At 61.9% G+C, this 230,686-nt stretch carries 204 protein-coding genes, 5 tRNA genes, 1 other RNA gene and 1 riboswitch (2 of these 211 cut by a window edge); of the genes, 125 read left to right on the forward strand and 85 right to left on the reverse strand.

What is annotated here, in order from left to right:
* From ESZ53_RS12010 to ESZ53_RS12020, 3 genes are all read right to left on the reverse strand, one after another.
* A protein-coding gene (locus ESZ53_RS12010; protein WP_129073043.1) for a sensor histidine kinase crosses the window boundary here: on the reverse strand, nucleotides 1–1,066 show its 5' portion. 89 nt of this gene lie to the left of the window's left edge; only the first 1,066 of its 1,155 coding nucleotides appear in the window; the start codon lies at nucleotides 1,064–1,066; its stop codon lies beyond the left edge, outside the window.
* Nucleotides 1,067–1,825: an ABC transporter permease gene (locus ESZ53_RS12015; protein ID WP_371683535.1), complete on the reverse strand. Its 759-nt coding sequence runs from the start codon at nucleotides 1,823–1,825 to the stop codon at nucleotides 1,067–1,069.
* A gap of 126 nt (nucleotides 1,826–1,951) precedes the next feature.
* Entirely contained in the window at nucleotides 1,952–2,827 is an 876-nt protein-coding gene (locus ESZ53_RS12020) for an ABC transporter ATP-binding protein (protein ID WP_129073045.1), read from the reverse strand.
* Nucleotides 2,828–2,999: 172 nt separating this feature from the next.
* Between ESZ53_RS12020 and ESZ53_RS12025 the strand changes: the two genes are divergently transcribed.
* Nucleotides 3,000–3,464: a hypothetical protein gene (locus ESZ53_RS12025; protein WP_129073046.1), complete on the forward strand. Its 465-nt coding sequence runs from the start codon at nucleotides 3,000–3,002 to the stop codon at nucleotides 3,462–3,464.
* A gap of 3 nt (nucleotides 3,465–3,467) precedes the next feature.
* On the opposite strand, the gene ESZ53_RS12030 is transcribed toward ESZ53_RS12025, so the two are convergent.
* From ESZ53_RS12030 to ESZ53_RS12040, 3 genes are all read right to left on the reverse strand, one after another.
* Complete coding sequence (locus tag ESZ53_RS12030) at nucleotides 3,468–4,214, reverse strand: HEAT repeat domain-containing protein (protein WP_210403796.1); 747 nt, start codon at nucleotides 4,212–4,214, stop codon at nucleotides 3,468–3,470.
* A gap of 35 nt (nucleotides 4,215–4,249) precedes the next feature.
* The gene (locus tag ESZ53_RS12035) at nucleotides 4,250–5,446 is read right to left on the reverse strand and encodes a pyridoxal phosphate-dependent aminotransferase (protein WP_129073047.1); all 1,197 of its coding nucleotides are present in this window, start codon (nucleotides 5,444–5,446) and stop codon (nucleotides 4,250–4,252) included.
* A 108-nt stretch (nucleotides 5,447–5,554) separates the two neighbouring features.
* Nucleotides 5,555–7,666, reverse strand: coding sequence for a choice-of-anchor G family protein (locus ESZ53_RS12040; protein WP_129073048.1), 2,112 nt, complete (start codon nucleotides 7,664–7,666; stop codon nucleotides 5,555–5,557).
* 493 nt (nucleotides 7,667–8,159) lie between these two features.
* Between ESZ53_RS12040 and ESZ53_RS12045 the strand changes: the two genes are divergently transcribed.
* The 7 genes from ESZ53_RS12045 to ESZ53_RS12075 all read left to right on the forward strand — a co-directional run bounded on the left by ESZ53_RS12045 (nucleotide 8,160) and on the right by ESZ53_RS12075 (nucleotide 12,110).
* Nucleotides 8,160–8,232: transfer RNA gene (locus ESZ53_RS12045), tRNA-Trp, on the forward strand.
* 64 nt (nucleotides 8,233–8,296) lie between these two features.
* Nucleotides 8,297–8,578, forward strand: coding sequence for a preprotein translocase subunit SecE (gene secE, locus ESZ53_RS12050; RefSeq protein ID WP_129073049.1), 282 nt, complete (start codon nucleotides 8,297–8,299; stop codon nucleotides 8,576–8,578).
* A gap of 57 nt (nucleotides 8,579–8,635) precedes the next feature.
* Entirely contained in the window at nucleotides 8,636–9,613 is a 978-nt protein-coding gene (gene nusG / locus ESZ53_RS12055; RefSeq protein WP_129073050.1) for a transcription termination/antitermination protein NusG, read from the forward strand.
* Between the two features lie 86 nt (nucleotides 9,614–9,699).
* Nucleotides 9,700–10,131: a 50S ribosomal protein L11 gene (gene rplK / locus ESZ53_RS12060; RefSeq protein ID WP_100389473.1), complete on the forward strand. Its 432-nt coding sequence runs from the start codon at nucleotides 9,700–9,702 to the stop codon at nucleotides 10,129–10,131.
* On the forward strand, nucleotides 10,131–10,820 hold the full coding sequence (gene rplA, locus ESZ53_RS12065; RefSeq protein ID WP_129073051.1) for a 50S ribosomal protein L1: 690 nt from the start codon (nucleotides 10,131–10,133) through the stop codon (nucleotides 10,818–10,820). The genes rplK and rplA overlap by 1 nt, the downstream gene beginning before the upstream one ends.
* Before the next feature lie 70 nt (nucleotides 10,821–10,890).
* Nucleotides 10,891–11,445, forward strand: a complete 555-nt coding sequence (locus ESZ53_RS12070) for a GNAT family N-acetyltransferase (protein ID WP_129073052.1) — start codon at nucleotides 10,891–10,893, stop codon at nucleotides 11,443–11,445.
* Nucleotides 11,442–12,110 carry a DUF998 domain-containing protein gene (locus ESZ53_RS12075; RefSeq protein ID WP_129073053.1) on the forward strand — a complete coding sequence of 223 codons (669 nt, stop codon included), beginning with the start codon at nucleotides 11,442–11,444 and terminating at the stop codon, nucleotides 12,108–12,110. Before ESZ53_RS12070 ends, ESZ53_RS12075 begins: the two co-directional genes overlap by 4 nt.
* 48 nt (nucleotides 12,111–12,158) lie before the next feature.
* Here ESZ53_RS12075 and ESZ53_RS12080 read toward each other — a convergent pair whose 3' ends face one another.
* The gene (locus ESZ53_RS12080) at nucleotides 12,159–12,761 is read right to left on the reverse strand and encodes a YqaJ viral recombinase family protein (protein ID WP_129073608.1); all 603 of its coding nucleotides are present in this window, start codon (nucleotides 12,759–12,761) and stop codon (nucleotides 12,159–12,161) included.
* 137 nt (nucleotides 12,762–12,898) lie between these two features.
* Between ESZ53_RS12080 and ESZ53_RS14570 the strand changes: the two genes are divergently transcribed.
* Nucleotides 12,899–14,152: a hypothetical protein gene (locus ESZ53_RS14570; protein WP_129073054.1), complete on the forward strand. Its 1,254-nt coding sequence runs from the start codon at nucleotides 12,899–12,901 to the stop codon at nucleotides 14,150–14,152.
* 3 nt (nucleotides 14,153–14,155) lie between these two features.
* Complete coding sequence (locus ESZ53_RS12090) at nucleotides 14,156–15,487, forward strand: MATE family efflux transporter (RefSeq protein WP_129073055.1); 1,332 nt, start codon at nucleotides 14,156–14,158, stop codon at nucleotides 15,485–15,487.
* 35 nt (nucleotides 15,488–15,522) lie between these two features.
* Here the strand turns inward: ESZ53_RS12090 and ESZ53_RS12095 are convergent, their stop codons facing one another.
* Both ESZ53_RS12095 and ESZ53_RS12100 read right to left on the reverse strand, forming a co-directional pair.
* Entirely contained in the window at nucleotides 15,523–16,194 is a 672-nt protein-coding gene (locus tag ESZ53_RS12095) for an ABC transporter ATP-binding protein (protein WP_129073056.1), read from the reverse strand.
* Between the two features lie 35 nt (nucleotides 16,195–16,229).
* Nucleotides 16,230–17,744, reverse strand: a complete 1,515-nt coding sequence (locus ESZ53_RS12100) for an ABC transporter permease (RefSeq protein ID WP_129073057.1) — start codon at nucleotides 17,742–17,744, stop codon at nucleotides 16,230–16,232.
* Nucleotides 17,745–17,921: 177 nt separating this feature from the next.
* On the opposite strand from ESZ53_RS12100, the gene ESZ53_RS12105 reads away from it, so the two are divergent.
* From ESZ53_RS12105 to rplL, 4 genes are all read left to right on the forward strand, one after another.
* Nucleotides 17,922–18,674, forward strand: coding sequence for a response regulator transcription factor (locus tag ESZ53_RS12105; RefSeq protein WP_129073058.1), 753 nt, complete (start codon nucleotides 17,922–17,924; stop codon nucleotides 18,672–18,674).
* Nucleotides 18,671–20,164: a cell wall metabolism sensor histidine kinase WalK gene (locus tag ESZ53_RS12110; protein WP_129073059.1), complete on the forward strand. Its 1,494-nt coding sequence runs from the start codon at nucleotides 18,671–18,673 to the stop codon at nucleotides 20,162–20,164. Before ESZ53_RS12105 ends, ESZ53_RS12110 begins: the two co-directional genes overlap by 4 nt.
* 313 nt (nucleotides 20,165–20,477) lie before the next feature.
* Complete coding sequence (gene rplJ / locus ESZ53_RS12115) at nucleotides 20,478–20,993, forward strand: 50S ribosomal protein L10 (protein WP_129073060.1); 516 nt, start codon at nucleotides 20,478–20,480, stop codon at nucleotides 20,991–20,993.
* A gap of 39 nt (nucleotides 20,994–21,032) precedes the next feature.
* Nucleotides 21,033–21,413, forward strand: coding sequence for a 50S ribosomal protein L7/L12 (rplL, locus tag ESZ53_RS12120; RefSeq protein WP_129073061.1), 381 nt, complete (start codon nucleotides 21,033–21,035; stop codon nucleotides 21,411–21,413).
* Between the two features lie 481 nt (nucleotides 21,414–21,894).
* Here the strand turns inward: rplL and ESZ53_RS12125 are convergent, their stop codons facing one another.
* Nucleotides 21,895–23,493: a LuxR C-terminal-related transcriptional regulator gene (locus ESZ53_RS12125; RefSeq protein ID WP_129073062.1), complete on the reverse strand. Its 1,599-nt coding sequence runs from the start codon at nucleotides 23,491–23,493 to the stop codon at nucleotides 21,895–21,897.
* 274 nt (nucleotides 23,494–23,767) lie between these two features.
* Here ESZ53_RS12125 and ESZ53_RS12130 point away from each other — a divergent pair, with 274 nt between their 5' ends.
* The 8 genes from ESZ53_RS12130 (at nucleotide 23,768) to ESZ53_RS12165 (ending at nucleotide 35,423) form a co-directional block, all read left to right on the forward strand.
* Nucleotides 23,768–25,885, forward strand: coding sequence for an RTX toxin (locus ESZ53_RS12130; RefSeq protein ID WP_246837313.1), 2,118 nt, complete (start codon nucleotides 23,768–23,770; stop codon nucleotides 25,883–25,885).
* 123 nt (nucleotides 25,886–26,008) lie between these two features.
* Nucleotides 26,009–27,865: an ABC transporter ATP-binding protein gene (locus ESZ53_RS12135; protein WP_129073064.1), complete on the forward strand. Its 1,857-nt coding sequence runs from the start codon at nucleotides 26,009–26,011 to the stop codon at nucleotides 27,863–27,865.
* A 182-nt stretch (nucleotides 27,866–28,047) separates the two neighbouring features.
* On the forward strand, nucleotides 28,048–29,277 hold the full coding sequence (locus tag ESZ53_RS12140) for a multidrug effflux MFS transporter (protein ID WP_129073065.1): 1,230 nt from the start codon (nucleotides 28,048–28,050) through the stop codon (nucleotides 29,275–29,277).
* A gap of 82 nt (nucleotides 29,278–29,359) precedes the next feature.
* The gene (locus tag ESZ53_RS12145) at nucleotides 29,360–30,004 is read left to right on the forward strand and encodes a phosphatase PAP2 family protein (protein WP_129073066.1); all 645 of its coding nucleotides are present in this window, start codon (nucleotides 29,360–29,362) and stop codon (nucleotides 30,002–30,004) included.
* A gap of 59 nt (nucleotides 30,005–30,063) precedes the next feature.
* Nucleotides 30,064–31,980: a helicase HerA-like domain-containing protein gene (locus ESZ53_RS12150; protein WP_129073067.1), complete on the forward strand. Its 1,917-nt coding sequence runs from the start codon at nucleotides 30,064–30,066 to the stop codon at nucleotides 31,978–31,980.
* 274 nt (nucleotides 31,981–32,254) lie between these two features.
* On the forward strand, nucleotides 32,255–33,526 hold the full coding sequence (locus ESZ53_RS12155) for an ABC transporter substrate-binding protein (protein WP_129073068.1): 1,272 nt from the start codon (nucleotides 32,255–32,257) through the stop codon (nucleotides 33,524–33,526).
* A gap of 74 nt (nucleotides 33,527–33,600) precedes the next feature.
* Complete coding sequence (locus ESZ53_RS12160) at nucleotides 33,601–34,491, forward strand: carbohydrate ABC transporter permease (RefSeq protein WP_129073069.1); 891 nt, start codon at nucleotides 33,601–33,603, stop codon at nucleotides 34,489–34,491.
* Nucleotides 34,488–35,423 (forward strand): carbohydrate ABC transporter permease, encoded by a 936-nt coding sequence (locus tag ESZ53_RS12165; protein ID WP_129073070.1) that lies wholly within the window; start codon nucleotides 34,488–34,490, stop codon nucleotides 35,421–35,423. The genes ESZ53_RS12160 and ESZ53_RS12165 overlap by 4 nt, the downstream gene beginning before the upstream one ends.
* Nucleotides 35,424–35,579: 156 nt before the next feature.
* Here the strand turns inward: ESZ53_RS12165 and ESZ53_RS12170 are convergent, their stop codons facing one another.
* Both ESZ53_RS12170 and ESZ53_RS12175 read right to left on the reverse strand, forming a co-directional pair.
* A complete protein-coding gene (locus ESZ53_RS12170; RefSeq protein ID WP_129073071.1) occupies nucleotides 35,580–36,233 on the reverse strand; it encodes a hypothetical protein in 654 nt (217 codons plus the stop codon).
* A gap of 49 nt (nucleotides 36,234–36,282) precedes the next feature.
* Nucleotides 36,283–36,367 (reverse strand) — tRNA-Ser (locus ESZ53_RS12175).
* Nucleotides 36,368–36,510: 143 nt separating this feature from the next.
* Between ESZ53_RS12175 and ffs the strand changes: the two genes are divergently transcribed.
* From ffs to ESZ53_RS12250, 15 genes are all read left to right on the forward strand, one after another.
* Nucleotides 36,511–36,607, forward strand: an RNA gene (gene ffs / locus ESZ53_RS12180) — signal recognition particle sRNA small type.
* A gap of 39 nt (nucleotides 36,608–36,646) precedes the next feature.
* Complete coding sequence (pta, locus tag ESZ53_RS12185; protein WP_129073072.1) at nucleotides 36,647–38,785, forward strand: phosphate acetyltransferase; 2,139 nt, start codon at nucleotides 36,647–36,649, stop codon at nucleotides 38,783–38,785.
* 2 nt (nucleotides 38,786–38,787) lie between these two features.
* Complete coding sequence (locus tag ESZ53_RS12190) at nucleotides 38,788–39,909, forward strand: acetate/propionate family kinase (RefSeq protein WP_129073073.1); 1,122 nt, start codon at nucleotides 38,788–38,790, stop codon at nucleotides 39,907–39,909.
* A 275-nt stretch (nucleotides 39,910–40,184) separates the two neighbouring features.
* Nucleotides 40,185–44,294 carry an IPT/TIG domain-containing protein gene (locus ESZ53_RS12195; protein ID WP_168187246.1) on the forward strand — a complete coding sequence of 1,370 codons (4,110 nt, stop codon included), beginning with the start codon at nucleotides 40,185–40,187 and terminating at the stop codon, nucleotides 44,292–44,294.
* 168 nt (nucleotides 44,295–44,462) lie between these two features.
* Nucleotides 44,463–46,673, forward strand: coding sequence for a DNA polymerase III subunit gamma and tau (locus ESZ53_RS12200; RefSeq protein ID WP_129073075.1), 2,211 nt, complete (start codon nucleotides 44,463–44,465; stop codon nucleotides 46,671–46,673).
* A gap of 3 nt (nucleotides 46,674–46,676) precedes the next feature.
* On the forward strand, nucleotides 46,677–47,276 hold the full coding sequence (gene recR, locus ESZ53_RS12205) for a recombination mediator RecR (RefSeq protein WP_129073076.1): 600 nt from the start codon (nucleotides 46,677–46,679) through the stop codon (nucleotides 47,274–47,276).
* A 92-nt stretch (nucleotides 47,277–47,368) separates the two neighbouring features.
* Nucleotides 47,369–48,634: an aspartate kinase gene (locus ESZ53_RS12210; protein ID WP_129073077.1), complete on the forward strand. Its 1,266-nt coding sequence runs from the start codon at nucleotides 47,369–47,371 to the stop codon at nucleotides 48,632–48,634.
* 89 nt (nucleotides 48,635–48,723) lie between these two features.
* A complete protein-coding gene (locus ESZ53_RS12215) occupies nucleotides 48,724–49,788 on the forward strand; it encodes an aspartate-semialdehyde dehydrogenase (protein ID WP_129073078.1) in 1,065 nt (354 codons plus the stop codon).
* 40 nt (nucleotides 49,789–49,828) lie between these two features.
* Nucleotides 49,829–50,518, forward strand: coding sequence for an SGNH/GDSL hydrolase family protein (locus tag ESZ53_RS12220; RefSeq protein WP_129073079.1), 690 nt, complete (start codon nucleotides 49,829–49,831; stop codon nucleotides 50,516–50,518).
* A gap of 66 nt (nucleotides 50,519–50,584) precedes the next feature.
* Nucleotides 50,585–51,256 carry an SGNH/GDSL hydrolase family protein gene (locus ESZ53_RS12225; protein ID WP_129073080.1) on the forward strand — a complete coding sequence of 224 codons (672 nt, stop codon included), beginning with the start codon at nucleotides 50,585–50,587 and terminating at the stop codon, nucleotides 51,254–51,256.
* Nucleotides 51,257–51,276: 20 nt separating this feature from the next.
* A complete protein-coding gene (locus tag ESZ53_RS12230) occupies nucleotides 51,277–52,752 on the forward strand; it encodes a malate:quinone oxidoreductase (protein WP_129073081.1) in 1,476 nt (491 codons plus the stop codon).
* A 144-nt stretch (nucleotides 52,753–52,896) separates the two neighbouring features.
* Entirely contained in the window at nucleotides 52,897–54,117 is a 1,221-nt protein-coding gene (locus ESZ53_RS12235) for a sensor histidine kinase (RefSeq protein ID WP_129073082.1), read from the forward strand.
* A complete protein-coding gene (locus tag ESZ53_RS12240) occupies nucleotides 54,114–55,268 on the forward strand; it encodes a hypothetical protein (protein ID WP_129073083.1) in 1,155 nt (384 codons plus the stop codon). Before ESZ53_RS12235 ends, ESZ53_RS12240 begins: the two co-directional genes overlap by 4 nt.
* Nucleotides 55,255–55,938 carry a response regulator gene (locus ESZ53_RS12245; protein ID WP_129073084.1) on the forward strand — a complete coding sequence of 228 codons (684 nt, stop codon included), beginning with the start codon at nucleotides 55,255–55,257 and terminating at the stop codon, nucleotides 55,936–55,938. The genes ESZ53_RS12240 and ESZ53_RS12245 overlap by 14 nt, the downstream gene beginning before the upstream one ends.
* Entirely contained in the window at nucleotides 55,938–56,603 is a 666-nt protein-coding gene (locus ESZ53_RS12250) for a thymidine kinase (protein WP_129073085.1), read from the forward strand. The genes ESZ53_RS12245 and ESZ53_RS12250 overlap by 1 nt, the downstream gene beginning before the upstream one ends.
* A 58-nt stretch (nucleotides 56,604–56,661) precedes the next feature.
* Here ESZ53_RS12250 and ESZ53_RS12255 read toward each other — a convergent pair whose 3' ends face one another.
* The 9 genes from ESZ53_RS12255 to ESZ53_RS12295 form a co-directional block, all read right to left on the reverse strand.
* Nucleotides 56,662–57,393: an amino acid ABC transporter ATP-binding protein gene (locus ESZ53_RS12255; RefSeq protein ID WP_129073086.1), complete on the reverse strand. Its 732-nt coding sequence runs from the start codon at nucleotides 57,391–57,393 to the stop codon at nucleotides 56,662–56,664.
* Nucleotides 57,390–58,256, reverse strand: coding sequence for an amino acid ABC transporter permease (locus tag ESZ53_RS12260; RefSeq protein WP_129073087.1), 867 nt, complete (start codon nucleotides 58,254–58,256; stop codon nucleotides 57,390–57,392). Before ESZ53_RS12260 ends, ESZ53_RS12255 begins: the two co-directional genes overlap by 4 nt.
* 10 nt (nucleotides 58,257–58,266) lie before the next feature.
* On the reverse strand, nucleotides 58,267–59,115 hold the full coding sequence (locus ESZ53_RS12265; protein ID WP_129073088.1) for an ABC transporter substrate-binding protein: 849 nt from the start codon (nucleotides 59,113–59,115) through the stop codon (nucleotides 58,267–58,269).
* Nucleotides 59,116–59,204: 89 nt separating this feature from the next.
* A complete protein-coding gene (locus ESZ53_RS12270; protein WP_129073089.1) occupies nucleotides 59,205–59,681 on the reverse strand; it encodes a cupin domain-containing protein in 477 nt (158 codons plus the stop codon).
* Entirely contained in the window at nucleotides 59,674–61,032 is a 1,359-nt protein-coding gene (locus tag ESZ53_RS12275) for an amidohydrolase family protein (RefSeq protein WP_246837314.1), read from the reverse strand. The genes ESZ53_RS12270 and ESZ53_RS12275 overlap by 8 nt, the downstream gene beginning before the upstream one ends.
* The gene (locus ESZ53_RS12280; RefSeq protein ID WP_129073090.1) at nucleotides 61,029–62,570 is read right to left on the reverse strand and encodes an adenosylhomocysteinase; all 1,542 of its coding nucleotides are present in this window, start codon (nucleotides 62,568–62,570) and stop codon (nucleotides 61,029–61,031) included. Before ESZ53_RS12280 ends, ESZ53_RS12275 begins: the two co-directional genes overlap by 4 nt.
* A gap of 223 nt (nucleotides 62,571–62,793) precedes the next feature.
* Nucleotides 62,794–62,867 (reverse strand) — tRNA-Pro (locus tag ESZ53_RS12285).
* Between the two features lie 28 nt (nucleotides 62,868–62,895).
* Nucleotides 62,896–63,864: a metallophosphoesterase gene (locus ESZ53_RS12290; RefSeq protein ID WP_129073091.1), complete on the reverse strand. Its 969-nt coding sequence runs from the start codon at nucleotides 63,862–63,864 to the stop codon at nucleotides 62,896–62,898.
* Nucleotides 63,861–66,413 carry a transglycosylase domain-containing protein gene (locus ESZ53_RS12295; protein WP_129073092.1) on the reverse strand — a complete coding sequence of 851 codons (2,553 nt, stop codon included), beginning with the start codon at nucleotides 66,411–66,413 and terminating at the stop codon, nucleotides 63,861–63,863. Before ESZ53_RS12295 ends, ESZ53_RS12290 begins: the two co-directional genes overlap by 4 nt.
* Before the next feature lie 216 nt (nucleotides 66,414–66,629).
* On the opposite strand from ESZ53_RS12295, the gene ESZ53_RS12300 reads away from it, so the two are divergent.
* Both ESZ53_RS12300 and ESZ53_RS12305 read left to right on the forward strand, forming a co-directional pair.
* Nucleotides 66,630–67,091, forward strand: a complete 462-nt coding sequence (locus ESZ53_RS12300) for a RidA family protein (RefSeq protein WP_129073093.1) — start codon at nucleotides 66,630–66,632, stop codon at nucleotides 67,089–67,091.
* Entirely contained in the window at nucleotides 67,088–68,605 is a 1,518-nt protein-coding gene (locus tag ESZ53_RS12305) for a UDP-N-acetylmuramoyl-L-alanyl-D-glutamate--2,6-diaminopimelate ligase (protein ID WP_129073094.1), read from the forward strand. The genes ESZ53_RS12300 and ESZ53_RS12305 overlap by 4 nt, the downstream gene beginning before the upstream one ends.
* 80 nt (nucleotides 68,606–68,685) lie before the next feature.
* Here ESZ53_RS12305 and acs read toward each other — a convergent pair whose 3' ends face one another.
* From acs to hxlB, 3 genes are all read right to left on the reverse strand, one after another.
* Nucleotides 68,686–70,650, reverse strand: a complete 1,965-nt coding sequence (acs, locus tag ESZ53_RS12310; RefSeq protein WP_129073095.1) for an acetate--CoA ligase — start codon at nucleotides 70,648–70,650, stop codon at nucleotides 68,686–68,688.
* 338 nt (nucleotides 70,651–70,988) lie between these two features.
* A complete protein-coding gene (hxlA, locus tag ESZ53_RS12315; RefSeq protein ID WP_129073096.1) occupies nucleotides 70,989–71,612 on the reverse strand; it encodes a 3-hexulose-6-phosphate synthase in 624 nt (207 codons plus the stop codon).
* A gap of 59 nt (nucleotides 71,613–71,671) precedes the next feature.
* Entirely contained in the window at nucleotides 71,672–72,256 is a 585-nt protein-coding gene (gene hxlB / locus ESZ53_RS12320; RefSeq protein ID WP_129073097.1) for a 6-phospho-3-hexuloisomerase, read from the reverse strand.
* Between the two features lie 92 nt (nucleotides 72,257–72,348).
* Here hxlB and ESZ53_RS12325 point away from each other — a divergent pair, with 92 nt between their 5' ends.
* The 5 genes from ESZ53_RS12325 to ESZ53_RS12345 all read left to right on the forward strand — a co-directional run bounded on the left by ESZ53_RS12325 (nucleotide 72,349) and on the right by ESZ53_RS12345 (nucleotide 76,791).
* Nucleotides 72,349–73,617, forward strand: coding sequence for a response regulator transcription factor family protein (locus tag ESZ53_RS12325; protein ID WP_129073098.1), 1,269 nt, complete (start codon nucleotides 72,349–72,351; stop codon nucleotides 73,615–73,617).
* A gap of 86 nt (nucleotides 73,618–73,703) precedes the next feature.
* On the forward strand, nucleotides 73,704–74,195 hold the full coding sequence (locus tag ESZ53_RS12330) for a MarR family winged helix-turn-helix transcriptional regulator (protein WP_129073099.1): 492 nt from the start codon (nucleotides 73,704–73,706) through the stop codon (nucleotides 74,193–74,195).
* Nucleotides 74,195–74,617 (forward strand): organic hydroperoxide resistance protein, encoded by a 423-nt coding sequence (locus tag ESZ53_RS12335; RefSeq protein ID WP_129073100.1) that lies wholly within the window; start codon nucleotides 74,195–74,197, stop codon nucleotides 74,615–74,617. Before ESZ53_RS12330 ends, ESZ53_RS12335 begins: the two co-directional genes overlap by 1 nt.
* 162 nt (nucleotides 74,618–74,779) lie before the next feature.
* Nucleotides 74,780–75,877, forward strand: a complete 1,098-nt coding sequence (locus ESZ53_RS12340) for a TadA family conjugal transfer-associated ATPase (protein WP_129073101.1) — start codon at nucleotides 74,780–74,782, stop codon at nucleotides 75,875–75,877.
* Nucleotides 75,874–76,791 (forward strand): type II secretion system F family protein, encoded by a 918-nt coding sequence (locus ESZ53_RS12345; protein ID WP_129073102.1) that lies wholly within the window; start codon nucleotides 75,874–75,876, stop codon nucleotides 76,789–76,791. The genes ESZ53_RS12340 and ESZ53_RS12345 overlap by 4 nt, the downstream gene beginning before the upstream one ends.
* Here the strand turns inward: ESZ53_RS12345 and ESZ53_RS12350 are convergent.
* Nucleotides 76,788–77,039 (reverse strand): hypothetical protein, encoded by a 252-nt coding sequence (locus tag ESZ53_RS12350; protein ID WP_129073103.1) that lies wholly within the window; start codon nucleotides 77,037–77,039, stop codon nucleotides 76,788–76,790. The two genes, ESZ53_RS12345 and ESZ53_RS12350, sit on opposite strands and share 4 nt — an antisense overlap.
* A 201-nt stretch (nucleotides 77,040–77,240) precedes the next feature.
* On the opposite strand from ESZ53_RS12350, the gene ESZ53_RS12355 reads away from it, so the two are divergent.
* The 9 genes from ESZ53_RS12355 (at nucleotide 77,241) to ESZ53_RS12395 (ending at nucleotide 86,418) form a co-directional block, all read left to right on the forward strand.
* A complete protein-coding gene (locus tag ESZ53_RS12355; RefSeq protein WP_129073104.1) occupies nucleotides 77,241–77,501 on the forward strand; it encodes a DUF4244 domain-containing protein in 261 nt (86 codons plus the stop codon).
* 82 nt (nucleotides 77,502–77,583) lie between these two features.
* The gene (locus ESZ53_RS12360) at nucleotides 77,584–77,901 is read left to right on the forward strand and encodes a TadE family type IV pilus minor pilin (RefSeq protein ID WP_246837315.1); all 318 of its coding nucleotides are present in this window, start codon (nucleotides 77,584–77,586) and stop codon (nucleotides 77,899–77,901) included.
* 26 nt (nucleotides 77,902–77,927) lie between these two features.
* Nucleotides 77,928–78,317, forward strand: a complete 390-nt coding sequence (locus ESZ53_RS12365; protein ID WP_129073105.1) for an Rv3654c family TadE-like protein — start codon at nucleotides 77,928–77,930, stop codon at nucleotides 78,315–78,317.
* A gap of 82 nt (nucleotides 78,318–78,399) precedes the next feature.
* A complete protein-coding gene (topA, locus tag ESZ53_RS12370; protein ID WP_129073106.1) occupies nucleotides 78,400–81,336 on the forward strand; it encodes a type I DNA topoisomerase in 2,937 nt (978 codons plus the stop codon).
* 1 nt (nucleotide 81,337) lies between these two features.
* Complete coding sequence (tmk, locus tag ESZ53_RS12375; protein ID WP_129073107.1) at nucleotides 81,338–81,967, forward strand: dTMP kinase; 630 nt, start codon at nucleotides 81,338–81,340, stop codon at nucleotides 81,965–81,967.
* A gap of 9 nt (nucleotides 81,968–81,976) precedes the next feature.
* Nucleotides 81,977–83,143 (forward strand): DNA polymerase III subunit delta', encoded by a 1,167-nt coding sequence (locus ESZ53_RS12380; protein ID WP_129073108.1) that lies wholly within the window; start codon nucleotides 81,977–81,979, stop codon nucleotides 83,141–83,143.
* Nucleotides 83,140–84,681 (forward strand): alpha/beta hydrolase, encoded by a 1,542-nt coding sequence (locus ESZ53_RS12385; protein WP_129073109.1) that lies wholly within the window; start codon nucleotides 83,140–83,142, stop codon nucleotides 84,679–84,681. The genes ESZ53_RS12380 and ESZ53_RS12385 overlap by 4 nt, the downstream gene beginning before the upstream one ends.
* Nucleotides 84,682–84,697: 16 nt before the next feature.
* Complete coding sequence (locus ESZ53_RS12390; RefSeq protein ID WP_129073110.1) at nucleotides 84,698–86,266, forward strand: alpha/beta hydrolase; 1,569 nt, start codon at nucleotides 84,698–84,700, stop codon at nucleotides 86,264–86,266.
* 79 nt (nucleotides 86,267–86,345) lie between these two features.
* Nucleotides 86,346–86,418: transfer RNA gene (locus ESZ53_RS12395), tRNA-Thr, on the forward strand.
* A 97-nt stretch (nucleotides 86,419–86,515) separates the two neighbouring features.
* Here ESZ53_RS12395 and ESZ53_RS14375 read toward each other — a convergent pair.
* The gene (locus tag ESZ53_RS14375) at nucleotides 86,516–86,698 is read right to left on the reverse strand and encodes a hypothetical protein (protein ID WP_129073111.1); all 183 of its coding nucleotides are present in this window, start codon (nucleotides 86,696–86,698) and stop codon (nucleotides 86,516–86,518) included.
* Between the two features lie 346 nt (nucleotides 86,699–87,044).
* On the opposite strand from ESZ53_RS14375, the gene ESZ53_RS12405 reads away from it, so the two are divergent.
* Genes ESZ53_RS12405 through ESZ53_RS12425 form a run of 5 tightly spaced genes read left to right on the forward strand, consistent with a single transcriptional unit; the run spans nucleotide 87,045 to nucleotide 91,356 of the window.
* The gene (locus ESZ53_RS12405; protein ID WP_246837316.1) at nucleotides 87,045–87,866 is read left to right on the forward strand and encodes a hypothetical protein; all 822 of its coding nucleotides are present in this window, start codon (nucleotides 87,045–87,047) and stop codon (nucleotides 87,864–87,866) included.
* 45 nt (nucleotides 87,867–87,911) lie between these two features.
* Entirely contained in the window at nucleotides 87,912–89,336 is a 1,425-nt protein-coding gene (locus tag ESZ53_RS12410) for a D-alanyl-D-alanine carboxypeptidase/D-alanyl-D-alanine-endopeptidase (RefSeq protein ID WP_210403797.1), read from the forward strand.
* A gap of 37 nt (nucleotides 89,337–89,373) precedes the next feature.
* Nucleotides 89,374–89,958 carry an isochorismatase family protein gene (locus tag ESZ53_RS12415; protein WP_129073113.1) on the forward strand — a complete coding sequence of 195 codons (585 nt, stop codon included), beginning with the start codon at nucleotides 89,374–89,376 and terminating at the stop codon, nucleotides 89,956–89,958.
* The gene (locus ESZ53_RS12420) at nucleotides 89,955–90,554 is read left to right on the forward strand and encodes a hypothetical protein (protein WP_246837317.1); all 600 of its coding nucleotides are present in this window, start codon (nucleotides 89,955–89,957) and stop codon (nucleotides 90,552–90,554) included. Before ESZ53_RS12415 ends, ESZ53_RS12420 begins: the two co-directional genes overlap by 4 nt.
* Before the next feature lies 1 nt (nucleotide 90,555).
* Nucleotides 90,556–91,356, forward strand: a complete 801-nt coding sequence (locus tag ESZ53_RS12425) for an RNA methyltransferase (protein WP_129073114.1) — start codon at nucleotides 90,556–90,558, stop codon at nucleotides 91,354–91,356.
* A gap of 18 nt (nucleotides 91,357–91,374) precedes the next feature.
* Here the strand turns inward: ESZ53_RS12425 and ESZ53_RS12430 are convergent, their stop codons facing one another.
* From ESZ53_RS12430 to ESZ53_RS12485, 12 genes are all read right to left on the reverse strand, one after another.
* Complete coding sequence (locus ESZ53_RS12430) at nucleotides 91,375–91,983, reverse strand: hypothetical protein (protein WP_129073115.1); 609 nt, start codon at nucleotides 91,981–91,983, stop codon at nucleotides 91,375–91,377.
* 93 nt (nucleotides 91,984–92,076) lie between these two features.
* Complete coding sequence (locus ESZ53_RS12435; protein WP_129073116.1) at nucleotides 92,077–93,948, reverse strand: ABC transporter ATP-binding protein; 1,872 nt, start codon at nucleotides 93,946–93,948, stop codon at nucleotides 92,077–92,079.
* A 210-nt stretch (nucleotides 93,949–94,158) separates the two neighbouring features.
* The gene (locus ESZ53_RS12440) at nucleotides 94,159–94,524 is read right to left on the reverse strand and encodes a DUF202 domain-containing protein (protein ID WP_129073117.1); all 366 of its coding nucleotides are present in this window, start codon (nucleotides 94,522–94,524) and stop codon (nucleotides 94,159–94,161) included.
* Complete coding sequence (locus tag ESZ53_RS12445; RefSeq protein WP_129073118.1) at nucleotides 94,521–94,901, reverse strand: YidH family protein; 381 nt, start codon at nucleotides 94,899–94,901, stop codon at nucleotides 94,521–94,523. The genes ESZ53_RS12440 and ESZ53_RS12445 overlap by 4 nt, the downstream gene beginning before the upstream one ends.
* A 10-nt stretch (nucleotides 94,902–94,911) precedes the next feature.
* Nucleotides 94,912–95,934, reverse strand: coding sequence for a hypothetical protein (locus ESZ53_RS12450; RefSeq protein WP_129073119.1), 1,023 nt, complete (start codon nucleotides 95,932–95,934; stop codon nucleotides 94,912–94,914).
* Nucleotides 95,935–96,129: 195 nt separating this feature from the next.
* Nucleotides 96,130–96,621: a hypothetical protein gene (locus ESZ53_RS12455; RefSeq protein ID WP_168187247.1), complete on the reverse strand. Its 492-nt coding sequence runs from the start codon at nucleotides 96,619–96,621 to the stop codon at nucleotides 96,130–96,132.
* A 77-nt stretch (nucleotides 96,622–96,698) separates the two neighbouring features.
* A complete protein-coding gene (gene ribH, locus ESZ53_RS12460) occupies nucleotides 96,699–97,172 on the reverse strand; it encodes a 6,7-dimethyl-8-ribityllumazine synthase (protein ID WP_100389547.1) in 474 nt (157 codons plus the stop codon).
* On the reverse strand, nucleotides 97,172–98,464 hold the full coding sequence (gene ribB, locus ESZ53_RS12465; RefSeq protein WP_129073121.1) for a 3,4-dihydroxy-2-butanone-4-phosphate synthase: 1,293 nt from the start codon (nucleotides 98,462–98,464) through the stop codon (nucleotides 97,172–97,174). The genes ribH and ribB overlap by 1 nt, the downstream gene beginning before the upstream one ends.
* Nucleotides 98,461–99,084, reverse strand: coding sequence for a riboflavin synthase (locus tag ESZ53_RS12470; RefSeq protein ID WP_129073122.1), 624 nt, complete (start codon nucleotides 99,082–99,084; stop codon nucleotides 98,461–98,463). Before ESZ53_RS12470 ends, ribB begins: the two co-directional genes overlap by 4 nt.
* Nucleotides 99,085–99,086: 2 nt before the next feature.
* Nucleotides 99,087–100,283: a bifunctional diaminohydroxyphosphoribosylaminopyrimidine deaminase/5-amino-6-(5-phosphoribosylamino)uracil reductase RibD gene (gene ribD, locus ESZ53_RS12475; protein WP_129073123.1), complete on the reverse strand. Its 1,197-nt coding sequence runs from the start codon at nucleotides 100,281–100,283 to the stop codon at nucleotides 99,087–99,089.
* A 101-nt stretch (nucleotides 100,284–100,384) separates the two neighbouring features.
* Nucleotides 100,385–100,539: riboswitch (FMN riboswitch) on the reverse strand.
* A 107-nt stretch (nucleotides 100,540–100,646) separates the two neighbouring features.
* Nucleotides 100,647–101,402: an HAD family hydrolase gene (locus ESZ53_RS12480; RefSeq protein WP_129073124.1), complete on the reverse strand. Its 756-nt coding sequence runs from the start codon at nucleotides 101,400–101,402 to the stop codon at nucleotides 100,647–100,649.
* Nucleotides 101,403–101,453: 51 nt separating this feature from the next.
* Nucleotides 101,454–101,927, reverse strand: coding sequence for a hypothetical protein (locus tag ESZ53_RS12485; RefSeq protein WP_129073125.1), 474 nt, complete (start codon nucleotides 101,925–101,927; stop codon nucleotides 101,454–101,456).
* A 511-nt stretch (nucleotides 101,928–102,438) separates the two neighbouring features.
* Between ESZ53_RS12485 and ESZ53_RS12490 the strand changes: the two genes are divergently transcribed.
* The 3 genes from ESZ53_RS12490 to ESZ53_RS12500 are packed head-to-tail and all read left to right on the forward strand — an operon-like array spanning nucleotide 102,439 to nucleotide 104,773.
* Complete coding sequence (locus ESZ53_RS12490) at nucleotides 102,439–103,086, forward strand: hypothetical protein (protein ID WP_129073126.1); 648 nt, start codon at nucleotides 102,439–102,441, stop codon at nucleotides 103,084–103,086.
* 32 nt (nucleotides 103,087–103,118) lie between these two features.
* The gene (locus ESZ53_RS12495; RefSeq protein WP_129073127.1) at nucleotides 103,119–104,177 is read left to right on the forward strand and encodes a hypothetical protein; all 1,059 of its coding nucleotides are present in this window, start codon (nucleotides 103,119–103,121) and stop codon (nucleotides 104,175–104,177) included.
* Nucleotides 104,168–104,773, forward strand: coding sequence for an ATP-binding cassette domain-containing protein (locus ESZ53_RS12500; RefSeq protein WP_129073128.1), 606 nt, complete (start codon nucleotides 104,168–104,170; stop codon nucleotides 104,771–104,773). The genes ESZ53_RS12495 and ESZ53_RS12500 overlap by 10 nt, the downstream gene beginning before the upstream one ends.
* Before the next feature lie 902 nt (nucleotides 104,774–105,675).
* Here the strand turns inward: ESZ53_RS12500 and ESZ53_RS12505 are convergent.
* The 5 genes from ESZ53_RS12505 to ESZ53_RS12525 all read right to left on the reverse strand — a co-directional run bounded on the left by ESZ53_RS12505 (nucleotide 105,676) and on the right by ESZ53_RS12525 (nucleotide 110,108).
* Entirely contained in the window at nucleotides 105,676–106,458 is a 783-nt protein-coding gene (locus ESZ53_RS12505; protein ID WP_168187248.1) for a GNAT family N-acetyltransferase, read from the reverse strand.
* A gap of 10 nt (nucleotides 106,459–106,468) precedes the next feature.
* Nucleotides 106,469–107,035, reverse strand: coding sequence for a GNAT family N-acetyltransferase (locus ESZ53_RS12510; RefSeq protein WP_129073130.1), 567 nt, complete (start codon nucleotides 107,033–107,035; stop codon nucleotides 106,469–106,471).
* On the reverse strand, nucleotides 107,035–108,045 hold the full coding sequence (gene trpS / locus ESZ53_RS12515; protein WP_129073131.1) for a tryptophan--tRNA ligase: 1,011 nt from the start codon (nucleotides 108,043–108,045) through the stop codon (nucleotides 107,035–107,037). The genes ESZ53_RS12510 and trpS overlap by 1 nt, the downstream gene beginning before the upstream one ends.
* A 12-nt stretch (nucleotides 108,046–108,057) precedes the next feature.
* Nucleotides 108,058–108,918, reverse strand: a complete 861-nt coding sequence (locus ESZ53_RS12520) for an exodeoxyribonuclease III (RefSeq protein ID WP_129073132.1) — start codon at nucleotides 108,916–108,918, stop codon at nucleotides 108,058–108,060.
* Nucleotides 108,919–108,995: 77 nt separating this feature from the next.
* Nucleotides 108,996–110,108, reverse strand: coding sequence for a YihY/virulence factor BrkB family protein (locus ESZ53_RS12525; protein ID WP_129073133.1), 1,113 nt, complete (start codon nucleotides 110,106–110,108; stop codon nucleotides 108,996–108,998).
* Between the two features lie 111 nt (nucleotides 110,109–110,219).
* Here ESZ53_RS12525 and ptsP point away from each other — a divergent pair, with 111 nt between their 5' ends.
* Both ptsP and ESZ53_RS12535 read left to right on the forward strand, forming a co-directional pair.
* A complete protein-coding gene (gene ptsP, locus ESZ53_RS12530) occupies nucleotides 110,220–111,809 on the forward strand; it encodes a phosphoenolpyruvate--protein phosphotransferase (RefSeq protein WP_246837318.1) in 1,590 nt (529 codons plus the stop codon).
* A 667-nt stretch (nucleotides 111,810–112,476) separates the two neighbouring features.
* Nucleotides 112,477–114,192 (forward strand): sigma-70 family RNA polymerase sigma factor, encoded by a 1,716-nt coding sequence (locus tag ESZ53_RS12535; RefSeq protein WP_129073135.1) that lies wholly within the window; start codon nucleotides 112,477–112,479, stop codon nucleotides 114,190–114,192.
* Nucleotides 114,193–114,377: 185 nt separating this feature from the next.
* Here the strand turns inward: ESZ53_RS12535 and ESZ53_RS12540 are convergent, their stop codons facing one another.
* The 6 genes from ESZ53_RS12540 to ESZ53_RS12565 all read right to left on the reverse strand — a co-directional run bounded on the left by ESZ53_RS12540 (nucleotide 114,378) and on the right by ESZ53_RS12565 (nucleotide 119,630).
* Nucleotides 114,378–115,136 carry a succinate dehydrogenase iron-sulfur subunit gene (locus tag ESZ53_RS12540; protein ID WP_129073136.1) on the reverse strand — a complete coding sequence of 253 codons (759 nt, stop codon included), beginning with the start codon at nucleotides 115,134–115,136 and terminating at the stop codon, nucleotides 114,378–114,380.
* Entirely contained in the window at nucleotides 115,136–116,950 is a 1,815-nt protein-coding gene (gene sdhA / locus ESZ53_RS12545) for a succinate dehydrogenase flavoprotein subunit (protein ID WP_197133558.1), read from the reverse strand. The genes ESZ53_RS12540 and sdhA overlap by 1 nt, the downstream gene beginning before the upstream one ends.
* Nucleotides 116,951–117,397, reverse strand: a complete 447-nt coding sequence (locus ESZ53_RS12550; protein ID WP_129073137.1) for a succinate dehydrogenase hydrophobic membrane anchor subunit — start codon at nucleotides 117,395–117,397, stop codon at nucleotides 116,951–116,953. It abuts the gene before it with no gap.
* A 2-nt stretch (nucleotides 117,398–117,399) separates the two neighbouring features.
* Nucleotides 117,400–117,783 carry a succinate dehydrogenase, cytochrome b556 subunit gene (sdhC, locus tag ESZ53_RS12555; protein ID WP_256386366.1) on the reverse strand — a complete coding sequence of 128 codons (384 nt, stop codon included), beginning with the start codon at nucleotides 117,781–117,783 and terminating at the stop codon, nucleotides 117,400–117,402.
* 241 nt (nucleotides 117,784–118,024) lie between these two features.
* Nucleotides 118,025–118,459, reverse strand: coding sequence for a MerR family transcriptional regulator (locus ESZ53_RS12560; RefSeq protein WP_129073139.1), 435 nt, complete (start codon nucleotides 118,457–118,459; stop codon nucleotides 118,025–118,027).
* Nucleotides 118,460–118,496: 37 nt separating this feature from the next.
* Entirely contained in the window at nucleotides 118,497–119,630 is a 1,134-nt protein-coding gene (locus ESZ53_RS12565) for a glycosyltransferase family 1 protein (protein WP_129073614.1), read from the reverse strand.
* An 89-nt stretch (nucleotides 119,631–119,719) separates the two neighbouring features.
* Here ESZ53_RS12565 and ESZ53_RS12570 point away from each other — a divergent pair, with 89 nt between their 5' ends.
* From ESZ53_RS12570 to ESZ53_RS12605, 8 genes are all read left to right on the forward strand, one after another.
* The gene (locus tag ESZ53_RS12570; RefSeq protein WP_129073140.1) at nucleotides 119,720–120,841 is read left to right on the forward strand and encodes a mannose-1-phosphate guanylyltransferase; all 1,122 of its coding nucleotides are present in this window, start codon (nucleotides 119,720–119,722) and stop codon (nucleotides 120,839–120,841) included.
* A 130-nt stretch (nucleotides 120,842–120,971) separates the two neighbouring features.
* Nucleotides 120,972–122,069: a BMP family protein gene (locus tag ESZ53_RS12575; RefSeq protein ID WP_246837319.1), complete on the forward strand. Its 1,098-nt coding sequence runs from the start codon at nucleotides 120,972–120,974 to the stop codon at nucleotides 122,067–122,069.
* A gap of 124 nt (nucleotides 122,070–122,193) precedes the next feature.
* Nucleotides 122,194–123,708 carry an ABC transporter ATP-binding protein gene (locus ESZ53_RS12580; protein ID WP_129073141.1) on the forward strand — a complete coding sequence of 505 codons (1,515 nt, stop codon included), beginning with the start codon at nucleotides 122,194–122,196 and terminating at the stop codon, nucleotides 123,706–123,708.
* Nucleotides 123,705–124,976: an ABC transporter permease gene (locus ESZ53_RS12585; protein WP_210403799.1), complete on the forward strand. Its 1,272-nt coding sequence runs from the start codon at nucleotides 123,705–123,707 to the stop codon at nucleotides 124,974–124,976. Before ESZ53_RS12580 ends, ESZ53_RS12585 begins: the two co-directional genes overlap by 4 nt.
* Nucleotides 124,976–126,256 carry an ABC transporter permease gene (locus tag ESZ53_RS12590; RefSeq protein WP_129073142.1) on the forward strand — a complete coding sequence of 427 codons (1,281 nt, stop codon included), beginning with the start codon at nucleotides 124,976–124,978 and terminating at the stop codon, nucleotides 126,254–126,256. The genes ESZ53_RS12585 and ESZ53_RS12590 overlap by 1 nt, the downstream gene beginning before the upstream one ends.
* A 4-nt stretch (nucleotides 126,257–126,260) precedes the next feature.
* Entirely contained in the window at nucleotides 126,261–126,677 is a 417-nt protein-coding gene (locus ESZ53_RS12595) for a cytidine deaminase (RefSeq protein ID WP_129073143.1), read from the forward strand.
* On the forward strand, nucleotides 126,670–127,986 hold the full coding sequence (locus ESZ53_RS12600; RefSeq protein ID WP_197133605.1) for a thymidine phosphorylase: 1,317 nt from the start codon (nucleotides 126,670–126,672) through the stop codon (nucleotides 127,984–127,986). Before ESZ53_RS12595 ends, ESZ53_RS12600 begins: the two co-directional genes overlap by 8 nt.
* Before the next feature lie 68 nt (nucleotides 127,987–128,054).
* Nucleotides 128,055–129,590: an MFS transporter gene (locus tag ESZ53_RS12605; protein WP_210403800.1), complete on the forward strand. Its 1,536-nt coding sequence runs from the start codon at nucleotides 128,055–128,057 to the stop codon at nucleotides 129,588–129,590.
* An 85-nt stretch (nucleotides 129,591–129,675) separates the two neighbouring features.
* On the opposite strand, the gene ESZ53_RS12610 is transcribed toward ESZ53_RS12605, so the two are convergent.
* A complete protein-coding gene (locus ESZ53_RS12610; RefSeq protein WP_129073144.1) occupies nucleotides 129,676–130,623 on the reverse strand; it encodes a nucleoside hydrolase in 948 nt (315 codons plus the stop codon).
* Between the two features lie 48 nt (nucleotides 130,624–130,671).
* Between ESZ53_RS12610 and ESZ53_RS12615 the strand changes: the two genes are divergently transcribed.
* From ESZ53_RS12615 to ESZ53_RS12635, 5 genes are read left to right on the forward strand one after another with little or no spacing between them, the layout of a single operon-like run.
* Nucleotides 130,672–131,850 carry an adenosylhomocysteinase gene (locus ESZ53_RS12615; RefSeq protein ID WP_129073145.1) on the forward strand — a complete coding sequence of 393 codons (1,179 nt, stop codon included), beginning with the start codon at nucleotides 130,672–130,674 and terminating at the stop codon, nucleotides 131,848–131,850.
* Nucleotides 131,850–132,533: an IclR family transcriptional regulator gene (locus ESZ53_RS12620; RefSeq protein ID WP_129073146.1), complete on the forward strand. Its 684-nt coding sequence runs from the start codon at nucleotides 131,850–131,852 to the stop codon at nucleotides 132,531–132,533. Before ESZ53_RS12615 ends, ESZ53_RS12620 begins: the two co-directional genes overlap by 1 nt.
* Nucleotides 132,534–132,590: 57 nt before the next feature.
* On the forward strand, nucleotides 132,591–133,712 hold the full coding sequence (locus ESZ53_RS12625) for an adenosine deaminase (RefSeq protein ID WP_129073147.1): 1,122 nt from the start codon (nucleotides 132,591–132,593) through the stop codon (nucleotides 133,710–133,712).
* 2 nt (nucleotides 133,713–133,714) lie between these two features.
* On the forward strand, nucleotides 133,715–134,164 hold the full coding sequence (locus ESZ53_RS12630; protein ID WP_129073148.1) for a PTS sugar transporter subunit IIA: 450 nt from the start codon (nucleotides 133,715–133,717) through the stop codon (nucleotides 134,162–134,164).
* Nucleotides 134,161–134,433 (forward strand): PTS sugar transporter subunit IIB, encoded by a 273-nt coding sequence (locus ESZ53_RS12635; RefSeq protein ID WP_129073149.1) that lies wholly within the window; start codon nucleotides 134,161–134,163, stop codon nucleotides 134,431–134,433. The genes ESZ53_RS12630 and ESZ53_RS12635 overlap by 4 nt, the downstream gene beginning before the upstream one ends.
* A 41-nt stretch (nucleotides 134,434–134,474) precedes the next feature.
* Here ESZ53_RS12635 and ESZ53_RS12640 read toward each other — a convergent pair whose 3' ends face one another.
* Nucleotides 134,475–136,142: a phospho-sugar mutase gene (locus ESZ53_RS12640; protein ID WP_129073150.1), complete on the reverse strand. Its 1,668-nt coding sequence runs from the start codon at nucleotides 136,140–136,142 to the stop codon at nucleotides 134,475–134,477.
* Nucleotides 136,139–136,975: a purine-nucleoside phosphorylase gene (locus tag ESZ53_RS12645; RefSeq protein ID WP_129073151.1), complete on the reverse strand. Its 837-nt coding sequence runs from the start codon at nucleotides 136,973–136,975 to the stop codon at nucleotides 136,139–136,141. The genes ESZ53_RS12640 and ESZ53_RS12645 overlap by 4 nt, the downstream gene beginning before the upstream one ends.
* Nucleotides 136,976–137,139: 164 nt before the next feature.
* Here ESZ53_RS12645 and ESZ53_RS12650 point away from each other — a divergent pair, with 164 nt between their 5' ends.
* Nucleotides 137,140–138,576: an NAD(P)H-quinone dehydrogenase gene (locus tag ESZ53_RS12650; RefSeq protein WP_129073152.1), complete on the forward strand. Its 1,437-nt coding sequence runs from the start codon at nucleotides 137,140–137,142 to the stop codon at nucleotides 138,574–138,576.
* 53 nt (nucleotides 138,577–138,629) lie between these two features.
* On the opposite strand, the gene ESZ53_RS12655 is transcribed toward ESZ53_RS12650, so the two are convergent.
* On the reverse strand, nucleotides 138,630–139,652 hold the full coding sequence (locus ESZ53_RS12655; protein WP_129073153.1) for a sugar-binding transcriptional regulator: 1,023 nt from the start codon (nucleotides 139,650–139,652) through the stop codon (nucleotides 138,630–138,632).
* 150 nt (nucleotides 139,653–139,802) lie between these two features.
* Between ESZ53_RS12655 and ESZ53_RS12660 the strand changes: the two genes are divergently transcribed.
* The 3 genes from ESZ53_RS12660 (at nucleotide 139,803) to ESZ53_RS12670 (ending at nucleotide 145,101) form a co-directional block, all read left to right on the forward strand.
* A complete protein-coding gene (locus ESZ53_RS12660; RefSeq protein WP_129073154.1) occupies nucleotides 139,803–141,575 on the forward strand; it encodes a glycerol-3-phosphate dehydrogenase/oxidase in 1,773 nt (590 codons plus the stop codon).
* Between the two features lie 68 nt (nucleotides 141,576–141,643).
* Nucleotides 141,644–143,161 (forward strand): glycerol kinase GlpK, encoded by a 1,518-nt coding sequence (glpK, locus tag ESZ53_RS12665; RefSeq protein ID WP_129073155.1) that lies wholly within the window; start codon nucleotides 141,644–141,646, stop codon nucleotides 143,159–143,161.
* A gap of 86 nt (nucleotides 143,162–143,247) precedes the next feature.
* Nucleotides 143,248–145,101, forward strand: a complete 1,854-nt coding sequence (locus tag ESZ53_RS12670) for a S9 family peptidase (protein WP_129073156.1) — start codon at nucleotides 143,248–143,250, stop codon at nucleotides 145,099–145,101.
* A gap of 166 nt (nucleotides 145,102–145,267) precedes the next feature.
* Here ESZ53_RS12670 and ESZ53_RS12675 read toward each other — a convergent pair whose 3' ends face one another.
* The 4 genes from ESZ53_RS12675 to ESZ53_RS12690 form a co-directional block, all read right to left on the reverse strand.
* Nucleotides 145,268–147,583, reverse strand: a complete 2,316-nt coding sequence (locus ESZ53_RS12675; RefSeq protein WP_129073157.1) for a glycoside hydrolase family 3 N-terminal domain-containing protein — start codon at nucleotides 147,581–147,583, stop codon at nucleotides 145,268–145,270.
* 50 nt (nucleotides 147,584–147,633) lie between these two features.
* The gene (locus tag ESZ53_RS12680; RefSeq protein ID WP_129073158.1) at nucleotides 147,634–148,515 is read right to left on the reverse strand and encodes a carbohydrate ABC transporter permease; all 882 of its coding nucleotides are present in this window, start codon (nucleotides 148,513–148,515) and stop codon (nucleotides 147,634–147,636) included.
* A gap of 10 nt (nucleotides 148,516–148,525) precedes the next feature.
* On the reverse strand, nucleotides 148,526–149,506 hold the full coding sequence (locus ESZ53_RS12685) for a carbohydrate ABC transporter permease (protein WP_129073159.1): 981 nt from the start codon (nucleotides 149,504–149,506) through the stop codon (nucleotides 148,526–148,528).
* A gap of 64 nt (nucleotides 149,507–149,570) precedes the next feature.
* On the reverse strand, nucleotides 149,571–150,842 hold the full coding sequence (locus ESZ53_RS12690) for an ABC transporter substrate-binding protein (RefSeq protein WP_168187249.1): 1,272 nt from the start codon (nucleotides 150,840–150,842) through the stop codon (nucleotides 149,571–149,573).
* Between the two features lie 217 nt (nucleotides 150,843–151,059).
* Between ESZ53_RS12690 and ESZ53_RS12695 the strand changes: the two genes are divergently transcribed.
* Both ESZ53_RS12695 and ESZ53_RS12700 read left to right on the forward strand, forming a co-directional pair.
* The gene (locus ESZ53_RS12695; RefSeq protein WP_168187250.1) at nucleotides 151,060–152,061 is read left to right on the forward strand and encodes a LacI family DNA-binding transcriptional regulator; all 1,002 of its coding nucleotides are present in this window, start codon (nucleotides 151,060–151,062) and stop codon (nucleotides 152,059–152,061) included.
* A 133-nt stretch (nucleotides 152,062–152,194) separates the two neighbouring features.
* On the forward strand, nucleotides 152,195–153,235 hold the full coding sequence (locus ESZ53_RS12700; RefSeq protein WP_129073162.1) for an LLM class flavin-dependent oxidoreductase: 1,041 nt from the start codon (nucleotides 152,195–152,197) through the stop codon (nucleotides 153,233–153,235).
* Here ESZ53_RS12700 and ESZ53_RS12705 read toward each other — a convergent pair.
* Nucleotides 153,232–154,206 carry a DUF4349 domain-containing protein gene (locus tag ESZ53_RS12705; protein WP_129073163.1) on the reverse strand — a complete coding sequence of 325 codons (975 nt, stop codon included), beginning with the start codon at nucleotides 154,204–154,206 and terminating at the stop codon, nucleotides 153,232–153,234. The genes ESZ53_RS12700 and ESZ53_RS12705 overlap by 4 nt on opposite strands.
* Nucleotides 154,207–154,447: 241 nt before the next feature.
* Here ESZ53_RS12705 and ESZ53_RS12710 point away from each other — a divergent pair, with 241 nt between their 5' ends.
* Both ESZ53_RS12710 and ESZ53_RS12715 read left to right on the forward strand, forming a co-directional pair.
* A complete protein-coding gene (locus tag ESZ53_RS12710) occupies nucleotides 154,448–154,660 on the forward strand; it encodes a hypothetical protein (RefSeq protein ID WP_129073164.1) in 213 nt (70 codons plus the stop codon).
* A gap of 51 nt (nucleotides 154,661–154,711) precedes the next feature.
* Nucleotides 154,712–155,539, forward strand: coding sequence for an alpha/beta fold hydrolase (locus ESZ53_RS12715; protein ID WP_129073165.1), 828 nt, complete (start codon nucleotides 154,712–154,714; stop codon nucleotides 155,537–155,539).
* A gap of 20 nt (nucleotides 155,540–155,559) precedes the next feature.
* Here ESZ53_RS12715 and ESZ53_RS12720 read toward each other — a convergent pair whose 3' ends face one another.
* Nucleotides 155,560–156,267, reverse strand: coding sequence for a M50 family metallopeptidase (locus ESZ53_RS12720; RefSeq protein ID WP_129073166.1), 708 nt, complete (start codon nucleotides 156,265–156,267; stop codon nucleotides 155,560–155,562).
* 153 nt (nucleotides 156,268–156,420) lie between these two features.
* Here ESZ53_RS12720 and ESZ53_RS12725 point away from each other — a divergent pair, with 153 nt between their 5' ends.
* The 3 genes from ESZ53_RS12725 (at nucleotide 156,421) to ESZ53_RS12735 (ending at nucleotide 158,938) form a co-directional block, all read left to right on the forward strand.
* Nucleotides 156,421–157,062 (forward strand): DUF4956 domain-containing protein, encoded by a 642-nt coding sequence (locus ESZ53_RS12725; RefSeq protein WP_129073167.1) that lies wholly within the window; start codon nucleotides 156,421–156,423, stop codon nucleotides 157,060–157,062.
* Entirely contained in the window at nucleotides 157,059–157,835 is a 777-nt protein-coding gene (locus ESZ53_RS12730; protein WP_129073168.1) for a polyphosphate polymerase domain-containing protein, read from the forward strand. Before ESZ53_RS12725 ends, ESZ53_RS12730 begins: the two co-directional genes overlap by 4 nt.
* Before the next feature lie 104 nt (nucleotides 157,836–157,939).
* On the forward strand, nucleotides 157,940–158,938 hold the full coding sequence (locus ESZ53_RS12735; protein WP_129073169.1) for an aldo/keto reductase: 999 nt from the start codon (nucleotides 157,940–157,942) through the stop codon (nucleotides 158,936–158,938).
* 73 nt (nucleotides 158,939–159,011) lie between these two features.
* Here the strand turns inward: ESZ53_RS12735 and ESZ53_RS12740 are convergent, their stop codons facing one another.
* The gene (locus ESZ53_RS12740; RefSeq protein WP_129073170.1) at nucleotides 159,012–160,220 is read right to left on the reverse strand and encodes an MFS transporter; all 1,209 of its coding nucleotides are present in this window, start codon (nucleotides 160,218–160,220) and stop codon (nucleotides 159,012–159,014) included.
* 247 nt (nucleotides 160,221–160,467) lie between these two features.
* On the opposite strand from ESZ53_RS12740, the gene ESZ53_RS12745 reads away from it, so the two are divergent.
* The 7 genes from ESZ53_RS12745 (at nucleotide 160,468) to ESZ53_RS12780 (ending at nucleotide 168,029) form a co-directional block, all read left to right on the forward strand.
* Nucleotides 160,468–162,906: a ribonucleoside-diphosphate reductase subunit alpha gene (locus ESZ53_RS12745; protein ID WP_129073171.1), complete on the forward strand. Its 2,439-nt coding sequence runs from the start codon at nucleotides 160,468–160,470 to the stop codon at nucleotides 162,904–162,906.
* Between the two features lie 82 nt (nucleotides 162,907–162,988).
* On the forward strand, nucleotides 162,989–163,987 hold the full coding sequence (locus ESZ53_RS12755) for a ribonucleotide-diphosphate reductase subunit beta (protein ID WP_129073172.1): 999 nt from the start codon (nucleotides 162,989–162,991) through the stop codon (nucleotides 163,985–163,987).
* Nucleotides 163,984–164,463: a GNAT family N-acetyltransferase gene (locus ESZ53_RS12760; protein ID WP_129073173.1), complete on the forward strand. Its 480-nt coding sequence runs from the start codon at nucleotides 163,984–163,986 to the stop codon at nucleotides 164,461–164,463. The genes ESZ53_RS12755 and ESZ53_RS12760 overlap by 4 nt, the downstream gene beginning before the upstream one ends.
* A gap of 75 nt (nucleotides 164,464–164,538) precedes the next feature.
* A complete protein-coding gene (locus ESZ53_RS12765) occupies nucleotides 164,539–165,066 on the forward strand; it encodes a hypothetical protein (RefSeq protein ID WP_246837320.1) in 528 nt (175 codons plus the stop codon).
* Nucleotides 165,067–165,308: 242 nt separating this feature from the next.
* Nucleotides 165,309–166,202, forward strand: coding sequence for an ABC transporter substrate-binding protein (locus ESZ53_RS12770; RefSeq protein WP_129073174.1), 894 nt, complete (start codon nucleotides 165,309–165,311; stop codon nucleotides 166,200–166,202).
* Between the two features lie 4 nt (nucleotides 166,203–166,206).
* The gene (locus ESZ53_RS12775) at nucleotides 166,207–167,250 is read left to right on the forward strand and encodes an amino acid ABC transporter permease (protein WP_246837321.1); all 1,044 of its coding nucleotides are present in this window, start codon (nucleotides 166,207–166,209) and stop codon (nucleotides 167,248–167,250) included.
* A 26-nt stretch (nucleotides 167,251–167,276) separates the two neighbouring features.
* Entirely contained in the window at nucleotides 167,277–168,029 is a 753-nt protein-coding gene (locus ESZ53_RS12780) for an amino acid ABC transporter ATP-binding protein (protein ID WP_168187275.1), read from the forward strand.
* 75 nt (nucleotides 168,030–168,104) lie between these two features.
* Here ESZ53_RS12780 and ESZ53_RS12785 read toward each other — a convergent pair whose 3' ends face one another.
* The 5 genes from ESZ53_RS12785 to ESZ53_RS12805 all read right to left on the reverse strand — a co-directional run bounded on the left by ESZ53_RS12785 (nucleotide 168,105) and on the right by ESZ53_RS12805 (nucleotide 175,674).
* Entirely contained in the window at nucleotides 168,105–168,860 is a 756-nt protein-coding gene (locus ESZ53_RS12785) for a 3-hydroxyacyl-CoA dehydrogenase (RefSeq protein WP_129073176.1), read from the reverse strand.
* Nucleotides 168,860–170,014, reverse strand: a complete 1,155-nt coding sequence (locus ESZ53_RS12790) for an acetyl-CoA C-acyltransferase (protein ID WP_129073177.1) — start codon at nucleotides 170,012–170,014, stop codon at nucleotides 168,860–168,862. Before ESZ53_RS12790 ends, ESZ53_RS12785 begins: the two co-directional genes overlap by 1 nt.
* Before the next feature lie 137 nt (nucleotides 170,015–170,151).
* Nucleotides 170,152–171,006 (reverse strand): CoA ester lyase, encoded by an 855-nt coding sequence (locus tag ESZ53_RS12795; RefSeq protein ID WP_129073178.1) that lies wholly within the window; start codon nucleotides 171,004–171,006, stop codon nucleotides 170,152–170,154.
* Nucleotides 171,007–171,104: 98 nt separating this feature from the next.
* On the reverse strand, nucleotides 171,105–175,055 hold the full coding sequence (hrpA, locus tag ESZ53_RS12800; protein WP_210403802.1) for an ATP-dependent RNA helicase HrpA: 3,951 nt from the start codon (nucleotides 175,053–175,055) through the stop codon (nucleotides 171,105–171,107).
* 31 nt (nucleotides 175,056–175,086) lie between these two features.
* Complete coding sequence (locus ESZ53_RS12805; protein ID WP_129073179.1) at nucleotides 175,087–175,674, reverse strand: antibiotic biosynthesis monooxygenase; 588 nt, start codon at nucleotides 175,672–175,674, stop codon at nucleotides 175,087–175,089.
* A gap of 320 nt (nucleotides 175,675–175,994) precedes the next feature.
* Between ESZ53_RS12805 and ESZ53_RS12810 the strand changes: the two genes are divergently transcribed.
* From ESZ53_RS12810 to ESZ53_RS12820, 3 genes are all read left to right on the forward strand, one after another.
* Nucleotides 175,995–177,764, forward strand: a complete 1,770-nt coding sequence (locus ESZ53_RS12810) for an ABC transporter family substrate-binding protein (RefSeq protein ID WP_129073180.1) — start codon at nucleotides 175,995–175,997, stop codon at nucleotides 177,762–177,764.
* 122 nt (nucleotides 177,765–177,886) lie between these two features.
* On the forward strand, nucleotides 177,887–179,431 hold the full coding sequence (locus ESZ53_RS12815; RefSeq protein ID WP_129073181.1) for an ABC transporter permease: 1,545 nt from the start codon (nucleotides 177,887–177,889) through the stop codon (nucleotides 179,429–179,431).
* Nucleotides 179,432–179,433: 2 nt separating this feature from the next.
* Complete coding sequence (locus tag ESZ53_RS12820) at nucleotides 179,434–180,564, forward strand: ABC transporter permease (RefSeq protein ID WP_129073182.1); 1,131 nt, start codon at nucleotides 179,434–179,436, stop codon at nucleotides 180,562–180,564.
* Between the two features lie 11 nt (nucleotides 180,565–180,575).
* Here ESZ53_RS12820 and ESZ53_RS12825 read toward each other — a convergent pair whose 3' ends face one another.
* On the reverse strand, nucleotides 180,576–181,184 hold the full coding sequence (locus ESZ53_RS12825) for a PH domain-containing protein (RefSeq protein ID WP_129073183.1): 609 nt from the start codon (nucleotides 181,182–181,184) through the stop codon (nucleotides 180,576–180,578).
* 53 nt (nucleotides 181,185–181,237) lie between these two features.
* Here ESZ53_RS12825 and ESZ53_RS12830 point away from each other — a divergent pair, with 53 nt between their 5' ends.
* On the forward strand, nucleotides 181,238–182,911 hold the full coding sequence (locus tag ESZ53_RS12830; RefSeq protein ID WP_129073184.1) for an ABC transporter ATP-binding protein: 1,674 nt from the start codon (nucleotides 181,238–181,240) through the stop codon (nucleotides 182,909–182,911).
* 84 nt (nucleotides 182,912–182,995) lie between these two features.
* Here the strand turns inward: ESZ53_RS12830 and ESZ53_RS12835 are convergent, their stop codons facing one another.
* On the reverse strand, nucleotides 182,996–184,591 hold the full coding sequence (locus tag ESZ53_RS12835; protein ID WP_129073185.1) for a chitinase: 1,596 nt from the start codon (nucleotides 184,589–184,591) through the stop codon (nucleotides 182,996–182,998).
* A complete protein-coding gene (locus ESZ53_RS12840; RefSeq protein ID WP_129073186.1) occupies nucleotides 184,588–186,900 on the reverse strand; it encodes a glycosyltransferase family 2 protein in 2,313 nt (770 codons plus the stop codon). The genes ESZ53_RS12835 and ESZ53_RS12840 overlap by 4 nt, the downstream gene beginning before the upstream one ends.
* Nucleotides 186,901–187,096: 196 nt before the next feature.
* Between ESZ53_RS12840 and ESZ53_RS12845 the strand changes: the two genes are divergently transcribed.
* The 9 genes from ESZ53_RS12845 (at nucleotide 187,097) to ESZ53_RS12885 (ending at nucleotide 196,295) form a co-directional block, all read left to right on the forward strand.
* Entirely contained in the window at nucleotides 187,097–188,461 is a 1,365-nt protein-coding gene (locus ESZ53_RS12845; protein WP_129073187.1) for an NAD(P)/FAD-dependent oxidoreductase, read from the forward strand.
* A complete protein-coding gene (locus ESZ53_RS12850) occupies nucleotides 188,458–189,417 on the forward strand; it encodes a bile acid:sodium symporter family protein (protein WP_129073188.1) in 960 nt (319 codons plus the stop codon). The genes ESZ53_RS12845 and ESZ53_RS12850 overlap by 4 nt, the downstream gene beginning before the upstream one ends.
* A complete protein-coding gene (locus ESZ53_RS12855; RefSeq protein ID WP_129073189.1) occupies nucleotides 189,414–190,376 on the forward strand; it encodes an NAD-dependent epimerase/dehydratase family protein in 963 nt (320 codons plus the stop codon). Before ESZ53_RS12850 ends, ESZ53_RS12855 begins: the two co-directional genes overlap by 4 nt.
* Nucleotides 190,377–190,522: 146 nt before the next feature.
* Nucleotides 190,523–191,194, forward strand: coding sequence for a GntR family transcriptional regulator (locus ESZ53_RS12860; RefSeq protein ID WP_129073190.1), 672 nt, complete (start codon nucleotides 190,523–190,525; stop codon nucleotides 191,192–191,194).
* 11 nt (nucleotides 191,195–191,205) lie between these two features.
* Nucleotides 191,206–192,699, forward strand: a complete 1,494-nt coding sequence (locus tag ESZ53_RS12865; protein WP_129073191.1) for an MmgE/PrpD family protein — start codon at nucleotides 191,206–191,208, stop codon at nucleotides 192,697–192,699.
* The gene (prpB, locus tag ESZ53_RS12870) at nucleotides 192,699–193,604 is read left to right on the forward strand and encodes a methylisocitrate lyase (protein ID WP_129073192.1); all 906 of its coding nucleotides are present in this window, start codon (nucleotides 192,699–192,701) and stop codon (nucleotides 193,602–193,604) included. Before ESZ53_RS12865 ends, prpB begins: the two co-directional genes overlap by 1 nt.
* Nucleotides 193,605–193,653: 49 nt before the next feature.
* The gene (locus ESZ53_RS12875) at nucleotides 193,654–194,796 is read left to right on the forward strand and encodes a bifunctional 2-methylcitrate synthase/citrate synthase (protein ID WP_129073193.1); all 1,143 of its coding nucleotides are present in this window, start codon (nucleotides 193,654–193,656) and stop codon (nucleotides 194,794–194,796) included.
* 71 nt (nucleotides 194,797–194,867) lie between these two features.
* Nucleotides 194,868–195,698: an aldo/keto reductase gene (locus ESZ53_RS12880; RefSeq protein WP_129073194.1), complete on the forward strand. Its 831-nt coding sequence runs from the start codon at nucleotides 194,868–194,870 to the stop codon at nucleotides 195,696–195,698.
* A 150-nt stretch (nucleotides 195,699–195,848) separates the two neighbouring features.
* Nucleotides 195,849–196,295, forward strand: a complete 447-nt coding sequence (locus ESZ53_RS12885) for a hypothetical protein (protein ID WP_129073195.1) — start codon at nucleotides 195,849–195,851, stop codon at nucleotides 196,293–196,295.
* A 31-nt stretch (nucleotides 196,296–196,326) separates the two neighbouring features.
* Here the strand turns inward: ESZ53_RS12885 and ESZ53_RS12890 are convergent, their stop codons facing one another.
* The gene (locus ESZ53_RS12890) at nucleotides 196,327–197,076 is read right to left on the reverse strand and encodes an MBL fold metallo-hydrolase (protein WP_129073196.1); all 750 of its coding nucleotides are present in this window, start codon (nucleotides 197,074–197,076) and stop codon (nucleotides 196,327–196,329) included.
* An 11-nt stretch (nucleotides 197,077–197,087) separates the two neighbouring features.
* Between ESZ53_RS12890 and ESZ53_RS12895 the strand changes: the two genes are divergently transcribed.
* On the forward strand, nucleotides 197,088–199,010 hold the full coding sequence (locus ESZ53_RS12895) for a thioredoxin domain-containing protein (protein WP_129073197.1): 1,923 nt from the start codon (nucleotides 197,088–197,090) through the stop codon (nucleotides 199,008–199,010).
* On the opposite strand, the gene ESZ53_RS12900 is transcribed toward ESZ53_RS12895, so the two are convergent.
* The 3 genes from ESZ53_RS12900 to ESZ53_RS12910 all read right to left on the reverse strand — a co-directional run bounded on the left by ESZ53_RS12900 (nucleotide 199,007) and on the right by ESZ53_RS12910 (nucleotide 199,932).
* A complete protein-coding gene (locus tag ESZ53_RS12900) occupies nucleotides 199,007–199,264 on the reverse strand; it encodes a type II toxin-antitoxin system RelE/ParE family toxin (RefSeq protein WP_129073198.1) in 258 nt (85 codons plus the stop codon). The genes ESZ53_RS12895 and ESZ53_RS12900 overlap by 4 nt on opposite strands.
* Nucleotides 199,264–199,509, reverse strand: a complete 246-nt coding sequence (locus tag ESZ53_RS12905) for a type II toxin-antitoxin system Phd/YefM family antitoxin (protein WP_129073199.1) — start codon at nucleotides 199,507–199,509, stop codon at nucleotides 199,264–199,266. Before ESZ53_RS12905 ends, ESZ53_RS12900 begins: the two co-directional genes overlap by 1 nt.
* Nucleotides 199,510–199,587: 78 nt before the next feature.
* Nucleotides 199,588–199,932, reverse strand: a complete 345-nt coding sequence (locus ESZ53_RS12910) for an HNH endonuclease (RefSeq protein ID WP_129073200.1) — start codon at nucleotides 199,930–199,932, stop codon at nucleotides 199,588–199,590.
* Between the two features lie 48 nt (nucleotides 199,933–199,980).
* Here ESZ53_RS12910 and ESZ53_RS12915 point away from each other — a divergent pair, with 48 nt between their 5' ends.
* Nucleotides 199,981–200,724 carry a phosphotransferase gene (locus ESZ53_RS12915; RefSeq protein ID WP_129073201.1) on the forward strand — a complete coding sequence of 248 codons (744 nt, stop codon included), beginning with the start codon at nucleotides 199,981–199,983 and terminating at the stop codon, nucleotides 200,722–200,724.
* A 91-nt stretch (nucleotides 200,725–200,815) separates the two neighbouring features.
* Entirely contained in the window at nucleotides 200,816–201,295 is a 480-nt protein-coding gene (locus tag ESZ53_RS12920; protein ID WP_129073202.1) for a DUF1003 domain-containing protein, read from the forward strand.
* 48 nt (nucleotides 201,296–201,343) lie between these two features.
* On the opposite strand, the gene ESZ53_RS12925 is transcribed toward ESZ53_RS12920, so the two are convergent.
* From ESZ53_RS12925 to ESZ53_RS12940, 4 genes are all read right to left on the reverse strand, one after another.
* The gene (locus ESZ53_RS12925) at nucleotides 201,344–201,916 is read right to left on the reverse strand and encodes a CoA-binding protein (RefSeq protein WP_129073203.1); all 573 of its coding nucleotides are present in this window, start codon (nucleotides 201,914–201,916) and stop codon (nucleotides 201,344–201,346) included.
* Nucleotides 201,917–201,918: 2 nt separating this feature from the next.
* Nucleotides 201,919–203,238 carry an O-acetylhomoserine aminocarboxypropyltransferase/cysteine synthase family protein gene (locus ESZ53_RS12930; RefSeq protein ID WP_129073204.1) on the reverse strand — a complete coding sequence of 440 codons (1,320 nt, stop codon included), beginning with the start codon at nucleotides 203,236–203,238 and terminating at the stop codon, nucleotides 201,919–201,921.
* 71 nt (nucleotides 203,239–203,309) lie between these two features.
* Complete coding sequence (locus ESZ53_RS12935) at nucleotides 203,310–205,046, reverse strand: dolichyl-phosphate-mannose--protein mannosyltransferase (protein WP_129073205.1); 1,737 nt, start codon at nucleotides 205,044–205,046, stop codon at nucleotides 203,310–203,312.
* The gene (locus ESZ53_RS12940) at nucleotides 205,043–205,618 is read right to left on the reverse strand and encodes a TetR/AcrR family transcriptional regulator (protein WP_129073206.1); all 576 of its coding nucleotides are present in this window, start codon (nucleotides 205,616–205,618) and stop codon (nucleotides 205,043–205,045) included. The genes ESZ53_RS12935 and ESZ53_RS12940 overlap by 4 nt, the downstream gene beginning before the upstream one ends.
* Before the next feature lie 139 nt (nucleotides 205,619–205,757).
* On the opposite strand from ESZ53_RS12940, the gene ESZ53_RS12945 reads away from it, so the two are divergent.
* Nucleotides 205,758–208,295, forward strand: coding sequence for an MMPL family transporter (locus tag ESZ53_RS12945; protein ID WP_129073207.1), 2,538 nt, complete (start codon nucleotides 205,758–205,760; stop codon nucleotides 208,293–208,295).
* A gap of 90 nt (nucleotides 208,296–208,385) precedes the next feature.
* Here ESZ53_RS12945 and ESZ53_RS12950 read toward each other — a convergent pair whose 3' ends face one another.
* Nucleotides 208,386–209,255, reverse strand: a complete 870-nt coding sequence (locus ESZ53_RS12950) for a DMT family transporter (protein WP_129073623.1) — start codon at nucleotides 209,253–209,255, stop codon at nucleotides 208,386–208,388.
* A gap of 146 nt (nucleotides 209,256–209,401) precedes the next feature.
* Here ESZ53_RS12950 and rsmI point away from each other — a divergent pair, with 146 nt between their 5' ends.
* Nucleotides 209,402–210,217, forward strand: a complete 816-nt coding sequence (gene rsmI, locus ESZ53_RS12955) for a 16S rRNA (cytidine(1402)-2'-O)-methyltransferase (RefSeq protein ID WP_129073208.1) — start codon at nucleotides 209,402–209,404, stop codon at nucleotides 210,215–210,217.
* An 18-nt stretch (nucleotides 210,218–210,235) separates the two neighbouring features.
* On the opposite strand, the gene ESZ53_RS12960 is transcribed toward rsmI, so the two are convergent.
* The 4 genes from ESZ53_RS12960 to ESZ53_RS12975 form a co-directional block, all read right to left on the reverse strand.
* Nucleotides 210,236–210,685 carry an SRPBCC family protein gene (locus ESZ53_RS12960; protein WP_129073209.1) on the reverse strand — a complete coding sequence of 150 codons (450 nt, stop codon included), beginning with the start codon at nucleotides 210,683–210,685 and terminating at the stop codon, nucleotides 210,236–210,238.
* A gap of 77 nt (nucleotides 210,686–210,762) precedes the next feature.
* Nucleotides 210,763–212,844: a fructose-specific PTS transporter subunit EIIC gene (locus ESZ53_RS12965; protein ID WP_129073210.1), complete on the reverse strand. Its 2,082-nt coding sequence runs from the start codon at nucleotides 212,842–212,844 to the stop codon at nucleotides 210,763–210,765.
* Between the two features lie 81 nt (nucleotides 212,845–212,925).
* Nucleotides 212,926–213,903 carry a 1-phosphofructokinase family hexose kinase gene (locus ESZ53_RS12970; protein WP_129073211.1) on the reverse strand — a complete coding sequence of 326 codons (978 nt, stop codon included), beginning with the start codon at nucleotides 213,901–213,903 and terminating at the stop codon, nucleotides 212,926–212,928.
* Nucleotides 213,900–214,688, reverse strand: coding sequence for a DeoR/GlpR family DNA-binding transcription regulator (locus tag ESZ53_RS12975; RefSeq protein WP_129073212.1), 789 nt, complete (start codon nucleotides 214,686–214,688; stop codon nucleotides 213,900–213,902). The genes ESZ53_RS12970 and ESZ53_RS12975 overlap by 4 nt, the downstream gene beginning before the upstream one ends.
* Nucleotides 214,689–214,878: 190 nt before the next feature.
* On the opposite strand from ESZ53_RS12975, the gene metG reads away from it, so the two are divergent.
* The 6 genes from metG to ESZ53_RS13005 all read left to right on the forward strand — a co-directional run bounded on the left by metG (nucleotide 214,879) and on the right by ESZ53_RS13005 (nucleotide 221,465).
* Nucleotides 214,879–216,459, forward strand: a complete 1,581-nt coding sequence (gene metG / locus ESZ53_RS12980) for a methionine--tRNA ligase (RefSeq protein ID WP_129073213.1) — start codon at nucleotides 214,879–214,881, stop codon at nucleotides 216,457–216,459.
* Entirely contained in the window at nucleotides 216,456–217,424 is a 969-nt protein-coding gene (locus ESZ53_RS12985; protein ID WP_246837322.1) for a TatD family hydrolase, read from the forward strand. Before metG ends, ESZ53_RS12985 begins: the two co-directional genes overlap by 4 nt.
* Nucleotides 217,421–218,251, forward strand: a complete 831-nt coding sequence (rsmA, locus tag ESZ53_RS12990; protein ID WP_129073214.1) for a 16S rRNA (adenine(1518)-N(6)/adenine(1519)-N(6))-dimethyltransferase RsmA — start codon at nucleotides 217,421–217,423, stop codon at nucleotides 218,249–218,251. The genes ESZ53_RS12985 and rsmA overlap by 4 nt, the downstream gene beginning before the upstream one ends.
* Nucleotides 218,252–218,349: 98 nt before the next feature.
* Nucleotides 218,350–218,577 (forward strand): 4-diphosphocytidyl-2C-methyl-D-erythritol kinase, encoded by a 228-nt coding sequence (locus ESZ53_RS12995; RefSeq protein WP_129073215.1) that lies wholly within the window; start codon nucleotides 218,350–218,352, stop codon nucleotides 218,575–218,577.
* A gap of 97 nt (nucleotides 218,578–218,674) precedes the next feature.
* Nucleotides 218,675–219,613: a 4-(cytidine 5'-diphospho)-2-C-methyl-D-erythritol kinase gene (locus tag ESZ53_RS13000; RefSeq protein ID WP_129073216.1), complete on the forward strand. Its 939-nt coding sequence runs from the start codon at nucleotides 218,675–218,677 to the stop codon at nucleotides 219,611–219,613.
* A gap of 19 nt (nucleotides 219,614–219,632) precedes the next feature.
* Complete coding sequence (locus ESZ53_RS13005; RefSeq protein WP_129073217.1) at nucleotides 219,633–221,465, forward strand: ABC-F family ATP-binding cassette domain-containing protein; 1,833 nt, start codon at nucleotides 219,633–219,635, stop codon at nucleotides 221,463–221,465.
* Here the strand turns inward: ESZ53_RS13005 and ESZ53_RS13010 are convergent.
* On the reverse strand, nucleotides 221,462–222,604 hold the full coding sequence (locus ESZ53_RS13010) for a cell wall metabolism sensor histidine kinase WalK (RefSeq protein WP_210403803.1): 1,143 nt from the start codon (nucleotides 222,602–222,604) through the stop codon (nucleotides 221,462–221,464). The genes ESZ53_RS13005 and ESZ53_RS13010 overlap by 4 nt on opposite strands.
* Entirely contained in the window at nucleotides 222,601–223,299 is a 699-nt protein-coding gene (locus ESZ53_RS13015) for a response regulator transcription factor (protein ID WP_129073218.1), read from the reverse strand. The genes ESZ53_RS13010 and ESZ53_RS13015 overlap by 4 nt, the downstream gene beginning before the upstream one ends.
* Nucleotides 223,300–223,461: 162 nt before the next feature.
* On the opposite strand from ESZ53_RS13015, the gene ESZ53_RS13020 reads away from it, so the two are divergent.
* Both ESZ53_RS13020 and ESZ53_RS13025 read left to right on the forward strand, forming a co-directional pair.
* Nucleotides 223,462–223,929, forward strand: a complete 468-nt coding sequence (locus ESZ53_RS13020) for a DM13 domain-containing protein (RefSeq protein WP_129073219.1) — start codon at nucleotides 223,462–223,464, stop codon at nucleotides 223,927–223,929.
* On the forward strand, nucleotides 223,926–224,429 hold the full coding sequence (locus ESZ53_RS13025) for a DoxX family protein (protein WP_129073220.1): 504 nt from the start codon (nucleotides 223,926–223,928) through the stop codon (nucleotides 224,427–224,429). The genes ESZ53_RS13020 and ESZ53_RS13025 overlap by 4 nt, the downstream gene beginning before the upstream one ends.
* A 50-nt stretch (nucleotides 224,430–224,479) precedes the next feature.
* On the opposite strand, the gene ESZ53_RS13030 is transcribed toward ESZ53_RS13025, so the two are convergent.
* Together ESZ53_RS13030 and ESZ53_RS13035 are read right to left on the reverse strand one after the other, a co-directional pair.
* Nucleotides 224,480–225,556, reverse strand: coding sequence for a YeiH family protein (locus tag ESZ53_RS13030; protein WP_129073221.1), 1,077 nt, complete (start codon nucleotides 225,554–225,556; stop codon nucleotides 224,480–224,482).
* Nucleotides 225,549–226,040 carry a MarR family winged helix-turn-helix transcriptional regulator gene (locus ESZ53_RS13035; RefSeq protein ID WP_129073222.1) on the reverse strand — a complete coding sequence of 164 codons (492 nt, stop codon included), beginning with the start codon at nucleotides 226,038–226,040 and terminating at the stop codon, nucleotides 225,549–225,551. The genes ESZ53_RS13030 and ESZ53_RS13035 overlap by 8 nt, the downstream gene beginning before the upstream one ends.
* Before the next feature lie 149 nt (nucleotides 226,041–226,189).
* Here ESZ53_RS13035 and ESZ53_RS13040 point away from each other — a divergent pair.
* The 5 genes from ESZ53_RS13040 to ESZ53_RS13060 form a co-directional block, all read left to right on the forward strand.
* Nucleotides 226,190–226,261, forward strand: a tRNA-Gln gene (locus ESZ53_RS13040).
* Nucleotides 226,262–226,574: 313 nt separating this feature from the next.
* Complete coding sequence (locus tag ESZ53_RS13045; RefSeq protein ID WP_129073223.1) at nucleotides 226,575–226,910, forward strand: hypothetical protein; 336 nt, start codon at nucleotides 226,575–226,577, stop codon at nucleotides 226,908–226,910.
* 92 nt (nucleotides 226,911–227,002) lie between these two features.
* A complete protein-coding gene (glmU, locus tag ESZ53_RS13050; RefSeq protein WP_129073224.1) occupies nucleotides 227,003–228,439 on the forward strand; it encodes a bifunctional UDP-N-acetylglucosamine diphosphorylase/glucosamine-1-phosphate N-acetyltransferase GlmU in 1,437 nt (478 codons plus the stop codon).
* A 41-nt stretch (nucleotides 228,440–228,480) separates the two neighbouring features.
* Complete coding sequence (locus ESZ53_RS13055) at nucleotides 228,481–229,458, forward strand: ribose-phosphate diphosphokinase (protein ID WP_129073225.1); 978 nt, start codon at nucleotides 228,481–228,483, stop codon at nucleotides 229,456–229,458.
* Nucleotides 229,459–229,523: 65 nt separating this feature from the next.
* Nucleotides 229,524–230,686, forward strand: the 5' portion of a protein-coding gene (locus ESZ53_RS13060) for a long-chain-fatty-acid--CoA ligase (protein ID WP_129073226.1). The gene runs 541 nt beyond the window's last position; the window shows 1,163 of its 1,704 coding nt (coding positions 1–1,163); it begins with the start codon at nucleotides 229,524–229,526; its stop codon lies off the right edge, out of view.

A 230,686-nucleotide genomic window follows, 5' to 3' on the forward strand; every position in this document is an offset into this window, starting at 1 on the left:
AGCGTTCGCTCATTCCTTCGAGCCCGAAGCCGGTGTGAGCGGTGGAGGGGTCGAAGCCAGTGCCATCGTCCGTCACGGTAACCGCGAGCCCAGCCTCGTCAGCAGTGACCAGAATCGTCGCGCGAGTGGCGTTCGCGTGCTTGCGCACATTGGCGAGGGCTTCTTGAGCGCACCGCAGCACGACTACTTCTGTTTCGCGGGCGATCGCGGGTAACCCCGCGGCTTCCACGGTCACGGTCAGGTGAGTTTCGCGGCTGTAGCGCGCAGCAAGCCGGGTCAACGCGCTCGTGATGCCGTCGCCCGTGAGCCCTACGGGAGCGGATGCCGTAACTAGTGCGCGCGCCTCCGCGAGTGCTGCGCGGGCGCTGTCTTCGATCAGCTCAAGCTGTTCGGCTGCGCCGGCAGCATTGTTGTTGTCCAGTTCGCGCTGAGCTCTTTGGGCTACGAGTACTAGTCCGGTGAGGTCTTGCGCGATGGTGTCGTGGATTTCGCGGGCAAGCCGCTCGCGTTCGCTGGAGACGCCGGCATCCCGACTGATGGCGGCGAGCTCATTGCGGGTGGACTGCAGCTCAAGTACAAGGTCGTGGCGTTGGTCGCTGAGTTTCGAGATTTGGGTGATCCAGAGGCCGAGCGCGAGGCTGAAGATGAGGGAGAGCGCGGTGACCGTGCCGCTGTAGAGGAGGGCTTCAACGCTGAGCCCCATGTTGATGACTGAGCCAACTCCCACAGAGAGAGCGAGCGCAACGTTGCTGATAATCGCGTTGCGGGTGCGTTCGGAGATCACCCACACCAGTGGGTAGGCGAGAGCTTGCAGCGTGGCCATCACGGGCATGAACGCTACGGCCACCCCTACCGTGATGACGAGCGCGGTCACGAAAGCGAAGGCGGCCAGTCGGCTAGTTTGCGAGCGAATGCCGAGCGTGAACCAGGCGAGTGCGAAAGCTGCCAACGCAATCCCGGCGCCCGTCTTGGTCCCCGAGCTATAGCCGCCGGAGCCGATGATGAGCACTGCCATGACCGCCGTAGTGACGGTCACCGCAATGCTCATCCAGCGAACGAAACCCATTTAGCTATCCTTGCGGATCCAGCGGAAGGTCAGGCGCGTCACGATCAGGCCGAACACGAGCCAGATTCCGGTTGCGATGGCGACGCCGGGCAGGTTCCAGCTCTCGGACTGCTCCATTACTTCGAAGCTCGCGGGGAGGAACACTTCGCGCATTCCCTGCGCCATCCACTTGAGCGGGAAGATGCTCGCGAAGTTCTGCAGCCAGGTGGGCAGCAGTGAGAACCCGAGGTAGACGCCCGAGATGAATTGCAGCACGAGAGCAATGGGGATCACGACGGCGGTGGCGCTCTTGCCCGAGCGGGGAAGCGCGCTCAGCGCGATTCCGAGCACGGCGGATGTCGTGACACCGAGCACAAAGACCCACGCGAAGGTCAGCCACTTGCTTGCTTCGCTCGGCAGTTCCACGCCGAACGCGACGCTCGCGACCACGATCACGAGGGTGGCTTGCAGCACGCCCGTTACGAAGACTTGGCCGATCTTGCCGATGAAGTAGCTCATGATCGGCAGCGGTGTTCCGGCGAATCGTTTGAGCGTTCCGTCACTGCGTTCCATTGCGATGTCGATGGCCATGTTCTGCAGGCCGCTCAGGAGCAGGCCGGCGGCGAGCATCCCGGGCAGGTAGAAAGCAGCGGCGGTGAGGGGCTCGTCTTCGGTGCCAAAGTTCTGCTCGCTGAAGGCGAGGGCGAAGATCGTGAGCATGACGACGGGAAAGAGGAAGGTGAAGAAGACCGAGTCACCCTGGCGGAAGTAGGCCCGCACTTCGTACTTGATGCGGCTGAAGCCGAGCGTCAGGTTGCGGCTGAGACTCGTAGCGAGGCTGCTCTTCTGAACGGCCCGCGGCGCGGGAGAGACAGTGTTGGGGGTGGGCGCGGGGGGGTGTAGTGCTCATCGTGCGTTCTCCTCTGCGCGAGTGTGCGCGTGGTCTGAGACCAACTGCAGATAAATGTCTTCGAGGCTCGGGCGGATGATCTCTAGCCCGGCCGGTTCGGAGCCGTCAGCGGTGAGGGCGGCCACCACCGCTCCGGGGGTGTGGGTGCGTTCTTCGCGACGCACTCCGTTCTCGCGCCACCGCACGATCGGCACCCGAGCTTCGGCCCCACCGAGCTCATCGATGGCACCGATGTCAATCATCTTTCCGCCCGCAATGACTCCGGCGCGGTCGCCCAACTGGGCAGCCTCGTCAAGGTAGTGGGTGGTGAGCAGGATGCTGGTTCCCTCCGCCTTGAGTGAGCGAATCAGTTGCCAGAACTGCTGCCGCGCCTCGGGGTCAAAGCCCGTGGTGGGTTCGTCGAGAAAGAGCAACTCGGGGTTGCCGATGATGCCGAGCGCGACATCCACTCGTCGTCGTTGCCCACCGGAGAGCTTGCGAATCAGGGTGCTGGCCTTGGCCTCGAGGCCCACCGCCGCGATCACGTCGTCGACCGTGCGGGGGTTCGGGTAGTAACCAGCAAAGTGGGTGAGTTGTTCGCGCACCGTCACGTTGCCGCTCTCGCCGGTGGACTGCAGCACAATGCCAAGGCGTGCTTTCCAGTCGAGACCGCCCTTGCCGGGGTCGACGCCGAGCACGCTCGCGCTGCCGCTGGTTCGATCCCGATACCCTTCCAAGATCTCGATCGTGGTCGACTTGCCTGCCCCATTCGGGCCGAGCAGGGCAAAGGTTTCGCCGCGTTGAATCTCAAAACTGACCGAGTCAACAGCGGCAAAAGAACCGTAGGTTTTGCGCAGATCCTCGACCTGCACGACGGGAGCGGTGGTGTTCATGCTTCTATCGTCGCCTGTCCGGGCCCTGGGCGACAGGTGCAGTCGGTTAGAGCGTGATCAACCGATCGGTTGATGCGCCACAACGGCGCAGTTTCGATTGCGGGGTTGTTGGGGGACTGCCGCGCCCTTCTCTATGCCGCGGGTACTCAGCCTTCGCCGCTACGGTCGAGTCATGATCTCGCCGGCCGGCACTCGAACCACTGCTCTTGCTGCGCTCGCACTCGCCGTCACCTTCGTGGTCACGGGATGCTCTTCGCCGAGCACCTCGAGTAACACGAGTGAACTCAGCACAACACCGCCGGCCAGCTCAAGCCCTGACGCGGCCACGTTCTTCCCTGATGTGGAGGAGGTAGCGGTCACCCCTGCGGGCACCAACCTCTTTGACTTCGCGGTCACCATCAGTTCGGCGTATGACACCCCGGAACAGTACGCCGACGGCTGGCACGTGCTTGCGCCCGACGGCACAGTGCTTGGCGAGCACACTCTCTCGCACGATCACGCGAGCGAGCAGCCGTTCACGCGCACGCAGGCGGGCGTTGAGATCTCTGAGGACATCACAGAAGTGACAATCGAGGGTCGCGATCAGGCCAACGGCTACGGCGGAACCACCATCACCGTCGAATTGCCGGGCCGCTAGCGGCTACTCGTCGTCTTCGCTGCTGTCGTCAGCGTTGTCGGTCGCATCAGCGTCCGCAGTCGCGTCCGCGCCGGCGCCGGCATCCAGGCCTTCGGGCGCCGCGGCATCCGCCAGCAGCAACCGAAGCTCCGCATCAAAGAGCGCAGCTTCGTAGCCGTCGTCGGGGGATTGCCGCAGCACTACGGTGGTCAGGGCGTGCAGTCGTGCATCCCCGGATCCATTGTCGGCGACCTCCTCGAGCAGCACAGCAGCATGATCACCGAGCGTCACCAGTGACCGACTGAGGCTCATCCTGGCGTCGTGCCCGCCGCTCCCAAGATGCGTCACGAGCAGCGCCGCCAACTCCGTTTCACTTCCCTCGGGAACGAGCACCGTTGCCACTCGCCAGGCGGTGCGCGCGACATTCTCGTCGGAGTCGTTCAGCACCTCGGGAGTGATCGCTTCCCAGCCGGCGGGGTCGCCGATTTTCGACAGCGTGTGGAGTGCTTGGCTGCGCGCCTGCGCGGTTCCCGATCGGGTCTCCAACACCAGTAGTGGCACAGTCACCGACGACGGATGCCGCATCAACGCCCACGTGAGCGTCTCCCGAACGTTGAGATCGGGTTCGATCGCGCACCGCTCGAGCAGCACGCGAACGAATTCGTCTCGCGGGTGGGTTCCGGCCGACATGGCAGCCTGAAGCCGCTGCGATGGCTGGGCGTCAGTCAACGCCGTGGTCAACCGGTCAGCAGCACTGGCAGCAGCATCCATAAATTCCTCCACCGCAACGGAGGCGGTATGTGGTTTTAGCTAAAGAGTTTCTGAAGGCGCTGAACGCCTTCGAGAAGTGCGTCGTCGCCGAGGGCGTACGAGAGGCGAAGGTAGCCGCTCGGGCCGAAGGCTTCTCCGGGGATGACCGCAACTTCAGCCTTCTCGAGGATGAGGTCGGCGAGTTCGAGGCTCGTGGTCGGGGTGACTCCAGCCCATTCGCGGTTCAGCAGGCCCGAGACCTCCGGGTAGACGTAGAACGCACCCTGCGGCGTCGGGCAATTGATGCCCTCGATCTTATTGAGCTCCGAGACCATGAGCTTGCGGCGACGGTCGAAGGCCAGGCGCATTTCTTCCACGGCATCTTGCGGGCCAGTCAATGCTTCGATTGCGGCGCGCTGCGAAATGTTGGAGACGTTGCTCGTGAGGTGCGACTGCAGGTTTGCAGCGCCCTTCATGGCGTCGACGGGGCCGACCATCCAGCCGAGGCGCCAGCCGGTCATCGAATAGCTCTTGGCGACACCGTTCACGAGGATGGTGGTGTCGGCGAGCGCCGGAACAACCTCCACGATCGAGACTGCGCGCACTCCGTCGTAGACCAAGTTTTGGTAGATGTCATCGCTGATCACCCAGATGCCGTGCTCGAGCGCCCATTCGCCGATGGCTTTGGTCTGCTCAGGGGTGTACACGGCACCGGTGGGGTTCGAGGGCGAAACGAAGAGCAGCACCTTGGTGTTCTCCGTGCGAGCTGCTTCGAGCTGTTCCACGGTGACGAGGTAGCCCTGGTCTGCGCCAGCAAAAACTTCGACCATGGTGCCACCGGCGAGCTTGATCGCTTCGGGGTAGGTGGTCCAGTACGGGGTAGGAACGATAACTTCATCGCCCTGGTCAACGAGAGTTGCAAAGGCTTGGTACACGGCCTGCTTGCCACCATTGGTGACAACAACCTGGTTGATCCCCACCTCGAGGCCGCTGTCACGCAGCGTCTTGGCGGCGATTGCCTCACGCAGTTCGGGCAGTCCGGCTGCGGGCGTGTAGCGGTGGTTCTTGGGGTCGAGCACCGCAGCGGATGCCGCCTCCACAATGTTCGCGGGGGTCGCGAAGTCGGGCTCGCCCGCCGCGTAGCTGATGATGGGCCGCCCGGCCGCAAGAAGCGACTTGGCCTTGGCATCCACCTTGAGGGTGGCTGACTCAGCGATGGCGGAAATTCTGGCAGAGAGGCGAGGTGAGGTCACCCCTCAAGTGTACGGCTTTGCCCGTGTGGATGGGCAGAGAGAAGCGGCCGGAGCAGTAATCCTGGGGGGACTGACCAGCTCCGGCCGCTGTAGGTTATCTACGCTGTCCTAGAGCTCGGACGTGGGGTGTGTACGTAGGTAACCTTGACGCGCGAAGTAGGCACCCGCTGCCAACAACGCGACGATGAGGGCGATGAGAGTCGCAACACCGGCTCCGGTATATGCGAGCTGCCCACCGAGGGCATAGGTCGGAAGATCGAGGAGATCCTCTGAGCCGCTGACGAGGCAGGAACCAACGCAGGCGGCGGTGGGTGAGCCACAGTTTTCGGTGCAGTCAGGATCTTCGGTCCCTCCGCCGGTTCCGGGGCCACAGTTCTGCGTGCATCCGGGGTCAACGACGGTCTGAACGTTCGGTCCGACCACGGCGCGAGCAACGTTCACGGTGGCAACGTTTCCGCTGCCGACTGCCACGCGCACGGCGGTCTCGCTAAACATCTCACCCTTGACGGTGCCGGTGGAGGTCAAGCGTTCTTGCACGTTGACCTTGATCGATACCAGGTTGCGAAGAACGGTCGCAACGCTCGAATCTCCGAGAAGACCGGTCACAGCCGGGTTCACGAGGCCCGTGTTGAGGCTGTTGACCAGCGACGTCACGACGCCACCGTTCGAGAAGAGCGAAGTGTTGAGGCTCTTGCCGAGGCTGCTGATCAGCGCGTCAACGGTGAGGTTGGTCTTGACCGTTCCGCCGAGAAGCGAAATGTTGGTTTTCGCCGTGGTTGCCGTGCCGTTGATAAGCCCGTCGACGGTTCCGACGATGCTGACGTCTACGGTGCTGCGCAGGTCGGGCAACGCAGACTTCACGATGCTGCACACCGTTTTGGTGGTGTGCCCGATGACGCCCTGGGTGACGACCTTTTGGAGTACTTGCTTTGTGCCGCCGGTAGCTCCACCGGTGACGCCGCCGACCACGCCGCCGAGTAAACCACCGAGCAAGCCCTCGTCGCCGACAACCTCATCGAGGATGTCTACCGTGACGAGCTTTTCGGTGATGATGTCGCCGATGATCGGGATCTCCGTGTCAACACATTCCTTCTTCTCTGCGGCTTTCTGAGCGGTGAGCAGATTGAGCTTTGCCGAGACGCTCACGCGAGAGTTGCGCAGGGCAACTTCTACCCGGTCGACGATGTCGTCAGCGAGATCGGCGACAGTTTCAGTGATGCCGTTGAGGATCTTGTTGATCACGGCATCCGTCAGTAGCTCGGTGTTGGGAGCCAGGTTGTTCAGTTCGCCGCCGAGAAGAGCCTCGAGATCGACGACGACCGAACCTGTCTCGAGATCGAAGCGCACCGCCCCGCTGCCGTACTTGCTGGTGAGAAGTGAGTCGACTGCACCCTGAAGATCGGCGTCAATCACTACCTTGACGTCGGCCGACGAGCCCACGACTCCGAGAACGGGGTCGAGTACGTCATCAATGGAATTGCCGAGCACGCCATTGTCGGTGCCTAAGTTCGCCAGCTTGCCGTCGACGCTACTGAGCGCGTTGTTGACCTTGCTGGTGAGCTTGCTGATCGCGGGGCTGGAGAAGCTCAGTGTCGCATCCGCGAGGGTGTAGTCGCCGGATGCCGACGTCATGTTTCCGTCAGCGCGAGCGGCAACAGCGCCGAGCTCGAGCGTGAGATCGGTAAGCACCGACGCGAACTCGTTGGTGAGCAGGCGATCGAGATCGAGCGTGAGATCGCCAGCGGGGCCAGAGCCGACGCTGCCGACACCGATACCGCCGTCATCCTGGATGGCGCCGGTAGCGGCGAATGATTCACCGTTCTTGTCTGCCTGAGCGTATTGATTGACGACCCCGGCATCCACAACATCGAGCAGGGGAAGCTGCAGACCGCCAGGCTGGTGGAGCACCGTAGCGCCGAGAACATCAACGGTCAGCGGATCGCGCTGAACCTGTCGCGGCTGGCTACCGTCGTTGCTGGCGACTACCTGGCCGAGGCCGGCGACGTCGCCAAGATTCGTTCCCAGCACGTTGCCGGAAAGGAATTCTGCGTAAGCGTACGAGGCTCCGTTGGACTCTTCTGCGCTGGCAGCAACGGGTGCAATGAATGTGATGCCCGAAATAAGGGCCATGGTTCCGAGAGCCGCTCCGAAACGGACTCCTGCGGTGTGGATGCTTTTCCCGACTGGCTTCCCAGTGCGCGGGATGTGTTGTGTAAACACGACTGGTACCTTCCTGATCCTGTGTGGATAAGGAAGCTGTCTCGACGGTGAGGCCAACTTGAGGGTTGTGCCACGAACTACTGCCTGATCTCAGCTTCGCTTGCCCATGTGGTGGTGCTGGTTTTTTAGTTGTGCGGCGAGATGGTTATGTCTCGCGTGGTGTTGCCCGAATGGTGTTGCTGGTTATGCCCGAATAAGAAGGGTTGGTTCGCCCCGCTTGTATAGAGAGACCGAGACCCCCCTCGGTTATGACGCGGGTTTATGAACTTTCTTGAAAACTTTTTCTGAGCCCGACCAGGAGCCGTTTTCTGGGGGTTTTCTGTATTGGACGCTCGCGCGGGGAGTGCGAACTGCGAGACGGCTCAGGATGACGTACACTTATTCAGGTAGTTGATAACTGCGATACTTTCGCGCGCCTGCTCCTCAATTCACAATGTGGATGTTGCGGTGTGTTTGTGCGAAAGTGTGGGTAAGAGATTTACGTCTCTTGCAAAGGGTGGTGGCTCAATTGGTAGAGCAGCGGTCTCCAAAACCGCAGGTTGCAGGTTCGAGTCCTGTCCGCCCTGCAAGTCCCGGTCCGTGTTTCGCGGAATGGGTCGAGCAAGCCGAAGTATCGGAAGGTATCTAAGAGTGGCCAAGAAAGACGTAGACGAGCCCAGCGAGGACGTCGTCGCCAAGGCGAAGAAGGAGAGCGCGCAACGTCGTGGACCCTTCGGCCGCATGGCACTCTTCATTCGCCAAGTAATCAACGAACTCAAGAAGGTTGTGACTCCGACCCGGCGCGAGCTGGTCAGCTTCACTCTCGTTGTTCTTATCTTCGTGATCATCATGATGGGCATCGTTTCCGGCCTCGACTTTGGGTTCAGCGCCTTGGTGAACTTCTTGTTCGGCGATCCCAACCTTGTGGTCTAGGCCCTTCACAAACCGCAGCGGCTACGGCCGCACTGCAGAGTAACGAAAAGAGATTTAGTGTCCGAGAACCACCACGAAGACTCCGAGCTTGCTACGGCAGCAGAGCAGTCCTCCGAGGAGGATGAGGCGCAGACGGGCAACACCCTGGCTGAGGCAGAGCGTTCAGAAGACTCCGCCGAGCACCAGGCAATGCACATCGAGAGCGACTCGGCTGATGTCGACGCCGACCTTGCTGGGCTTCTTGAGGCTCTGGATGCCGCAGTCGACCCTGAAGCTGACGCTGAAGTAGACGACGCGCTCGATATCGATAACGCTGCCGAGGCCGACGCTTCCGTTGCCGCGACTGATGACGAAGCAACCGACGACGCTGAAGCCCACGCCACTGAGGGTGCTGCTGCACCTGAGGACGAGGTAGAGGTTGATCCCTACGCCGAGTTCCGTATGGATCTACGCCTGCAGCCTGGCAAGTGGTACGTCATCCACTCCTACGCCGGCTTCGAAAAGCGCGTCAAGCACAACATCGAAAACCGCAAGGTTTCCATGGCCATGGAAGATTACGTCTTCCAGGTCGAGGTGCCGATGGAAGATGTCGTTGAGATCAAGAACGGCCAGCGCAAGCTCGTAAACCGCGTTCGCATCCCCGGTTATGTTCTGGTTCGCATGGACTTGAACGAAGACAGCTGGTCAGTTGTTCGTCACACCCCTGGTGTTACGGGCTTCGTGGGCAACGCTCACAACCCTGTTCCGCTTCGTTTTGAAGAGGCGTTCAACATGTTGAAGAGCCTCGTAGAGATCGTTGAAGCTCCGCTTCCTAAGGGTGCATCGCAGAAGAGCAAGACCGCTGCACGCTCCATTCCGGCAGAGATCGACTTCGAAATCGGCGAGACCATCACCATCAAGGAAGGTTCCTTCGCAGGCCTTCCCGGTTCGATCAGCGAGATCAAGGCGGAGAGCGGAAAGCTCATCGTTCTGGTTTCCCTCTTCGAGCGTGAGACTCCGGTCGAGCTCAGCTTCGACCAGGTCACCAAGCTTTAAGAGCTTCGGCTCCTAAAAAACCACCGCGCCCTCCGGGTGCGGGAGAGCTGGCCACACGGGTCAGTTCGTACTGAAAAGGAAACACAATGGCACCGAAAAAGAAGGTTACAGGTCTGATTAAGCTTCAGATCCAAGCCGGCGCCGCTAACCCCGCACCGCCCATCGGGCCTGCGCTGGGACAGCACGGCGTTAACATCATGGAGTTCTGCAAGGCGTACAACGCCGCAACCGAGGCACAGCGTGGAAACGTTATCCCGGTTGAGATCACCGTGTACGAGGACCGTTCATTCACGTTCATCCTCAAGACCCCGCCGGCAGCAGAGCTCATCAAGAAGGCTGCTGGAGTTGCAAAGGGTTCGGGCACGCCGCACACCGTCAAGGTTGCGCAGCTCACTAAAGACCAGGTTCGTACGATCGCCGAGCAGAAGATGGCTGACCTCAACGCCAACGACATCGACGGCGCAATGAAGATCATCGCGGGCACCGCTCGCTCGATGGGAATCACGGTGGAGGCATAATGTCCAAGAATTCCAAGGCATACAAGGCCGCCGCTGAAAAGATCGAAGAGGGCAAGTTCTACACGCCCACTGAGGCTGTATCAGTTGCTCGCGAGACGGCTTCGAAGAAGTTCGACTCCACCGTTGAGGTCGCTCTTCGCTTGGGTGTAGACCCTCGCAAGGCTGACCAGATGGTTCGTGGCACCGTTATCCTGCCTCACGGCACGGGTAAGACTGCTCGCGTTATTGTTTTCGCAACCGGTCCCGCAGCAGAGGCAGCTATCGCTGCTGGCGCTGACGAGGTCGGTGGCTCGGAGCTCATCGAGAAGGTAGCCGCTGGTTACACCAGCTTCGACGCTGCAGTTTCGACTCCTGAGCTCATGGGCCAGGTTGGTCGTTTGGGTAAGGTTCTTGGTCCCCGTGGCCTCATGCCTAACCCGAAGACCGGCACGGTTACTCCTGACACCGCAAAGGCTGTCTCGGAGATCAAGGGCGGAAAGATCGAATTCCGCGTTGACAAGCACTCCAACGTTCACTTCATCGTGGGCAAGGCTGCTTTCACCGCTGAGCAGCTTGACGAGAACATCAAGGCAGCGCTCGACGAGGTTCTTCGCGCTAAGCCCAGCTCCTCGAAGGGTCGCTACATCACGAAGGCTACGGTTTCGACCACCTTCGGTCCTGGCATTCCGGTCGACGTAAACTCGATCTAATACTGCTTATGAAAACGGGGGTCGGCTTCTGCCGATCCCCGTTTTTGCATTCCCCCGCAAGGAGAGCGCTGTGACCACTCTGATTCGACGCGCGTTTGAGTCGGATGCTGAGTTGCTGCATGAACTCGCGCGACAGACCTTTCCGCTGGCCTGCCCTCCGGGCACGACCGCCGAGGGCATCGCCGCGTTCATCTCTGAACACCTCTCGGCGAACTCCTTCACGCAGTATCTGAACGACTCTTCTCGCGAAATTCTGATCTCCGAGGTCGATGGCGAAGCATCGGGGTACGTGATGTTCTGCGTAGATGAACCCACAGATCCCGATGTCGCGGCTGCGCTCACCGTTCGGCCAACCGTCGAACTGAGCAAGTGCTACGTCCTGGGTCAATTTCACGGCTCGGGGTCAGCGGCTGCACTCGTCTCCGCGGGCATTGACTGGGCGCGTGACCGTGAATTTGCTGCGGTGTGGCTCGGGGTCAATCAAGAGAATGCGCGAGCCAACCGCTTTTACGAAAAGATGGGATTCGAGCTCGTCGGCACCAAGAAGTTTCTCGTTGGTGGGCGCTGGGAAGACGATTTTGTGCGCCAGCTCACTCTGTTAGCTGATTCCGGCATGACCTCATGACGACTCTCGCTTCGCCGCGCATCGCGCAGCAGACGCTGGAGGGCCTCACTGCGGTGGTGGGCAGCATCGCAGTGGGCGTTGCGTTGATTCTCATCTGGGCATCACGGCTCACGATTCCGCGTGAGCTTTATGTCAGTGAGTTGGGGGCAGAGGGCGAGCCCACGGCCGCCATCTTCGAGGTAGCGCTGTTGCTTATTGTGTTCGGCGGTTCCGCTGTGGCCTGGGCCGCGCGCCGTGTTCGATCCTGGCCGCCGGTGTTGTCCTTCGGCTCACCCGCGCTATCGCTCTGGGTGGGATGCGCCTTCTTCCTCGTGGCATCGCAAGTGACCTGCACGTCGGGCTGTCCGCTGCCGTATGGACCGAGCTTTACGTGGCAAGATTTCGGCCATACCCTCGCAGCGGTGCTCGCTTTCGCGGCGGCCTGCTGGGCCATGATCCAAACCTCCTTCGCTCGCGAACACAAGGTGCTCGCTCGGCTGTCGATTGGTACCGCGATCGCCGTCGCTGTGATTGCCGGAACGGGCGGGCTCTTCTCGCTCTTCCGCTTCCAAGTCGGGCTGGGCAGCAGGCTTGAGTTTGTCGCCACCACGATCGCCATCGCGTGGCTCATGATGCTCGGAACAGTGATAGCCGCACGGGCACTGAGGCGGCCTCCGCGGTCGTGAGAACGGGACCGTTCGCGATTGCGGTGCGTGAGGCTACGGTGCGTGAGACTACGGCGCGCGCATGAGGTCGAGCAGGCGATCGGCGAGCCCCACTAGTGTGTGAATCTGGTTCTCATCGCGATCTACCCACTGGCACTTTGGTGCGGCGTAGGTCGGCACAAAGTCAGTGTGCTGTTCCCACACCACGAGGGTGCGGTCCGCGCCGAGCACGTACTGCTGCCACCACACTTGCCGAAGATAAGAACGTGGAATGCTGCGCCAGGCTTTCGCCGTTGTCTTGATCTCAGACAGAATCAGCGAGCCATCGATCATCGAGACGCCATCCGGGGTCGCGAGATGGAGGGGCTCATCGTGCGCGTGGTACAGCGCGGAGCTTGACTGGATGCCGTGTTCGCCAAGAACCCAGCGCGCGATTTCTGGTTCCCGCGCGCGACCATGATCAGTGAACGCGTTTCCCGAGAAACCAGAGCCGAGCAACTTACTTTCTGCCACGGAGCGTAACGATTGCTCCGTGGCGAGGCGGGCGGCATCCGTGGCAGTCACACCGCGACTGCGGGCGCGGAGCCAAGCAACGCGATCTTCGGAGCGGGCGACGATGCGGTCACGATGATTGGGCGCTATCGGCTCCCAGAGATCGAGTTCGGGTTGCATGGTCACGGTTCTATTCTCCCTCTTTAGAGTGAAACTGTGGTGGCCCCGTGCGCAAGACGGGGGAACCGCCGTGACCAACCGGCGCGGGGCGGCCGGTTGGGGCAGGAATTGCCGGTGCGAACTGGCAGACTAGGCGAATGCGAGCCGCGCCCCTCCCTTCAGCATCGTCGCCCCGACTCCGTCGGTGGCTGACCGGTGCGGCTGCGCTGGCGATCGCACTGATGACCATCGTTCCCGCCGCAGAAACGTCGGCATCTACGGGCTCGCTTCCGCCCGATGTATCGGCGTTCGCCACGGATGACGATGGCTTGCTTCAGAGACTCGAGGAGTTTTTCGGAGTTGATCAGCGTGGCACGGGGCTCGACTTCTCCGAAGGAATTGAGCTGGGAGAAATAGACCGCGTCTTCTTGTGGTCACAAGATTTTCACTCCGGCATCACCACCGACACTCCTGTTCAGTACGTCAATCGGTGGAAAGTCCCCGTGATGATCGGCGACGAGCCTGTCGGGGTTGCTCTTATCGGATTCGACCCCGCAACGGTTGAGCCGGAGATGATCGACTTCATCCGCAGTCCCGGTACCGCGCTGGCGCTCGATGACGTTGACAGCGATGCCACTCTCATCCACGAGCCCGAAACGGGCGCCTGGTTCAGCCTCGTTGATGGAGTAATCACTCCTCTGGTGCGAGGGTCAAGCGAGGTCGCGGGGGAGACCAGCTTGACGGCGTATCAGCCCGTCGTGTCGTCGCGTGTCATCACTGTCGTGGACGAGACCCCGCAACCCAATCGGGGTGCAGTGCAATCGGTGGTGCTGATTGTGACGACCGTGATCGTCGTCTTGTTGGCGCTGCTCGTTCCGACCATTCTCGGTAAACGGAACGAACGTCGAGAGCGTCGCGCTGAAGCTGAAGCTGAAGCTGAGGCTGGAGGCGGTGACAGCCAGATCGCGTCGGCCGTCACGAATGCCGCTCCCGGCGCGGTCGATGCGGTTGCAGATGCGGCCGCGGATGCGGATGCGGACGCCGGGCCGGAGGCGGGCGAAGCGACTGTTGCCGTCGAGCAGGAGCGTCCAGCGACGACTCCAGCGTCGGCGAAGGCAACGGTGAAGAAGACTCCCACTCCGAAGACTCCGGCGGCGAAGAAGACTCCGGCGGCGAAGAAGCCGAGCGCTCAGAACTCGGCTCCAAAGAAGGCTCCGGCCGCGAAGAAACCAGTCGCCAAGAACCCGGCGGCGAAGAACCCGGCGGCGAAGAACACGGCAGTCAAGAAACCAGCCGCGAAGAAACCAGCCGCGAAGAGACCAACGGCGCTGAAGACGTCCCCGGCGGCCAAGAAAAAGTCGCCGGCCACTCCACCCTCGCCTGACGCGAGCGATAGTTCGGCAGCTCAGTAGGCCGTGTCGCTTCTCCGCTCTCCACTCGACCGAGACATCCGCCGTCTCGCCGTTCCTGCGCTCGGCGCTCTCGTTGCAGAGCCCATCTTTCTCCTCACTGACACTGCCCTCGTGGGGCATCTCGGTAGTGCACAACTCGGCGGGTTGAGCGTCGCAAGCGCGGTGCTGCAAACGGCGGTTGGTCTGCTCATTTTCTTGGCGTACTCCACCACGCCCGCCGTTGCCCGCTGGTTGGGGGTGGGCAATCGCGCGCGTGCTGTCGCTGCCGGGGTAGACGGAGTCTGGCTCGCGGTGGTGCTCGGCGTCATCCTGGTGGCAGTGGGAATCCCCGCCGCGCCATGGTTGATCAGTCTGTTCAACCCTGACCCCAGCATTGTCGGTTTCGCCACCGAGTACTTGACTATCTCGATTCTCGGCTTGCCGGCCATGCTCATCACCTTCGCTGCCTCGGGACTCCTTCGCGGACTGCAAGACACCCGCACTCCGCTGATCGTCGCGGTCGCGGGGTTCATCTCCAACGCCCTGCTCAATACCCTGTTCATCTACGGCTTCGGTTGGGGCGTCGCGGGTTCTGCCATCGGTACGGTCGTCGCGAGCTGGGGAATGGCCGCCGCCTACCTCGTGATGCTCGTCACGCTAGCGCGCCGTGAAGGTGCCCGTGTGCGGCCCCACGGTCGCGGGATGCTGCTGGCAGGGCACGCCGGAGCGTGGCTGCTGCTGCGCACTGCTTCGTTGCGCGCGGCGATGCTCGCGACGATCGCGGTTGCCACCAGCATCGGTGTTCCCGAACTTGCGACCGTGCAGATCACTCTGACAATCTTTGCGACCCTCGCCTTTGTGCTGGATGCGTTGGCGATCGCCGGTCAGGCCATGATCGGTAAAGAGCTGGGCGCGAGTGATCTCGTCAAGGCCCGTGCCATTACTCGCCGACTCGTCGAGCTCGGTATCGGCAGCGGAGTCGTGCTCGGGCTTGTCATGCTCGTGGTGTCGCCGTGGGCCGGTTTCGCCTTCAGTTCAGACCCTGTCGTGCGCAGCGGGCTGGCCGCACTCCTGCCGGTGCTGGCCCTCGGCATCCCGATCGCTGGCTTCGTGTTTGTTCTCGACGGTGTGTTGATCGGGGCGGGGGATGCCCGCTACCTCGCTCTCACTGGGCTTGTAAACCTTGCGGTGTACGTGCCGCTGTTGTGGTGGGTTTACTCCTCGAACCTCACCGGTACGGCCGCCGTCGTTGCCCTGTGGTTCGCTTTCGGCCTCGGCTACATCGGAGCCCGTGCCGTCACCCTCGGCATCCGTGCTCGTGGCGACCAGTGGCTCGTACCGGGGGCGACGCGCTAAACCTCACGCGCCGCCCGCAGCGGAATGCCGTTGCGCTACTTCTTCTCGGTGACGCCACCGTGCTTCAAGTGCAACCGTCGCTCGGCACGCTTCGCGACCGCCGAGTCGTGGGTCACGATAATCAGCGTCAGCCCGTCGTCGCGCCACAATCCCTCGAGCAGGTCCATAATCTCGTCGCGCGTTTGTTCGTCGAGGTTTCCGGTGGGCTCGTCTGCCAGAAGCACCTTGGGCTCTTTCACGAGCGCGCGAGCGATGGCTACGCGCTGCTGTTGACCGCCCGAGAGTTCGGAGGGGTGGTGCGTTAGTCGTTCGCCAAGCCCGACCTTTTCCAGCGCGGCGCGAGCACGGAGACGGCGGTCGAGGTTCGACAGCCCGAGCGGGGCCAGCGCTGTCTCCACATTCTCCTGCGCCGTGAGCGTCGGGATGAGGTTGAATCCTTGAAAGACGAAGCCAATGGTGCGCGCACGAATTTCTGCCAGTCGCGAGTCAGGCATCGCGGAGAGCTCATCTCCCCCGAGGGTGACGGTGCCGCTCGTCGGGCGCTCGAGAGCTCCGAGCATCTGCAGCAGGGTCGACTTGCCGCCTCCGGTTGGTCCCTGAATGGCGACCATTTGGCCGGTGGGGATGCTCAAGCTCACCTTGTTCAGGGCGCTAATCGGGCCGCGTTTCGTTTCGTACTTTTTGGTGAGTTCGCTGAGTTCGTACATAGAAAGTCTCCTTGAGATCTGCAGGGTTCGGGGGGTTAGGCGACGCTGCGGAGAGCTTCAGCGGGGCGGAGTCGTGCTGCTCGCCAGCCGCCGAACGCACCGGCAATGAGTCCGCCGAGAATGGCGAGAGCAACGGCGATGCCGATGATGCCGAAGGTCACGGGAATCTGCAGCGCGATGTCGGTCGTCGCCACGGCGGTGGTTGCAGCGTCGCCAAAGCGGCTGCCTCCGCCTCCGCCACCCGCGCCAGGACCTTGGCCCGTGGTCGCGGTCGCGGTAGCGCTCGCGCTGAGCACAGGAGCAGCGATATTAATGGCGAGGATGCCGAGAAGTCCGATCGCCACACCGATCACTCCACCGATGGCACCTTGCACAAGCGACTCGCCCGCGACCTGACGAACGACAGCGCCATTGCTCCAGCCGATGGCTTTCAGTGTTCCGAACTCACGGGTGCGGCGGGCTACGCCAGAGGTCGTGAGCAGTACCGAGATGAGGAACGCGGCGGCCAAGACGATGATCGAGAGCCAGGTTCCGAGCTTTCCGACGAGGTCAGAAGCGGTGGAAAGCGAGCCGGAAACGCTCGAGGCGAGATCTTCCTGAGTCTTCACCGAGGCATCCGGCAATTCCGTTTGCAATGCCGTTTGAACGGCGGCGATGTCAGTGGAGCTTGCCGCCTGAACGTACACGGTCGAAATCTGGTTTTCTAACTCGGCAACGCGCTGGGCGGTGTCGAGCGGAATGTAGGTATTGGATGCCGTAGTCGCGTCAGCGGAGGTTGAAGTGACGGTTCCGATTACTTCGAATTCTTCGCCACCAATCTCCAGACTGTCGCCGACGGCGAGTGAGCTCGTGGTGGCGTAGCTCGTGTCGAGGATCACGACGTTGGCGTCGCTGTCGCTCGATTCGAAGGCGCGGCCGTCTACTAGCTCGACGGAAGTGAGTGGGCCGACGCTTTCGCCCGCTACATCGATGCCGGTTACGGTGAAGGTGTCGACGTTGAAGGCGCTTCCGCCAGCTCCATCGGGACCGCCGCGGCCACCCTGTTGGGCTCCGCCGCCGGGTGCGGTTTCGCCGGTGTCAGTTGTGGTCGGCGTAGCAACTTCACCGCTGAAGCTCACGTTGGAGAGCGCGAGGGTGGCGGTGGCTGTGGCAACGGAGTCGAGGCTCAAAGCTGTGGTGAGAGCATCCGCGTCAAAGGTGATGCTGGCAATGCCGCTGGTGAGGCTGGACTGGCTGAGCGCCGTCGTGCCATCGGTGGTTTCGCCGTCCTCGGCGCCGAATTCGAATCGAGGTTGGGTGCGGGCTTGGTCGCCCTCTGCGCCCGGGGCTCCGTCGTTTCCTTCGACGCCTTGGGCAGGCTCTTGCGTAATCGTGATGTCGGTTCCGACCCCGTAGACCGAGGCCAACACGGTCGATTGCGCGTCGCGAACGCCTGCTGCGACGCCGTTGACAATCATGACGAGTGCGATAGCCAATGCCATACCGGCGGCGATAATTGCTGTTTGTTTGCGTCGATTGCTGAGCTCTCGATACAGATAGGTTCCGAACATGGGTCTCCTCGGGTGGTGCGCGGTGATGCAAGTGGTCGAGACAAAGCTAGGAACGGTCTCTATCAGCGGACTATGGCGATCCTGTGATTCCGCTGAGAAGGTCCAATAATCACAATGAACGTGGCCACGCGTACGCGCATTCAGAAATTTCATAGGAAACTCCGAATAACTAGACCCATGACCCAGTCACACCACCTCCCCGCGGTTCAGGCGCAACCGCGACTCAGCCGCGCCGACGGAACTGCCATCCGTGCGGTGGTAGTTGACGATGAAGATTCGCTTACCGACCTCCTCTCCATGGCACTGCGCTACGAGGGGTGGGATGTGCGACTCGCATCCGACGGACCGTCCGCTCTGTCGACCATCCGCGAGTTCAAACCCGACGTCGTAGTGCTCGACATCATGCTTCCTGGCCTTGACGGCCTCTCTGTCTTGTCTCGCCTGCGAGCGGATGGCATCCAGACTCCAATCCTTTTTCTCACGGCCAAAGACTCAGTCGACGATCGCATCGCCGGCCTCACGGTGGGCGGTGACGACTACGTGACGAAGCCCTTCAGTTTGGAAGAGCTGGTAGCTCGGCTGCGGGCGCTCTTGCGCCGCTCGACGCTGACGATCGCGGGGGAGTCGAACCCCATCATCGAGGTCGGCGACCTCACGCTCGACGAGAGCACCTACGAAGTTAGCCGCGCTGGCACTCCCGTAGAGCTCACCGCCACCGAGTTCGAGTTGTTGCGCTACCTCATGCGCAACCCACGCCGCGTGCTCAGCCGAGCCCAAATTCTTGACCGAGTGTGGAGCTACGACTTCGGGGGTAAAGCCAGCGTCGTCGAGATCTACATCTCCTACCTCCGTAAGAAAGTGGATGTACTCGGACCGCCCATGATCCAGACCGTGCGCGGTGTCGGTTACATGTTGCGGGCGCCCGAATGACTCGGCCGCGCGAGGTCAAGGCCCCCGGAATCGGGCGGCCACCCCTTAGCCTGCGCATACGACTTGTCTTAGGAAGTGCCGCGCTCATTGCACTTGCCGCCATTCTTATTGGTGTCGTGAGCGTCATTGCGTTGCAAGGTTTCCTCATTGACCGGCTCGACGCTCAGCTGCCGTCAGCCGCCAATCGTTCTCAGGGTGCGCTCGATAAGCGCGATGGCCAAGTCGGCCAGCAGCGCCCGCCCGCACGAGACTTTCTGGCGGTTCCTGGACAAAGCGCTGGCACCATCGCGGGGCTCATCAGCAGCTCGGGAGACGTGATCGCCGGAGTTCTCGGCGATAAAGGCGCGTCCGGCCCGCTGACCGAAGAACAGCGTGCAACGCTCGCTGCCCTTCCCATCACCGACGAGCCAGTGACGGTATCGCTGGGTGGTGACCTTGGCGACTACCGGATAATCGTGTCGAGTGACCCGACGACGGGCGACTCGCTCCTCGTCGGCCTTCCCCTCTCCGACGTGCGGGCTACTGTTTTTCAACTCACCATGCTCGTAGTGGGGATCGGTCTCCTCGCGATCGCCGTGGCCGCCGTGGCCGGTGCGATCGCCGTCCGGTTCGCTCTGCGTCCCCTCGAGCGCGTGGCAAACACCGCGACACGGGTATCCGAGCTCCAACTCGACCGCGGAGCAGTAGCGCTGGCTGAACGAGTTTCCCTCGACGACGCCGACCCGCGAACCGAAGTCGGGCAGATGGGCTCGGCCCTCAACCGCTTGCTCGAGCACGTGGCATCCGCGCTCACTGCTCGGCAAGCAAGCGAAGACAAGGTGCGGTCGTTCGTTGCGGATGCGAGCCACGAGCTGCGCACCCCTCTCGCCTCGATTCGTGGGTATGCCGAACTGACGCGACGTGGGGGCCATGAGATTCCGGATGATGTCGCTCACGCCATTGGGCGCATTGAATCCGAATCGGTGCGCATGACCGGGCTGGTAGAAAGTTTGCTGCTCTTGGCTCGCCTCGACGAGTCGGCTCCGGTTGAGCACCGCGCAGTTGACCTCTCACGGCTCCTGATCGAAGCCGTCGGGGATGCCCATGTTGCGGGGCCCGATCATGAGTGGGAGCTTGAGCTTCCGGATGACGCGGTCATCGTCAACGGCGATAGTGCTCGACTTCACCAGGTGGTCGCCAACCTTCTCGCGAATGCGCGCATCCACACTCCGGCGGGCACGAGCGTGACCGCGAGCCTCTCCACCACGGGGGATCGCGCCATCATCGAGGTGCGAGACACGGGCCCCGGAATTGCGGAGGAGTTGCAGGCGAAGGTGTTCGAACGTTTCGTGCGTGGTGATAGTTCCCGCTCGCGCGCCGCCGGCAGCACCGGGCTCGGTCTGGCCATCGTCTCGGCAGTTGTTGAGTCGTTGGGGGGAACGAGTTCAGTCTCGAGCGAACCCGGTAACACCGTGTTTCGCGTGGAACTGCCGACGGTCGCACGGCAGTAACGGGATGCGGCGGGGACGGTCGTCTGAGTGCTGCTCCTGCGAAGTTGCAGCCGAGCCCTCAATCACGTACTCTTACGGAAGCCAAAGACCGCAGGTCGTTCGCGTGCATGAAAATGCGTGTGATCGAAGTTCGTGAAAACGAAGGCCAGCGCAGGTGTATGAAGTAGTTTTCCGGTCAGCTCTGGCCGTAACTCAGCTCCGTGCCTCTGCGCTAGTGCAGAAGGGCCGGAGCTTTTTGTTTTAAAGCCCCGTGCTCCTGACGACATCTTTCTGCGGTTCTGAGGCAGACACACATCAATCATTAGGGAGCACCATGGCGAACAAGGAAGCATCGGTCGCCGAGCTTACGGATCTTTTCCGCAACTCGACCGCCGTCCTGCTAACCGAGTATCGCGGACTCACTGTTGCCCAGCTTAAGACGCTGCGCAAGTCAATCAGTGAGCACGCAACATACGCCGTGGTGAAGAACACGCTGACAAAGATCGCAGCGAACAACGCTGGCATTTCGTCGTTCGACGAAGAGCTCGTTGGTCCATCTGCAATCGCATTCGTACACGGAGACCCTGTCACCGTTGCGAAGGCTATGCGTGACTTTGCCAAGGCAAACCCTCTCCTCGTGGTGAAGGGCGGTTACTTTGACGGTAACGCGCTCACCGCAGCAGAGGTCACCAAGCTCGCCGATCTTGAAACCCGGGAGGTGCTCCTCGCGAAGTTTGCAGGAGCCGCCAAGGCTTCGCTGTTCGGCGCCGCTTATCTGTTCAACGCACCGCTCGCTCAGGCCGTTCGCACGGTCGACGCGCTGCGCGAGAAGCAGGATTCCGCGCAGTAACGCGCGGGTTAATTAGCTTAAGAAATATAGGAGAAAATCATGGCGAAAATGTCAAGCGACGACCTCATCGAGGCCTTCAAGGAACTGACCCTCATCGAGCTCAGCGACTTCGTTAAGAAGTTCGAAGAGGTCTTCGAAGTTACCGCTGCTGCTCCCGTTGCTGTTGCAGCTGCTGGCGCACCTGCTGTCGCTGAAGAAGTTGAAGAGAAGGACTCCTTCGACGTCGTTCTCGAGGCTGCTGGCGAGAAGAAGATCCAGGTTATCAAGGAGGTGCGCGCCCTCACGAGCCTCGGTCTCGGAGAGGCGAAGGCAGTCGTTGATGGCGCTCCCAGCGTTGTACTCGAGGGTGCAAACAAGGAAGCTGCTGAGAAGGCAAAGGCTTCGCTCGAAGAAGCTGGCGCAACCGTAACCCTTAAGTAGTCGATTCCTCTCACGAGGATCACGCCTCTCTAGAGGCATGCTTAGCCAGAAAGGCGTCACCCTTCGGGGTGGCGCCTTTCTGCGGTTAAAGGGCAAGCAGTTCAGGGCATCGCTCGATACGAGCGGCGCGGGTCGGCAACTGCTGCCGTGAGCGCTCACAGGGCGCCCAGAGGGCCGGCGGGGCGGAAGCAGGCGGCCAACCTTGCCCGGGGCAAAACCGACGGCGCTCGAGGGCCGCTGGCAACACCGACCGCAGACGTTCGCGTGGGCCGACGAGAGTGAGAGGGGGTGGGGCGCCTGGTAACCAGCCGAGCGCCCCACCAGCGTGCCGAATCCGTTGACACCAGGGATCAGGTTCCGGAGGCGGATATTTCGGCACGGAACCGCTAGGCGCGCAAAGAAAGCGGGGCTAGCGGAAGCAGTTCCACTAATGTACCGAGGCTGCACTGGCGTAGCAACACCCTCGAGGGTGAATGGAGGGTTAGTTGGGGGTGATATCCACTTGCAGCCCTAATTCACGGGACTTGTGAATTGCGTCGACTCGCGAGGTCACACCGAGCTTGCGATAAATGCTCTTGAGGTGAGACTTGACGGTGTTGACCGAGATGAACAGTGTCTCGGCAATTTCTGCGGAGTTGCTGCCGCGCACCAGCTCGCGAGCGATAGCGCGCTCGCGATCGCTCAGCGTCTGCGAGTCTCGCGTGGGCAACACAACGGTGAGTCCGTCGAGTCGCTTGATGAGCGCTTGCACTTCGAGTGGTTGGTTGCGAGAAGCCGCACGCGTGAGCATGTCTTGTACTGCTTCACTCGGAACAAGTCGAAATGGGCTATGCATCCGGTTGCGCGCGGCCAGACGAAGGGCTCGATCAAAAGCGATGTCGGATTGATCTTCGGTTCCGAGCGCGAGGTGCGCTGCACCCTTGAGTAAGAAAACATCGGCGAGATTCCGGCTGGAATGAGCGTCGCCAAGGATTTCGCACTCGCGGATGGCGTCGAGAGCTCCGCGTGCGTCGCCCGTGACGAAGCGCAAGTGAGCCACGAGCCGGCCCGGGCACACCGTGTGGTGCTGAGTCGGGCTGAAGTCAGCGAGAATGTCCCACGCTGCACCGCTGTCTCCCAGCTGCAGGAAGGCAGCAGCGCGAAGCCCGCGAATTTCGGAGTCGACAAAGCCCACCGGATCCCAGCCATCGAGGGCAAGCAAGGCGCGTCGCAGGTGTTCGAGGCCTTCATGGGCGTGCGCATCAAAGAGCTCGACAAACGCTTGGGCATACAAGCCCAGAGGCTGCCAATCGCTGTCGACCGTCGCCTCGCGAAGTGTGCTCACTAGCGGTGCGATGGTCTCGCCGCCGCGCTGCATGATTGTGACCAGAAGTTCGGTGATGAGGGTGGGGGCGTTGAAGCGGCTGTTGCGCAACATAGGGCTTGCGCCGGTTGATTTAGCCCGAGCCACGTAGCTCAGCGCATGCTCGAAGTCGCCCATGAATAACTGAATGAGTGCAAGGCAGCCAAAGACTTCAAGCTGGTTCGCAACGCTCAAGTTGGTCTCGGCTAAAGAGCCGGCAAGCCGAAAGTCGGCTTTCGCGCGATCGAAATCTCCGCCGTGGAGGGCAATCGCTCCGCGGTGCAACGCGATTTCAGCCGTCAGCGGGATGCGGCGAGCAAGCGGGATGACATCGTGACTGTCCGCGATAGAACTCGCTGTCGCGACGGCGGCGAGAGCGTCGTTCAGGCGACCTAGGGAGCGTAGCGCCGCCGCATAACGTACGTAGAGAGTAGCGCGAACGAATGCCGGGGTTTCGGGCTTCAGCAGCGCGAACGCTGCCTCGAAATAGGGCAGCGCGGATGTGCGGTCGGCGGTATCGGAAGCTCGAAAGCTGGCTGCATAGCAGGTGACGAGCCACGGCTCGCTATGCCAGAGGGCGGCGGGCGTGGAGTCGAGCATGCGGCGGACGGGGACGCCAGCTGTGCTGACGATCTGCGGCCACGTCTCGTGGAGCTCTTGGATGGCGAGGGTGAAATTTCCTGAAGCGCGAGCCGCGTCGAAGGCGCGTTCAAGCGCACTCACGTCAGCAATGGCCATTCTTTGCATTCCCCCCTTCGAGCCGATTGGCTCGATGAGTTCGTAGTTCTCGCCTAGTCGGGTGGGTGACGCGAGAGTATTACCATACTCTCTCTGCGTGTTGGGGTTGCGTTATCTCACAGGTGGCCCCCATAATAGGCACGTCGCATTATTGACCCCCGAACGTGTGACAATCCCGATAGAGCTACCCGGAATTCCCCGCCGGCCTAACGCGCCCCCAGCGTTTTAGTTCGAACTGTTCCAGGATGCTCGCTACCCGAGAGCGAAACCCGAAGTGAATAACTTTTTGGCGCGCCTGCGCGCCGCAAATCGAAGCCCCCGATTCGATCAGTCCACAGGCCAGAAGCGAAAGCGATTCTCGCTGCGCGACACCCGAGGCATTGCGGCGATTGTCGCCCTCGCCCTCGTTGTGGGTTCTGGACTAGCGGTTGTATCTGTTTCTTCCGCAGCTGAAGCGCACACGCCGAAGATCTCCGTTGACTGCGAGGGCGTTACTGTGTCGGCCGAGTACTACGGCACAGGCGGCGCGAACTTGGTCACCATCCAGATCGATGGCGGCGAGACTAAGACGTTCGAGTTCGGCAAGCGATTCGACTTCAGCGCTCACGCCGATAGCTTCAAGTTCGACGACTCGACAAAGAAGCACACCTACACCGCGACTATCACCGCGTACAACGCGACAACTGCGAGCCAGAAAGCCAGCTGGAACCTGACGAAGTCGGGCGAGTCTGTTCCCTGTACTTCGCAGAGCATCATCGACCTCTCCGCTTCGAGCTGCGACGTTGTTGGCGGCACCACTGACCTCTCCGCTAAGTTCGCGGACCTTGTTGCTGGTCGTTCATACGACGTAACGCTCAAGAGCAGCACCGGTGACTCGGTCACGAAGTCCTTCACCGCTAAGCAGACGGTTCAGAGCTACACCTGGCCGACCGCTGTAACCGCGGGTCTCACCTACACGATGACGATCGTTGACACGAAGAACCCCGGCCTCACGGCAAGCAAGATCGTTCACTCGGTCGCTTGCCCCGAGGTTGGTGGCATCGCGATCACGGCGAACGAGTGCACTGTTCCTGGTGAATTTGCCGGACTCAAGGTTGAACTCAGCGACTTGGTCATCGGTCGCGAATACAAGGTTGAGGTATTCAACGCAGCAGACAGCAGCACCAGCGTTGGCGGAACGACGTTCACCGCAAATGCCGTCATCGGAACCTACAACTACGCAGATGCGACCCCCTCAGGTAGCTACTTCGCAACCATCCTCGATGTGAAGAAGGGCGGAGAGCCGCTCACGAGCAGCACCCGCACGCTTCTTCCTTGCCCCGATGAGATCGCGCAGCCTGTATTGACAGCAACCCAGTGTGACGTTGTGTCTTCTGAGGCTGAAGGCGAGATGGCTGTAGCTATCGATGGCCTCGTTCCTGGCCGTGCGTACGACATCGTCGTTACGAACGCCTCGGGCGCTTCCGTTCTGACCAAGAGCGCGTTCGTCGCCACGGCGTCGAGTGTGAACGAAACTCTCACGGGTCTTGCTGACGGTGTCTACACCGCAACGGTGACCGACGTTCTCGTACCGAGCTTCACGAACACCGCATCGGTGACGCTGCTGCCCTGTGCAACGAATGAGACGACTGTTGTCCTGAGCGCTGAACAGTGCACCGTACCCGGGGGCGACGCATCGATCTCCGCCACGGTTGAGAACTACGCAGTGGGTCGCGACTACACGGTTGCACTCATGCTCAACAACGTAGTAGTTGGCGAGCCGCGTGCGCTCGACTCCAGCACGGGAGCCGCTCAAGAGTTCACGTTTGACGGTCTCGAAACTGAGAACGCTTACCGCGTCGTCGTAACGGACACAGCGTCTAACCCGACTGTGACCGCGGCAGCCGACATGTACTTGGACGCTTGTCCCGAGACCCCTGCGGTTCTCGGATCGCAGGTTGAGTGCAGTGTTGACGGCGAATCCACCCTTGAAATCTCCGCTGGAAATCTCTTCGCTGGCGAGACCTACACGGTCACCGTAGTCACCAAGTCGACCGGCGAGCCGGTTGACGGTGTGGAGCCTGTTGTCTTCGTCGCTGACATGCCGACCCGTACGGTCATGATCGAGAACGTACCCAACGGTGACACCTACACGGTTACCGTCGAGAGCATGAACATGGAACTGGTCAGCGTCAACGAGTTCACGCTCGAAGTGTGTGATCTTCCGACGCTCCCGCTTGCCCCCGAAGAGCCGGCAACAACGATTCCTTCAACCGTTGACCTGCCGACTCTGGCATACACAGGCTCGAGCACAATCGCTCCGACACTCGCTGGACTCGGGTTCCTGCAGCTCGGATTGGTGCTCGTAGGGTTCAGCGTTGCCCGACGACGTTCGGTAGTTCGCGGCAGCTGATCCTGACTGTTCGGTGGGTAACCCTAGTTACCCACCGAACTCCCTTCTAAGGTTTCTCGCACAGCGCACTCGGGCGCTGTGCGATTGGCCGTTAACAAGAGTTCAGCGAACTAGTCTCGAAGAATGAGTTCAGCAGCTGGCGGCCCCCGACGTGGAGGCCGAGTGAGCGGTGGCGATTACTCTGCCCAGAAAGCAGAAAACGCCGCAGCCCCTAAGATTCCCCATCTTCTCCGTCGCATTGCGACACTGTTTGAACCGCACCGCGCAACACTCATCCTCACCATAACTCTGGTGCTCATCGGTGCCGCGATCGGTGTGCTGCCGCCCCTGCTCACCAAACAGGCGTTCGATGAAGGACTTTTCCCGGCATCCGGAACTCCCAACATCCCGGTACTCACTCAGCTCGTGAGCTTAATGGTGGGGCTGTGGATCGCGTCTGCGGCCTTAGGTGTGTGGCAGACCTTCCTCACCGCGACCGTCGGCAACAAAGTGATGGGTGCGCTCCGCGTACGGCTTTTCGACCAATTGCAGCGCATGGAACTTGCCTTCTTCACTCGAACCAAAACGGGAGTGATTCAGTCTCGGCTGCAGAATGACGTCGGTGGGGTGGCAGGGGTCCTCAACAACACGGTGTCGAGCATTATTGGCAACACGGTCACCGTCATCGCTGCTTTCATCAGCATGCTCGTGTTGAGTTGGCAACTCACCATCGTGGCCATCATCGTGCTTCCGGGGATCGTGATTGCCCAGCGCCGAGTAGGCCAGGTTCGTGCACGCATTGCGACGAAGACCCAAGAGTCTCTGAGCAATATGACCGCCATTACTCAAGAATCCTTGAGCGTCTCGGGCATCTTGTTATCGAAGAGTTTCAATCAGCAGGAGGTTGAGACCCAGCGTTACTCTGACGAGAACGAGTTGCAGGTCGATCTGCAGGTTCGTCAGCAGATGAGCGGCCAGTGGTTCTTTGCGACGGTCAACATCTTCCTCTCGGTCATTCCGGCGATTGTCTACATGGTCGCTGCGTACCTTATTACTGGGGGCGTCGATGTGACCGCAGGAACGATCGTGGCATTCACCACTGTTCAGGCGCGACTCATGTTCCCGCTTCTCGGTCTGATGCGCGTAGCTCTCGACCTCCAAACCTCGTCCGCGCTCTTTGCGCGCATCTTCGAGTACCTCGACCTCACGCCCGCCATCACCGATAAACCGGATGCGCACGCAGTGCGGGACGAGGCACTGGGAGCAGTTGAGTTCGACAACGTGACGTTCCGGTATCCCGATGCCGACGCATCCACCAAGGCAACGCTAGACTCCGTGAGCTTCAGGATTGAGCCTGGCCAGTACGCTGCATTCGTGGGTCCCTCCGGTGCCGGAAAGACTACGGTCTCCTACCTGATCCCACGGCTGCACGAAGCGAGCGGCGGTCGAGTGTTGTTCGCCGGCGACGACGTTCGCGATCTCACGCAAGACTCGCTGATTCGCAATATCGGCATCGTGAGCCAAGAGACCTACCTCTTTCACGCCACCATCGCCGAGAACCTCTCTTATGCGCGCCCGGATGCCACGACCGAGCAAGTGGAGGCTGCGGCTCGAGCCGCGAACATCCACGACACCATCATGTCGTTCCCTGCGGGCTACGGCACCGTCGTGGGGGAGCGAGGCTACCGACTTTCCGGCGGCGAAAAGCAGCGAATCGCGATTGCTCGGGTGCTGCTCAAAGACCCGAGCGTGCTGATCCTCGACGAAGCGACGAGCGCGTTGGATTCCATCTCGGAACGCACGGTGCAGGGGGCGCTCGACACGGCATCGAGGGGGCGCACCACTATTGCAGTGGCGCACCGGCTCTCCACAGTGCGTTCGGCCGATGTCATCTTCGTAGTCGAGGGCGGCGCCATAGTCGAGCGGGGAACCCATAGTGAGCTCATCGCCAGCGGCGGAACGTACTCGCGCCTGTATGCGGAGCAAAACCGCACGGACTAAAAACAGCGGTAGCGGACGTTGGAATAGTCAACCGTCCGACCTGCCCGCCGAGGTGCCGAGACCAGTCGCGGCCGACGGGGCGGCGCAGGTCGCCCGGGGGCTTAGGCTGGGGGAGTCCTCGGCGCTGCGGGCACTTGACCTTTACCGTGGCCGCACTGGGCCTCTCTTCAGCTAGGAATCGCTTGACTACCGTTGTTCATCCGGGTGACTCTCTTTCTGCGCGCCAGCGTCTCGTCTACGTTCTCGTACTCGGAGCGCTGACCGCGCTCGGTCCTTTCACCGTTGATCTCTACCTGCCGGCGTTCCCGTTGATCGAAGCCGATCTCGATACGACGGCCGCCATTGTTCAACTCACCCTCACTGCCACAACGCTCGGTTTTGCTCTGGGGCAGCTCATCGTAGGGCCGCTCAGTGACCGCCTCGGCCGTCGCCTGCCGCTCATCGTCGCTACCTCGGTGCACCTCGTCGCAAGCCTCGGCGTCGCCCTCGCTGCCAATATTGAGCTACTTTTCGTCTTCCGTTTGATCCAGGGTATGGGGGCCGCCGCCGGTGCTGTTGTCGCGATGGCAGTTGTGCGAGACCTGTTCGGCGGGCTACCCCTCGTGCGGATGCTCTCTCGACTCGCCCTCGTGCAAGGTCTCGCGCCGATCCTCGCTCCCCTCATCGGCTCGCAACTGCTGCTCATCACTCCGTGGCGCGGAATGTTCGTGTTCCTTGCTATTTACGGCGCACTGGTTTTGCTTGCCGCGTGGTTCTTTATCGTTGAGACTTTGCCTCCCGCACGTCGCCGAGATCTTGGGCACGCGACCGCGCGCCAGCGGTACAAATCGCTCTTCACCGACCGAGTTTTCGTGGGCACCGCGGTGATAGCGGGCATGACCTTCTCGGGCCTCTTTGCCTACCTCGCGTCATCCCCGTTCCTCTTGCAGAACGTTTATGGGCTTGACCCGCAGGAGTTCGGGCTCGTCTTCGCGGTCAACTCAATCGGCGTTGTGATCGGCGTGCAAACAGCGGCGTTCCTCATGCGCTATATCGGGCCACAGTGGATCCTCGCGGGCTCGGGGGTCATGCTGCTGCTTTCGGCGTCCACGATCGTCTTCCTCGACATCGTTAATGGCGACCTCATCACCGTGCTCATACCGCTGTTCGTATTTGTCATGTCGTGTGGCTTCTCGTTCCCCTGTACTCAGGTGCTCGCGCTCGCCAACCACGGGGGAGAGGCCGCGACCGCGGCTTCGGTTCTCGGCGCCGTGAACTTCGGTCTCGCGGGCCTCACATCGCCGATTGTGGGTGCGTTCGGCATCACTAACGCCATTCCGATGGGCATCGTGATGGGGTGCACGGCGATCATTTCGATCATCGTCATGTGGACCGTGGTACGCCCGCGCACCGTGCCGGCGCTCTCGCGCTAGCGAAAGCACGGCGGCATCGAGAGGGCAGGAATGGGCAACACGCTCTCGGCAATCGCTGAGGTCGAACGACTACCGTAGGCGTGTGAAAACTGAGATCTCGCAGTCCGATGCGCGCCGCATCTCCCGTCGTTGGCCACTCATTAGCGGTCTGGGAGCTGTCGTCCTGGCCGTAAGCCTCGGGCTCCTTATCGGCATCCGGAGCGGCCCTTTTAGCGTCGACCAACTCCTGTTAGACGATTTTCTCAGCATCCGCGCTGACGTTTTCACGGTGCCAGCGCTTGCGATGAATTTCTTGGGTGGCGGCTGGTTTGGGGTTTTCCTCGTTCCGCTTGGTGGTGCACTCGCGTTCTTTTTGCTCAAGCGTCGCTGGGCCGCACTGTACTTCTTGATGGCTTCTGCGCTGAGCGCTGGCGTCGTTCAACTTCTCAAGACGCTGTTCAGTCGAGCGCGCCCCGAAGAGATCCTCGTCACGGCAGACTTTGGTTCATTCCCCTCGGGGCATGTAGCCAACGCTGCCACCCTCACTGTCGTGCTTATTCTGCTGCTGCAACGCCGGTGGATCATCGTTGTCGGGGTGATTTATACGATCCTTATGATCCTCAGCCGCACCTACTTGGGCGCACACTGGCTCAGCGACACCGTTGGTGGTGCCCTCGTGGGCATCGGCGTTGCGGTTATTCTTTGGGCTCCGCTCGCGCGCAAACTCTCGGCAGAGACAAGCCGCTAGTTCGCGCGCAGTTCAGCGAATCGATGGTCGTGACTGCCGCCACTCCGTAGGCTAGAACGATGACGGATGCCGCAGCCCAAGTAGAAGCAGCCAAGCAAGCCCTAGCCGAGGCTCAAGCCGCCCTCGCGGCGGCCGAACTCGCTTCTGCGGAGGCCGCGCTTGCCGCCGAGCAAGCCGCCGCTGCGACAGCGCCGGAGACACCCGCCCCAGAGCCTGAGCCGGAAGCGGAGCTCGAGGCAAGTGAGCCGCAGCGGAAAGCGGCAGCGGCAGCGGAATCCGTGCTGGCATCCGACTCCACCGATACCGACACCGATACCAACACTGGCGATGGCCCGCTGTCGCCCGAGGAAGTTGCCGCAATTCGCGATGGGTACGCTTTTGAGGGCGAGGTGCTCGAGATGGGCGCGCTCGTCAATGGCGATGCTCTCGCCGGCGTGCCCGTGCGTATCCCGGTAGCCATGCTCAACCGTCACGGCCTGGTGGCTGGGGCTACCGGTACCGGAAAAACGAAAACCTTGCAGGTGCTCGCCGAGCAGCTCTCCGCGGCCGGCGTTCCCGTCTTCGCCGCCGATATCAAGGGCGACCTTTCGGGCATCGCAACGGCAGGCACGTCGAGCGAAAAGCTGCTGGAACGCACCAACTCGATCGGTCAGGACTGGAAGCCCGCGGCGTCCCCGACCGAGTACTTCACGCTGGGCGGGATGGGCACGGGCGTACCTATTCGCGCTACCGTGTCGAGCTTCGGGCCGCTATTGCTGTCGAAGGTGTTGGGGCTGAACGATACGCAAGAATCAAGCCTCGGGCTGATCTTCCACTACGCCGATAAAGCTGGGCTGCCTCTCGTCGATTTGGGTGACCTCCGCGCTGTCGTGCAGTGGCTCTTGAGCGACGAGGGCAAGGTTGAACTGAAGACTCTGGGCGGGCTCTCGTCGGCGACCGCAGGCGTCATCCTGCGTGAGCTGGTGAGTTTTGCCAATGAGGGCGCTGAAGACTTCTTCGGGGAGCCCGAGATTGACACTTCGCTCTTCCTGCGCACCAACGCCGACGGTACGGGGATGGTTAGTCTGCTCGAGATCCCGGGTGTCAGCGACAAGCCCGCCTTGTTCTCGACCTTCCTTATGTGGCTTTTGGCCGACCTCTTCAACGATCTGCCCGAGGTGGGCGACATCGATAAGCCCAAGCTGGTGTTCTTCTTTGACGAAGCGCATTTGCTGTTCAAGGATGCCTCGAAAGACTTCATCGCCTCCATCACTCAGACGGTGCGCTTGATCCGGTCGAAGGGCGTCGGCGTGGTCTTTGTGACTCAGACCCCCAAGGATGTACCGAGCGACGTTCTGGCGCAGATCGGTTCACGATTCCAGCACCAGCTGCGGGCGCACACTCCCGATTCAGCAAAAGCGCTGAAGGCTACAGTCTCGACCTACCCCACGTCGGGATACGACCTGGGCGAAGTGCTCACGACGCTCGCGACCGGCGAAGCGATCATCACAGTGATGAACGAGAAGGGGGCGCCGACTCCGGTGGCCTGGACTCGACTTCGTGCGCCGCAAGGCTCGATGTCTCCCACGGATGCCGCAGTGATGGAGGCGGCTGTTGCAGCATCCCCACTCATGGCGACCTACGGTACCGCTGTCGATCGCGAATCGGCGAGAGAAATCCTCGCCGTGAAGATGAACGCGGCAGCAGAAGCGGATGCCGCTGCCGAGGCCGCGGAGGCGGCGGAAGACGCGGCGAAAGACGCTGAGAAGCTCGCGAAGGCGAAGGCAAAAGAGCAGGCGAAGGTGCAGGCTGAGTACGAGCGGGCGCTTAAAGATATGAACAAAAAGCCGACATCGTCGGGCTCGAGCCGCACTACTACGCGCACCTCAACGCGCAAGGATACAAACGTTCTGGGCGACGTCTTGGGTTCACGAACTGGACAAACCGTCGTTAGAGAAGTGTTGCGCGGCATTTTTTCGACACTCAAACGGCGCTAACCCAGCAACCCTTGTGCGCGCCGGAGGCAAGAGCTGAAGCCGGCATTCTTGGCCTCTACTTCCCCGTATCTATAGGGATTTGTGGCATTTCCCGGGGTGAGGAGTGGCCCAGGGCGCGACGTCAAGTCGAGGCTGTTGCCAAATTGTGACCAACAAATTCTGAAGAATTCTGCTGCGTTCACTTGTCAAACCCAACGGTGACGCGCTTTACTGTTGATCGTCCGATTCACTTCTTGAACGGAACAGCACTCACTTTCCAATGGAGGAACACAGAATGCGTAAGCCACTTTCCATTATTGCCGGGGCGGTGGCCTTAGGCCTCGTTCTGGCAGGCTGCTCGAGCACCCCTAGCTCAGACCCCGAGAACGCTGATCAGGTTGAGGTATTCACCTGGTGGGCATCCGGCTCCGAGAAGGTCGGCCTCGACGCTCTCGTCAAGGTATTCGAAGAGCAGAACCCTGACATTGAGTTCATCAACGCGTCAGTAGCTGGCGGCGCCGGCTCCAACGCCAAGGCAGCGCTCGCGTCTCGCCTTGAGTCCAATGACCCGCCGGACACGTTCCAGGCTCATGCCGGAGCAGAACTCACCGACTACATCAACGCTGGTCAGCTGCAGGACCTCAGCTCGTTCTACCAGGACAACGGCCTCACCGACGTCTTCCCCGAGAGCCTGATCGAGCGCATCACTGTTGATGGCGCCATCTACTCGGTACCCAGCAACATCCACCGTGCCAACGTCGTCTGGGCCAACACCCAGGTGCTCAAGGATGCCGGCATCGACCCGATGGCTGCTCCCGCCGACATCGACGCCTGGCTCGTCGACCTGAAGAAGCTCAAGGATGCTGGAGTCGAGACGCCTCTCGCACTCGGCACCGAGTGGACTCAGATGCAGCTCTTCGAAAACGTTCTCATCGCCGACCTCGGCGCGGAAGACTACTCGGGACTCTGGACGGGCGACACCGCGTGGGATGACTCGCGCGTTGAAACCGCGATCGGCCACTACGGTGAGCTCCTCGAATTCACCAACAGCGACTTCGCTGGCCTCGACTGGGATGCTGCAACGCAGATCGTTCTCGATGGCAACGCTGCGTACAACGTCATGGGTGACTGGGCTGAGTCTGCATTCCAGCAGGCCGGTTGGACCTACGACAACGAGTACACCACCTGGGCAACCCCCGGCACCGACGGAGTCTTCGACTTCCTCGCTGACTCGTTCACTCTCGCAGTAGGTGCGCCTCACGAGGCCGCAACGATCGACTGGTTGACCACCATTAGCTCGGCTGAAGGCCAGAAGGCATTCAACCTCGCCAAGGGTTCGATCCCGGCTCGAACTGACACGGTTGCCGCTGACTACCCCGCGTACCAGCAGACCGCCATCGCTTCCTTCGGCGAAGACACCGTAGTGAGCTCGCTCGCTCACGGTGCCGCAACCAGCATTGCCTGGTCGGGAGACATCTCCTCGGCTATCGGTAAGTTCGGCGCTGACCGCGATGCAGCCTCGCTGCTCTCCGGCCTAGTTGCCGCCGCTGACAAGGCTCAGGGCTAGCTAGCACTACGAGACACAGTGGGTGGGGGCGGAGACGTCTCCACCCGCTACCGTGCAAACCGAGGAGCTCGCGCGTGAAAAAAGGATACAAAAACTGGGGCCCACCGCTCCTCTTAATATCTCCGACGATTATCGTTCTCGGGATATTTGTTTATGGCTTGATCGGCGCCAACATCTCGGTGTCGCTCAGCAACCGGAACAGTCTTGTTCCCGCTACTGAGTTCGTTGGACTTGATAACTACATCGCTCTGTTTGGCGAAGAGCGCTTCATCCACTCGCTTCAGAACCTGGGTATCTTTACCCTCTTCTTTATCGGTGGCACCATGATCTTCGGATTCTTGTGGGCGTGGATGCTCGACAAGGGCGTCACCGCAGAGGGCGTTTTCCGCTCGGTGTTCCTCTTCCCCATGGCGATTTCGTTCGTGGCATCCGGTGTTGTCTGGCGCTGGTTGCTCAACAGCGCTGAGGGCGACCGTGCATCTGGACTCAACCGGGTCTTCGAGAACCTCGGGCTCGACTTTCTCCAGAACTCGTGGTGGAACGATCCGACCTGGGGCATGGCGGCGATTGCATTGCCCGCTATCTGGCAGCTCGCCGGCTACGTCATGGCGCTCTTCCTTTCGGGCTTCCGTGGCATTCCTGAAGAGCTGCGTGAAGCAGCCCGCATGGATGGCGCTACCGAGTGGAAGCTCTACCGCTACGTGATCTTCCCCCAGCTGAGCCCCGTAGCCCTCTCCGCCCTCATCATCGTGGGCCACATGTCGCTCAAGGTCTTCGACCTCATCATGGCGATCACGAAGTCGATCTACCAGACCGAGGTTCCCGCAACCTACCTCTGGGTCGCGTTGACCTCGAACGACTACGCCAAGTCGGCCACGATCGCGACAATTCTGTTGCTCTTCGTTGCCGTCGTGATCGTTCCCTACCTGATCTACACCGCTCGCGCAGAGAAGAGGCAAGGATGAGTGTCGCAACCGGACTCGACAAGAAGCCAAGCGAACCCACTACCGAGTCGCACATGCCGCAGAGTTCGGCGATCCGTGCGCGCGCTGGGTTGAGTCGCACCGCGAAGTACGTGCTGCTGGTGTTCTTCCTGGTCATTGTGTTGATGCCCGTGTACGTGCTTATCGTCACGAGCCTCAAGCCGCCGCAGGACGTCAACCCCGCCACCTCGTGGGGGCTGCCGGTTCGCTGGCCGTGGGAGCCCGCCTTTGAGGGTGGACCCACCGGCTTCGACAACTGGGCTCTCGCGTGGAACGCGCTGTCGGCATCCATCGGTCGCACGTTCTTGCTGGCGATTCCCGCCGCACTGATCGCGTCGTTCCTCGGAGCAATGAACGGTTTCGTTTTGGCCCGCTGGCGCTTCCCGTACGCCGATGTCGTCTTCACGTTCATCCTGTTCGGAATGTTCATTCCGTACCAGGCGATCATGACGCCGCTCGTGCAGATGAAGACAAGCCTCGGGTTGCCGAGCGATGTCTCCACGCTGTTGGTTGTGCACGTGATCTACGGTTTGCCGATCTGTACGTTGATCTTCCGCAACTACTACGCCGGCATCCCTCACGAGTTGATGGAAGCAGCCCGTATGGATGGTTCGGGGATGCTGCGCACCTTCCGCAGCATCGTCTTGCCGCTGTCGCTTCCCGGCTTTGTGGTCACGATCATCTGGCAGTTCACGTCGGCCTGGAACGACTTCCTGTTCGCGCTGTTCCTGTCGAACCAGAACGAGGGGCCGGTGTCGCTCGCGCTCAACAACCTGGCTCAGGGCGCGCAATTGGCCAACTACGGTGCTGCGATGGCGGGAGCGTTGCTTGCTTCGCTACCGACCCTCGTCGTGTACATCGTGCTCGGCAAGTACTTCATCGGTGGACTGATGAGCGGCTCGGTCAAGAGCTAAAGCACTCCGTGCGGCACTGAGCCGCGTCATCCTGTTCCGCTTCGGCGGGGCGGATGGCGCGGCTTTTGTCGTGCGGTCCGGCGCTGGCGGCGGACGCGAGCGGCACGCGCTGGGCGCTGGGCGGGACGCGCTGGGATCCGAGCTGGGAGCTGAAAGCTAGGAGCTGAGCGTGCGCAAGTACGCGAGCGCAGCCATGAGGATAGCGGCGGTAGCGGCGGTTGCGCCGATCGCGACAGCGATAAAGGCCGTCGGATGCCGTTCAAAGAAGTACAACGACTCCGGGTAATCTTCCCGAATTTCGCCTGTCGAGACGGTGCCGGCAATGCGCGTCGTGGGAACAGAGAACGCTGCCGCGACGAGATCGAAGTGTTCGGGAGCCCAGTACTGACCACGCATTCGCAGCAGGCGGCGCTTATTGGGCCCCATCACAGCGAGCGTCGGCCGCGACTCTAATCCGTCGCTCGTGTAGACCTCGGCGACAAGCATGTGTTCGGCATCCGCCTTGTTGAAATGTACGGTGCGGCCAAAGAAGCCGCGTTCGCTCACCACGGGGGCCTCGGCGGAGAACCAGATCCCGATCCGGAAGTAGGCGACGATGGCGCCGACAGCCACGAGGATCGCCACGATCTGAGTGATGACGACGGCAAGCCACGGGCCGTCGGGGAGCACGATGATATACAGCACGCCGAAGACCGGGCCCAAGAATGCCAGCCCAGCGATGAGCCCGCGGTGATAGAGGCTGCGCGGAGGAACGATTCGCTGGCGTGGATCGCGAGAAGATAAATCGTAAGGATTGCTGTTTCGTGACAACGGCAATCCCTTTCGTCAGTTCGCGCCGCGCGACTTCAGCCTTATAGAGCGGAGAATGGGGGATTCGAACCCCCGAGGGCTTGCACCCAACACGCTTTCCAAGCGTGCGCCATAGGCCACTAGGCGAATTCTCCTGGCAAGTTGAACACGCCTAAGCGAAAACAACCTCATGTGATCATAACGGGGTCGAGGGCCTAGCGGTAATCGACGCGGCAAACACGTCGAATGCGGCGGCGGCGGGCGCGCGCAACGGCGTCTCAAATTTGGGTAGACTGAGGGCGGCTCCTCGCGTGGCGCCATCCAGGCCAACTCCCCCAGGACGGAAACGTAGCAAGGGTAACCGGGCTCTGGCGGGTGCGCGAGGGGTCTTTTCTTTTGTGCTGATCAGCAGGTGCGGCGCGTAGGCTGAAGCCGTGACGCGAAACATTTACATCACTTCCATTGAGGGCCACGCCGGCAAGTCCACGATCGCCCTCGGTCTGCTTGACACGCTTAGTCGTGAAGCTAAACGGTTGGGGGTGTTTCGGCCAGTTGCTCGCACGAGTGACGAACGCGACTACGTCTTAGAGATGTTGCTCGGCCACGAGGCTGTGAACCTCAGCTATGACGATGCGGTTGGCGTGGGGTATGACGACGTCCACTCTGATCCCGAGCTCGCTCTCAGCCGTATTATCGAGCGCTTCAAAGCGGTTGAAGCCCAGTGCGATGTCGTTGTTATCGTCGGCTCGGACTATACGGATGTCGGCAGCCCCACCGAGCTGTCGTATAACGCTCGCGTCGCGGCAAACCTCGGTGCGCCGGTGCTTCTGGTGTTGGGCGGTCAGTCTGAGGATGGCGAGAGCCGCAGCCCCGCCGACATGGCTCAGGTCTATTCCATCGCTCATCAAGAGCTGGATGCCGCGCATGCGCAACTGGTCGGCGTTGTCGTCAATAGGTCTGACCCTGGTCACCTCGACAACATCATCGCCGGGGTGAGCGCCGCGGTCGGCGACGATACTCCCGTCTGGGCTATTCCCGAAGATCCCTTCCTTATTGCTCCCAGCCTTGGCTCCTTGCTCACCGCTGTTGACGGTGAGCTGTTGCGCGGTGACCCCGATCTGCTGCAGCGCGAAGCGCTCGGTGTAGTCGTTGCCGGCATGACGATGGAGAACGTGCTGCTGCGTCTCATCGAGGGTTCGGTTGTGGTGGTTGCCGGCGACCGGTCGGATGTGTTGCTGGCGACACTGATGGCGCACGCGTCAGAGACGTTCCCGTCGCTCGCGGGCATCATCCTGAACGGTGGCTTCGATCTTTCGCCGCAAATAGAGCGGCTGATCGAGGGCCTCGACGTTGCGTTGCCCGTGATCCGTACATCGTTTGGTACTTATGACACCGCGCGCACGATCACGAAGACTCGCGGTCGTTTGGCTGCGGAGTCTCCGCGTAAGTTCGACACTGCGCTCGCGCTGTTCGAACAGCATGTGGATGCCGCTGAGCTCATGCGCCGCCTTGACCTGCATCCGGCCACGGTCGTGACGCCGCTCATGTTCGAATACGGGCTTCTTGATCGCGCCCGCCAGCGCCCGCAGCACATCGTGCTGCCCGAGGGCAACGACGACCGCATTCTTCGCGCCTCCAGCACACTGCTACGCCGAGGCGTTGCCCAGCTCACGATTCTCGGCGACGAGGGCGAAGTGCGGGGACGTGCCGCTGAGCTCGGTCTCGATATCTCGGGCGCGAGCATCCTGAGTCCTTTCGATGAAGAGCTGCGCAATCGTTTCGCGACGGAGTACGTGAAGCTGCGCGCCCACAAGGGGATGACGATGGAGGTCGCCCGCGACACGGTGACCGACGTGTCGTACTTTGGCACGATGATGGTGCACTTGGGTCTTGCCGACGGCATGGTCTCGGGTGCGGCGCACACCACGGCGCACACGATCCGGCCCAGCTTTGAGATCATCAAGACAAAGCCCGATGTGTCGATCGTGTCGAGCGTGTTTTTGATGTGCCTCGAAGACCGCGTGCTGGTCTACGGCGACTGTGCCGTGAACCCTGATCCGGATGCTGCCCAGCTTGCTGACATCGCGATCTCGTCGGCCGCGACCGCAGCCCAGTTCGGAATCGACCAGCGCATTGCGATGCTCTCGTACTCCACCGGCACCTCGGGCAGCGGAGCGGATGTCGACAAGGTGCGCGCTGCAACCGCTCTCGTGAGTGAACGTCGCCCCGACCTCGCGGTCGACGGCCCCATCCAATACGACGCCGCAGTGGATGCCGCTGTCGGCAAGTCCAAAATGCCCGACTCCGAGGTGGCTGGCCGCGCCACAGTATTTGTGTTCCCTGACCTCAACACCGGAAACAACACGTACAAGGCCGTGCAGCGAAGTGCGGGCGCTGTGGCGATCGGGCCCGTGCTTCAGGGTCTTCGCAAACCGATCAATGATCTCTCGCGCGGTGCCCTCGTGCAAGACATTGTGAACACGGTCGCGATCACCGCGATTCAGGCTCAATCGGTGGCTGCAGAGGCCGCCGCTCTACGGGGCATCGCCGCCGATGCCTCCGCCAAGGAGTAAGAATGACAACTGTTTTCGTGGTGAACTCGGGTTCGTCGTCGATCAAATGGGAACTGCTCGATGCCGAGTCCGGTTCCGTCTTTAGTGGCGGCATCGTGGAACGCATCGGAGAACTCGGCGGAGGCGCCGCGGACCACGACGACGGCATGCGTCAGATTCTGGCGGAGCTGGGGGATGAGCATCCGGCCGTCGTCGGTCACCGCGTGGTTCATGGGGGAGCGGAGTTCACCGCTGCGACCGTGATCACCGATGAGGTCGAGGATCGTCTCGAAGAGATTTCAGTTCTGGCGCCGCTGCATAACCCGGCCAACCTCAAAGGCATTCGAGCGGCACGGGCCACCTTCGCTACGGTGCCTCACGTGGCGATCTTCGACACCGCCTTTCACGGAACGTTGCCGCCCGAGGCGTACACCTACGCGATCAACACTGAGTTGGCGCGAACGCACGGCATCCGTCGCTACGGCTTTCATGGCACCTCGTATCGCTACGTTGCGGAACGAACCGCGGCCGTGCTCGGCACAGAGCTCGCTGACCTCAAGTTGATCGTCTTCCACCTCGGCAATGGCGCCTCGGCCTGCGCCATCGATGGCGGTCGCAGCGTAGAAACGTCGATGGGGATGACGCCGCTGGAGGGCCTTGTCATGGGAACTCGTTCGGGCGATATCGATCCCGGAGCGCTATTTCACCTCGGTCGTTCTGGAATGGACCTTCCCGGGTTAGACCACTTGCTCAATCGTGAGAGTGGTCTGCTGGGCATGACGGGCACTGGCGACATGCGTGACGTTCAATCCAAGGCGGATGCGGGCGACGAGCGCGCCCAAGCGGCGCTCGCGGTTTACTACCATCGCCTTCGTCACTACCTGGGGGCTTACCTCGTGGCGTTGGGCGGAGCGGACGCGGTTGTCTTCACTGCCGGGGTGGGGGAAAACAATGCGAACACTCGCTTGGCCACCGTTCAGGGGCTCGAATCGTTCGGCATTGTGATGGATGTCGCAGCCAACTCCGAAGCGCGCCGAGACGAACGAATCGTGTCGGCATCCGATTCGACGGTGAAGGTTCTCGTGATTCCGACCAACGAGGAACTGCAGATAGCACGGGAGTCGGTCGAGGCTGTAACCCGGTAGACCACTCTTTGTCCCCCGTTCTGGTCTCTTGTAGTGGTCCACTCTGAGCTTTTATTGTTTACGTGAGGCCGAATTCGGGCGGACTCAGCGTGGGGCCAACCACCCCGCGAGTAGCTCACCACTACTCGAGCTGAGTGCGGGCGCAGAGTGCGCAGGCCTCGGATCAGGGGGCAGTTGTGGTTTTCAGGGAACCAATTTTCGGAACGCGCGGGCACACGAGGGGTCTATCGCGATCGCTTCGCGCGGGCGTCGCGACGTTCGCCGCAGCAGGGCTAGTGACGCTGTCGGTCTTTTCCGCCGGCGCTCCAGCGCAAGCCGCGGCCGGCGATGACTCGGTTGCCGAGTCTGCGTTTTTATCTGGTGACTTAGTCGCGAGTATTCTCGCCGCGGATCTGGGTCATGTAGCGGTGAGCAACGACGGTACGCTAACCACTCAGACGGCTAATTCGGGTATCGGTGCGAGCATCGATCTATCTGCCCTCAGCCTGCCGTTGACTCTCGACGCTGGCCTGCTCAGAACCTTTGCCGAGGCCGAAAATGAGGGCAGTTCGGTCGCAGCTGCTGGGCTGATCGATGTCAGCGGCGATTTCTCGAGTGCCAATCCGTCTTACACGCCGGGATCGTTCAGCCTCGACCTTACCGATGCTCTGTCCGGATCCGAAGCGCTGCTCACCGAGCTTGCTGAGCTGAAACTCGATCTTGGCGCGCTTAGTTCGCGAGCGTCAATCGATGCAGCCGGCGCGCCTGTCGGCGACTACCAAATCGTCGGCACCCAGCTTCTCTTGACGAGCAACACGCTCGCAGGGGTCGTAGGAACGGTCAATACCGCTGCGGGCCTCGTGGAAACTGAGGTGGACGCCCTCGTGGGGCCTGGCGGCGCGATCCTCGCTGAGGTGACCGACGTTGTAGACGATGCGCTCAGCACATTGAACCTCGGTTCGGTTTCCGCGAGCGTTTCGTTGGACTTGGTGGGCGCCGTTAGCACCGTGTTGACGGATCCGTTGACGAATCCGCTCGTCAACGGTGCTGTGACGCTCGACCTCTCAACGGGCATCGTCGCAATCGACCTGAACGAGCTCAACGCCGGTGGCTTATCGAATCAGCCAGCGAACACAAACATTCTTACCGCGGACCAGCTAGCAGCAGTCGCTGCATCGCTCGACACAATTTTGTTTGATCTCCAAACCAGGCTCAACAATGCGGTTTCGTCGACTCTCACGGCTGCGGTATTGGACGTCGCCGTCGTTTTGGAACTTGGGTCCCTTTCTGTCGCTACTTTGACGATCGCGGGGCCGCTGGGCGATTTCGCGTCTGGAGAAGCTGAAGCGAACATTCAGCTGCTCCCCGGTCTTGGCACCATCACAGCTGGTATCGTCTCGCCGCTCCTGAACGGGGTTCTTGCCGGGGTGCTTAGTGGCTTGGGCGGAGGGCTCACATCAGTATCCACACTTCTTGATCCCGCCGGGCCAGTTATGGGTGGCTTCGCTTCCACCCTCACAAGTCAGGTTGTCGCGCTGGTTAGTGGCGCGCTCGAACTGGTTCTCGATTCTCTTCCGGCCCTTATTAGTCTGACCGTGAACCATCAAGAGTTCACGGGCACTGCTCCAAACCAGAAGTTTGTCGAGACCGCGCTTCGTGTTGAGGTGTTGCAAGGTGTCCTAGCGACCCTGAACATTGCGCAGGCGGCTGTCGGCCCGAACTTCGCGGGTGTTCGCCCGGCCATCACTGATGTCGATCCCACCAGCGGACCGGTAACGGGTGGCACCTCTGTCACGCTGACGGGAACTGATTTCAACGGTTCTACCGGCGTTACGTTCGATGGCACGGCGGGCACCGACTTCACCGTTGTCAGCGATACGGAGATCACGGTCACGAGCCCGGCGCACGCTGCGGGCGGCGTTGAGGTCATCATTCAACATCCGGCTGGCGCTTCAGACGATGCTGAATTCACCTACACGCCGGTACCTGTCATCTCGTCGCTCGACCCGGACTTCGGCCCGATCGCAGGCGGCACCGCGGTGACGATCACCGGCTCCGACTTCACGGATGCCACGGCTGTCACGTTCGACGGAACTGAGGGCACAATCTTTACCGTCGTCAGCGACACTCAGATTACGGTGACAAGCCCGGCTCACGCTCTGGGCGCAGTTGACCTGATCATTGAGCGCGACTCTGGAGACTCAGCTCCCGAAACCTTTACGTATCGCGGAGCCCCGACGGTGTCGAACATGACTCCGGTCGAGGGGCCACTCGCGGGCGGCACTGCAGTGACGATCACGGGAACCGGCTTCACCGGCTCCACGGGAGTCACCTTCGACGGCGCTGACGGAACATCGTTCACGGTAGTGAGCGACACCGAGATCACCGTCTCGAGCCCCGCTCACGCTGCGGAAACGATTGACGTGATTGTGGTGCATCCGATTGGGAATGCAGACGCCGGTGAATTCACTTACACGGCTGCCCCCATCATCTCCTCGCTCTCGCCGAACATCGGCCCCATCGATGGCGGCACTGCTGTGACAATTACCGGCTCGGGTTTCACCGGGTCAACGGGCGTCACTTTTGATGGGGATGACGGAACGTTGTTCACGGTCGTGAGCGATACCGAGATCACCGTCACCACCCCGGCGCATGAAGTCGCCGTAGTCGACGTCGTTGTGCTCAACACTCCGGCCAATTCGACCCCTGGTGCATTCAGCTACCAAGAGGCTCCTACCGTGTCAGGGATCGCTCCTGACGAGGGACCGCTTGCTGGTGGCACCGAAGTGACGATCACAGGCACCGGCTTTACCGGCGCCACGGGCGTCACTTTCGATGGGGAGGACGGAACCTCGTTCACCGTCGTGAGCGACACTGAGATCACCGTTACCACTCCGGCGGGCGTCGAAGGCGCAGCCGCCGTGGTGGTCGAGCACCCCGCGGGCGACGCCAGCGCGGGTGACTTCACCTACGTAGCCGCACCGACCATCTCAGCGATGGACCCCGACCTGGGGCCGATTGCGGGTGGCACCGAGGTCACGATCACGGGAACCGGCTTTACCGACGCGACCGGTGTGACTTTCGACGGGGATGACGGAACGTCGTTCACTGTCGTCAGCGACACTGAGATTACTGTCTCCAGCCCGGCTCACGCCGCGGGCGCTGTGGCTGTTGTCGTGGAGCACGTGGGCGGAGACACCGCTGCCGGAGACTTCATTTACCTCGCCAACCCGAGCGTCACTGATCTGGCTCCCACCTCTGGCCCGCTGGCTGGTGGCACCGAAGTCACGATCACGGGCACCGGCTTTACCGGGGCAACGGGAGTCACGTTCGATGGAGACGCTGGAACGTCGTTCACCGTAGTGAGCGACACCGAGATCACGGTCACGAGCCCGGCGCACGGCGCCGGCGCTGCGGCAGTCATCGTCGAGCATCCGGTGGTCGACGCCGCTGCTGGCGACTTCACCTACACCGACGGACCGGCGATCGCTTCGCTCACTCCCGACGTTGGGCCGGTCGCGGGAGGAACAGTGGTGACGATTGCGGGCACCGGATTCACCGGAGCAACGGGAGTGACCTTCGATGGAGAGGACGGAACATCGTTCGATGTGGTGAGTGACACTGAAATTACGGTGAGCAGCCCGGAGCACGATGCCGGGGCAGTCAACGTGGTCGTCGCGCACCCCAGTGGGGACTCAGCGCCCGAGACGTTCACCTACCTCGCTACCCCCGCAGTGACCCTCGTGTCGCCCAACGCGGGACCGCTAGAAGGCGGCACCGAAGTCACGATCACGGGAACCGGTTTCACCGGGGCAACGGGAGTCACGTTCGATGGAGAGGACGGAACATCGTTCACTGTCGTCAGTGACACGGAGATCACGGTGACGAGCCCCGCGCACGATGCGGGCATCGCCGAGATCGTCATCCAGCATCCGATCGCCGACACTGTTGCGGGAGGCTTCACCTACGCCGCTTCAGGAATCCCGATCGTCAATTCCATGTCGCCGCTCCGAGGCCCGGACACGGGAGGCACGCTAGTGACTCTTCGCGGTAGTGGATTCCTGGGGGCCAACGGCGCTCGATTCGGTGCACTGTGGGGAACCAACTTCACCGTACTGAGCGACACCATGGCAACAGTGATGACGCCGGAGCACGAAGCAATGTGGGTACCCGCAGTGCTGTCCTCGGGCGCCGTAATGGCGGCCACGCCCGGCTTCACCTTCGAGCCAACCACCTTGGCACTAGCCGATACGGATACGGATACGGATACGGATACGGCTACGGGTGACGGCCTCGCCTACACCGGCTCATCTGGATTCCACGGAGCCTGGCTCGCACTGGCGCTCATCGCCGCTGGTGCGCTGCTCCTGATTTCTCGACGCCCCGCCGGTCGCCACCGCGCCTGACTAACGGTGGCGGCGCGTTGAACCGCTGCCACCGCGTCGCTCGCCTCGAGAACGAAGCGCGTGCAGGATTCTCCATCCCCCCAGGGGAATCCTGCACGTCTGTTCGAGCGATGCCTTGGTGATCCGAGCGCGTTGGGATCGTCAGCGGGCACGACTACGCTAGGGATCGTGGTTGCTGCCCTATATCGCCGATACCGGCCTGAGACTTTTGCTGAACTCATCGGCCAGTCTCAAGTGACCGATCCGCTGCGCACGGCGTTGCGCACCGATCGCGTCAATCACGCCTATCTCTTTAGCGGTCCGCGTGGGTGTGGCAAGACCACATCCGCTCGCATTCTTGCTCGCTGCCTTAACTGTGCCGAGGGCCCGACCGACACTCCTTGCGGCGTGTGCGCCTCGTGTGTCGAACTGTCGCGTGATGGTGGCGGTTCGCTCGACGTCGTCGAGATTGACGCGGCAAGCCACAACGGTGTTGAGGATGCCCGTGACCTGCGCGAGCGTGCTGTGTTTGCACCGGCCCGCGACCGTTTCAAGATCTTCATTCTCGACGAAGCGCACATGGTGACGCCCCAGGGCTTCAACGCGATGCTCAAGATCGTTGAAGAGCCGCCGGAGCACGTGAAGTTCATCTTCGCCACTACCGAGCCAGACAAGGTGATTGGCACGATTCGTTCGCGCACTCATCACTACCCCTTCCGCCTCGTGCCGCCTGCTCAGATGCTGGATTACGTTCAGCAGCTGTGTGAGAGCGAAAGCGTTACGGTCGAGCCCGGAGTGCTGCCGCTTGTCGTGCGCGCCGGTGGCGGATCAGTGCGTGACACCCTGTCGCTACTCGACCAGCTCATTGCCGGCTCCGAAACTCAGACCGTCATCTATGAGCGCGCCGTTGCCTTGCTCGGTTACACGCACGCAGAACTACTCGATGAAGTCATTGACGCTCTCGGCTCCGGTGACGCCGGTGCCGCATTCTCGTCGGTCGACCGGGTTGTGCAGACGGGTCAAGACCCTCGGCGCTTTGTCGAAGACTTGCTTGAGCGGATGCGCGACCTCATCGTTGTGGCCGCCACCGCCGGTAGCGCGGCAGAAGTGCTTCGCGGCATCCCGCAAGACCAGCTCGAACGTATGGGGCAGCAGGCGCACACTCTGGGCGCTGCGGAACTCTCACGGGCCGCCGACATCATCAACGCCGCTCTGTCTGAAATGACCGGCGCGACATCGCCGCGACTGCACCTTGAGTTGATGGTGGCTCGCATCATGGTTCCTGCCAGCGATGACACCCAGCGCGGTGCTCTCGCTCGCGTCGAGCGTTTGGAGCGGCGCATCGGTATCGACGGCGACGGATCAGTTGCCGCCGCCTCAACGACACCTCCCGCTCCCCGTGCTGCTGTCGCGCCCGCAGCGCGTGCGGCCGCTCCGGCTCCGGCAGCAGCGCCTTCTTCCGCCGCCGAGCCGGCTCCGGCCAGTGACCGCGACGCGGTTGCGGCGCCGGTCGCTGCGCCTACAACCGAACCTGCACCGGCTGCTACTGCCGCCGGCTCGGGCCTCCGGGCACCAGCCGCACCGCGCACGACCCCGATCTCGATCCAGCAGGTGAGAGACGCGTGGCCCGAGATCCTTGAAGTTGTTCAAGAACTCAAACGCACCGCGTGGATGGTCGTCTTCACGGCCAAGCCGCTCGAGCTGCGCGACGACAAGATTCTGGTGCTGTCGTTCCCGAGTGAGCGGGATGTCGAAGCCCTCAAGCAGCGCAGCGTGCCTGGCGAAGGTGTCGGCGACTACCTCAAAAAGGCATTTGTGCACGTGCTCGGATTCGAGCCGGCGTTCATTGCCAAGGTTGAGGGAGCACCATCCGCTCCTCCCGCCAGCCCGCCCGCGGCCACCGCTGCTGCTCCAGCAGCACCGAGCCAGGAATCGCGCTCGCAGGCAACGGCGCCTGCCCAGTCTTCGGCTCCGTCGCGCGCGCCCCAGCCGGAGGCTCCCGCTGTTGACGAGGGCCCCGAGCCCGAGGAGCCTGCACCGGCCGAAGATCGTGAGCCCGGGGGATGGGCTGTAGCCGCGATTCCGGAATCAGAGCCTGAACCCGAGACCGATCCTTCAGCGCCGCGTGGTGCCGCAGCAGCCCAAGAAACAGTCAGGCAACAGGCGCAGCGCGCTCAGCAGAAGGGCGACGGCCCCGCAGTCGATCGCCTCGCGGCGGCGGCAGCAGCAGCACCGCCAGCACCGCCCGAGTCGCAAGCACGGGTCGCGATGTCGGCGACTGCTGCCCGCATGGACCGCTCGCGCTATGGCGAGGCAGTGGTGCGCGAATTGCTCAACGCCACTTTTATTGAAGAACAACAAGTAGAGCCCCGAGTGGTTCCGCAGCCGAGAGACGAGTAACCCGTGTACGACGGAATTGTGCAAGAACTGATCGACGAACTCGGTCGGCTTCCCGGCATCGGGCCCAAATCGGCGCAGCGTATCGCCTTCCACATTCTGCAGACCGAGAGCTTTGACGTGCGCCGCCTTGCAGAGCTGCTCAACGACATCCGCGACAAGGTGCACTTCTGTGCCATCTGCGGCAACGTTGCCGAGCAAGAGACGTGCTCTATCTGTCGTGATCCTCGCCGATCGCCAGCGACAATTTGTGTCGTCGAGGAGGCTAAAGACGTCGTCGCGGTCGAGCGCACTCGTGAATTCCGTGGCCTGTATCATGTACTGGGTGGGGCCATCAGCCCTATCGACGGAATCGGTCCTGACCAGTTGCGCATCAAACAACTGCTGGGCCGGTTGGCTGACGGTGTCGTCACAGAAGTCATCATCGCGACCGACCCCAATCTCGAAGGTGAAGCAACCGCGACCTACCTCACGCGGCTTCTCGTTCAACCGAACCTTCGAATCTCGCGCCTCGCCTCCGGTCTCCCGGTTGGTGGAGATCTGGAATACGCCGATGAGGTAACTCTGGGTCGTGCATTTGAGGGTCGTCGAACGATCGACAACTAGCACTCCCGTAACGAAGTTCGCCGGGTGTGCGTGCACCGTTAGACTCGCACTTCGGGCAGCAATTGCCCGCAAACGCAAGCTTCAGGAGAACAATGAGCCTCATCGTTCAGAAGTTCGGTGGCTCGTCCGTTGCCGACGCTGAGAGTATCAAGCGCGTCGCCAAGCGAATCGTCGAGACCCGCAAAGCGGGAAACGACGTCGTAGTAGTGGTCTCTGCCATGGGCGACACCACCGACGAGCTCTTCGACCTCGCCGCGCAGGTTGTACCGGTGCCGAGCGGCCGCGAGCTCGACATGCTGCTCACCGCCGGTGAACGAATTTCGATGGCGCTTCTGGCGATGTCGATCAAAAGTTTGGGCGTCGATGCCCGCAGCTACACCGGCAGCCAGGCTGGAATGGTCACGGATGCCCAGCACGGCGCCGCTCGCATCGTGGAGGTTTCACCCCGCCGCGTTCGGGAGGCCCTCGATGATGGCGCTATCGCGATCGTCGCTGGCTTCCAAGGCTTCAACCGCGGCACCGGGGACATCACGACCCTCGGGCGCGGTGGTTCAGACACCACGGCCGTAGCGCTTGCCGCTGCCCTCGGCGCTGAAACCTGCGAGATCTACACCGACGTTGACGGAATCTTCACGGCGGATCCCCGCATCGTGAAGTCTGCCGGCAAAGTCGATGTCGTCACGAGCGAAGAGATGCTCGAGCTTGCTGCGGCGGGCGCCAAAGTTCTCGACGTGCGTGCTGTCGAATATGCGCGCCGTCACGGCGTCACAATTCATGTGCGGTCGTCGTTCAACAACAACACGGGCACGTTAGTGGTCAATCCGAAGGATGGAGAGAGCGTGGAAGAAGCAATCATCACAGGTGTTGCCTCCGATCTGAGCGAAGCGAAGATCACGGTGGTGGGAGTTCCTGACGTTCCCGGTAAGGCTGCGCAGATCTTCACGATCGTGGCGTCAGCCAATGCCAACATCGACATGATCGTTCAGAACGTTTCGCTGGCATCCACAGGTCGCACCGATATCTCCTTCACTCTGAAGAAGTCGGATGCCGAAGACGTGTTGCGTGCGCTGACCTTCCGTCAAGAAGAAGTTGGCTTTGAGTCGCTGCAGCACGACGACCAGATCGGCAAGCTGTCGGTTGTTGGTGGCGGTATGCGCACCAACGCGGGAGTTTCCGCTCGCCTCTTCACGGCGCTCTTCGAGGCCGGTATCAACATGGAAATGATCTCTACGAGTGAGATTCGTATCTCTGTGGTGACGCGCGCCGACACCGTTGCTGAGGCTGTTCGCGTGGTTCACACCGCGTTCGGGCTCGATGGCGACGAAGAAGCTGTAGTTCACGCGGGCACGGGGCGCTAATTCCCGGTCGGCCCTGAGGCCGTCGCTTGTCGTAGATTGGGTTGTTCGGCGTTAGTGTTGCCGAACACAGACTGTAAGTAGAGGTTTTCATGGGTAATGCAGGCATCCGTATTGGTGTTGTTGGTGCAACGGGTCAGGTCGGTGCTGTTGTGCGCCGTCTGCTCGAAGAGCGTGATTTTCCGGTAGCGGAGATTCGCTACTTCGCGTCATCGCGCAGCGCTGGAACTACTCTGCCGTTCAAGGGCGAGCAGATCACCGTTGAAGACGCCGCCATTGCAGACCCCACCGGGCTCGATGTGGCGATCTTCTCTGCCGGCGCAACAACGTCGCTCGCTCAGGCACCGCGCTTCGCTGCTGCCGGTGTCACGGTCATCGACAACTCCTCGGGCTGGCGCATGGACCCCGAGGTTCCCTTGGTGGTCAGCGAGGTCAATCCGCACGCGATTGACCAGGCCGTGAAGGGCATCATCGCGAACCCAAACTGCACCACGATGGCGGCCATGCCCGTGTTGAAGGTGTTGCATGCCGAAGCAGGCCTTGAGCGTCTGATCGTCAGCACCTACCAGGCGGTATCGGGCGCTGGCCTCGCCGGTGGCGAAGAGCTGCTCGAGCAGGCTGCGGCTGCTATTGCTCAAAACACGATGGGGCTCGTCGAAGACGGTGCTGCTGTCACGATGCCCGCGCCGAGCAAGTTTCCCAAGAACATCGCCTTCAACGTGGTTCCCCTTGCCGGCAGCATTGTCGACGACGGTCTCAACGAGACCGACGAAGAGAAGAAGCTGCGCAACGAAAGCCGCAAGATTCTCGAACTGCCGAACCTTCTGGTGAGCGGCACGTGCGTTCGCGTCCCGGTGTTCACCGGTCACTCGCTGTCGATCAACGCGGAATTCAGCAAGCCGTTGAACCCCGAGCGTGCGATGGAACTGCTGGCGGATGCTCCGGGCGTGAGCCTCAGCGACATCCCGACGCCTCTCGAAGCCGCCGGCGCCGATCCCAGCTTCGTCGGTCGCATCCGCACCGACGAAGGCGTGCCGAACGGTCGCGGCCTTGCTCTGTTCATCAGTAACGACAACCTGCGCAAGGGTGCCGCGCTCAACGCGGTGCAAATCGCGGAACTGGTCGCAGCGAACATCATCGCAAAGGTCTCGGTCTAGCGGGAGCAATCCCTCTCTTCGTTTGCCCCGAACAATCCTTATGAGATCCGGATTCGCACTTCGCGCTCTAGCGCTCGCTGTCACGGCAGCTGTCGCGTTAGGTCTGTCGTCGTGCGCTGCGGTGCCGGAGGAAACCACGGCGGTAACGGCGTTCGTAGCCGAACCAGAACCGTTGCGTGTGGCCTTCTACGGAGACTCGTACACCAAGGGCGTCGGAGCCTCAGAGGAGGGCCTGCGCTGGTCGACGCTCGTGAGCCAGAAGCTCGGGTGGGAAGAGGTCAACCCGAGCGTGAGTGGCTTGGGGTTCATGAGAAAACGCGAGCTCTTCAGCACCGGCGACGTGCCCAGCATCATTCTTGCGGCTGATCCCGACGTTGTGCTTGTCACTCTGGGGCTGAACGATAATTTCACCTACGACGAGTTTGCAGACGAACTGCCGGGGCAGATTCTGAGTGACTTTCAGCGGCTCTCGATCGGGCTACCCAACGCTCGATTGATCGTGGTCGAACCCTTTTGGTACAAGAGCGAACGGCCTGAATCGGTCGAGATCATCATTTCGTGGGTGCATGACGCCGCGGTTGCTGTTGACGCTGAATACATTGCGGGTGCTTCGCACTGGTTAGATTTGCATCCGGAGTGGATGGCGCTTGACGACCTGCACCCGAACGATGCCGGTCATGCGGCGATTGCGGCGCGGATGACGCGCGAGCTGCGAATTATCGGCTTCTAACGCCCGTCGCTGCTGCGAGTCGCTGGGCACGCCCATCGTTATCGTTGCCCGCGCCGAACCCTTGGTATGAAGTTCGATTCTGTAGCTCGTACCATCGCGGCCACCGTTGTCGTGGCCGCGTCCTTTGGCCTTGCCGCGTGCACCGCAACTGAGCCGGTGGAAGAGCGTGACCCGAGCGCCGTGCGTGTCGCTTTCTACGGCGACTCGTACACGCTCGGCACGGGAGCCTCGGCATCGGAGAATCGGTGGTCAACCGTGGTGAGTGAACAGCGCGACTGGAGTGAGTTCAACCCCAGCGTGAATGGTCTGGGTTTCGTGAACAACCGAAGCACTGTCGGCGATGGCGACCTGCCGAGCCTAATCATTGAGGATGACCCCGACATCGTCTTCGTGACTATGGGCCTCAACGACAACTTCAGTTTCGGCTCGCGAGCACGTGACATTCAGGCCCAAATCGCGGACGATCTCGACCGCCTGACCACGGAGTTACCGGAGGCGCGCTTCATCGTCGTCGAACCTTTTTGGTACACGGATGAACGCCCGGATTCGGTTGACACCATCATTTCGTGGGTCGAAGAAGCGGCCGCCGATCGCGGGGCTGACTATATCGCCGGCGCCTCGCGCTGGATCGAAGGGCATCCCGAGTGGATGGCGAGCGACGGGCTGCACCCCAATGATGATGGCTATGCCGCGATGGCGACCCAGATGGATCAGGCTCTTCGCACCTTGGGGCTCTAACAGAAGGCTAAAGTGGAGTTGTGAAAAAAACCGTCGACGTCGCGCTTATCGGCGGCGGAATCATGAGTGCCACCCTCGGAATGCTGTTGAAGCAGTTGCAGCCTGACTGGGAGATCCAGATTTTCGAGCGCTTGGGCGATCTGGCCCAAGAGAGCTCGAACCCGTGGAACAACGCTGGTACCGGACATTCCGCGCTGTGCGAGCTGAACTACACCCCGCAAAAGAGCGATGGCTCTATCGAGATTTCGAGCGCGGTGAAGGTCAACGAGCAGTTCCAGGTATCGCGCCAGTTCTGGTCATATCTGGTCGACGAGGGCGCCCTGCCCGAGCCAAGCTCGTTCATCAACGCCACACCACACATGAGCTTCGTGTGGGGCGAAACCAACGTCGAGTACTTGCGCAAGCGTTTCGATGCGCTCAAGGACCACCCGTTGTTCGCGGGTATGGAGTACAGCGAAGACCCCGCCGTCATTCACGGCTGGGCGCCGCTCATGATGCCGGGCCGCCGCAAGTCAGAGCCGGTCGCGGCCACCCACATTCCCTCCGGAACAGACGTTGATTTCGGCGCTCTCTCGAACTATCTCATCGACAACCTCGTGGAGTCCGGTACAGAGCTGAACACGGGCATCGTTGTCAAGAATCTCAAGCGCCAGCGTGATGGTTCGTGGGATCTCAAGCTTCGCCACGACATCGGCGGCACTCCGGTCGACACGATCAATGCACGCTTCGTCTTTGTGGGCGCTGGCGGCTACGCGCTCAACCTGCTGCAGAAGTCGGGAATCAAGGAGATTCGCGGCTTCGGCGGCTTCCCCGTTAGTGGCGAGTTCTTGCGCACCGACAATCCCGAGATCGTCGCGGCTCATAGCGCCAAGGTGTATGGCAAAGCAGCCGTTGGCTCTCCTCCCATGTCTGTTCCGCACCTTGACCTCCGCGTCGTTGACGGCACCGGCAGTCTTATGTTCGGGCCGTATGCGGGATTCAGCCCCAAGTTCTTGAAGACTGGTTCTGTTCTCGACCTGTTCGCTTCCATCCGCTGGCACAACTTGCTGCCGATGGTTGCCGCGGGCATCAGCAACCTTTCTCTCGTCAAGTATCTGGTGAGCCAGCTCATGGCGAGCCCCGAGACCAAGTTCGAAGAACTCAAGCAGTTCGTGCCAAATGCGATGCCAGAAGACTGGTACAGCATCACCGCTGGACAGCGCGTGCAGGTCATGAAGAAAGACCCGAAGAAGATCGGTGTCTTGCAGTTCGGTACCGAGGTAGTGTCGTCGGCTGACGGAACGATCGCGGGTCTTCTCGGGGCATCGCCCGGAGCGTCGACCGCTGTGCCGATCATGCTCGGTCTTGTCGAGAAGTGCTTCCCTGACCGCATGGATGACTGGCGTCCCAAGATCGCGAAGATGATTCCGACCTTCGGGCAGCAGCTTTCCGATTCGCCCGAGCTTGCTCAGGCAACGCTAGAGCGCACCGCGAAAACTCTGCACATCAACCCCTAATCTGGGCACACCGAGCTATTCGTACCCCGTTTAGCCCGATTTCGCGCAAGATGTACCCCAAGTGCGGGGTACACGATGTACCCCGCGCGGTGTCATACTGGAGCAGTTGCGACTGCAACGGCGACACGGCGAACGGGAGCATGCATGTCTATCGGCCTGCCTGCTCACCTGCGAAAAGAGAGTGTGAGTCGTGCGCTCGCGCGAACGATCAATACGATCGCCTTTGTGTGTTTCAGCATCGCACTGCTCGCGGTGCTGAGTCTGCAAGCCAGCGACATGAGCCTGAATATTTGGCCCGCAGCGCTCGCCCTTGTTCCCATGCTCGTGACGGTGAGCCTCGTTAACCGCTTTCGCACCCCCTACTTCACCGTCGCTCATCTGGTCATCGGTGCTCCGGCGATCTATTGGTTCACGCTGATCGTGGTCTCGGAGCTCAGCCCGCTGGGGCCCATTAGCGAGTACCTCCTCAACTTGCCGACCATCGGCCTGATGCTGGTGGGCGGAGCCGCCAGCACTGTGGCTTGGAGCTTGCTCTGGATCACGCTCGGGCTTATCGCGTCGCAGGGCGCTTTCGCGTTGGCGGCCTGGCAACTGACCGGCGACACCCCGTTGAGCCCTGCGGCCTACATCGTTTTTGTCGCCGTGCTTGCCGTTCTGTTCATTCTTCGCTCGAGCCAACGAGGCGTTCGGCGAGTGCAATCACATTTACATCGAGCGGCACGGGACGACGAATTCGCAAGCCTTCGCTACGGAATCGAAGCCACCTCCGCCGCGGTCATGCATGACACGGTGCTCAGCCACCTCGCCGCGATCGCCAACGCGCCTTATGGTGCGATGAACGAAAAACTGCAGCGAGAGATTAAAAGGGATCTTGAGGTACTGATCGGCGAAGAGTGGCTGTCGTCCGCGGCATCCGACGAGCCCGACGATGCTCGCTTCGATTGGCAGGGAAGCCCGCTTTACACCGCCATCAGCGAAGCTCGCGCTCTCGAACTCGCCGTCGAAGTGACAGGAGACCTCGCGGCCCTGTCGCGGTTGGACGCTCGCGGTTCGGCGGCGCTCGGCCCGGCAGTCAAGCAATGCCTCCTCAACGTGATCAAACACTCAGGCACGATGCAGGCAGAGGTCGCTGTCTTTGGATCTCCCGACGAGGTGAGCGTGCTCGTGGTCGACAGCGGTAAAGGCTTCCATGAGGCAGAGACCGGGGAGGACCGCCTGGGGCTCCGGCAGTCCGTTCGCCGTCGCATCGAGCTTGTCTCCGGCACGGTTCAAGTGTGGTCGACCCCGGGGTTCGGCACTTCCGTGATGATCAGAGTGCCCACGTCGGAAAGCCAACCGGCACTCGCGGGAGGGGGAGTCGAGTGAAGGCGATTGTCGATACCTCCACCGTTCAACAGCTGGACCCGCTGGGTACCCTCGATGGCCGCCCGGCCGGTATCGTCGCTGTCGTCGGCTCGCTCGCATTCGGCATCGCGATCACGTGGAGCCGCGCGGCAGAGATTGAGTACCCCTTTCTCGCCAACGCCGCCCTATTTTTCATCGCGATCTCTGCGGTGTTCTATATTGCGAGCACGAGTGCTATCCGGCCTCCACTCGGCGGCGGCATGCATGCCCTCATCATCGGCATGCTCATCGTGGCGTTCGCCCTCAGTTCTGCCTCCGTCGGCAGCGGCGGCGAATCGTTGTCCGACGTGTGGGGCCCGATAACCATCGGTGTCGCGTGTATGGCTCTCGCGCCGTATCGCCCCATCGCTGAGTTGGTGACACTCGGCATTGTCGCGTCGATTTTCACGGGCTTCATCGGCCTGGTGCAGTCGTCAGTGGCCGATTTCGCGGCGCCGCCGATGATCGTCGTGTTGTATACGATGACCCCGGTACTCACGATGTCGCTGGGCGGAGCTGCATTCGCGCGTTCTTTAGCGAGCACCCACAAGCGGTGGGAAGCTAGGGCGCGTCGTGCTGCCCGTCGGCAGCTAGACCGCGAGCACGACAGCGTTGCTCGGTCGGTGCAGCAGGACCGCGTGACAATCCTCAACCGCGACGTCGTTCCACTGTTTACAGAACTGGCGCAACGCAGAATTGTCACGCCCGAGGACCGCGCTCGCGCCGCTCAATACTCTGATTCCATTCGCGGTCTCATGGTGAGCGAAGTCAATCGCAGTTGGCTCGAATCCGTTGTGGCAATGTCGTTTGGCGCGCTTGATGATGGGCGCCGCGTGCAGGACCCACATCGCCTCGCGACCGCGATGACACCGCACCAACGCACCGCGCTCAGAGCAGCCGTGCTCGCTGTTGCCTCGGGCACCGACTTAGTCGCCGAGAGTGTGCGGCTGCGAATTGAAAAGACTCCCACAGGCGCTCTCATCACCGTTAGTGGCAGCGTCGGCTCCAACGAATTGTCATGGCGTTCGTCGCTGGCACCCTATCTCGCTGTTCTTCGCGTAGTTTTTACTGGACTGCGCATCTCCTATCGCTCACCCTCCCTCACTGTTAGGTTCACGTATGACACCCCCTGAGAATCAACTCAGCGCTCGTCTCGGAGATCGTCCGCCGATCCGACTAGCAATCTTGGATGACCACGAAGTGCTGCTCGACAGCCTCAATAGCTGGATCACCAATAACGCACCGGACTTCGATGTCGTGCTCACCGCCAGCACCTGGCTCGAGCTTGTGCACAGCGACAAGTTTCCGACCGAACTGGTGTTCCTCGATTTTCAGCTCAAAGAGCCGGTCTCGATCGAAGCGCGCGTGCGTACCTGCCGTGCAGCAGGAGCCAAAGTCATCGTGCTCTCTAGCCTCGACAGTCGCGAAGCGCGGGACCGGGCGCTCGCCGCGGGTGCTGCGACCTTCCTCTCGAAGTCACTTCCCATGCATGAGGTGATGGATTCCGCTCGTCAGATCATGGGCGTCGAAGCCGAGGGTGCACAGCAACACGACTGGCGCCCGCTGCCCTCGGGCTCGGCCGATCAGTCCAAACCCAAGCTGAGTGCCGGTGAGGCGGATGCTCTCACCCTGTACGCTTCTGGACTAAGCACCCCGCAGGTCGCCGAGCGCATGAACGTTCAGTACGAGACCGCGAAGACGTACTTGCGGCGCGTGCGGGAAAAGTACGCAAAGGCCAATCGGCCGGCTAGCAAAAAGGCTGACCTGATTCGTCGGGCCGCTGAGGATGGATTTCTACGCTGATGAGCAAACTGTATTTTCGCTACGGAGCAATGAACAGTGGCAAGAGCACCGCGTTGCTGCAGGCGGCCTACAACTATGAAGAGCGTGGCCAGCAGGTCTTGCTCGCCAAACCGCACATCGATACCAAGGGCGATAGCGCGATCGTCTCGCGTTTGGGCGTCACTCGCCAAGTAGATTTCACTATCTCGCCGACCGACGAGGTCTACGACGTCTTCGCGCGCGAGCGGGCGAAGGTCTTCGAGGCCACTGGCCTGCCGGTGAGCTGCTTGCTCGTGGATGAAGCGCAGTTCTTTACCGAGGCGCAGGTCGATGACTTACTGCGGATCGCTATCGTCGAGAAGGTTCCGGTGTTGGCCTACGGCATCCGTACCGATTTTCAGACGGTGGCATTCCCCGGCAGTCGTCGCTTGCTCGAAATCGCGCACTCGCTCGAAGAACTCAAGACCATCTGTCGGTGTGGCCGTAAAGCGGTATTCAACGCGCGCACCGTCGGCGACCAGTTCATCTTCGACGGCGACCAGGTCGCTATCGATGGTGTGGATGTCGGATACCAGTCACTGTGCGGAGCCTGCTACCTCGAAGAGAGCGGTGGCGTTCTCAACAGCGGCTGGCGACCCAAGATCGAGTTCAGCTACGGAAGCGCGCCCGACGCCGACTTCTCCTAGGCGGTGTTCGCCGACTCCCAGGCCTCTGGTCGTGCGGGAGTTGGGGCGATGCTCGCCCTTAGTGGCGAACGCGCGAGAGAAACTGCTGAGTCTCAGGCTCGTGAGGCGAGTCGAAGATCTGTGCCGGGGTTCCCTGCTCGACGATGCGGCCGCCCTGCATGAACACGATACGGTCGGCGACTTCGCGCGCGAATGACATCTCGTGGGTCGCCATGAGAATCGTCGAACCGTCGGTCTTCAGTCGCCGTACGAGGTCGAGAACCTCGCCGACGAGCTGAGGGTCCAAAGCGCTAGTGATCTCGTCGAGAAGCAGCAACTCAGGGTCAGTCAGCACCGCACGGATGATGGCCACACGCTGCTGTTGGCCGCCGGAAAGGCGATCGGGGTAATCCCGCGCTTTGTCGCCGAGGCCCAGAGAGACGAGCAGTGTCATCGCTCGCTCCGTGGCATCCGCCTTTGACATTCCGTGCACCTCGCGCGCGGCTAGCGTGATGTTGTCAATCACGCGCAAGTGCGGAAAGAGGTTGAAGTGTTGAAAGACCACACCGATGCGGCTGCGCGCTGAGTCGGCATTCATGCCCGGGTCGGTGATGTCATCATCGTTGAGCAGAATTTGGCCGTCATCCACACGTTCGATGAGGTTGATCGTTCGCAGCAGCGTCGATTTTCCCGAGCCCGAGGCGCCGATGAGAACGACGACCTCGTGCTTGTTGATCGAGAGATCGACCCCGCGCAAGACCTCCTGGTCACCAAACTGTTTGCGCACTCCGCGCACGTCGAGAACGGTCATACGACACCTCCGATCTGCTCGCGCTTGGCGAGTCGTGCGGTCAGCCAATCAGTGAGCCGAATCATGGGCCAGCTCATGGCAACAAAGAGCAGGGCCGCAATCACGTACGGGGTGAAGTTGTAGACCTGGGCGACCTGAATTTGGGCAGCTCGCACGGCATCCACTGCACCCAAAATCGAGATGAGACCCACATCTTTTTGCATGGAGACGAAGTCATTCATGAGGGCGGGAACGACCTTGCGAACGCCCTGCGGGATGACGACGATGCGCAGGGTCTTGGCGTGACTGAGACCCAGCGATCGGGCGGCCATGCGCTGCGAAGGATGCACCGCTTCCATACCCGCTCGCAGTACCTCTGCGACGTAGGCCGAGTAGGTGAGGATGAGGGCAATCGTGCCCCAGAACATGGCGGGCATGCGCGGGAAAATATCGAGGGCAGGTAACCCGAAACCGACCAGATAGAGAACGATCAGCAGCGGCATCCCGCGAAAGAGATCGGTGTAGATCGTTGCCGCTGCGCGAAGCGGAAAGAAGACCGCCCCGCGCAACGACCGCGTCACGGCAAGCAGGGTGCCGAAGAGGGCAACGCCGATCGCTGAGATGAAAAGTACCTGGATGTTGAGCCACAGCCCCACGAGGATTGACGGAATGCTGGCCGCGCCCACCTCGAGGTTGAAGAACGACGCTTTGACGCTCTCCCAGCCGGGCGTGTTCACGATGAGCGCTCCAACAATCACGGCAAACGCGACAGTGCTCACGATGCCGATGAGCACGGAACGGCCGGTGGCGCGCCGCCGCACGCTCTGGCGCGACAGCTCAAGTTCGCTTGGCTGCCACGATGGCGTTCTGGTGGAGGAACTCATCGACGTGTTCTTACTTCAAGACGGGAACGTCAACGGCAGCGCTGAGCCACTCGTCTTGAATGGACTGAAGGGTTCCGTCAGCGGCAAGCGCATCCAGCGCTTCACTCACCGGGGAGGTCAGCTCGGAATCCTTGGGGAGCACGAAGGCGAATTCGTCTCCTCCAGCGGAGGACTCGAACTGGCCAAGAATAACGCCGCCGTCGATTTCAACCGTGGCGAGGTAAAACGCGCTGGGCAGGTCGATGACGAAAGCATCGATCTGGCCGCTGGTCAATGCGAGAACGCCGTCTTCGTTGGAGTTGAAGACCGAGAGGTCGTCCCCCAGAGCTTCGGCGGCGATTGTGTAGCTGGTGCTGCCACTGGCTACGCCGACGACGACGTTCTTGAGGTCAGCGATCGAGGTGGCACCGGCTGCGGCCGAGCTCTCGGTGGCGATGACGGCCTGAGTGGTCGTGTAGTACGGGCTGGAGAAGTCGACGGCTTGCTTGCGGTCTTCGGTAATCGAGAATTGCTGCATGTTGAGGTCCCAGTCCTTGGGGCCCGGTGCGATCGCACTGTCGAAGCTCGAGCGAACCCAGACAACGTCATCCGCGGCGAAGCCGAGTTCGTCGGCCAAGGCGTAGGCCACGGCAGCTTCGAAGCCTTCGCCGTTCGAGGGCTCGTTGTCGACGACCCAGGGCGCGTAGGCGGGCTCGCCGGTGGCAATGGTGAGCTTGCCCGCCGTGAGGGTGGGCAGCGATCCGTCGTCGACGGTCGTGCTGCTGTCAGCGGTGGTGTCTGCGGTGCAGGCGGTTAAAGCCAGAACAGCTGCTGCTGCGGTGGCGACGAGGGCCCGACGAAAATGCCGTGATGAGGTCATGGAAGTCTCCTGTTGCTGTGCGTGAGGTGGTTGAACAAACGTCACCCGAGTGGTGCTGTGCTCGGGCGGAGAAACGGGGTGCAGACTTGCTAGTTTACAAGTCGCCAGTCTGCAAAGTCGAAACCGGGTGACACAAAGCAACTGACCAGCACTTCGGCGTCCGCGGTCAGGCGACCGGCCTGCCAGACGCCAGCCGGAACGATGACTTGAGCGACGTGCCCGTTGGCGAGATCCGGCCCGAGCACGAGACGCTCGGCGTGTGCTTCGTCGGGCAGATCACCGTTGCCACCGAGCGAAAGCTCCAGCGTTCCGGGGCCGTGCCACAGCCAGATTTCATCGTTGGCTACGACGTGCCAGTCACTGTGCTCGCCGGGAACCAGCAGGTAGTGGATGCAGGTGGCTGATGGGCGTGCACCATTCGGAGTCTCGACCGGGCTGGTACCCGCCCAGGTGCGGCGGAACCAACCGCCTTCGGGATGCGACTCGAGGTTGAGAAGCTGCGCGGTTACCGGGCGGGTATCGCCGGCAACGTTAGCGGCATCGGAAGAAACAGTGGGATCAGTCATGAGCGGTCACTCCGGTCTTGTTCGTGAAGTTGGTGCTGGCAAATCTGACGCGCCCGGAGACGAGCGTGGCGGCGGCGCGCCCAGCGCCTGATTCGACGAGCGTCGCGATCGTGTCGTCGATGGTGGTGACGGGGATGTCGAAGAAAGCGAGGTCAGCGAGCGCCCCAACGGCGAGGTGACCCGTGCGGTCGGGGCCGACGTCGATGCCCATCGCGTGAGCGCCGCCGAGAGTGGCCGCGCGCAGCAGTCGCTCTGGTAGATCACGCATGGTGTGGCCCTGAGAATGAGCGATGCGCGAAAGCTCAGCGACATCCGCCATGAGGTCGAGCGAGGGGCTCGATGACAGCGAGTCGGTACCGATGGCAAGCGCGTTGCCCTCGGCCAGATAGGCGGCCACGGGAGGCTCGTCAAGACCGATAACGGCGTTGGAGCGGGGGCAGAGGGCCACGCTCGTGCCGCGAGCCCGCAAAAGGGCACGATCACGCGCGGTCATATAGATTCCATGGGCGATATGGCAGTCGGGCCCGAGCACGCCAAGCTGGTCGACGAATTCGGTGGCACCAGTGCCGAAACCCGCGGCGCGCAGTTCACGAAAGCTGCCCAGTTCGCGGCCGTGCCACGGGTCGCCGTGCTCGTGGTGAAACTCGCGCTCGAACGCTGCTTCGCCCAGGTGCAGGTGAAGACGGCTTCCGCGCTCGCGAACGATGTCGGGGATTTCGAGCAGTGGCACGACCTCGAGCGAGTACGGTGCGTGCGGCGACAGCCCGGTTCCGGGAGGGGACGGCAGGGCATCCAGAGCAGCCTCAACCTGCTGGCGCCCGGTGCGGGCCCAGTCGTCATTGGTCCAGCTCATCACTTCCCAGTACGTGATGCCGTGTAATCCCGCATTGTGCAGCGCAGCGGATGCCTCACCATCGGTCACGATGTCGGCGACGGCGGTGGTGCCGGCTTCGATCATGAGCTGAGCGCCTGCCGCGGCATCCGCAGCCCAGTCGTGGGGTTGCTCGTATACGGGGTTGAACGCGGTGGACCAGTCGTCGAAGTCCTCGTACTGCCCGCGGCCGACCTCGGCCATGCCGGTGTATTGCAGGTGGGTGTGCGCGTTCACGAGGCCGGGCATGAGAACACCGGGCCAGTGGATTTCGCGCGCACCGATCCCGCGATCGGCGAGAGAGCGGCGAACCCAGTCGCGCTCGCCGACGTGCAGAATGCGGCCGTCGCGCACGGCGATGGCGCCGTTCAGTAGCGGGGGAGCGGTGATGGGAATAACGAGATTGGCGGTGTACAGCACCACCGGGTGGTCGGCATCGCTCGAGGTGAGCATGGATGCCGCGGGATGGAGGTTACTCATCGGGTTTCCTGATTCGGTGAAGAGCTGAGGTAGCGGCGGGAGCGCCAGTCATGGGCTGCCGCGACTTGCGCGTCGGCGGGAGTGTCGATGCGCTCACCGCGAGCAGCGAGGGCAGCGCGAGCGACGGTGTCGTCGATGCTCGGCGGAAGCGCATGAACCCCAACGGGTGGTCGTGTGACGACAATTTCTTCGACAGCGGCAAGCTGAACGGCGAACGAGAGATCCATGATCTCAATCGGGTTGCCTTCGGCCGCGGTGATATTGATGCAGCCGCCACGGTCGAGCACGAGAGTCCCCGCGGGCTCGGCGCGTTCAACGTGCGCGGCGAGAGAAGTCAGCTGTTCCACAGGGTTACCCGTGAGCAGTCCATCGAGATCGAGCTCTCCGGGCACGCCGCCCGCGACCGCCACCGCCCGTGCGGCGCGAGCCAGGTCGGCGCTGATCGTGTGGGCAACACCGGTGCTCGAGACGATGAGGGCGCCGGCGCCGAGCAGGGCAGCCTCGCCGATCTCGTAACCATCATGCGCGGCGCGAAGAGCGAGCACGGGGTCGACTTCGGCCACGCGCACCGTGGCTCCGAGTGCCGCCAAGTGAGCGGCGACACCCTCACCCACGGGGCCATAACCGATCACGAGAGCGGGCTGATCGCGCACCGTCACACCCACTCGGTCGAGAGCATCCGCGATCGCGAACACACACGACTGGCCCGTGCCGTAACGGTTATCGAAACGCGTTTTCATGTGAGCGTCATTGACCGCAAACACGGCGGTGCCGAGGATGCCCAGAGCACTCATCTGACGAAGTGGCGTCAAACCGCTCGTCGTCTCCTCATTGGTGCCGATCCAGTTCTTCACCAGGTGCGGAGCATCCTCGTGAGCGAGGCGGATGAGGTGCGAACCATCGTCGAGCAGGATGTCGAAGCCGCGTTCAAGGAACGCCAGCGCAGCAGCGCGCTCGGCCTGCCCGCTCAGTGTCTCGGAGCCATCGACCGCGACGCCCCGCGCCCGCAGCGCCTCGGCAACAGACGCGTCGATTTCATCCGGATGCGCATAGACCGCCACATCGGCACCCGCAGCAGCAAGCAAGAGCGCCAATTGGGCAGTCTTGGGCTCGAGCACCATCGCGATACCGATGCGGAGGCCCTGTACGGAGCTGCGCTCGCCGAGGCCGTCCGCCACGAGTCGCGAGACGGGCATGTGTTCCCCGGCAAAATCGATGCGGCCGTCGGCATCGCCGCGCGCTGGAAGGGGAGTGCCGCCCAGGCGGAATAGCGCGGTGATCTCCGAGTCGGGGCCAGCGGCATCCAACTGGATGTCGAGGAGCTGAGCGGAGGCAGCGGCGGCATTGTCGCGGCCAGCATCCACCACGTGGGCACCCAGCGCACTGAGCATTCGCGTTAGTGCACGAGAAGTGGCGATGAGCTGAGAATTCTCGGGACGAGACGCGCTGACGCGCACGCTACGGCCGGCGACCAAAAGGTTAGTGTCGCGGGCAAAACGGCGAATGATTCGCTCGGCTATTACTGTTACGTCGGCCACTTGTCAAGAGTAGGGCACCATTCGGGGGACCACTGAACGACGCTTCTTCGCCGGAACCAACATCGCACGGCGGATCCCGTACTGCGCCACGGAGTGCGCTGCACTATGGAGTGCGCTGCACCACGGAGTGCCCCGCTGAAAACACAAATCGCCCTCCCGAAGGAGAGCGATTAGTGGACCGTCTCTGAGAATCGCAGTTCTGCGGCTCAAAGCCAGTGGTTTGTCGGGGTAGCGGGATTTGAACCCACGACCTCTTCGTCCCGAACGAAGCGCGCTACCAAGCTGCGCCACACCCCGATCATCCGTCCCTTACGCGACGAACAAATCAAGAATAGCCGATATCTCCGGCAGTGAGCGTCACTACGACCGCTTCGGGCTTGCAGGCGAAGCGAACGGGCGCATAAATCGACGTTCCGAGGCCCGCGCTGACGTTCAGGAACGCCGCCCGACGCAGGTGATGCCAGATGCTGAGACCGCGTGCTTGCTCCCGCGGAATGTCACAATTCGCGACGAGCGCGGCCGCCATTCCGGGGATTCGAACTTGGCCACCGTGAGTGTGGCCCGCGAAAATTGCGTCGGCGCCATTGTTGACGAGGGCATCGAGCACGCGGCGGTAAGGGGCGTGTGTGACGCCGATCGCCACAGTTTCGGGGCCGTGCGGGTCATCCGCCCAGCCCACATTCTCACGCATCTCCTCGACGTTGGCGGGGAGGCGATCGAGTCGCTCCCAGCCGCGGTGCGCATCAGCCGTGCCGAAGAGCTCTAGTCGCGAACCACGTAATTCGATGGCACGCGCGTGGTTATTGAGCGACAGCCAGCCGAGTGTGTCTTCGAAGAACGCGTTGAGGGCGTCGGTGTCGAGGTGTTCAACCGGAGTGTGCCCCGATGACGGGCCCGTGAAATACGTGAAGGGATTCTTGAACTGGGGGCCGTAGTAGTCGTTCGATCCGTGTACGAAAACACCAGGAATGCCTTCGAAGGGCTCGAAGGCACGTTTGATGCCAAGCAGGCCATCGGTGTGCCCGAGGTTGTCACCCGTGTTGATTATGAGGTCAGGTTCGTACATCGCGAGCGATCGAACCCAGTCTTGTTTGCGTGTTTGCCACGGGGCCATGTGCAGATCGGAGAAATGCAACACGGTGATATCGCGTGCGCTGGGATCGAGAATCGGCAGAGTCTCGTGTCGCACTGTGAACGCATTGCGTTCCACAAGGGCGCCCCACGCGAACGCGGCGACCCCTGCCGCAGCTACCGCACCAAGTGCGGTAGCTGCGGGAGAGATTGCTTTACTCATGGGCACGGTGTGGACTGCGCGACCGTGACGGTCACTGTGGCGTCTGGCTTAGCGAATGAGCCGGCACCCGGATTCATCGCGGTGACAAAGCCGTCGCGGGGGTCACCCGGAGGAACCGCTTCACATGCCTGATTCAGATTATTGAAACCGGCGTTATTGAGGATGCTCTGGGCTGTCGCCACGTCAGTCGACTTGCCGTCTCCGACCACATCGGGAACCTCGACCTTGTTTCCCTTGCTGGTGTAGACCGTAACCGTGGCGCCAAATGCAGACTGCGTTCCGGCACTAGGGTTCGTGTTCACGACTTGACCCGCCGGCAATTCGGAGTCAACTTGGCCGCCGTCGGCGAAACTGAATCCCAGACTGGTCAGCACCGAACGTGCCTGCTCCAACGACTGCAGGCTCACATCGGGAACGTCAGTTCCAGAACCAGTGAGCAACTTCGAATCGGGCTCTGGCAGCGCCTTACCCGGGTACTTCTTGTTAAGCGCTGTATCGGTGGCGTTCGTGATGTAGTGACGCAGCTTATAACCGTCGACATCGGCGTAGTAGACATCGCTGATGTCCTGGTATCCCGAGATGTTACCTACCCAGGTTGCCGTGCCGTATCGAGTAGTACCACTGGCCATCCAGGTGTGCACAGCGCCGTCGGTGGTACCCGTCTTACCAAAGATCGGGATTCCGTCGTTGGGGTCGGAGTACGCAGCGTTTCCGCGCTTGAGTACCTCTGTGAGCACGAAGGCGGTGGTTGCTGCAACCTCGGGCGAAATGGCCTGACGGCAGTTCTTCTCTTGGCCGCCCAGATCGTTGTTCTTGGCGTCGATGGCCTTATCGATGATGATCGGCTCGCACCAGAGCCCGCCCGCACCGATCGCAGCGTAGGCAGAGGCCATGCTCAGCGGTGTGACGTCGTTAGTTCCGATGATTGATGACGGATAGCTCTGGAGCTCGTCACCGTCGGCGCGCTCGACGCCCATGCTGGCCGCAACGTTTCGAATGTTGCACTGATCGAGTTGGCTTGCCATCGAGAAGAACACACCGTTAACCGATTCGGCGGTACCTTCAGCGACTGTGTACGTTCCGGTTTCGTTAGCGTTGTTGCCGAATACGACAGGGCCGGAATAGGGTCCATTGCACGAGTCGACGAATTGAGAGCCGTCCATCGTGCGAGCAGTACCTTCGAGACGGTCGTAGATGCCCTTACCCTGGTTGAGCCACTCGATCAGAGTGAACACCTTGTATGTCGATCCGGGCTGGAAGCCGCTGGACCCGCCGTAGTCGTAGCTCGTGTTGTAGTTGACCGCGGTGCTGGTCTTGCCGCCGCCTTCTGCGGTGTCATTGAAGAGTTTGTTCTCCGCCATGACGAGCACTCGACCGGTCCCCGCTTCTACCGTGGATGTCGCGCTTCCGAGCTGGAACGAGGTGACGTCGTTTGGCGCGTACTTCCATGTCGCCTGCTGGGCGGCAATCTGCGCGTTGAGATCGAGCGTCGTGTAGAGCTTGTACCCGCCCTTTTCCCAGTTACTTTCGCGTTCCTCGACCGTGGCTCCTAAGAACTCAAAGTCGGGCACGCTCTTGACGACGTAATCACAGAACCATTTAGAGAACTGGTTTGCTGCGATGCAGCCGTTGTTCGGCGAGGAAGGAATGACGGTCTCTTCATCAACCGGGATCGCTACTGCCTCGTCGTACTCTGCACGATCGATGGACCCAACGTCGAGCATCGCCGAGAGAATCACGTCACGACGGTCTTGGTTGGCCGCGAAGTATTCGGGGTCTGACAGGTTGCGGATGCTCGGCTCCTGCACGATGGCAATGAGACTCGCGGACTGCTCAAGGTTCAGATCTTTCGCATCGACGCTGTAATAGCGCTGCGCAGCGGCCTGGATTCCGTAAGTAGCGTTACCGAAGTTCGCGATGTTCAAGTACGCGGTGAGGATTTCCTTCTTCGTGTATCGCTTCTCGAGACCGATCGCGAGCTTCATTTCTTTGAGCTTGCGGTCGAACGACGTACGAATCGCGTTCTCGTAGGCAGCGGCACGATCGTCTTCGTTGGGCAGAGATTCGGCCGCCGAGATGAACGTGTTCTTAACGAGCTGCATGGTGAGGGTGGATGCGCCACTCTCAATACCCGAAGACACGACGTTGCCGACTGCGGCACGAACCAGTGAGGTGAGGTCAACGCCGCCGTGTTCGAAGAAACGACGGTCTTCACCAGCAACTACCGCTTCGATGGCATAGGGCGAAATCTCGTCATAGCTGACTTCTTGACGGTTCTGATCGTAGATCGTGGCGATCTGGTAGTAACCATCGACACTGCCGCGACCGGTGTACTTCGCGTAGATCGCGTTGCGTTCAGGCTGCTGATCAATTTCGAGGTAATCGGGGAGTCCATCGAAGATGCCGATGGTGCTTGAAGCAGTGATGCCGGTCACGGCGAGCGCGGGCGCAACCATGGCGGTCACAAGCACACCAGAGAGGGCGCTGAAGCCGATCAGTCCGGCAATAGCCGAAAGGATGCCGCGACGCGGAGTTTTTAGGGCAGACATATGATCAACAGTAGGGGATTATTGATAACGCCATGCTGAACGGGAGCCGCAAATATGCCTAAATGGGAGTACCTCACGACACCACTGATGGTGCACAATTCCACCGCGATCCTCAACAATTGGGGTTCCGAGGGTTGGGAACTTGTGCAAGTCGGTACTGGCCCTGAAGGGGGCCCGGTCGCTTATTTCAAACGGATCAAGGAAGAGAGCAACTAGATGTCGCAGCTCGATGCACGGCTCGCAGAATTGGGTTTGAGCGTTCCAGAAACTTCCAAGCCTCTTGCTGCCTACTTGCCAGCAATGGTGTCAGGAAACCTCGTCTACACGGCGGGCCAGCTCCCGATGGTCGATGGCGCTCTGCCCGCCACCGGCAAGGTCGGTGCTGAAGTGGATGCTTCGGCAGCCCACGAATACGCCAAGACCTGCGTCTTGAACGGCCTCGCTGCCGCCAAGGGCGCTATCGGATCACTCGACCGCATCACGCGCGTCGTTAAAGTCGTCGGCTTTGTCGCCTCCGACCCCAGCTTCACGGGTCAGCCTGGCGTAATCAACGGAGCTTCTGAGCTTCTCGTCGAAATTTTCGGCGAGATCGGTAAGCACGCTCGAAGCGCTGTTGGTGTTGCTGTTTTGCCTCTCGACGCTCCGGTTGAAGTCGAGTTCGTTTTCGAGTTCGCGTGATCGAAGTGTGGTTCCCCGGCCAGGCCGGGGAGAATGCGCCGCTGCGATCACTAGACCTCGGTCTGTGGGACCCAGCGCACAGCGGAGTCGTTCTTGAGGCTCGACGGCTCGTGCAAGACAGCCGAGAGGCGGGCGCGGATGACGTGTTCGTTGCCATTGGCACGAGCGCATCATCGGCTCTGCCGTACATTGATGCCGCTCTAGCCCAGGGTGCTGTTGCAGTTCTCGTGGACGCGAAGGCGGCGGAGGGCGTTGCCCTCGATAAGCGTGTGTACGCAATCACGAACCTGCGCGACGTGGTCGGCGCTCAGGCGGATGCCTTTCTGGGGCATCCATCTACAGCCATGGTGATGGTGGGCATTACCGGCACCAACGGCAAGACTTCGACTGCGCACTTGTTGACGCAGGCGTGGGCCCAGCTCGGCACGCCGTCGGCCACGATCGGAACTCTCGGCGCTGGCATCACCGGTTCGCGTCGCATCAACATGGGCATGACGACTCCGCAGGTGACGGCTGTTCACCAGTTCTTGGATGACTTCAACCGAGCCGGCGTGCAGAACGTTGCCATGGAGGTCAGCTCTCATGCGCTCGAACAGCGCCGGGTTGATGGTGTGGCCTTTGACATCGTGGCGTTCACGAACTTCACGCGCGACCACCTCGACTACCACGGGTCGATGGAGGAGTACGCGGCTCAGAAGGCCAAGATTTTCACGTTGCCGGGCATCCAGACGGCGCTGTTGAACCTTGACGACGACGCTGCGCTCGACCACTTTCACCACACGGTTCCGGCCGGGGTGCGCGCGATCGGAATGACCTCGCGCGGCCACGCCGAAGCGAGTGTTCGTGCGGACAACGTGCAGCTTACGACCGAGGGACTCGAATTCGATCTCGTGATCGAGGGCGAAAGCCACCACGTCGCCAGCGGTCTCATCGGCCGCTTCAACGTAGACAACCTGCTCACGTGCGCGACGGTGCTGTGGGCCCAGGGCATCGCGCCGCAAGCGATCGCCGAGGCTTTGGCTCCGCTACAGCCGGTGCTGGGACGCATGACCCGTCTCCGCGAGAACGATCAACTTCCTTTGGTCGTCGTGGATGCTGGCCACACCCCCGACGCGGTGCAGCAAGCAGTGACGGCGCTACGCGAATCGGGTCACGCCCGCATCGTGACGGTCTTCGGCGCCACCGGCGACCGCGACCCGGGTAAGCGCCCGGTCATGGCGCGCATCGTTGAAGAGGCCTCCGACCTGATCGTGGTCACCGACGACGACGTGCATAACGAAGATGGCGACCAGATCGTGGCGCATATTCGGGCCGGGTTCGAGCATCCGGAACGTGTCGTAGAAATTCGCGACCGGGCGACTGCCATCGCCTACGCGATTGACGCCGCGAATCCGGATGACGTGGTGCTCTTGCAGGGCAAGGGTCACGAACCGTATCAAATCATCGGTGATGAGCGTGTGCCGTTCAGCGACATCGATACCGCCATTCACTTGCTCAAGGAGCGCGCGAAGTAGCGGAACGCAGAAGTGATGCGTACCAACGTCGAAGGCCGGGTCCCCGTGAGGGAGCCCGGCCTTCAGCGTTAGCGCGAGGGTTACTTGAGCTTGTCGGAGATGATCTGCATCACCGTGGTGTCAGCGAGCGTGGTGGTGTCACCGATTTCGCGACCCTCCGCGACATCCTGAAGCAGGCGGCGCATGATCTTGCCTGACCGCGTCTTGGGCAGCTCCGAGACGATGAAGATTTCGCGCGGGCGGGCAATCGCGCCGATCTCCTTCGCGACGTGCTGGCGCAGGAGCGAGCTTGCTTCGGCGGCGGTCTGAGCGTGCTCTTGGTTCGACTTGAGAATCACGAAGGCCACGACTGCCTGACCGGTGGCCTCATCCGCCGCTCCGACTACGGCGGCTTCGGCCACGATCGGGTTGGAGACGAGAGCGGACTCGATTTCAGTCGTCGAGAGGCGGTGACCGGAGACGTTCATGACGTCATCCACGCGGCCGAGCAGCCAGATGTCGCCGTCTTCATCAACGTGCGCGCCGTCGCCCGCGAAGTACCGATCGCCATCGAGCTGGGGGAACTTCGACCAGTACGTTTCCTTGAAGCGTTCAGGGTCACCCCAGATGCCGCGCAACATGGCGGGCCATGGCTCGGAAACGACGAGCAAGCCACCATTGGGTGGGTCAACGCGCGTGCCGTCTTCACCGAGGATGTCGATCTTGATTCCCGGGATCGGAACCTGCGCTGAACCCGGCTTGAGCGTCGTCAGCCCGGGCAGAGCGGAGACCATAATCGCGCCCGTTTCGGTCTGCCACCAGGTGTCGACGATCGGAGTCTTTCCGGCGCCGATCACGTCGCGATACCAAATCCACGCCTCGGGGTTGATGGGCTCGCCCACCGAACCCAGAACGCGAATCGAGGTGAGGTCGTACTTCTCGGGGATCTGGCGGCCTGCTTTCATGCAGGAACGGATGGCGGTGGGCGCCGTGTAGAAAATGCTTACGCGATACTTCTCGATGATCTCCCACCAGCGACCGGGGTTCGGGCTATCGGGCGTGCCCTCGTAGAGCACCTGTGTAGCACCGTTCGCGAGGGGGCCGTACGTGACGTAGGTGTGGCCGGTGATCCAGCCGACATCGGCCGTGCACCAGTACACGTCGGTTTCCGGCTTGAGGTCGAAGACGTTCTTGTGCGTGAATGCTGCCTGGGTGAGGTAACCGCCACTGGTGTGCAGGATGCCCTTCGGTTTGCCGGTGGTGCCCGAGGTGTAGAGCACGAAGAGAGGGTTCTCGGCGGGGAACCCCTGCGCCTCGTGCTCGGGCTCCGCTGCCTCAATCTGATCGTGCCACCACAGGTCGCGGCCCTCGGTCCACTCGACCTCGTTGTCGCCGCGCTTCACGACCAGCACATTCGAGACGCTGGATTCCCCGTTGGCGAGGGCGGCATCCACTGCCGCTTTGAGTGGGAAGACCTTGCCCTTGCGCCAGCCGCCATCGGCCGTGACAACAAGTTTGGCGCTCGCATCGTCGATGCGGCTGCGCAGGCTTTCGGCGCTGAAGCCGCCGAAGACAACAGAGTGGGCTGCGCCAAGGCGAACCGTGGCGAGCATCGCGATGACAGCCTCGGGAACGAGCGGCATATAGATGGCGACGACGTCACCCTGGCCAACGCCAAGAGCGGCCATGGCGTTGGCGGCACGTTTTACTTCTGCCGTCAGTTCGGCGTACGTAATGCTGCGGCTGTCGCCGGGCTCGCCCTCCCAATGGATGGCGACGCGGTCACCGTTGCCGGCGAGCACATGGCGGTCGAGGCAGTTGTAGGCGACGTTGAGTTCACCATCGGCGAACCACTTGGCGAAGGGAGGGGTAGACCAATCGAGTGTTTCTGTGAATGGCTTGTGCCAGTGCACATACTCCCGTGCCTGGTCGGCCCAAAACTCAACGCGGTCTGCCTTGGCCGAGGAGTAGAGATCAGCGCTCGCTTCGGAAGCAGCGGAAAAGGCCTCTGACGGGGCAAAACGTCGTGATTCGTGTAAGAGACTGTCAATAGAATTACTCGTCATGTGATCCTCTTCGATCGTGTGATTGCGGTTCTCGACCACGTTCTTTCTGAAAGTATTCCACCGATTCTAAATCCTCCGTTGCGGGCGCATACCGTTGCGTTACACTGAAAGTCGCTGGGCGCGAGTCCAGCGAAGCGGCCCATGCGATTCCCCCCAATCGTCGGCCGCTGTGGCGGCGCCCTTTCCCCCCACTGGGCGCCGCCCCTCTCTCTTTAAGCGATGGCTGTTGCTCTCTAAGCGATGCCTGTTGAGTGGTCGCTACTTCAGCCGATGCTGGTTCGCGCTTTAACGCAAAAAGGGGACGCCCGAAGGCGCCCCCTTGTAGTACGTTCTCGTGATTAGACGATGGCGGCTTTCAACTCTGCGGCTGCGGCTGCGGGGTCAGAAGCTCCGTAAATCGATCCGCCGGCCACCGCGACGGTCGCTCCTGCGCGCTGTACTGAGGCAATCGTGCTGGCGTTGATGCCGCCGGCAACCGAGAACGGCACCTTGGCGACTTCGCCGTCGTTGAGGAGGGTCTGGAAGGTGAATCCGGGTTCAGCCTGCTCGTCGAGACCGGCATGCATTTCGACGAATACGGCGCCGAGTGCTGTGACCTCTTGGGCGCGAGTCACCTTGTCGGCGACGCCGATCAGGTCGACGACGATGCCCTTGTTGTGAGCCTTCGCCGCTGTGACGGCACCGCTGATGGTGCTGTCTCCGGCCGCGCCAAGAACGGTGACGTAGTCGGCGCCGGCGGCAAATGCCATGTCCGCTTCGAGTTCACCAGCATCCATGGTCTTGAGGTCGGCGAAGACGAGCTTGTCGGGGTGAGCATCCTTGATGGCGCGAATCGCGCTCACACCTTCGTGCTTGATAAGCGGGGTACCCAGCTCGAGGATGTCGACGTGCGGGGCCACTTGGGCAGCCAGTGTGAGGGCAGCCTCGGTGGTGAGTACATCCATTGCAACTTGAAGCTTCATGTTTTTCTCTTTCTTGGGGGGAGGTTGATGAGAGGAAGTGGAGGTGGCGAGTCGAGCGATTACTCGAGGTTGGCGTGGCGGGGCCACAGCTCCTCGGCTGTGGCGCCGGAGTTCTTCCACATCACGTGGAACATCGAGTCGCCGAGCAGGAGCACGGCTTGCTCGAACAGGCCGCCGGAGTACTGAGCGGTCAGAGTGGCTGCATGATCTTGCTTCTGCGCGGCAGGAATCGTGATGCTGACAGTGGCGATGGTGGCCAGAGCGGATGTCGGGTCTGTAGTGACCGCGACGACCTGCGCTCCTTCGGTGACGGCAGTGGTTGCTGAACGGACGACGCCGGCGGTGGTGCCAGAGCCGCTCGCGGTGAACAATACGTCACCGGCGGCGATCGCGGGGGTCGTCACCTCGCCAACAACATGCACGGTAAGCCCGAGGTGCATGAGGCGCATCGCGAACATTCGAAGAGCAAGTCCGGAGCGGCCCGCGCCGAGCACGAACACACGATTGGCAGAGCTCATCAGCGCGATAGCAGAGTCGACCGCAGGCGCGCTGTCATCGACAATCGCCGTGCCCATTGCGGCATTTTCGGCAAGAACCAAGGGGAGGGCATCGGAGATGGTGGAGGGGGAACTGACGTTGGCCATTACTCCACCGTGCCACTCTTCGGGATGGTAACTAGCCCACCTTTTGGCCGGTTTATGCTACCCGAACGGGTAGGGCGTGCCTAGAATGAGGGATGACCTCCGCTGCCCCGGCGCACTCCGTTCCCCTTATTGACGCGGTTCATTCAGTGGTGTCGAGCCCGCTGCTGCAGATCGCCAGCAGCTTCTCGGTGGTACTAGCGCCGCTCGTGACTCACACCTCGCTCTTGATCTTCACGGAAGACTGCACGGGGCGCCCGCAAAAGAAAGCGGGAGACCCGACGATCACCGACCACGTGAGTATTGCGGAACTCGATAGCGTGCGAGCGGTGGTCGCCGAACTCGGGCATCCGGCGTGGGATCTCACTGTCACTGTGGCGCGTCAGGAGCGGCCAGCAGCGGTGTGGATTGCTCCCACCGGTGCCCTGCTCGTGCTGACGGACCCCGTTCTTGTCGACAGTTCGGTGGGGCGGGATGAAGCACTCGCTACGATCGGTTCGCTGTGGCGACTCGTTGCGGTGAGCATCCAGCAGCAGGTTGCGGTCGCAAGCCCCGACTATTTGCGGGACTCACGCATGGCGTCGCAGGACCGTGCTCAAGTGATTGCCGATCTCACCGATGCTCACTCCACGACGTTGGAGCAGCTGCTGACGACGTTGCGCTCGCGTGATGCCGCGGATGCCACTGCCCGCCAAGAAGCGACCGAACTTGCCGTCGGTGCATTGGTGCGTTTGCGTGCGGTGTCGGAGCGCGATCGACGGCTGGCTGAGGAGCCGGTGGCGAAAGCGTTCGAACGTCTGAAAGCCGATTTGCGCCCCCTCGTTCGCTTCGGAGAGTGTGACGTTCAGTTTGTTGATCCTCCCGAAAACGGGCGTGCCTTGCCCGGTGAGGTTGCCCATGCGGGCCGAGCGATCGTCCGCGGCGCCGTTCAGTCCTTGGTCAATCAACCGGGAGTCGCCCGACTGCGGGTTCAGTGGGATTGCGACGGCGAGAATTTGCTCATCGGAATTCGAGATGACGGGCCCGGCACGGTTTCTCTTGACGATCCGGCGGTGCGGCAGCTCAGTGAGCGCGCGATTGCCCTCAACGGGCGGCTCACTGTCAGCGGTACAGCCGGCTGGGGGTCGGAGCTGGCTGTCGTGCTCCCGCTCAGCGCGGAAGGGCTCGACCGTTCTCCCCAGGCGCAGTGGCAGGTGACGGAACGCGAGAATGACGTTCTTGAGTTGCTCGCATCCGGCGCTCGCAACAAAACGATCGCCCATTCGCTCTCGATCAGCGAAAACACGGTGAAGTTTCACGTGGCAAATCTGCTGCGCAAAGCCGGGGTCTCGAATCGAGCGGAGCTGGTTTCGGCCTATCGCTGAGGGGTGCGGGGGAGTCAGACTGGGAATGCGCTGCGCAGCACCGGGATTACTTTGTGCACAAATTAGTTGTGTGCAAGGCTTATGGAATGGATGACGAACAGAGCGGGAACGAGGCGGAGTCGTCTGCCCTCGACAGCATGCTCTGCTTCGGGCTCTACGCGGCCGCGCGGGCGATGAATCGTCGCTACACCGCGCTGCTCGCGCCCTGGGGGCTCACCTACCCCCAATACTTGGTGCTCATTGTGCTCTGGGAACAGCGGTCGGTCACCATCAGCGAACTTGCCGAAAAACTGATGCTCGATCTTGGGACAACCTCGCCGCTTGTTAAGCGACTCGAAGAACGCGGCTTTCTCTCGCGTGAGCGATCTGTGGCGGATGAGCGCCGCGTCGTCGTGACCGCTACGGCACAGGGCCTCGCCATGCGGGAGCAATTGGCGCACATCCCCGAATGCATTGCGGATGCCACGAACATCACCTTCCCCGAATTTACCGCCACCCTGTCGACGCTCCACGCCGTCACCTCCCACCTCTCCACCGCATCCGCTGGTGGAGTTCATGTCATCGAAAGGCAGAACTAATGGACGCTCTTTACACCGCAGAAGCACTCTCGACCGGCGCCGGCCGCAACGGTCACGTCAAGACAACATCCGGCAACGTCGACCTCGATCTCGCCATGCCCACGGCGATGGGCGGATCGGGCAACGGATCGAACCCCGAAGAACTCTTCGCCGCCGGTTATGCCGCGTGCTTCCACTCGGCACTGCAACTGGTCGCCCGCAACCAGAAGGTTGCCATCGAGCACTCTTCCGTCGGTAGCGCAGTTCACCTTCTTTCCACCGAAGACGGCGGCTTCAAGCTCGCGGTCGCCCTCGAAGTGATCATTCCGAACGTCGCAGCCGACCAGGCCCAGGCGCTCGCGGATGCCGCCCACCAGGTGTGCCCGTACTCCAACGCAACGCGCGGCAACATTGAGGTCACCATCACGGTCGCTCAGGACTAATCTGCGCTGATCTTGGCGTGACGTGCCCCTGCCCGCTGAGCGGTTACGGGGTCTCGAGTCTGACCTGAAGCACTCCTCCTCCCCAATGGCGAGGGGGAGTGTTTTGTTTCGGGCGAGCGGTGTTCACCGATTCTGGTCGCGTGAGATCTCTACCGTGGCGGAGTGACTGATTCTTCGCGCCTCTCTGACCCTGTTCCCTTCGTCGCCCGCCGGCGGCTCACCGCCGAACCTGATGCCCCTCAGGGGCTACGGCTGGGCAATCGCGGTGGCGTGGGTGTCGGGGCTGCGGCCGTGCGGTCGGCGATAGCCTCCGGATCAGTCTCTGCTTCGGCCGGCGCTCTGCACGATTTCGGCCCGCTTGCACCGTACGTGGGGCGCCCCAACACCACCGATGTGTTCGTCAATGGTGCCCAGAACGTGTGGATCGACCGCGGTGGTGGCCTCGAACCCATCGGCGATGTCGGCATGACTGAGGGTGACCTCCGGGCGCTTGCCGTGCGTCTCATCAGCCTCGGCGGCAGGCACATCGACGAAGCAACTCCGTGCGTGGATGTTCGGCTCACCGGCGGAGTGCGCGTCCATGCCGTCCTTCCGCCGATCTCTGCCAGTGGAACACTGCTCTCGATTCGAGTGCCCAGTCGAGAACCGTTGGGGCTCGCTGAGCTGGACTTCGCGGGATTCTTCAATGACGTGCCTCGCGAGCGCATCCAGGCGCTCATTGAGCAGCGTGAGAATGTCTTGATTTCCGGCGCTTCCGGTGCCGGAAAGACCACCTTTCTTGGCGCCTTTCTGGCAGCCGCGTCAGAAAGCGAACGGATCGTGGCCATCGAAGACGTTGCGGAGCTGCGGGTCGAACACCCCCACTTCGTCTCCCTCGAAGCCCGGCAAGCCAACCTCGAAGGTGCCGGGGGATACGGCCTCTCCGCGCTCGTACGCGAAGCCCTTCGGATGCGCCCCGACCGGCTCGTCGTCGGCGAATGTCGTGGCGCCGAAATTCGCGAACTCCTGAGCGCCCTCAACACCGGTCACGACGGTGGAGCCGGAACACTGCACGCCAATTCACTCCGCGACGTGCCCAGCCGCCTCGAAGCGCTCGGTGCCCTCGCCGGCCTCGACGCGACCGCTATCGCCCGTCAAGCCGTTAGCGCGATCGGAGCCGTGCTCCACATCGATCGCGTCGACGGGCGCCGCAGGCTTACCCGCCTCGGCCGCCTCGAACTCGACGCCAACGACCGGCTCACCGTCGCCGAAATCGAATGAAAGCCGTGCCGAGTCAACTGCCCGATGTTGCCAGCACAACCCAGCGACTGGCCGTACTGCTGCACGCAGGGTTGACTCCTACTTCGGCCTGGCAGCACGTTGCGCGCGGCCGCGCCGAGAGCACCGTTGCCGCGGCGGTAGCGGTGGAGAGCGGCGAACCGGGAGGGGCACCAGAACGTATCTTTCGGGCATCCGCGGGGTTGGCAGTATTGGATCGGCAAGCGTGGAACTCTCTCGCCGCAGCGTGGTTCGTGGCGGGCCAAGTGGGAGCGCCGCTGGCAGGAGCGCTGCGTACCCATGCGAGGGCGTTGCGGATGCTCGTGCACAGCCAGCGCGAAGTCGCCACCGCCTTAGCGGCTCCGGTGTCGACCGCGCGTATGGTTCTGGCGTTGCCCGCTGTGGGCCTCATCTTCGGGGCGCTGCTGGGGTTCGACACCCTCGGGGTGCTGTTCACGACGCCTATCGGGTGGGGCTGTCTCGTGATCGGTGGCGGGCTGATTCTGACCGCGGTGCGGTGGAACCGGCGGCTTGTGCGTTCCGCCACCCCGAAGCGGGCAGCGCCAGGGTTGGAGTGCGAGCTCATGGCTGTCGCGGTCTCGGGCGGGGGTTCGCTGGTTCCGGCACGCGCCATCGTGACGGAGGCGCTCGAGCGGTTCGCGTTGCCCGGTGATGGCGATCACCTCGACGAGGTGCTGCAGCTTTCCCACGAGGCAGGCGTGCCCGCGGCTGAACTGTTGCGGGCCGAAGCTGATGAGCTCAGGCTGACTGCCGATGCGGATGCTCGCACCGCCGCCGCCGCACTCTCGGTGCAACTCATGCTCCCGCTCGGGCTGTGCGTGCTGCCCGCGTTCATGGTGCTCGGAGTGTTGCCGCTCATGGTCGCGGTGATCTCCTCCACCGTGGACGGGTTCTAGCGTCGCTCCAACACCTCGGCTTCGACGGCGTCGAGCGCACTGCGTCGTTGGCGCTGCTGCAGCACTAAGCCGCGTATTCCGACGACGATCAAGCTGATGCTCAGCGCCGCTGAAACCGACATGGTGGCGAACTGCCACCATGTGGCGGCGTCGATGAGCAGAGAGACCGTTAGTCCGGCCGCCGCTAGACCGAACAACAAACTCGCCCATGCGATCGCTGGTGATTCTTTCTCAGTATTGGCCGACATGCCCACGAGTATACGTCGGCAAGAGCGTTCGGCAGCGAGTGCGTTGAGCTCCGGACTTCATGGCCGCCGTCATCTCATCCACTGTCCGTGAGTTCTCGCGAAGTTGCACACATCAGTCGCCGCTGCGCCAACCAGGTGCCGTTCTCGGCAGGCTTGAATCACTCGGCCGCAGACTGCGCACAGCGCATGAAGGAGTACCTCATGAACGACCCACACCTCATCAGCTTTCCCGCCCTCGAACCGGGGCGCGCACAGCGCTCCCGACTCAGCGGAGTAACCGCGCTCTCGCGGCGGCTGCAGGGTCGTCTCCGCTCTGAGCGCGGTGCCGCCACCGCCGAATATGCCATCACGACGCTTGCCGCGGTTGGCTTTGCTGGCTTGCTCGTGGTCGTATTGCGCTCGGGCGAAGTGCGCGGCATGCTCACCGACATTGTGCGCAGTGCTCTTTCTATCCCCGCTTAAGCGCAGGCGCCGCCGCACACGTCAGCGAGTGACGGAGCGCAGGCGGGCGTCGTCACTCGCGGTGAACAGGGAGCGGGGCAGCGTGACCGCGGAATTCGCGTTGGCAATGCCCGCCGTGGCTTTGGTGCTGGTCTGCTGTCTCAGCGGAGTGCAACTTGCCGGGCTGCAAGTGCGCCTGCAGGATGCGGCAGCCGCGTCGGCACGCAGCCTGGCCCGAGACGAAAGCCCCGGCACCGTCGCAGCCACCGCATCCGCTCTCGTCGCGTCAGCACGGCTCAGCTCTCACCAGCGCGACAACCTTGTGTGCGCCACCGTCACGTCCCCCGCGCGCAACGCACTGCTGGGGCTCTTGCCGATCACGTTGAGCGCCAGCAGCTGTGCGCTCGCGGGAGGTAAATAGTGTGCCCGGCCAGTGAGAGTGGAGGTATGGCCAAGGGGCAGCTGCGGTGGAGAAGTGGTCTAGCCGCGCGAACAGGCGGCGAACGCGGCGCAGGAACACTGCTCATGGTCGGCCTTGTCGCAACCGTGATTGTGATCACCGCACTCGTTGTTCCCCTCTATTGGGCGCTCAGTGTTCGACACGCGCTCGCCGCGGCAACGGATGCCGCGGCGCTCGCCGCGGCCGACACCGCGAGTGGACTTGTTGCGGGCTACCCCTGCGACAACGCAGAGCTACTCGCAGGCGTAAATGACGCCCATATAAAGGAGTGCGTCGTAGATGGGCGTATCGTGACAGTTACCGCAAGTCGCCGCATCCTCGGCATACTGGTCACAACGAGCGCCACAGCAGGCCCACCCCCAACCGGGGCGAATTAGGCAAGTGAGCGGTCGGTGTGTGTATTGTGTCGCTGACAGTGGCGCTGCCACCGGTCAAGTGCGTCATCATCCAAGGAGTCCCGTGTCTGGCACCAAAAAACTTGTCATTGTCGAGTCGCCCACCAAGGCCAAGACGATAGCCAAGTACCTCGGTGACGACTACGACGTGCTCTCCTCGGTCGGCCACATTCGCGACCTCGTCGAACCCCGAAACCTGCCGCCCGAGCTCAAGAAAGGCTCGCTCGGCAAGTTCTCGGTCGACGTCGACAACGGCTTCGAGCCGTACTACGTCGTCTCCGACGCTAAGAAGAAAACCGTCAGCGAACTGAAGAAAGCGCTCAGCGGAGCGAACGAACTCTTCCTCGCAACTGATGAGGACCGCGAGGGTGAAGCCATCGCGTGGCACCTCCTTCAAGTGCTGAAGCCCAAAGTTCCAGTGAAGCGCATGGTGTTCCACGAGATCACCGAGGACGCCATCGAAGCGGCCATCAACAACACCCGCGATGTCGACACCGCCCTCGTCGATGCTCAAGAAACCCGCCGCATCCTCGACCGTCTCTACGGTTACGAAATCTCTCCCGTGCTCTGGCGCAAGGTTGGCCCCGGGCTCTCCGCCGGCCGCGTGCAGTCCGCCGCTACTCGCCTTGTCGTTGAGCGCGAACGCGAACGACTCGCTTTCATCACCGCCAACTACTGGGACCTCATCGCCCAACTCTCGCCCGACAGCGAAACCAACGGCTTCGAATCCAAGCTCGTGCGCCTCGACGGCAAGCGCGTTGCCGCCGGCCGCGACTTCGATGACCGCGGAAACCTCAAGGGCGAAGCCGTAGCCCTCGACGAGAAGGCCGCTCAAACGCTCGCCGATGCCCTGCGGATGCCGAGCACCACCATTACCGTAAAAACGGTCGAGACCAAGCCCTACACGCGTCGCCCCGCAGCACCCTTCACCACTTCAACGCTGCAGCAGGAGGCCGGCCGCAAGCTGCGCTACTCCGCTCGCCAGACCATGAGCGTTGCCCAGTCGCTGTACGAAAACGGTTACATCACCTATATGCGAACCGACTCCTCGTCGCTTTCGCAGCAGGCCATCAGCGCCGCTCGCACCCAGGCTGTCGCCCTCTACGGTGCCGACGCTGTGCCCGACAAGCCCCGCGTCTACGCCAGCAAGAGCAAGAACGCTCAAGAGGCCCACGAAGCTATTCGACCCTCGGGAGACACCTTCCGCACGCCGAGCGAACTTCAATCGACACTGCGCGGAAACGACTTCAAGCTCTACGAACTGATCTGGAAGCGCACCGTCGCCTCGCAGATGGCCGACGCCAAGGGATCAACGGCATCCATCACGATCGCTGCCGGTGAAGCTCCCGTTGCCGAATTCTCGGCCAGCGGAACCATCATCACTTTCCGCGGCTTCATGCAGGCCTACGAAGAAGGCCAAGACGAAGAGCGCAACGCCAGCGCCGAGCCCAAAGAAGCGAAACTGCCTCCGCTCAAGGAAGGCCAAACGCTCACGCTTCTCGACGTCGAAGCCAAGGGTCACGAGACAAGCCCGCCCCCGCGTTACACCGAAGCCAGCCTCGTCAAGAAGCTTGAAGAGCTCGGTATTGGTCGCCCGTCGACCTACGCGTCGATCATCTCCACGATCATCGACCGCGGCTACATCACGCCGCGCGGCCAGGCACTCGTGCCTAACTGGATTGCGTTCTCCGTAATCCGTTTGCTCGAAGAGTACTTCGGCGACCTCGTGCAGTACGACTTCACCGCTGGCATGGAAGACGACCTCGACCGCATTGCGGGAGGAACCCAGAACCGCGTGGAGTGGCTGCAGTCGTTCTACTTCGGCGACGACAAGTACCGCGGCCTGCGCACCGTCATCGACAACCTCGGCGAGATCGATGCCAAGGAAATCAACTCGATGAAGTTGTCGGATGACGTAACCCTGCGCATCGGCAAGTACGGTCCGTACCTCGAGACCCCCAGTGACGACCCGGAGAAGCCGCGCCGCGTCAACATTCCCGAAGCTCTTGCGCCCGACGAGCTCACCCTCGCCAAGGCAATCGAACTCATCGAAGCACCCGTTATCGGCGACCGCGTCATCGGTGTCAACCCGGAAAACGGCAAAGAGATCGTTGCGAAGGACGGCCGCTTCGGCCCCTACGTGACTGAGCTTGAGCCAGAACCCGAGCCCGTTCCGGAGCCCGTCGAAGAGATCGACCCCAAGACCGGCGAAGTGAAGAAGGCTAAGAAGCCAAAGAAGGTCGCCGCGGTGAAGCCGCGTACGGCATCCATCTTCAAGACGATGGACCTCGACACCGTCGACCTCGACACCGCGCTCAAGCTGCTCAGCCTTCCGCGGGTGGTCGGCCTCGACCCCGAGTCGGGCGCCGAAATCACGGCTCAGAACGGCCGCTACGGCCCGTACCTCAAGAAGGGCGTCGAAACTCGATCCCTCACGAGTGAAGACCTCATCTTCGACATCGATGTAGCCGGAGCAGTCGAGCTCTACGCCCAGCCCAAGTACGGCAACCGCGCAGCATCCAGTGCTCTCAAAGAGTTCGACGCTGACCCGGTGAGCGAAAAGCCGATCAAGATCAAGGACGGCCGCTTCGGGGCTTACGTGACCGACGGCACTACTAACGCCACCATCCCGCGCGGCGAGACTGTGGAAGACGTGGACTTCGAGCGCGCCGTTCAACTGCTCGCCGACAAGCGTGCCAAGGGACCGGTCAAGCGCAAGACGGCAGCGAAGAAACCCGCCGCGAAGAAGCCAGCGGCCAAGAAGCCAGCCGCTAAGAAGCCGGCAGCCAAGAAACCTGCGGCAAAGAAGCCTGCTGCTAAGACCACGGCAACGAAGACCACGGCAGCGAAAACGACAGCGGCGAAGGCGACGGCTACCAAGGCCGCAGCGACAAAGACTGCCGCCACAAAGCCCGCAGCGAAAAAGCCTGCAGCGAAGAAGCCGGCCGCAGCAAAGCCAGCCGCAAAGCCTGCGGCGTCGGCTGCTCCCGAAACGGAGTAGCGTGCCCGGTCTTTTCATCACCCTCGAGGGCGGCGACGGCGTGGGTAAGACCACGCAAGCGCAGCTTCTCGTCGATTGGCTCACGCAGGCCGGTCACACCGTGGTTGTTACTCGCGAGCCCGGCGGCACCGACCTCGGCCTCGAACTTCGCGAGATTGTGCTCCACCGCCGTGGGGCAATGGACCCGCGCGCTGAGGCACTCATCTACGCCGCCGATCGCGCCCACCACATCGCTACCGTTGTGCGCCCCGCGCTCGAACGCGGCGAGATCGTCGTGCAGGATCGCTATATCGACTCCTCGGAGGCTTATCAGGGGGCGGGGCGAGTGCTCGGCTCCGACGAAGTACGGGAGCTCTCCCTGTGGGCCACCCAGGGGCTTCTGCCCGACGTCACGGTGTTGCTCGACCTCGACCCGGCCGACTCTCGAAAGCGCCTCGATAGCGCGCGCACTCGCTACGATCGCCTCGAAGCGGAGAAGCAAGAATTTCACACTCGAGTGCGCGACGCGTTCCTCGAACGAGCGGCGAAAGAACCCGAACGTATCCTGGTGATGGATGCCGCCCTCGAGATCTCTGAGATCGCGACGGCCATCCGGGAGCGCATCCAGAATCACCTCCCGCAACCCGCCTAGACTGAGCGCATGTCGTTGTGGGAAGGCCTGACGGGCCAAGCTGAAGCGATCGCCGTTCTTGAGGCTGCGGCCTCATCGTCGGCGTTGGGCAGTTCAGGTCAATCGTCTATGACGCACTCGTGGTTGATCACGGGGCCGCCCGGTTCGGGCCGCTCTAACATCGCCTACGCTTTCGCCGCTGCTCTGCTGGGCACGCGGGGCGATGAAACCGAAGAGTCGGTCTACAAGCAAGTTCTGGCCCGCACGCATCCCGACCTGGGGGTGCTCAGCACCGAACGCGTCATCATCTCGATCGATGAGGTGCGCAAGCTCGTTGCGTCATCGCAGTTTTCGCCGTCAGTCGGCCACTACCGCGTGATGATTATTGAGGATGCCGACCGCATGGTCGAGCGCACCTCGAACGTTCTCCTGAAGGCGCTCGAAGAACCGCCGCCGCGAACCGTCTGGATTCTGTGCGCGCCGAGCGAAGCAGACCTCATCCCCACGATCCGCTCGCGCGTACGCAGCGTTCGCCTGCGCACGCCCGCCATCGAAGATGTGGCCCAGCTGCTGCAGGATCGCGATGGCGTTGCACCCGACATTGCGTTGCGGGCCGCGCGAGAAGCACAAAGCCACATCGGCATGGCGCACCGTCTTGCCACCAATGCGGAGGCCCGCGAACGACGCGAACGGGCGCTCACGACCGTGCTCAACATCCGCACCGTTTCCGACGCCGTGATCGCGGCAACGTCGCTTCTCGATCTCGCGAAGGCGGATGCCGCCGCTATCACTGAAGAGAAAGATGCGAGCGAACGTGAAAGCGCTCTGCGCTCGCTCGGTGTCGCTCCCGGCGGAACAGTTCCTCCCGCTCTGCGCGTTCAGCTCAAGAACCTCGAAGAAGACCAGAAGCGGCGCGCAACACGAAGCTTGCGCGACGGCATCGACCGCATCATGGTCGACCTGTTGTCGCTGTATCGCGACATTCTTTTGACCCAGATCGGCGCCCCAGGAGAACTCATTAACCTCAGCATCGTCAACAACCTCACTGCGGTAGCGAACCGCACCACAGCTCCCGCGACGTTGGCCATCATGGACGGCATCGCTGAGGCTCGTCGCCGTATCGAGAGCAACGTCGCCCCGGCGCTCGCGCTCGAGGCGATGCTCGTGAAGGTGGCAGTGTCGGGGCGTGGAGCATGAGCCGTCGCCGCACTCGCGCTAGCGCCGTAACAGCCGTTGCGGTGGCAACCTCGTTGCTGCTGAGCGGCTGCGTGTCATGGTTTATGCCTCCGGAATCCTCGACGACGTCGACGCCCACCGAAGAGGGTGTGGGTTCGGGGCTCGAAAAGTTTTACGAACAGGTTCTTGAGTGGAACAGTTGTGGCGACGAGTTGCAGTGCGCGACCGCGATCGCTCCCGTCGACTGGGATGCGCCCGAGGGCGACACAATCGATTTGGCGCTCGTGCGTCAGACGGCGCGCGGCAACGACCGCATCGGTTCTTTGCTCGTGAACCCCGGCGGCCCCGGCGGTTCCGGTTTCGATTTCATCGCTGACAGTGTGGATTACGCGACGAGTGAGGCGCTGCAGTCGCGCTTCGATGTGGTCGGTTTCGATCCTCGCGGGGTTAACCGCTCGACGCCCGTGTCCTGTTACTCCGATCCGGCTGAGCTCGATGACTACATTTATGGAATCACGCCGGGGGAGAAGGGCAGCGACGAGTGGATTGCCGCCGCTACCGACGCTTCGGCTCAGTTCGCTCAGCGCTGCAGCGAAGAGACAGGCCCGCTTCTCGGTTTCGTCGATACTCTGAGCGCTGCCCGCGACCTCGACATGTTGCGCGCTGCGCTTGGCGACGACACGCTCAACTATTTGGGCTACTCGTACGGAACGCTTCTCGGTCAGGTCTATGCCGAGTTGTTCCCCGACAAGACCGGGCGACTCGTTCTCGACGGAGCGGTTGATCCCGCGGCATCCGAATTCGAGGCGACCAAGGCGCAAGCTCAAGGCTTCGAGGGGGCGTTGGATGCCTTTCTCGTCGATTGCGCTGGAGCCAGCGATTGCCCGTTCACGGGGTCTGTTGATCAGGCTCGCGCGACGGTCCGCACGCTGCTTGACCGGCTCGATCAGAGCCCGCTCTCGAATGCCGATGGCCGCAAGCTCGGCAGCAGCACGATGTTTACGGCGATCATCCTGCCGCTGTATAGCCCGGACAACTGGGCCTACCTGCGTCAGCTTTTCGCGACCGTCATGAAGGGTGATGCCTCGATCGCCTTCGATCTGGCAGACAACTACAACGGTCGCAGCGCGGATGGCACGTATGCCGAGAACCAGACGGAAGCGTTCATCGCCATCAATTGTCTGGATGCCCGCGAGCCCGCTGACAACGAACGCATGCGTGAGCAGGCTGCCGCTCTGGCAGCCGCGGCTCCCATTTTCGGGCCGCAGATGTCATACGGCGACCCCGGTTGTGCCAACTGGCCGGTCGAGGCCAAGCGGGACCGCGCTGCGATCACAGCGCCGGGTGCCGCCGACATGCTCGTGATTGGCACAACGAACGATCCAGCGACGCCATACTCCTGGGCGGTCACGGTCGCGGACAACCTCGAAACTGGGCACTTGATCACGTATAACGGCGAGGGTCACACGGCCTACAACAAGTCGAACGAGTGCGTGAATGGTGCCGTGGAAGACTTTCTCCTCAGGGGAGAGGTTCCGGCCACCGACCCGAACTGCTAGCGGCTAGGCTCGGGCAGTGAACTTCAACGCTGCTGCCCCCGCCTCCCGCGCTCGCAGGCTTGCCCTCGTGGTGCCGGCTCTCGCTCTCACTCTGCTGCTCAGCGGTTGCACCAACATTCTCGCCAACTTTCTTGGCGAGCAATCGGAGCCCACCGGCGAAACAGTGTCAGAGGAGCTCGCCCCCTACTACTCGCAAGTCCTCTCCTGGGTGGATTGCGACAACGGCGCTCAGTGCGCCACGGCGACGGCGCCGATGGATTGGGCCAACCCCTCTCCGGAGACCGACATCGAGATCGTCATGGCTCGTCACGAGGCGACCGGCGAGAGCATGGGCTCGCTTTTCGTCAATCCGGGTGGGCCAGGCGCATCGGGCTTCGACCTCATCCACGACGACGTTGACTTTGCCGTCAGCGCGAACCTGCGCGAGAACTATGACGTCATCGGTTGGGATCCCCGCGGCGTTGGTCGTTCGACGCCCGTGACCTGTCTTGACGATGAAGGCCTCGACGACTTCATCTTTGGCATCTCCGATTCCGCGATCGGCAGCGATGCTTGGCTTGCAGAGAGCGAACAGTCAGCTATCGACTTTGGCCAGGCGTGCCTCGACAACACCGGCCCGATCCTGCAGTTCATCGATACCCAGAGCACGGTGCGCGACCTCGACATGCTGCGCGCCATTGTGGGCGACGAGAAGCTGCAGTATCTCGGTTACTCCTACGGCAGCGATATCGGTTCGTACTACATCGAAAACTTTCCCCAGAACGTCGGCCGCATTGTGCTCGACGGCGCTACAGACTCCTCGATCTCAGTATTCGATGTTGGTCTTGTGCAGACAGCGGGGTTCCAGCGCGCTCTGGAGAACTACTTAGCGGCGTGCCCTGAGATGTTCGATGACTGCCCGTTCACTGGCGGTGTGGATGCAGCTCTCACGACCATCCGAAAACTTTATGATCGCTACGACGCGAACCCGGTGGCGGCCCCCGACGGACGAATGATGGATGCCGGTGTGCTCGATATTGCAATGAGCACCGCTCTTTACTCCCAAGATTCGTGGCAGTTCCTCAACGACCTGTACTCCGAGGCAGCGCGTGGGGAGACAGACACCGCATTCTTCCTCGCGGATTTCTACTACAGTCGCGATCTTGACGGCTCGTACACCGACAACTCGCTTGAGGCATTCATCGCGATTTACTGCGTCGATTATCCGGTAGAGACCGATCCTGCGGTGCTCGTGCAACAACAGGAGCTCATGCGTCAAGCCTCGCCTACGACGTACCGAGACTTTCCCCCGACCGGCGACCTCACCTGTCTCAACTGGCCGTACCAATACATTGGGCCGGAAATCACCGAGCTGACGGGGGAGGGCGCCCCGCCCGTGCTCATCATCTCCACCACCGGTGACCCTGCAACGCCCTACGAGTGGGGCGTAGCGCTCAGCGAGCAGCTGCAGAGCGCTCAGCTGATCACCTACAACGGTGAGGGGCACACTGCGTACAACGGCGGTGTGGGCTGTGTAGATGGGGCTGTTGACGCCTATTTCATCAACGGAGTAGTGCCGAAGGCCGACCCGAATTGTGGCGCGTAGGGTCAAGTTTGCTGGGTCGGTCATAGAAGCCTGAAACTTCGGCTAAGCTTTCTTGCTGTGCCTCATGAAAATGTGGCCGGCCGCCTTAGCTCAGTCGGTAGAGCATCTCACTCGTAATGAGAAGGTCATCAGTTCGATTCTGATAGGCGGCTCCGTTCTCCGCACGCGTTTCGCCAACGCATTCTTCCCAGCCTCGATTTAATCGCGGCGGGTTCGACGCCCCAGCTAGACAGGGTTCATCGCGCCTGCTTATTCTTCGGGTCCGAGGGGGCGCTTGTTCAGAAGAACTATCGTGAGAAAGCCCAGACCGAAGACGCCGAGTGCGATGCCGAAAACGAGCACTATGCCCGCGCCGATGACGTGAGCGACGGTCGCGGCGGTGACTGACAGCACGAAGAGGGTGCTGTACTGGTCGCTCGTCAATTGCGGCACCGCATCCCCCAAAGTTCTGGTATTTCCTCAAGTATCAAGGACATGAGGATGTATAGCAAACGTCAGTCGCGGCGGCTGCGATTGACGACGTGGCCGGCGTTTGAAGGCGCCCTTTCAATCGACATTTCGGGCCACGGCGGTGTCCCCTAAACAGAGGATAGACCCGTCACCCAGACCCCCCTTTAGCGGGTATTCCCGCACGTTCTGGGGGTTTTTCCCTTGTTTAACTGTGATTTCGCCCCTAGTTTTGGCAACAGGAAGCAGAGGGGTCTGCTTCCTGTTTATTCGTCTGGGGGGCGATTTTTTTATGGGGAGAGTTCCGTTCTTAACGGCGTTAGTCACTGTCGTGATTGTCGGAGTTGTACCGTTCGTCGGGGGAGGCGGACCGGGACTCACCGAAAGCGCGACCGCTAACGCGACCGCTCGTTCACCGTTGTTCGCATCGACGGCCACCGGCCCGATCGAAGAAGAGCCCCAAATCGTGGCCGTAGCCAGTGTCGAGCGCATCACCGAGGAATCCCTCGCTGCCGAACTGAAGGCCGAAGCAAAGTCGCTCACCTCTGACTCCGAGCACTTGGCTCAGAAGGCCGTGCCCAAGCCGAAGCCGATCGTTGTCGAATCGGTTACCGGCGGTTCAGCATCCGTCGCTCAAATCCGCACCGCGTATGCGGCTGCCGGGCAAGCGTGCCCGAGCAACGTCGGCGGTGGCGTATCCGGTGCGCCTAGCCGCAGTTCATCGCAGGGCGTTGCCGGAACTACCTCGGGTGACCTCTCATCGTTCGCCTACGCGTACAACTCAATTCGCGTCGCCAACTGCTTGCAGCCGATTCCGCTCTCAAACTTTCGCTACGACTCCTGCATGGAGGAGCGTTTGTTCTGGATGGCCGAATCACCCAGCTCGAACCCGCTCGACGGCTGGGGCCACAACGGCACCACTCGCTCTGACGGAGTCGCTGCTCGCGGTTGCGACGGAAACCTCGCCGGAGGTTCGGGAAATAGCGGAGCCACCGTCGCTTCCAAGTGGTGGGAATCCAGTGCACATCGTGCATCGCTCTACCAGCCCGGTTCCAGCACCGGCGGCGTATGCATCGCCTTTGCCATGACCCACGGCGGAATCGATGAGCCCTACAGTTTCACCCGCGCAGCAGCACGATGGACGTACTGCTAAGCCGCGCGCAGGCACCGAGTCCGTGCATCCGGGTACTATAACCGGGTGACTGATTCAGCCAGCAGCGAGCCGAAAGCGCCAGGAGGAATACGCGCGTTTATTGCCGAGCACCCCACCGCATCCACGGTGACGGTGGCCGCCGTACTATTCGCCCTACTCGCAGGAGTAGCAGTATTCGCCGGAATTTCGGTTGGCTCTGTTGACTCGGCAGTTGATGTCACCCCAGACGAAGTCACTGTCGAACAGCGGAGCCAACCGGATGTTACCCCCGACGCTGTCGGGATTCGCACCTGTTCGGTCGATGCTTTTGCCAGCGTCGACACCTTCCCTTCCTTGGTAGGAGTAGTGACGGATGCCGCCTCCGGTGAGGTGCTGTGGGATCGTTCGGCAGAAGAGGCTGCGAGCCCCGCTCACATCGTGACCGCGTTCACTGCTGCTGCCGCACTCCAGACTTTGGGTGCGGATTCTCGCATCAGCACCACGGTGATCGATGGCTCGCAACCAGGCGTGATCGTGTTGGTCGGCGGCGGAGATCCCACCCTCGCGACGACAAACGCTTCGTACTATCGTGATGCCCCGCAAATTTCTGATCTCGCCTCGCAGGCGATGACTCGTTACGAAGAACTGCACCCCGGCGTACCGATCACCGAGATCGTGCTCGATGCCTCTCTCTGGAACGTCTCCGATGCTTGGGACTCGAATTGGCCTGAGCGTGAGCGCACCGGCGGTTACCACTCGTCCGTGACGGCTTTGATGGTAGACGGCGATCGTGCCGACGCCACCGTTGCGGTCAGCCCGCGTGGCACCGATCCGGTGAAGACCGCCGGGGAAGCCTTCGCTCAAGCTGCCGGGCTTCCCGCTGTCACGTTCTCCACGGGAGCTGCCGTCGGTACCACTGTTCTTGCCGAAGTGAAATCTCAGCCAGTGGACGTGCTGGTGGAACAGATGCTGATTAGCGGCGACGATTCGCTTGCAGAGGCATTGGCTCGTCTTGTTTCTAAGAAACTGGGCTTGAGCGGTGCCGCAAGCACACTCGACCAGGCGATTCAAAGTTCGTTGACGGATGCCGGACTCGAGGATGCCGCCACGATCACGATTACTGATGGCTCAGGGCTCAGCCCGAAGAACCAGGTGCCGCCTCTGTTCGTCGCCCAGTTCATGGCTAAGGGTTCGGAAGATAGCGGAGCGCTCGGAGCTGCGTTTTCGATGCTCCCGATCGGCGGCAAGAGCGGGGACCTTTATAACCGCTTTGAAGGCGATGCTGCTGCGGTGGAGGGGCAGGTCGTCGCAAAGTCAGGCTGGACCAACCAAGAGCACTCTCTTGGCGGGGTGCTCACGGCCAAAGACGGCACGGAACTCGCCTTTGCGTTCTACGCCATCGGAGAGGGCATCTCCAACGATGCCCGCACAGCGATCGATAACCTTGTCGCTGGCGTCTACGCCTGCGGCAATGGTCTCTCTGACTACTAGCGCTGTTCTCTTGGCGCTCGCGACTTAGACTGGCAGCGTGGTTGCTGCGCTATTCGTTATTGACGTCCAGAATGATTTCACCGAAGGCGGCGCTTTAGGCGTCGACGGCGGTGCCGCTGTTGCGGCCGGAATCACCGATTATCTGCGGGCGAATCCTGACCGCTACGACGTAGTCATTGCCTCCCGCGACTGGCATGACGCCGACAACAGCAACGGTGGCCACTTTGCGACGGATGCCGAACCCAACTTCGTCGACACGTGGCCGGTCCACTGCGTAGCGGGCACGCCCGGCGCTGACTACCACGCTGCCCTCGATACCTCTTTAGTGAACGTGCACGTTCGCAAAGGGCAGGGCGTTCCGGCGTATTCGATCTTTGAGGGCACGACCGACGACGGCGAAACCGTCCCGGCGCTGCTGACCCGCCTTGGCATCGACACCGTCGATGTAGCCGGGATAGCCACCGATTACTGCGTTCTTGCCTCTGCTCTGGATGCGGCGGGCAGCGGCCGCGACGTGTCGGTGTTGACCGGCCTCGTCGCCGGCGTTGCCCCCGACTCGAGCGCAGCGGCTCTCGCGACGATGGCAGAGACGGGCATCGCACTGGTCTCGAGCGACGCGTGATCAGCTCGTCCGCGCCGGAGCCCAGCGCCGGTGTCGATGGCAGCGATGACAGCGCCGACGGCGACGAGCTTCACCTCCCCGGTTTTGTCGCCGAGTCTGATGTTCTTCCGCCCAGCAAGGGGCTGGGTTTGCGGCTTCTTGCCCTCCTCGTGGGTATTGGGCTAGTAATCGGGCTGGCGTTTGTGGGCGGTGCCGTGCTCTTCACATCGTTGTGGCCGACGAACGATCTGCTGTGCGACGCCTCGGAGGGTACCTGCAGTGATGTCTCCGCCGAGCAAATTGCAGAATTTTCCAGCATCGCTCTGCCCGAGGGCGTCGAGGTAGAGAGTGTTCAGTTCGCCACCGTAGAGGATGTCGCGGGTCTGTTGCACGCCACGGTGGTTTTGCCCGATGGCGCTGCTGATCCCTTGCGCTCCGGTGACTACCGGGTGGCTCCCACGCTGTCGTGGGCTGCGGAAGCCGATGCGCTGGGGCTCGACAACCTCCTGCTCTACGAGGGAATTGAATCGGTTACCGGCCCCGGTTTCGAGGCGGCAAGCGGGCAGCGTGCCGATGGCCGTACTGTGATTCTTATTCGCGTGAGTCGGGCCCTGTAGCGTGCCCGTCATCCCCGTCACCGAGCTCAGCGACCCGCGTCTGGCTGACTACTCCCATCAGACGGACGTCGCGCTGCGCAAAGCTCAAGGCACCGAGCACGGGCTCTACCTCGCCGAGTCGACACTCGTGCTGCAGCGCGCTCTGCGCTCCGGTCACCACGTGCGTTCGGTGCTCGCGCTCGGTACTTCGGTGGACGAGATCGTTGAGCTCGTGGGCGATGACGTTCCCATCTTCACTGGGGACGGGTCGCTGCTCGCCGAGCTGACCGGCTACGTGCTGCATCGTGGTGTTATCGCGTCGATGCACCGCCCGCCGCTTCCTGCTCCGAGCGAGTTGCTGGCGGATGCTCGCCGCATCGTCATTCTCGAAAACGTCGTTGATCCCACCAACGTCGGCGCGATCTTCCGTTCGGTCGCCGGGATCGGGGCGGATGCCGTACTCGTCACCGAGCAGTGCTCCGACCCGTTCTACCGCCGCGCGATCCGCGTCTCGATGGGAACCGTGCTGCAGGTGCCGTGGACACGCATCGGCAACTGGACAGACACTCGGGCGCTGCTCACGGCATCCGGCTTTCAGATTGCGGCGCTCGCCCTCGAGGACGGTGCGGTGTCGCTGCGCGATTATGCGGCGGATGCTCCCGAGAAGGTCGCGCTCGTGCTCGGCACCGAGGGCCACGGTCTTACCCGCGACGCGATCGATGCTGCCGACACGATCGTGCAGATCCCGATGCGGCACGGCATCGACTCGCTCAACGTTGCGGCGACCGCCGCGGTCGCGATGTTCGCGCTCGCGGTCGAGTAAAACTGTCAGCGGCGGCGATCAGTCGCCAAAGCTCGCTGGCAGACTGTCGCGTTCTGGTCGGACGGTGATGACGTCAAGTCGCGGATCGGCGTGGAATTGGGCGAAGCGATCCGGGTCGCAGGCGACTATCAACGAATCGGGATAGAGACGTGAGCCCCACGCGAAGGTGGCAGCGTCGTCCCACACGAACTCAGGAACTCGCATTCCGGGCGCCAGTTCCGAGCGACGAAGCGGAGCGAGCGAGTACTCGTGCTCGTGGACGTACACCGGCGAAGCCGAGGCCGGGTTCTCCCAGTAGCCGTCCCAGCGCAGCGAGTGTAGCTGGGTGTCGCCAATAGCGTCGCGGAGCGCATCAGCTGTCGCCTCATCTAGCTCGCCGCCGCACGATGCGAGGGTGTGGACTTCGGGAAACTCTTGGCCGGCTTGTTCCAGCAGTTCCCACCACGAAAGGGACGCAGGCGTGAGGTCGAAATCCACAAACTTCGACCACCGCACAGGCAGCAGTTCACGATCAAGGACAGGCAAGAAAACTCGAACAAGGCGAAGCCCATGGTGCGAAGGCGGGACAAAATCGAGCGCGAACAATCCATCTCCGCGTTCGGGGAGGGGTGCTGCTGCGATCGCCATGGAATCGAGCGTACTCACGAATGCGCCAGCGTCACAGCAGCGCCAGCGCTCTAGCGAGCGGGCGCACTGCCGAAGCAGCGCACCCGCGAGCCGCTAAACGAGCAGCTGGTGCTTGGCGAGGTCCTTGTAGAGCGGGGTCGACTTCACGAGCTCGGAGTGGGTTCCGACGCCCACAACCTTGCCCTTGTCGAGCACGACGATCTGGTCGGAGTCGACGACGGTGGAGAGACGGTGCGCGATCACGATGAGCGTGCGGTTCTCGGCGACAGCGTCGATGGCTTCGCGGAGCATTTGCTCGTTGAGGCCGTCCAAGCTGGAGGTCGATTCGTCGAGCAGCAGGATCGGGGGAGCCGCGAGCAGCGTGCGGGCGATAGCGAGACGCTGGCGCTCTCCACCGGAGAGCATCACGCCGTCTTCGCCGACCGCGGCATCCAAACCGGCAGGATTGCGTTCGAGTACGCCCGTGAGGTTCACGGCTGCGATGACCTCGGTGCATTCCTCGTCGGTGGCGTTGGGGGCCCCGATGAGAAGGTTCTGGCGGATGGTGCCGGCGAGTACGGGAGCGTCTTGTTCGACGTACCCGATTTGCGCGCGCAGCTCTTCACGATTGAGGGCACGGAGGTCGTCGCCGCCGAGGCGTACAACACCACCGGTCGGGTCGTAGAAGCGCTCGACGAGGGCCAGAATGGTGCTCTTGCCGGCGCCGGAGGGGCCAACAATGGCGGTACGTTCGCCGCGCTTCACGGTGAAGCTGACTCCGCGCAGAACGGTGAGGTCGATTTCTTTGGCATCGGATTCGGTGCCGGCGTGCTTGAGCGCGGCCAGTTCCGTTTCGGCTTTCACGAGCACCGAATCGCGGGGGTACGAGAACTCGACGTTCTCGAAAGTGATCGCGGCATCCGATTCGATGCTGGGAACGGCAACGACGTTGACGTCGGATTCGAGCTCGCTCGGCAACTTGATGATCTCTTGGATGCGGCCGAGCGCACCGAGCGCCTGGTTGACCGCGGTGACGGCGCCGAAGGCTTGGCCGAGCGGCATGATCATGAGGAACAGGAACAGGATGAACGCGACGAGGTCGGCGATCTCGATGGCGCCACTAGCGACGCGGTAGCCACCGACGCCGAGCACGACGAGGAACGATACCTGCAGGGCGATTCCGGCAATCGGAACAACGAGGGCCGAGATCTTGGCGACGCTGATGCCCATCTTCCAGGCGCCGAGCGCGTCTTCGTTCACGGCTTCGATTTCACGCTCGGTGGCGTTGGATGCTCGCAGCGTGCGCACGGCGGAGATCGCCCGTTCCACGGCAGCAGCGAGGTCACCAACCTTGCGCTGAGCGCGTTGGCTGGCGACGCGGATGCGCTTCGAGAGGGTCGTGACGGTGACAACCGCGATCGCGATCACGAGCACCGTGAGGCCGAGCAGCACGGGGTCGATGATGAGCATCGCGATGAGCGCACCGATGAAGGTGATGGAGCCACCGATTGCTTCAACGAGCCCCTGCGTCAGTACGGCGCGCAGCAGGGTCGTGTCACTGCCGACACGCGAGACGAGGTCACCGGTGCGGCGACGGTCGAATTCCGAGATAGGCAGGTTGAGCATCCGGCTCACTAGGCGACGGCGGCTCGAGAGCACGACACCTTCGCCGGTGCGCTGCAGAAGGTAGTGCTGGTAACCGCTGATGAGACCCGAGATGACGACGAGGCCGATGAGCAGCCACACGAGGGTGCCGAGCGATTCGCCGGCCTCAACGATCGTTATGACCTGGCTGACGAGCAGCGGCTGCGCGAGCGAAGCGCCCGCGCCAAGCACACTGAGGATGATTACGAAGATCATGACCTTGCGGTGCTCGAAGAGATAGGGGAGCAGCTCGCTGAACTTCGCGCGGGGGCCGTCGTCGGGGTTGTCGCGTGATCCAGAACGTCCGCGACGCGGTGCAGCGGTGTGTGAAGTCGAGCTCATGAAGTTTCTCGTTGTCCCAAAACTGGAGGGCGAAGGTGCCGCGAGTGTTCAGCGGCATCGGCATCAGCAATCAGCCTCTAAAACACTATGCCTTTCCGCTGGATGCTGCGTACAACATCCGGTGTATCTGTGTGCGGATGCCGCTACTCCGCTGGATGGTGCGGACGGGCGACGCCGGGGGCTCGCGATGCGCGGTGAGCGCCTAGCCGACTACGACCACAGGGTCGCGACGATGCCGAGCGCGGCGAAGACAGCGCCGACAACGGCGAGCACGAAGACGGCCAGCGCCCAGAGGAAGAGCGGCGCCGCACTCGTGAGGCGAATGCGGTCGGTGGATGCCTGGACGAGCTTCGTATGCACGGTGCGGTATCTACGATGCCCTACCCAAAACAGCACGGCGGTCATGATGAGTCCGAGCGCTGCCACGGCGTAGCTGCCGATGCTGACGGTGTTGAGCAGGAGGCGCGCGGAGACGAGGGCGGCGATGGCAAACGACAGCACGGTGCGTTGCCAGGCGAGGGCGGTGCGTTCCGCTTGCAGGCCGGCATCGAATGGACGGTCGAAGGCGCGCGTCACTGGAGGAGGATACCGATCGCGAGCAGCAGCCCGGCCACGACAACGCCGCCGCCAATGGGGCCTGCAAGGTTAGGGGAGGGCAACGGGCGCCCGAGCCGCAGCGACTGCTCGGCCTTCATCCAGCCGAACCAGGCCTGAATCGGCGCGAGAACGCCCAACAAAATCAGCAACACGGATGCCCCGATCCGGAATCCCGGAGCGATCGGCAACACGAATGCCTCGAGCGCCACACCCGCAGCGATCAGCGCGAGGGCGGTGCGGATCCACGCCAAAAACGTGCGCTCGTTGGCCAAGCTGAAACGGGCATCCGGCTCAGTGCCGACGCCGTAGACACGACGCGGAAAGCGGCGAGGAGGTGGCTGTACTGGTTCGGTCACGAGCGATCCTTCATGCCCCGATTCTAGCGTTGGCGGCCGACTCCGATTGTTTCGGCGTCGATCGTGCAGTTCTTAAAGATGCCAATAACGCTCCAACGGCGACAAGCACGACGATATGCACCGCCGGCGTGGAGCTGCCCTCCGCCAGCCAGCCAAGCCATCCCGGCTCGATTCCTATCGACAGACCGGCCTTCGGTCCTCTCAGCGGAGCGAGAATGAAGGAGACCGCCAGCAACACGATGGTCGCAGCACTGAACCCCACCACTAAGGCCACCCGAAATTTCCGGAGCCTGTTTCGCACTGCCACGGTCAGCGCGAACACCATGAGAGCGCTCAGTAGCGCTATCGCGATCATCGGCAGGTATCCCACAGTTGACGAGGCGATGGTTGTCACCATGTTGTTGAGATCGAGGACAACGCCCAATCGGCGTGCTGCGACTTGAGCGCTCAGCATGCCGATGACGGAGATGAACAGCACTCCCAGCAGCATCCCCAGCAGTCCCCACATTGCACTTCTCAGCAGAGTGTTCACACGTTGTGGTCGTGACGCTGTGGCGACGTCAGGTGCGCGTTGGGGGCTTCGTAACCGCATCCAGAGCAGCCCGACAGCGAGGAGCAATACCAGGTGAACAGCGGAGCTACTCCCGCCGCGATTGAGCCAGCCTTGCCATCCGGGTGCTACTCCAATCATTGGAGTCTCTGGTGTCATACCCGTGGCGCCCAGAGCGAAAGACGCAATGACGAGGAGCAGCGTCGCAGTGCTGAAACTGCCGATGAACGCCAACTGCGAAGCCCGCGAACGGTGGCGCATCGCGACGGTGAGGGCAAAGGTAGCGGCCAGACCCAGTAGCGCTAGGGCGCCCATCATCAGGTACGGCACGCGTGGGGTGATGATCGACTGCACGGAGTTATTGAGGGCATACTGCGCGCCAGCCGCCAGCCCCGACGCTTGGATCGTGAGGATGCCGGCGACGAATACGAACACCGCGCCGCTTGCCGCTCCGCAAATTGCCCACATCACGCTTTTGGTCAAGTGACCCCCTCAGATACACGCCCGCTTTGGCGCAGCAGCCCGCTGCGCCCACTTTGCCCAACCGACGAATACTAAAGCTTTCATCAATTTTGGGTGATCGCAAGTATGCAGGCCAGTTCTGAGGTTGCGTCCAATCGCGATAGCGAGAACGCGGGGTGCGCGTCGAAGCCACCGCTGAGGAAACTCGTCGTGTAACTACTCCGTCGGCCGCACAAACTTCTCGTCGAAGTCGTAATCGTCCCAGTTGCCGTTGACGAGGATGCTGCCGTATTCGCCAGCGGGCAACGAATCGACTGCGGCGAGCGGCACCCCCATCCGAATTTCAAGGATCACGATGCCGGTATCGGGGCCACCGCCGAGAACTTCAAGCCCATCACCCGCCCGAAAGACACCGGTGAGGGCTTTGCCCGTGAGCACTACGGTGCCTGGTCCGTCCTCATACAGTGTGAACTTGTCGACCATTTGGAACGCGACTTCGCTGCCGGGTGCCGTACTTTCGATCGGCTCGCTCGTGGGATCCGCCGAAGCTGACGCGCTCGCCTCATCCGGGATGAACGTCGGCGTCGGAGTGGAATCTGCGTCGGTGGGGCTTCCGGGCGTGCATCCGGAAACCGCGATCGCGAGGCTGAGAACCACCAGTGCGGCGAGGGATCGAGCAGACTGCGTCATTCGTGGTGAGTTTCGCATACCGCCAGCCTAGGCCGGGTTTTGAAGCAGCGGCTAGGGGTACTGAAAAACTTTCACGCTAGCCACCGCGTCACAAACTACTCCCCGCGAAGCTGCCGCAAGAGCACCGCGGTCGCGATGGCAGCGTTGGCGGCTTCTTCGCCCTTGTCCTCTTTCGAGCCTTCAAGCCCGGCGCGGTCGAGGCCCTGCTGTTCGTCGTCGAGGGTGAGCACGCCAAAGCCCACCGGTTTGCCGGTCAGGATCGAGACCTGCGTGAGGCCGCTGGTGGCGGCATCCGACACGTATTCAAAGTGGGGTGTGCCTCCTCGGATGATGACGCCGAGAGCTACAACGGCATCCGCCCCAGCATCGAGGGCTGCCTTGCTCGCGACGGGCAACTCGAAGCTGCCGGGAACGCGCACCTCGGTCACCTCAGCGTTGGCTGCCTTGAGGGCGCGGTGGGCACCGGCGAGCAGCCCGTTGGTGATGACTTCATGCCATTGGCCAGCGATGATCGTGACCTTGAGGCCGGTTGCGTCGGTAACAATTTCGGGGGATCCTGCGCCACTCATCAGAGGCCTTTCGCGGTAAGTCGTGCTTCAGCGAGCACGGCGGTGGTGGGAAGTTGGTGACCCATGCGGACACGCTTGGTTTCGAGGTAACCCTCATTACCGGCGCCGACGCCAACGACGAGGGGCACGAGTTCGCCGACAATCACGCCGCGCTCTTCGAGCTGACGTTTCTTCTCGGGGTTGTTGCTCAGCAGGCTTACCGACGAGATTCCGAGATCCTTGAGGATGCCAACAGCAGCCCCATAATCGCGGGAATCAGCGGGCAGGCCGAGGGCTAGGTTCGCATCCAGAGTGTCGAGCCCATCTTCTTGCAGACGGTAAGCGCGCAGCTTGTTGATGAGCCCGATGCCACGACCTTCGTGGCCGCGCAGGTAAATCACGGCGCCGCCATCGCGGTGCACGGTCTCGAGGGCAGCATCGAGCTGGGGGCCGCACTCGCACTTGAGAGAACCAAATGCTTCGCCGGTGAGGCACTCCGAATGTACGCGCACCAGGGTGGGGCCGTCGCCGATGCGCTCGAGGGTTCCGGGCGCGATGAACGCAACGTGATCGGCACCCGTCGAGTTGTCGCGGTAGGCCCGCACGGTGAAGGACCCGTGCACAGTCGGGATGGTGGTTTCGACTTCGAACTGCACGCGACTCATCTCCGGGATGGGTTCGATCGGTGCCGGGATGGTGTCGCAGCGGTTCTCTTCGAGCCAGTGCATGAGGTCCAGAATCGTGATGACGAGCACGTCTTCGCGCGCACCAAACTCAATGAGTTCGGGCAGGCGCATCATCTCGCCCGAGTCGAGCACGATCTCCGAAATCGCGGCGACGGGGCGCAACCCGGCGAGCTTCATGAGATCGACGGATGCTTCGGTGTGACCGTCGCGCTCGCGCACACCACCATCGACCGCGCGCAGCGGCATGATGTGCCCGGGGCGGTGCAGACTCGACGGCATCGAGAGCGGATCAGCGAGCACCCTCAGAGTGTGGGCCCGATCGGAGGCGCTGATGCCGGTGCTGAGACGGTTCGCGGCATCCACGGAGACGGTGTACGCCGTGCCGCGGGGGTCTTCGTTGTGAGCAACCATCGGCGGAAGCGCGAGGGCATCGGCGATTTCGTTGGTCATCGGGGCGCAGATGAAGCCGGACGAGTGGCGCACCATCCACGCGATCCACTCTTGGCTGGCGAGCTCGGCCGAGATGATGACATCGCCCTCATTCTCGCGACCCTCATCGTCGGCAACGATGACGGGGCGACCCGCGCGGATCGCCTCAATGGCATCGGGGATGGTGGCGAGACTCATGACTCGGTCCTTTCGTGGCGCTGATCAGCGTCGGTGAACTCGGCCATCCGGGCCACATGGCGGGCGAGGATGTCGGTTTCGATGTTGACGGAGTCGCCCACAGCGAGCGCTCCCAACGTTGTAGCGGTGAGGGTTTCGGGAATCAGCGAGACCTCAAACCAGTCGCGGCCCACAGCACTCACCGTGAGCGAGACGCCGTGCACCGCGATGGAACCCTTGCGGGCGACGAGCGGTGCGAGTTCTTCGGTGAGGCTGAAACGCAGGATGCTCCAGCTGCCCTCATCGGTGACGCTCAGAACTGTGCTCGTGCCGTCGATGTGACCCTGCACGATGTGACCGCCGAGACGATCGCCAACCTGCATAGCGCGCTCGATGTTCACCCGGGCGCCCGCAGCGAGCGAGCCGAGCGTGCTCATGTCGAGAGTGACGCCCATGACGTCGGCCGTGAACCAGTCGGCGCCCTGATCGACAACGGTGAGGCATACGCCGCTGACGCTGATCGAGTCACCGTGGCCGGCATCCGATACGGCCTGCGGAGCGCGCACCGTGAGGCGGGCGCCATCATCGGTCGCGGCCAGCTCGACGACATCGCCGAGCTCTTCAATGATTCCGGTAAACATGGTTACGCTTCCGTCTCTGTCGCCGGGGCGACCGTTGGCTCTGGTGCCGTGTGCTGTGCTGCCGGTTGGGCGGCTGCTGTCATGCTGGCCGCCGGGCGGGCGACAATCAGTACGTCGTTGCCCAGTGGGCGAAGTTCAGTGATGCTGAGGTCTTTCGCCTCAGCCATGGTCGATACCCCGAGATCGCCGAGCGCGACCTTGGGCCCGCCCAACAGTTTCGGGGCCAGGTAGATGAGCAGTTCATCCGCGAGCCCAGCAGCGATGAAGGCGCTCGCGATAGTCGGGCCGCCTTCAACGAAGACGCGACGGATGCCCGCCTCAAACAGTTCGCTCAGTGCGGCGTTAAGGTCCCGGCCGTCAAACTGACGCAGTTGCTCGGGGTGCTGGCGCAGCTTCGCCGCCGCCGGAATCTCGCGCCGACCAAGCACCACCGGCTGCGGTTGCGACTCGAGCAGTTCACCGGCGTCGCCCCGCGCGGTCAAGCTCGGGTCATCGGCGAGCACCGTGCCTGTGCCCACGACGATCGCATCGGCGCGCGCTCGTTGCTCGTGCACGTGCTGGCGGGCGGCGGTGCCGGTGATCCACTGGCTCGTGCCATCGGAGGCCGCAGCGCGACCGTCGAGGGTGGATGCCCACTTCACGGTCACGTGCGGACGCTGCAGTCGCGCAGCGGTCAGCCACGAGTGCAAAAACTCTTCAGCCTCGGCCTGAGCGATACCGGCCATGACTTCGACGCCGCCATCACGGAGCCGTTCGGCGCCACCGGCAGAATGCGGTCCGGGGTCAGACACCGCGTAGACGACGCGGCTCACGCCAGCATCGAGCAGGGCTTGAGCGCAGGGGCCGGTACGGCCGTGGTGGTTGCAGGGCTCGAGGGTGACGATGGCGGTGAGGCCTGCGGCGATGCCGTCGAGACTGATGCTCGCAGCAGTACCTTCGAGTCCCGAACTGGCAGCGTTGCCGCCGCGCGCGGTCGAACTTAGCATGGCGAGGGCATCCACCTCAGCGTGCGGAGTGCCAGCACCGTGGTGCCAGCCTTCGGCCACAATCTCGCCCGTGGCATCCACGAGTACGCAACCGACTTGCGGGTTACCGCCAGTGATCGGCCCGTGGCTCGCCAATGACAGCGCATGGTGCATCAGCGTTTCCAGCTGCTGCTGCGCCTGCCCCTGTTGTGTGGGCTGCTCTGGGGTGGTCATCCGGGCTCTCGTCTCGTGGGACGCGCTCCGGGAAAGTGGGTTCGAAAAACCACACTGCACCACTAATCGCGCCCAGAATGCGGGCACGTTCGTTGGTTCAGCTCGTGCTTCCTCTTATCCGGACTGAGAAGTCTTGCGACTTCATTACCGTCGGTCCCGGAGTTTCACCAGGTCAACCGTGTCGAAGTTGTCACTTCGGCGCGGGTCGCGGACTATAACCGCCGGTTCGGATTCTCACCGAGCCCCGGAGCACGTTTTGCTTTGCTTAGTCTACTCAACGCGTTTCGCCGCAAACTATTCCCGCCCCAACCTCTCAGTTTGTTACGCAGGGCGGGAGGGCGTGACGGAGTAGGCAATATTGGCTCAGTCGAGCAGCCCCACCAATTCATCAAGCGAGTGGATGACACTGACGCCACCCCCGCGAGCTTCGTCGAGCTGGTCGGTGGTCGCGCTGCGCTCGCGGTCGAGCCACACTCCGGTGAGCCCGGCGTTCGCGGCTCCCAGCGCATCCGTCGCTAGTCGGTCGCCGATGTAGACCGCGTTGGCGGGCTCGACGTCGAAGAGTTCGCAGGTGTGGTGAAAGATGCGTGGGTCAGGTTTGGTGTGCCCGAATTCGCCGCTGGCAACGAGGTGTTCGATGCGGTGGGTGAGACCGACAGTCTCGACTTTGCGGGTTTGAAAGTCGAGTTCGCCGTTGGTGATGATGCCGACGCGCATGGCGGGGGAGACGGCATCCAACGCATCGAGACAGGCTAAGGTGTCGTCGTGTAGGTGCCATGCGTCGCGGTAGGCCTCGAAGTAGGTATCGAACCACACGCTCGATTCGGCGTCGCTGAGCATCACGCCATAGGGCTCGACGAAACCGCGGGCGCGGGCTTGGCGTTGGCCCTCGAAGGTCAGTTCGCCACTGAGGTAGCGGTGATAGTGGTGCTCTTCGAGCTCCGTCCAGCGCAGGCTTTCACTGGCGTCGTCGGGCCATACCGCACTGCCGTCGGCACTGGGGCCCGCAGCAAATCCGGCCCCCAACGAGCGTCGGTGGTTACGAATACCGAGATCCACGGATGCCCGGTGGGCAAACAGGGTGTCGTCAAGGTCAAAGAGGGCGACGGTGATGGTCAATGCACGTCCGTTTCGGCGTTGGTGGGGTGGGATCCAGACGGGGGGACGCGTCTAAAAGAGTGTGTCAAAAATCATAACGATGCATCCGATTGCGATCAGCGTCGCAAACAGGGCCGAATGCACCCATGTGGGCCGATGGGCTGTCCAATCGTTCTTCTCAGCGGCAAACCCACGAAGCGCGAGATAGATAATCGGCAAGGGGAGGGCCCAGAGTGGCGACGGTATTCGCGAAAACCCACGATGTTCGAGTTCGCTACGATCTGCCCACGCCAACACACAAGACAGCGCTGCCCCGACTCCCATGGTGAAGCCCAAGAACAGCCAGGTTGTCGTTCCGCGCATTCCGATCACGTGCGCTGTCACGATCAGAGCCTGCGCAATCGGCATGAAGACGATGAGTCGCACCGCGGATGTGTGGGCGCTCAGAGGTACAGCCACGCTCGTAGCGAGTGGCTCTGATTGGTAGAAGCCGGCCATCGGGAAGTGCCCCTGTGGTTCAGCATGCCCGTCCCCGAAGTGAGTCACTCGATCACGATATCGGAATGCTGTTGCGTTGCGCGGAGTCGATGGAGCCTCTGCGCGAAACAAGCCTGCTCTGAGCACGAAACCAGTCAAGTAAGCGATTGCTTCGGAACAGTGGACGGGGGGTAGACAAGGCGCCTTATGCGGTGGAATACTCAACTTTAACAATATCGGCAGAGAAGTCATCTCAATACGTGGAAGCAAGGGAGCCAACCCATCATGAACATAATCAGCAGAGTGACGACCGCCATTTCAGTCTCGGCTGCGTTAGGTGTCGCGGCCCTCCTAGGGGCTCCCGCAGCCCTTGCGGACACGGGTTACTGCGGCTACTACTCGGAATCACGGGCAGTTAACTCCGCAAGCAAGTGCACAAACAAGATGGTTCGTAGCGTGATCAAAGAGCGTGGCACTATCCACTGGGCGCCCTACGTGAGCCATGGGCGAACGTCCTGGCAGAATGCGAACTATCCCTCTAACGAGTGGTACACCTACAACTTCTACACGCTATAGCTGCATGAGCCACAACCGATCCGCGTTCATCCTTTTGTTGGCGGCGTGCGCTGCTGCCTCCCTCATTTCGGGATGTTCAACGGAGGGGGACCCTGCGGGTAGCAACACGAATTCGACGAGCGCTGGAACATTCACGGGAGCGGTGCCCGACTTTCAGGGCCCGTGGGCCGATCTCTTTGGTCGAGTTTACTTGTCGGAGAACACGAACGATCACCAACGTGAGGTTATTGCAGACGGTGTGATTCAGGAAGCTGAATACGTCGAGCTACGCAACGACTTCAAGCAGTGCCTGGAAGATCTCGGAATCACAGTCACATTGAGCGCCGATGGAGGCTTTTCCACAACTGATCTCGGAAAGCTTGACGAAGCTCAAGTCACCAATGACGCTGTCCCATCCTGCGAGAAGCAAACAGTCGGCGCGGTTGCTTTTCTCTATGAGAGCATCCGTCGCAATCCAGACAATAAAGACGAATACACGATTGTCGTGAGCTGTTTGCAATCGCGATCAATCGTTGGCTCGACGTACACCGTCGCGCAATACGCAAACGATCTGCAAGAACAAACGGGGCTTCAATGGAATTCACAAGAAGTGCGCGACTGCGTCCACGACCCGCTCGGCATTCTTGACGATTCTCTGGCTCCCGGGCAGTGATAATCCGCCGCGCTCCCGAGCGTTCTGACCGCGTGGCGACCTTGGATACGGTGCAACGTTCGCCCGAACGTTCCGGCAGGCGCGGGTTGTTCGTCGCGACTTTGGCGATCATTGTCGCAACGGTAGGAGGTCTCGGGTGGGCACTGGGGAGAATTTCGCTCCCTGATGAACTCGCAGTGCCACATCCTGTCGAGCAGTTCGAGCTCAGCTATCAAGACTTCGACGATGCGCGAACAGTCGATCTCACGCTGACGGTTCAACCCTCCGTGGGGTTAGTCTCCCAAGCGGAGGGCTTGTTAACTGCGAGCAGTTGCAGCCCCGGTGTAGTTGCGGTGTCGGGGGCATCGACGTTTAGTGTTGACGGGGAACCACTCATTAATCTTCACACCACTCAGCCGCTCTGGCGTCCGCTTTCCGAAGGGATGCGTGGGCCGGATGTGAAGAGCTTTCAAGATGCGCTGTCGGCCCTCGGGTCCAATGGTGATGTAGACGGCATTTTGGATGGGCGCACGATTCAGTTTTTCAACGCACTGAGACGTAATCACGTGGAAAACGCTGACTACCTGTGGGAAGTGCCACCGTCGTCTGTCGTGTGGCTATCCAGCGGCTCGAACGAAATCACAGGATGTAATTCTGGGGTCGGGGCTTCCGTGAGCTCAGGGACCGTACTCGCAGACCTGCCACATCTCATCTCGTCGCTTCGGCTCAGCAGGCTGCCGAGCGCGCTGCCGGCCAATCCCCGCGTGCTCGTCATCAACGATGTCACTGCGTCAGTGAATGATGATGGGACTGTCGATCCTGAGTCGTGGTCAGCGATCGCAGCGACCGCAGACTTCAGGGCGTTCGCGGCCGATCCGGCTAACTCTGTCTTCAAAGGCACGGTTCGGCTCGTGGAACCCATTCAGGTGGCATCGGTGCCGCCCTCGGCGCTCTTCGGTATCGCACGGGAGACAGCGTGCGTTCGAGAAGGGAACGTTACCGTTCACGGCACCATCATTAGCGCCGACCTTGGTTTCACTCTCGTGAGGTTCGACGGTGCGCCGCCGGAAGAGGTGGAATTGTCACCGCCGCCCAGAACGCGATGTCCCTGATCCTTGAAGGAGTGGGGCACCAGTACGACGAGGGTCGCACACTCTTTACCGGTATCGATGTCACCTTGGATGTTGGCCGCAGCTACGCCGTTGTTGGGCCCTCGGGGTCAGGCAAGAGCACTCTTCTGGCAATCATGTCCGGGGACATCACGCCCACGCAGGGGCGCGTCATCCGAACTCCACCTTCGAAAGTTAGCTGGGTGTTTCAAAATCCCCATGGTGTTGCCGGAAGGACCGCGTTAGATCATGTGTCTTTGCCGTTCATGGTGCGAGGGTGGGAACGTGCCGATGCCCAGGTACACGCGTCGCGCTTGCTCGAGGAGTTCGGCCTGGCGTCTGTCCAGTCAACGAAGTTCCGATATCTTTCCGGAGGTGAAGCTCAGCGGCTCATGCTAGTCCGAGCCATTGCCTCGTCGCCTGATCTTCTCCTTGTTGATGAACCTACGGCTCAGCTCGACAGGTCCACGGCGGAGACTGTGAATCAGTCCCTCCAACGCTTGCGCGGTCATGGCTGCATTGTGGTGATCGCAACCCACGATGAAGGTACCCGGGCCTCCTGTTCAGATTTGCTTGACCTAGCAAGAGCTCAAGCATGAGCGAGCACACCGGAATCAGTTTTCGATCGCTTCGTTCGGAGGCGTGGAGAAACCTTGCGTCCCGAACCACACGCGCCGTACTTTTCGGTAGCATCTGGTTTGCTGTAGTGGGCGGGAGCTTCCTGTGGGACAGCGCGATCACTGCGGATCTCGCGCGTGCCGCGGACACCTATCAACGGTCAGGCTCGTCGACGCTCATAGTCGAAGCGGAAGGTAGGATCGACGGCTCCCAGTGTGAGTCCATGGCGGAGCTTCCGAACGTTCGTGCAGCAGGGGCAATACGAACCGCACGATTGCCCTTGACGCCAGCGGCAACTCCGGGGGTGGAACTCCCCACGTTCGATGCGACACCACGGCTCACCCGGGTTCTGATGGGTCAAGATTCGCACTCGAACGGAGTGTTCCTCTCTGCTCAAGTTGCTGACGCCTTCGGGCTAACGGTGCTCGAGCCACTAGTGCTGCAGGATCGGGCCGTTACGGTCGCGGGCATTTTCAATTTTCCGGACGACGGACGACGAGGAGAGTTGGGCTATTCCGCGCTCCAAACGGTTCCTGCGGCAGGATCATTCGATCAATGCTGGGTCGTGGTGTGGCCAGAGTCTGATCGAGTCCGATCGCTACTGTCGTCATCAGTAATGGTCGGGGAAGATCTCCGACAGAACCCTTCCGTCGTGAGCCAACTCAACTCCTCGCTCGGCGCAACCTTTGATGGTGAATCGCTGTACCGGAGTAGGCCAACAGCCTTTCTGGGATACGCGGTGGGTGCAACAGCTTTCGGGCTAGGACTCGTGGCAGTTCGCTTGCGAAAACTGGAACTAGCGGCCGCTCGTTCGATCGGAATGCGTCCTGCGGCTCAAGCGTGTCAACTCCTGCTGGAGTCGGGGGCGTGGCTAGGGTGCGCCTCAATTCTGACTCTTGCGACATCCGTCGTCGTCGCCGGATGGCTCGGCGTTGGCGTTGGGGCATCTGTGGTTCAGTACGCGGTATTGACGATTGGCGCAGGAGTGTTGGGCAGCCTTGCGGGTGTTCTTCTCGGAGTCGCGACTATCAATTCCGCACGAGCGCTCGCATACTTCCGCGATCGCTGAGCGGCCCAGAATTGCTCGCACACGTTTATTCCGACGGCCGCGGCAGAGCCGCGGATGCTGTTTCAGCAGACCTTGCACCGCTGCCGTCACCCCTGCGAGCGTGCCAGCACAGGGGCGAGTGTCGTCGCGGAATCGCCCCAGGGCGGGCGCCGTGCCGGTGTATTCGAACCCGACTTTCTGGGCAACGCGAGCCGACGCGACGTTTCCCACGACCGCCTCCCAGTGCAGCTCAGAGTGACCTGCCGAATGAAGCCAGCTCACGGCCGCAGCGACAGCCTCGGGCATGACGCCATTGCCGCGGTGGGGAGCGCCCAACCAATACCCGATCGCGGCGCTCTTCACGTTAAATCCAACAACGCCGAGCAGCAGCGGGTCGCCCATGCGGCGAATCGCCCACGTGAATTCTGAGCCCTCTGCCCACCACCGGGGTGCGAGTTCATTGATGAACCCATCCGCATGCTCCCGCTCGTAGGGCCACGGGATAGGAACCGCGTCTTTGAGCACCGTGTCCTGACAGTAGGAGGTCATCACGTCGACATCGGCGTCTGCGAGCGCGTCGAGGGTGAGGCGTTCGGTCGTCAGGTCGACGGGCTGCATGTGGTGCTCGCTAGACCGGCCACGGCTGGCCGGATTCGACCTCATAGGTGGGGTTCTCATCCGGAGCAGTGAGCGTTGCCCACCACGATGGCGGATGCGTGCCGCCGCGGTATTCGCTCGAGGCGGGCTCGATGCCGGTGTAGACAAAGCCGAGGCTTTTCGCGATGGCAGCCGAGGCCTTGTTGCCCACGAGGGCTTCCCAGCGCACTTCGGGGCGACCGGTGGAGAATACCCAGCGGCAGACCTCAGCGACAGCTTCCTTCATGAAGCCTCGGCCGCGGTGGGGTTCGCCCATCCAATAGCCGATGGTGTCGTTGTAGAGGCGAAAGCTGATGACGCCGAGCAGTTCAGGTTTGCCGGTTTCGCGGATCGCCCAGGTGTACTCATCGTCGTCTTCCCACCACTGCGCCACCAAATTGTTGATGAAGAATTCGGCATCCGACTTTGCGTACGGCCACGGGATCGTGAGCGTGTGCTCAAAGATCGGGTCTTGGCAGTGGGCGGTCATGAGCTCGACATCGTCGCCGGTGAGGGCATCCAACGTCAGGCGTTCGCTTGTGAGATTAAAGACCTGCATTAGCGCACCCGCGGCAAGAAGCCGATGCGGTCATAGACGCGATCAAGCGTCTTCTGGGCCATCTCATTGGCGCGCTCGGCGTTCTTGCTGAGCATGCGGTCGAGCTCGGCGGGGTCAGCGAGCAGTTCGAGGGTGCGCTCGCGCACCGGCGCGAACTCGGCCACCACAACCTCGGCAACTTCCTTCTTGAGATCGCCGTAACCCTTGCCCGCGAAGTGCTCTTCGAGGTCGGCGACGGATGTTCCACTAAAAGTGGAGTGCAGTGTGAGCAGGTTCGAGACGCCCGGCTTTGCTTCGCGGTCGAAACGAATCTCGCGCTCGTCATCGGTGACGGCCGACTTGATCTTCTTGGCCGTCTTGTTCGGCTCATCGAGCAACCAGAGCACGCCGGCATCCGTCGTCGCTGACTTGCTCATCTTCGACTCGGGGTTCTGCAGGTCGTAAATCTTGGCGGTGGCCTTCTGGATCTGCGGCTCCGGCATCACGAAGGTGTCGCCGAAGCGAGAGTTGAAGCGTGCTGCGAGGTCGCGCGTGAGCTCAATGTGCTGACGCTGATCTTCGCCCACCGGCACAATGGCGGTGTCGTAGAGCAGGATGTCGGCGGCCATCAGCACAGGGTAGGTGAAGAGGCCGACCGAAGCGGCATCCGATCCCTGCTTGGCGGACTTGTCTTTGTACTGCGTCATGCGCGAAGCCTCACCGAAGCCGGTGATGGTGTTCAGCACCCACGCGAGCTCAGCGTGCGCCGGAACCTGCGACTGTACGAACAGCACAGAGTTTTCGGGGTCGATGCCGCCAGCGATGTACTGCGCGGCGGTGCGACGAGTTTGAGCGCGCAGCAGCGCGGGATCTTGCGGAACCGTGATGGCGTGCATGTCGACAACGCAGAAGACAGCGTCGTAGTTCTGCTGCATTTCGCGCCACTGCATGAGCGCGCCAATGTAGTTGCCCACGTGGAGCGAATCGGCAGACGGCTGCATGCCTGAAAACAGGCGAGGTGTGGTGCTCATGGGCTAAGTCTTTCAGATCGAATAGTCAACAACGACGGGAGCGTGATCGCTCCAGCGCTCATCCCAGGCGCCGGCCTTGTCGATGCGGTAATCCGCAACGGTGGCCGCAAGCGCGGGGGTGGCGACGTGGTAGTCGATGCGCCAACCGGTGTCGGTGTCGAAAGCTTGGCCGCGCTGCGACCACCAGGAGTACGGGCCTTCGACTTCGCCGGCGAACTGGCGGCCGACATCCACCCAGCCGAGGCCGGGGCCGGCGGTGCCGTCGACGCATTCGATGGTCTCGCCAGCAGCGCCGAAGAAGCGGTCGAAGTAGGCGCGCTCCTCTAGGAGGAAGCCCGCCTTTTTGCGGTTGCCGCGCCAGTTCTTGATGTCGAGTTCGCGGTGACCGACGTTGAGGTCGCCGACGATCAGGGCGTGGTCGCTGTGGGCGGCAAGCTCGGGCAGGCGCACGAGCATGGCCTCTAAGAACTTGTACTTCTCGACTTGCTTGGGGGTATCAACGACGCCCGAGTGAACGTAAGTGCTGACGACAGTGACGGTCGTGCCGTTGACATCGAAGTCGGCTTCGAGCCAACGACCGGCACTATCGAAATCGTCGGCGCCGAGCGCAACGCGGTGAGCAAGAGGGGCGGATGCCGCCGATCCCTTGCGTGAGGCCACAGCGACGCCCGCGCGACCCTTCGCGGTCGCGGCATCGTGCAGGATGTTCCAGCCATCGCCGAGCAACCCTTCGATGTCAGCGTCAGCGGCCCGAACCTCTTGCAGCGCCAGAATGTCGATGTCCCGGGCATCCAGCCAGTCGCCCATGCCCTTGCGGTAGGCGGCGCGAACACCATTGACGTTGACGGATGCGATGCGAAGACGTGTTGCCATGCCACAAGACTACCGAGGCCCACCGACCGTGTCGTCACTGAGTAGCGACTCTGGCGCACGCCTGTGCTCGCCGATGCCTAGCGCTTGTTGTTGCGTTTCATCATCCGCTTGAAAGTGCGCTTGAACTTCACTTCGTTGGCCTTGTCGAGTTCGCCCTGTTCCTCGGGCGTCGCCTCGGGCGATCGGCTCGATTTCTTGCTGGCCTTCTGCCCACTCTTCGCGGCCTTGTTGGCCTTAGCGTCATCCGCAGCCTTTGTCGCGGTGACGGCACGCGGCGCATCATCTGCACGCTTCTCACCGCTGATGTCGAGGTCGGCGTCGTCGGCGGCAACGGCAATCCAGCCTGCGCCAATCAGGATGATCTGGCAGATGAAGTTGAACCAGATCAGCAAACCGATGATGACGGCAAAGGAGGCGAGAAGCGGGTTGCGGGTGGCGCCTTCGAGAAGGAAGCCACCACCGAATTTGAGGGCGCCGAGCGCAACAGCGGCGATGATCGTGCCCTGAGCGAGTATCCGGAACGGAATCTTGATGCCGGAGATGACGCGATAGAAGATGCCGAGTGTCGCCGTATCCAAAATGAGTACGATCACGAGGGCGACACCACGGGTGGCGATGAGGCCGGCCGTCGAATCCTCGCCGATCGACACGAGACCGAGAATCCAATTCAACGCGGCAGAGCTGAGCACCGAGACGCCCGCCGATACAAGCACGGCGAGACCAAAACCGATCGCGAGCCCGGCATCCTTGAGTTTCAAGATGAGAAAGTTCGTCTCCGAGCTCTCGAGGCCGAACATCGACCGAACCGCGCTTCGTCCAGAGGCGATCCACCCCAAGGCCGTAAATGCCAAACCAAATGCCGCTATGACACCTGTGATGCCCAGAATGTTGGTGTCAGCAAGCGTCTCACGGGTGATTGCGCCATTACCGCTGCCATCACCGATGAGCCCCGGGATGTTGGTCGAGATGAAGTTGTAGACGGCTTCCAGTAGTACCGGGTCGCCCTGCACGATGAATCCGGCGACCGCGAAACCGACCCAGATCGCGGCAAACACGGCGAAGATCGCCTGATACGAAAGCCCTGACGAGAGAAGCGGCCCGAGCTTCTCGGCATAGTGCATAAATACCCGTACCGGGCGGAGCTGGAGTACCCACTCAATGGCTGGTTTGAGTCGTTGCGCAAGCTGCATTCATCAAGAATAGCTAGGCTGACAGTGCGTTCTGCAGAGGAGAGGTCACATCACATGGAACTTCAAGGTGTCGGAGTTGGACGATCGGTAGCCATCGGGAAGGTCGTGCGCATGCCTGACCCTCTTCCGGAACCGAAAGATGCTCGCCATTCCGGCGATGCTGCCGCTGAGAAAGAGGCCGCAGCATCAGCGCTTACTTTTGTCGCTGCTGACCTGCGCGCTCGCGCAGAGAAAGCGGATGCCGAAGCCAACGAGGTTCTCACCGCCACAGCTCTGATGGCTGAAGACCCCTCCATTCTCGACAGCGTGAACGAGTTGATTGACGGCGGCAAAGCTGCCGAGCGCGCTGTGTTCGAAGCGTTCGCTTCGTTCCGCGACATGCTGATCTCCTTGGGAGGCATGATGGCCGAACGTGCCACTGACCTCAGCGACGTCAGCCAGCGCGTCGTGGCTCGCCTCCGTGGCGTAGAAGCTCCGGGCGTTCCGCAGCGCGACGAGCCTTTCGTGCTCGTTGCCGACGACCTCGCTCCGGCCGACACTGCGCTGCTCGAGCTTGACAAGGTACTTGCGCTCGTCACCCGCCAGGGCGGCCCGACGAGCCACACCGCGATCCTCGCACGTTCGAAGGCAATTCCCGCGATCATGGGTGTTGCCGAAGCCCTTGATCTCGCTGATGACACCGAGGTAATTGTGGATGCCGGTGCCGGCACCATCACGACCGAACCCACCGCCGAGCAGGTTGCCGCCGCTGAGGCTCGCATCGCGGAGCTCGCCGCCGCAGCAAACGCTCCCATCACTGATGGTGCGCTCGCGGACGGAACTCTCGTTCCTCTGCTCGCGAACTTGGGCACCCCGTCGGAAGCGGCTCAGGCTGTTGAGCTTGGCGCAGAAGGTGTCGGCCTGTTCCGCACCGAGCTCATGTTCCTCGATGCCAAGACCGCGCCGACGGTCGACGAGCAGACCAAGGAATACACCGAGATGTTGCAGCACTTCCCGGGTAAGAAGGTTGTCGTTCGCGCCCTCGATGCCGGTGCCGACAAGCCGCTGAGCTTCATGGACATGGGCGAAGAAGTGAACCCCGCCCTCGGCCAGCGCGGCCTCCGCTCGCTCCGCGTCAACGAGAACATCTTGCGCGATCAGCTCACCGCTCTCGTCAACGCGCAGAATGCCACGGATGCTGACCTCTGGGTCATGGCCCCGATGGTGTCGGATGCCGAAGAGACCGAATACTTCGTCGCCCTGGGCCGCGAACTCGGCCTCAACACCGTGGGCGTCATGGCCGAGGTCCCTTCGCTCGCCGTGCTCGCCGACCAGGTCGCCGAGCGCAGTGACTTCGTGTCGATCGGGTCCAACGACCTCACCCAGTACACGCTGGCTGCCGACCGGCTGCTCGGCACCCTCGCCAAGTTCCAAGACCCGTGGCACCCTGCCGTGCTCCGCATGGTGAAGATGCTCGGAGATGCCGGCGCTGCAGCGGGAAAGCCCGTCGGAGTTTGTGGCGAAGCTGCTGCTGATCCTCAGCTCGCTATCGTGCTTGTCGGTCTGGGAGTAACAAGTCTTTCGATGACGCCCGCTGCGCTCGCCGACGTACGTGCTGAGCTGTTGACAGTCACGCTCGAGCAGGCCAAGGCCCGCGCGGCTGCCGCCATCAACGCGACGACCGGGCCGACCGCTCGTGAGGCTGCGGCCAACGCTGCCTAACTCGTTCGTACCGCTTTGCCGTACTGCCACGATCCCCTCGGGAATCGTGGCAGTACGTCCTTAACGTGGGAAAGCACAGCGAAGTTCTCGCAGCAACGAAATTTTTTTTATTCATTGGCGGCTGGATTGCCACCGGGTGGCCGGAGGTCTCCGTCGAACGCCTACGCGTGATGGCGGTGTAAGTGGTCCAGTTTCCGGCCGACGGGTCAGAGTTTCTGGGAGCGTGCACGCTTTTTGCTGGATTTGGGCGCGACCCACTCGTCGCCCTGACCGGGGTACACGAACTTCGCACTGCTGGTATCGCTAGAGCGTGTGATTTGTTGGGCGCACGACAGAAACTGGTTCGCGGGTGCACCCCTCACTGCGTCAACGTCGGAATCGTTTTACCGAGACCGCTGGGCTGAAAGCGGGTACCAGAGGGGGCGCAGGTGGTCTACAGCGCGCGCCGCGGCGACAACGGTCGACGCCGCCCGATAACGCGCTAGAACCCGGCGTTGTTAGGGCAAGAACGACCTGTTCCCCCCTAGTGGGGGCACAGTTTTCTGAGAAAATTCGATAGTCTGCGTCATAGAGAACGGGTAACTCGGTCTCTTTGGGTAAGAGGGTTGTTTGTCTACGACCTTCACTCCAAAGGGACAAAGAGAGGCCCGGGAAATGGATCAGGGGGATGAGCGGAATCGTGGCTTCGAAGCTAACCACTTCGGACGAGCAGCTGCTGGCACAGGCGCGTACGGGGGTACAAAACGCCTTTGCCGAGCTCTGGAGTCGCCACTACCGCTCGGGAATATGTGTTGCCCGTCAGTACACGTCGATAGACGCGGACGATCTCGTGTCTGAGTCGTTCGCGCGTATTTACCAGCGTGTGCTGGCGGGTGGCGGCCCGCAGGGAGCTTTTCGCCCCTACCTCTATACGACCATCCGCAACCTCGCGTCGACGTGGGGCGCTGCCTCCCGTGAAGTTCAAGTGGATGAGATCGCCGACTTCGAAGATCCGAGCACTCTCGACGATCCCATTGCGATCGCCCTCGATCACAGCCTTACCGCGAAAGCCTTCCGTGAACTCCCGGAGCGCTGGCAGTCGGTGCTCTGGTACACCGAAGTGGAGGGCATGGACCCTCACGAAGTAGCTCCGCTACTCGGAATGAGCGCTAACAGCGTCGCTGCGCTGTCGTACCGCGCGCGAGAAGGCCTGCGCAAAGCATGGTTGCAGGCTCACATCAACGACGCGACAGCATCCGGCGACTGCCGTTGGGCGATGTCTAAGTTTGGCGAACACGCTCGCAAAAGCCTCAATGCCCGCGATGCCAAGAAGATTGATAGTCATCTCGCGTCGTGCACCCGCTGCGCGATTGTGTGTGAAGAAGTTGACGAAGTTGGTTCACGCCTAGCACTCGTGATGATCCCGATGCTGCTGGGCGGCGTTGCTGGTGGCGGTTTCCTGAGTGCCTTCGGGCACGGCGGCGCAGCGTCGCTCACCGCAGCAGCAGCGCCGGCCATGCCAGTAACCGTCGTTGCCGGTGCCGGAACGGCCGTCGTGGCCGGTAGTGCCGGCGTGAGCGCTGTTCCTGTGGCCATCGCAGGCTCACTCGCGGCAGTAATCGCGCTCACCGGCTCGTTTGTGGCGCTGGCCCCGATTTCGCCGGAGTCCGCGAGCACCGACACCACGTCAACAAGCCAACTCGCCGATGACTCTCGAGCTGATGCTTCTGTCTCTACCGGGGTCGCGGATAACCTTGGCGGCGACCGCGACGACCCCAGCAATCTGGTTATTCCTACCGTGCCGGCCGTCGGAATCGGCGAAGCTGCTGAGAGCGGCGCGGGCGGAACTCAAGGCACGGGCGGCACCGCGGTAGCGGATGGCAGCGACGGGGTCGCGCCGGGCATTGGCGGCTCTCAGGGCGGCGGCCTCGTGGGTGGAGTCGTCGACGGCGTGGGTGGCGTGGTCGGCGGTGTGGTTGACGGGGTCGGCGGCGCTGTCGGTGGGCTCGTGGACTCGGTCGTCGGAACTGTCACCGGCGGAACACCTCCAGCGGGCCACACTGCTCCCGGCGGAGTTGTAGCGGCTGACATCGACCTGAACCTTACCGGGACCGCGACGCCGGGCGCCCATCTCTCACTCCAAGCGGGCGGACTTGTTTACGCGACCACCACGGTGTCAAGCAACGGAAAGTTCACTCTGAACGTCACCGGCATTCCCGGCGGGCTTTCCTCGCTCGATCTGGTGCAAACAGTGGACCGCGACTATCTTGGCGGCCTTGTCGGCACCGGCGGACTGTTGGGCGGCCTTCTCGGTTCGATCGATGGGCTCATCAACGACCTCATCAAACCACTCAACCTGTCGTCGGGTAATAACCAGGGCGTGAACATCCGTCTGCTGAGTTAAACCCCATTTCGGGGGTGATCTGAGTTCTTCCGCGTCATAATTCGCGAGTAGACCAGTCTCTTTGAGTGAGTAACCCGAATACTCACCGTGGACGGTCGCCGTGGGTGACGGCCGCCCACAAACAAATCGCCCCTGGTGCTACCGCGGTAGCAACAGGGGCGATCTTGTCTAAGACGAGTCGGTGCTTAGACCTTGCCTCTAATGATGGCCTGCTTCACTTCAGCAATCGCCTGCGTAACTTGGATGCCGCGAGGGCAAGCGTCGGTGCAGTTGAAGGTGGTGCGGCAACGCCACACACCCTCTTTGTCGTTGAGGATATCGAGGCGAACCTGCGAGCCCTCATCGCGCGAGTCGAAGATGAAGCGGTGAGCGTTCACGATGGCTGCCGGGCCGAAGTACTGGCCGTCAGTCCAGAACACGGGGCAGCTCGACGTGCACGCGGCGCACAGGATGCACTTCGTGGTGTCGTCGAAGCGAGCGCGTTCTACGGGGCTCTGCTTGCGTTCCTTGCCACTCTTGGTGGCGCCCGCCATTAAGAACGGGTTGATCTCCTTGTAAGAGTCGAAGAACGGCTCCATGTCAACGATCAAGTCCTTCTCTAGCGGCAGACCCTTGATAGCTTCCACGTAGATCGGCTTGGTGATGTCGAGGTCCTTGACCAAGGTCTTGCAGGCCAGGCGGTTGCGGCCGTTGATGCGCATGGCATCCGAACCACAAATACCGTGCGCGCACGAGCGACGGAAGGTCAGCGACCCATCCTGTTCCCACTTGATCTTGTGCAGAGCATCGAGAACGCGGTCGGTCGCGAATAGCTCGACGTCAAAGTCTTCCCAACGCGGCTCTTCGTCAACATCCGGGTCGAAACGACGGATGATGAGGGTCGCAGTGAAGGTAGGAATCTCTTCGGCTGCGGCAGGCTTCTTGTCAGCGACGGCAGTGCTCATTAGTACTTTCTCTCCATCGGCGGGTAGTTAGTGATCACTACCGGCTTCCAGTCGAGGCGGATGTGGTCACCCGCCTCCTCTGATTCTGGGTCGCCCGTGAGGTACGCCATCGTGTGCACGAGGAAGTTCTCGTCGTCACGATTGGGGTAGTCCTCACGCATGTGACCGCCGCGGCTTTCCTTGCGCGAACGCGCCGAGTACACGAGTACTTCGGCGAGGTCGAGCAGGAAGCCAAGCTCCACGGCTTCGAGCAGGTCGGTGTTGAACCGCTTGCCCTTGTCGTGCAGTTGAATGTTCTTGTAACGAGCGCGCAGCTTCTGGATGAGGTTGGTGACCTCTTCGAGGCTCTCATCCGTACGGAAGATCTGCGCGTTGCGGTCCATCGAGTCTTGCAACTCTTTACGGATTACAGCAATGCGCTCGGTGCCATCACCGGCGCGAACCATGTCGAGGATGCGCTTGACGCCCCCGGCAGGGTCCTTCGGCAGCGGTACGAACTCAGCGGTCTTGGCGTAGGCGACGGCTGACTTGCCGGCACGCTTTCCGAAGACGTTGATGTCGAGCAGCGAGTTGGTGCCCAGACGGTTGGAACCGTGAACCGAAACACACGCACACTCGCCAGCGGCGTAGAGACCCTTGACGACATCCGTGTTGTTGCGCAGAACTTCTGCTTGAACGTTGGTCGGGATGCCACCCATGGCGTAATGCGCGGTCGGCAGTACGGGTACGGGTTCGGTGTATGGCTCAACACCCAGGTAGGTACGAGCGAACTCCGTGATGTCCGGCAGTTTTTCGTCGATGACGGCAGGCTCGAGGTGGGTGATGTCAAGGAACAGGTAGTCCTTGTCAGGGCCAGCTCCGCGGCCTTCACGAATCTCGGTGGCCATCGAACGCGCCACGATGTCTCGCGGCGCGAGGTCCTTGAGCGTCGGCGTGTAGCGCTCCATGAAACGCTCGCCCTCGGCGTTACGCAAGATAGCGCCTTCGCCTCGAGCAGCTTCAGAGAGCAGGATGCCGAGCCCGGCCAACCCGGTGGGGTGGAACTGGAAGAACTCCATGTCTTCAAGGGGGAGACCCTTGCGCCAGATGATTCCGACGCCGTCACCGGTGAGGGTGTGGGCGTTGGATGTCGTCTTGAAGATCTTGCCGAATCCACCGGTAGCGAAGATGATCGCCTTGGACTGGAACACGTGCAGCTCGCCGGTGGCGAGTTCATACGCCACAACGCCAGAGGGCTGTTCGATGCCGTCGACCTCGGTCATGACCAGGTCAAGAACATAGAACTCGTTGAAGAAGTTGATGCCGAGCTTGACGCAGTTTTGGTACAGCGTCTGAAGGATCATGTGACCGGTGCGGTCGGCCGCGTAGCAGGCACGACGAACAGGAGCCTTGCCGTGCTCGCGGGTGTGACCACCAAAACGACGCTGGTCGATCTTTCCGTCTTCGGTGCGGTTGAACGGGAGCCCCATGTTCTCAAGGTCGATTACCGCGTCAATGGCCTCTTTAGCGAGGATCTCAGCAGCATCTTGATCGACGAGGTAGTCGCCACCCTTGACGGTGTCGTAGGTGTGCCATTCCCAGTTGTCGTCCTCAACGTTCGCGAGGGCAGCAGCCATACCGCCCTGCGCCGCACCAGTGTGCGAGCGAGTGGGGTAGAGCTTCGAAATCACTGCGGTCTTAGCGTGCGGGCCGGCTTCAATAGCGGCACGCATACCGGCGCCACCGGCGCCCACAATGACGATGTCGAACTGGTGGTAATGGACTCCGTCAATGACGGTTCCGTCGGCAATATCGCCGGTGTTGATCGTAGACAATTAGCGTCCCTCACAGATGCTGGCAAGCAGGGCTGGGTCAGCACCGGCTGGGCAGGGGTCGAAGGTGGTGATCACGAGGGTTCCCAGCGTGATCAGGATGATGGTGGATGCGGCGATTCCAATGAGCAGAATCTTGCGAACCTTGGGGTTGCTTGCATAATCGTTGACCAGCGTGCGCATTCCGTTGCCGCCGTGAATGAGAGCAAGCCACAACATGAGGCCGTCCCAGACTCGCCAGAACGGGTCAGAGAGCTTGCCGCCGACAAATGCGAAGTCGATGGCCTTGACTCCTTCGCCCAAGAACATGTTGACAAGAAGGTGGCCGAAGATGAGGACTACGAGAACGACGCCAGAAGCGCGCATGTAGATCCATCCCCATTTTTCCCAGTTGATTCCGCCGGTACGACGGCCACGGGTTGGAGTGCGGGGGGCTTCGATGAGACTCATGCTCAACCTCCGAAGACGTGCATTAGCTGGCGGGGAATGAATCCGGCGAGCAGCACAAGCCAGATTCCAACTACAACCCAGAACAGGGTGCGCTGATGCTTGGCGCCGAAAGCCCAGAAGTCAATCAGGATGATGCGCAGGCCGTTGACCGCGTGGAAGCCGATCGCTGCCACAAGGCCGATCTCTGCAAGACCCATGAGCGGCGTCTTGTAGGACTCGATGACGATGTTGTAAGCCTCAGGGCTCACGCGGATGAGTGCAGTATCCAAGATGTGCACGAGGAGGAAGAAGTAAATGCCCACACCCGTAATACGGTGCAGCACCCACGACCACATGCCCTCTTTACCCCGGTACAGGGTGCCAGCAGGTCTCTTGGGTGAGCGAATCTTGGGCGGCGTCTGCGGCTCCGCCACTAGGTTGCTCGCCGACTTCTCTGGCACGAGGACCCTCCTTGCGGTCTTGGGTCGCGTCCACCGCGACCGATGAGTGTCCGCGAAGCGGACCTTCCCATTCTATTCCCGCTCACTGACGCTCGCTTCCCAGTCGACCCTAAATAGCAAGAAATCACGAAGGTTTTCGTGAATATTGCGGAACTTAAGAAGCACCGATGAGCGCGAACCACGCAATTTACAAAGAGGCCCCCGCGGTCAGGAGAGCTACATCGTGTCGCTCGTCGCTAGTGTCGTGCTCATTGAGAGCCGCACGGTACCAGCCAATTTTCGCGGTGATGCCAGCAAGGTGTCGTTCCTGCTCGGCCAATTCGCGGGCAACGTTGTCGCGATGCTGCTCGAGCAAGCGCATTCGTTCGGCAGCGGTGTCGTGATCGCTGCGCACGAGATCTGCGTATTCGAGGATCGAGCGGATGGGCATGCCGGTGCGGCGAAGGTGGCCGATGAACTCGACAGCTTTGATATCAATCTCGCGGTAGCGCCGCTGGCCATTAGAGAGGCGGGGTACTACTAGCAGTCCAGCCTTCTCGTAATAACGCAGCGTGTGCACCGTTACGCCGGTGTGCTCCGCGACTTCGCCGATGCTGAGGACTTGCTCCGTGTGGTGTGTCATTGCAGTGTTCATTGTTCTCCCTAGAGTGCACTCTAGGTCAAGATTTTGGCGCAAACACAGGCAGCGCAGCGATCGCAGACTCGTAGTGCCCCATCAACTCAGCGCAGATGCCGCTCCACGATTTGTTGAGCACAGTCCGTCGCCCGGCTTCGCCCATGCGTGCCCGAAGTCCTGAATCGACGGCGAGCGCCTCCACATAGGCGCGCAGCTCGCCATCGTTGTCGGCCTCGAACAGAAAGCCGTTGTTTCCGTGGTCGATCAAGTCGATCGGCCCGCCGGCGCGAGGGGCAACCACGGGCAATCCCGCAGCGTGAGCTTCCTGCAAAGTTTGGCCAAAGGTCTCCTCCGTGCCCGTGTGAGCGAAGATATCGAAGGCGGCGTAAGCCGTCGCCAGTTCCTCGCCGCCGAGCTTGCCGAGCCAAGTAACGGGGATGCCAGCAAGTTCCTTTTTCACGAGCGCAGTCGAAGATCCGTCGCCTACAATCGCCACGCGCACTCCGGTCAGTCCCCGAAGAGTGCGAAGTCGCTCGACCTGCTTTTCCGGAGCGATGCGCCCGACGTAACCGATGACGACTTCGCCGCGAGGCGCGAGCCGCGTGCGCAATCGGGCGGTGGCGGGGGAGAGCTTTTTCGCGGGGTGGTACATCGCCAGGTCGACCCCGCGGCCCCACCGCTCGAGCTTCGTTAGGCCGATTGCTTTCAGATCGGCCATGGCAGTGCTGGAGGGAGCGAGCGTCAGTTGGGCTCCATCGTGGATCCAGCGCACAATGCGCCATGCCAATTTCGTCGCTTGCCCGAGACGGTGGCGGCGGGCGTACCCCGCCACATCCGTCTGAAAAATAGCCACGGTCGGAATGCCGAGGCGGTTAGCGGAGGAGATGGCCTGCGCGCCAAGCAGGAATGGCGCTGCCGCGTGAACGACGTCAGGCCGAAAGTCGGCAATGAGCTTGTGCACTTGCGGGTTCGGAAGTCCCACCGGGAACTGGCGGTACGCCAGTGCGGGAACAGCGTGAACAACGAAGCCCGCGTACGATCGTGGCGCTCCGGCCGAGGGGCAAATGACGATTGCGTCGTGGCCCTCCGCGCTCAGGTAATCGAGCACTTTGAGCACGCTATTCGTGACTCCGTTGACGGTGGGGAGAAAGCTCTCACTCACAATGACGATTCGCACAATCAGCACCTCAGTTCGTCTCGTGATGCTCACGGTACGAGGCGCGGATATCCGGCGAGTTAACGGGCGCTGAAGTCTATGGTTGATACATGAACCAACATGAGGGATCGTTCGACAACTTCTACAGCGTGATCCCGGCCGGCGGCATTGGATCGCGTCTCTGGCCGCTGTCCCGCGCGGATGCCCCCAAGTTTCTGCACGACCTCACCGGGTCAGGCCAGACCCTGCTGCGTGACACATGGGATCGACTAGCTCCGCTTTCCGGTTCGGATCGCATCATGGTTGTCACGGGGCGAGCGCATCGCGCCGCCGTTGAGAAGCAGTTGCCAGAACTCAGCGACCCCAACGTTGTGCTCGAAAGTGAACCGAAAGACTCGTCCGCAGCCATCGGGCTCGCGGCCGCGATTCTGCTCAAACGCGAACCTAACGTGATTATCGGATCGTTTGCGGCCGATCATGTGATTCGCGACATCCGTGGGTTCAAGCGCAGCGTGCGCGAATCGATTGCAGTCGCGAACGCCGGGTTCATTGCGGCGATCGGCATCACCCCAACCGAGCCCGCCATCGGATTTGGCTACATCCACTGCGGAGACGCTCTGGAGATTGAGGGTGCGCCGAGCGCGATCAAGGCCAAGTCGTTTGTCGAAAAGCCCGACTTCGCTACGGCCCAGTCGTATGTCGCCAGCGGCGACTTTTTGTGGAACGGTGGCATGTTCATCTCGCGCGCCGACGTTCTGCTCGAACAACTCGGTAAAGCGCAGCCGGAGTTGCTCGAGGGCCTCACTGCGCTTGCCGAGGTGTGGGACACCCCGGAGCGGGGTGCTGTCGTCGATGCCGTTTGGCCACATCTCGCCAAGATTGCGATCGACTACACGGTGGCCGAGCCGGCAGCAGCAGAAGGCAAGCTCGTGGTGGTTCCCGGCGACTTCGATTGGGACGACGTGGGGGATTTCGCCTCGATCGCTAAATTGCACTCGGGGGGCCGCAAATCTGACTTGGCCATTCTTGGGGAGAACGCACGAGTTTTGGCTGATAAGTCGACCGGAGTTGTGATTAGCCAGACTGACCGGCTTATTTCCCTCATTGGGGTAAACAACATCGTCGTGGTCGATACGCCGGACGCTTTGCTGGTTACTACAACCGCGAACGCTCAGAGAGTGAAATCTGTAGTGGATGCTCTAAAAATCTCCGGACGCAACGACGTCTTGTGACGTGGGGATTTCGCGTTTGTAACCATTCGGCTTCGGCGCTCATATTCGCACAATGGAACTGTTGATTCTTCGGTAGCGTAGGTTCACTATGTTTCGACAATTTCTGTCGGACAGCATTTTGGAGGACACCTTGAGAATCAGCACTCACGGCCGCGCACTCAGCGGCATGGCGCTCGTTGCGACCAGCGCACTCGTACTCGCCGGTTGCGCATCCGCGCCGGAAGAGACCGAAGCAGGATCGGGCGAAATGCTTGACTTCCTTCCCTGCATGGTTTCCGACTCGGGCGGATTCGACGACAAGTCGTTCAACCAGCTCGGCTACGAAGGCATCGAAGCCGCAGCCGACGCCCTCGGTGTTGAGTTCAACGCAGTCGAGTCGACCAGCGATGCAGACTACGCGCCCAACATCGAGAGCCTCATCGCCGAGGGTTGCGACCTGATCGTCACTGTTGGCTTCAACCTCTCCGCAGCGACCGTTGAATTTGCTCAGGCAAACCCCGACGTCAACTTCGCCATCGTCGATGATGCAGCAGACAACGACTTCGACGGAACGACTGACGCCGAGAACATCAAGCCCATCCTCTTCGACACCGCTGGCGCAGCATTCCTCGCTGGCTACGCGTCGGCAAGCTACTCGAAGTCAGGCGTCGTAGGTACCTACGGCGGAATGAACTTCCCCACCGTCTCCATCTTCATGGATGGTGCAGCTCAGGGCGTCGAGTACTACAACGCTGAAAAGGGAACCGATATTAAGGTTCGCGGTTGGGACACTGCAGCTCAGGACGGAACGTTCATCGGTAGCTTCGCTCCCGGAACCGACTCGCGCGCCGCAGCTCAGAACCTGATCGACCAGGGTGCAGACGTTCTGCTTCCCGTCGGTGGACCCATCTTCCAGAGCGCGGTTGAGGCAATTCGCGACTCCGGCAAGGACGTTGCCATGATCGGCGTCGACGCTGACCTCACCGAGACCGAGACCGAGGCAGCAGACCTGTTCCTCACCTCGATCCTCAAGCAGATCAAGGTTGCTGTTGAAGAAGTAGTCACCGAGGCTTCGAGCGGATCGCTCGACACCACGCCGTACATCGGAACCCTCGAAAACGGTGGAGTTGGCATCGCGCCGTTCCACGACTTCGAGTCGATGGTTGACGGAGGCCTCGAGGCTGAACTCGTTACGGTCAAGGACGGCATCATCTCCGGCGACATCGTCGTCAAGTCGTACCTCAACTAGTTAGATAGCACTACAGGGGGCTGGCTCGAGAGGGTCAGCCCCCTTCGTTTTCGATTAGCCTTCTGAGGCTAATTGTGTGAATCCCACGATGGCGAGGACGCCATCACAGCATTGAGGAGAGATTGTGAAGCTTGAGCTGCGAGGTATTACCAAGCGCTTCGGTGACCTAATCGCGAATGATCATATTGATCTCACTGTCGAAGAGGGCGAGATTCATTGTCTCCTCGGCGAGAATGGCGCGGGCAAGTCAACGTTGATGAATGTGCTTTACGGCCTGTATCAGGCTGAAGAGGGCGAGATTCTCATCGATGATGAGGTGCGCCACTTCGCTGGCCCCGGAGACGCGATGCGCTCTGGAATCGGTATGGTCCACCAGCACTTCATGCTGATCCCCGTCTTCACCGTGGCTGAAAACGTCGCTCTCGGGCACGAGCAGGTCTATGGCCCCGGCCTCCTGAACTTAGAAGCTGCTCGCACCCTCGTGCGTGAAATTTCCGCACGATTCGGCTTCGACATCGATCCCGATGCTCTCGTGGAAGACCTTCCCGTGGGCGTTCAGCAGCGAGTTGAGATCGTCAAGGCGCTCTCCCGCGAAGCCAAGGTTCTCGTTTTTGATGAGCCGACCGCTGTGCTTACCCCGCAAGAAACTGACGAGTTCATGGCGATCATGCGTCAGCTCAAGAGCGAGGGAACCTCTATCGTCTTCATCACGCACAAGCTGCGTGAGGTCCGCGAAGTAGCGGATCGGATCACCGTAATTCGCCTCGGAAAGGTCGTCGCCGAAGCCGACCCCAACGCGGGCAAGGAAGAACTCGCTTCGCTCATGGTTGGTCGTGCGGTTGACCTCACGATCGACAAGGCGCCGGCGCAACTCACCGACAACGCGTTGGTCATTGACAGCCTCACGATCGCTGACGAGCATGGTCATCGCGCGGTGAAAGATCTCACCGTCACGATCCGTGGCGGCGAAATTCTGGCAATCGCTGGAGTGCAAGGCAACGGTCAAACTGAGCTCGCCGAGGCGCTGCTCGGAATGCAATCGCGCGCCTCCGGATCCATCACGCTCAACGGACAAGAGCTTCTCGGGCTCAACCCGCGTCAGATTCTCGACTCTGGTGTCGGTTATGTACCCGAAGACCGCACCGTCGACGGTCTCGTTGGAGAATTTAGTGTTGCCGAAAACTTGATGCTCGACCGTAGCGACGGCGAGCCGTTCGTGAAGCTCGGAACGCTGCAAACTGACGTTCTGAACGAGTTTGCGACTGAAAAGCTCGAGTCGTACGACATCCGTGCGCAGAGCATCCACGAACACGTCTCAAAGCTTTCGGGCGGCAACCAGCAGAAGGTCGTTCTGGCGCGCGAAATGAGCCGCGAACTCTCGCTGCTCGTCGTCTCGCAGCCGACTCGTGGACTCGACGTCGGATCGATCGAGTTCGTGCACGAGCAGATCGTTGGAGTGCGTGATCGCGGTGTCCCCGTGATCGTCGTCTCTACCGAACTCGACGAAGTTGTGTCTTTGGCAGACCGAATCGCGGTCATGTACAAGGGGCAAATTGTAGGAATTGTGCCTGCGGATACCCCCCGCGAAAAACTCGGCCTCATGATGGCTGGCGAACGTATTACGGAGGAGGCAGCATGAGCGAGCCAACACCCCAGAAACCCGAAGAGCAGAAGCCGGAGGATGTCGTCTCGCTGAACAAAGCCGAGGGTTCGCAGATCAACCCTGACGGTGCGCGCTGGACTAACGCATTCCGTGAGATTGCATCCGGGAGCGCCCTGCTGTCCGTGCTTGCTGTCGTGCTTGCCATCCTGATCGGTGGCGTACTCATCGCGTTTACCGATCCCGGCGTTCAAGAGGCGGCCGGTTACTTCTTCGCTCGCCCTGGAGACCTGTTCGCGGCAATCGGCAGCGCTGTCGGCGGCGCGTACCTCGCGCTCTTTCAAGGATCGGTCTACGACTTCCGTCGCGATGATTTCCTGTCTGGCATCAAGCCGCTGACGCAGACTCTCGTGTTTGCGACGCCGCTGATCGCAGCGGGCCTCGGAGTTGCCATCGCGTTCCGCGTCGGACTCTTCAACATCGGTGGCCGCGGCCAGATCATCGTCGGTGCAGCTTTCGCCGGGTACGCCAGCTTTGCTTGGGACCTGCCGATCGTTATCCACGTCACCGTTGCGGTGATCATGGGAATCATCGGTGGTGCTCTCTGGGGTGCCATCGCAGGGCTTTTGAAGGCTCGTACCGGTGCCCACGAGGTAATCGTGACGATCATGCTCAACTACGTGGCGTATTACTTGATCAGCTTCTTGCTTCGTACTGATCTGCTCAAGAACCCCGGTTCGAATAACCCGAAGACTCCGCCGGCAGCAGAGAACGCCATCCTGCAACCGATTTTCGGTGATGGATTCAAGCTGCACTGGGGATTCATTCTCGTTGTCGCTGGGACCGTCCTGGCCTGGTGGCTTATTGATCGATCGAGCCTGGGCTTCAAGTTCCGCGCCGTCGGTCTTAACCCGCACGCGGCTCGTGTCGCTGGCGTCAAGGTTGAGCGCATCTACGTCTACGTCATGCTGATCGCGGGTGGCTATGCCGGTCTCGCGGCGAGCACCGAGGTGCTCGGAACGACTACCAGCGGATTCACGTCTGGGGTGGATGCCGGCATCGGCTTCGATGCCATCACTGTGGCGCTCTTGGGTCGCTCGACTCCGTGGGGTACGTTCGCCGCCGGAATCCTGTTTGGTGCGTTCAAGGCCGGTGGCTTCACCATGCAGGCCTCGCAGAGCATCCCGATTGACATCGTTCTCGTTGTGCAATCGCTCATCGTTCTGTTTATCGCAGCACCGCCGCTCGTGCGTGCTGTGTTCCGATTGCCGCAGCCCGGCGCTCGCGCAAAGAAGGTGCTGAGCTAATGACTTTCACGAAAAACACTGAAAGCAAGACCACGGCCGCATCGAAGATCGATCGCCGTAGCTGGAAGATGCCGATCGCTTTTGCGATCGTCTCGCTGATCTCTGGCGTTCTCTTCATCGGTTTCGCCGAGGATGCTGCCACCGGCTTCAACCTCTCGACCGGTACCGACCTCATCCAGTTGCCGGTAATTCACCTGCCAGCCTTGGCGACAGGTGTCGTCGTGACGATTCTGACCGCGCTCATTGCGGTCGGCTCAGCGTTCATGATTTCTCAGGATCGCCGCGTTCCCACGTGGATTCCCGCCGCGGGTGCCGTCTTCGCCCTCACGGGGTTCCTCACCTGGGCCGCGGCGGATGAAACTCTGCGCGTTCCTGAGTTGTTCGCAGGCTCGCTCGTGCTCGCAGTGCCTCTCGTATTCGGTGCTCTCGGCGGCGTTATCTCCGAGCGTGTCGGTGTGGTCAACATCGCGATCGAAGCTCAGCTGCTGGCTGGTGCTTTCGTTTCCGCGGTTGTTGGCACCATCACGGGATCGCCGTTTGCTGGTCTCTTCGCCGCTGCCGTGGCGGGAATGCTCGTCTCGTTCTTGCTCTCGGTATTCGCGATCAAGTACCTCGTCAATCAGATCATCGTGGGTGTTGTCATCAACGTTCTGGTCTCGGGACTGACTGGCTTCCTGTACTCGCAGTGGCTCACGGAGAGCCCCGGGCAGCTGAACAATCCTGAAGGCTTCTCCACGCTACCGATCCCGATTCTCAGCGGCATCCCGATCATTGGGCCGGTGCTCTTCAAGCAGACGATCATCGTGTACATGCTCTATGTGATCGTTGCTGCGGTTGCCTTCGCGATGTATCGCACGCGCTGGGGCCTGCGTCTGCGCGCTGTGGGAGAACACCCCAAGGCTGCAGACACCGTCGGTATCAACGTGACGCTAACGCGCTTCTGGAACGTTGCCCTCGCGGGCGCGATCGCCGGTATGGGTGGAGCGTTCATCACGCTGAGCCAAACAGGCCAGTTCGGTAAAGACGTCACGGCGGGCGCCGGCTTCATCGCCCTCGCCGCAGTGATCTTCGGTCGCTGGGACCCGATCAAGGCAACGCTCGCTGCATTGCTGTTCGGTTTCGCCAGCAACTTGCAGAACGCGCTGAGCGTTGTTGGTTCGCCGGTGCCGAGTGAGTTCATGCTCATGCTGCCCTACGTCGTGACGATCATCGCCGTGGCCGGTCTGGTCGGTAAGTCTCGACCGCCAGCAGCATCCGGAACACCATACATAAAGGGGTAACGCTATGACGATCGAGCCGCAATCAATCGACTGGGATGCGCTGAGGCTCGTCGCCAAAGATGCCCTCACCCACGCCTACGTTCCCTATTCGAAGTTCCCGGTCGGCGTCGCCGCAATTGTCGACGACGGCCGGGTAATTTCGGGCGCGAACGTAGAGAACGCCTCGTATGGTCTCACCCTGTGCGCCGAATGCTCCATGGTGTCGGCGCTACACATGTCTGGCGGTGGAAAGCTCGTCGCGTTCACGTGTGTCGACGGCAAGGGCAATGCCCTCATGCCGTGTGGCCGCTGCCGCCAGCTGCTCTTCGAGCACTCTGCCGAAGGCATGCTGCTCGAGACAGTGTCGGGCATCAAAACGATTGACGAAGTAATTCCCGACGCGTTCGGGCCACGAACCTTAGAGGAGTACCGCGGTGAATAACAGCGCAGCAGAATCCGGTATCGAACGTTTCGATGCCGTAGACCTTATCCACACCAAGCGTGACAAGGGTGTGCTGAGCACCGACCAGATCAACTGGCTTGTGGATGCGTACACTCGCGGTTACGTCGGTGACGAGCAGATGGCTGCCATGACGATGGCCATCTTCATCAACGGCATGGAGCGCGAAGAGATTCGCGACCTCACGCTGGCGATGATCGCCAGCGGCGAGACCCTGAGCTTTGAGGGACTGGGCAAGCCCACAACCGACAAGCATTCCACGGGTGGCGTCGGTGACAAGATCACCCTGCCGCTGGCCCCTCTGGTCGCGTCCTTCGGCGTTGCCGTTCCGCAGCTTTCGGGCCGCGGGCTCGGTCACACCGGCGGCACGCTCGACAAGCTGGAGAGCATTCCCGGGTGGCGCGCCGACCTCACCAACGAAGAGTTCTACGCGCAGTTGCGTGGCGTTGGTGGAGTTATCTGTGCCGCTGGTTCGGGCCTCGCTCCGGCCGACAAGAAGTTGTATGCCCTTCGCGACATCACCGGAACCGTCGAGGCGATCCCGCTGATCGCATCCTCGATCATGAGTAAGAAGATCGCAGAGGGCACCTCGGCGCTCGTGCTCGACGTGAAGTTCGGTTCGGGTGCCTTCATGAAGGATGCCGCTCGCAGCCGCGAGCTCGCGGAAACCATGGTTCGCTTGGGTAAGGATGCCGGCGTCAAGACGGTTGCTCTGCTCACGAACATGAACGTTCCCCTCGGCCTCGCTATCGGTAACGCGAACGAAGTACGTGAATCCGTGGAGGTACTCGCCGGTGGTGGCCCCGCTGATGTTCGTGAACTCACGATCGCTCTCGCTCGCGAGATGCTCGCCCAGGTCGGGCACGAAGACGCCGATGTTGAGGCTGCTCTCGACAACGGTCAAGCGATGGATGCCTGGCGCGGCATGATCAGCGCGCAAGGTGGCGACCCGGATGCTGCTCTACCGCAGCCGAAGGAAAGCCAGGTCGTTCTGGCTGACCGTGACGGTGTTCTCGTCGAACAAGAAGCGCTGCCGTTCGGTATTGCCGCCTGGCGCTTGGGTGCCGGTCGTGCCCGCAAGCAGGATCCCGTGCAGCACGCTGCCGGCATCGACCTGCACGCAAAGCCCGGAGATACCGTGCGCAAGGGCGAGCCGCTCTTTACGATGCACGCAGACGAACCGGCTCGCTTTGAACGCGCACTTGAGTCTCTCGAAGGCGCCTACCGCATCGGCGACGCCGGCGACACGGTGCACGATGGTGGTCCGCTGATCGCCGGACGCATCGACTAGCACGTCGGCTAACGACGCAACTCTGAGTCTGAACGAGGGGTCTCATCCGCTGACGTACAGTTGTTGAAATGACGACAGCGGATGAGACCGTTCCCAGCGCTGAACCAGCGCAGAACGCTTCCGGGCGCACCACCGGATCGCCCAGTGAGACCGATAGCGACCACGCCACCAAGTGGCGAGCGTTCTGGGTCTGTGTGGTCGTTGCGGCAATCACGATTCTCGACCTGTCCAAGGTCAACGTGGCGCTGCCCTCGATCGAAGACGCGCTCGGTGCGACTTCAACTCAGCTGCAACTGATTGTCTCTGGCTACGTTCTGACGTTCGGTCTCGTGCTGGTGCCCGCAGGGCGTTTCGGCGACCAACGATCGCGCAAGACGCTGTTCCTTATCGGGCTCTCGGTGTTCACGCTGGCCAGCATCGCCTGTGCTCTCGCGCCGAATGCGGCCATGTTGCTCGTATTCCGACTGCTTCAGGGCGTCGCGGCTGGCATCCAAATGCCTCAAGTGATCGGGCTAATTCAGCAGCTGTTCCAGGGCCCAGAACGCGGGCGAGCGTTCGGCCTGTTCGGCGCCATGATCGGCATCTCGACCGCATTTGGCCCCACGCTGGGCGGTCTCATGATCGCCATCGGCGGCGCGCAGGATGGCTGGCGCTACATCTTCTGGATGAATGTTCCGCTCGGTATCATTGCGCTCATTCTTGCCTGGCGTATCCTGCCTTCGACGGCCAAGACCACCTACGCTCGCCTCGACCTTGACCCCGTCGGCATCGCGATCTTTGGCGTCACTGTGCTCGCCCTCATGTGGCCGTTTCTATTTACGACAGGTGCGCCGACGGATGATCCGAATCGATGGTGGCTTCTCGCGCTATTCGTCGTGGCTGCCGCGGCCTTCATCTGGTGGGAGCGCCGCTACGCCGAGAGCGGTCGTGCCCCACTTGTTCCTCTCGGGCTGTTTCGCATCAGCTCTTTTCGCAACGGCACTCTGCTCGCGACCGTCTACTTCGCCGCTATGCCCGCGATGTTCCTCCTTACGACGCTATACCTGCAATTGGGGCTGGGACTCGAACCGGTATTCGCCGGCATGGTGACGATCGGATTCGCTCTCACGAGTGCGTTCTCCTCGTGGCGCGGCGGCATTCTTGTTGAACGTTACGGACGCTCGCTCGTAGTGGTTGGGCTCGCGATTCTGATGGTCGGCATCGGTGTACTCATGGCCGCAGCGATACTCACACCGCCGGCGATGACGCCGTTCGTGATGGCCGCGGCGATGTTTATCGGGGGTGCAGGTGGTGGGCTCGTCATCTCGCCCAACCAGACGCTCACTCTCCACGACATCCCACCGCTCGAGGGTGGCCTCGCAGGCTCGGTGGGGCAGCTAGGGCAACGAATCGGCACAGCAATTGGAACCGCCGTCGCACTCTCGTTGTTCTACTCAACGCTCTACAACGAGCGCAACAGCGGTGAGAGCACGGTCGAGCTCTACCACCACGCCTATGGCATGGGAATGATCGCGACCACGGTGTTCTTCTCGATCGCCATTCTCATCGGAGTCGTCGATTTAGGGGCGCGCAAGCGGCGCGCCCGCGTTCCGGCGGCGGGCTAGCGGTCGCCTAGCGGTCGGCCAACGACCCAACGACCCAACGACCCAACGACCCAGCGCCGCAGCCGCAGCCGCGCCGCTAATCCGGCTAGAGCTGCGGGTCGCCGATGCGCTCGAGAGCGTCGACAACCATTCCCCAGAACTTGCCATGGTCGAGCTTGCGGGCGACCTGAGTGGTGCAGTCGGCGGGGGCCGGAGCGCGAAAATCGGCCACGGTCATACCGAGTGTGAGTGTGCCAGCGAGTTCGACATCCAGTGGCACCTTGACGACCTCCATGACACTGGGGTCGATGACGAAGGCGACGGCGCAGGGATCGTGCACCGGTGGGTGGTCGAAACCTTGCGCATCACGGTAGGTCTCGCCAAAGAACTCGAGTAGTTCGCCGACGAAGCGAGCGGGGCCGGTGCCGACGGCTGCGATGGAAGCCGCGACCTCGTCGGTCGCGAGAGCTTCGTGGGTGAGGTCGAGGCCAACCATAGTGAGTGGCCAGCACTCGTTGAACACGATGTGAGCGGCCTCGGGGTCGATGACGATGTTGAATTCGCTTGTCGCGCTCCAGTTGCCGACGTTGACGCCGCCGCCCATGAGAACGACCTGCTTGACGCGCTCGGCGATGCGCGGCTCCTTGCGAACAGCGAGGGCAATGTTGGTGAGGGCTCCGGTGGGCACGAGCGTTACGGTGCCAGGTTCGTGGCTCATGACGGTGTCAATGATGAAGTCGACGGCGTGCCGAGCATCCAACTCAATGGTGGGATCGGGCAGCACTGGCCCGTCGAGACCTGACTCGCCGTGAATCGACTCGGCGACCTCAATCTGACGCACCAGCGGGCGGTGTGCTCCCCGAGCGAAGGGAACATCGGTGATGCCGGCGACTCGAGCGATGGCCAGAGCGTTGCGGGTGACTTTCTCGATGGTTTGGTTGCCCATGACGGTAGTGACGCCGAGCAGCTCGATCTCTGGATTGCCGTGCGCGAGCAGCAATGCAATCGCGTCGTCGTGTCCAGGGTCGCAGTCGAGAATAATTTTTTCGGTCATAACGAAAAGCATATATGAAAGCCATCTTCATATATGTAAGATCATGACATGACGAATAATCTTGTCGAGGCTGCCGCGGCGCGGTTGCTCTGGGTTAGATCACGGATGCCGCTGCTGGCTGAAGTGCGCGAACGGTTCGAGCAGACGCAACCGTTCGCGGGGCACCGCATTGGAATGGCGATGCACCTCGAGCCGAAGACCGCAGTGTTGCTCGAAACTTTGCGTGCCGGGGGAGCCGAAATCGTGGCGACCGGCAACCATGGGTCGACGCAAGACGATGTCGCGGCCTACTTGCGTGCGCAAGGAATGACGATTTTCGGTGCCCGTAGCGATTCGGAGCACGAATACGATGCTCATGTCTGGAGCGTGGTGGAATCGAAGCCAGATATCCTCCTCGACAACGGAGCCGGCCTCGTCGCCCGTCTCGTAGAGCTCGGTCAGACCGACCATGTTGTCGGCGGCACCGAAGAAACCACCTCAGGGCGTTACCGGCTGCGAGACGAACTCGCCGCGCATATTCGCTTTCCCATCATCGTCATCGACGAAAACCCGCTGACGGTGATTAACGAGAACAAGCACGCGGCAGGCCAGTCGGTGGTGGAGAGCTTCATGCGCGTCACGAACGTGATGGTCTCTGGGCGGCGCTTTGTGGTGGCGGGCTACGGCTGGTGCGGTCGCGGAGTCGCACAGTATCTCCGCGCGCTGGGCGGCAAGGTCGCCATCGTAGAAGTGGACGAGATTAAGGCGCTCGAGGCTGCACTCGACGGCTATCGAGTGGCGACGATGTTCGACCTTGCGGGATGGGGCGAGGTCTTCATTACCGCTACTGGGCATCCGCAAGTGCTCGCTACCGACTTCTTCGAGATCGTCGCCGACGGGGCGATGCTCGTCAACTGTGGCCACTTCGATTGGGAGATTGACGTCATGGCGCTTCGCGACTTGGCGATTAGTAGCACCATCATCGACGGAGCCATCGAGCGAATCGACCTTCCGGGAAATCGGCACGTGACGTTGCTCGCAGACGGCCGCATGATCAATCTTGCCGGGCGCGAGCCGCGCGGTAACTCCATCGACTCGATGGATCTTGGTTTCATGCTTCAGGCACTCTCGCTTGAACGCATCGCCACGGCGGCCAGGACGCTCGAGACCGGCGCGCAGCCTGTGCCGGACTCGATCAACCGCGAAGCGGCACGGCGGATGCTCGCCGCGATGAAAGCGGACCGCTGATGACGGGCGGCCCCGAGTACACTGCTCCCGCCCTCGATAAAGGGCTCGACATTCTCGAACTTCTGGCCGAGACTGCAGGCTCGCTCAGCCAATCGCAGATCGCAGAAGCCACCGGCCGCAGTACTGGTCAGATCTTTCGGGTCTTATCAACGCTGGAACGACGCGGCTACATTTTTCGAAACAAACAGTCGGGGCTGTACGAGCTTGCGATGAAACTGTTCGATCTCGCCCACCGTCATCCGCCTCTTCGCAGCTTGGTGAGTGTGGCGCTTCCCGTCATGCAGCAGCTCGCCGAGCGCGCCAGACAATCGTGCAACCTCGCCGTGCTCGATGGGGCCCTTGTGCGGGTGCTCGCGCAGGTCGAATCTCCCGCCGACTTTGGGTTCCGGGTGCGGGTCGGTGCAACATTCGACGTGCACACGACGGCGACCGGTGCCGTGCTGGCCGAGCGCGCCCCCACGGTCGATACTCCCGTCGGGGGCGTCGATACTCTCCACCCGGGAATTACCGACATCGTGGCTGCGATCCGCAGCGCGGATGGCGCGGTTCTCGCCGCAATCACAGTTCCCTATGTCGCTAGTGCGTTCAGCGATGTTCCCCCGGAGGCTGTGCGTGAACTTGTGGCTGACGCCGTGAAGCAAATCTCAAATCTTCTCAGCGAGGAAGCTTTCACGAGATCGTAACGTCATCCAGCGAAGCCACAGGGCGCTTTCAGCGATCGGCACGGTAGATTTGTAGGTATGAACGCCGCTGTTGAGAATTTTGTAATGCCCGGAAGTGGCGCCAGCATTACGGCGCTTCCCAAAATCTCCTTGCATGACCACCTTGACGGCGGGCTTCGACCCCAAACGATCGTGGAGCTGGCCGACGAAATCGGCTACGAGCTTCCCGAGACCGATGCGGGCAAACTCACCGAGTGGTTCTCGAGCCAGGCCGACTCTGGCTCTCTCGTTGACTACCTCAAGACGTTCGACGCGACGATCGCCGTGATGCAAACGACCGCCGGTCTCTCGCGGGTCGCGAGCGAATTTGTTCACGACCTCGCCGCCGATGGCGTCATCTACGGAGAAATCCGTTGGGCGCCCGAGCAGCACCTGCAGAAGGGCCTCGATCTGGATCAAGTTGTCGCCGCTGTGCAACAGGGACTCGAAGAAGGTGTGGATGCGGTGCGCTCGAGCGGCCGCAGCATCCGCGTTGGTCAGCTCTTGAGCTCCATGCGCCAGACCGACCGCGGCACCGACATCGCTGAGCTCGCCATCCGTCACCGCGACCGAGGCGTCATCGGCTTTGACATCGCCGGCCCCGAAGCAGGATTCCCGCCGAGCCGCATGCGCGGAGCGTTTGATCTGCTCGCGCACAGCTACATGCCCACCACCATCCACGCGGGAGAAGCGGCTGGCCTCGACAGCATCCGTAGTGCTCTCTTTGACGGTCGCGCGCTTCGTCTCGGTCATGGTGTGCGCTTGGCCGAAGACATTACGATCGCCAACGAAGACGATGAGAACACGTACGTCACGCTGGGGGATGTGGCGCAGTGGGTGAAGGATCGCGAGATCGCGCTCGAACTGAGCCCCTCGTCGAACCTCCAGACCGGTGCCATCGAGCAGTGGGGTGACGAGATGGTCGACCACCCCTTCGACCTGCTGTACCAGCTCGGCTTCCGCGTGACGGTGAACACCGACAACCGTCTTATGAGTGCCACTACCCTCAGCCGCGAACTCGCGTTGCTTACGGAAGCGTTCGGGTACGACCTCACCGACCTCGAAGTATTCCAAATCAACGCCGCCGCGGCAGCGTTCTTGCCGATCGAAGACCGCGAAGAGCTTTCCGAAGCAATCAGCGTCGGTTTCGAGAGAGCGTAGCTATGTCGCTTCCTCCGCTGCCCGAATCAGCGATTGAAATTGGTGCAATCGCCAAGGACTGGCGCACTGCTGTTGCGCTGTCTGGCGAAGCTCTGGCACGTTCCGGCGCGGCTCATCCGGGCTACGCCCTCGAGATGATCCGCATGATCGAGGATCACGGCCCGTATGTAGTGATCGCACCGGGCTTGGCCCTGGCTCATGCTCGCCCCGGCCCGCAAGTCATTTCCAACGGACTGTCGATCGTCACGCTCAAGGAGCCCGTTCGCTTCGGGCACGCGCACAACGATCCCGTTCGAGTCGTGCTGGGCCTCGCCATCACGGAGGCGGGCGCTCACTTGGCCGCCGTTGCTGCGGTGGCCAATATCTTCAACGACTCCTCCGCCATCGACCAACTCGCTGCCGCCACGACCCCCGCCGAGGTGCAACGCATCATGGGAGTGACCCCCGCATGAAGATCGTGACCATCTGTGGTGCTGGTATCGGCAGTTCCGGTGTTCTCAAAGTCAACGCCGAGCGGGCGCTGAAGGCTCTCGATCTCGAAGCCACTGTGGTGGCCGCCGATGTCAGCACCGTGCGCACCGTTGCCGCTGATGCCCAGATCATTCTCACGAGCCAAGAATTCGTCGAAGCGATCGGCAAGACGAACGCCGACGTCATCGTGATCGTCAATCTCTTCGATACGTCAGAGCTCGCCCAAAAACTCGAGGACGCCCTCGGTTAGACCAAGGACGCCCTCTGAGAGTGTCTGTATGCGCGTGAGCGCTAGCTGAGAAGCTCGCGCATTCCTGTCTCGAGCTGACTCGCGACGGCCTCGGCGGCAGCCTGCCGTTCGGCTCCGTCACCGGCCGTGCTCGAGGCATCCACATAAAACTTCAGCTTGGGCTCAGTGCCGCTGGGGCGCACGATGACCCGAGCGCCGCCCGCAATCTGCAAGCGGATGATGTTGCTGGGCGCGAACCCATCAACACCGTTCTCGAAGTCATCGAACGACTCGATCGCGAGGCCGCCCACGCTGCTGGGTGCCGCAGCACGCAAGCGCGTCATCGTCTCGCCGATCTCGGAGATCTGCGCGAAGCGCAGCGAGACCTGGCGCGAGGCGAAGGCGCCGAAGCGTGCGGTGAAAGCGTCGAGACGATCGAGGATCGTTGAGCCTTCGGCCTTGAGCTCGGCGGCCATCGACAGAAAGTCGACCGAGGCTGAGATGCCATCCTTGTCGCGAACCTTATCGGGGTCGACGAGGTACCCAAGGGCCTCTTCGTAGCCGAACACGAGTCCGTCGATGCGGGAGATCCACTTGAATCCGGTGAGGGTGTCGGTGTATTCCATGCCGTAGTCGGCGGCAATCGTGCGCAGAGCCGGAGATGAGACGATGGATGCCGCGAGCACTCCCACGCCCTGGGCGCGTTCCGCTGCACGCCAGCCGAGCAGCATGCCCACTTCGTTTCCGCTCAAGCGACGCCATTCGCCGTCGCGGCCCGGAACGGCAACCGCAAGGCGGTCGGCATCAGGGTCGTGCGCGATAGCGAGGTCGGCGCCGACCTCGCGAGCTTTCGCGAAGCTGAGATCCATGGCGCCAGGCTCTTCCGGGTTAGGGAAGGCGACGGTCGGAAATGCAGCGTCGGGGTGAGCTTGCTCTTCGACCAGAGCGGGAGCCGGGAATCCGGCTTTCTCATAGACCGCTTGGCTGGTCTCCCAGCCGACACCGTGCATGGCGGTGTACGTGTACACAACATCCTTGACCGGTCCGGCCAGAGCAGCCGTGCGTGCGATGTATTCGTCAACGACGCCGTCATCGGTCGTCACGAAGTCCGTCGATCGAGGCAGATCGGCAATCGACCCCTTGGCAACGATGTCGATCGCGTGGGCGATGTCGGCATCGGCGGGGGTCACGATCTGCGATCCGTGGTTGTCGCCGCCCAGATAAACCTTGTAACCGTTATCGATAGCCGGATTGTGGCTTGCCGTGACCATCACGCCAGCACTGACGTTGAGATGGCGAACAGCGAAGGCGAGCACGGGAGTCGGCAGCAGGCGCGGCAACAGAATGGCGCGCACTCCGGCACCGGCCATGATCGTGGCGGTATCGCGGGCAAAGACCTCGGAGTTCACGCGACCGTCGTAGCCGATCACAATGCTGGGGCTCAGCTCGTGAGTGAGCAGGTAGGCGGCAAGTCCCGCAGCCGCCTGAGTGACCAGCACCCGGTTCATGCGGTTAGGGCCGGCACCCAGTTCGCCGCGCAACCCGGCAGTACCGAACGCGAGCCGCGTATCGAAGCGGTGATGAAGGCCAGCGATAGCGGCCTCGTCGCCTTTGGCGGCATCCGCAATCAACGCTTCGAGCTCGGTATGGGTAACGGCGTCGGGGTCTTGCTCGAGCCACGTTTGGGCGGCGGCGATCAATTCGTCGGTGCTGAGGGGTGCTGCACTCATAGTGCGCTCACAATCTGGGCGAGAAGGCCGCTGATCTGTACTTCAGCGTCTTTGCCGGCCTGAATCACTTCTTCGTGGCTGAGGGGAGTGGACTGGATGCCGGCCGCCAAGTTCGTGATGAGCGACATTCCCAAGATTTCCATGCCTGCCTCACGCGCAGCGATCGCTTCGAGAGCCGTGGACATTCCCACAATGTGACCGCCCATCGTCTTGGCCATCTGGACTTCGGCTGGCGTCTCGTAGTGCGGGCCGCGGAACTGCGTGTACACGCCCTCGTCGAGGCTCGAGTCTATTGACTTCGCGATCTCGCGCAGGCGCTTGCTGTAGAGGTCGGTGAGGTCGATGAACGTCGCGCCTTCAAGGGGCGAGTCTGCCGTGAGGTTGAGGTGGTCGCTGATGAGCACGGGGGTTCCCGGCGTCCAGGTTTCCTTGATGCCGCCGGCGCCGTTGGTGAGAATCATGGTCGTGGCGCCGGTAGCGGCAGCAGTGCGTACCGAGTGAACAACGCGACGAACGCCGTGGTTCTCGTAGTAGTGGGTACGAGCTCCGATTACCAGGGCGCGCTTGCCGCTCGGTAACAGGATCGAGCGCAGGGTGCCGACGTGGCCTTCGAGGGCGGGCTTAGAGAAACCGGGGATGTCGGAAGCGGGAATCGTTGCGGTGGTTTCACCGATCAGATCGGCGGCCTTACTCCAGCCGCTACCGAGCGTGAGGGCAATGTCGTGCTTCTCGACTCCGGTCGCGGCTGCGATTGCGGCAGCGGCTTCCTTGGCGACCTCAAACGGGTCTGCAGTGGGGTCGTCGAGGGGGTTTGTGGTGGGCGACTGTGACATGGCATCCACTCTAAACGCTGGGGCAGTGAACTGACCGAGCAGTGCGGCGCGAATGTGAGCAGTTGCGTGCGCGTGTCGCTGGCGTTCGAGCATCCAAGCGAAGCGGGACCGCGGCTATATACGGGCGGTTTGTTGCTGGGCGAGAACCGCGCGAGAATAAGGGCATGGCCTATGAGTTTGAGCGCACCCAACGAATCGCAGTACTCGGTGGTGGCCCCGGTGGCTACGAAGCAGCCCTCGCGGGCGCGCAACTGGGGGCCGAAGTGACCCTCGTTGAACGTGCCGGCGTCGGTGGCTCGGCAGTGCTCACCGACGTGGTGCCCTCGAAGACTCTGATCGCGACCGCCGAAGCCACAAACGCGATTCGGGATGCGGCCGATCTGGGCGTGCAGTTCTACTCCCGTTCCGACTCGGGCCGTGCCGTTCGCCCCGACATCACCGTCAATCTCGCCGCGGTCAACGCCCGCCTCATGCGGCTCGCTCAGCAGCAGTCAGACGACATGAAGTCGCAACTCATCAAGGCTGGGGTGCGCATCATCCATGGCGAGGGTCGCCTCGATGGTCCTCAGCGCCTGGTCGTGTCGACCGGTAAGGGCAAAGCGGCAACCGACTTTGATGAAGTGGATGCCGACACCATTATCGTCTCCGTCGGCGCCCGCCCGCGCGTGCTCGATTCCGCCATGCCTGATGGCAAGCGCATCCTCACCTGGACGCAGCTCTACACGCTGAAAGAAACCCCAGAACACCTCATCGTCGTCGGTTCCGGTGTTACCGGTGCCGAGTTCGCTTCGGCCTACACTGCGCTCGGCGCCAAAGTCACTCTGATCTCGTCGCGTGACCGCGTGCTGCCGGGTGAAGACGAAGACGCTGCCCGCGTGATTGAAGATGTCTTCAAGCGCAACGGTATGACCGTGCTCTCCAAGTCCCGCGCCGAATCCGTCAAGACCACCGCAGATGGCGTGATCGCTACGCTCAGCGACGGCCGCACGGTCGAAGGCAGTCACTGCCTCATGGCCGTTGGCTCACTGCCGAACACGGAAGACCTTGGACTCGAAGAGGCTGGCGTGCAGCTGACCGAATCTGGCCACATCCGCGTCAACCGCGTGGCACGCACGTCAATGCCGTCGATCTACGCGGCCGGAGACTGCTCCGACTTCTTCCCACTAGCCTCCGTCGCGTCGATGCAGGGTCGCACCGCGGTGTTCCATGCCATGGGTGATGGCGTGACGCCGATCGAACTGCGCAACGTGGCATCGAATATCTTCACTCAGCCTGAGATCGCTACGGTTGGCTGGTCGCAGAAGCAGATCGAAGAGGGGCTCGTTCAGGGCACCATCTACAAGCTGCCTCTCGCTTCGAACCCGCGTGCCAAGATGATGGGCATCAAGGATGGCTTCGTGAAGCTCTTCGCCCGCACCGGCTCCGGCACCGTGATCGGTGGAGTCATCGTTGCCCCCAACGCCTCCGAGCTCATCATCTCGATCGCGCTCGCGGTAGAGCACCGCCTTACGGTTGACCAGATGGCTCGCGCTTTCTCCGTGTACCCGTCACTGACGGGCAGCATTACGGATGCCGCCCGCGCCATGCACGTCTCTCACTAGCGTTGCCAGCCCAACAGGGCTCAGCTGCGACGCAGCCTCCGCGCTAGCGATTCCTAGGCCTGCCCTGCGTCGTTCTGGCCTTCGTGGAAGGCGAGTTCGCCCGCGGATGCTGAGCCTTCTTTGAGATCCATGACGTGTTCGACGAGCGTGGTGGCGGTTTGTTCATCGATCACGAGGTCGGTGATGACGCCGGCGCGCAGAGCTGCCAGCAGTGGAACGACCTTGTTGTCGCCGGCCACACTGCAGATGCGGCGGGGGATTGCACGCAATTCTGCGGGGGTCGGCCCGGTTGCACGTGCGTTCAGAGAGAGGTCTTCGTAGCTGCCATCGGCGCGAAGAAATATGGTGCAGACGTCGCCCACAATGCCTTCGCTGTCGAGGGTTTCAATGTCGCTCGCTTCGAGGTAGCCGGCGGAGTAAACGTGGCTGGGCACTTCACCCGCGATGGCGCCGATGGAGAAGAGCGCGATGTCGGCCCGACGTTGATACTCGAGCACCCGCACGATTGACCGTTCGGACCACATGGCATTACGCGTTTCTGCGTAATCGAAGAAGGCGGGCACCGGAAATAGGTGCACTTGAGCATCGAAAGCGTCGCCGAAGTTGGCGATGAGATTGCCGGCGTACTCCACACCGGAGGTGCGCACGTTTGCGGCTCCGTTGAGTTGTACAACGGCGCTTCCACGGGTGGGTTTCTTGCCCAAATGGCGCGAAATTGCAGCCAAAGTGGTACCCCAGGCGACACCCATGATCATGTCGGAATCGAACCAGCCAGTGACCATGCGGGCGGTTGCTTTGGCTACCTGTTCGAGCTTCTCGGCTTCATCGGCGAGGTCTGCGACTGGCACCACGTGAGTGACGATACCGAAGCACGCTTCGATCTTCTTGCCCAGGCCCGGACCTCGGGTGGGTGTGGGGCGCAGCGTGATTTCGACGAGACCGCTCTCGCGGGCATCCCGCAGCAATCGAGACACGCTCGAGCGGGACATGTGCAGATGGTTGGCAATGGTGTCCATCTTGATGTCTTGCAGGTAATACATCGATGATGCGGCGAGCATCGCCTCTTCGCGTTCCATAACGTCCATCCTTGCACGTTCGTGCAGATGTGCTGCTCAGTTTGTCAGTAGACAGGTTCAGCGTAATACGCTGCTGAGCAGTGGATCATCCCAGAAGATTCACAGCCGCCTCGGCGGTAACCACCACCACACGATAGAAGAGCAGTGTTCATGGCTGATCAATCCCTCACCCGCGAAACCCGCGACAGCGCCATCCAGCGATTGATGGAGAGCGTGCAACCAGGTCGTGAACTCGACGTTCTCGTCATTGGTGGTGGAATCACCGGCGCCGGAATTGCTCTGGATGCTGCCACGCGTGGTCTCGACACTGTCGTTGTCGAATCCCAAGACTGGGCTGCCGGTTCCTCCAGCCGCGCCAGCAAGCTCATCCACGGCGGACTCCGCTACTTGCAGATGCTCGACTTCAAGCTCGTGCACGAGGCACTCACCGAGCGCGACTTGCTGCTCAACAACGTGGCACCGCACCTCGTGCGCCCGCTGCCGTTCCTGTACCCCCTGCGTCACCACGTCTGGGAGCGCGCCTTCGTCGGCGCCGGCATTGCCCTCTACGACTTCCTCGCCTCCGTCACAGTCAAGAGCACATCGGGCAAGCGCAGCGTGCCGTGGCACCGCCACTTGTCGCGCAAGCAGCTCGCTGTTCGCTTCCCCGGTCTTGCTCACGACGCCGCGGTCGGCGCGATCGAATACTGGGATGCCAACGTCGATGATGCTCGGTACGTCGTCAGCGTCATCCGCACCGCTTCGGCTCACGGAGCCGGCGCCGCTACGCGCATGCAGGTTGTGGAGATCACCAAAAACGAGAAGGGCGTCGTCAACGGCGCCGTCATGGTCGACCTCGAAACGGGAAAGAGCTTCCCGGTTCGCGCCAAGGCCGTCATCAACTCCACCGGCGTCTGGACTGGTGAGACTCAAGCTCTCGCCCACGAAAGCGGCGGGCTCAAGGTTCTGGCCTCGAAGGGCATCCACATTGTTGTTCCTCGCGAACGCATCAAGGGTGAAGCCGGCCTAATTCTACAAACTTCCAAGAGCGTGCTCTTCGTGATTCCCTGGTCACGCTATTGGGTCATCGGCACTACTGACACCCCGTGGAAAGAGAACCTTCTCAACCCTGCGGCCACCGCCGATGACATTGACTACGTCATTGCTGAAGCTAACGCAGTGCTCGCGAACCCCATCGATCGCACCGACGTGATCGGCACGTGGGCGGGCCTTCGCCCCCTGCTGCAGCCGGGCACGATAGAGGGCACGAACTCTGCGAAGGTCTCGCGGGAGCACACTGTGGCATCCCCGATTCCCGGGCTCACCGTCATCGCCGGTGGAAAGTTCACCACTTACCGCGTGATGGCGAAGGATGCTGTTGACTTTGCGATCGGCAAGGAAGCGGCCAAGGCCAACCCCTCTACGACCGCCACCGTCGCGCTTCTCGGAGCTGACGGCCTCGAGCAAGCAACCGCCAGCGCCGCTGCGCTCGGCGCAAAGTACGGCTGGAGCGACCAGATGGTCGACCACCTGCTGCACCGTTACGGCGCGAAAATCTCCGAGATCGCCGCCATCGCGGAGGCGGAGCCCGCCATGGGCAAGCCCCTCGCGCAGGCTTCCGCTTATCTCCGGGCCGAAATCGCGTACGCGATCACTCATGAAGGCGCCCTTCACCTCGAAGACCTCATGGTTCGCCGCACGCGCATGAACTACGAGTACCTCAACGAGGCCATGGCTGCCGTTCCCGAGGTAGCAGAAATTGCCGCAACGCTTCTCGGTTGGGATGAGCAGACCACCGCTCATGAAGTTGCGACCTATAGCCAGATGGCAGAGGCCGTCGCTGCTGCGGCGCTCACCCGCGACGACGAGAGCGCGTCCGACGTGCGCGAAGCAGCACCGCAAATCGTGCCGCTCGTCACTCCGCCAGCACCCGAAGCAAAATAACCGAACTACTGGAATGGGGTGCGCAAGCACCCTGCGAAGTACAGACGATCAATGGAGATACGCCGACGATGACACAGTACATACTGTCGATTGACCAAGGAACGACGAGCTCGCGCTCGATCATCTTTGATCACGACGCGCGTATCGTTTCGAGCGGTCAGCTTGAGCACGAACAGATTTTTCCTCGAGCCGGCTGGGTCGAACACGACCCGATGGAGATCTGGGACAACGTTCGGGAGACCGTGGGTCTCTCGCTCTCGCGGGCCAACCTGACTTATCAGGACATTGCCGCGGTTGGCATCACTAACCAGCGCGAAACCACGGTGGTGTGGAACAAGATCACCGGCGTCCCGGTCACGAATGCCATCGTCTGGCAAGACACTCGCACCCAGCACATCATCACGGAGCTTGCAGGCAACGACGGCCTTGAGAAGTACAAGGCCATTACGGGCTTGCCACTCGCGCCGTACTTTGCGGGCCCGAAGGTCACGTGGATTCTGCGCTACATCGATGGCGCCCAAGAGGCAGCGGACCGCGGCGAGCTACTGTTTGGAACGATCGACACCTGGTTGCTCTGGAACCTCACCGGTGGCATCGACGGGGGAGTGCACGCGACCGACGTGACCAACGCCTCCCGCACCATGCTCATGGATCTCGACACTCTCCAGTGGCGCGAAGATATCGCCGCAGACATGGGCATCCCGCTGTCGATGCTGCCCGAAATTCGCTCTTCCAGCGAGGTCTTTGGCCACTGTCGCGACCACGGCTCGCTCCCCGGAGTGCCCATCGCGGGCATCCTCGGCGACCAGCAAGCCGCGACGTTCGGCCAGGCCTGCTTCAGCGAAGGCATGGCGAAGAACACGTACGGCACCGGCAACTTCTTGCTGCTGAACACCGGTACGAAGCGTGTTCACAGCAACAACGGCCTGCTCACCACCGTCTGCTACAAGCTCGGTGACGCCGCTCCCGTGTACGCCCTCGAGGGATCGATCGCTGTCACTGGCTCGCTTATCCAGTGGCTGCGGGACAACCTCGGCATGTTCTCTGACGCTCCCGACGTTGAGCGCCTCGCTCTCGAAGTCGAAGACAACGGTGGTGCCTACTTTGTGCCGGCTTTCTCCGGACTTTTCGCCCCCTACTGGCGACCGGATGCTCGCGGAGCGCTGCTCGGCCTCACCCGTTACGTCACTAAGAACCACATCGCTCGTGCCGCCCTCGAAGCCACCGCGTACCAAACGCGCGAGGTTATGGACGCCATGAACGCGGATGCCGGAGTCGACCTTGCGGAACTCCGCGTCGATGGCGGCATGGTGGTCAACGAACTTCTCATGCAGTTTCAGGCAGACCAGCTGGGCGTGGATGTCATCCGCCCCCGCATCACCGAAACGACTGCTCTCGGAGCCGCCTTTGCGGCCGGGATCGCGATCGGTTTCTGGGAGAGCGAGCACGACGTGCTGTCGACCTGGAATGAAGACAAGAGGTGGAAGCCGCAGATGGCTCGCCTCGAGAGAGATCAGCTTTACCGCAACTGGAAAAAGGCGGTAACCAAGACCATGGGCTGGGTTGATGAGGACGTGGAGACCTAATCTGCCTGTTTTACCCATGACGAACGTGCTGTCAGTCACGTTCATAACCACACAGCAATCGATACCCACGAAGGGGTAGGGAATCAATGAAAACCTCGTTAGTAAAGAGGAACAGCTTCTGGCTCGTTCTCTCGCTAGTCATGATGTTGGTCACATCCATCGGTGCGTCCATCGTTCAAACCGGTGCAGGCTCAATCAGCGTGAAGGACATGCGCTGGGAGACCTCATCGGGTCAGATGATGAGCGCGCTGCTCTTCAAGCCTGACACCGCAACCGTCGACAACAAGGCTCCGGTCATCGTGGTGAGCCACGGTTGGTGGAACAACCGCGAAATGCAAGACGCCAACTACGTTGAGCTTGCACGTCGCGGCTACGTTGTTGTGTCGATCGACATGTACGGTCACGGCAACTCCTCGCCGCTGCTGACGGACAACTTGACGCTCGGTGGAACCGGTATGTACGACGCTGTCAAGCTCGTCGCCGACTTCCCCTACGTCGACACCGACAAGATTGGTGTGAGCGGTCACTCGAACGGTGCGCGCGCCGCAAACTTCTCGACCGTGCTCGACAACGCCGCTGATGAACAGCTCATCTCGGCAATCTTGCTCGTCGACAACGACGCTGTCTACACGGATGCCGAAGCTGAGAACGCGTACTTCAACCTCTACGGTGCCCGCGATGTCGGAATCGTTGCTGACCAGTACGACGAGTTCTTCTTCCGTAGCTACAGCGCCGAGGGCGAAGTTCTCACCCCGCCGCGTGACTACATCGGAACCCCGAACGCCCAGTCGTTCCTCCACTTCGGTGCAAACCCTGAAGACGTGTCGTCTGATGTTCGCGGCGCGAGTGAGTTCTTCACCGACTCGGTCGATGGCCAGGACGCCCTGCGCGTTGTGTACACGCCGGCAGAGAACCACCCGTGGGGAACCATCTCCAAGACGACCGTTGCTAGCCAGATCGAGTTCTTCCAAGAAGCGTTTGGTGCTCCCAACGAGATCGCAGCAGGCTCGCAGGTGTGGCAGGTCAAGGAGACCTTCACGCTCTTCGGTCTGATCGGCTTTGGAATCTTCCTGCTCGCCTTCACGCGCGCCATGTTGTCGACCCGTGCTTTCGCTGGTCTGCGCGCTCCGGCTGCTGCCGTTGTTCCGGCTACCCGCAAGGGACTCGCCTGGTTCTGGGGCGGACTGGTTGTTTCGGCAATCATCTCCGGTTGGAGCTGGTTGATCCTTGCTAACACCCCGTGGGTGGGAGCGATCGCGTTCAACGCTGTTCCGTTCTTCATGCCTCAGGGCGCCGTGTTCTTCGTAGCCTTCTGGGCCGCGGTCAACGCGATCGCTGCGATCATCATCATGACGATCTCCTACCTCGTCTTCGGACGCAAGAACGGTCTCGACCTTCGCGCATCCGGAGTTCTGCCGGGCTGGAAGAAGTTCTTCCACGGAATCGGTCTGGCCTTGGTCGTTGTTGTATCGGCCTACGCGATCGTCTTCGTGCTCGACTACTTCTTCAAGACGGACTTCCGCTGGTGGGTCATCGCTGTCAAGGCGTTCACGCCGGACAAGGTCGGCATTGCGCTCATGTACCTGCCGCTCTTCGCGATCTACTTCGTGGCGAACTCGGTTGCGGTCAACGCCTTCAACCGCTTCTCCATCCGCGGTAAGGAATGGATCAACACGGCACTGCTCGCGTTCTTCAACGCTCTGGCGCCCATCGTTCTCGTCATCGCTCAGTACACCAACTTCTTCACCACGGGGTACACGATCGACGGCTTCGGCGGAATCTTCAGCATCTGGCTGTACCCGGTCATCGTCATCTTGGCCGTCACCGCAGTTATCTCGCGCAAGATCTACCGTGAGACGAACAACCCGTACATCGCCGGCTTCATCAACGCGGCAATCGTTACCCTCATCTCGGTAACGAACACGCTCACCGCAGCGTAAGTACACCCTCTCCGATCAGCTGATCGGCTCCAGCAGCGCCCCGGTCACCATCTTGACCGGGGCGCTGTTGTGTGCGGAGCCCGCATGCGCGTGGGACAAATACGGGCGGTGCGGCATCCGCTATTTCGGCGGGCGATGCTCGGTCGCCCGTCGAAAGCCAGGGGGCTTAGGTGACGACGGTGATATCGACGTTTCGGCTGTCGTCCGTCGTTACGGTATGAACCGGCCCCGTGATGGTGACCGTTCCGAGCGGCTCCGCTTCGGTCTCGCAATCGCTGCCGAGCCACAGCCGCACGTCGCCAGGTTCGACGATGCGCGTCAGGCTGCGGTCGCTGAACGCGATACGCGTGGTCGGGATGCTCATCGCGAGAGTGCGCGATTCTCCCGGCTGCAGCGTCACTCGCGTGAACGCCACCAACTGACGCGTGGGCCGGGTAACAGAGCTCACGACATCATTGGCGTACACCTGAACGACCTCGTCACCTTCGAGCGTGCCCGTGTTGGTTACGGTGAGGTGGATGTCGAACCTACCGTCGGCAGCAATCGTCTCCGAGGCGATGCCCGCATCCGAATAGCGGAAGCTCGTGTAGCTGAGCCCGAAGCCGAAGGGGAAGGCGGGAGCCGTCGTGAGGTTGGATACTTCGCTCGGTTCGCCGAGGCGCGGGTGAAGGTACGAGTACGGTTGCGACCCTGCTGAGCGGGGCACCGAAACGGCGAGTCGGCCTGAGGGATTGATGCGACCGGCGATCGCACCGCTCATTGCCGCGGCCCCCTCTTCGCCGGGGAAGAACGCTTGAACGATGGCGGCGCCGCGAGCAGCAGCCCAGTCGATGGCATAGGGGCGTCCGGAAATGACTACGAGTACGACCGGGGTTCCGGTGTCGAGCACTGCTTCGACGAGCTGGCGTTGAACGCCGGGAAGCTCGAGCGAGTCGCGGTCGCAGCCTTCACCTGAAGTGCCGCGGCCAAAGAGACCGGCGTGGTCGCCGACGGCAATGACGGCAACCTCTGCAGTGGTGGCCAGCTTTACCGCCTCCGCAATTTTCGAGGTGTCGTCGTCGTCCACAGCGCAGCCCTGCGCGTAGCCAAGCACCCCGCTGAAATCGTGGCTGAGGCTCTCGAACAGAGTCTCGACTTCAATGCCCATGGCGACATCCGGATGTTGCCCGAGCACGTGATTGGTGAAGGAGTAGCAGCCGAAGAGGGCAGCGGTGCGGTGCGCGTTGGGGCCCACAACAGCAATCCGAGCGTCCGGAGCCAACGGCAGAATGCCCCCGTTGCTCAACAGCGTGATTGACTTTTCGGCGATGGCCGCGGCGATCGCGCGGTGCTGCGGGGGATCGAGATCGATCTCGTCGTCAGTGGCATCTACCGAGAAAGCAGCCGATTCGGGGTCAAGCAAGCCGAGCTGTTGCTTCTGTGTGAGCACCCGGCGCAGAGCCCGATCGACGAGCGCAATGTCGACCTCTCCGTTGTGGACCTTCGCAGCGAGCGGTGCCAAGTAGGCCTTACCCGTGGGTAACTCGACATCGACGCCCGCGGTCAAGGCTTGAGCGGCCGCATCACCCAGATCGCTGGCAACCTGATGCAGCGATTCAAGAAAAGCGACGCCGAAGTAATCGGCGACGACGGTTCCTTCGAAGCCCCAGCGATCGCGCAAAAGGTCAGTCAACAGGGTGGGGTCGGATGCAACGGGAACGCCGTCAATTTCGGCGTACGAGTGCATGACCGAGCCCACGCCCGCATCCAGCACCGCCATCTCAAAGGGAACAAGCAGCACGTCGGCCACTTCGCGCGGGCCGGCATGCACGGGAGCCAGGTTGCGCCCCGCTCGCGAGTTCGAGTACCCGACGAAGTGCTTGAGGGTGGCGATGACGCCCGTGGATTGCAGTCCACGGACGTAGGCAGAACCGAGTTCCCCAACGACGAAAGGGTCTTCGGCAATGCACTCTTCGACCCGGCCCCAGCGCACGTCGCGGATAACATCGAGCACGGGAGCGAGGCCCTGGTGAACCCCGAGCTTGGCCATACTCTCGCCGATCGCGTGCCCCATCTCTTCGATGAGGGCCGGATCAAACGTTGCGCCCCACGCCAAGGGAGTGGGGAACGTGGTCGCTTGCCACGCCGCCAAACCGGTGAGGCACTCTTCGTGGGCAATCGCTGGGATTCCCAGCCGAGTGTTGTCACGCAACCACCGTTGGGTGCGGCCCAACGCGGAGCGACCGGCGGCAGGGCTGACCGGAACCGTACCGAACACCCGAGTGAGGTGACCGAGTCCGTTCTTCGAGAATTCGTTGAAGTCGTCGACGCCGTCTTCCTGTGCACTCTGCATCGGAGCGACACTCTCGCCGTCGACGCCCGCGCCCACCCAAATGCCGACGAGCTGGGCGAGCTTTTCTTCGAGGGTCATCTGCGCGATGAGATTCTCGACCTGATCGTTGGTTTCGCTGGCGTCAGCGGGCGTGGTGATAGAGAGAGTCATGGTTTCTTTCTGGGGTGGAAGCGTGGGGGTGGCGTCGACAGGGAGGGTGATTACCCCTTGAAGGCGCCATCCATGACGCCGGCAACCATCTTGCGGCCGACGAAGATGAAGAGGATTAGCAGCGGAATCGTTGCGAGGAACGATCCCGACATCGCGAGACCGTAGTCAACGAAGTACTGCCGCTGCAGAGCCTTGATGGCCAATTGCACCGTGTAGTTTTCGGGCGACTGAATCACAATGAGCGGCCAAAGGAAGTCATTCCAGGCGGTGACGAACGCGAGGAGTCCGAGCACGAATCCAGCGGAGCGCACGAGGGGGAAGGCGATGCGCCAATAGATCTGCCAGGTGCTGCAACCGTCGATTCTCGCCGCCTGCATGAGTTCGTTGTTGAGAACGGTCGAGAGGTGCTGGCGCATCCAGAAGATACCGAAGGCGCTGGCCATTCCCGGCACGATGAGCGCCTGCAGAGTATCGATCCACTCAAGGTTCGACATGATCATGTAGAGCGGGATTACGGCGAGCTGGGTGGGAACCATCATGGTGATGAGAACGACGATGAAGAGTGGGTCGCGCCCGCGAAACTCCAACTTTGCGAAAGCGAATCCGGCCAGAGTGCACAAGATCATTTGAGAAATTGCGATGCTGCCGGCAACGATGAACGAGTTCAGCAGGCTCTGCACGAACGGCACGGTGGTGAAGACCTGCTCCGCTAGAACGAAAAAGTTGCCGCCGGGCACGATAGTCGGAGGCGTTTGGGATACCGCAGCGGAATCGTTCGTCGAGACGACGAACATCCAATAGAGCGGAAATGCGCTCAAGAGTACCGAGCCAAAGAGGAACGCATAGGTCCACCAGCGCACGCGACCGGCGAAAGCACGTTTGAGGGGGCGATGTGGAGTGGTGGCGACAGAGTCGGGGGTGGAAGTAGTCATGATGGCGTCCTTATTCGTCTGAGGTGATGCGACGAGAGAGCAGATAGTTGATGACAGAGAACACGACGATCAGGGCGAACAATGTCACACCGATTGCGGAGCCATAGCCGAACTGGAAGTTGCCGAACCCTTGCTCGTACATGAACAGGCTGAGGGTCTGGAACTGGCGACCGGCACCGCCCGTGAGGCCGGGAGCGGAGAGCAGCAGAGGCTCAGTGAAGACCTGAAGTCCACCAATCGTTGAGACGATGATGGTGAAGATGATGACCGGACGAAGCGACGGAATCGTCACATAGAAGAACTGCTTGAACCCTCCAGCACCATCGATGGCGGCAGCCTCATAGATGTCCTTCGGGATCGCTTGGAGCGCCGCCAAGTAGATCAGAGTGTTGTACCCGAACCAACGCCAGAGCACCATGGTCGAGACCATGATGTGGCTCGCAAAGGTATTCGCGGCGAAGTCAATGGATTGAACGCCGAAGAGGTTGAGGAAGCTGTTGATGAGGCCGTAGTCGCGACCAAAGAGCGACGCGAAAACGATCGTTGTCGCCACAACCGAGGTGATGTACGGAACGAGCATCGTCATCCGGAACAGGTTGGCGAACTTCAATCGAACGTTGTTGAGTAGCTGAGCAAGGAAGAGGGCGAGCAGCAGCTGCGGAACAGTCGAGAGAATCCAGATGCTGAAGGTGTTGCGCATCGCGTTCCAGAAACGCTCGTCGCCGTAGAGGGTGACGAAGTTATCCAGGCCGATGAACGTCTGGCCGCCGATCGGGTTCCAGTCGAAGAGAGCGACATAGAACGTGAAGACGGTGGGGAATAGGCCGAACACTGCGAAGAGCGCGAAGAATGGCGCAATGTACATGTACGGGGCAAAAGCATCCATGCGCGTCGCCGACTTGATGCGACGGCGAGGCTTGAGACCGGTGCTCTTGGTGCTCTTGGGGCGCTGAGGCGCGGGGGCAGAACGGGGAGGGGCAGACAGAACCATGGCGAACTCCTTGACAGGGGATGGGAAGGGGCGGGCCCACGAGAGTGAGCCCGCCCCGGGAGCACTAGCCGCCTAGGGCAGTCTTAACATTCTTGAGTGCGTTGGACCAGGCATCGGCCGCAGGTTCTTCACCGTTCTCGACCTGCGAGAGCGAGTTCAAGATCGCGGTGTCGATGATGCGCTGCTGCGGACCTTCGAAGATCGGCTCGATGGATTCCACGCTGTTGGCGTAGATCGGTCCGACGGGGGCATCGTTGAAGAACTCACTGGTGAAGTTCTGGATGTCAGGGGTGTCGTAAAGTTCCGGGGTCGACGGGAAATTGCCGTGGGCCTGGAAGATCTCGAGCTGACGCTCCGGCGACATGAGCCACTCGATGAAGGCGAATGCCTCTTCGGGGTGGTCCGACTTAGCGGGGATAGCGAGCTGACTACCGCCCCAGTTGCCGGCGTTCTCGGGAACCGCTGCGATATCCCACTTTCCTGAGGTGTCTGGCGCCTGCTGAGAAATGTAGGTCATCATCCACGCTGGAGCGGCGAGCACGGCGAAGTCACCGTTGTTCATGCCAGCGTTCCACGCTTCACTCCATGATGGGGTGCGCGAGCTGATGTCCGAATCGATAGCCTCGAGCGCATAGCCAAACGCCTCTTGCACGTCAGGGTTGCTGTCGTAGATGAGGTCGTCGTCGCCACCGGCGCCGTAGTACATTTCGCTGCCCTGGCGCACCGCGGGGTTGAAGATCGCGCTGTTAACGTTGTCGATCATGCCCTTGCCGGTGGCTGCGCGGTACTCTGCGCCGACCTCGATGAAGTCGTCCCACGTGGGCCAGAGTGCACTGACTTCGTCACGGTCGCTGGGGAGCCCGGCAGCTTCGAAGAGGTCGGTGCGGTAGGCCATTGCGAGCCCGCCCACGTCGGTCGGGATGCCGACTACCGATCCGTCAGCGGCAACGCCCTGAGACCAGCGCCAGTCGAGAAAGCTGCTTTCGATGTCGTCTGAGCCGAGAGTACGCAGATCGACGAAGTTTTGCGGCTGAGCCTTGAACTGAGACATATAGCCGACTTCGATCGCCGCTACGTCTGGTCCCTTGCCGCCGGCGAGGGCGGTGGTCAGTGCCTGAGCTTGCTCGTCAGATCCTCCGGCATTGGTGACCTTGAGGATGATGTTGGGGTTTTCTTCTTGGTACGTTGCGAATGCTTCGTCGAGGCCCATGCCACCGAAGGTCCAGACGTCGAGTGTGATCTTTCCGTCGGTGTCACCTCCGCCCGAGCATCCGGCGAGAAGCGCGAGAGCTGCGGCTCCGGCGATCACTGATTTGGCAAATTTTTTCGCTGTCATTGCGTCCTCCACATTGAGGTGTGATTGGGAATTACGGGGGCATTCGTCTCGGAGGCGATCGTCGAGGTTGGGTCGAGGAAGCGCTTCCTTGATGAAGTAGTGCAACCGTATAGGCTTATGTCGGGAATCACAACAAAAAGATTGCGCTTCCCTAAAACTCATACTTTTACGCGTTGCGGATTCCTCGAACTACGACCACGCAGGGGATGATATGCACATGGTTACCCTCGACGACGTCGCGCGTGAAGCCGGTGTATCGCGCACTACGGCCTCTCGAGCGATCAACGGCAAGCTCACGGTTCACCCCGAACGCAGTGCTGCAGTGCAGCGCGCGGCCGAAAAGTTGGGCTTTCGGCCCAATCCGGCGGCCCGCTCGTTAGCTCGCGGTCGCCACGACTCTGTGGCTCTCATCGTCTCCGAGACAAACATCGAGCAAATGACAAACTCGTTCTTCGCCATGGCGCTGCACGGCGCTATCCGCGAAATCGCCAAGACAGAGCAGCAACTCGTGATGCTGCTCCGCGCCAACGATGAGAGCGACGAGAAGTTCCTCCGCTTTCTCGAAGCTAGCCATGTTGACGGAGCTATGGTGATTCTCGAATCTCACAACACCGAGCTCCCACGCTTGCTCGCGCAATCTGCTCTCCCCGTTGTCTTCCTGGGTCGCCCCGTTGAGTCGGTGGACTCCGAGTTGTCGTACATCGACTCTGACAATGCCGGCGGCAGCACGCTCGCCGCCGAAGCCCTGATCGCTGCGGGCAGGCGTCGCATCGGGGTCATTGCTGGTCCGAGCGGAATGGGAGTCTCTCAAGACCGGCTTCGAGGATTTCAGCAGACGCTCGAGGCTCACGGCCTCGATAGTTCCCTCGTCGCCGAAGCGGACTTTCAGACATCCGGGGGCGCGCAAGCGATGGAGACGCTGCTCGACCAGCATCCTGATCTTGATGGAGTGTTCGTGATGTCCGACCTTATGGCGGCGGGCGCAGTGGGGACGCTTAAAGCACGGGGACGTCGAGTGCCCGAAGACATTTCGCTTGTTTCGTTCGACGACACCGTGATCGCGACCACTCTTGAACCTCGGCTGACGACGGTGAGACAGCCGCTGAGTGAGCTCGGTGCGCGCATGGTCACGGCGCTCGCCGAACGGATCGCTGCTCCGACGGCGGCTCCGATCAGGGACACCTTGCCCACTACTCTCGTGCGGCGCGACTCGGTCTAGCTCACCGCGGCCGCGAGCCCCGCATCCACCCAACCGCCATCTGGCGGGTGCCTGCTCCACAATCGTGGAATAGTGGATGCCCAGCTACGGTTTTGCCTACAGACGTGATCGGCGTCTCAGCGAAAGGGAGCTCGTGAATCAGCAGGTTCAGTTTGGACTCGGCACATTTGGCGACGTCACGGTAGACGAAAATGGTGCGCCGCTCAGTCAGGCGCAGGTCATCCGCAATGTCGTAGCTGAGGGAGTGCTGGCCGACAAGCTCGGCGTTGACTACTTCGGTGTGGGTGAGCATCACCGCGATGATTTCGCGATTACCGCTCCCGAAACCGTGCTCGGCGCACTCGCCGCTGCGACCACGAATATCCAACTGGGCTCGGCCGTCACGGTCTTGAGCTCGGATGATCCCGTGCGCGTCTATGAACGCTTTGCCACGGTGGATGCCCTGTCGAACGGCCGCGCGGAGATCATCCTCGGTCGCGGCTCTTTCACCGAGTCGTTCCCGCTCTTCGGCTACAACCTTGCTGACTACGAAACGCTCTTCTCCGAGAAGCTCGACCTCTTCTCCGAGCTCATCAAGGAAGAGCCGGTGACGTGGTCGGGCACTTTGCGCGCCGGCCTGAATAACCAAGAAGTCTTTCCGCGCACCGAATCCGGTTCGCTCAAGACTTGGATCGGTGTCGGCGGAAGCCCCGAATCTGTCGTTCGAGCCGCCCGCTACGGGATGCCACTCGTGCTGGCCATCATCGGCGGCCAGCCCGAACGGTTCGCGCCCTACGCGCAGCTCTTCCACAACGCGCTCGCCGAGTTGGGGCAACCCGACCTGCCGATCGCCGTTCACTCGCCGGGCTACATCACCGACTCCGATGACAGGGTCGTCGAGGAGCTGTGGCCGCACTACAAGACGATGCGTGACCGCATCGGTCGCGACCGCGGCTGGCCCGAGTCGAGCGTTGATGAATTTATTGGCGAGGTGAAGCACGGCTCCATGTACGCCGGATCGCCGGAGACCGTGGCACAGAAGATCGCGAACACGATCTCTGCCCTCGGCATCCAGCGATTCGACATGAAGTACAGCGCAGGAACCCTGCCTCACGAACGCATGATGCGCAGTATTGAGTTGTACGCCACCGAGGTCATTCCTCGGGTGCGGGAACTGCTCGCCGAGAAGGCCTAGTCGGCCTTCGGCTCCTCGGGGGTGGCAGCCGGGGCGTCAGCGTTGACCGTTTCGGTGGCTGCTGGCGCGGCTGCGGGGGCCGTCGCGGTTGTAGAGCGTCGGTGGGAGCGAATAGATGCTCGCACGATCACCACAATGATGCCTGCGATGATCGCGAGGAAGACGATCCAGGGCAGCAGCACTCCAAGCAGCACGAGCAGTCCTGAGAAGAAGGCGACGAGCGCGGCCCAGCCAGCGTCGAGGCCGTCCAAGAACGTGTTCGGCTCGGTGCTGGGGGCATCCGCTTCGGAGACAAGGCTCAGCGTGAGCGTTGACATGGCGACTTGGTCGTCGAAGTATCGTTTTTGCGACTTCAAGCTCTCGAGCTCACCTTGGCGATCGGAGATTGCGGTCTCCAGCTTGATGAGGGTGTCGGTGTCTTCGGCCTTCGTAAGCAAAGCGAGCAAGCGGTCAACGGAAGCGTCGAGAGCAGTAATGCGTGCCTCAAGATCGCGCGACTGCATCGTGACGTCTTGCGCATTGATCGACACCTCTTGCAGCTCGCCCAACTCCTTGAACTTGTCGAGAGTAGCGGTGAGGTCGGATGCCGGAATGCGCAGCGTAAGCATCGAACTGCCACGGTTGCCCTCCGAAGGCGCGTATTCGTTGCGGCCGTCGACGCGGCCGCCCACCGACTCCGTGATGCGGATTGCTTCAGCGCTTGCTTCGTCGGGGCTCGTTACTGTCACGGCCATGTAGCCGGTCGTGATGACTTCGCGGCTGATATCAGCTTCGGGGGCGAGAGCACCGTCTGCGGCGGGGGCATCGATTCCCTGGTCGTTGCCGGTGGTGCCGGAAAGTCCTTCACCCGTCTCTTCCACGAGATAGTCGCCTGACTCGCTCGACGACATGTCGCTCATGCCCGCCGAGCAACCGGAGAGAACAAGGAGGGAAAGTGCCAGTGCTGTAGTGATCTTTAGTGTGCGCCTCATGCTGTCAATCGTGGGCTGTGTGGTTCAGAAAAACTACCCAACGTTTGTCACGATTCGGTCGTCACCACCCGATCGTTATTGTTCGCAATATCTCTGCGCGGTGGACGCGAGCTTCACGTTGCCTGAAAGCACTCTCGGTATTTCTTGAAAAATTGGATGCCGCTCGTGTCCGGCGGATATCGTGAAATAGTGCCTCAACGAGAGGCGCTGAACGACACGGATTACTTACATCGGAGGAATCATGGGTCTCATTGATAACGCGAAGGATGCCAGCGAGGCGACTGCAAAGAAGGTCGGAGAATTCGTCGACGACACCAAGGAACGCGTCAGCGACGCGGCCGATCAGGCAGGAGCAGATGCCGAGGTGAAGAAGGCGGAAGCCGACCTCGAGCGAGCGAAAGCCGAGAGCGAAGCGACGGAAGCGAAGAACGAGTACAAAGAGAACCTTCGCTAAAGTGGTTCGCTAACTCAGCATCCACCCGCCTAGGACTGGGATACTGAGCACATGGGTTTATGGACGGCGTTTCGACGGTGGGTTACCCCGTCGAAAGCGCCGCTGCTGAATATCGCTGCAGATGAGGGCGAAGGCCCCGTGATTATCTTTCTTCACGGGATCGCCTCATCTGCGGCGACGTTCGCCCACGTCATCCCGCAACTCTCCGACCGCTACCGCTGCATTTCGTTCGATCTGCTTGGCTTTGGTGAATCGCCAAGTCCGGCGGATGCCACCTTCACGATCGAAGAGCACGTTGATTCCATCCGTGCCACGATCAATTCGCTGAAGCTCGACGCCCCCTTCATTCTGGTGGGGCACTCCCTCGGCAGCTTGCTTTCTGCTCGCTACACAGCGATGCATCCCAGCAAGGTCAGTCGACTCGTGCTGGTGAGCCCGCCCATTTATGTGCCGCCGAACCAGATCGGGGATCCGCTTGTGCGCGCGCGGGTCGGTGCGTACATGCGCGCCTACGAGTTCTTGCGAGACAACAAAGACTTCACGATGGCCACCGTCGACACCCTGCGGCGCCTGTTTCAGTTGGAGGACATTCTCGATGTCTCAGAACGCAACTGGCAGGCGTTTGTGATGAGCCTCAAAAACTGCATCGAAACCCAAACAACCGTGAGCGATATCGCTTCGGTGCGGGTGCCGATCGACGTGGTCTATGGGTCGCTCGATCAGTTCATTGCGCCGGGAACGATGCGCATCGTCGAGCAAATGCGGCAGGTGACGATGCATCGCGTCGAAGCGAACGATCACCTTGTGCGCAAACGCTTGGCTAAGCGCCTTGTCTCCGTGATAGACAGCGGTCACGAACTGGCGGCGAAGCACGATTAGGTGTGGCTGGTCCCGCGCGGTCAGTACGTTTCGAGCACCATGGTGACGGCCCAGACGACGCTCGCACCGATGAGGGCTGCAAAGACGAGGAGCCAGAACACCGAAGGAACACCGGTGCGCTTGAACAGCAGGTAGGCGTCGGAGGTGCTCAGCTGGTTGCGGCGGCGGGTGTGCACGCCGATCACGGTGGCGAGGCCGCGCACGCTACCGACGAGCAGAGCGATCGCAATCACGAGCAGCACGTAGCTCTGCTGTTCGGGCGTTGCCCAGAGCCAAACGGCGGCGCTCGCGGCGGCGGAGACGGCGACGACGAGAAAGCCGAAGAGGTTGCGAATCACGAGCAGCGTGAGCAGGAGGATGATGCCGCCGATGAACAGGGCCATAGCGGTGTAGCCCTGGGTGACGCACCAGAGTTGCACGGCGCCGACGATGGCGGGGGCGGGATAGCCAAGGGATCCACTGATGACGGAGCCGAGTTTGCCGCGACCGCTACTGACGGCCTCGCCGGAGTGGTTCATCCGAATTTTCATACCGTGCACGAAACGACCGGTAAGAATCGCGCCGACGGCATGGCCGAGTTCGTGCACGAGAGTGGTGAAGAGTCCGAACCATTTCCAGATGGGGTTCGGGATGCTCAGAACGGCCGCTGCCGCCACGATCACGATCAGCAGGGTCGGCGAAATGTCGACCGGGGTCGTGCGGGCGAGGGAGTCGAGAAGGGCATCCATTCGGGAATTGTCTCACCTCGAACCCACGAGTGAGGTCTTTTTGGGACTCCCACGCCGCGTCGAGATCGTTCATAGAAAGTCCATAGAGTTCTCCGGCTCAATGGGGACCAGCGTGAAGAACACCACGCTTCGCAACAATTCAGGAGCCCCGCCATGAGCCAACTCACCATGATCGCCCTCGACCTCGTCGCCGTCGGTCTCCTCACTTTCGCTCTGTACTTTGCGCGCCACCGCCGCCGCGACTTGGTCGTCGCCTATCTCATCGTCAACGTCGGGGTGATGGCAGTCACGGTCATGTTGGCCGATAGCGCCGTCGGTGTCGGCCTTGGTCTCGGCCTGTTCGGAGTTCTCTCGATCATCCGTCTCCGTTCGTCGGAGATCGCGCAGCACGAAGTCGCGTACTACTTCGCTTCCCTCGCTCTCGGCCTCATCGCCGGACTCGGTGCCGCCGGGTTCGCGAGCGACACGACGTCGCTCGTCTCGGTCTACGTCGCACCAGCGTTGATGGCGATGATCCTGCTCGTGATCGCTTTTGGCGATAGCCCGCACCTGTTCCGGGCATACCGTCAACAGACGGTGACTCTGGATGCCGCCATTGCCGACGAGCCCGCCCTCCGGCTGCGTCTCGAGAACCTGTTGGGTGCCCGCGTGCACTCGCTCACCATCAACAAGCTTGACCTTGTCAACGACACCACGGTGGTGGATGTTCGCTACCGCCTTACCGCGCCAACCCGCGGTGTCGCGACGGCGATGCCGCGGACTCTCGATGACGCTCTGGAAGGATCACGTCGATGAGCACGCCATCCACGACACAGTTCGCGACGATCTCTTTAGAGGAACTGGCCGAACGTGCATCTCTGCTGACGCGTGTTGACCGCAAATATGTGGTGCCTGCCTCTGACCTCGCAGTGCTGCTGGCGGAACTCGAGTCTCAAGCGCGGGTGCTCGAGATCGACGGGCGACAGCACTTCGACTACGAGTCGGTGTACTTCGATACTCCGGAGGCAGCGAGTTACCTGTTGGCCGCGCATCCGCGACGTCGTCGTTTTAAGGCTCGCACTCGCAGCTACCTCGATACCGGTGATTGCTACCTCGAGGTGAAAACGAAGGGCTCGCGCGGAACGACCGCGAAGCAGCGCCTTCCGTATAGCTTCGATGAGCGTAATAGCCTCACTGCCGAAGGCCGCGAGTACATCGACGAGCTGCTGCAGGACGCCTCCGTCGACGGGATCGACACGGGCAGCATGGAGCCCGTTCTGACCACCCGCTACACCCGCACGACCCTCTTCTTACCGGGAAGTGGCAGCCGGTGCACGATCGATAGCGAACTCGCGTGGGAGTGCGACGCAGACATGGTCCAGCTCGATGACACGGTGATCGTAGAAACGAAGTCGTCCGGCCAAGCCAGCGAAGTAGACCGACTGCTCTGGAGGATGGGCCACCGCCCCGATCGCATCTCCAAGTTCGCAACGGGCCTCGCCGCTCTTCGCCCGGAGCTGCCGCGCAACCGGTGGTCGCGCGTGTTGCGCCGCCACTTCATGCCTGCACTCGACAGCGTCGCAGCCTAAAAGTTGCTCCCTAAACTCGTCGCCAGTCCGTGACCGCCCCTTGCGGACTGGCGACGTTTATTGCGTGGTCGCTCTGTGTCGCCAGGGAGGCGTAGCGTTGAGGCATGGACATTCGCACTTTGGGCCGCACCGGCCGTTCTGTATCCGCTATCGGTTTGGGCACGTGGCAGCTGGGGGCCGACTGGGGTGACGTGAGCGAGGCGGATGCCCGCAGCGTGCTCGATACCGCGGCGGATGGTGGGGTCACCTTCTTCGACACTGCCGACGTCTACGGCGACGGTCGCAGCGAAAAGTTCATCGGCAGTTATCTTGCCGATCGCCCCGAGCTCGACATCACTGTCGCGACCAAGATGGGGCGCCGCGAAGCGCAAGACCCCAGCAACTTCACCCTCGCGAAGTTCCGCGAATGGACGGATCGTTCACGCCAGAATCTCGGCGTAGACACTCTCGACCTCGTGCAATTGCACTGCCCGCCCACCGCCGTTTTCGGCATGGATAGCGTCTTCGATGACCTCGACGTGCTCGTCGCTGACGGCGCCATCGCCGCCTACGGCGTGAGCGTCGAGACCGCGGATGAGGCGCTCGCCGCCATCGCGCGACCGAACGTTGCGAGCGTGCAGCTCATCCTCAACGCCTTCCGCCTCAAGCCCTTGGATGTTGTTCTTCCGGCCGCCGTGGACGCCGGTGTAGGAATCATCGCCCGGGTTCCGCTGGCCTCCGGTTTGCTCAGTGGCAAGTATCGCGTCGACACGACGTTCGCTGAGAATGACCACCGCACCTACAACCGCAACGGCGAAGCGTTCGACGTGGGGGAGACGTTCTCGGGCGTCGACTTCGAGACGGGCGTTGCTGCGGCCCAGGAGTTTGCCGCGCTGCTCGCTGGCGAACCGGCCGTCGCCGATTTCTCGACGCCGCAGGTGGCGTTGGCATGGGTTGCTCAGCAGCCAGGCGTGAGTTCGGTGATTCCGGGGGCGCGCAATGTCGCACAGGCGCAGTCCAACGCGGGCGCCGGTCAAGTGCCTGCTCTGAGCGACGGTTTCATGTCCGGGGTGCGCGACATTTACGACCGCCACTTCCGTGCTGCGGTGCATCCGCGCTGGTAGTCGCACCCGGTGAGAGTGACCGCGTCACGCCCTAAATTATGTGGCGCGGTCGCGGTCGTAGCCGTTCTGGCTGCTACTGGCGCAGCGTGCTGATCGGCTCCGTGTCAGGGATGGGGCTCGCGTCTTTGCCGCGCAGGTCGGGGTGCCAGCCGCGCAGCAGCGTTGGTACGAGAACTCCGAGGGCTGCAATCACGGTCGCGGCCCAGAAGCCACCGATGGGTCCATTGGCGTCGATGAGGAATCCAGCGATAGCCGAGCCGAGCGCTGCACCAATGAGTTGACCGGTGCCGACCCATCCATACGCCTCAGCGGTGTCGCTGAACTTCACACTCGCCGACACGATCGCGAAAATGACGGCGAACGCGGGAGCGATACCGATACCCGCGATGAGCAGCATGATGGCGAGCCACCAGAAGTCGAGATAGATCATCGCCAACGCCATGCCCACGAAGACGATGAGCATGCGGCGCGCGAGCGCCCACGGTCCGATGGGGAGGTGGCCGAGGAAGAGCCCGCCGAAGAGCGAGCCGATTGCCCAGATGCCGAGCACGATTCCGGCTTGCGGGCCACCGTGGCCGAAGACAGCGACGACGGATGCTTCAACGGCGGATGCTGCGCCGACGAGGAGGAAGCCGGTGATCGTTGCGAGCATGACGGGTGGTTTGCGCAGCACGGTGCCGAACGAGCGCTTGCTGCGGGGGATGCGCACTTGGCCGACTTCGGGGCTCGCGATGAACCAGATTCCGCCCAAGATGAGGAAGGCGCCCGCGACGAGGATCGCGAGCGTTGTGGAAATCTGCACGGCAATGAACGTGGCAACGACCGGGCCGGCAACCCAGATGATTTCTTGAGCCGAGGCATCCAGCGAGAACAGCGGGGTCAGCTGCTTGGAGTTGACCATCTTGGGGTAGATCGTGCGCACCGCTGGTTGCACGGGTGGGTTGCTGAGCCCGCCGATGAGCCCGACCACCATGAACATGCCTACGCTCAGCGGCGCGAGCGCAATCGTGAAGATGGCCGTAGCCGAAATGACAAGGGTGAGGATGAGAACTTTGCGCATTCCCCAAATGCCCATCCAGCGGCTGGTGAGAGGGCCCGCCACAGCTTGCCCCACACTCGTGGCGGCGAGCACGAGGCCGGCAGCACCGTAAGAATCGTGAATCTGTTCGACGTGAAGAAGGATCGCCAACGAGAGCATTCCGCTCGGAAGTCGGGCAGTCAGCTGCGCGGCAATAATCCTGGCGATGCCCGGAGTTTTCAACAGGTCGATGTATGCGTTCACAAGGGTTCCAGCTTAGCCGTCGCAGTGGGCCGATTTTAGGCCGCTCATTGCCCGTTTTTCGGGGGTGTTCGCGGTGTCAGTGGTTATCCATAGGCTGTGGACAACTCCGCGAAGTTATCCACACCTGTGGAGGACACGCCCACTACATCTAGGGTTGGCGACCGGTGGCACCCACGATATATAGTGGTGGAACCGCTTGATCGGGGATCGCGGTTTTCAAGGTTTTACGGGGATTTAGGGAGTATTCGTGGCAATCACAGTCGTCAAGCGCAACGGACAGCGAGAGCCGTACGACGCGAACAAGATCAACATCGCGATCGAAGAGGCCGCAGAGGGGCTCGACGAGAACATCACGTGGGTTACTCAGATCGCTTCTGAGCTCGAATTGACGCTGTTCGACGGCATCACCACGCAGCAGCTCGATGAAGCTGTTATTCAGGTTGCACTCCAGAACGTTAAAGATGACCCGGCCTTCGACACTGTTGCCGCCCGTCTTCTCCTTAAGACCATTTACAAGCGCGTTCTCGGTGACTACACCGACGCTGCTGACCTCAAGCGCCTGCACAAAGAGCACTTCGGCCCCAACGTCATCCGTGGCGTAGAAGAAGGTCTCCTCGACCCCCGCCTTACGAGCATGTTCGACTTGGATGCTCTCTCCGAGCACCTCGAGCCCGCTCACGACGAGCTGCTCAAGTACATCGGCGTTGTCACGCTCAACAACCGCTACGGCATCAAGGGCCGCAACGGCGACGCTCTTGAAGTACCGCAGTACTTCTGGATGCGCATCGCCATGGGCCTCTCGCTCAACGAGGCCAACCCCAACGAGGCAGCGCTCAAGTTCTACGAGAAGATGTCCAGCCTCGAATACTTGGCTGCCGGCTCCACTCTCGTGAACGCGGGAACGATCTACCCGCAGCTCGCCAACTGTTTCGTCATGGAAATGCAAGACGACATGGAGCACATCGCGAAGACGACGCGCGATGTCATGTGGCTCACCAAAGGCACCGGCGGAATCGGCCTTTCGGTCACCAAGCTGCGCGCGCAGGGTTCGCCCATCCGCTCCAACAACACCACCTCCACCGGCCCCATCCCCTTCATGCACACGATCGACTCGATCCTTCGTGCCGTGAGCCGCGGTGGCAAGAAGTTCGGCGCGCTCTGCTTCTACATGGAGAACTGGCACATGGACTTCCCGGAGTTCCTCGAACTCCGCAGCAACTCTGGTGACCCCTACCGCCGCACCCGCACCGCCAACACGGCCGTATGGATCAGCGATGAGTTCATGAAGCGCGTTCAGAATGATGACTCGTGGTACCTTTTCGATCCGCTCGAAGTGACCGACCTCAACGAGCTCTACGGCCAGGCATTCTCCACGCGTTACAACGAATATGTAGCCATGGCCGAAGCTGGCGAAATGCACATGTTCAAGAAGATCGGTGCTCGCGAGCAGTTCAAGTCGATCCTGATCTCGCTGCAGACCACCAGCCACCCGTGGCTGACCTTCAAAGACACGATCAACAACCGTGCGCTCAACAACAACACGGGCACGATCCACCTTTCCAACCTCTGCACCGAAATCACGCTGCCGCAGGATGAAGACAATGTCTCCGTTTGTAACCTTGCGTCGATCAACCTTTCGCGTCACCTTCTGCCCGAAGGCGGAGTTGACTTCGTGAAGATCGCGGAGAGCGCCCGTCTGGCTGTTCGTCAGCTCGACAACCTCATCGACATCACGCGCTCCAGCGTGAAAGAGGCCGACTTCTCTAACGAGCAGAACCGCGCCGTCGGTCTGGGCGTTATGGGATTCACCGACATCATCGAGAAGCTCGGCTACAGCTACGAGAGCGAAGAGGCCTACGACCTCATCGACGAAATCATGGAGCACGTCTCGTACGCCGCGATCGACGCCAGCACCGAGCTGGCCAAAGAGCGCGGTTCGTACACGAACTTCGAAGGCAGCCGTTGGTCAGAGGGCCTCGTGCCGCTCGACTCCATCGCGCTCACCGAAGCCGACCGTGGCATGGAGATCAAGGTCAACCGCAAGACGCGTCTCGACTGGGATGCCATGCGCGAGAAGGTCAAGGGCGGAATGCGTAACGCGACGCTGATGGCAATCGCTCCCACCGCATCCATTGGTCTCGTTGCCGGCACCACACCCGGTCTCGACCCGCAGTTCTCGCAGATCTTCAGCCGCTCGACTTCGAACGGTAAGTTCCTTGAAGTGAACCGCAACCTCGTTGCGACCCTTCAGGAGCACGGCCTGTGGGAGCAGAACCGCGAAGCTATCTTGCGCAGCCAGGGTGACGTGCAGAACGTTGCCGGTATCCCCGATGACATCAAGGCCGTGTTCAAGACGAGCTTCCAGCTCTCGCCCTACTCGTTCCTCGAAGTTGCCGCTCGTGCCCAGAAGTGGATCGACCAGGCCATCAGCCGCAACATGTACCTCGAGACGCGTGACCTCGGCGACATGATGGACATCTACTCCGACGCGTGGTCGCGCGGCGTCAAGACCACTTACTACCTGCACATGAAGCCTCGCCACCAGGCGGAGCAGTCCACTGTGAAGGTCAACAAGGCAGAAGAAATTTCGTCGGGCAAGGCTGCAACAGCCTCCGCATCGACATCAACCGCGGGCTCAGCTCCCGCCCGCCGAGGCTTCGGCGGATTCGCAAAGAAGGCAGAATAATTATGAATCGCGAAAACACGACAGACGACTACTTCGTACCGGTCGATCCCATGGACGACCTCCAGTGCGATAGCTGCCAGTAATGGGAATCTTAGGAACCGGCCTGCAAGACGGCCTGCTGCTGAAGCCCATCAAGTACCAATGGGCCATGGACCTGTATGACCAGGCCGTTGCTAACACCTGGTTCCCTAACGAGATCCAGCTGGGCGAAGACATCGCCGACTTCAAGAAGATGACCGATGAAGAGCGTCACGCAGTGACCTTCCTCATGAGCTACTTCAACCCGAACGAGTTGCTCGTCAACAAGGCCTTGGCCTTTGGCGTGTACCCCTACGTTTCGGCCGCAGAATGCTCGCTGTACCTCGCGAAGCAGATGTGGGAAGAAGCGAACCACTGCATGAGCTTCGAGTACGTTCTCGAAACCTTCCCCATCGACCGCGAAGCTGCGTACAACTCTCACGTTGACGTCCCATCGATGGCTCGCAAGGAAGAGTTCGAGATGAAGTACATCCGTCGTATGACGGAGCAAACTCTCGACATCGACACCATCGCAGGCAAGCAGGACTTCATCCGCAACCTCGTTGCCTACAACGTGGTGCTCGAAGGCATCTGGTTCTACTCGGGCTTCATGGTTGCCCTGTCGTTCCGTCAGCGCAACCTGCTGCGTAACTTCGGTTCGCTCATGGACTGGGTTGTTCGCGACGAAAGCCTGCACCTCAAGTTCGGAATCAACCTGATCCTCACAGTGATGGAAGAGAATCCCGAGATTTTGACGGAAGAGTTTGCTGACGAAATTCGCCAGATGATTCTGGATGCTGTGGAAATGGAAGAGGCCTACAACCACGACCTGCTCCCCGGCGGCATCCTTGGTCTCAACGCCAACTACATCAACCAGTACGTCAAGTACCTGGCTGACCGTCGGTTGGAGGAGCTCGGCTTCGATGCGCACTACAAGGTGTCGAACCCGGCCAAGTGGATGGCGACAGCCAACGACACTCTCGAGCTCGTGAACTTCTTCGAGTCGACCAACACCTCGTATGAGGCCAACGCCTCGGCAACCACCAAGGTAAAAACGGAGTGAGCCTGACCGTTGAGTGGGTCGACTGGCTCGACCCACGCGCGGTTACCCAGCGTGAACTGATGGAGGTCGAGACGACGGCGATGTACGCCGATCGTCAGGCCGCCCTCGATGAGATGGGCCGCAGCGCAGTAAATGCTGCGTTGACGGTCTCGCCCGGCGACGTCAGTCATACGCTTCTCGCGCTCGATGGCGATACCGTCATCGGTCACGCCGCGCTGCGCCGGTTCGGAAAGTCCTTTGAAGTTAAGAAGGTCTTCGTTGGCTCGAACCATCGGGGCAAGGGCGCTGCCCGCCGCCTCATGAATGAGCTGGAAGGTGTAGCTCGCGCAGCTTCGGCTCGCTCGCTCGTACTGCAAACCGGTCACGCTCAGTTGCCCGCTATGGCGCTCTACGAAAGCCTGGGCTACGTACACATCGAGCCTTTTGGCGACTACGCCAACATCCCATTTGGTATCTGCTACGAAAAGACTTTGTAGTCCGTTCAGCTTCGCCACCTAAGCTGCACCGGATGGGGGATACCCCTTATCCAACTAACCCGGAACAATTGCACTGTGAGACTCTTTCGGCGGCGCCCGCGCCTCAACTTGGGCAAATTTAGGGCGCCCGAGCCCGTAGAAGAAGCGCCCATCGAACGTGTTGTCGAAGAGGGCGTTCTCATCGCGCGCAACGCGGTGCGAATGGCGGTCAAGAATCGAATCATCGTCGACGCCGCTCGCGATCACCTCGACTACGACGACGGTGCGCTGGCTGGCCTCGTTCACGTCGAATTCGACCACTTGGCTGACCAAGCGGAACGGCTGCTCAAGGTCACGCGTACGGAACGCAACCGTGCAGTCCAGGAGGGGCTCACCGAGGGGCTTCGCCAAGCATCCATGGACGGCGAACTGATCTCGAACATCATCGACGAAGCGCGCGAACTGGCGTGGAGCGAGATCGGGACCGCGATCATCGGCAAATTGCGCGACGCGTACATGCCGGCTGCCGATCCGCAATATCAGAAGGACCGCGAAACTCGACTGCGTGAGCTACGCACGATCAACTTCGCAGAGCTGCAAGCAGCGAACGAAGGTGAGTACTAGCTCCGCTGGCGCGTCGCGCCCACTAATGACGCGGCCGTGCCTCTGCCGCATAATTTCTGCACGTCATGCAGGATTTCGACGGCCACCCCCTAATGGATACCGGATCGTTTCTCACCAAACGATGATCTGAGCGCAGCCGGCGGTAGGCTTCCTTGGTCGGCGTTGAGGCGAGGCGCGTCCGTTCCGGATTCGATCTTCGTAACCGACGCCGCTATTCATCGGGAAATAGAGAAGGTTGAATCATGAGAATCAAGTACGTGACTCCGGCACTGGTTGTCGCCGCAGCGCTCATGCTGTCGGGTTGTGTCGACAACAGCACCACCACCGAAACCACCACCGGAGGCAACACTCCCGACGTCGGAGTGAACGAAGCTGCAGCCGCTCTGTTGCCTGACGACATCAAGGACGCCGGCGTGCTCGTGATCGGTATTGACCCGACCTACGCGCCCAATGAATACAAGGACGATGCTGGAAACCCCATCGGGTGGGAAGTTGACCTCGCCAACGCGATGGCCGCGACCCTTGGTCTCGAGACTCAGTACGAGCCCTCCAGTTTCGACAAGATCATCCCGAGCGTCACCGGCGGTAGCTACGACATCGGCTTCTCGTCGTTCACTGATAACGCAGAGCGCGAGAAGGTCGTCGACTTCGTGAACTACTACGAAGCGGGCATCCAGTGGGCGCAGGCAGTTGGCGGCGACGTTGACCCCGCTAATGCGTGTGGCTTGACCGTTACTGTTCAGACCGGAACCTACGAAGAGACCGACGAGCTTCCGGCGAAGTCGCAAGAGTGTGTGGATGCGGGCAACGAGCCCATCGACATCCTCAAGTTCGACACGCAAGACGAAGCCACGAACGCGCTTGCTCTGGGCCGGGCCGACGCCATGAGCGCTGACTCACCCATCACGCAGTACGCCGTGAGCCAGGTTGAAGACAAGATTGAGCTCGCAGGCGACTCCTTCGACACCGCGCCCTACGGAATCGCCGTCGCTAAGGACTCGGAGCTTCCGGCCGCTCTCCAGGCTGCTCTGCAGTCGATGATCGACGACGGAACCTACAAGTCGATCCTCGACGACTGGGGAGTCTTCAGCGGTGCTGTCGACAGCATCACCATCAACGCGGCAACCGCTAGCTAAGTAGATGGCTGCATCAGGCTCTAACCGTTCGGCGACACCTGACATGGTGTCGCCGAACGGCGCCGATCAAGCGGAAGCTATTCAGGCGATTCGTCTTCGTCACCCTTGGCGCAACGTTGTCGCCGTGATTCTGGTGGCGATGCTCGCGCTCTTCGTGCTGGACGCTGCCCAGCGCGACGCGTATGGCTGGGACAACTTCGCCAAATACATCTTTGATCAGCGCATCTCGCAAGCAGCGGGCTACACGCTGTTGCTCACGGTGTACTCGATGATCATCGCGATCATCTTGGGCGTCACTCTTGCCGTCATGCGTCTCTCGGACAACCCGGTGGTTAAGGGTATTGCCTGGCTCTACCTCTGGGTCTTCCGCGGCACTCCTGTCTACGTGCAGCTCGTATTCTGGGGTCTCTTCGCGACGATCTACTCCACGATCGATATCGGCATCCCCTTCACGGAGCCGTGGCTTTCACTCGAAACGAACGACCTCATCAGCGTGTTCTGGCTCGCTGTGATCGGTCTGGCGCTCAACGAATCTGCCTACATGGCAGAGATCGTGCGCGCCGGCATCCTCTCGGTCGACAAGGGCCAAGATGAAGCTGCTACCGCGCTGGGTATGTCGTGGATTCAAACCATGACTCGCGTTGTCATTCCCCAGGCCATGCGCATCATCATTCCGCCCACGGGCAATGAAGTTATTTCGATGCTCAAGACCACCTCGCTGGTCACGGCCATCCCGTTCAGCCTGGAGCTCTACGGTCGTTCGCGCGACATCTCCGTTGTGATCTTCGACCCGATTCCGCTGTTGCTCGTCGCCTCTGCCTGGTACCTGCTGTTCACCTCGATTCTCATGGTGGGCCAGTACTTCTTGGAGAAGCGCTTCTCTCGCGGAGTTGGCCAGGCTCGCCCCGAAAAGACGGGGACCGAGACGGGGGCAATCACGCTGAAGACCGGTGTCATTACGACTCCGGGAGCGGCAGCCGCTGGCGAGGCTGGTTCTGATGCCAGTGCCGACCTGAGTACCGATCCTGAAGGAAAGGAGCACCAATGATGAACGCAGCTACAAGTAGCGTGCCCATGGTGCATGCCGATCGTGTCTCGAAGAGCTTCGGTTCTAACGAAGTCCTCAAGAGCATTTCGCTGTCGGTACCGCAGGGCGAGGTGATGTGTTTGGTCGGGCCAAGTGGTTCGGGCAAGTCAACCTTCTTGCGCTGCATCAACCATCTTGAACGAGTGGATGCCGGTCGACTCAGTGTCGAAGGCGTTCTGGTCGGGTACGAAGAGCGTGGCGACAAGCTCTATGAGCTCAAGCCGCGCGAAGCTGCTCGCCAGCGTCGGGATATCGGCATGGTGTTTCAGCGCTTCAATCTGTTCCCGCACATGACGGCCCTCGAAAACATCATTGAGGCGCCCATCCGGGTGAACAAGGTCAAGAAAGAGGCCGCGGTCGCGCACGCTCAAGAGCTGCTCGCTCGCGTCGGCCTCGCTGATAAGGCGGATGCCTACCCGGCTCACTTGTCGGGTGGCCAGCAGCAGCGTGTGGCTATCGCGCGCGCTCTCGCCATGGAGCCCAAGCTCATGCTGTTCGATGAGCCGACCTCGGCGCTCGACCCGGAGCTCGTGGGCGAAGTGCTCGACGTCATGAAGGGTCTCGCCGAATCCGGCATGACCATGATCGTCGTCACGCACGAGATGGGGTTCGCGCGTGAAGTCGCCGACCAGCTCGTGTTTATGGATGGTGGCGTTGTCGTGGAGTCGGGCGATCCCGACGAGGTTCTCGGTAACCCACAGCACGAACGTACGAAAGCGTTTCTCTCCAAGGTTCTCTAACCTCAGACGAGGCTCGCGACGTGTCGAGGATGCTGGCTGTGACCAGTGTCCTCGACGCCGCGCAATTGGTGGCTGCTAGCGCGGCTGCATCCGGATCGCACCGTCGAGCCTAATCACTTCACCGTTGAGCATCGGGTTCTCGACGATGTGCTGCACGAGCGCAGCGTATTCGGCCGGTCGTCCCAGGCGAGACGGATGCGGCACTTGCGCGCCGAGCGAATCTTGCGCCTCCTGCGGCAGGCCTGCCATCATCGGCGTCTCAAAGATGCCCGGAGCGATTGTCATGACGCGCACCAAGCTCGCCGCGAATTCGCGGGCGAGCGGCAGAGTCATCCCGGCGACACCCGCTTTAGACGCGGCATACGCGGGCTGGCCAATCTGGCCATCGAAGGCAGCGACGGATGCCGTGTTCACGATCACGCCCCGTTCCCCGTCGATCGGCTCGGTCTCGACCATCGCTGCCGCAGCCAGCCGGATGACGTTGAACGTGCCCACAAGGTTGATGCCGATCACGGTCTCGAAGGTCTCTAACGGCAGCACACCCTTGCGCCCGAGCGTCTTGCCGGGAGTTGCAACTCCGGCGCAGTTCACGACAATACGCAGCGGAGCCACCGAGCGCGCTAGGTCGACGGCAGCCTGAACGTCAACCTCGGAGCGCACGTCGGTGGGGGAGAACCGGAAGCCATGTTCGGCGGCGATTTCGAGTCCACGCGAGCTGGGCAGATCGGCGATGGTGACCTGCGCGCCCTGCGCGGCGAGAGCGTGAGCGGTGGACAGTCCGAGTCCACTGGCGCCGCCGGTGATGAGCGCTGCGGCATCCTGAATGTGCATTAAAGCCTTTCGATGAGGGTTGCGTTGGCCATGCCGCCGCCTTCGCACATCACTTGGAGTCCGAAGCGACCGCCGCTGGCGTCGAGGTGATTGACAAGAGTCGTGAGCAGGCGCGTGCCCGAGGAGCCGAGGGCGTGGCCGAGCGCGATGGCACCGCCGCGGGGGTTCACGATCGTGGGATCGACGGGGAATTCTTTGAGCCAGGCGAGGGCCACCGAGGCGAAGGCTTCGTTGACCTCGATGCTGTCGATCTGGTCGAGCCGGATGCCGCTGCGCTCGAGTACGCGATGCGTAGCGGGAATGATGCCGGTGAGCATCTCGATGGGGTCGGAACCGACGACTGCAAAGGAATGGAAGCGCGCGCGAGGCGTCAACCCCAGAGCCGCGGCCCGCTCTTCGCTCATGATCAGCGCAGCGGAGGCGCCGTCGGTAAGCGGCGATGAGTTGCCGGCGGTCACGCGCCATTGAATCTCGGGAAAACGCCCGGCGGTAGCGGCATCGTAGAAGACGGGCGCGAGCGCAGAGAGCTTCTCGGCGGTGGTGCCGGGGCGCACGGTTTCGTCGCGATCGAGGCCAGCGAGCGGCAGAATCTCCGAGCTGAAATCGGAGGCCGCGGCACGAGCGTGGGAGAGGGCCGCATAGACGTCGAGGTCGTCGCGTTCCAGGCCCCAGCGCGCGGCAATGAGCTCTGCCGAGATGCCCTGCGTGACGAATCCTTCGGGGTAGCGGTTACGGGTAAGGCGGCTCATTCCACCTTGACCGAGCGTCGCTTGCCCAATCGGGTGGGTGCTCATGAGCTCGACACCGCACGCGATGACGATGTCATTGACCCCGGCCATGATCGATTGAGCGGCGAAGTGCGCGGCCTGCTGACTGGAGCCGCACTGGCGGTCGATCGTGGTGGCCGGCACCGACTCGGGGAACCCCGCAGCCAGCACCGCAGTGCGGGTCACATTGGCTGCCTGGCGGCCAGATTGTGTGACGCAGCCGCCCATCACATCGTCGATGGTGGCGGGGTCGAGATCGTGACGATCAACCAGACTGCGCAAGACGACGGCCAGAAGATCGACCGGATGCTCGCTGGAGAGCGCCCCGCCGGGTTTGCCCCGGCCCGAAGGCGTTCGAATCGCGTCAACAATGACTGCCGTTGTCATGGCTCAACCCTAACCGCGAGGGCGGATGCGGGGAAGAGCGGGGTGCTGCTCGTAGAGCAAAGATATTCGGACTGTACGCCCGAAAAGCAGGCACGAAAAAGCGGGCCCGCACTCGCGAGCCCGCTGATTCACTACGGTTAGGCCGGTTCGACGCCAAACGCGCGGGCCAGCTTGTCGATCTTTTGGGCACGACCAAGGCGGGGCAGGTCGCTGCCGTCGCGGATGACGCGGCCGCGAGCCTCGAAGTCGTCCAAGAAATCGCGCGCCCACGCCACATCAGAGCGTGTGGGGCTGATGACCTCATTGATGATCGGCAGTTGCTCGATGTCGAGGCAGAGCTTGCCGGTCATGCCGAGAGAAACGGCCATGTCACCTTGTTCGCGCAGAACCGGGTGGCTCGTGCCGACGGTCGGCCCGTCGATCGGGCCGGGAAGGTTGCCGACCCGGCTGGCAATGACCAAGCGCGAGCGGGGGTAGGCCATGGCGAGGTCATCGGCGCTGGCGCCGGTGTCGCGACGGTAGTCGCCGCTACCGAAGGCAAGACGGTACGCACCGCGGGCGCGGGCGATCGAGACAACTTCTTCGATTCCGAGAGCCGACTCCACGAGGGCGATCACGGGAGTGGCGCCCTTGAGACGGTCAAAAGTTTCAGAAACGTGAGCGGCCGCTTCTGCCTTGGCGAGCATGACGCCGCGCAGGCCAGGAAGGCCGGCGAGGGCATCCACATCGTCTGACCAGAAGTCAGAAGCACGGTCATTGATGCGCACCCAGCCGCTGCCGCCATTGCTCAACCACTGCACGACAGCGTCGCGGGCACTCGGCTTCAAGCGCGGATCAACAGCGTCTTCAACATCGAGAATGATCTGGTCGGCGCGCGAACGCTCGGCAGCGTCAAAGTCTTCGGGGCGGGTAGCCGCAACCAGGAGCCACGAACGCGCAATCTCAGCGGAAATCTCGGGGCTAGCGGGGGTGGTGGTAGTGCTTTCGGACACGCGTGAGCTGCTTTCTTTCAGAAGAGAGGCTACGATTTCGCGCCACTCGCAGCCTCAAGAGTAGCCGGTGGGAGCCTCCTGAGGCTGAAAATACGGCTTCAGGAAGCGAGCACCTTCGCGATGCGCTGAAGGCTCACCGATTCGGCCGTTCCGAGGTGCTGAGCGAAGAGACTCAAGCGCAGTTCTTCGAGCATCCACCGGGCGCGGGCAATCTGCGGTTCGGGATGCTGCTCCAGCGGCAGCGTGCCGCCCGCGTCCTTGTAGCGGCGGGTCGCCAACTCGACTTCGGACATCCACCCGCGGTCGCGGCCAGGGTTCTCGGTGAGCTTCGTGACGCGGTGCTCGATGCCCTTGAGGTAGACGGGGAGGCGGCGCAGTTGGGTGAGTCCTGTCGCCGAAACGAAGCCGGGGAACACGAGTGCATCAAGCTGTTCGCGCGCATCGCCGAGGGGTGCAATCAGATGCATGCTGGTCGCGGCACGAATGGCTTTATCGGCCAGTCGAACTCCCGACACTATGGATGCCACGAGGGAGACCGTTGCAAAGAGCGAGTCCACCAGCCCTGCCGAAATTTCGTTACGCAGCGCCTCGAACTCGGCCTGTTCGAACACCTCGCGATCGCCGATTACGGAGTCGACACAGGCGCGCAAGCAGTCGTCGAAGAGGGCGTTCGTCGAGCGGTACGGGCTCTGCGCTAGCACGAGCTTTTCGTTGCCCGTGAGATGTTCGTTGATGTACCCGAGCGGCGAGGGGATCGCTAGCAACAACAAACGACGAACCCCGCCCTGATGGGCAATGCCCTGGTCATAGGGAGTGGACATGAGGCGAATCGAAACCGAGTCGCCGACATCCACGAGCGCGGGGTAGGCCCGAATCGTGTTGCCACCGTGCTTGGTGTCGCGAGAGCGATCGAGCGTGCCGAAATCCCACGCGGTGATGCCGGAGCGTTCGAGCGTCTCCGCCGGGCGGCCGCCTGCAGGCGGTGCGGCGCCTTCAACGGCCCGCGCGACGCTCTCGCGGGCGACCGGCTTGAGGCTGGCCTGCAGGCTGCGCAGTGACTTGTTGGCGCCGACCTTCTTGCCACGCTCGTTGATCACGGCGAAGGTGACCTTGAGATGCGGGGGCACGCGATCGAGATCGAAGTCGGATGCCGCAACCTTCACATAGGTCAGGCGAGCGATTTCTTTGGCGAGATAATCAGTCAGGCCGGGGCCGTCGTCGAGGGCGGCAGTCGCCGGATCGTCCGGCACGCTCTCGAGCAGACGCCGGGCCCAGTCGGCGGCGGGCACGACGTTGCGACGGATCGGCTTCGGCAGCGACTTGATCAGCGCAGTCACGAGTTCTTCACGCAGGCCGGGAACCTGCCAGTCGAAGCCTTCGGGGCGCAGCCCGGCGAGCAGCGGGAGCGGCACCGCGATGGTGACGCCGTCATCGTCGGTTCCGGGTTCAAAGCGATACGTGAGGCTCAGCGTTTGATCGCCGCGCACCCACGTGGTCGGGAAGGCGGTGTCGTCGACTTCAGCGTCATCCGCGTTCTCGAGCAGGTCATTCGTGGTGAGCGTGAGCAGGTCGGGGGAATCGTGGCGCGCTTTCTTCCACCAGCCCTCGAAATCACGAACGGAGGCGACGGTGGCGGGAATGCGCTTGTCGTAGAACTCGAAGATGGTTTCGTCGTCGTGCAGAATGTCGCGACGGCGGCTGCGTTCTTCGAGCTGTTCGAGGTCTCGACGCAGCGCGCGGTTGGAGGCGTCGAAGCCCCACACCCGCTTGTCGCGCTTGGTGAGGTCATCTTCGCCCTCCACGAGAGCGTGGCGAATGAACAATTCGCGGGCTGCAGGCAGATCGACGCGGGAGAACTGGATGCGCCGGCGGGCGGCAAGCGTTACGCCATAGAGAGTGACGCGTTCGAACGCTACGGCAGCACCTTGCTTCTTCTCCCAGTGCGGTTCGGAATAGCTGCGCTTCACGAGATCGCCAGCAAGCTTTTCGGCCCAGACAGGATCGATGGCAGCATTCGTGCGAGCGAAGAGCCTGCTCGTTTCCACGAGCTCGGCGCTCATGATCGCGTTGGGTTGTTTCTTCGCGAGGGCCGAGCCGGGGAAGATGACAAAGCGGGTTTGACGCGCGCCAATGTAGTCGCGCTTCGCGACGTCCTTGAGGCCAATGTGGCTGAGAAGACCCGCCAACAGCGAGCGATGGATGCCGTCGGGGTTCGAGTGCGCGTCGCCAATAACCAGCCCAAGCGGCTTGGCCATCCGGCTCAACTGGCGGTACACGTCGTGCCATTCGCGCACCCGCAAATAGTTGAGGTATTCGTTCTTGCACATTCGTCGGAACTGGTTGCCCGAGAGCTCTTTCTGCTTCTCTTCGAGATAGTTCCAGAGGTTGAGCAGGGTGAGAAAGTCGCTCGTGGGGTCGATGAAGCGCGCGTGCTGCTGGTCGGCTTGCGGGCGTTTATCGAGGGGGCGCTCGCGGGGGTCTTGAATGCTGAGCGCGGCGACGATCGCCATGACTTCGCGCGTCGTGCTGTGCTGCTTCGATTCGATCACCATGCGCGCGAGGCGAGGGTCGATGGGAAGCTGCGTGAGTTGCTTGCCGATGCGGGTGATGCGCGGGGCAGCATCTTTCGCGTCCTTGCTGCTTGCGCCCGTGCGCGGGCCGTTAGCGCTCGACGACGTTTTCGTGCTGCGGATGCCCGCAGTGTTTTCCACGGCACCCAACTCGGTCAGCAGGTCGAGACCGTCTTTGATGCCGCGCGAGTCTGGCGGCTGCAAGAAGGGGAACTCGGCAATGTTGCCGAGGCCGAGCGACACCATCTGCAGGATGACCGCGGCGAGGTTGGTGCGCAGAATCTCGGGTTCCATGAACTCGGGCCGCGCGTTGAAATCCTCTTCGGAGTAGAGGCGGATCGCAATACCGTCACTCGTTCGTCCGGAACGCCCCGAACGTTGGTTGGCGCTGGCCTGGCTGATCGCTTCGATCGGCAGGCGCTGAATTTTGGCGCGCGTGCTGTACCGGCTGATGCGCGCGGTTCCGGCGTCAATGACGTAGCGGATGCCGGGAACGGTCAGGCTGGTTTCGGCCACGTTGGTGGCCAGCACGATACGGCGCCGCGTGCCGGGAGTGCGCCGTGACTCGAAGACCCGGTGTTGCTCGGCGGCGCTCAGGCGACCGTAAAGGGGGAGCACCTCGGTGCCTTCGGAGAGCTTGCCCGCGTTGATACGGCCGCGGATCGCCTCTTCGGCATCCCGAATCTCGGTTTCACCCGAGAGGAACACAAGCACGTCGCCGTCGCTCTCGCGGGAGAGCTCGTCGAGCGCGTCGTTGATGCCCTCCAAGTAGTCGCGATCGGCGCGGTTGGCGGCAGCTTCTTCGGCGTCCTCGGATTCGAGATCGTCGCCAACGTTTTCTTCGGCGACGAGCGGGCGATACCGAATCTCCACCGGGAAGGTGCGGCCAGAAACCTCAATAATCGGCGCGCCATCGAAGTGCTTCGAGAAGCTCTCGGGGTCGATCGTGGCACTCGTAATGATGATGCTGAGATCCGGGCGCCGGGCGCGCAGCTGCTTGAGGTAGCCGAGCAAGAAGTCCACGGTGAGGCTGCGTTCGTGGGCCTCGTCGATGATGATCGCGTCGTACTTTTTGAGGTCGCGGTCGCGGTGAATCTCATTCAGCAGGATGCCGTCGGTCATCAGCTTCACACGCGTGTTTTTGCCCACACGGTCGGTGAAACGCACTTGGTAACCGACGAGGTCACCCATTTCGGTGCCGAGCTCTTCGGCGATGCGCTCGGCCACCGTGCGCGCGGCGATCCTTCGCGGCTGCGTGTGCCCGATGGATGTCTTACCCAGTTCCAACAAAATCTTGGGTAGCTGGGTGGTTTTTCCGCTACCGGTCGCTCCCGCGATGATCACGACTTGGTTGTCGCGGATGGCCGCCAAAATGTCATCTTTGCGCTGGCTGACGGGCAGCTCGGGCGGGTACGTCACAACAACGTCAGCGGGCGCGGAGGATGCAGTGCTGGCGGAGTGAACGTCGGAGGCAGACATAGCCCTTCAGCTTACGCGGTGTGGGCGTCGACTAGGGCCTCGGTGACAGCCAGCGTCGCAGCATCCGCGTGACCCCGGGCAGCAAGACGTACGTCATGATCGGCGTCAGGCAGAGCGTCGTGAGGAGCACTCGCACGACGATCGGCAGCGCATCCCAGCCGGGAACCAGCATCGTCACGAGCAGAGTGAAGAGAAGGTTGAGCGGGAAGAAACCCAGCCAGATGGTCACGGCTTGCTTCCAGCGCGGGGGAGCGGCGGGCACGGGCGAAACGAGGCCCGCCTGTTCAACGGTGACCTCGGTTGGCTCATCGAACCAGCCTTCGATTCCGGTGCGGCGTTCGGTGCGCTGATCGTGCACGAACCCGCTGCCGCTCTGCAGCCACCACGCGCGTTCGGGCGATTGCTCCCAGTGCAAGAGCGCTGCGTCATCCGCGAATCGGTACAGCATGTGCCACGTGGTGCTGTTGGTGCCAGCGCGCACCCAACCCGAGCCGAGAAAGCCGGGATAGCTGGTGGCAAGGTTAATGCCGGTTTGCATCCAGGCGGTGGCTTCCGCAATGCGGGCCGGGTCGACGGTGCGTTCGATCGAGATCGTGATCGGGGCATTTTCGGGCGACATGAGCGCCCTCCTTCTCTGTTGTCCAGCGGCAACAGTGACGTCCGGTGTGGGCTTCGCGGGTTTCAATTCTAAGTCGGATGCGCGGCTTCGAGCCTGTGCATATGTTAAGTTCTCGCAACGCGAAAACTGCTAATCTCCGTCACCCGATCGTTACCCCCACTGTGGGGTAGACACAGTAATCCACGCAGGAATCCGTCGTTCTTGTTGCGAATTGTGCTAATCGTCAGTTTCTATTGCTCTCACGTTCAGGAATACGGTGTAATGGCGGCCATGGGATTGGTCTACGCCGTCCCTTCGACCACCTTTCTACTGGAGGAAAGATGAAGAAGAAGCGCGTCTCAGCTGCTATAGCTGTACTCGCGGCTGGAGCCCTCGCCCTAACAGGGTGTACTCCGCCGTATGAATCAGAAGTTATCGCCGATACCGAAATCACGGTGGCGTGGAATGACCTGATCGACAACTTCAACGGAAGCAGTGCAGCAGGTAACAACACGGCGAACAATGTTGTGCTGTACATGATGAACTCGACATTCCTGTACTACAACAGCGAACCTGCTCTCGTTCGTAACACCGACTTCGGTTCCTTCGAGAAGACCAGCGATGACCCACTGACGGTCAAGTACACCCTCAACGACAACGTCACCTGGTCTGATGGAACGCCCATCGACTCCGCTGACTTGCTGCTCGCTTGGACTACCATTTTCGCCGGCGTTGAGGATGCTGAGGGTGCTCCGCTGTTCACCCACGCCAACCCGCGTGGTGACCTCGCTTCGGCTCTGCCGGAGATCGACGACAAGAGCATCACGATCGTGTACGACAAGGCCTACGTTGACTGGGAGCTCCAGTTCGACATGGGTGTTGCCGCTCACGGTGTCGTAGAGCTGGCTTACCCCGAGATCACTGATCCTGAGGAAGCCAAGAAGATGTTCGTCGAGGCAGTTCAGAACGACGACGTCGAGTGGCTGACTCCGGTCGCCAAGGCGTGGAACGACGCTTACCAAGCGCCGAGCACTCCCGACAACGAACTCGTCGCTCTCTCGAGCGGTGCCTACGTTCTCGACGAACTCGTAGAGAACGAGTACGTTGCGCTCAAGGCCAACCCGCTCTACACGTGGGGTCCGTCGCCCAAGTACGAACGCATCATCGTCCGTCAGATCGAAGACTCGACCGCTCAGGTGCAGGCCATCGAGAATGGTGACGTTCAGATCGCCGCCGGCCAGCCGACTCCCGACGTGCTTGAGCTCGTCAAGGGCTTGGGTAACGCTGAGTACGTCACTGGTGATGAGGCCACGTATGAGCACATCGACCTCACGTTCAACAACGGTGGTCCTTTCGACCCCGCCACCTATGGCGGAGACGAAGCGACGGCAAAGGCAGTTCGTCAGGCCTTCCTGAAGATCATTCCCCGTCAAGAAATCCTCGACAAGCTGATCGCCCCGCTCAATGAAAATGCCACTCTGCGTGACTCGGTACTCCAAATTCCTGGTGCTCCCGGCTATGACAAGATCGCATCCTCGAACGGTTCGGACGGCTACGCCGAGGTCGACATCGATGGCGCCAAGAAGCTCCTTGCTGACGCTGGGGTGACCACTCCGGTTGAGGTCAAGTTCTGGTACCCCGAGGGCAACGTTCGTCGTGCATCGGAGTTCGAATTCATCCAGCAGTCGGCTGCTCTTGCCGGCTTCACGGTTGTTGACGACTCGGAGCCCACGTGGGCATTCACCGACAAGGAAGCACTGCCGATCAACCCCCACGACGCGGTTATCTTCGGGTGGCAGTCGACGAGCCTCGCGCTCACCGGTTCTGACCAGTACCTCGGTAGCGGCCAGCCCAGCAACTTCGGTGGATACTCCAACACCGAGGTAGACGGACTCCTCAAGGACCTTGAGACCGAGCTGGACCCCGAGGTTCAGACCGAGATCCAGGTTGAGGTCGAGAAGCTGGTCTGGGAAGACGCGTACGGCGTCACCCTCTTCCAGTTCCCCGGAATCACCGTCTGGAACAACTCAGTGACGAACGTGGACCCGAGTCCGCTGTCGCCGACCTACTTCTGGAACTTCTGGGAGTGGGCACCGGCCGACTCCGAGTAATTCCTCGGTAGCGCTCACGAGTGGGTCGGGCTTCACGCCCGGCCCACTTGTGAGTCCGTCGTCATGCCGCTCGTCGGCACTGTTTTGTTCTGTTGTGCACGCCCCCGAAATGAGGATCTCCGGTGCTGACCTTTGTCGCCAGACGCCTTGTAGCCACTCTTCTTGTTCTCCTCGTGGCTTCATTCATCGTCTATGTACTAACCGCCAATTCCGGTGATCCGCTTCGAGATCTTCGAGGCAGTCGAGATCCCAGCGCTCAAGATCAAATTGCGTACTTGAGTGGCCTGCTTAACCTCGATCAGCCTCCCGTGCTGCGCTACTTCTCCTGGCTCGGAGGAGTAGGGGCGTGCTTCATCGGCCAGTGCGACCTCGGCATCTCTGTCGCCCGCGGCCAGCAGCCCGTGATCGAAGCCATTGGTGGAGCGCTCGGCTCCACGCTTCAACTCGTGCTCGCCGCCACGATTCTCGCGATCGTGATCGGTGTCGCCATCGGAATGACCACCGCGCTTCGCCAGTACAGCGGTTACGACTACGTCGTCACGTTCCTCACCTTTGTCTTCTACTCGCTGCCCATCTTCTGGGTCGCGGTGCTCCTCAAAGAGTTCGGCGCTATTCAGTTCAACTCGTTCCTCGGCGACCCCGTCATACCGTGGTGGTCGATACTCATCATCGGGCTCGTGATGGGCTTCATCGCCTCCTCCGTCGTCGGCGGCGAGCTGCGAACGCGCGTCATCTCCTTCGTCAGCGTCGGCGGCGGTATTGCTGCGTTGCTCATCCTTCTCGATGTCACGCGCTGGTTTGAAAGCCCCTCGATCGGCTTCGTCGGAATCGCGCTGATGTCCGTGGCTACGGGCGCGGTCGTGCTCTTCGCCTCCACTGGCTTCCACAACCGGCGGGCCCTGCTCGCGGTCGGAATCATCGTGGTGCTGACCGTCATCCTGAGCTGGCCGTTCCAGTTCCTCTTCTACTACGTCAACAGCCCGTGGACTGTGCTGCTCGTCCTCGCCATCATGGTGGGGCTCGGCCTCCTCGTCGGCTTCTTCGTCGGTGGTGATGGCAAGGCCGTCGTAGCTCGCACCACGGCCATCGTCGGTGGCTTGGGAATCATCCCGCTCGTGCTCGACCAGATGTTCATCCGCTGGGATGAGTACGTGGCGCGCATCCCGCTCAGCAACGGTGTGATCGCCACGATCGGTGCCTCGACTCCCGCCATCCGCCGCGTGGATGACACCTGGCTCAACATGCTCGACTCGCTGACCCACATGCTGCTGCCCACCATCGCGCTCATGATCATCTCGCTGGCGGCTTACACGCGCTACGCTCGCGCCAGTCTGCTCGACGTCATGAACCAGGACTACGTGCGCACGGCGCGTGCCAAGGGCCTCGGCGAACGCACCGTGGTGATGCGTCACGCCTTCCGCAACGCCATGATCCCGATCGCGACCATCATCGCGCTCGACTTCGGGGCGGTGATCGGTGGAGCCGTAATCACAGAAAGAGTCTTCGCCTGGCAGGCGATGGGTTCGCTCTTCAGCGAGGGGCTCAACCGCATCGACGTGAACCTCGTGATGGGATTCTTTCTCGTCACGGGCATCCTCGCCGTTATCTTCAACGTTATTGCCGACCTCTTATATTCGGCCCTTGACCCCAGAATTCGGGTGAGCTGATCATGACCGATAAGAACCCCATCGCCGACGAACAATCGGTGGGCCAAGAGCTCAGCATTGAACAGCGAGCCACGGTCGGTCTGAGCCAGGGCGCGATTGTGCGCCGCCGCTTCCTGCAGCACCGCGGTGCCGTTGTCTCGGTCTTCGTGCTGCTCTTTCTTGTGCTGCTCGCGTTCACCTCGGTGGGCACCGTGATTGGTGGCACCGGAAAGCTCACACCAGACCTCACCGGTACACGTCTTATCGTCGATGGTTTCCGCATCCCCGGTTGGTGGGGATCCACGTGGTGGGAGCGCTACGACATCATGCTCCCCGGCGGCGCTCCGACCTTCACGTGGTGGCCATTCACCTTTGGCGAGCATCCCTTTGGCCAGGACAACACGGGTAAGGATGTCTTTGCCCGTGTGATGCGCGGCATGCAGCAGTCGCTCAACGTTGTCTTCATCGTCGGAATCATCTCGACTGTCATCGGCGTCGTTCTCGGAGCCCTCGCGGGGTACTACCGCGGCTGGGTTGACCAGGTCATCATGCGCATCACCGACGTGATCATCATCGTGCCGCTACTTATCCTGGGTGCCGTTCTCGGCCAGACGATCGGTGGCGATGCGTTCTTGCTCGCCGTCATGATTGGGCTGATTGCGTGGACCGGCATGGCACGACTCGTGCGCGCCGAATTCCTGAGCCTGCGCGAGCGTGAGTTCGTGGACGCAGCACGGGTGGCGGGTGCCAGCGACTTCCGCATCATCTTCCGCCACATCCTGCCCAACACGGTCGGTGTCATCGTGGTCAGCGCGACGCTGTTGATGAGCGCCGTGATCTTGCTTGAGACGTCTTTGAGCTTCCTCGGCTTCGGCATCACCGATCCTGATATTTCCCTCGGCCAGATCATTAGCCAATACAACGAAGCGTTCAAGACGCGCCCGTGGCTGTTCTGGTGGCCAGGTCTGTTCATCGTGATTATTGCGCTGTGCATCAACTTCATTGGTGATGGTTTGCGCGATGCGTTCGACCCCCGCCAGAAGCGTGTGCCGCGTCAGCGCAGCCTGGGTTCCGAGATCGGCAACTTCTTCAAGGCCTACGTTCCCGGATCACGCCCCGGAGCGCGTCCCGGTGACGGAACGTCAAACAAGTGACCGCGGTGCAGCTAGTTGAACGTTGTGAGCACGCTGAGCAGAGTCAGCGCCACGAGAGCCGCGATAGTGCGCCAGTGCCACGAGACTCGCAACTTCGTGAACTCGCTGGTGGCGGCATCCAGATGACCGGCATCCCGCAATTGCTCCCAGTGGGAGCGGATGACGAATGCGGCCTGACCGGAATCCGACGTCACGAGATCGCCGGGTCTCACCGTGCCCGCGAGGTAGCTCGATTCGGGCAGGTTCTTACCGTCTTGGCGCACAGCGCTGAACACGGCATGACGGCCCGGAGCGGGCGCGGCCCACGCTGTGACAGTGCCGTGCGGGGTCTCCAGAGTGAGCGCGTACTTGGTGTCGATACGGCGAATCTCGGGCCACGCGACCTCGATGGTGCGCAGCACGTTGCGCAGGGTGACGCCCGACTCTGTGACGCGAACGTTTGGGCACCAGAACATGGCCCACGTGAGCAGGCCGAGCAGTCCGAAGACGGGCGCGACCTGCAGAGCATCCAGCCACCGGCCTTGACCGGCCGTGACCAGAAGTCCCGCTGCGAACGCAGCAATGACAACAATCGAAAGTACGCGCCCGAATCGCGAGTGCAGGGTGAAGTTTGGCGACACGGAACCATGTTCCCACGACAGCCACGCATCCAGGGTGAAAGGCGAGACTCCTGATGACTAAAGCAGCAACTACTGGGGCTACCACTAAGGTTCCCGCAATCGAGGTCACCGACCTGGGCGTCGACTTCTGGGTCGAGGGCGAGTGGGTGACTGCCGCCAAGAACGTGAGCTACACGCTCCAGGGCGGCGAAGTTCTCGCCATCGTGGGCGAATCGGGGTCGGGCAAGAGCACGAGCGCCATGGGGCTACTCGGACTCCTGCCCGAGAATGGACGCATCTCGGGCAGTGTGAAGCTCGCCGGTGAAGAGCTCGTCGGAGCATCCCTGCACCGCCTGCGCCAATTGCGCGGTGCCGGTATTGCCGTGATTTTCCAAGAGCCCATGACAGCGCTCAACCCCGTGTACACGATCGGTTTTCAGATCGTTGAGGCGCTTCAAGTGCACAACGCCGGCATGCTGCGGGTGGATGCCAAGAAACGTGCCCTTGAACTGCTCACGATGGTGGAACTGCCCGACCCGCAGAAGGCATTCGACTCCTACCCGCACCAGTTGTCGGGAGGGCAGCGTCAACGCGCCATGATCGCTCAGTCGATCTCGTGCGACCCCCGCGTGCTCATCGCCGACGAGCCAACGACGGCTCTCGACGTGACGGTGCAAGCTGAGATTCTGGAGCTGCTGCACCACTTGCGCTCGAAGCTCGACAGCGCAATTATCCTCATCACTCACGACATGGGCGTGGTTGCTGACCTCGCGGACCGCGTGATGGTTATGAAGGATGGCGAAGTTGTGGAGACGGGAACAGCAGATTCGCTGTTCGCCGGCGCCACGCATCCGTACACTCAGGCCCTGCTCGCCGCCGTGCCTCACCTCGGTGAAGCCGGCGAAGCATCCGCCTCGAAGGATGACCGCGAAGTTGTTCTGACCATGTCTAACGTTGCCGTGGAATACCCCAAGCGCGGCCGGGTACCCGCGTTTCGTGCCGCCGAAGGCATCAACCTCACTATTCGGCAGGGCGAAGTGCTCGGTCTTGTGGGGGAGTCGGGTTCGGGTAAAACCACCATCGGTCGTGCCGTCGTCGGGCTGCTGCCCGCGGTGGAGGGCACGCTCGACATCGTGGGCACCAACATGGTGGGCATCAATAAGAGCAATCTGCGCGCCGTTCGACGAGACATAGGCATCGTCTTTCAAGACCCGGGTTCATCCTTGAACCCACGGATGCCGATAGGCGAGAGCATCGGAGAACCGCTGCGCCTCGGTGGCGGCTTCAGTCGCAAAGATGAGGAAGCCCGCGTGAGCCTGCTTCTTGACAGAGTGCAGCTTTCCTCGCACATGCGTAACCGCTACCCGCACGAACTCTCGGGTGGTCAGCGCCAGCGCGTCGGAATTGCTCGCGCGCTCGCGCTCAGCCCCAAGCTGCTCGTCGCCGACGAGCCAACGTCTGCGCTCGACGTTTCGGTGCAGGCCAAGGTGCTTGAGCTCTTTCAGGAGCTGCAAAAAGAGCTGGGTTTTGCGTGCCTATTCGTGACCCACGACCTCGCGGTGATCGATATTCTGGCCGACCGCATCGCCGTGATGCACCGCGGCAAGATTGTCGAACAGGGAACGCGCGATCAAGTGCTGCGCAATCCCCAAGAGGCGTATACGCAGCGCCTCATCGCTGCCGTGCCGCTGCCCGATCCCGAAGAGCAGCGTCGCCGCCGAGCGGAACGGGAAGCCTCTCGCGCCTAACGGCTAGTGGAGGCAGCAGGGCGGCGTCGAACCCGAGTCCCGCCGCCCTGCCTCCCGTAACCAACCAAGCCCTGAACGAGACATCTATCGTTCGGTGCTGGCCGGAGCTAAAGCGGACGCCGGTTCTGCGGCATCCGGGTCGGTGATCGCTCGAATCTCTTCCGTGGTGAGTGGGATCCACGGCGTACCGTCGGGGTCCGATGAGAATGCGGCCGGACTGTCGCCCTGATTCCACCACTTCGACTCGTACGGAACTCCGTCGAACAGAATGCGGTCACCCTCTTCGTAGACGGAAGTTCCATCCCAGGCAGGGTAGGTGCCCGCGGGTACGGTGGGAACCTCTACGGGGGTTTCGCCTTCCAAAACGGGGCCGACAAGAGTCCACGGGGTTTCCCACGAATTCAGTACGGGGTTGTCGGGAAGGTCGCCTCGGGTCCACCATTTCGCTTGGTAGACGTTGTGGTGCCAGACGATCTTGGTGCCCTCAAGGTAGGTGGCGTCTTCAGTCCAGATGGCATACGGGCTCGTTGCCGGGTCATCCACGAGGTCCGAAGGATCGGTAGGTTCCTCGGTGGTGATGGTCTTGGCCGAGGTTGCGACGTGGCCGTCGAAGCCATCGGCGAGAACGTCAGCGAAGAAGAGATCACCCTGCGCAACACCACTGCACGAGTCAGAGACTCGGGTGACGTCGGCATAGTTGGGGCCGCAGGTCGTATCGCGGTTGAGGGACCACATGGACATCCGGCCGAGGCCCTGTTCGAGCGCAAACTCGTTGAGAGTGGTTGCATCGTCCATCGTGAAGACTTCGGCTTCGTTGTCGTTCTGGCCGATCATCGGGGTCGCGCCGAGCTTCGTCCACAGGGTGGCATCTGTCAGTTCGATGCCGGCCTGGTCATAGAGCACACCGAGCTGGCGGTGCGTTTCTTGAAGCGCCCGAATGGATGCGTCGCCGCTCGTTTCTCCAGCGTCCATGCTCTCACCGAAGTTCATCGTCATGATGTTGACGCCCGAGATATCGACACCGGCATCGAGCATCTGGGCTACAGCGGTTGTGCCGTCTTCGGTGAGACCGAAGGTGGCGGCGGGGAGGGTGAGCCAGACAGCGAGGTCATCGCCGGCGGCACGGCGCGATTCTTGCAGGCTCGCGATAGCCGCCGCGCGACGTTCACCGGCAGCGGTGTCGCTGAGGTTTTCGCCCTCAATGTCGAGATCAATGGTGGTGGAGGCGTAACGGTCGAGCACGGAACTGTACGCCGCGACGAGAGCGTCGTGATCGGTGCATCCGGTCGCAAGTTCATCGTTAAGGAGCCCACCGAACGAGACACCGACGTCGCCGCCTTGCTGCTGCAGTCGGGCGATGCGCCGGTCGAGGTCGAGCGAGACCGCCGCTTCATCCATTGTGTAGGCGGTGCCCCACGTGGGAGTGCAGGCGTCGTCGGTCGCCGCGACAATGAACGAGAGCATAACCTCTTGGCCGCTCTCCTTGGTGGCAGATTCGAACTCGTAGCTGGGAGTGGCCGTGACGTCGACGTACGCCGCGAACCACGGGTCGGGCGCCGGTGCGGCCTGGGTTGATGCCCATGCTTGGTAGCCGAATAGACCCCCGGCGGCAACACCGACGGCAAGAATCAGCGCGATAATAAGGCGCCAGAAGGACAGGCGATGCGTAGCAGAACTCATGAGCGAACCTCTCTGGTTTCGTCAATGGGCGGGAGCATTTCGGCGAAAACGATCGAGTCCCGCACCTTGCGATGCGATCCGCTGTCGTCTCCGTAGTAAAGGATGGAGCGCCAATCGAGTGTGGTCGATTCGGGCGCAGGCGCTACCTTTTGTGTCTTGGCTTTGCGCTCAACAAAGAGTGGACGAGTGATGCCCAACCAGATGTCAACAACGGCGTTCCAGAGTCCGATATAGGAGATCACGGCCAGAAGTGCGAGCACCGTGTTGAAAGCCGCGAAGGCAGCGTTTCCCCAGTTGCCGGCGTTGAAGTCGCGCCAGAACGTAAAGGCAGAGAAACCGATGATCACAAACGGCGCGATCACATAGAGCAGCGGCGTTGCGGTGCGATTGCGAACTTTGGGGGTGCGGGCGAACGGAATCTTCTTACTCGTGATGGCCTGCTCAATTGACTTGAGTACGCCAGCGAGATTCACCGGGAGCAGGATGAGGTTGAAGCCGTAGATGCGGAAGATATCGGTGAACTTGTAGCCGCTATAGCGAAGGTCACTTCCCATCGCTAAGAAGTACGGCACCGCGGCGAGTAGCACGACCGGGCTCAGGAGGCGGCTGTCGTACGGGTAGGCGAGCAGGAACACGAGGCCGAAGCTGGCCCAGGTGATCGACGTCATGTAGTTCACGCGCAGGAAGAACTCGGTCCACGGTACAGTCTCGCCACGGGCACGACGCTCGCGCAGCTGACGCATGAGTTTCGGCATGATCAGCAGGCCACCGTTGGCCCAGCGGCGACGCTGAACCACCAGAGAACCGAAGTCGGGCGGGGTCGCGCTGTAGCTGAGGCGCTCGGGGTAGTTCACGAGCGTCCAGCCGTGGGTGCCCAGGTCGATGCTCGATTCGGTGTCTTCGATAACCGTGCGATCTTGAACGTACCGTTTGACGGTGAAGCCGCCCTCGGTCTCGGTCTCGACAATGTCATCCAAAGCAGCCTTGCGGATGACGGCGTTAGCTCCCACCCAGAAGGTGGCGCCGTAATACGACTTGCCCTGATGAAGGATGTGCTGCAGGTCGGTTGTTGCCCCCGCGAGCCGCTCGATCCGTGTGCTCGCGCCGCGGAATGAGGAGTACGGCGTCTGAGTGACAGCAACGCGAGCGTTGTCTTTTTGCTCGAGGAGGTACACCAGACGCAGGCAGTAGTCACGCAAAAGGAGAGAGTCGGCGTCAAGGGTGAGAAGGTATTCCGAATCGGGAATGGACAGGTCGCCAGCGTCGGCGAGGGCGACGGGCCGAAGCACAGTGCCGTCCGGAGTTTCTTCGGGGTGGTAGTTGCCACCCATGAGACCGATGTAGGCGTTGAGGTTCATCGCCTTGTTGGCCTCGTGCGAGACCGACGCGTAGAGCTTGCGCTCAAAGGTGGAGAGCTCGGCATCGAAGGTGCGCGCGAGGCGACGGTAGAGCTCGTGCAGCCGAGTAGCGGGCGGCACCATGCGCTCGGCGAGAGCCGCCGACAATGCATCGGCGGTCAAGTTCAGTTCGCCCGCGAGACCCTGAAGAACTTGGGTGACAAAGAACTCGTCGACGTGGTCGATGCGCTGCTCGTTGTCCGCTTTATTCTCAAGCCAGGCAGCGGCCCACTGGTATTGGCCGGCAAGATCTTCGAGCTCGGCGATGCCTAACGGGCGTTGCTGACGCAGCCGAGATTCGAACGTCGCGAGTGCGTCAGCGAAGCGCGCACGCGGCGCGGCGAGCTCGCGCTGAATTTCGTCAGTGATCTGGCGCGACTTCGACAACTGAGCCGCGGCATCCGGGTCGTCGGGAAAGGGAGGATCGTCGAGCAGGAGCACAACGCGCAAGCTGGGGTATTCCTGCAGGCAGGCGGACCAGAGAGTGGCACGAACGACATCCGGCTCTTCGCTGTAGCTGGGAACCAGCACGGTAATAGAGCCATCGTTGTCGGCGAAGTGCCGATCGAGTTCGGCGCGCGGCACGCGAGCGTGCGCTCGGAAGCGTTGGTAAGCGCCGTGTCGAGCGATCAGGTACATGAGCGCGGAGAACGTCAAGAACGTCACCACGATCAAGTACGAAATCGCTTCAGCAGTAAAGCGAAAGCTTTCGGTGCCGTTGTTGATGAACTGACGCAGGATCGTATAGATCACGTAGGTCAGCCAGAACACCACGGTGGCGACAATGGCAAGGCGAGCGAGCGCGATGGTGCGATCGCTCGGCGCGGGATGAACGGTGGGTAGCGGTGCGAGGCGCGATTCAGCACCCCACTGGCGACGCCGGGCAGGCGCAACCATAGGATTTTTGGGCATGGTGGTTAGGTCCCTTTGTGCAAGATCGGCGAGTTTCGGGTATTCACCGTCGGGTATCTTGCACGCCCAGTATTAGCACTGGGTTCGGTTCGTGCAAAAAAAAGACTACGCCTCGACTAATTGGTCTACTCGCCAAAAGCCGTCTAGTAAGCTGCGGAAACGCTTTGAATAACGTTGTTCACCCGGGGAGGAACGTATGCCTCGCACCATCGCCATCATCGGCGCTGGTCCTTCGGGACTTGCTGCTGCCCGCGCACTCGATAAGGCGGGTATCGACTACGTCGGTTTTGAGTCTGCTGCCGACGTCGGAGGGCTGTGGAACATCGACAACCCTCGCAGCACGATGTACGAATCTGCGCACCTCATTTCGTCGCGCACCACGACTGAGTTTCGCGAGTGGCCGATGCAGTCGACCGCTGATTATCCGAGCCATCGCGAGCTGCGCACGTACTTTCGGTCCTACAGCGATCGCTTCGATCTCGGCCAGAAATACCTGTTCAACACGACGGTAGAACGGCTCGAGCCCACCGACGACGACGGGTGGAATGTCACGAGCGTCACGCGAGGCTACGTGCCGCGCACGAAACGCTTTGACGGCGTGATCTTGGCGAATGGCACGCTGGCGAACCCCAGCATCCCGAAGTTTGATGGCGAATTTGCTGGCCAGATCATTCATTCGAGCGAGTACAAGAAGGCACGTATTTTTGAGGGCAAACGGGTGCTGATCGTCGGCGCCGGCAACAGCGGCTGCGACATAGCGGTGGATGCCGTGCACCGTGCCGACAGCATCGATCTGAGCGTGCGACGCGGGTACTACTTCGTGCCACGCTACCTGTTTGGAAAACCGGCGGACACGCTCAATCAGGGGCGTCCGCTGCCGGCACGAATCAAGCAGTTCGTCGATACTCGGGTGCTGAAGGCGTTCACCGGGGATCCGGTGCACTTCGGGTTCCCGCGCGCAAACTACAAGATCTACGAATCGCATCCGATTGTGAATACTCTCGTGTTGGGCCATCTTGGCCAGGGCGACCTTCGAATTGTGCCCGCACCGGAACGTTTCGACGGCAACACCGTGCACTTCACTGATGGCAGCAAGGCTGACTACGACCTCATCGTGTTGGCAACCGGTTACAGCCTCGCGTACCCCTTTGTGGGGCGGGAGTACCTCAATTGGTCTTCCCTCGCCCCGGAGTTGTATCTCAACATTTTTCCGCCGAGCTTTAACGGTCTCTATGTCTTGGGAATGATTGAGGCGAGTGGCATCGGTTGGCAGGGGCGTTACGAACAGGCTGAGCTGCTGGCGGCCTATCTCGCGGCTCAAGACGAATCTCCCCGCGCCGCGGCTCACTTTCGTGAGCAGGCCGAGCAGCCGTGGCCAGACCTTACCGGCGGCTACAAGTATTTGGCGCTGGAACGCATGTCGTATTACGTCAACAAAGATGCCTACCGGCGCGCAGTGAAGCACGCTCGCGAGGCCCTCACGCGCAAAGCCCGTGAGATTAAGGCCCATGAGGCTCAGGCCCGCCAGGCTCGGACCCGCGAGATTAAGGAACAGGCATGACCATCGATGATGCGATTCTGAATTTCAGCCCGGGCTCGCTCATCGCGCTGAGCATTGTGCTCGGCCTCATCATGTTCGGCATCGCCCTCGACACGAGCATCGAAGATTTTCGCGCTGTGCTGAAGGCCCCACGCGCCTTCGCAATCTCACTCGTCGCTCAGCTCGTACTCTTGCCCGCCGTCACGTTCGGGCTCACCCTCTTGCTGCAGGTTGGGCCGTCAATCGCCCTCGGGATGATTCTCGTCGCGTGCTGTCCGCCCGGAAACATTTCGCAAGTGCTCACCTATCGAGCGCGGGGCAACGTCGCTCTCTCGGTGTCTATGACGGCGGTCACCAACGTGATTTACATTGTCATGCTGCCGGTGAACCTGTCGCTGTGGGGAGGATGGCATCCCACCGCATCCGCGATTCTTGAAAACGTCAGCCTCAACGGCTGGCAAATGTTGCTCGAGATCGTGCTGATTATTGGCCTGCCCTTCGTGCTCGGTTTCGCAATCAAAAACCGCTGGCCTGCCTTCGCTAAGAAGGTTCAACCCACAGTGAAGTGGATCAGTTTGCTCGCGCTGCTCGGGTTCATCATCGCGGCTCTCGCGGGCAACTTTGCATTCTTTATTGCCTACGTCGGCGTCGTTCTGCTCGCCGTGTTCCTGCACGATGCCGTTGCGCTCGGTCTCGGTTACGCCAGTGCGCGACTGGGTGGCCTCGCTCTCTACGAAGCCAAAGCGGTCACTTTTGAAGTCGGGATTCGCAATGCCGGCCTCGGCCTTGGTCTCGTCTTCACCTTCTTTGGGGGACTAGGCGGAATGGCCGTTGTGGCGGGATGGTGGGGTATCTGGGACATCATCGCCGGGCTCGCGCTCGCCACATGGTGGGGGCGTCGGAAGGCTCGGGGCCGCTCAGACACTGCGGGGCCGAATTCCGGTGAGCCCGCGAGCGAAGCGGAGGCACACGCATGAGTCGAGTTCTTGTGACGGGTGGCACCGGGTTCTTGGGCACCTCGGTAGTAGCCGGGTTGGCTGCATCCGATGCCATTGATTGTGTCGTGAGCGCTGATATTCGTGCCCCCAACCCTGGCGTACGGCTGCCGGGGGTGCTGTACGAACGCGTTGACGTGACGGATGCTCCTGACCTGCCCGAGCTGCTGCGTCGCCACGAGATCGACACGGTCGTTCACCTCGCCTCCATCGTGAACCCGGGCAAGAGCACCACGGTGACTCAAGAATTCGCGGTTGACGTTGAGGGGTCACGGGCGGTCTTTGCCGCGTGTATCGAGGCCGGAGTTTCACGAGTGGTGGTGTCATCGAGCGGAGCTACGTACGGCTATCACGCCGATAATCCGGCGTGGATCACCGAGAGCGACCCCCTGCGGGGAAATGACGACTTTCCTTACAGTCGCCACAAGCGAATGGTCGAAGAAGCGCTCGCTGAACTGCGAGTCACGGCTCCCCAGCTCACGCAGACCATTTTTAGGATCGGAACCATTCTCGGGCCGGGCTTGGAGAATCAAATTACGGCGCTGTGGGATTCTCGACGTCTGCTTTCCGTCGCCGGTTCGGATAGCCCCTTCGTCTTCATCTGGGTGGATGACGTCGTCGCCGTGATGGTGAAAGCGGCAACGGGAGGACCAGCAGGAATCTTCAACGTGGCGGGCGACGGCAAGGTGACGGCACAAGAAATCGCTCAGACACTCGGAAAGAAGCAGCTCGTCGTGCCAGCGTGGGCGCTCGCGGCTGCGCTCTGGGTGGGGCACGCTGTGCGCTTGACGCCGCACGGCCCCGCTCAAGTGAAGTTTTTGCGCTACCGCCCGGTGCTCGCCAATCAAGCTCTCACGCGCGAATTCGGCTATCGACCGAGCAAGACCAGCCGGGAGGCGTTCGCTGCGTATCTCGAGGCTCGCGCTGCTCACGAGAGATGAACCCGCACCCCGGCGAATCTGTATACAATTCATCCAAAATTAGGCTTGATTTCTCCTTGTTCAGGCCTAGACTGAGAGTCTTGTATACAAACCTGCGCTGGGGTTAGACCGTCTCGGCGCTGGGCTCGCGGTTTCGGGAGGTGCGCATGGCAACACCAGTACGAGCCAGTGACCGCGCCTACCAAGCCTTGCGCGACGACATCGTCGAATGGCGACTCGCGCCCGGCACCATTCTGGGTGAGGTTGAGCAGGCTGCTCGGCTGGGTGTCTCCCGCACTCCGCTACGCGAAGCCCTTTCGCGGCTCATGACGGACGGGCTCGTGGCAAGCCAGAGTGGCCGCGGACTCGTGGTGACGGATGTGTCGGTGAAGAACATCCGCGAACTCTTCGATGTGCGCAAAGCGCTCGAAGTGAAGGCCGTACGTTTGGCTGCTGAGCATCACAGCGGTACGACGTTCGCTGATCTTGAACGTGAGTTCGACGCTGTGCCCGCCCTGCTGGCCGGCGATGACAGCGACCGCAGCGCGTACTTCGATCTCGTGCGTCGTTTCGATGCCGCCGTCGATGACGCTGTCGAAAACGACTACCTCACCGGCGCGCTCAACTCGCTGCGCACCCATCTGGTGCGCGTGCGTCGTCTCGCCAAAGACAATCCCGAGCGACTGGCTGCTGCCGCTCGCGAACACCTTCTTATCGTGCACGCCATCGTCGCTCGCGACGCTGAGCTTGCCGCGCACGCCACTCATGTTCACCTCCATCACGCGCTCACGAGCGCTCTAGCCATGGCCGCAGAATCTCCGCTGCGTGCCTCCAACTGAAAGGCTCCACTGTGAAAGACCACGCCCTCCGCGTTTACCGCAGCGACGAAAATCTTGCTCGCGAAGATCAGCTCGCGCACAAGATTGCTGAAATCGCCGCCGAACAGCTTGAACCCACGGATGCCGTGACCGATATGGTCATCAACCGCGTGATCGACAACGCTGCTGTTGCCACCGCCTCCCTCACCCGCGCGCCGGTCGTGTCTGCTCGCGCGCAAGCCGAACGCCACCCGTTTACGCCCGGAGCCACCGTGTTCGGTTCCGACGAGCGCGTGAGCCCCGAGTGGGCCGCGTGGGCCAACGGCGTTGCCGTGCGAGAGCTCGACTACCACGACACCTTCTTGGCGGCCGACTATTCGCACCCCGGCGACAACATCCCGCCGATCTTGGCGGTTGCTCAGCACACGGGCCGCACCGGCGCTGACCTGCTTCGCGGCATCGTCACCGGTTACGAAATTCAGATCGACCTCGTGAAGGCGATCTGCCTGCATAAGCACAAGATTGACCACGTTGCCCACCTCGGCCCGAGCGCCGCCGCCGGCATCGGAACCCTTCTCGGCCTCGACACCGAAACCATCTTCCAGGCCGTGGGCCAAGCGCTGCACACGACGACCGCCACGCGCCAGTCGCGCAAGGGTGAGATTTCTACTTGGAAGGCACACGCTCCCGCTTTCGCCGGCAAAATGGCCGTCGAAGCAGTCGACCGTGCCATGCGCGGCCAGACCAGCCCCACCCCGATCTACGAAGGTGAAGACGGCGTTATTGCGTGGATGCTCGACGGTCCCGACGCGCACTACGAAGTTCCGTTGCCCGAGCTGGGGGAGCCGCGCACCGCGATCCTCGACTCGTACACGAAGGAGCACTCAGCTGAGTATCAAGCGCAGGCGTGGATCGACCTCGCCCGCAAGCTCGGGCGCGAGCATCCTGAACTGGTTGAAGCCAACATCAACCGCATCGTGCTGCACACGAGCCACCACACGCACTATGTGATCGGCTCGGGTGCGAACGACCCGCAGAAGTACGACCCCAACGCGAGCCGCGAGACGCTCGACCACTCCATCCCGTATATCTTCACGGTTGCCCTGCAGGATCAGGCGTGGCACCACGTCAAGAGTTACGCTCCGGAGCGCGCGAACCGCCCGGACACGATCGCTCTGTGGAAGCGGGTCACCACGGCGGAAGACGCCGAGTGGACGCGTCGCTACCACTCGATCGATCCCGCGGAGAAGGCGTTCGGTGGTCGTGTCGAAATTGAGCTGACCGACGGTAGTCGCATCGCCGAAGAGATCGCTGTCGCCGATGCGCATCCGCTCGGTGCTCGTCCGTTCGCGCGCGATCAGTACATCAACAAGTTCCGCATGCTCGCGGATGGCGTGCTCGCGAACGACGAAATCGAGCGCTTCTTGGACGTCGCTCAGCGCCTGCCCGAGCTCTCGCCAGCTGAACTCGGCGGGCTGACCGTGCGCGGCAACTTCCCCGCCATCACTGCCAAAGGAATCTTCTAATGCTGTATGCCCAGACCGACCCCGCCACCAAGCGCGCCCAGTTTCGCGAGCGCCTCGCCAGCGGCGAACTGCTACGCGTGCCCGGTGCGTTCAACCCGCTGAGTGCTCGCCTTATCCAAGACAAGGGCTTCGACGGCGTCTACATTTCGGGTGCCGTCATCAGCGCCGACCTGGGGTTGCCCGACATCGGCCTGACGACTCTCACCGAGGTGGCCGGCCGTTCGCAGCAGATTTCGCGGATGACCGACCTGCCGTCGCTCGTTGACGCCGACACCGGCTTCGGCGAGCCCATGAACGTCGCGCGCACCGTGCAGACCCTCGAAGATGCGGGGGTCTCCGGGCTCCACATCGAAGACCAGGTCAACCCGAAGCGCTGTGGCCACCTCGATGGCAAAGCGGTTGTCGACACGGACACTGCTCTCAAGCGCATCCGTGCGGCCGCCGACGCGCGCCGCGACCCGAACCTGCTGATCATGGCTCGCACCGACATCCGCGCCGTTGATGGTTTGGATGCGGCGATGGACCGCGCCAAGCAGCTCGTTGATGCGGGCGCCGACGCGATCTTCCCCGAGGCGATGAAAGACCTCGGCGAGTTTGAAGCGATGCGCAATGCCGTGGATGTTCCGATCCTCGCGAACATGACAGAGTTTGGTAAGAGCGAACTTTTCACGACAACACAATTGAGCAATATCGGCGTAAACATTGTTATTTATCCCGTAACCCTGTTGCGTAGTGCCATGGGTGCTGCAGAGCGCACTCTCGATGCAATCAACGCCGACGGCACTCAGCAGTCTGCTGTCGGTGAGATGCAGACGAGGGCTCGCCTGTATGAACTGCTCGATTACGAAAGCTACAACTCTTTCGATTCATCAGTGTTCAACTTCACTCTCGATAACCACTTTTAGATCACAGTTTCCACCACTCTTGACTCGACAGACACCACCGAGGAGCACCATGACTGACTCAAACGGAACCCCCGAAAACGAGATCCGCAAGGGCCTAGCCGGCGTCATCGCTGACACCACAGCGATTTCCAAGGTCAACCCCGAAACGAATTCGCTGCTCTACCGCGGCTACCCCGTGCAAGAACTAGCCGAGAAGTGCACGTTCGAAGAAGTTGCCTACCTGCTGTGGCACGGCGAACTGCCGAACGGCGAGCAGCTCGAGGCATTCCAAGCCTCCGAGCGGGCGCAGCGTCACCTCGACGCGCACACCAAGCGCGTGATTGATGAGTTGCCGCTCACCGCGCATCCGATGGATGTCGTGCGCAGCGCCGTCAGCGTGATCGGTGCCATGGATGACACCCTCACCGACCCCGCGAGCATGGTCGACGAAGAACTCAACCAGCAGCGTTCGCTCACGCTTCTGGCGAAGCTGCCGGCGATCATCGCGTACGACCAGCGTCGCCGTCGTGACCAGGAACTCGTGGAGCCGCGCGATGACCTCAGCTATTCGGCCAACTTCTTGCACATGACCTTCGGTGAGGTTCCTGACCTCGTCGTCGTGAACGCGTTTGATGTGTCGATGATTCTGTACGCCGAGCACTCCTTCAACGCGTCGACCTTCACCGCTCGCGTTGTCACCAGCACGATGAGCGATCTCTACAGCGCGGTCACGGCAGCAATTGGTGCACTCAAGGGCCAGTTGCACGGCGGAGCGAACGAGGCGGTCATGCACGTCTTCGACGAGATCGGCACCGCCGCTAATGCCGAGCAGTGGCTCGAGACGGCGCTCGCCGAGAAGCGCAAGATCATGGGCTTCGGTCACCGCGTGTACAAGAACGGTGACTCGCGAGTGCCCACCATGAAGGCAGCGCTGGAAACTCTCATCGCTGAGTACGATCGCCCCGACATGATGGAGCTCTACGAAACTCTTGAAGAGGCCATGACGAGTCGCAAGAACATCAAGCCGAACCTCGACTACCCGAGTGGCCCCGCCTATAACCTCATGGGCTTCGACACCGACATGTTCACGCCGCTGTTCGTCGCCGCGCGAATCACCGGCTGGACCGCTCACATCATGGAGCAGGCGGCTTCGAACGCGCTCATTCGCCCCCTCGCTGCGTACTCGGGAGTGGACGAGCGCCACATCGGTTAGAAATTAGCTCGTTCGCTAGGAGCTTTATCTGCGCGGATGGAATCGTCAGTCGTGAGTGGCAAGATGGGGAAATGACTGTTCCCCAGATTGAACTCAACGACGGCAATTCCATCCCGCAGCTCGGGTTTGGTGTCTTCAAGGTTGACCCCGCAGAAACCGAGCGCATCGTCACTGACGCGCTCGAGGTTGGCTACCGCCACCTCGACACCGCCATGATTTACGGCAACGAGCAGGGCGTTGGCAACGCCATCAAGGCCTCGGGCATCCCGCGTGAAGAACTCTTCATCACGACGAAGCTGTGGAACAGCGACCAGGGCACAGACTCTGCTCGCGACGCCATGGATCTCAGTCTCGAGAAGCTGGGCCTTGACTATGTGGACCTGTACCTCATCCACTGGCCTCGCCCCGATCTCGACCGTTACCTCGAGACTTGGCTCACGCTCGAAGAGTTGAAGGCAGCAGGCAAGACGCGTTCGATCGGTGTCAGCAACTTTCACCGTGCCCACCTCGACAAGATCATCGCGGGCAGTAACACGGTGCCTGCGGTTGACCAGCTTGAGTTGCACCCGGCATTCGCGCAGCGTGATCTGCGCGCCTACGGTGCTGAGCTTGGCATGCACATCGAGGCGTGGGGTCCACTCGGCCAGGGCAAGTACGACCTGTTCAGCGAGCCTGCTCTGCAGACCGCGGCGGCTGCCCACGAGGTTTCGCCTGCTCAAGTCGCGATCCGTTGGCACCTGCAGAGCGGCATCATCGTGTTCCCCAAGTCGAACTCGCGTGAGCGTATGGCTGAGAATTTCGATGTCTTTGGCTTTGAACTGGATGCGGAACAGATGGCAGCTATCGACGCTATCGACCGCGACCAGCGTGTGGGAACAAACCCCGACGAAGCGACCTTCTAAGGCGCCTTTTCTGCTGTGAGCAAAGGCCGGCATCCGCGTCCCTCCGGGCGTTGGAGGTCGGCCTTTGTCGTGCGGCGCGGGTGACGGGCGCTGTTAGAATTTCTACTCAGCTTAAAAGTGGCCAGTGCCGCGTGACGAAAGCGAGCGACTGTGGACAATCCCGGCGTCTTCCACAGCCCGACAGAGGGCTGGGCATTCATCCCTTTCATTGGCGTGCTCGCTGCGCTGGGGTTTGCCGTAATTGCCGTGCTGATCTGGTTTGCCGGATCGGGTTACCGTCTGCGCGCCTTCGTGGTGACCGCACTTGCGATCGGCATCGGATTTGCTAGCGTCACGGGTCTCGTCGGGGCAGCAGACTCATTCGACGAGCGATATGCGCTGTCGTTCGCGAAGCACAGCGTCGCCGTGAAGACGTGGGCGCTTGAGGAATACGGGCTCACGCTGAGCTCGGATGACGTCGCTGACTTGGTGGCGGGGCGCCCCATTGCCATCGACGAACGCGGCAGCGATCGCAACGTGGTCTTGCAGCCCGTTCCGGGGAGCTCGAGCGTTCGACTCGTGGGCCCAGCCGGTATCCCACTCAACTTCGCGCGCTAGGCGTTGAGGGCTCAGCGGGTAGCGTCGAGCGCTACACGCTGACAGCAACCCCGGGCGGCGTCTCCACGAGCAACCCCGTCCCCGCGAACGCAGCCTCGAGGTCGGCACGGGTTTCGGTGAAGTGTTCCCACCCCTCGGTGTGGAGGCCAACCACATGGTCGACGCCCAAGATTCTGGCGGCTTCTGCGGCATCCGCTGAGGTCAAAGTGAGAGGGCCAGTGACGGCGGAGATACGGGCAGCACCCGCGAAGAGCACCGCGATGCTGATGTCGGGGAAGCGGTCGGCGATTTGCTGCACGAGCGGCAGGGAGGCGTTGTCGCCGCTGACGTAGATGGTGGGTTCGCCCTCGGCCTGCAGCACGAAACCGGTGACCGGGCCGACGCGCGCTTCCGCACCGGGAGGGCCATGCAGGGCCGGCACTGCGGTGACGGTCACTGCGCCGACTTCGCGGGATTCCCACGAGTCGAGACCGACAACACCGCCGCCGAAGAGGTCAGAGCCCGCCTTCATGGTGCTGATCGTCAGCACGCCCGTGGCGAGAAGTTCGAGTCCCTCGTAGTCGAGGTTGTCCTGGTGTTCGTGATGCGACAGCAACACCAGGTCGACAGCGCCAACATCCGCTCGGCTCAGTGCCGGACCCGCCGTCTTGGTGAGCGGCACACCGCCCTCGTCGGGGTAAAGCTGCGGGGCATCAAAGGTGGGATCAGTCACGATGCGCAATCCCGCATATTCGAGCAACGCGGTGGGGCCACCAATGTAGGTCACGGTCAACTTCGACATACTCTGAGACTATGCCCAATCGTCTGGAATCTGCTGCGAGTCCGTACCTGAGATCACACGCCACCAATCCGGTTCACTGGTGGGAGTGGTCTGCCGAAGCTTTTGCTGAAGCGCAACGCCGCGATGTGCCCGTGCTGGTCTCCATCGGCTACTCCACCTGTCACTGGTGTCACGTGATGGCGCGCGAATCGTTCAGCGACCCCGTGCTGGCCGCCTACCTCAACGACAACTTTGTGGCGATCAAGGTCGACCGCGAAGAGCACGCCGAAGTGGACTCCACCTATCTGGCGGCGGCATCCGCCTTCACGCCCAACCTGGGCTGGCCCCTCAACGTCTTCGTCACCCCCGCGGGGCGAGCCTTCTTTGCCGGCACCTACTGGCCGCCGACCGCGGTGGGGCAGCATCCGGCATTTCGGCAAGTGCTCGAATCGGTGACGGAGGCGTGGACCGCGCGGCGTGAGCAAGTGGAGACGAGTGGGGCCGCGATTGCTCAGGCGCTCGCCCAGAGCCGCGGTGTGGAGAGCGAACTCGTCACCGACTTTGCTGACGTGATCGATGCGCTTGCTGCCGCCGAAGATCTCGAGCATGGCGGATTCGGGGACGCCCCCAAATTTCCGGTCACGCCGGTGCTGCGATTCCTTCTCGATCGCGGGGCCCGCTCCGCCGAACACTCGCCCGAGGCAGCCGGCCTTGCCGACCGCACGCTGACGGCGATGGCGGCATCCGCCCTGCGCGACCCGGTCGATGGCGGCTTCTTCCGCTACTCCACCCAGGCCGACTGGACCGACCCGCACTACGAACGCATGCTCTACGACAACGCCCAACTGCTCGCCGCCTACGCGCTCGCCGACTCGGCCGAGGTTGCCACGGGCGTCGCCGAGTTCTTGCGCGACCGGTTGCTGCTGCCCTCAGGAGCCTTCGCGTCGGGCCTCGACTCCGAAAGCACCGTCGACGGCAAACGCGTCGAAGGCTTCTACTATTCGCTGGACGCCGCCAGCCGCGCTCGCGTCGAAGCCCCGCCCCGCGACGACAAGATTCTCACCGGCTGGAACGGTCTCGCCATCGAAGCTCTTGCCTTGGCCGGCGCCCGTCACGGCGAGGCCGAGTGGATCGCGCTGGCTCGCGGTGCCGCTGACTTTCTGCTCGCTGAGCATGTGCGTGGGTCAGGGGCGGGTGCTCTTGCTGGTGCAGGAGCCGGCGCGGCTGCGGCTGCCGGCGTCGCTGGGGGGCGACTCGTTCGCACCTCGATCGACGGCATCCTCTCCGACGCGGCCGCAACCCTCGAAGACAGTGGAATGCTCGCGCAAGGCCTGCTCGAACTCTCGATCGCGACCGGCGAGGTTCGCTACGCAATCGCCGCCCGCGACCTCATCGACGGCGCGCTCGCTGCCGGAGCTGCAGGCTCGGGAAGCTCACCATTCGGCCTCCCCGGTGGCAGCGACTCGGTGCTCGCTGCGCAAGGTCTCTCGACCGAAGCCGACATCAGCGACGGAGCCCACCCCAGCGGTCTCAGCGCCATGGCCGCCGCCGCGCACACCCTCTTCGCTCTCACCGGCGACGCCCAATACCGGGATGCCGCCGAGGCATCCATGAAGCTGGTCGGCCAACTCGCAGCCCAGCAACCCATCTCGTTCGGAACCGCCCTCACCCTCATGTCGGAGCTCGGTGCACCGCTGCGCCAACTCGTCGTCGTGACGGAGGATGAGGCTAGCGGCGAGCTCACTCGTCTCGCCCGCACGCTGCACCGCGCTGGGGGCATTGGTGTTGCGGTCTCGCAGGCTCAGGCCGACGCTTTTGCGGCATCCGGTTTCGAGTTGTTTGCCGCGCGCACCGCTATAGGCGGCGCACCGACGGCCTACCTCTGCGAAGAGTTTGTGTGCCGCCTACCGCTCACTGATGCGGCTGCGTTGGAGGCGCTGCTGAGTGCGAACTAGCGGTTGTAGACGTCGCGTCGATGCCCGAGGGTGACGACAACGACGAGCAGCACCTCATCCTGAATTGTGTAGACGATTCGGTAGTCGCCGATGCGCACGTGAAATCCGGGGCGCCCCTGAAGTGCCTTGGCGCCGGGAGGTCGCGGGTCGTGGCTGAGCAGCGCGATCGCGCCACGAATTCTGTCGCGATGCTGATGGTCAACTCGTGTGAGGGCACGCGCCGCGGCGGGCGTGACCTCAATGCGGTAGGCCACTACCAGCCCAGATCTGTCTTGACCTGATCCCAGGGAACGTTCGGGCCCTCGTCGGCCATCGCTTCGTCGAACGCGGCAACGTCTTCAGTATCCTCTAGCGCATCCATCATGCGCTCATACTGCTCTGGGCTTACGACTACGGCCGCGCGCTGTCCACGGCGCTCGATGAAAACTGCTTCGCGCTCTGAGGTGGCGATGACCTCGGAGAAGTTCTTGCGGGCATCCGCGATGCTGGTGGTCGACATGAGTCAATTGTACGTTTAGGGCCTTGAAATGTACATAAGGGTGTTCTGCGCAACCGCGAGGGCAATCGCGCTGGCGAGCTACAGAATCCCGAGCGCCTGCCGCACGTGTACATACTGCGTGAGGAATGCGCGTTCGTCGAGGCGCTTGCGGCGCATCCAGGACGTCACTTCGCTGTTGCTTTTGCTGGCGTTGCACGAGCCGCAGGCGGGCACGACATTGCCGACGGTGTAACTGCCGCCGCGGGAGATCGGCTGAACGCAGTCTTTCTGCAACGGGCAGTCGGTCGCGGCACAGTAGGCGCAGCCGCCCCACTCACGAGTGATCTCGTTCCACTGTTCAGCGGTGAGGTCGTTGTCGGCGGCATCCACTCGACGTTTGCGGCGTCGGGCGGCGCGAGCGCGTCGAGTCTGAGCCACAGCCATACCGCTAAGTTACTGCACCAACCCCGAACAGCGGCCTAGGCTGAAACGATGGATGGTCTTCTTCCCGGCGGAAACATGAACGCGGTCGAACGCAGCGGCGACACCGTGCTGCGCAACGCTGGGCCGTGGACGCCGACGGTGCACCGCTATCTCGACTATCTTGCTGTCGCCGGGGTCGATTGGGCACCGCGACCGATCGGTATCGAGGGCGCTCGGGAGCGTCTGTCGTTCATCGAGGGCGACGTGCCGCTGTACCCGTTACCCGATTTTGTGTGGACGGATGCCGTGCTTCGGGAGGGCGCCCGTCGCCTTCGCCAGTTGCATGACGCCAGCATCGGTTTCGGGCTAGACGGCGCCGTGTGGCAATCGCCTGCGAAAGTGCCCGCCGAAGTGATCTGCCACAACGACTTTTCGCCGCACAATCTTGCCTTCGTTGACGGAAGGCTTGTGGGAGCAATCGACTTCGATATGTGCTCGCCGGGACCACGACTGTGGGATCTCGCGTACTTCGCCACGCGGGCAGTCCCGTTGACGTCGGTGACTCCCCACAACGCACCGGGCATCGAAGACGCTCGCCGCCGAGTCGAAGTTCTCTTAACAGCTTATGGATCGGATGCGACGTGGAGCGACGTTCTGCGGGTGGCGATCATTCGCCTTCACGACCTTGCCCAGATGTCCCGCGACAAGGCCGTTGGGCTCTCGAAGCCGCAACTGAAAGACGATGCCGCGGAGTACGAGCGCGACGCGCGCTTTCTGCGCGGGCTGATGGATGACGAGCGTCAGGTTCGTTGAGGTTGTAGCTGTCCCTCGCCTAGCGCTCCTCACGACGCCGGAACCGTCGCGGCGAGTGACCTCAGGACACTAGCGATCTAGGCTGTGCTGCATGAAGATCATGAGCGCGCGTAAACCCCGCAACTGGCACCGAGCCCACGACGACTCTCTCACGACCGGTCAGCGAGCGGCTGACACGCTGCGCAATTCGATGGGCAGCTGGGTCTTCGTAATCAGCTTTATGGCGTTCATGCTGATCTGGGCCGGGGTGAATTCGCTGACGGCGGCGACGTGGGATCCGTATCCGTACATTCTGCTCAACCTGTTTCTCAGCATGTTGGCCGGTCTCCAAGGCGCGATTCTGCTGATCTCCGCCAAGCGCCAAGACAGCATTTCTGCGGCGCTGGCCCAACACGATTACGACGTGGATGCCGCGGCGAAGGCTGACATCGAAGAGGTGTTTGCCCTCAACCAGCAGCAATCAATCGTGATCGCTGAACTGCATGAAATTCTGAAGCGGCTCGACGAGGACCGCGCGGCGTGGATCAGCGTGCGCGAGAAGCTCGGCGGAGATTCGGCGCCGTCGGCCTAGACCCGCAGGCAGCGCGAGCTGTTGCCCGCAGGGGTGCTGGCGCTCGGCCTAGCGCCCCGCGCGACGCGAGGAGATAACTCCGGTATCGAAGCCCATGAGGTTGAGCCCGCCGTTGAAGCGGGCGTGCTCGACCTTGAGGCAGCGGTCCATCACGACAGTGAGGCCCTGCGATTCGCCGTAGACGGCGGCTTCTTCGTTCCAGATGCCGAGCTGCACCCAGACCGCCTTCGCGCCGATCGCGAGCACGTCGTCGATCACGGCGGGGATGTCGCTGGCTTTGCGAAAGACGTCCACGATGTCGGGCACTTCGGGTAGCGACGCCAGGTCGGGGTAAGCCTTCTGGCCCAGAATCGTGTCGGCATTCGGGTTCACGAAATACACCGTGTAGTCGGTCGACTGCAGCAGGTAGGTGCCCACGAAATAGCTCGACCGCGAGGGGTTGGGGGAGGCCCCGACGATCGCAATGGACCTGGCGCCGCGCAGGATGGCGGCACGTTTTTTGGCATCCGGCCCCACCCAGGTGCGCTGCGACTTGAGCAACTTCGCGAGCGGTGAGCTCGCGGGGAGGTCGCACGTGAGCCCATTGCTGAGTTGGGTGGTTTGTACTTCTTCGGTCGACATCGTTAGCCCTTCGTCGCAGCGGTCAACGCCTGGTCGAGGTCGGCGATGATGTCTTCGGGGTCTTCGATACCCACACTGATGCGCACGACACCCGGCAGCACGCCGCCGTCGATGAGCTGCTGCTCGGTGAGCTGCGCGTGCGTCGTCGATGCCGGATGAATCACTAACGTTTTCGCGTCGCCAATGTTGGCGAGATGGCTGGCCAGCTCCACGCTCTCGATGAACTTTTGGCCCACCTCCCGGCTACCCTGAGTGCCCGTCGCGCGCACTTCGAAGGAGAACACCGAACCGGCGCCCTTCGGTAAATACTTCTGAGCACGCTCGAAGTGCGGATGCCCTGGCAGTCCTGCCCAGTACACGGTTTCGATGCGCGAATCGGCCTCGAGCCACTCGGCGACGATGCGGGCGTTGTCGACGTGAGCTTGCATCCGGAAGGGAAGAGTTTCAACGCCGGTCGCGAGCAACCAGGCCGAGTGCGGGGCGAGGGCGGGCCCGATGTCACGCAGCTGTTCCGCGCGCAGGCGAGTGAGGAAGGCGTATTCGCCAAAGTTGCCGCTCCAGTTGAGACCCCCATAGCTCGGCACCGGCTCGTCGAAGAGGGGGAAGCGGTCGGTGGCCCAGTCGAAGCGGCCGCTCTCCACGACCACACCGCCCAGAGTCGTGCCCGCGCCACCTAAAAACTTCGTCGCCGAATGCGTGATCACGTCGGCACCCCACTCGATCGGGCGGCTTAGGTAGGGAGTCGCGACTGTCGAGTCGATGACGAGTGGCAGATTGTGCGCGTGCGCGACCTCGGCCAACCCCTCAATGTCGGCAATCTCGCCGGACGGGTTCGCGATGGTCTCCGCGAAAATCAGCTTGGTCTTGTCGGTTATGGCCGCCGCATAGTCTGCGGGGTCGGCGGAGCGCACAAACGTGGTTTCGACCCCAAAACGACGCAGCGTGACATCCAACTGCGTGATGGAACCGCCATAGAGGTTGGCGCTCGAGACGATGTGATCTCCCGCACCCGCCAGCGCCGCAAAGGTGATGAACTGCGCGCTCAGTCCACTGCCGGTGGCGACGGCACCGAGTCCGCCCTCGAGAGAGGCGACCCGTTCCTCGAAACTGGCCACCGTCGGGTTAGCAAGCCGGGAATAGATGTTGCCGTACTTCTGCAGCGCAAAGCGAGCGGCGGCATCCGCGGTGTCATCAAAGACGTACGCGCTCGTCTGGTAAATCGGCAGGGCGCGAGCTCCCGTCGCCGCATCAGGAATGTTGCCCGCATGAATTGCGCGCGTGCGAAAACCATAGTTGCGGTCGGAACCGCTCTGCTCAGCCATAGCCACAGGCTACCCAACCGGATGCCGTCGCCGCGTCCGCGACGTAACAGAACGCCACGAAGGTGGCTGGCCTAGACCCAGGTCGGCAACCACCAGCGCAGGCGCAGCAGGTCGTAGTCGATGACCTGACCGGTCCAGAGCGGCCAGAAGAAGACGCTGACAGCGATCGCGACGACCACAAACACGGCGACGACGCCGAGGCCGCTCGTGCGCCGATACCGATCGTCGTCGCGGCTGCCGAGGATCACCCCGAGCGCGGCGACCAAGGCCAGAATCAGGTACGGCTCGAACACGATGGTGTAGAACTGAAAAACGGTGCGGTTCAGATAGAGCAACCAGGGCAGGTAACCGGCGGCGACGCCCATCAGAATGAACCCGGTCTGCCACTGGCGGTAGCGAACCAAGCGGTATACGAGGTACAGCATGGCGGCGGTCGCAGCCCACCAGATGATGGGGTTGGCGATTCCCGAGATGGAGGCGCCGCAGGCATCCGCGAGACAACCGTCGTCGCCGCGCGCAACGTTTTCGTAGAACATGCTCGTCGGGCGGATCAGCAGTAACCAGGTCAGCGGGTTCGCTTGGTAGGGGTGGGGTCGATTTTCGCCCACGTGATAGCTGTAGACGCTCGACTGAAAATGCCACAGGCTCTGGATGTCGAGGGGCACCCAACTGAGAACGCCTGTCCACGCATTGCCGTCGGATTCGGCCCAGTCGCGGTCGTAGCCATTGTCGCTGAGAAACCAGCCCGCCCACGTGCTGAGGTACACGAGCAGCGCGACCGGAACGGTGAGCAGAAAGCTCACGGGTGCTTGCTTGAAGAGCGTGCCGGAACCCCAGAAGCCGATGCCAGCCTGACGGCGAGCGAGAGCATCCACCACCAGGCTGTAGACGGCGAAAGCGGCCAAGAAGTAGAGGCCATTCCATTTGACGGCGGCGGCAAGGCCGAAGGCAACGGCCGCGAGCATGAGCCACGGTCGCCACCACAGAGCCGGGCCCCATTCGGTGCTCGCGCCGCGGAGCCCGCGGCGACTGATCCACAACGCCAATCGTGTGGCTGAGTGCTCCCGATCGAGCAGCATGGCGCCGACGCCGAGCAGGGCAAAGATCATCACGAAATTGTCGAGCAGCGCGACGCGGCTCATGACAATCGCATTGCCATCGATGGCCATCAGCAGCCCGGCGAGCGTCGCGAGCAGCGTGGAACCGAACAACTTCTTGGCGATCAGCATGAGCACCACGATGGCGAGGATGCCGACGATGGCCGTCGCAATGCGCCACCCGAAGGGGTCTTCGCCGCCGCCCGGCAGCATGCCCAAGCCGATCAACCACTTGCCGAGAGGCGGATGCACGACGAACGACGGATCGTTCAGAAAGATGTTGGCCTTGCCGCTGTTGAAGAGCGCATCCGCTTCGGCCGGCCACTGCGCCTCGTAGCCGAGGTTCACGAGCGTCCACGAATCCTTCACATAGAAGGTCTCATCGAAAACCAGCGACGACGGATGCCCGAGACCGACCAGTCGCGTGAACGCCGCGATCAGCACCACAATCGCCGGCCCCGCCCACCCGAGCCAGCGGCGGGTCAGCGGATTTCTCGCCGCCCACCAGTCGTCAAGGCGCGAGCCCGCGGCGGCGTAGCGGCGACCGACGGAATCGGGGTGCGCGGCATCAGCGCCGTCCGCCGGCGCAGGCGTATCTGCACCATGACCTGCACCTGCACCTGCACCTGCATCCGCGTCAGGCGTAGTCGAAAGCCACGGCGAATCATTCGCCAGAATGGCGTCGAAGTCGCGCGGTTTGCTCTGGTTCACTCCGCAATCGTACTCAGCGTCGCGCGTTCGTGGGGCGCGGTAAAGGTCTGCCAGATCCAGTCGGCGGCGGTGCGCGCCGGCGGTCGGGGTGTCATAGCGAGCCAGGCGTCGATGATTCCGAAGGTTGCGCCGGTAATGCTGGCACTCGCGATGTCGAGGCGCACGCCGTCGGGGGCGGTGGGATCGTGATCGAGGATTCCTTGGCGCACGATGAGATTAAGGCGTGTTCGCAGTCGCGACGCCACAAACGCTGAGCCGCGGGGGCCGAGCGCACTGGCGTACACGGCGGCGTTGCCGTCAAGGTGAGAAAGGTAGTTGAGAAGGGCTGGCGGTGGGGCGGTGCTGAGCGGGTCAAGATCGACCAGTTGCACTCCCGCTTCGTCGGCGGCGGCTTCGATGGCGAAGGCCAGCAGGGTCTCTTTGTCGGGGTAGTGCTGGTAGAAGCTGCTGCGATTGACGCCGGCCCGTTCGACGATTTCGCCGACAGTCACTTCGTCGAAGGGGCGCTCCTGAGTGAGGGCGAAGAGCGCCTGTTGCAGGCTTCGACGGGTTCGTTCGACTCGGGCATCCATTGGTCGATTGTCGCAGAGGTACCCCACAAAGGGTGAGTTTTCCGACAATTGTTGGAAAACTCAGGGTAGGTCAAATATCATGGATCGCAGCCCGAAGACGTGCTCGTTTTTGTGTCCCTAACGAGAGGTCTCTTTCAGCATGGCTGAACTTCTGTACCGCCTTGGCCGGCTTTCGGCCCGCCGCGCTTGGCTCTTCATCATCAGCTGGCTCGCCGTTCTCGGCCTAGCAGTCGGCGGCTTCGCCCTCTTCGGCGGCACACTCTCCTCCACCATGACGATTCCCGGCACCGAAACCGAACGCGTCGCCTCTGAACTGACCGACCAGCTGGGCGACGTCGGCGGCATCTCTGCCACCGTTGTCTTCGGATCCGAAGATGGCAGTGCCTTCTCCGAGACTCAGCGAAGTGAGATCACGGATGCTCTCGCCGGCCTCACGTCTAAACGCGATGTCACCGACGTCATTGACCCCTTCGAAACCGACGCTCAGCGCGATGACCAAGCGCAACAGATTGTGGACGGCCGCGAGCAGATCGAAGCCGGAAAGCAAGAATTGGCTACTGGTCAAACTCAGCTAGACGCGGGTGCTCAAGAACTCGAAGCCGGCCAGGCTCAACTGGATGCTGCGATCGAGCAGGCCAAAGCCGCCGGCTTCTATGACGCCTCGATCGCGCAGTTCGATGCGCAGCAGGCCCAGCTCGACGCCGGCAAGGCCGAGCTCGACGCGCAGCAGGCAACGATTGACGAAAATATCGCCCTGATCGATGAGCAAGAGCGCGAGCTCGGCTTTGGCGAACGCCTTCTGGATGCCGCCTCAGCGATCAGCTTCGTCTCCGACGACGGGGCCACAGCGCTCGGCCTCATCACCTTCGACAGCGAACTGCTCGACCTCTCGGGAGAGACGAAGAGCGCGATTGCGGCCGCACTGGATGCCATTGATATTGACGGCGTGACTGTCGACTACTCGTCATCCATCACCACGTCGACCGATGGCCTTTTGGGCATCGGCGAGATCATCGGTGTGCTGTTGGCCGGGCTGGTTCTGCTCGTACTGTTCCGTTCGTTCTTGCCCGCAACGTTGCCGATCGTCTCGTCGATCATTGGCGTTGGGGTGGGCGTCGCAGGCTCGCTCGCCTTCTCCGGCGTTGTCGATATGACCTCCGTCACCCCGATTCTGGGCGTGATGCTCGGCCTCGCGGTCGGTATCGACTACACGCTCTTCATCGTGCAGCGCCACCGTCGCCAACTAGCGGCGGGCATGGATCTGCACGAGTCGATCGGGCTCGCTAACGGCACCTCGGGCAACGCAGTACTGTTCGCTGGGTCGACGGTTCTCGTCGCCCTGCTCGCGCTGAACGTGAGTGGCGTTCCGTTCCTCGGCGTCATGGGCACCGTGGGTGCTGTCTGCGTTCTTATCTCGGTGCTGATCGCCGTGAGCCTGACCCCCGCGCTCCTGGCGCTTCTTGGCGAGCGAGTTCTTTCTCGCAAGGCCCGCGCCAACATCGGTCACGAATCGCACGTGCTTCCGCCGGCTCGCGCCATGCGCACGAGCCGCGCGGTGGTCATGCTGATCGTGGCGACGCTCGGACTGCTGATCGTCGCGATCCCCGCGCTCTCGATGCGCTTGGGCCTGCCCGATGGTTCGTCAGAGCCTGCCGATTCGACCCAGTACCGCACCTACACGGCAATCGCCGAGGAATTCGGGGCTGGTCAGAACGGCACCCTCCTGGTGACCGCGACCCTGCCCGCCGGTGTTGCCGAAGACGCAGAACTCGAAACTCAAGCCGATCTGGCCGACCAGCTGTTGGCCTTCGATGACGTGGAAGCCGTCGCGCCGATCGGTGTCTCCGATGATCGGGACTACTTCGCGTTCCAGGTCGTTCCGGTGGAAGGGCCCACGAGCGTGTCGACGGGAGAACTCGTTCATGAACTGCGCGACAGTTCTCCGCTCGCGGGAGACATCCAGCTCGGCGTTGCTGGCTCGGCCAGCGGAAACATCGACATTTCTGAGAAGCTCGCCAATGTGCTGCCGCTGTACCTCGCAGTAGTCGTGGGGCTCTCGCTGATCATCCTGATCCTGGTGTTCCGTTCGCTACTCGTGCCGGTTATCGCGACCGCGGGCTACGTGCTGTCGCTGCTGGCAGCATTCGGCGCGATGGTCGCCGTGTACCAGTGGGGCTGGTTGGGAGCGCTCTTCGGCGTCACCGATCCGGGTCCGCTGCTGAACTTCGCCCCGATCATCATCATGGGCGTGCTGTTCGGTCTTGCGATGGACTACCAGCTGTTCCTCGTCTCAGGCATGCGCGAAGCGTACATTCACGGGGTGCCCGCTCGGGCCGCCGTCATGAGCGGACTGCGCAGTGGTCGCGCGGTCGTCACCGCCGCGGCGATCATCATGATTGCCGTCTTCGGAGGATTCGTCTTCTCGCACTTGGCGATCGTTCGCCCGCTCGGCTTCGGCCTCGCCATCGGCGTGCTCTTCGACGCCTTCGTGGTGCGGATGATGCTGGTCCCGGCCCTGATGCACCTGTTCGGCAAGTCGGTGTGGTGGTTGCCTCGCTGGCTCGACCGCATCCTGCCGAGCGTGGATGTCGAGGGCTCAGCCCTCGAGCGCAGCCACCCCATCCATGCTGCTGAACCGGATGACGCGAGCAGCGACTCGGTACCAACCGCCCGCTAACACCCGCATTCACAGAGCACCTGCACCACACAGCACCTGCACCACACAGCATCCGCACCCACGGTGTTCACTGCCCGGAGAAGCTTCGCGTTACAGCGGAGTCTCTTCGGGCAGTAGTGCGTTCGGCCCCGCTCCGGGGGCGCCCGGCACACGGGATGCCGCTCGCACTGCCCCAATGGAGGCGGCGATCACGAGCGCGATTCCGAATCCCTGGACCAGCGTGATGTTTTGGCCGAGCACGAAGAATCCCGCACCCGTCGCGATGGCCGGAGCCAGTGCCATGAGTACCGAGAAGGCGGCAGCAGAGATGCGGCGCAGCGCAATGAGTTCGAGGGCGTAAGGGATCGCGGAGGAACAAATCGCCACCGCCAAACCGCGCACCAGAATTGACGGCTCGAGTAGCGTGCTACCCGCTTGGGTGATGCCGAAGGGGAGGCTGATGATCGCGCCGATCGCCATGGCGATGGCGAGGCCATCCAAGCCAGCAAAGACCTGGCCGGTCTTGCGAGACGCCAAAATGTAGCCCGCCCACGACACTGCGGCGGCGAGGGCGAAGGCGACGCCGACCGGGTCAAGGGCCCCGACGCTACCGAGGCTCAGCAGGGCAACCCCCGCGAATGCGAGCACCGCCCACAGCCAGGCGCTAGCGCGACGAGCGACGATGACAGAAAGCACGAGAGGGCCGAGAACTTCGATCGTAACGGTCGCGCCGAGATCGACTCGAGAGAGAGCTTCGTAGAACAGCAGGTTCATTCCGCCGAGCGAAATACCAAAAACGAGAGCCATGAGCCAGGCGCGTTTCGAGATCGCGCGCAGGTTGGGGCGCGCGATGGCGAGAAGAATTGCCGCCGAAAAAACCAGCCGCAGCGAGACCATGCCCGCGGGCCCCACCTCGGGAAAGAGCAGCACAGCAACCGAGGCTCCGACGTCTTGAAAAATGAGCCCGAAGACAACGAGCATCACGGCGCCCAGAGGGGTACCTCTCAAGGGCGGGGGAGTCGACATAGTGCAACACTACGACCTCAGAACGGATGCTTTGCGCACGTCAGGCCCAGACCATTTTCGGCCGCGCCACGCGCGACGAAGACGGGTGGGAGAATGGGGGAGTGATCATTCTTGCGGCGACTCCCATCGGCAATCTGGGCGACGCTTCTCAGCGTCTCATCGAGGCACTCACGAACGCCGAGGTGATCGCGAGCGAAGATACCCGCACGACCATCCATCTCATGCGCGCTCTCGGCATCGACAACCGCCCGCGGCTCATTCCGCTGCATGAACACAATGAGTCCGAGAAAGCCGCCGAGATCGTTGAGCTGGCTCGCGACGCCGACGTTCTTGTGCTCAGTGATGCCGGGATGCCCGCCATTAGCGACCCCGGATTTCCGCTCGTTTCGGCCGCAGCCGCAGCCGGCGTCACGGTCACGGCATTGCCCGGACCGAGTGCCGTGCTCACTGCCCTCGCCGTCTCGGGCTTGCCGACCGACCGCTTCAGCTTCGAAGGTTTCTTGCCCCGCAAGGGACGGGTCGCGTACTTCCGTGGCCTTGCTCGCGAAGAACGCACGATGGTGTTCTTCGAGAGCCCCAACCGGCTGCCTGCGGCGCTCGCCGATCTCGCTACTGCCCTGGGCGATGACCGTCGCGCTGTCGTCTGCCGCGAACTCACCAAGATGTACGAAGAGGTCGCTCGCGGCACCGCCGCTGAGCTCGCCGAGAAGTTCAAAGATGGAGCCCGGGGCGAGATCTGTCTCGTGATCGAAGGCGCTGCTCCCGCGACATCCGATCTGCCAACCGCGGTCACCTACGTACTCTCACTCGTCGCTGACGGTGCTCGCTTGAAAGAAGCGGCAACCGAGGTGGCCGAGCAGACCGGGTTGAGCAAGCGCGAACTCTACGAAGCGGCGCTGCAGGCCAAAAAGAAGTAACCCGAGGGCCCGTAGTGGTTAGGCCTGTGCTTCGCAGGCGACCTTCAACTCGTGGTGGTCTTGAGTCAGCGCTTTCTTTGTGACACCGAGAAACAGCAGCCCGACGACGCTCAGGAGGCGTGCCCCGAAGGTCAGCGGCGTCATCGTGAAGCGGTAGTCGAGGCGGGTGCCGCCGTGGCTGGGCATAAACAAATAGATGCTTTGGTAGTGAGTGCCGCGCGACTCCGCGTCAACGGTGTAAGTCACATCCTGCTCGTAGTCGGTAACCCACATCACTTCGGTGGCTTCTTTGCCCGCGAAGCTGCGGGTTTCGCGCCACTTCGTGCCGACATCTAACTGCGCGGGGCCGTCGAGTACTTCGAGGGAAAGGATGCCGCTGATGTTGGTCGAGGCGCGGTCTAGGTCACAAAAAACCCCAAACACGCGGTCCACCGGGGCGTCGATGTAGACGTGGTCGGTGATCTTCATGGAGGCTCCCTTGCGCGGTATCAAGACCGGGCGTTCTGCGACGATATCGCAGTGCGCCCGGTCTCCAGCCTACGACTTTAGGTGGCCACTGGTACTTGAGCGGCAGCAGACGCCACGGTTTCGCTCTTTCGCGTGAAGCGCTTGAGCGCGATGACGATCAGTGCCGTGACGACCATTCCCGCGAGAATTGCGACGAGGAACATTGGGAACGGGTTGATCGCGAAGAACACGAACAGCCCTCCGTGGGGAGCCTGCGAAGTGACGCCGAACGCCATGATCAGGGCGCCAGTGACGGCGCTACCGATGGCGCTGGCGGGGATCACGCGCAGCGGGTCAGCGGCAGCGAACGGGATGGCTCCCTCTGAGATGAATGACGCACCGAGCAACCAAGCTGCCTTGCCGTTTTCTTTCTCAACGGGCGAGAAGAGGCGCCGAGCGAGAACGGTCGACGCGAGAGCCATCGCGAGCGGCGCGACCATTCCGGCAGCCATGACGGCGGCCATGATCATCCACGGCGCCTGATTGTCGACGGCACCGGCACCAAGACCAGCAACGGCGAAGGAGTAGGCAACCTTGTTCACGGGGCCACCGAGGTCGAAGCCCATCATGGCGCCCAGAATGATGCCCAGAACGACAGCGGATGCTCCGTTCAAGCCGTTGAGGAAATTGTTGAGGCCAATGGTGAGGGCGGCAATCGGCCCACCGAGGATCAGCACCATGAGGCCGGAGGCGAAGATGGATGCCAGCAGCGGGATCACGACAACGGGCATGAGACCGCGGAACCAGGCCGCAGTTTTGCGCTGTGCGAGCCAGTGAGCGGCAACACCCGCGAGGAGTCCACCGACGATACCGCCGAGGAAGCCCGCGCCCATGAGGCCCGCAACCGCACCGGCCGTGAAGCCGGGAGCGATACCCGGGCGGTCGGCAATCGCGTAAGCGATGTAACCGGCAAGGGCGGGGACGAGGAAGCCCATCGAAGCGGCACCGATTTGGAAGGCCGCGGCGCCGAGGTACGCCCTGACTCCACCGTCGGGCAGGTTCCACAGGCTGTTCTGCGTGATGATGTCGCCCGCGGTGTCAGTGATGAGGTACCCACCGAGCAGGAAGCCGAGCGCGATCAGCAATCCGCCACCGGCCACGAACGGAATCATGTAGCTCACGCCGGTGAGCAGCGCGCGCGTGACGGTCTGGCCGAAGTGTTCGTCGCTCGAGGTGCTCGCGGCGTCATTGGCTACCGAGTTGCTTGCTTCGCCGCCGGCCACGCGGGCAGCGTTGGGGTCGCTTGCGGCGGCGAGAGCCTCGGCGATCATCGCGTCCGGCGCATCGATACCGCGCTTCACGGGCGACTGCACGAGAGCCTTGCCGGCGAATCGGGCCCTGTCGCGAACATCCACATCGACAGCAAAGATGACAGCGGATGCCGCAGCAATGACCGCAGGATCGAGCGGCGTCGACCCCGACGAACCCTGAGTCTCGACGTGGAGTTCCACGCCAGCACGCTCAGCGGCGGCCGCGAGTGAATCGGCGGCCATGTAGGTGTGGGCGATGCCGGTCGGGCACGCGGTGACGGCAATCAGTATGGGGCGCGCGGCGGCATCGGCGTTGGCCGCAGGGTGTCCGGCAGCAGCGGCAGCAGCACCAGCAGCAGCCTCAGTGCTCGAGCCAGCTCCAGCACCACCAGCAGCACCGGCGGGCGCGGCCTTCTCTTCGGGCGCAGTGGCTTGCTCCACGAGCGCGACGATGTTTTCGCGAGTCGAGGCGGCACGCAAGCTGTCGACGAACTCGGGGTTCACGAGCGAGCGGGCGAGAGCCGAGAGCACCGTGAGGTGTTCTTGGTCGGCACCGGCCGGGGCCGCGATCAAAAAGATGAGGTCGGCGGGAGCATCCGCAGCACCAAAGTCGACGGCGGGCTTGAGTCTTGCCATCACGAGGGTCGCCTCGGTGACCGCTTCGGAGCGGCAGTGGGGGATCGCGATGCCGCCGGGAACGCCGGTATCGGTCAGTTGTTCGCGGGCCCACGCGTCATCGAAGAGCGAGTCGGCGTTGGTGGCGCGTCCCTGTTCGGCGACGAGATTCGTCAGCGCGCGAATGACACCCGCGCGATCGGTGCCGAGGTCGGCATCGAGCAACACGAGCTCGGGGGTGATGAGGTGCGACATTGCTTTCTCCTTGTATCCAGCAGTCGTGGTGCTGAGGTCGTAGTTCTGAGGTCGGTGGTGCCGAGGGGCTAACGCTGAGGTTTAGCGGGCGGCGGGGCGGCCGAGCGGCTGAACGTCAGCGGTCTCGGGATGAGTCTGGTCGAGGCGCGGCATGGTGCTGCCGGGGAGGGAGGCGGCCGCAGCGCCATGAGCAACGGCCTGTGCAAGACGTCGTTCGGCGGTGTCACCGCGCTGATCGGCCACAAGGTAGCCGGCCAGTGAGGCATCTCCGGCTCCGACGGTGCTCTTGGCGGCGACGGGAGGCATGGTGGCTCGCCACGTCTCGTCGGCGGTCACGAGGAGCGCTCCGCGCGATCCGAGGGTCGCGAGCACGGCGTGGCAGCCGCGAGCGATGAGGCCGAGCGCGGCAGCGGCCGCGGCATCCGGATCGCTCTCGAAGGTGTCGGGGAGGCCCGTTATTTCGGCGAGTTCCTCGGCGTTGGGTTTGATGAGGTCAACACCCACCCCCGAATCGATGAGGGCTTTCATCGGAGCACCCGAGGAGTCGACGGCGATGCGGGGCAGCGGCCCATCCGTGCCCGCACGAATGGCGAGAACAACACGAACGTAAAAGTCGGAGCTAAGGCCCGGCGGGAGCGAGCCAGCGAGCACGACCCATTCGGCGTCGAGCGCGTGTGAGACCACGAGATCGATCAACGCCGCGTCGTCGGCTGCGGTGAGCTGTGGACCAGGCTCGTTGATCTTGGTCGTCGTTCCATCGGGTTCGGCGATCGTGACGTTGGAGCGCACCCGCCCTGCAATCGGAAGGCCCGCGATTGGCAAGCCCGCGGTCGGCGTCTGCTCGGCGCGCAGGGCAACGAGCATCGGGTCAGCAGCATCGCCGGGCAGCACCGCAATCGTCTCGAGCCCCGAAGCGATAAGCGCACGCGAGACGTTGACGCCCTTGCCGCCGGGCTGCTCGCTGCTGGCTACCGAACGCTGCACCGCGCCGCGGTCGAGAGCGGAGGCGAGTTCGATCGTGCGATCGAGGCTGGGGTTGGCGGTTACGGTGACGATCATGCGATCACCGTGTCAACATCCGCGCGCTCGAGCGCACGCGTCAGATCGTCGTCGGGGGAGTCATCGGTGATGATCGTGTCGACCTCGGAGAGTGAGGCGAAACTGATGAGCGTTTCGAGGCCGAGCTTCGAGGCATCGACGAGAGCGATGGCGCGTCGCGAACCGCGAGTGAGGGCGCTCTTCACGGCGGCCTCGTCGGGGTCGGGAGTGCTGAATCCGAACTCAGCGTGAACGCCGTTGGCACCGACGAAAGCGATGTCGGGGCGGATGTTGGCGAGTTGGGAGAGGGTGGCAGAGCCGACCGCGGCGCCGGTGATGCCCCGCAAGCGGCCGCCGATCAGCTGAACCTCGATGTGCGGGTTCTCGCTCACGGTGGCAGCGATGGAGAGTGAGTTGGTAATTACCGTCATCGAACCGGTGGATGCCGCGGGCTGCCAGTCACGCAGGTGCAGCGCCAGGCGGTTCGTCGTGGTTCCCGAATCGAGGCTGATCGCGCCCGTAAAGGTTGACGGAATCAGGGCCATCGCGGCGAGAGCAATGCGCTCTTTGGCGTCGGAGTTGCGGTCGGTGCGGGCCGCAACGCTTTCTTCGATGCGACTAATCCGAGCCGCCGAGACCGCTCCTCCATGCACGCGACGCAAAACGCCCCGTGCTTCGAGCTGGTCGAGGTCCCGGCGGACCGTTTCGCTTGACACGTCGAACGTGTGAGCGAGGTCGATGACGGTGACGCGACCGGCTTCAGCGAGCTTGCCCTCTATGTGCTGTTGCCGCTCTTCTGCGTACATCCGCAATCTCCCCTGATTGTCAACGCACCCGACTGCGTTTCTGTGAGGATACGCCCGTTCCTGTGGCATTACAACACAATTACAGATAAACCCACAGATTCCCACATCGTGGGGCGGAGCATCCGGCTCTCACGTCGCGCGCTCGCAGCCCCGGGCGTAACCGGCGGGCACGGGCGAATACAATGAAGGCATGTCTGCCGGCGACTCCTTCTACATTGCGACGCCCATCTTCTATGTAAACGACGTTCCCCATATCGGGCACGCGTATACGGAGGTGGCCGCCGACGTTCTTGCGCGCTGGCACCGTCAGCGGGGTGAAGACGCCTGGCTGCTCACGGGCACCGACGAGCACGGCCAGAAGATTCTGCGCACCGCCGTTGCCAACAACACGACTCCGCAAGAGTGGGCCGACCGTCTCGTCGCCGACTCCTGGCAGCCGCTGCTCGAGACCATCGACATCGCCAACGACGACTTCATTCGCACGACCGATGAGCGTCATGAGAAGGCCGTTGCCACGTTCTTGCAGCGCCTGTACGACGACGGCCACATCTACGCGGGCGAGTACGAGGGCTACTACTGCGTTGGTTGTGAAGAGTACAAGCAGCTCGACGACCTCGTCACGGCTCCCGATGGCGACTACAAGGGCCAACTTGTCTGCGCGATTCACTCGCGCCCCGTAGAGATCCTCAAGGAGAAGAACTACTTCTTCCGGATGAGCGACTTCGGGCAGCGACTGCTCGACCTCTATGAAAGCCAGCCCGACTTCGTTCAGCCCGCGAGCGTGCGCAACGAAATCATTCAGTTCGTCAAGCAGGGACTCGACGACCTCTCGATCTCGCGCTCCAGCTTCGACTGGGGTGTCAAGGTTCCGTGGGATGAAAGCCACGTCGTGTACGTTTGGTTCGACGCTCTGCTCAACTACATCAGCGCGATCGGTTACGGCGTCGACGATGAACAGTTCGCCAAGCGCTGGCCTGCCGTGCAACTCGTCGGCAAAGACATCGCTCGTTTCCACGCGGTTATCTGGCCCGCCATGCTCATGGCAGCAGACCTTCCGGTGCCGCGTGCCGTCTTCGGCCACGGCTGGTTGCTCGTCGGTGGCGAGAAGATGTCCAAGTCGAAGCTCACCGGTATCGCTCCGAGTCAGATCACTGACACCTTCGGTTCGGATGCGTTCCGCTACTACTTCATGAGCGCCATTACCTTCGGTCAAGACGGCTCCTTCAGCTGGGAAGACCTGAGCGCGCGCTACCAAGCAGAGCTCGCCAACGGCTTCGGCAACCTTGCCTCGCGCGTCATCGCGATGGTGAATAAGTACTTCGATGGGGAGATTCCGAAGCTCAGTGAGCTCACGGCATCCGACGAAGCAATTATTGCGACCCAGAAGCGTGCCACCGAGAACTCGAACGCGTTCATCGACAAGTTCGCCATCAACGACGCACTCTCGTCGGTGTGGCAACTCGTGGATGAACTCAACGGGTACATCACCGAGCAAGAGCCGTGGGCGCTGTCGAAAGACCCCGCCAACCGCGAACGCCTCGGCACCGTGCTGGCCACAACCGTCAACGGTTTGGGCACGCTCGCCATCCTGCTGTCACCGGTGCTGCCCAAGGCAACCCACAAGCTCTGGACCGCCATTGGTGGTGTCGGCGAACTGCGCGAGCAGCGCATCGACGACGCTCAGAACTGGTCGCACTCCGGTCGCGTCACGGCTCTCGAATCGTCGCTGTTCCCGCGCATTGAAGTGGATGCCGAGAGCAGCACGGCGTGACCGAACCGTTCATAAGGCAGCGTCACCGCAGCGCCGACGAGAATGCCTCCGAGAAGACGCAGTATCCGCCGCTGCCGGAGCCTCTCGAGGGCGTTGTCTATGACAATCACACGCACCTCGAGATCGCTGACGGTGGGCCCGACGGAGCGCTCGACTTCACCGAGCACCTCGCGCGCGCAGCCTCGGTCGGTGTGCGTGGCGTCGTGCAGGTCGGTACGGATGTCGCCACGAGTCGCTGGTCTGCTGAACTGGCAGCCACCAACCCGCGGGTTCTCGCGGCGGTCGCCATCCACCCGAACGACGCCCCCGAGCTCGAAGCAGCGGGGGAGTTGGATGCTGCGCTCGCCGCCATCGATGAACTTGCCGCGCTTCCGCGAGTGCGCGCCATCGGCGAAACGGGGCTCGATTTCTTTCGCACGGACGACGAGGGTCGCCCCGCGCAGTTCCGCTCTTTTGAAGAGCACATTGCGATCGCCAAGCGGCACGGCCTTGCGCTGCAGATCCACGATCGCGACGCCCACGACGCCGTCATCGAGACGTTGTTGCGGGTCGGTGCTCCCGAGCGCACGGTCTTCCACTGCTTCTCGGGCGATGCCGCAATGGCACGCATTGCCGCCGACAACGGCTGGTTCTTGTCCTTCGCTGGAACGGTGACGTTCAAGAACGCGGCCAACCTTCGCGAAGCGCTTTCGGTGATCGATCTCGACCGCATCATGGTCGAAACCGATGCTCCCTATCTCACGCCGCATCCGCTGCGTGGCCGGCCGAATGCGCCGTACCTGATGCCGCACACCGTGCGCGCGATGGCGGCGCATCTCGAAATCAGCGAGCTCGAACTCTCGGCGCAACTCGCGGCCACCACCGAGGCCGTTTATGGTTCGTGGGATACCGAACTTCCCGACGGCACTGCGCCAGCACCAGCGCGCTCGGCAGCATCTACCCCACAGAACGCAGGCACACGATGAGCACCCTTCTCGGCCCCGCCGAGATCCGCGATCTCGCTGATCTGCTCGGCATTCAGCCCACCAAGAAGCTGGGCCAAAACTTCGTCATCGATCCCAACACAGTGCGCCGCATCGTCAAAGCCGCGCACGTCGTCTCGGGTGAAACGGTGGTCGAGGTCGGTCCCGGGCTTGGCTCGTTGACGCTCGGAATTCTCGAGACCGGTGCATCCGTCGTCGCCGTCGAAATCGACAAGCGCCTCGCTGCCCAGTTGCCGATCACGGTTAGCCAGTTGCAGCCGGATGCTCAGCTCACGGTCATCACTGACGACGCGATGCGCGTCACCGAGCTGCCCAACGAGCCCCGCGTTTTCGTCGCCAACTTGCCGTACAACGTGTCGGTGCCCGTGCTGCTGCACTTCTTGGAGCACTTCGATTCGCTCGACCGCGGTCTCGTGATGGTGCAGGCTGAAGTCGGCAATCGCGTCGCCGCCGGCCCCGGCAGCAAGGTTTATGGTTCGCCGAGCATCAAGGCCGCCTGGTACGGAGAGTTCTCCACCGCTGGGCTTGTGAGCCGCCAAGTTTTCTGGCCCGTGCCCAACGTCGACTCCGTGCTCGTGCGTTTTGAACGCCGCGAACAGCCCGGCACGATCGAGGAGCGTAAGGCAACGTTCGCTCTCGTGGATGCCGCCTTCCAGCAGCGTCGCAAAATGTTGCGTCAGTCGCTCTCGAGTGTGTTGGGCAGCTCAACGGCTGCGTCCGACCGGCTCATTGCGGCGGGCATCGCGCCGACCGCCCGGGGCGAGGAGCTCACGGTTCTCGACTTCCTGGCCATCGCGCGCGCTGCGTAGCCAACACCGCACTGCGTAGCGAGCAGGAACGCTGCGTTCTGAGCAGTGTGGCCGCATCCACCATTCCGTTTGGTGCCAAACGACGGTAGGTTGGCCTCATGTCGGAAGCAACGAACCCCACCCCCAGTGACCGCGACGTTCTGGAAGGAACGGGGCGGCATCCCGACGAGTGGTTCGCTTTTCTCGATATGGCCGGGGCAACGAAGTGGCAGCACGCTGAGTTTCTGACGTGGTTTGAAGCCAATGCCGCGCAGGTCAGCCCCGAGTGGGCCGAGTCAGTGACGGCGCGCTACGCGGCGGTACGAGGGCTCAGTATTTCGCAGTAGTTTCAGCGCGGTAACGAGACCTTCACGATTTTTCGTGGCGGCCCGTTATCCCCAGCCTGCGCACAGACCGGTCCGTTCCACAAGGTAAGTTTGGTTCATGACTTCCGTCCCGGCAGCCTCCACCATGGTTCACGCTCGTGCCCCCGGCAAGATCAACGTCTTCCTCAAGGTCGGCTCATTGCTCGACGACGGCTATCACGACGTCGCCATCGCGTACCAAGCGGTTTCGCTGTGTGAAGATGTGCGCGCTTTCCAGGCTGACGACTTCTCGGTATCGGTGACCGGCGCTGTCGATCTTTCTCGTGTGCCCACCGATGGCTCAAATATTGCGATCAAGGCTGCTCGGCTGCTAGCCCGCCGCACGGGGTATCGCGGCGGCGCGCGCCTTGAGATCGAGAAGCACGTTCCGGTAACCGGCGGCATGGGCGGTGGCTCTGCGGATGCCGCGGCAACTCTCTTGGCGTGCGATGCGCTTTGGGGCACCGCGATCTCTCGCGAAGAAATGTTGAGCCTTGCCGCCGAGCTCGGTGCCGACGTGCCCTTCGCGCTCACCGGCGGAACCGCTATCGGAACCGGTCGCGGCGACCAGCTCAGCCCCGCACTCGCCAAGGGCCAGTTTCAGTGGGTTTTGGCGCTCTCTAACGAGGGGCTGTCGACCCCCGCGGTGTACACCGCTCTCGACGAGCACCGCCAGCAGTATGCCCAAGATATTTTTCCCGCCGAAGTAGCGCCTTCGGTTGACTCCGATGTGTTGCAAGCTTTGCGTGCCGGCGACCCGCACATGCTCGCTGAGGCCCTTCATAATGACCTTCAGGCTCCCGCCCTCAAAATGGCGCCCTCGCTCGCCGGCGTGATCGAACTCGGCGAGAAAAACGGGGCGCTCGCAGGTATCGTTTCGGGCTCCGGCCCGACGGTTGCGTTCCTCGCGGCTGATCTCGATTCAGCCCTTGAACTGCAAATTGCACTCAGTGCGGCGCAAATGAATGTGGTGCGAGCGACCGGTCCCGTGCACGGAGCGCGAATCATTACCGACTAACCGCAGTAGGCTTGCCCGAATGGCACACCTTCTTGGCGCTGAGTCCCTTCATCTTGAATTTCCGACCCGCGTAATCTTCGACAATGTCACGATCGGCCTCGACGAGGGCGACCGTATCGGTATCGTCGGTCGCAACGGTGACGGCAAAACCACCCTTATGCGTATGCTCTCGGGCAAGCTCGACCCCGACGAGGGGCGCGTAACCCGGCGCAACGGCGTCACCCTGGGCATGCTCGATCAGGCCGATGAACTCGATGGCACCAAGACCGTGCACGAGACCGTCATCGGCGACATCGATGAGCACGTGTGGGCGGGCGACCCCAAGGTTCGCGACGTTATTGCCGGACTTGCTGCTGACATCCCGTGGGAGGCCAAGGTTGGCGATCTCTCCGGTGGTCAGCGTCGACGGGTCGCGTTAGCCGCTCTGCTGATTGGCGACTGGGATGTCATCTTCTTGGATGAGCCCACTAACCACCTCGACGTCGAAGGCATTTCGTGGCTCGCGGGCCACCTCAAGCGTCGCTGGTCGACTAACGCCGGTGGGCTGCTGGTCGTCACTCACGACCGGTGGTTCCTCGATGAGATTTGTACCGCCACATGGGAGGTTCACGATCGCCTGATCGAGCCCTTCGAGGGGGGCTACGCGGCCTACATTCTGCAGCGCGTTGAGCGTGACCGCATGGCGGCCGCCTCTGAGTCGAAGCGTCAGAACCTCATGCGTAAAGAGTTGGCATGGTTGCGTCGCGGTGCTCCCGCGCGCACGACCAAGCCCAAGTTCCGCATCGATGCGGCCAACGATTTGATCGAAAACGAGCCGCCAGCCCGCGATAGCGTCTCGCTGTCGTCGATGGCGATGCAGCGACTCGGCAAGGATGTCGTCGACCTCGAGGGCGTCACCGTCACCTACCCGGTAATCGATCCGGCGTCGGGCGTCTCCAGTGAGAAGACGGTGCTCAACGACGTCACGTGGCGCATCGCTCCCGGCGAGCGCACGGGCATCCTGGGCGTCAACGGTGCCGGAAAGTCGACGCTGCTCTCGCTCGTCTCCGGAACGCTCCTGCCGACCAGCGGTCGTGTGAAGCGCGGTAAGACCATCAAGGTTGCCACCCTCACGCAGCAGCTTGCGGAGCTTGAAGACATCTGGAATGAACGTGTTAGCACGGTCATCGGTCGCCACAAGAGCACCTATGTCACGGGCGGCAAGGAGATGACGCCCACCCAGATGCTCGAGCGCGTTGGCTTCACGAGCACGCAGCTCTCCACCCCGGTGAAAGATCTCTCGGGTGGTCAGAAGCGTCGCCTGCAGCTGCTGCTCATTTTGCTCTCGGAGCCGAACGTTCTGATTCTCGATGAGCCCACTAACGACCTCGACACCGACATGCTTGCGGCCATTGAGGACCTTCTCGACACCTACCCCGGAACACTGCTCGTCGTGAGCCACGACCGGTACCTGCTTGAGCGCGTCACGGACCAGCAGTACGCGGTGATGGAGGGCGGCTTCCGCCACCTGCCGCGTGGTGTCGATCAGTACCTCGAATTGCGCACGCAGCAGCTCAAGGGCTCCACTGGTGCGAGCGGTGCTGCCGCAGGTGCTCCGGATGCCACAGCCGCGAAAGCGAAGCCGAAGCTGGGCGGTGCTGAATTGCGCAACTCGCAGAAGGAGCACGCTGCTGCCGCTCGCAAGATGAAGAAGTTGCAAGATCAAATTGCAGATCTTCACCAGCGCATGGCGACCCATGACCAGTCAGACTTTGCCGGTTTGGGCGCCCTCGTGGGCGAACAGCAGGCTCTACAGGAGGCTCTCGACACTGTCGAGACCCGCTGGCTCGAACTCGACGAACTGCTCTCTTAGGCTGCGACTGTCGGCAGCGCGACGTTGAGACGGAACCCTTCGGGCCCGTTCTCGGCGTTGACGCCGCCGCCGTGGGCTTCGACAATGCCACGCACGATGGCAAGGCCGAGGCCCGCGCCGCTCGAACCGCTTGACTCCTTCTCCGGGGTGCGCGCTTCGGTCGCGCGCCACCCAACCTCAAACATGTGGCTGAGGTCTTCGCTGGCGACCCCGCTGCCCTGATCGAGCACTGACAGCACCAGACTGGTGTCGTCACGTTGGTCGGCGCTGACGAGAATCTGCGAGTGCGCGGGGGCGTACCGGATGCTGTTGGTGAGCAGGTTCACGACCACGCGCGTGAGCTCGTGGGGATCGGCCCACAGCATCCGCCCCTCCACGCCAGCATGCGTGATTTGGATGCCGCGGGCCGCCGCCAACTGGCTGACGTCGGCAACGGCATCCGACACAATATCGAGCAGTTCCATGTTCTCGGGGCGGAGTTTCAGGGTGCCGCTCTGGATGAGCGAGAGCTCGAAAAGGTCATCAACGAGGCGGTTCATCGTGCCGACCTGAGCGCGAATCTGGCGCAGGTAATCGCTGGGGTCGTCCACGACTCCCGCGTCGAGCGCTTCGGCGAGGGCGCTGATGCCGGTCAGGGGAGTGCGCAGGTCGTGCGAGATCCACGCGAAGAACTGGCGGCGCGATGCGTCGAGCCGAGCAATTTCATCGCGGGCGGCAGCGAGCTTTTCGGATGCCTCCGAGAGCTGGGTAGAGACCTCGGCGACCTCTTTCCACGTGCCCGCAGTGGGCTCGACCACGTGGCCAGCACCGACTCGCGCCACGGATTCGCGCAGAGCAGCGAACGCCCGCCGCACGGCTCGCCCACTCACGAGCGCGGCCCCGAGACTCATGAGCGCCGAGATGCCGACGACTCCGAGAACGATTTGCAGGTCGTGGCTCGTGAAGTGCATTTGCGCGGTGATCACGACGGTAGAGAGCGCGATCGAGAGGATCGCGCCTATCACGACCACCGTGAACTGGAACGCGATCGTGCGGCGGCGATTGAGGCGCAGCACGAGCATCGCGACCAGCATGACCGCGGCGGTGCAGACCGCGGCGGTAGCGAGAATGAGGAGCCATTCGCTTAGGCTGAGAATCATGCGGCATCCTTCACAGTGAAGCGGTAGCCCTTGCCCCACTCCGTGAGGAGAAAGCGCGGGTATCGGGCGTCGGGTTCGATTTTCTCGCGCAGCCGGCGCACATGCACGGTGACGGTGGAGGCTTCGCCAAAACTCCAACCCCACACCTCTCGCAGGATGTCGTCGCGGCTCAGCACTCGCTCGGGGTTTTGCAACAGAAAGAGAAAGAGCTCGTACTCGCGGGTCGTGAGTGTCATTTCGTTGCCCTCGAGCAAGATCGAACGACGCGCCTGGTCGACGCGAAAAGGGCCAAGCGTAAACGGTTCGGATGACACATGCGAGCTGCGTGAGCGGCGCACCATGGCGTCCACGCGCAGTTGCAATTCCCGCAACGAGAACGGCTTTGCGATGTAGTCATCGGCACCGTGTTCAAGACCATCGATGCGTTCTTCCACGGCATCCAGAGCGGTCAGCATGATGATGGGCAGTTGCGCGGATGCGGCGCGCGCCTGGCGACAAAGTTCGTCGCCGCCGACACCGGGCAGCATTCGGTCGAGGATAAGCACGTCGGGGAGGGGACCGCGCAGAGCATCGCGCGCGTCGATTCCGTCGCTAATGCCCGTAACGGAATATCCGCGCGCACGCAGGTATTCGGTGACAACCGAAAGCACTGTCGCATCGTCTTCCACGATGGTTACGCTCGCCTTGTTCTCCATAGCCCCAGCCTAGAGCGGCCGCCCGAGGGAATACCGGTTTCAATTCTTACGCTCTTGAAACATCCGTCACTTTCGCCGTATGCCCGGCTTAGGTTCGTAACCGTCACCGCGTCATTGACTCGCTGGCTTCATCCACACACTACGAACTTAGGAAACTCCCTCATGAGAAAAACAGCTATTCCCGCCGCCGCCATCCTCGCCCTTTCGCTCATGCTCAGCGCCTGCAGCGGTGCAGCCACTGACACCACCAGCAGCGAATCCACTGCCCCGGAATCGTCGACGACGGAGACAGAGGCCGGCACGGACACTGACGCGGAAATGATGCACGAAGAGCACACCGGAACCTTCGAAGGCGCCGGCGAGCACTCGGTCGCAGGAACCGTAACTGTCAGTGGCACGGAGATCGTACTCGAGGGCTACTCCTCAGACGAAGGCCCCGACCTCAACATCTACCTCACCAACGGCAATGACGAGGACGCCGTAGCGGGTGGCATGCAGATCGACGCCGTCGCCTACGACGAAGCCAGCCAGACCTTCACCTTCGACGCTATGGATGTTTCCGGTTACGACACCGTCGTCATCTACTGCGACAAGGTCAAGGCAATCTTCGGATCAGCACTCCTCTCATGATGAACCGTGCGCTTTCCCTCGTCGCTTCCGTCATCACGGGAGCGGCGAGGGTCGGCCTCGGCATCCTGTGGTTGAACGAAGGTCTCTTCAAGATCAAGGCAGGATTCGACGGCGCCGACATCGGCCTGGTCGTCGACAGCACGGCATCCAACAATCGGGTAGCCGACGGCTTCGAAGCGTTCACCGCGACCTTCCTCGGCGGCGCCCCCGGTTTCTTCGGCTGGGCCATTCCGGCTCTCGAGGTCGGACTCGGCATCGCCCTCATCCTGGGCGTGCTGACTTTCCCAGCCGCACTCATGAGTGCCGCAACGCTCTTGTCGTATTGGTCGGCCGATCAGCTGATCGAGGAGTATCCCATCATGCTGGCACTCTCCGTGGTCACGGTGGCTTTCGTCGTTAGTGCTTCTCGGATCTCGGTCACCACGATCGTCGAGAAACTCGTGAAGCGAAAGAAGCCCGAGACCCGGTGGTTCTCGGCTCAGGTTCGGCGCTGGCTCTAGCGAGTGCGCTGGCTCTGGCTAGTGCGCCGGCTCTGGCGTTCGCGCTGGCGTTAGCCCAGAGCGGCCACTCCTGCGGCGCGGGCGATTTCTACCGCGCCGTAGGAGAGCAGGGCAATAACCGCCCACGAGATGAGTGCGACCACAAGGGCCCGACCGCCCGTACGGACGAGGTTGCCCATGCTGATCGAGGCGCCGAGCCCAAAGAGGGCCATGCCGAGAACTAGCTCTTGGCCGTAGCCAGCAGCCTCCAGAAAACCGTCGGGCAGCGGAACGAACGTGCGCACCAGCACCGCCGCCAAGAATCCGACAACAAACAGGGGCAGGATGGCGGGGCGCTTGACCTCGCCGCGATCAGCAGCAGGCTCACCCGCAGTACTCGCGGCCGCAGCCTGCACGCGGTCAGCCCGCGCGGCCACGACGCCAGCGAGCGCAACCATCGGCGCGAGCATGGCGACTCGGGTCAGCTTGACGACAACCGCAACAGCGAGGGCGGTTGCTCCCGCTATCTGAGCCGTAGCAACAACCTGGCCGACATCGTGCACGCTCGCGCCCACCCACATGCCGAACTCGGCAGTATCGAGGCCGAGAAGCGGGCGTAGCGCAGGGAGCAGGGCGATCGCGAGGGTGCCACACAGCGTGACAAGCGCGATCGGGGTGGCCGTGTCAGAGTCCTTCGCGCGCGTAACGCCCGCCATTGCACCGATGGCCGAGGCGCCACAGATTGAAAATCCAGCCGCAATCAGCACGGGCTGCTGGCCGGGCAGGCGCAGCATCCGTCCGAGCCCCCACGTGAAGAAGAATGTGATGACGACGATCGCGACGATCATGCCGAGCACGAGCCAGCCCAGTTCGGCGATGTTCACGAGGCTCAACTTGAAGCCAAGCAAGACAACACCGATGCGCAGCAGGCGGCGAGCGGCGATCGCGAGCCCGGGCTTTACTTCCGCTCGAACCGAACTGCGCCACGGCAGGGCGGCGAACAGGATGCCCAACACCACGCACGCGGTCAGCGTGGGAATAGCCGGCACAAGAAAACTGATGAGTACAGCGAGAGCGAAAGCGGCAAGTGCGAGACCGAGCCCGGGGGAGTTGCGGCGAAAAGCGGTCGGGACTTGCAGGTTATTCACCGTCGAGGCTCAACTTTCTGAGCAGCGAGCTCAATCGTTCTTGTTCTAGCGGAGACATGCGGGCGAGCAGCACCGTCTCGTCGTGCACGAGTGAGGTGATCGCTTCGTCGACGCGTTCGCGCCCGCTCGCCGTCATCATCACAATCACGCCGCGGCCATCATTGGGGTCAGTGCGTCGCTCGACAAGTTTGCGCGCCACCATGCGGTCGATGCGGTTCGTCATAGTGCCGCTCGACACCATCGTCTGCTGCACCAAGGCGGTAGGGCTCAACTGGTACGGCGCGCCCGCTTTGCGCAGGGCTGAGAGCACGTCGAACTCCCACGGCTCAACGCCGGCAACGGCGAACGCCGACCGGCGGGCCCGCTCGAGATGCTTCGCGAGACGACCGACGCGGCTGAGAACATGCAACGGCGCAAAGTCGAGATCGGGGCGCTCGCGCGACCACGCTTCGACAATTCGGTCGACTTCGTCGCGTTGGGGCATCCGGTTATTATCTCAGCTTCGATGCCCGGATGTGTGCCACAAACGCACCCCCGAACACCAAAGAAACGTGTGCGAAGCCTCCGAATCGGGCTAAGTGCACGACAGAGTGCCAATGATCTGGCAGAATTGATGCGCGCCTTCGGGTGCGGTCCGCTTTGGTGTAACGGCAGCACGGCAGCCTTTGGAGCTGTCCAGTCTAGGTTCGAATCCTAGAGGCGGAGCTTTATGAGGTTCTAGAAACCCAAGCGCTCCTATTGTCGAAAACCCTTCTAGAAGGATTTCAGGGCAAAGAAAAAGCCGGAACCCGACGTCACGTCGAGGTTCCGGCTTTTTGCTTTCTCAGGCCGGTCGGGCGACCTGCGGCGTTTGCTGGGTCGAGGACCGTGCAGCCGGCTGCTTCAGGGGTTGCATTGGGGTTATTGCGCGACCTGCGTTGAACCCTGAGTTGGGGGCTGGCTGGCGGCTGAATGCCACTGTAATCTCTGGATGATTCCTGACTCGCTCACCGCTTAAATCCGAGAGGCTTGGCCGCCAATGTATCGCCGCTCTGTAGTTGTCCTGTTCGTGGCTGTGCTCGCGCTCGCGGGGTGTTCGTCCTATTTCGACAGCCAAGACGACTATCAACCATCTCCGGAGCCCCTTCAGGCCGAAGGCGAAAACTCCGCAGATCAACAACCCGCCGAAAGCGAAGCGAGAGGGGGATGGCTCTGTATTTGGGAGCCGACTTATGACGACGACTGGCACGACGACTACCTATGTTCCAACGGCACGAGCATCGATCGTCCTTATCTGATTCCGGACGATCCGTTCGTGGAATCGGAGGAGCTCGACGCCGCGGCCGCTGCTTACCAGGACAGCTTGAACCGCTAACCGCGCGATCCCGAAGAATATCTCGCTTCTCCTCGTTCCCGAGTTTCTGGGTGCGCGTTCTGAGCGCCGCTCATTCAGGGCAGAATAGAACTATGACCGAACACAAACTCGCCGTCATTGTTCTCGCCGCTGGCCAAGGCACTCGCATGAAGTCTGCCAAGCCCAAGGTGTTGCACCGCCTTGCCGGCCGCGAGCTTATCGGCCACGTTGTCGCCTCGGCGCGCGAGCTGAACCCGGATCACGTGATCGCGGTGGTTCGTCACCAGCGTGATGAGGTGGTGGCGACGCTCACCGAGCTCATGCCCGACATCCTGATCGTTGATCAAGACGATGTCGCCGGCACTGGTCGCGCTGTTGAGGTCGCGGTCGATTCTTTGCCTGCCGACTTCGACGGGGATGTCGTTGTCGTCAGCGGTGACGTCCCGCTTCTCGACTCGGCCACCCTCGCGGCATTGCTCGAGCAGCACCGCGCGCAGTCGGCCGCAGCTACCGTGCTGTCAGCGATTCTTGATGACGCCACCGGCTATGGCCGCGTCGTGCGTGATGCTCACGGCGGCCTCGATCGCATTGTGGAGCAGAAAGATGCGAACTCTGACGAGCTTTCGATCACTGAGATCAACTCGGGCACGTATGCGTTCCAGGTTGGTCCGCTGCGCGAGCAACTCGTGCGCATCACGACGGATAACGCTCAGTCCGAGAAATACATCACGGATGTCGTTGGCCTGCTTCGCGGAGTCGGCGCTACCGTGGCTGCGATGCCCGTTACCGCCGGTTGGATGGTCGCGGGAGTCAACGACCGCGTGCAGTTGGCCGAAGCAGCTCGCCGCATGAACGAGCTCATCGTGCAAAAGTGGCAGCGCGCGGGAGTCACCATCGAAGACCCCGCCACCACGTGGATCGACGCCGACGTCACACTGAACGCGGACGTCGAAATCCTGCCCGGTACTCAGCTGAAGGGCGCCACGCTCGTGCAGTCGGGCGCCATCATTGGCCCAGACACCACTCTGGTCGACTGTGAAGTTGGCGAGAATGCGGTTGTGAAGCGCACGGATGCCACGCTTAGCGTGATCGGTGCCAACGCGTCTGTCGGCCCGTTCGCGTACCTTCGCCCCAATACAAAACTCGGCGTCAACGGCAAGATCGGCACCTTCGTGGAGACCAAAAACTCCACCATCGGCGAGGGCAGCAAGGTTCCGCACCTCAGCTACATCGGCGACACCGAAGTGGGCGAACAGTCCAATGTGGGTGCCGGCACCATCACCGCGAATTACGACGGAGTGAACAAGAACCGAACGGTGGTGGGCGCCCACGTGCGCACCGGGTCGCACAACGTCTTCGTCGCTCCGGTTAGGATTGGTGACGGAGCGTACACCGGAGCCGGCTCGGTCATCCGAAAAGATGTACCGGCAGGCTCCTTGGGCATCACCGTCGCTCCGCAGCGCAATATCAGTGGCTGGGTTGAAACCAATCGCGCGGGCACTGCAGCGGCTCACGCAGCCGCCGCAGCAACCGACGAAAACAACGCCTGACCGAAGTACGCCGTAACCGCGGCAGAGAGCGAGTCCCCCCAGTGGCCAGCATCAAGATCTCCGGTCAAAAACGACTCGTGCTTGTTTCCGGGCGCGCACACCCGCAGCTCGCGATCGACATCGCCGCTGAGCTGGGTAGCGACCTCGTACCCACTGACGCACGCACCTTTGCCAATGGTGAGATTTATGCTCGCTACGACGAGAGTGTTCGCGGTTGCGACGCCTTCGTCATCCAGTCGCACACCGAGCCCATCAATGAATGGCTCATGGAACAGCTGATCATGGTGGATGCCCTCAAGCGAGCCTCTGCCAAGCGCATCACCGTTGTCTCGCCCTTCTACCCGTACGCCCGTCAAGACAAGAAGGGCCGTGGCCGCGAGCCGATCAGCGCCCGTCTCATCGCTGATCTCTACAAGGCTGCTGGCGCCGACCGCATCATGAGCGTCGACCTGCACGCTGCCCAGATTCAAGGCTTCTTCGACGGCCCCGTTGACCACCTCTTCGCCATGCCCGTGCTCCTCGAGCATTTCCAGAAGCAGCTCGACCCTTCCACCCTGACGGTCGTGAGCCCCGACATGGGCCGCGTTCGCGTCGCCGACATCTGGAGCGACAAGCTCGGTGCTCCGCTGGCCATCATCCACAAGCGCCGCGACCCGCTGGTCCCCAACCAGGTTACGGTTCACGACATCGTCGGTGACGTCGATGGCCGCGTCTGCCTGCTCGTTGACGACATGATCGACACCGGTGGAACAATCGTCAAGGCTGCAGAGGCGCTCAAGAAAGCTGGCGCCCTCAAGGTCGTTGTAGCGGCAACTCACGCCATCTTCTCTGACCCGGCTCCGACAATCTTGCAGAGCGACTTCATCGACTCTGTCGTTGTCACCGACACCCTGCCCGTGCCGGAACACAAGCGGTTCCCCACCCTCACCATTTTGCCGATCGCTCCGCTGCTGGCTCGCGCCATCCACGAAGTATTCGACGACGGATCGGTGACCTCGATGTTCGACGGTGCCGCCTAAATTTCTCGACGTTTTTAGTGCCCCAGATGTAATCGGTTGCACTGTTGGCGGCATACAGTTAAGTCATGACTGCGTTGTCCGATCGACCCTGGTTCTCTAGCTACGCCGAGGGCGTTGCCCACGAAATTACATTGCCCGAAGGGTCGCTGTACGATCTCGTGGCGGCGACCATTGCGGAGTATCCGCGTGCTGTCGCGCTCGAATTCTTCGGCAACGAAACCACGTACGCCGAACTCGGCGAGCAGATCGACCGGGCGGCTGAAGGGCTGCGTTTGCTGGGCGTTCAAAAGGGCGACACTGTCGCTCTCGTTCTGCCGAACTGCCCCCAGCACATCGTCGCTTTCTACGCCGTGTTGCGTGTCGGCGGCGTCGTCGTCGAGCACAATCCGCTGTACACGCCGCGCGAGTTGCGCCACCAATTTGAAGACCATGGCGCCCGCGTTGTTATCGCGTGGAACAACGTCGTTAACACTCTGCAGGAGATGCCGGTGGATGCCGCGGCCGAAACGATCATCTCGGTCGATGTCACACGAGCCATGCCGCTGAAGACGCGCACTCTGCTGCGCTTGCCCATCGCGAAGGCGCGGGAATCGCGTGCGGCTCTCACCACGTCAGTGCAGGGCACCATCGTGTGGGAAGACCTGCTCAAATCCGAACGAATCGACGAGCGCATCGTGCGCCCCGTCGCGAGCGATCTTGCGCTCATCCAATACACCAGTGGCACAACGGGCAGCCCCAAGGGCGCGATGCTCAGCCACCTCAATCTCTCGGCCAACGCGGCTCAAGCACGGGCGTGGGTTCCGGCTGTTCCTCGGGGTAGCGCGGTCATCTACGCCGTACTGCCGATGTTCCACGCCTATGGCCTTACGCTCTGCCTCACGTTTGCGATGAGCATGGGCGCGCGTCTCGTGCTCTTCCCCAAGTTTGACCCGGAGCTAGTCTTGGCGGTCATCAAGAAGCGACCGGCCACCTTCTTGCCAGCGGTGCCTCCTATCTTCGAAAGACTTACAGCCGCGGCAGATGCGGCGGGAGTGTCGCTCAAAGGTATTGAGGTCGCGATCTCTGGAGCAATGCCGTTGTCGCCCTCCGTCGTGCAACCGTGGGAGGCACGTACTGGTGGAACCTTGGTTGAGGGCTATGGCCTCTCTGAAACGAGCCCCCTTCTCATTTGCAATCCGGTGGGCCCCACACGTCGCCCCGGCTCCATCGGGCTGCCGCTACCGAGCAC

It is taken from the genome of Salinibacterium sp. UTAS2018 (assembly GCF_004118935.1).
Lineage (GTDB): Bacteria > Actinomycetota > Actinomycetes > Actinomycetales > Microbacteriaceae > Rhodoglobus.

Bases quoted from the DNA above. Each gene is read 5' to 3' on its own strand.
- ESZ53_RS12215 (WP_129073078.1), top strand. From the start codon at position 48,724: ATGGGTAATGCAGGCATCCGTATTGGTGTTGTTGGTGCAACGGGTCAG.
- ribH (WP_100389547.1), bottom strand. From the start codon at position 97,172: ATGAGTGGCGCAGGATCCCCCGAAATTGTTACCGACGCAACCGGCCTC.
- metG (WP_129073213.1), top strand. From the start codon at position 214,879: ATGTCTGCCGGCGACTCCTTCTACATTGCGACGCCCATCTTCTATGTA.
- ESZ53_RS12860 (WP_129073190.1), top strand. From the start codon at position 190,523: ATGGCAACACCAGTACGAGCCAGTGACCGCGCCTACCAAGCCTTGCGC.
- ESZ53_RS12695 (WP_168187250.1), top strand. From the start codon at position 151,060: ATGGTTACCCTCGACGACGTCGCGCGTGAAGCCGGTGTATCGCGCACT.
- ESZ53_RS12755 (WP_129073172.1), top strand. From the start codon at position 162,989: ATGGGAATCTTAGGAACCGGCCTGCAAGACGGCCTGCTGCTGAAGCCC.
- ESZ53_RS12715 (WP_129073165.1), top strand. From the start codon at position 154,712: ATGGGTTTATGGACGGCGTTTCGACGGTGGGTTACCCCGTCGAAAGCG.
- ESZ53_RS12385 (WP_129073109.1), top strand. From the start codon at position 83,140: ATGAGCCGTCGCCGCACTCGCGCTAGCGCCGTAACAGCCGTTGCGGTG.
- ESZ53_RS12835 (WP_129073185.1), bottom strand. From the start codon at position 184,591: ATGAGTTCTGCTACGCATCGCCTGTCCTTCTGGCGCCTTATTATCGCG.
- ESZ53_RS12950 (WP_129073623.1), bottom strand. From the start codon at position 209,255: ATGCTCGTTGTCTTCGGGCTCATTTTTCAAGACGTCGGAGCCTCGGTT.
- ESZ53_RS12330 (WP_129073099.1), top strand. From the start codon at position 73,704: ATGGATGACGAACAGAGCGGGAACGAGGCGGAGTCGTCTGCCCTCGAC.
- ESZ53_RS12290 (WP_129073091.1), bottom strand. From the start codon at position 63,864: ATGAGTAAAGCAATCTCTCCCGCAGCTACCGCACTTGGTGCGGTAGCT.
- ESZ53_RS12525 (WP_129073133.1), bottom strand. From the start codon at position 110,108: ATGCAGCTTGCGCAACGACTCAAACCAGCCATTGAGTGGGTACTCCAG.
- ESZ53_RS12535 (WP_129073135.1), top strand. From the start codon at position 112,477: ATGAGCGGAATCGTGGCTTCGAAGCTAACCACTTCGGACGAGCAGCTG.
- ESZ53_RS12680 (WP_129073158.1), bottom strand. From the start codon at position 148,515: ATGACTACTTCCACCCCCGACTCTGTCGCCACCACTCCACATCGCCCC.
- ESZ53_RS12020 (WP_129073045.1), bottom strand. From the start codon at position 2,827: ATGAACACCACCGCTCCCGTCGTGCAGGTCGAGGATCTGCGCAAAACC.
- ESZ53_RS12810 (WP_129073180.1), top strand. From the start codon at position 175,995: ATGAAGAAGAAGCGCGTCTCAGCTGCTATAGCTGTACTCGCGGCTGGA.
- ESZ53_RS12550 (WP_129073137.1), bottom strand. From the start codon at position 117,397: ATGAGTCTCATCGAAGCCCCCCGCACTCCAACCCGTGGCCGTCGTACC.
- ESZ53_RS12655 (WP_129073153.1), bottom strand. From the start codon at position 139,652: ATGGAACGCGAAGAGGCGATGCTCGCCGCATCATCGATGTATTACCTG.
- ESZ53_RS12805 (WP_129073179.1), bottom strand. From the start codon at position 175,674: ATGTCGCCCGAAAATGCCCCGATCACGATCTCGATCGAACGCACCGTC.
- ESZ53_RS13000 (WP_129073216.1), top strand. From the start codon at position 218,675: ATGACTTCCGTCCCGGCAGCCTCCACCATGGTTCACGCTCGTGCCCCC.
- ESZ53_RS12720 (WP_129073166.1), bottom strand. From the start codon at position 156,267: ATGGATGCCCTTCTCGACTCCCTCGCCCGCACGACCCCGGTCGACATT.
- ESZ53_RS13025 (WP_129073220.1), top strand. From the start codon at position 223,926: ATGATGAACCGTGCGCTTTCCCTCGTCGCTTCCGTCATCACGGGAGCG.
- ESZ53_RS12510 (WP_129073130.1), bottom strand. From the start codon at position 107,035: ATGCAGGTCTTTAATCTCACAAGCGAACGCCTGACGTTGGATGCCCTC.
- ESZ53_RS12845 (WP_129073187.1), top strand. From the start codon at position 187,097: ATGCCTCGCACCATCGCCATCATCGGCGCTGGTCCTTCGGGACTTGCT.
- ESZ53_RS12540 (WP_129073136.1), bottom strand. From the start codon at position 115,136: ATGAGCACTGCCGTCGCTGACAAGAAGCCTGCCGCAGCCGAAGAGATT.
- ESZ53_RS12125 (WP_129073062.1), bottom strand. From the start codon at position 23,493: ATGGCCATTGCTGACGTGAGTGCGCTTGAACGCGCCTTCGACGCGGCT.
- ESZ53_RS12730 (WP_129073168.1), top strand. From the start codon at position 157,059: ATGAGCACGCCATCCACGACACAGTTCGCGACGATCTCTTTAGAGGAA.
- ESZ53_RS12790 (WP_129073177.1), bottom strand. From the start codon at position 170,014: ATGACAACGGCAGTCATTGTTGACGCGATTCGAACGCCTTCGGGCCGG.
- ESZ53_RS12210 (WP_129073077.1), top strand. From the start codon at position 47,369: ATGAGCCTCATCGTTCAGAAGTTCGGTGGCTCGTCCGTTGCCGACGCT.
- rsmA (WP_129073214.1), top strand. From the start codon at position 217,421: ATGAGCACCCTTCTCGGCCCCGCCGAGATCCGCGATCTCGCTGATCTG.
- ESZ53_RS12620 (WP_129073146.1), top strand. From the start codon at position 131,850: ATGACGGGCGGCCCCGAGTACACTGCTCCCGCCCTCGATAAAGGGCTC.
- ESZ53_RS12780 (WP_168187275.1), top strand. From the start codon at position 167,277: ATGGTGCATGCCGATCGTGTCTCGAAGAGCTTCGGTTCTAACGAAGTC.
- ESZ53_RS12915 (WP_129073201.1), top strand. From the start codon at position 199,981: ATGGATGGTCTTCTTCCCGGCGGAAACATGAACGCGGTCGAACGCAGC.
- ESZ53_RS12725 (WP_129073167.1), top strand. From the start codon at position 156,421: ATGAGCCAACTCACCATGATCGCCCTCGACCTCGTCGCCGTCGGTCTC.
- ESZ53_RS12820 (WP_129073182.1), top strand. From the start codon at position 179,434: ATGACCGATAAGAACCCCATCGCCGACGAACAATCGGTGGGCCAAGAG.
- ESZ53_RS12975 (WP_129073212.1), bottom strand. From the start codon at position 214,688: ATGTACGCAGAAGAGCGGCAACAGCACATAGAGGGCAAGCTCGCTGAA.
- ESZ53_RS12610 (WP_129073144.1), bottom strand. From the start codon at position 130,623: ATGACCGAAAAAATTATTCTCGACTGCGACCCTGGACACGACGACGCG.
- ESZ53_RS12645 (WP_129073151.1), bottom strand. From the start codon at position 136,975: ATGTCACAGTCGCCCACCACAAACCCCCTCGACGACCCCACTGCAGAC.
- ESZ53_RS12490 (WP_129073126.1), top strand. From the start codon at position 102,439: ATGAGCCACAACCGATCCGCGTTCATCCTTTTGTTGGCGGCGTGCGCT.
- ESZ53_RS12470 (WP_129073122.1), bottom strand. From the start codon at position 99,084: ATGTTTACCGGAATCATTGAAGAGCTCGGCGATGTCGTCGAGCTGGCC.
- ESZ53_RS12940 (WP_129073206.1), bottom strand. From the start codon at position 205,618: ATGGATGCCCGAGTCGAACGAACCCGTCGAAGCCTGCAACAGGCGCTC.
- ESZ53_RS12245 (WP_129073084.1), top strand. From the start codon at position 55,255: ATGACACCCCCTGAGAATCAACTCAGCGCTCGTCTCGGAGATCGTCCG.
- ESZ53_RS13010 (WP_210403803.1), bottom strand. From the start codon at position 222,604: ATGATTCTCAGCCTAAGCGAATGGCTCCTCATTCTCGCTACCGCCGCG.
- ESZ53_RS12345 (WP_129073102.1), top strand. From the start codon at position 75,874: ATGAAAGCCGTGCCGAGTCAACTGCCCGATGTTGCCAGCACAACCCAG.
- ESZ53_RS12920 (WP_129073202.1), top strand. From the start codon at position 200,816: ATGAAGATCATGAGCGCGCGTAAACCCCGCAACTGGCACCGAGCCCAC.
- ESZ53_RS12855 (WP_129073189.1), top strand. From the start codon at position 189,414: ATGAGTCGAGTTCTTGTGACGGGTGGCACCGGGTTCTTGGGCACCTCG.
- ESZ53_RS12625 (WP_129073147.1), top strand. From the start codon at position 132,591: ATGAACGCCGCTGTTGAGAATTTTGTAATGCCCGGAAGTGGCGCCAGC.
- ESZ53_RS12635 (WP_129073149.1), top strand. From the start codon at position 134,161: ATGAAGATCGTGACCATCTGTGGTGCTGGTATCGGCAGTTCCGGTGTT.
- ESZ53_RS12275 (WP_246837314.1), bottom strand. From the start codon at position 61,032: ATGAGTAACCTCCATCCCGCGGCATCCATGCTCACCTCGAGCGATGCC.
- ESZ53_RS14570 (WP_129073054.1), top strand. From the start codon at position 12,899: ATGCGAGCCGCGCCCCTCCCTTCAGCATCGTCGCCCCGACTCCGTCGG.
- ESZ53_RS12615 (WP_129073145.1), top strand. From the start codon at position 130,672: ATGACGAATAATCTTGTCGAGGCTGCCGCGGCGCGGTTGCTCTGGGTT.
- ESZ53_RS12595 (WP_129073143.1), top strand. From the start codon at position 126,261: ATGACGATCGAGCCGCAATCAATCGACTGGGATGCGCTGAGGCTCGTC.
- ESZ53_RS12100 (WP_129073057.1), bottom strand. From the start codon at position 17,744: ATGTTCGGAACCTATCTGTATCGAGAGCTCAGCAATCGACGCAAACAA.
- ptsP (WP_246837318.1), top strand. From the start codon at position 110,220: ATGCCTGACCCTCTTCCGGAACCGAAAGATGCTCGCCATTCCGGCGAT.
- ESZ53_RS12735 (WP_129073169.1), top strand. From the start codon at position 157,940: ATGGACATTCGCACTTTGGGCCGCACCGGCCGTTCTGTATCCGCTATC.
- ESZ53_RS12705 (WP_129073163.1), bottom strand. From the start codon at position 154,206: ATGAGGCGCACACTAAAGATCACTACAGCACTGGCACTTTCCCTCCTT.
- ESZ53_RS12570 (WP_129073140.1), top strand. From the start codon at position 119,720: ATGAACCAACATGAGGGATCGTTCGACAACTTCTACAGCGTGATCCCG.
- ESZ53_RS12225 (WP_129073080.1), top strand. From the start codon at position 50,585: ATGAAGTTCGATTCTGTAGCTCGTACCATCGCGGCCACCGTTGTCGTG.
- ESZ53_RS12930 (WP_129073204.1), bottom strand. From the start codon at position 203,238: ATGGCTGAGCAGAGCGGTTCCGACCGCAACTATGGTTTTCGCACGCGC.
- ESZ53_RS12970 (WP_129073211.1), bottom strand. From the start codon at position 213,903: ATGATCGTCACCGTAACCGCCAACCCCAGCCTCGATCGCACGATCGAA.
- ESZ53_RS12670 (WP_129073156.1), top strand. From the start codon at position 143,248: ATGAAAACCTCGTTAGTAAAGAGGAACAGCTTCTGGCTCGTTCTCTCG.
- ESZ53_RS12840 (WP_129073186.1), bottom strand. From the start codon at position 186,900: ATGCCCAAAAATCCTATGGTTGCGCCTGCCCGGCGTCGCCAGTGGGGT.
- ESZ53_RS12030 (WP_210403796.1), bottom strand. From the start codon at position 4,214: ATGGATGCTGCTGCCAGTGCTGCTGACCGGTTGACCACGGCGTTGACT.
- rplA (WP_129073051.1), top strand. From the start codon at position 10,131: ATGTCCAAGAATTCCAAGGCATACAAGGCCGCCGCTGAAAAGATCGAA.
- ESZ53_RS12155 (WP_129073068.1), top strand. From the start codon at position 32,255: ATGCGTAAGCCACTTTCCATTATTGCCGGGGCGGTGGCCTTAGGCCTC.
- ESZ53_RS12250 (WP_129073085.1), top strand. From the start codon at position 55,938: ATGAGCAAACTGTATTTTCGCTACGGAGCAATGAACAGTGGCAAGAGC.
- ESZ53_RS12505 (WP_168187248.1), bottom strand. From the start codon at position 106,458: ATGCAGCCCGTCGACCTGACGACCGAACGCCTCACCCTCGACGCGCTC.
- ESZ53_RS12925 (WP_129073203.1), bottom strand. From the start codon at position 201,916: ATGTCGACCGAAGAAGTACAAACCACCCAACTCAGCAATGGGCTCACG.
- ESZ53_RS12165 (WP_129073070.1), top strand. From the start codon at position 34,488: ATGAGTGTCGCAACCGGACTCGACAAGAAGCCAAGCGAACCCACTACC.
- rplL (WP_129073061.1), top strand. From the start codon at position 21,033: ATGGCGAAAATGTCAAGCGACGACCTCATCGAGGCCTTCAAGGAACTG.
- ESZ53_RS12455 (WP_168187247.1), bottom strand. From the start codon at position 96,621: ATGCGAAACTCACCACGAATGACGCAGTCTGCTCGATCCCTCGCCGCA.
- ESZ53_RS12235 (WP_129073082.1), top strand. From the start codon at position 52,897: ATGTCTATCGGCCTGCCTGCTCACCTGCGAAAAGAGAGTGTGAGTCGT.
- ESZ53_RS12890 (WP_129073196.1), bottom strand. From the start codon at position 197,076: ATGTCGAAGTTGACCGTGACCTACATTGGTGGCCCCACCGCGTTGCTC.
- ESZ53_RS12295 (WP_129073092.1), bottom strand. From the start codon at position 66,413: ATGTCTGCCCTAAAAACTCCGCGTCGCGGCATCCTTTCGGCTATTGCC.
- acs (WP_129073095.1), bottom strand. From the start codon at position 70,650: ATGACGAGTAATTCTATTGACAGTCTCTTACACGAATCACGACGTTTT.
- ESZ53_RS12710 (WP_129073164.1), top strand. From the start codon at position 154,448: ATGGGTCTCATTGATAACGCGAAGGATGCCAGCGAGGCGACTGCAAAG.
- ESZ53_RS12945 (WP_129073207.1), top strand. From the start codon at position 205,758: ATGGCTGAACTTCTGTACCGCCTTGGCCGGCTTTCGGCCCGCCGCGCT.
- ESZ53_RS12640 (WP_129073150.1), bottom strand. From the start codon at position 136,142: ATGAGTGCAGCACCCCTCAGCACCGACGAATTGATCGCCGCCGCCCAA.
- ESZ53_RS12355 (WP_129073104.1), top strand. From the start codon at position 77,241: ATGAACGACCCACACCTCATCAGCTTTCCCGCCCTCGAACCGGGGCGC.
- ESZ53_RS12430 (WP_129073115.1), bottom strand. From the start codon at position 91,983: ATGGCGATCGCAGCAGCACCCCTCCCCGAACGCGGAGATGGATTGTTC.
- ESZ53_RS12365 (WP_129073105.1), top strand. From the start codon at position 77,928: ATGGCCAAGGGGCAGCTGCGGTGGAGAAGTGGTCTAGCCGCGCGAACA.
- ESZ53_RS12500 (WP_129073128.1), top strand. From the start codon at position 104,168: ATGTCCCTGATCCTTGAAGGAGTGGGGCACCAGTACGACGAGGGTCGC.
- ESZ53_RS12095 (WP_129073056.1), bottom strand. From the start codon at position 16,194: ATGTACGAACTCAGCGAACTCACCAAAAAGTACGAAACGAAACGCGGC.
- ESZ53_RS12775 (WP_246837321.1), top strand. From the start codon at position 166,207: ATGGCTGCATCAGGCTCTAACCGTTCGGCGACACCTGACATGGTGTCG.
- hxlA (WP_129073096.1), bottom strand. From the start codon at position 71,612: ATGAAGCTTCAAGTTGCAATGGATGTACTCACCACCGAGGCTGCCCTC.
- ESZ53_RS13005 (WP_129073217.1), top strand. From the start codon at position 219,633: ATGGCACACCTTCTTGGCGCTGAGTCCCTTCATCTTGAATTTCCGACC.
- ESZ53_RS12300 (WP_129073093.1), top strand. From the start codon at position 66,630: ATGTCGCAGCTCGATGCACGGCTCGCAGAATTGGGTTTGAGCGTTCCA.
- ESZ53_RS12350 (WP_129073103.1), bottom strand. From the start codon at position 77,039: ATGTCGGCCAATACTGAGAAAGAATCACCAGCGATCGCATGGGCGAGT.
- hrpA (WP_210403802.1), bottom strand. From the start codon at position 175,055: ATGTCTGCCTCCGACGTTCACTCCGCCAGCACTGCATCCTCCGCGCCC.
- ESZ53_RS12265 (WP_129073088.1), bottom strand. From the start codon at position 59,115: ATGACCTCATCACGGCATTTTCGTCGGGCCCTCGTCGCCACCGCAGCA.
- ESZ53_RS12995 (WP_129073215.1), top strand. From the start codon at position 218,350: ATGTCGGAAGCAACGAACCCCACCCCCAGTGACCGCGACGTTCTGGAA.
- ESZ53_RS12110 (WP_129073059.1), top strand. From the start codon at position 18,671: ATGACTCGGCCGCGCGAGGTCAAGGCCCCCGGAATCGGGCGGCCACCC.
- ESZ53_RS12785 (WP_129073176.1), bottom strand. From the start codon at position 168,860: ATGCACATTCAGGATGCCGCAGCGCTCATCACCGGCGGCGCCAGTGGA.
- ESZ53_RS12220 (WP_129073079.1), top strand. From the start codon at position 49,829: ATGAGATCCGGATTCGCACTTCGCGCTCTAGCGCTCGCTGTCACGGCA.
- ESZ53_RS12520 (WP_129073132.1), bottom strand. From the start codon at position 108,918: ATGGCAACACGTCTTCGCATCGCATCCGTCAACGTCAATGGTGTTCGC.
- ESZ53_RS12880 (WP_129073194.1), top strand. From the start codon at position 194,868: ATGACTGTTCCCCAGATTGAACTCAACGACGGCAATTCCATCCCGCAG.
- ESZ53_RS13045 (WP_129073223.1), top strand. From the start codon at position 226,575: ATGTATCGCCGCTCTGTAGTTGTCCTGTTCGTGGCTGTGCTCGCGCTC.
- ESZ53_RS12105 (WP_129073058.1), top strand. From the start codon at position 17,922: ATGACCCAGTCACACCACCTCCCCGCGGTTCAGGCGCAACCGCGACTC.
- ESZ53_RS12585 (WP_210403799.1), top strand. From the start codon at position 123,705: ATGAGCGAGCCAACACCCCAGAAACCCGAAGAGCAGAAGCCGGAGGAT.
- ESZ53_RS12850 (WP_129073188.1), top strand. From the start codon at position 188,458: ATGACCATCGATGATGCGATTCTGAATTTCAGCCCGGGCTCGCTCATC.
- ESZ53_RS12660 (WP_129073154.1), top strand. From the start codon at position 139,803: ATGGCTGATCAATCCCTCACCCGCGAAACCCGCGACAGCGCCATCCAG.
- ESZ53_RS12025 (WP_129073046.1), top strand. From the start codon at position 3,000: ATGATCTCGCCGGCCGGCACTCGAACCACTGCTCTTGCTGCGCTCGCA.
- ESZ53_RS12605 (WP_210403800.1), top strand. From the start codon at position 128,055: ATGACGACAGCGGATGAGACCGTTCCCAGCGCTGAACCAGCGCAGAAC.
- ESZ53_RS12135 (WP_129073064.1), top strand. From the start codon at position 26,009: ATGAGTTCAGCAGCTGGCGGCCCCCGACGTGGAGGCCGAGTGAGCGGT.
- ESZ53_RS12080 (WP_129073608.1), bottom strand. From the start codon at position 12,761: ATGCAACCCGAACTCGATCTCTGGGAGCCGATAGCGCCCAATCATCGT.
- ESZ53_RS12770 (WP_129073174.1), top strand. From the start codon at position 165,309: ATGAGAATCAAGTACGTGACTCCGGCACTGGTTGTCGCCGCAGCGCTC.
- ESZ53_RS12690 (WP_168187249.1), bottom strand. From the start codon at position 150,842: ATGACAGCGAAAAAATTTGCCAAATCAGTGATCGCCGGAGCCGCAGCT.
- ribD (WP_129073123.1), bottom strand. From the start codon at position 100,283: ATGACCACCCCAGAGCAGCCCACACAACAGGGGCAGGCGCAGCAGCAG.
- ESZ53_RS12270 (WP_129073089.1), bottom strand. From the start codon at position 59,681: ATGACTGATCCCACTGTTTCTTCCGATGCCGCTAACGTTGCCGGCGAT.
- ESZ53_RS12875 (WP_129073193.1), top strand. From the start codon at position 193,654: ATGACTGACTCAAACGGAACCCCCGAAAACGAGATCCGCAAGGGCCTA.
- ESZ53_RS12190 (WP_129073073.1), top strand. From the start codon at position 38,788: ATGACAACTGTTTTCGTGGTGAACTCGGGTTCGTCGTCGATCAAATGG.
- ESZ53_RS12150 (WP_129073067.1), top strand. From the start codon at position 30,064: ATGACGGATGCCGCAGCCCAAGTAGAAGCAGCCAAGCAAGCCCTAGCC.
- glpK (WP_129073155.1), top strand. From the start codon at position 141,644: ATGACACAGTACATACTGTCGATTGACCAAGGAACGACGAGCTCGCGC.
- ribB (WP_129073121.1), bottom strand. From the start codon at position 98,464: ATGAGTCTCGCCACCATCCCCGATGCCATTGAGGCGATCCGCGCGGGT.
- ESZ53_RS12650 (WP_129073152.1), top strand. From the start codon at position 137,140: ATGGCCTATGAGTTTGAGCGCACCCAACGAATCGCAGTACTCGGTGGT.
- trpS (WP_129073131.1), bottom strand. From the start codon at position 108,045: ATGAGCACCACACCTCGCCTGTTTTCAGGCATGCAGCCGTCTGCCGAT.
- ESZ53_RS12830 (WP_129073184.1), top strand. From the start codon at position 181,238: ATGACTAAAGCAGCAACTACTGGGGCTACCACTAAGGTTCCCGCAATC.
- ESZ53_RS12960 (WP_129073209.1), bottom strand. From the start codon at position 210,685: ATGAAGATCACCGACCACGTCTACATCGACGCCCCGGTGGACCGCGTG.
- ESZ53_RS12965 (WP_129073210.1), bottom strand. From the start codon at position 212,844: ATGTCGCACCTCATCACCCCCGAGCTCGTGTTGCTCGATGCCGACCTC.
- ESZ53_RS12630 (WP_129073148.1), top strand. From the start codon at position 133,715: ATGTCGCTTCCTCCGCTGCCCGAATCAGCGATTGAAATTGGTGCAATC.
- ESZ53_RS12255 (WP_129073086.1), bottom strand. From the start codon at position 57,393: ATGACCGTTCTCGACGTGCGCGGAGTGCGCAAACAGTTTGGTGACCAG.
- prpB (WP_129073192.1), top strand. From the start codon at position 192,699: ATGCTGTATGCCCAGACCGACCCCGCCACCAAGCGCGCCCAGTTTCGC.
- ESZ53_RS12910 (WP_129073200.1), bottom strand. From the start codon at position 199,932: ATGGCTGTGGCTCAGACTCGACGCGCTCGCGCCGCCCGACGCCGCAAA.
- ESZ53_RS12075 (WP_129073053.1), top strand. From the start codon at position 11,442: ATGACGACTCTCGCTTCGCCGCGCATCGCGCAGCAGACGCTGGAGGGC.
- rplJ (WP_129073060.1), top strand. From the start codon at position 20,478: ATGGCGAACAAGGAAGCATCGGTCGCCGAGCTTACGGATCTTTTCCGC.
- ESZ53_RS12560 (WP_129073139.1), bottom strand. From the start codon at position 118,459: ATGACACACCACACGGAGCAAGTCCTCAGCATCGGCGAAGTCGCGGAG.
- ESZ53_RS13015 (WP_129073218.1), bottom strand. From the start codon at position 223,299: ATGGAGAACAAGGCGAGCGTAACCATCGTGGAAGACGATGCGACAGTG.
- ESZ53_RS12905 (WP_129073199.1), bottom strand. From the start codon at position 199,509: ATGTCGACCACCAGCATCGCGGATGCCCGCAAGAACTTCTCCGAGGTC.
- ESZ53_RS13035 (WP_129073222.1), bottom strand. From the start codon at position 226,040: ATGCCCCAACGCGACGAAGTCGACCGAATTGTCGAAGCGTGGTCGCGC.
- ESZ53_RS12380 (WP_129073108.1), top strand. From the start codon at position 81,977: ATGTCGTTGTGGGAAGGCCTGACGGGCCAAGCTGAAGCGATCGCCGTT.
- ESZ53_RS12895 (WP_129073197.1), top strand. From the start codon at position 197,088: ATGCCCAATCGTCTGGAATCTGCTGCGAGTCCGTACCTGAGATCACAC.
- ESZ53_RS12685 (WP_129073159.1), bottom strand. From the start codon at position 149,506: ATGGTTCTGTCTGCCCCTCCCCGTTCTGCCCCCGCGCCTCAGCGCCCC.
- ESZ53_RS12335 (WP_129073100.1), top strand. From the start codon at position 74,195: ATGGACGCTCTTTACACCGCAGAAGCACTCTCGACCGGCGCCGGCCGC.
- hxlB (WP_129073097.1), bottom strand. From the start codon at position 72,256: ATGGCCAACGTCAGTTCCCCCTCCACCATCTCCGATGCCCTCCCCTTG.
- ESZ53_RS12590 (WP_129073142.1), top strand. From the start codon at position 124,976: ATGACTTTCACGAAAAACACTGAAAGCAAGACCACGGCCGCATCGAAG.
- ESZ53_RS12675 (WP_129073157.1), bottom strand. From the start codon at position 147,583: ATGACTCTCTCTATCACCACGCCCGCTGACGCCAGCGAAACCAACGAT.
- rplK (WP_100389473.1), top strand. From the start codon at position 9,700: ATGGCACCGAAAAAGAAGGTTACAGGTCTGATTAAGCTTCAGATCCAA.
- ESZ53_RS12325 (WP_129073098.1), top strand. From the start codon at position 72,349: ATGACCTCCGCTGCCCCGGCGCACTCCGTTCCCCTTATTGACGCGGTT.
- ESZ53_RS12435 (WP_129073116.1), bottom strand. From the start codon at position 93,948: ATGAGCTCGACTTCACACACCGCTGCACCGCGTCGCGGACGTTCTGGA.
- ESZ53_RS13020 (WP_129073219.1), top strand. From the start codon at position 223,462: ATGAGAAAAACAGCTATTCCCGCCGCCGCCATCCTCGCCCTTTCGCTC.
- ESZ53_RS12260 (WP_129073087.1), bottom strand. From the start codon at position 58,256: ATGAGTTCCTCCACCAGAACGCCATCGTGGCAGCCAAGCGAACTTGAG.
- glmU (WP_129073224.1), top strand. From the start codon at position 227,003: ATGACCGAACACAAACTCGCCGTCATTGTTCTCGCCGCTGGCCAAGGC.